200 protein-coding genes, 1 tRNA gene and 1 pseudogene (2 of these 202 only partly in view) are annotated in these 230686 nt (G+C 56.8%); 103 read left to right on the plus strand and 99 right to left on the minus strand.

The window, feature by feature from the left end:
* Together N655_RS21155 and N655_RS21160 are read left to right on the plus strand one after the other, a co-directional pair.
* Positions 1-159: the 3' portion of a transposase gene (locus tag N655_RS21155; protein WP_432757649.1), read on the plus strand. It extends 120 nt beyond the left edge of the window; only the last 159 of its 279 coding nucleotides appear in the window; the start codon falls outside the window, past its left edge; it ends in the stop codon at positions 157-159.
* Positions 160-386: 227 nt separating this feature from the next.
* Positions 387-566 (plus strand): universal stress protein, encoded by a 180-nt coding sequence (locus N655_RS21160; protein WP_432757650.1) that lies wholly within the window; start codon positions 387-389, stop codon positions 564-566.
* A gap of 74 nt (positions 567-640) precedes the next feature.
* On the opposite strand, the gene N655_RS0101855 is transcribed toward N655_RS21160, so the two are convergent.
* From N655_RS0101855 to N655_RS0101880, 6 genes are all read right to left on the minus strand, one after another.
* Positions 641-1249: a hypothetical protein gene (locus N655_RS0101855; RefSeq protein WP_155987476.1), complete on the minus strand. Its 609-nt coding sequence runs from the start codon at positions 1247-1249 to the stop codon at positions 641-643.
* A gap of 5 nt (positions 1250-1254) precedes the next feature.
* Positions 1255-2145: a universal stress protein gene (locus N655_RS0101860; RefSeq protein WP_026441626.1), complete on the minus strand. Its 891-nt coding sequence runs from the start codon at positions 2143-2145 to the stop codon at positions 1255-1257.
* Between the two features lie 381 nt (positions 2146-2526).
* Positions 2527-3480, minus strand: coding sequence for a universal stress protein (locus N655_RS0101865; protein WP_026441627.1), 954 nt, complete (start codon positions 3478-3480; stop codon positions 2527-2529).
* Between the two features lie 99 nt (positions 3481-3579).
* Entirely contained in the window at positions 3580-4629 is a 1050-nt protein-coding gene (cydB, locus tag N655_RS0101870; RefSeq protein WP_044933804.1) for a cytochrome d ubiquinol oxidase subunit II, read from the minus strand.
* Positions 4630-4647: 18 nt separating this feature from the next.
* A complete protein-coding gene (locus N655_RS0101875; RefSeq protein WP_026441629.1) occupies positions 4648-5997 on the minus strand; it encodes a cytochrome ubiquinol oxidase subunit I in 1350 nt (449 codons plus the stop codon).
* A 560-nt stretch (positions 5998-6557) separates the two neighbouring features.
* Positions 6558-7838 (minus strand): site-2 protease family protein, encoded by a 1281-nt coding sequence (locus N655_RS0101880; protein ID WP_081823519.1) that lies wholly within the window; start codon positions 7836-7838, stop codon positions 6558-6560.
* Positions 7839-9127: 1289 nt separating this feature from the next.
* Between N655_RS0101880 and N655_RS0101885 the strand changes: the two genes are divergently transcribed.
* The 3 genes from N655_RS0101885 to N655_RS0101900 all read left to right on the plus strand — a co-directional run bounded on the left by N655_RS0101885 (position 9128) and on the right by N655_RS0101900 (position 11398).
* Positions 9128-9730: a Crp/Fnr family transcriptional regulator gene (locus tag N655_RS0101885; protein WP_049961197.1), complete on the plus strand. Its 603-nt coding sequence runs from the start codon at positions 9128-9130 to the stop codon at positions 9728-9730.
* A gap of 81 nt (positions 9731-9811) precedes the next feature.
* Entirely contained in the window at positions 9812-10771 is a 960-nt protein-coding gene (locus N655_RS0101890) for a universal stress protein (RefSeq protein WP_081823520.1), read from the plus strand.
* Between the two features lie 309 nt (positions 10772-11080).
* A complete protein-coding gene (locus N655_RS0101900; RefSeq protein ID WP_026441634.1) occupies positions 11081-11398 on the plus strand; it encodes an alcohol dehydrogenase catalytic domain-containing protein in 318 nt (105 codons plus the stop codon).
* Positions 11399-11436: 38 nt separating this feature from the next.
* Here the strand turns inward: N655_RS0101900 and N655_RS20645 are convergent, their stop codons facing one another.
* The 5 genes from N655_RS20645 to N655_RS19645 all read right to left on the minus strand — a co-directional run bounded on the left by N655_RS20645 (position 11437) and on the right by N655_RS19645 (position 13502).
* Complete coding sequence (locus tag N655_RS20645; RefSeq protein ID WP_026441635.1) at positions 11437-11673, minus strand: hypothetical protein; 237 nt, start codon at positions 11671-11673, stop codon at positions 11437-11439.
* Positions 11674-12126: 453 nt separating this feature from the next.
* Positions 12127-12636, minus strand: coding sequence for an Hsp20 family protein (locus N655_RS19630; RefSeq protein ID WP_049961198.1), 510 nt, complete (start codon positions 12634-12636; stop codon positions 12127-12129).
* Between the two features lie 52 nt (positions 12637-12688).
* Complete coding sequence (locus tag N655_RS19635; RefSeq protein ID WP_238324430.1) at positions 12689-12862, minus strand: hypothetical protein; 174 nt, start codon at positions 12860-12862, stop codon at positions 12689-12691.
* Positions 12863-12876: 14 nt separating this feature from the next.
* Positions 12877-13278, minus strand: a complete 402-nt coding sequence (locus tag N655_RS19640; protein ID WP_026441638.1) for an IS110 family transposase — start codon at positions 13276-13278, stop codon at positions 12877-12879.
* 17 nt (positions 13279-13295) lie between these two features.
* Positions 13296-13502 carry a hypothetical protein gene (locus N655_RS19645; RefSeq protein WP_026441639.1) on the minus strand — a complete coding sequence of 69 codons (207 nt, stop codon included), beginning with the start codon at positions 13500-13502 and terminating at the stop codon, positions 13296-13298.
* Between the two features lie 131 nt (positions 13503-13633).
* Between N655_RS19645 and N655_RS0101935 the strand changes: the two genes are divergently transcribed.
* Together N655_RS0101935 and N655_RS0101940 are read left to right on the plus strand one after the other, a co-directional pair.
* On the plus strand, positions 13634-14713 hold the full coding sequence (locus tag N655_RS0101935) for an RHS repeat-associated core domain-containing protein (RefSeq protein WP_026441640.1): 1080 nt from the start codon (positions 13634-13636) through the stop codon (positions 14711-14713).
* 23 nt (positions 14714-14736) lie between these two features.
* On the plus strand, positions 14737-15123 hold the full coding sequence (locus tag N655_RS0101940) for a hypothetical protein (RefSeq protein ID WP_026441641.1): 387 nt from the start codon (positions 14737-14739) through the stop codon (positions 15121-15123).
* Positions 15124-15410: 287 nt separating this feature from the next.
* Here the strand turns inward: N655_RS0101940 and N655_RS0101945 are convergent, their stop codons facing one another.
* Together N655_RS0101945 and N655_RS0101950 are read right to left on the minus strand one after the other, a co-directional pair.
* Positions 15411-15791, minus strand: a complete 381-nt coding sequence (locus N655_RS0101945) for a transposase (RefSeq protein WP_081823522.1) — start codon at positions 15789-15791, stop codon at positions 15411-15413.
* A complete protein-coding gene (locus tag N655_RS0101950) occupies positions 15775-16323 on the minus strand; it encodes an IS110 family transposase (protein WP_026441643.1) in 549 nt (182 codons plus the stop codon). Before N655_RS0101950 ends, N655_RS0101945 begins: the two co-directional genes overlap by 17 nt.
* A 406-nt stretch (positions 16324-16729) precedes the next feature.
* Between N655_RS0101950 and N655_RS16815 the strand changes: the two genes are divergently transcribed.
* Positions 16730-17092, plus strand: a complete 363-nt coding sequence (locus N655_RS16815) for a DUF6429 family protein (RefSeq protein WP_044933806.1) — start codon at positions 16730-16732, stop codon at positions 17090-17092.
* 180 nt (positions 17093-17272) lie between these two features.
* Here the strand turns inward: N655_RS16815 and N655_RS16820 are convergent, their stop codons facing one another.
* Positions 17273-18124, minus strand: a complete 852-nt coding sequence (locus tag N655_RS16820) for a glycoside hydrolase family 16 protein (RefSeq protein WP_162173472.1) — start codon at positions 18122-18124, stop codon at positions 17273-17275.
* Between the two features lie 39 nt (positions 18125-18163).
* On the opposite strand from N655_RS16820, the gene N655_RS16825 reads away from it, so the two are divergent.
* The 9 genes from N655_RS16825 (at position 18164) to N655_RS0102005 (ending at position 26781) form a co-directional block, all read left to right on the plus strand.
* On the plus strand, positions 18164-18574 hold the full coding sequence (locus tag N655_RS16825) for a group III truncated hemoglobin (RefSeq protein WP_044933808.1): 411 nt from the start codon (positions 18164-18166) through the stop codon (positions 18572-18574).
* Between the two features lie 144 nt (positions 18575-18718).
* Positions 18719-19720 (plus strand): hopanoid-associated sugar epimerase, encoded by a 1002-nt coding sequence (hpnA, locus tag N655_RS0101970; protein ID WP_026441644.1) that lies wholly within the window; start codon positions 18719-18721, stop codon positions 19718-19720.
* On the plus strand, positions 19717-20385 hold the full coding sequence (locus N655_RS19650) for a phosphorylase family protein (protein WP_026441645.1): 669 nt from the start codon (positions 19717-19719) through the stop codon (positions 20383-20385). The genes hpnA and N655_RS19650 overlap by 4 nt, the downstream gene beginning before the upstream one ends.
* 12 nt (positions 20386-20397) lie before the next feature.
* Positions 20398-21522, plus strand: coding sequence for a zinc-dependent dehydrogenase (locus N655_RS0101980; protein ID WP_026441646.1), 1125 nt, complete (start codon positions 20398-20400; stop codon positions 21520-21522).
* A 14-nt stretch (positions 21523-21536) separates the two neighbouring features.
* Positions 21537-22580, plus strand: a complete 1044-nt coding sequence (locus tag N655_RS0101985) for a zinc-dependent alcohol dehydrogenase (protein WP_026441647.1) — start codon at positions 21537-21539, stop codon at positions 22578-22580.
* Entirely contained in the window at positions 22577-23521 is a 945-nt protein-coding gene (gene hpnC, locus N655_RS0101990; RefSeq protein WP_026441648.1) for a squalene synthase HpnC, read from the plus strand. The genes N655_RS0101985 and hpnC overlap by 4 nt, the downstream gene beginning before the upstream one ends.
* Complete coding sequence (locus N655_RS0101995) at positions 23518-24465, plus strand: phytoene/squalene synthase family protein (protein ID WP_026441649.1); 948 nt, start codon at positions 23518-23520, stop codon at positions 24463-24465. The genes hpnC and N655_RS0101995 overlap by 4 nt, the downstream gene beginning before the upstream one ends.
* Positions 24466-24468: 3 nt before the next feature.
* Positions 24469-25854, plus strand: a complete 1386-nt coding sequence (hpnE, locus tag N655_RS0102000; RefSeq protein WP_026441650.1) for a hydroxysqualene dehydroxylase HpnE — start codon at positions 24469-24471, stop codon at positions 25852-25854.
* Positions 25855-25881: 27 nt separating this feature from the next.
* Positions 25882-26781: a lysophospholipid acyltransferase family protein gene (locus N655_RS0102005; protein ID WP_026441651.1), complete on the plus strand. Its 900-nt coding sequence runs from the start codon at positions 25882-25884 to the stop codon at positions 26779-26781.
* A gap of 44 nt (positions 26782-26825) precedes the next feature.
* On the opposite strand, the gene N655_RS0102010 is transcribed toward N655_RS0102005, so the two are convergent.
* Positions 26826-27572, minus strand: coding sequence for a tetratricopeptide repeat protein (locus tag N655_RS0102010; protein ID WP_026441652.1), 747 nt, complete (start codon positions 27570-27572; stop codon positions 26826-26828).
* A 110-nt stretch (positions 27573-27682) separates the two neighbouring features.
* Here N655_RS0102010 and N655_RS0102015 point away from each other — a divergent pair, with 110 nt between their 5' ends.
* Positions 27683-28138: an SET domain-containing protein gene (locus N655_RS0102015; protein WP_026441653.1), complete on the plus strand. Its 456-nt coding sequence runs from the start codon at positions 27683-27685 to the stop codon at positions 28136-28138.
* 44 nt (positions 28139-28182) lie between these two features.
* Here the strand turns inward: N655_RS0102015 and N655_RS0102020 are convergent, their stop codons facing one another.
* Together N655_RS0102020 and N655_RS0102030 are read right to left on the minus strand one after the other, a co-directional pair.
* Complete coding sequence (locus tag N655_RS0102020; RefSeq protein WP_026441654.1) at positions 28183-28512, minus strand: hypothetical protein; 330 nt, start codon at positions 28510-28512, stop codon at positions 28183-28185.
* A gap of 142 nt (positions 28513-28654) precedes the next feature.
* A complete protein-coding gene (locus N655_RS0102030) occupies positions 28655-32005 on the minus strand; it encodes a TonB-dependent receptor (RefSeq protein WP_026441655.1) in 3351 nt (1116 codons plus the stop codon).
* 283 nt (positions 32006-32288) lie between these two features.
* Between N655_RS0102030 and htpX the strand changes: the two genes are divergently transcribed.
* The 5 genes from htpX to N655_RS0102055 all read left to right on the plus strand — a co-directional run bounded on the left by htpX (position 32289) and on the right by N655_RS0102055 (position 37492).
* On the plus strand, positions 32289-33161 hold the full coding sequence (htpX, locus tag N655_RS16835; RefSeq protein ID WP_044933810.1) for a zinc metalloprotease HtpX: 873 nt from the start codon (positions 32289-32291) through the stop codon (positions 33159-33161).
* A gap of 86 nt (positions 33162-33247) precedes the next feature.
* Positions 33248-33736: a DUF4149 domain-containing protein gene (locus N655_RS0102040; protein WP_026441656.1), complete on the plus strand. Its 489-nt coding sequence runs from the start codon at positions 33248-33250 to the stop codon at positions 33734-33736.
* Between the two features lie 67 nt (positions 33737-33803).
* Positions 33804-34886 (plus strand): FUSC family protein, encoded by a 1083-nt coding sequence (locus N655_RS0102045; RefSeq protein WP_026441657.1) that lies wholly within the window; start codon positions 33804-33806, stop codon positions 34884-34886.
* Between the two features lie 193 nt (positions 34887-35079).
* Positions 35080-36138 carry a 3-deoxy-7-phosphoheptulonate synthase gene (aroF, locus tag N655_RS0102050; protein WP_026441658.1) on the plus strand — a complete coding sequence of 353 codons (1059 nt, stop codon included), beginning with the start codon at positions 35080-35082 and terminating at the stop codon, positions 36136-36138.
* A gap of 109 nt (positions 36139-36247) precedes the next feature.
* On the plus strand, positions 36248-37492 hold the full coding sequence (locus N655_RS0102055; protein WP_081823775.1) for a YncE family protein: 1245 nt from the start codon (positions 36248-36250) through the stop codon (positions 37490-37492).
* 79 nt (positions 37493-37571) lie between these two features.
* Here the strand turns inward: N655_RS0102055 and N655_RS0102060 are convergent, their stop codons facing one another.
* From N655_RS0102060 to N655_RS0102120, 13 genes are all read right to left on the minus strand, one after another.
* Positions 37572-38804, minus strand: coding sequence for a flagellar hook protein FlgE (locus N655_RS0102060; RefSeq protein ID WP_026441660.1), 1233 nt, complete (start codon positions 38802-38804; stop codon positions 37572-37574).
* Between the two features lie 24 nt (positions 38805-38828).
* Positions 38829-39260 (minus strand): flagellar hook capping FlgD N-terminal domain-containing protein, encoded by a 432-nt coding sequence (locus N655_RS20045; RefSeq protein ID WP_069955799.1) that lies wholly within the window; start codon positions 39258-39260, stop codon positions 38829-38831.
* A gap of 16 nt (positions 39261-39276) precedes the next feature.
* Positions 39277-40173: a hypothetical protein gene (locus N655_RS20475; protein WP_155987480.1), complete on the minus strand. Its 897-nt coding sequence runs from the start codon at positions 40171-40173 to the stop codon at positions 39277-39279.
* A 606-nt stretch (positions 40174-40779) separates the two neighbouring features.
* Positions 40780-41184 (minus strand): hypothetical protein, encoded by a 405-nt coding sequence (locus N655_RS0102075; protein WP_026441662.1) that lies wholly within the window; start codon positions 41182-41184, stop codon positions 40780-40782.
* A gap of 1 nt (position 41185) precedes the next feature.
* Positions 41186-42499 (minus strand): FliI/YscN family ATPase, encoded by a 1314-nt coding sequence (locus tag N655_RS16845; protein ID WP_044933813.1) that lies wholly within the window; start codon positions 42497-42499, stop codon positions 41186-41188.
* Positions 42496-43122, minus strand: coding sequence for a FliH/SctL family protein (locus tag N655_RS0102085; RefSeq protein ID WP_162173473.1), 627 nt, complete (start codon positions 43120-43122; stop codon positions 42496-42498). Before N655_RS0102085 ends, N655_RS16845 begins: the two co-directional genes overlap by 4 nt.
* 151 nt (positions 43123-43273) lie before the next feature.
* Positions 43274-44353 (minus strand): flagellar motor switch protein FliG, encoded by a 1080-nt coding sequence (fliG, locus tag N655_RS0102090; RefSeq protein WP_026441664.1) that lies wholly within the window; start codon positions 44351-44353, stop codon positions 43274-43276.
* A gap of 9 nt (positions 44354-44362) precedes the next feature.
* The gene (gene fliF / locus N655_RS0102095; protein WP_026441665.1) at positions 44363-45973 is read right to left on the minus strand and encodes a flagellar basal-body MS-ring/collar protein FliF; all 1611 of its coding nucleotides are present in this window, start codon (positions 45971-45973) and stop codon (positions 44363-44365) included.
* A 21-nt stretch (positions 45974-45994) separates the two neighbouring features.
* On the minus strand, positions 45995-46294 hold the full coding sequence (fliE, locus tag N655_RS0102100; protein ID WP_026441666.1) for a flagellar hook-basal body complex protein FliE: 300 nt from the start codon (positions 46292-46294) through the stop codon (positions 45995-45997).
* A 21-nt stretch (positions 46295-46315) separates the two neighbouring features.
* Positions 46316-46759 carry a flagellar basal body rod protein FlgC gene (gene flgC / locus N655_RS0102105; protein ID WP_026441667.1) on the minus strand — a complete coding sequence of 148 codons (444 nt, stop codon included), beginning with the start codon at positions 46757-46759 and terminating at the stop codon, positions 46316-46318.
* A 25-nt stretch (positions 46760-46784) separates the two neighbouring features.
* Entirely contained in the window at positions 46785-47174 is a 390-nt protein-coding gene (flgB, locus tag N655_RS0102110) for a flagellar basal body rod protein FlgB (RefSeq protein WP_026441668.1), read from the minus strand.
* A 99-nt stretch (positions 47175-47273) separates the two neighbouring features.
* Positions 47274-48506 (minus strand): sigma-54 dependent transcriptional regulator, encoded by a 1233-nt coding sequence (locus tag N655_RS0102115; protein ID WP_238324431.1) that lies wholly within the window; start codon positions 48504-48506, stop codon positions 47274-47276.
* 14 nt (positions 48507-48520) lie between these two features.
* On the minus strand, positions 48521-49204 hold the full coding sequence (locus tag N655_RS0102120) for a response regulator transcription factor (protein WP_026441670.1): 684 nt from the start codon (positions 49202-49204) through the stop codon (positions 48521-48523).
* A gap of 329 nt (positions 49205-49533) precedes the next feature.
* Between N655_RS0102120 and lexA the strand changes: the two genes are divergently transcribed.
* Positions 49534-50139, plus strand: a complete 606-nt coding sequence (lexA, locus tag N655_RS0102130) for a transcriptional repressor LexA (protein WP_026441672.1) — start codon at positions 49534-49536, stop codon at positions 50137-50139.
* 53 nt (positions 50140-50192) lie between these two features.
* Here lexA and trxA read toward each other — a convergent pair whose 3' ends face one another.
* From trxA to thrC, 3 genes are all read right to left on the minus strand, one after another.
* Positions 50193-50525 (minus strand): thioredoxin, encoded by a 333-nt coding sequence (gene trxA, locus N655_RS0102135; RefSeq protein WP_026441673.1) that lies wholly within the window; start codon positions 50523-50525, stop codon positions 50193-50195.
* A 268-nt stretch (positions 50526-50793) separates the two neighbouring features.
* Positions 50794-51711 carry a homoserine kinase gene (gene thrB, locus N655_RS16850; protein WP_044933816.1) on the minus strand — a complete coding sequence of 306 codons (918 nt, stop codon included), beginning with the start codon at positions 51709-51711 and terminating at the stop codon, positions 50794-50796.
* On the minus strand, positions 51711-53075 hold the full coding sequence (thrC, locus tag N655_RS0102145) for a threonine synthase (RefSeq protein WP_026441674.1): 1365 nt from the start codon (positions 53073-53075) through the stop codon (positions 51711-51713). The genes thrB and thrC overlap by 1 nt, the downstream gene beginning before the upstream one ends.
* Positions 53076-53258: 183 nt before the next feature.
* On the opposite strand from thrC, the gene N655_RS0102150 reads away from it, so the two are divergent.
* From N655_RS0102150 to N655_RS20825, 6 genes and pseudogenes are all read left to right on the plus strand, one after another.
* Positions 53259-53660 (plus strand): excisionase family DNA-binding protein, encoded by a 402-nt coding sequence (locus tag N655_RS0102150; RefSeq protein ID WP_026441675.1) that lies wholly within the window; start codon positions 53259-53261, stop codon positions 53658-53660.
* Positions 53653-54396, plus strand: a complete 744-nt coding sequence (gene modA / locus N655_RS0102155) for a molybdate ABC transporter substrate-binding protein (protein WP_026441676.1) — start codon at positions 53653-53655, stop codon at positions 54394-54396. The genes N655_RS0102150 and modA overlap by 8 nt, the downstream gene beginning before the upstream one ends.
* A gap of 218 nt (positions 54397-54614) precedes the next feature.
* Positions 54615-55247, plus strand: coding sequence for an RNA polymerase sigma factor (locus N655_RS16860; protein ID WP_026441677.1), 633 nt, complete (start codon positions 54615-54617; stop codon positions 55245-55247).
* 10 nt (positions 55248-55257) lie between these two features.
* The gene (locus tag N655_RS0102165) at positions 55258-55938 is read left to right on the plus strand and encodes a zf-HC2 domain-containing protein (protein WP_026441678.1); all 681 of its coding nucleotides are present in this window, start codon (positions 55258-55260) and stop codon (positions 55936-55938) included.
* A 30-nt stretch (positions 55939-55968) separates the two neighbouring features.
* Entirely contained in the window at positions 55969-56838 is an 870-nt protein-coding gene (locus N655_RS20650) for a hypothetical protein (protein ID WP_026441679.1), read from the plus strand.
* 470 nt (positions 56839-57308) lie between these two features.
* Positions 57309-59305, plus strand: a pseudogene (locus N655_RS20825) (CHAT domain-containing protein).
* Between the two features lie 483 nt (positions 59306-59788).
* Here N655_RS20825 and N655_RS0102195 read toward each other — a convergent pair.
* A complete protein-coding gene (locus N655_RS0102195) occupies positions 59789-60748 on the minus strand; it encodes a tetratricopeptide repeat protein (protein WP_026441683.1) in 960 nt (319 codons plus the stop codon).
* 36 nt (positions 60749-60784) lie between these two features.
* Here N655_RS0102195 and N655_RS0102200 point away from each other — a divergent pair, with 36 nt between their 5' ends.
* Positions 60785-61891 (plus strand): tetratricopeptide repeat protein, encoded by a 1107-nt coding sequence (locus N655_RS0102200; RefSeq protein ID WP_026441684.1) that lies wholly within the window; start codon positions 60785-60787, stop codon positions 61889-61891.
* A 29-nt stretch (positions 61892-61920) separates the two neighbouring features.
* Here N655_RS0102200 and N655_RS16865 read toward each other — a convergent pair whose 3' ends face one another.
* The 3 genes from N655_RS16865 to N655_RS0102215 form a co-directional block, all read right to left on the minus strand.
* Positions 61921-62367: a CoA-binding protein gene (locus tag N655_RS16865; RefSeq protein ID WP_044935088.1), complete on the minus strand. Its 447-nt coding sequence runs from the start codon at positions 62365-62367 to the stop codon at positions 61921-61923.
* Between the two features lie 108 nt (positions 62368-62475).
* Entirely contained in the window at positions 62476-66237 is a 3762-nt protein-coding gene (locus tag N655_RS16870; RefSeq protein WP_081823777.1) for a TonB-dependent receptor, read from the minus strand.
* Positions 66238-66514: 277 nt separating this feature from the next.
* The gene (locus N655_RS0102215; protein WP_026441685.1) at positions 66515-67873 is read right to left on the minus strand and encodes a CCA tRNA nucleotidyltransferase; all 1359 of its coding nucleotides are present in this window, start codon (positions 67871-67873) and stop codon (positions 66515-66517) included.
* Between the two features lie 92 nt (positions 67874-67965).
* Here N655_RS0102215 and tsaD point away from each other — a divergent pair, with 92 nt between their 5' ends.
* Positions 67966-69126, plus strand: a complete 1161-nt coding sequence (tsaD, locus tag N655_RS0102220; protein ID WP_044933823.1) for a tRNA (adenosine(37)-N6)-threonylcarbamoyltransferase complex transferase subunit TsaD — start codon at positions 67966-67968, stop codon at positions 69124-69126.
* Positions 69127-69165: 39 nt separating this feature from the next.
* Complete coding sequence (gene cysS, locus N655_RS0102225) at positions 69166-70644, plus strand: cysteine--tRNA ligase (protein ID WP_026441687.1); 1479 nt, start codon at positions 69166-69168, stop codon at positions 70642-70644.
* A 113-nt stretch (positions 70645-70757) separates the two neighbouring features.
* On the opposite strand, the gene ftsH is transcribed toward cysS, so the two are convergent.
* Positions 70758-72674 carry an ATP-dependent zinc metalloprotease FtsH gene (ftsH, locus tag N655_RS0102235; protein ID WP_026441688.1) on the minus strand — a complete coding sequence of 639 codons (1917 nt, stop codon included), beginning with the start codon at positions 72672-72674 and terminating at the stop codon, positions 70758-70760.
* Between the two features lie 220 nt (positions 72675-72894).
* The gene (gene tilS / locus N655_RS16875) at positions 72895-74235 is read right to left on the minus strand and encodes a tRNA lysidine(34) synthetase TilS (RefSeq protein ID WP_238324432.1); all 1341 of its coding nucleotides are present in this window, start codon (positions 74233-74235) and stop codon (positions 72895-72897) included.
* Positions 74236-74295: 60 nt separating this feature from the next.
* Between tilS and N655_RS0102245 the strand changes: the two genes are divergently transcribed.
* Positions 74296-74766: a GNAT family N-acetyltransferase gene (locus tag N655_RS0102245; protein ID WP_026441689.1), complete on the plus strand. Its 471-nt coding sequence runs from the start codon at positions 74296-74298 to the stop codon at positions 74764-74766.
* A gap of 18 nt (positions 74767-74784) precedes the next feature.
* Here N655_RS0102245 and N655_RS0102250 read toward each other — a convergent pair whose 3' ends face one another.
* Complete coding sequence (locus N655_RS0102250; RefSeq protein WP_049961201.1) at positions 74785-75522, minus strand: response regulator transcription factor; 738 nt, start codon at positions 75520-75522, stop codon at positions 74785-74787.
* 15 nt (positions 75523-75537) lie between these two features.
* Entirely contained in the window at positions 75538-75882 is a 345-nt protein-coding gene (locus N655_RS0102255; protein WP_238324433.1) for a PilZ domain-containing protein, read from the minus strand.
* Positions 75883-76101: 219 nt separating this feature from the next.
* On the opposite strand from N655_RS0102255, the gene N655_RS0102260 reads away from it, so the two are divergent.
* Complete coding sequence (locus N655_RS0102260) at positions 76102-77226, plus strand: MFS transporter (RefSeq protein WP_026441692.1); 1125 nt, start codon at positions 76102-76104, stop codon at positions 77224-77226.
* Between the two features lie 142 nt (positions 77227-77368).
* A complete protein-coding gene (locus N655_RS0102265; RefSeq protein ID WP_238324434.1) occupies positions 77369-79228 on the plus strand; it encodes a M61 family metallopeptidase in 1860 nt (619 codons plus the stop codon).
* A gap of 82 nt (positions 79229-79310) precedes the next feature.
* Here N655_RS0102265 and N655_RS0102270 read toward each other — a convergent pair whose 3' ends face one another.
* Both N655_RS0102270 and N655_RS16880 read right to left on the minus strand, forming a co-directional pair.
* Positions 79311-80225: a dihydroorotate dehydrogenase gene (locus N655_RS0102270; protein WP_044935091.1), complete on the minus strand. Its 915-nt coding sequence runs from the start codon at positions 80223-80225 to the stop codon at positions 79311-79313.
* A gap of 8 nt (positions 80226-80233) precedes the next feature.
* Positions 80234-81973 carry an alkaline phosphatase family protein gene (locus N655_RS16880; protein ID WP_238324435.1) on the minus strand — a complete coding sequence of 580 codons (1740 nt, stop codon included), beginning with the start codon at positions 81971-81973 and terminating at the stop codon, positions 80234-80236.
* 48 nt (positions 81974-82021) lie between these two features.
* Between N655_RS16880 and N655_RS0102280 the strand changes: the two genes are divergently transcribed.
* The 4 genes from N655_RS0102280 (at position 82022) to N655_RS16885 (ending at position 86010) form a co-directional block, all read left to right on the plus strand.
* Positions 82022-83407 (plus strand): nicotinate phosphoribosyltransferase, encoded by a 1386-nt coding sequence (locus N655_RS0102280; protein ID WP_026441695.1) that lies wholly within the window; start codon positions 82022-82024, stop codon positions 83405-83407.
* A gap of 60 nt (positions 83408-83467) precedes the next feature.
* Entirely contained in the window at positions 83468-84784 is a 1317-nt protein-coding gene (gene serS / locus N655_RS0102285) for a serine--tRNA ligase (protein ID WP_026441696.1), read from the plus strand.
* Between the two features lie 130 nt (positions 84785-84914).
* Positions 84915-85268: a hypothetical protein gene (locus tag N655_RS0102290; RefSeq protein WP_026441697.1), complete on the plus strand. Its 354-nt coding sequence runs from the start codon at positions 84915-84917 to the stop codon at positions 85266-85268.
* Positions 85269-85293: 25 nt separating this feature from the next.
* Positions 85294-86010: a LolA family protein gene (locus tag N655_RS16885; protein WP_081823529.1), complete on the plus strand. Its 717-nt coding sequence runs from the start codon at positions 85294-85296 to the stop codon at positions 86008-86010.
* Positions 86011-86044: 34 nt separating this feature from the next.
* Here N655_RS16885 and N655_RS0102300 read toward each other — a convergent pair whose 3' ends face one another.
* Positions 86045-89539, minus strand: a complete 3495-nt coding sequence (locus N655_RS0102300; RefSeq protein WP_026441698.1) for a trifunctional glycoside hydrolase family 18/polysaccharide deacetylase/glycosyltransferase family 2 protein — start codon at positions 89537-89539, stop codon at positions 86045-86047.
* A gap of 102 nt (positions 89540-89641) precedes the next feature.
* Here N655_RS0102300 and N655_RS16890 point away from each other — a divergent pair, with 102 nt between their 5' ends.
* Together N655_RS16890 and N655_RS0102310 are read left to right on the plus strand one after the other, a co-directional pair.
* A complete protein-coding gene (locus N655_RS16890; RefSeq protein ID WP_238324436.1) occupies positions 89642-90967 on the plus strand; it encodes an ArnT family glycosyltransferase in 1326 nt (441 codons plus the stop codon).
* 45 nt (positions 90968-91012) lie between these two features.
* Positions 91013-91669, plus strand: coding sequence for an O-methyltransferase (locus N655_RS0102310; RefSeq protein ID WP_026441699.1), 657 nt, complete (start codon positions 91013-91015; stop codon positions 91667-91669).
* A gap of 12 nt (positions 91670-91681) precedes the next feature.
* Here N655_RS0102310 and priA read toward each other — a convergent pair whose 3' ends face one another.
* The gene (gene priA, locus N655_RS0102315; RefSeq protein WP_026441700.1) at positions 91682-94141 is read right to left on the minus strand and encodes a replication restart helicase PriA; all 2460 of its coding nucleotides are present in this window, start codon (positions 94139-94141) and stop codon (positions 91682-91684) included.
* An 83-nt stretch (positions 94142-94224) separates the two neighbouring features.
* Here priA and N655_RS0102320 point away from each other — a divergent pair, with 83 nt between their 5' ends.
* From N655_RS0102320 to N655_RS16895, 3 genes are all read left to right on the plus strand, one after another.
* On the plus strand, positions 94225-94962 hold the full coding sequence (locus tag N655_RS0102320) for an SDR family oxidoreductase (protein ID WP_026441701.1): 738 nt from the start codon (positions 94225-94227) through the stop codon (positions 94960-94962).
* A gap of 58 nt (positions 94963-95020) precedes the next feature.
* Complete coding sequence (locus N655_RS0102325) at positions 95021-95701, plus strand: HAD family hydrolase (protein WP_026441702.1); 681 nt, start codon at positions 95021-95023, stop codon at positions 95699-95701.
* Positions 95702-95793: 92 nt separating this feature from the next.
* On the plus strand, positions 95794-98439 hold the full coding sequence (locus tag N655_RS16895; RefSeq protein ID WP_081823530.1) for a TonB-dependent receptor: 2646 nt from the start codon (positions 95794-95796) through the stop codon (positions 98437-98439).
* Here N655_RS16895 and N655_RS16900 read toward each other — a convergent pair.
* Positions 98394-99308 (minus strand): LysR family transcriptional regulator, encoded by a 915-nt coding sequence (locus tag N655_RS16900; protein ID WP_044933832.1) that lies wholly within the window; start codon positions 99306-99308, stop codon positions 98394-98396. The two genes, N655_RS16895 and N655_RS16900, sit on opposite strands and share 46 nt — an antisense overlap.
* A 71-nt stretch (positions 99309-99379) precedes the next feature.
* On the opposite strand from N655_RS16900, the gene uvrB reads away from it, so the two are divergent.
* From uvrB to N655_RS0102360, 5 genes are all read left to right on the plus strand, one after another.
* Entirely contained in the window at positions 99380-101368 is a 1989-nt protein-coding gene (gene uvrB, locus N655_RS0102340; protein ID WP_026441703.1) for an excinuclease ABC subunit UvrB, read from the plus strand.
* A gap of 290 nt (positions 101369-101658) precedes the next feature.
* A complete protein-coding gene (locus tag N655_RS0102345; RefSeq protein ID WP_026441704.1) occupies positions 101659-103713 on the plus strand; it encodes a heme lyase CcmF/NrfE family subunit in 2055 nt (684 codons plus the stop codon).
* Positions 103713-104168, plus strand: a complete 456-nt coding sequence (locus N655_RS0102350; RefSeq protein ID WP_044933834.1) for a cytochrome c-type biogenesis protein — start codon at positions 103713-103715, stop codon at positions 104166-104168. The genes N655_RS0102345 and N655_RS0102350 overlap by 1 nt, the downstream gene beginning before the upstream one ends.
* Positions 104165-104491, plus strand: a complete 327-nt coding sequence (locus N655_RS16905) for a hypothetical protein (RefSeq protein WP_044933836.1) — start codon at positions 104165-104167, stop codon at positions 104489-104491. The genes N655_RS0102350 and N655_RS16905 overlap by 4 nt, the downstream gene beginning before the upstream one ends.
* Positions 104488-105756 carry a peptidase associated/transthyretin-like domain-containing protein gene (locus N655_RS0102360; protein ID WP_026441706.1) on the plus strand — a complete coding sequence of 423 codons (1269 nt, stop codon included), beginning with the start codon at positions 104488-104490 and terminating at the stop codon, positions 105754-105756. Before N655_RS16905 ends, N655_RS0102360 begins: the two co-directional genes overlap by 4 nt.
* 13 nt (positions 105757-105769) lie before the next feature.
* Here N655_RS0102360 and N655_RS0102365 read toward each other — a convergent pair whose 3' ends face one another.
* Together N655_RS0102365 and N655_RS0102370 are read right to left on the minus strand one after the other, a co-directional pair.
* Complete coding sequence (locus N655_RS0102365; RefSeq protein WP_044933837.1) at positions 105770-107938, minus strand: glycosyl hydrolase 115 family protein; 2169 nt, start codon at positions 107936-107938, stop codon at positions 105770-105772.
* A gap of 154 nt (positions 107939-108092) precedes the next feature.
* Entirely contained in the window at positions 108093-110093 is a 2001-nt protein-coding gene (locus N655_RS0102370) for a beta-N-acetylhexosaminidase (protein ID WP_026441708.1), read from the minus strand.
* A 51-nt stretch (positions 110094-110144) separates the two neighbouring features.
* Here N655_RS0102370 and N655_RS0102375 point away from each other — a divergent pair, with 51 nt between their 5' ends.
* On the plus strand, positions 110145-111230 hold the full coding sequence (locus N655_RS0102375) for an alpha/beta fold hydrolase (RefSeq protein WP_049961203.1): 1086 nt from the start codon (positions 110145-110147) through the stop codon (positions 111228-111230).
* A gap of 31 nt (positions 111231-111261) precedes the next feature.
* On the opposite strand, the gene N655_RS0102380 is transcribed toward N655_RS0102375, so the two are convergent.
* From N655_RS0102380 to N655_RS0102400, 4 genes are all read right to left on the minus strand, one after another.
* Positions 111262-111744 carry a DinB family protein gene (locus N655_RS0102380; protein WP_026441710.1) on the minus strand — a complete coding sequence of 161 codons (483 nt, stop codon included), beginning with the start codon at positions 111742-111744 and terminating at the stop codon, positions 111262-111264.
* Positions 111745-111782: 38 nt separating this feature from the next.
* Positions 111783-113123: a UDP-N-acetylglucosamine 1-carboxyvinyltransferase gene (murA, locus tag N655_RS0102385; protein ID WP_026441711.1), complete on the minus strand. Its 1341-nt coding sequence runs from the start codon at positions 113121-113123 to the stop codon at positions 111783-111785.
* A 146-nt stretch (positions 113124-113269) separates the two neighbouring features.
* Positions 113270-114205 (minus strand): N-acetylmuramic acid 6-phosphate etherase, encoded by a 936-nt coding sequence (gene murQ / locus N655_RS0102395; RefSeq protein ID WP_238324814.1) that lies wholly within the window; start codon positions 114203-114205, stop codon positions 113270-113272.
* 146 nt (positions 114206-114351) lie between these two features.
* Complete coding sequence (locus N655_RS0102400) at positions 114352-115449, minus strand: serine hydrolase domain-containing protein (RefSeq protein ID WP_044933839.1); 1098 nt, start codon at positions 115447-115449, stop codon at positions 114352-114354.
* A 51-nt stretch (positions 115450-115500) separates the two neighbouring features.
* On the opposite strand from N655_RS0102400, the gene N655_RS16910 reads away from it, so the two are divergent.
* Genes N655_RS16910 through lepB form a run of 3 tightly spaced genes read left to right on the plus strand, consistent with a single transcriptional unit; the run spans position 115501 to position 117813 of the window.
* Positions 115501-116433, plus strand: a complete 933-nt coding sequence (locus tag N655_RS16910) for a serine hydrolase (RefSeq protein WP_049961204.1) — start codon at positions 115501-115503, stop codon at positions 116431-116433.
* Positions 116434-116469: 36 nt separating this feature from the next.
* Complete coding sequence (locus N655_RS0102410; RefSeq protein WP_026441714.1) at positions 116470-117246, plus strand: TraB/TrbI/VirB10 family type IV secretion system protein; 777 nt, start codon at positions 116470-116472, stop codon at positions 117244-117246.
* A 6-nt stretch (positions 117247-117252) separates the two neighbouring features.
* The gene (gene lepB / locus N655_RS16915) at positions 117253-117813 is read left to right on the plus strand and encodes a signal peptidase I (RefSeq protein ID WP_044933841.1); all 561 of its coding nucleotides are present in this window, start codon (positions 117253-117255) and stop codon (positions 117811-117813) included.
* Positions 117814-117816: 3 nt separating this feature from the next.
* Here the strand turns inward: lepB and N655_RS0102420 are convergent, their stop codons facing one another.
* The 3 genes from N655_RS0102420 to N655_RS0102430 form a co-directional block, all read right to left on the minus strand.
* A complete protein-coding gene (locus N655_RS0102420; protein WP_026441715.1) occupies positions 117817-118314 on the minus strand; it encodes a copper resistance protein NlpE in 498 nt (165 codons plus the stop codon).
* Between the two features lie 78 nt (positions 118315-118392).
* Positions 118393-119205: a hypothetical protein gene (locus tag N655_RS20480; protein ID WP_026441716.1), complete on the minus strand. Its 813-nt coding sequence runs from the start codon at positions 119203-119205 to the stop codon at positions 118393-118395.
* 316 nt (positions 119206-119521) lie between these two features.
* Positions 119522-120610 carry a BON domain-containing protein gene (locus N655_RS0102430; RefSeq protein ID WP_026441717.1) on the minus strand — a complete coding sequence of 363 codons (1089 nt, stop codon included), beginning with the start codon at positions 120608-120610 and terminating at the stop codon, positions 119522-119524.
* Between the two features lie 248 nt (positions 120611-120858).
* Between N655_RS0102430 and N655_RS0102435 the strand changes: the two genes are divergently transcribed.
* Both N655_RS0102435 and N655_RS0102440 read left to right on the plus strand, forming a co-directional pair.
* Positions 120859-121251 (plus strand): YtxH domain-containing protein, encoded by a 393-nt coding sequence (locus N655_RS0102435; RefSeq protein ID WP_026441718.1) that lies wholly within the window; start codon positions 120859-120861, stop codon positions 121249-121251.
* 62 nt (positions 121252-121313) lie between these two features.
* Positions 121314-121820 carry a hypothetical protein gene (locus N655_RS0102440; protein ID WP_026441719.1) on the plus strand — a complete coding sequence of 169 codons (507 nt, stop codon included), beginning with the start codon at positions 121314-121316 and terminating at the stop codon, positions 121818-121820.
* A 389-nt stretch (positions 121821-122209) separates the two neighbouring features.
* Here N655_RS0102440 and N655_RS0102445 read toward each other — a convergent pair whose 3' ends face one another.
* Entirely contained in the window at positions 122210-122791 is a 582-nt protein-coding gene (locus N655_RS0102445; protein WP_349509461.1) for a LemA family protein, read from the minus strand.
* 57 nt (positions 122792-122848) lie between these two features.
* A complete protein-coding gene (locus tag N655_RS0102450) occupies positions 122849-123634 on the minus strand; it encodes a TPM domain-containing protein (protein WP_044933842.1) in 786 nt (261 codons plus the stop codon).
* Between the two features lie 70 nt (positions 123635-123704).
* On the opposite strand from N655_RS0102450, the gene N655_RS0102455 reads away from it, so the two are divergent.
* The 4 genes from N655_RS0102455 (at position 123705) to N655_RS16925 (ending at position 128242) form a co-directional block, all read left to right on the plus strand.
* Positions 123705-124241, plus strand: coding sequence for a hypothetical protein (locus tag N655_RS0102455; RefSeq protein ID WP_026441722.1), 537 nt, complete (start codon positions 123705-123707; stop codon positions 124239-124241).
* A gap of 17 nt (positions 124242-124258) precedes the next feature.
* A complete protein-coding gene (tadA, locus tag N655_RS0102460) occupies positions 124259-124708 on the plus strand; it encodes a tRNA adenosine(34) deaminase TadA (protein ID WP_026441723.1) in 450 nt (149 codons plus the stop codon).
* Between the two features lie 171 nt (positions 124709-124879).
* Positions 124880-126433: a hypothetical protein gene (locus tag N655_RS0102470; RefSeq protein ID WP_155987482.1), complete on the plus strand. Its 1554-nt coding sequence runs from the start codon at positions 124880-124882 to the stop codon at positions 126431-126433.
* Between the two features lie 414 nt (positions 126434-126847).
* Positions 126848-128242, plus strand: a complete 1395-nt coding sequence (locus tag N655_RS16925; RefSeq protein ID WP_044933846.1) for an acetyl ornithine aminotransferase family protein — start codon at positions 126848-126850, stop codon at positions 128240-128242.
* Between the two features lie 73 nt (positions 128243-128315).
* Here N655_RS16925 and N655_RS0102485 read toward each other — a convergent pair whose 3' ends face one another.
* From N655_RS0102485 to trpD, 4 genes are all read right to left on the minus strand, one after another.
* Positions 128316-128513, minus strand: coding sequence for a hypothetical protein (locus N655_RS0102485; protein ID WP_026441725.1), 198 nt, complete (start codon positions 128511-128513; stop codon positions 128316-128318).
* A complete protein-coding gene (locus N655_RS16930; protein WP_049961205.1) occupies positions 128510-129361 on the minus strand; it encodes an acyltransferase in 852 nt (283 codons plus the stop codon). Before N655_RS16930 ends, N655_RS0102485 begins: the two co-directional genes overlap by 4 nt.
* 114 nt (positions 129362-129475) lie before the next feature.
* Positions 129476-130306, minus strand: a complete 831-nt coding sequence (locus tag N655_RS0102495; protein WP_049961206.1) for an SIMPL domain-containing protein — start codon at positions 130304-130306, stop codon at positions 129476-129478.
* Positions 130307-130346: 40 nt separating this feature from the next.
* Positions 130347-131378, minus strand: coding sequence for an anthranilate phosphoribosyltransferase (gene trpD, locus N655_RS16935; RefSeq protein WP_044933848.1), 1032 nt, complete (start codon positions 131376-131378; stop codon positions 130347-130349).
* 83 nt (positions 131379-131461) lie between these two features.
* Here trpD and msrA point away from each other — a divergent pair, with 83 nt between their 5' ends.
* Positions 131462-131935: a peptide-methionine (S)-S-oxide reductase MsrA gene (gene msrA, locus N655_RS0102505; protein ID WP_026441727.1), complete on the plus strand. Its 474-nt coding sequence runs from the start codon at positions 131462-131464 to the stop codon at positions 131933-131935.
* An 11-nt stretch (positions 131936-131946) separates the two neighbouring features.
* Here the strand turns inward: msrA and N655_RS0102510 are convergent, their stop codons facing one another.
* Both N655_RS0102510 and N655_RS0102520 read right to left on the minus strand, forming a co-directional pair.
* Complete coding sequence (locus N655_RS0102510; RefSeq protein ID WP_026441728.1) at positions 131947-132999, minus strand: alpha/beta hydrolase; 1053 nt, start codon at positions 132997-132999, stop codon at positions 131947-131949.
* A gap of 259 nt (positions 133000-133258) precedes the next feature.
* Positions 133259-134908: a S41 family peptidase gene (locus N655_RS0102520; RefSeq protein ID WP_026441729.1), complete on the minus strand. Its 1650-nt coding sequence runs from the start codon at positions 134906-134908 to the stop codon at positions 133259-133261.
* A gap of 366 nt (positions 134909-135274) precedes the next feature.
* Here N655_RS0102520 and N655_RS16940 point away from each other — a divergent pair, with 366 nt between their 5' ends.
* From N655_RS16940 to N655_RS16950, 6 genes are all read left to right on the plus strand, one after another.
* Positions 135275-137071, plus strand: coding sequence for a peptidyl-prolyl cis-trans isomerase (locus tag N655_RS16940; RefSeq protein ID WP_049961207.1), 1797 nt, complete (start codon positions 135275-135277; stop codon positions 137069-137071).
* A 12-nt stretch (positions 137072-137083) separates the two neighbouring features.
* Positions 137084-138133 (plus strand): 3'-5' exoribonuclease YhaM family protein, encoded by a 1050-nt coding sequence (locus tag N655_RS16945; protein ID WP_044933850.1) that lies wholly within the window; start codon positions 137084-137086, stop codon positions 138131-138133.
* A complete protein-coding gene (locus tag N655_RS0102535; protein WP_026441730.1) occupies positions 138087-138467 on the plus strand; it encodes an EVE domain-containing protein in 381 nt (126 codons plus the stop codon). The genes N655_RS16945 and N655_RS0102535 overlap by 47 nt, the downstream gene beginning before the upstream one ends.
* 108 nt (positions 138468-138575) lie before the next feature.
* Positions 138576-139757, plus strand: a complete 1182-nt coding sequence (aroC, locus tag N655_RS0102540) for a chorismate synthase (RefSeq protein WP_026441731.1) — start codon at positions 138576-138578, stop codon at positions 139755-139757.
* A 75-nt stretch (positions 139758-139832) separates the two neighbouring features.
* Positions 139833-140342, plus strand: coding sequence for a peptide deformylase (gene def, locus N655_RS0102545; RefSeq protein WP_026441732.1), 510 nt, complete (start codon positions 139833-139835; stop codon positions 140340-140342).
* Between the two features lie 291 nt (positions 140343-140633).
* The gene (locus N655_RS16950) at positions 140634-141407 is read left to right on the plus strand and encodes a GvpL/GvpF family gas vesicle protein (protein WP_044933853.1); all 774 of its coding nucleotides are present in this window, start codon (positions 140634-140636) and stop codon (positions 141405-141407) included.
* Positions 141408-141545: 138 nt separating this feature from the next.
* On the opposite strand, the gene N655_RS0102560 is transcribed toward N655_RS16950, so the two are convergent.
* A complete protein-coding gene (locus tag N655_RS0102560) occupies positions 141546-143033 on the minus strand; it encodes an outer membrane beta-barrel protein (protein WP_049961208.1) in 1488 nt (495 codons plus the stop codon).
* Between the two features lie 216 nt (positions 143034-143249).
* Here N655_RS0102560 and alaS point away from each other — a divergent pair, with 216 nt between their 5' ends.
* Together alaS and N655_RS16955 are read left to right on the plus strand one after the other, a co-directional pair.
* The gene (gene alaS / locus N655_RS0102565; RefSeq protein ID WP_026441734.1) at positions 143250-145949 is read left to right on the plus strand and encodes an alanine--tRNA ligase; all 2700 of its coding nucleotides are present in this window, start codon (positions 143250-143252) and stop codon (positions 145947-145949) included.
* A 208-nt stretch (positions 145950-146157) separates the two neighbouring features.
* The gene (locus N655_RS16955) at positions 146158-148407 is read left to right on the plus strand and encodes an N-acetylmuramoyl-L-alanine amidase (protein ID WP_049961209.1); all 2250 of its coding nucleotides are present in this window, start codon (positions 146158-146160) and stop codon (positions 148405-148407) included.
* 9 nt (positions 148408-148416) lie between these two features.
* On the opposite strand, the gene N655_RS0102575 is transcribed toward N655_RS16955, so the two are convergent.
* Positions 148417-148493: transfer RNA gene (locus N655_RS0102575), tRNA-Met, on the minus strand.
* A gap of 97 nt (positions 148494-148590) precedes the next feature.
* Here N655_RS0102575 and kdsB point away from each other — a divergent pair.
* The 3 genes from kdsB (at position 148591) to N655_RS0102590 (ending at position 151874) form a co-directional block, all read left to right on the plus strand.
* Positions 148591-149334: a 3-deoxy-manno-octulosonate cytidylyltransferase gene (kdsB, locus tag N655_RS0102580; protein WP_026441735.1), complete on the plus strand. Its 744-nt coding sequence runs from the start codon at positions 148591-148593 to the stop codon at positions 149332-149334.
* 213 nt (positions 149335-149547) lie between these two features.
* Entirely contained in the window at positions 149548-150159 is a 612-nt protein-coding gene (locus N655_RS0102585; RefSeq protein ID WP_026441736.1) for an FMN-dependent NADH-azoreductase, read from the plus strand.
* A 56-nt stretch (positions 150160-150215) separates the two neighbouring features.
* The gene (locus tag N655_RS0102590; RefSeq protein ID WP_238324438.1) at positions 150216-151874 is read left to right on the plus strand and encodes a GH39 family glycosyl hydrolase; all 1659 of its coding nucleotides are present in this window, start codon (positions 150216-150218) and stop codon (positions 151872-151874) included.
* A 161-nt stretch (positions 151875-152035) separates the two neighbouring features.
* On the opposite strand, the gene aceE is transcribed toward N655_RS0102590, so the two are convergent.
* Positions 152036-154711 (minus strand): pyruvate dehydrogenase (acetyl-transferring), homodimeric type, encoded by a 2676-nt coding sequence (gene aceE, locus N655_RS0102595; protein WP_026441738.1) that lies wholly within the window; start codon positions 154709-154711, stop codon positions 152036-152038.
* A 246-nt stretch (positions 154712-154957) separates the two neighbouring features.
* Between aceE and N655_RS0102600 the strand changes: the two genes are divergently transcribed.
* Together N655_RS0102600 and N655_RS0102605 are read left to right on the plus strand one after the other, a co-directional pair.
* Entirely contained in the window at positions 154958-155977 is a 1020-nt protein-coding gene (locus N655_RS0102600) for a hypothetical protein (RefSeq protein WP_026441739.1), read from the plus strand.
* 19 nt (positions 155978-155996) lie between these two features.
* On the plus strand, positions 155997-156356 hold the full coding sequence (locus tag N655_RS0102605; RefSeq protein ID WP_026441740.1) for a CU044_2847 family protein: 360 nt from the start codon (positions 155997-155999) through the stop codon (positions 156354-156356).
* Here the strand turns inward: N655_RS0102605 and N655_RS0102610 are convergent.
* Positions 156353-157066 carry an HAD family hydrolase gene (locus tag N655_RS0102610; protein WP_026441741.1) on the minus strand — a complete coding sequence of 238 codons (714 nt, stop codon included), beginning with the start codon at positions 157064-157066 and terminating at the stop codon, positions 156353-156355. The two genes, N655_RS0102605 and N655_RS0102610, sit on opposite strands and share 4 nt — an antisense overlap.
* A gap of 180 nt (positions 157067-157246) precedes the next feature.
* On the opposite strand from N655_RS0102610, the gene N655_RS16960 reads away from it, so the two are divergent.
* The 3 genes from N655_RS16960 (at position 157247) to N655_RS0102625 (ending at position 160491) form a co-directional block, all read left to right on the plus strand.
* A complete protein-coding gene (locus tag N655_RS16960; RefSeq protein WP_044933855.1) occupies positions 157247-158269 on the plus strand; it encodes a hypothetical protein in 1023 nt (340 codons plus the stop codon).
* A gap of 168 nt (positions 158270-158437) precedes the next feature.
* Entirely contained in the window at positions 158438-159298 is an 861-nt protein-coding gene (locus N655_RS0102620) for a tryptophan 2,3-dioxygenase (protein WP_026441742.1), read from the plus strand.
* Positions 159295-160491, plus strand: coding sequence for an aminotransferase class V-fold PLP-dependent enzyme (locus N655_RS0102625; protein WP_026441743.1), 1197 nt, complete (start codon positions 159295-159297; stop codon positions 160489-160491). The genes N655_RS0102620 and N655_RS0102625 overlap by 4 nt, the downstream gene beginning before the upstream one ends.
* 9 nt (positions 160492-160500) lie before the next feature.
* Here N655_RS0102625 and kdpC read toward each other — a convergent pair whose 3' ends face one another.
* The 5 genes from kdpC to N655_RS0102655 form a co-directional block, all read right to left on the minus strand.
* Complete coding sequence (kdpC, locus tag N655_RS0102630; protein ID WP_026441744.1) at positions 160501-161079, minus strand: potassium-transporting ATPase subunit KdpC; 579 nt, start codon at positions 161077-161079, stop codon at positions 160501-160503.
* Between the two features lie 9 nt (positions 161080-161088).
* On the minus strand, positions 161089-163122 hold the full coding sequence (gene kdpB, locus N655_RS0102635; protein WP_026441745.1) for a potassium-transporting ATPase subunit KdpB: 2034 nt from the start codon (positions 163120-163122) through the stop codon (positions 161089-161091).
* 13 nt (positions 163123-163135) lie between these two features.
* Positions 163136-164860, minus strand: a complete 1725-nt coding sequence (gene kdpA / locus N655_RS0102640; RefSeq protein WP_026441746.1) for a potassium-transporting ATPase subunit KdpA — start codon at positions 164858-164860, stop codon at positions 163136-163138.
* Positions 164861-164862: 2 nt separating this feature from the next.
* The gene (locus N655_RS20180; RefSeq protein WP_081823534.1) at positions 164863-164952 is read right to left on the minus strand and encodes a potassium-transporting ATPase subunit F; all 90 of its coding nucleotides are present in this window, start codon (positions 164950-164952) and stop codon (positions 164863-164865) included.
* A gap of 181 nt (positions 164953-165133) precedes the next feature.
* Positions 165134-165820, minus strand: a complete 687-nt coding sequence (locus N655_RS0102655) for a response regulator transcription factor (protein WP_026441747.1) — start codon at positions 165818-165820, stop codon at positions 165134-165136.
* A 28-nt stretch (positions 165821-165848) separates the two neighbouring features.
* Here N655_RS0102655 and N655_RS0102660 point away from each other — a divergent pair, with 28 nt between their 5' ends.
* Positions 165849-167312 (plus strand): sensor histidine kinase, encoded by a 1464-nt coding sequence (locus N655_RS0102660; RefSeq protein WP_026441748.1) that lies wholly within the window; start codon positions 165849-165851, stop codon positions 167310-167312.
* A gap of 147 nt (positions 167313-167459) precedes the next feature.
* Here N655_RS0102660 and N655_RS0102665 read toward each other — a convergent pair whose 3' ends face one another.
* On the minus strand, positions 167460-167966 hold the full coding sequence (locus tag N655_RS0102665) for an SRPBCC family protein (RefSeq protein WP_026441749.1): 507 nt from the start codon (positions 167964-167966) through the stop codon (positions 167460-167462).
* Between the two features lie 356 nt (positions 167967-168322).
* Here N655_RS0102665 and N655_RS19660 point away from each other — a divergent pair, with 356 nt between their 5' ends.
* Both N655_RS19660 and N655_RS20185 read left to right on the plus strand, forming a co-directional pair.
* Positions 168323-169246 (plus strand): AbiJ-related protein, encoded by a 924-nt coding sequence (locus N655_RS19660; protein ID WP_162173475.1) that lies wholly within the window; start codon positions 168323-168325, stop codon positions 169244-169246.
* A gap of 34 nt (positions 169247-169280) precedes the next feature.
* Complete coding sequence (locus N655_RS20185; RefSeq protein WP_081823535.1) at positions 169281-169817, plus strand: relaxase domain-containing protein; 537 nt, start codon at positions 169281-169283, stop codon at positions 169815-169817.
* Between the two features lie 57 nt (positions 169818-169874).
* Here N655_RS20185 and N655_RS0102680 read toward each other — a convergent pair whose 3' ends face one another.
* Entirely contained in the window at positions 169875-170624 is a 750-nt protein-coding gene (locus N655_RS0102680; RefSeq protein WP_026441751.1) for a hypothetical protein, read from the minus strand.
* A 416-nt stretch (positions 170625-171040) separates the two neighbouring features.
* Entirely contained in the window at positions 171041-172024 is a 984-nt protein-coding gene (locus N655_RS0102690) for a glycosyltransferase family 2 protein (RefSeq protein ID WP_026441753.1), read from the minus strand.
* A gap of 191 nt (positions 172025-172215) precedes the next feature.
* Here N655_RS0102690 and N655_RS0102695 point away from each other — a divergent pair, with 191 nt between their 5' ends.
* Positions 172216-172599 carry a VOC family protein gene (locus tag N655_RS0102695; RefSeq protein ID WP_026441754.1) on the plus strand — a complete coding sequence of 128 codons (384 nt, stop codon included), beginning with the start codon at positions 172216-172218 and terminating at the stop codon, positions 172597-172599.
* Between the two features lie 12 nt (positions 172600-172611).
* Complete coding sequence (locus tag N655_RS0102700; RefSeq protein ID WP_026441755.1) at positions 172612-173301, plus strand: helix-turn-helix transcriptional regulator; 690 nt, start codon at positions 172612-172614, stop codon at positions 173299-173301.
* 159 nt (positions 173302-173460) lie between these two features.
* On the opposite strand, the gene ltaE is transcribed toward N655_RS0102700, so the two are convergent.
* The 3 genes from ltaE to N655_RS0102720 form a co-directional block, all read right to left on the minus strand.
* The gene (gene ltaE, locus N655_RS0102705; protein WP_238324442.1) at positions 173461-174543 is read right to left on the minus strand and encodes a low-specificity L-threonine aldolase; all 1083 of its coding nucleotides are present in this window, start codon (positions 174541-174543) and stop codon (positions 173461-173463) included.
* A gap of 27 nt (positions 174544-174570) precedes the next feature.
* Positions 174571-175113, minus strand: coding sequence for a DUF2393 family protein (locus N655_RS16970; RefSeq protein WP_049961211.1), 543 nt, complete (start codon positions 175111-175113; stop codon positions 174571-174573).
* A gap of 405 nt (positions 175114-175518) precedes the next feature.
* A complete protein-coding gene (locus N655_RS0102720) occupies positions 175519-176310 on the minus strand; it encodes an ATP-binding protein (RefSeq protein WP_026441757.1) in 792 nt (263 codons plus the stop codon).
* 118 nt (positions 176311-176428) lie between these two features.
* Between N655_RS0102720 and N655_RS0102725 the strand changes: the two genes are divergently transcribed.
* A complete protein-coding gene (locus N655_RS0102725; protein WP_044933857.1) occupies positions 176429-178249 on the plus strand; it encodes a glycoside hydrolase family 15 protein in 1821 nt (606 codons plus the stop codon).
* Position 178250: 1 nt separating this feature from the next.
* On the opposite strand, the gene N655_RS0102730 is transcribed toward N655_RS0102725, so the two are convergent.
* The 7 genes from N655_RS0102730 to N655_RS0102760 form a co-directional block, all read right to left on the minus strand.
* Entirely contained in the window at positions 178251-178643 is a 393-nt protein-coding gene (locus N655_RS0102730; RefSeq protein WP_026441759.1) for an EamA family transporter, read from the minus strand.
* Positions 178643-179092 (minus strand): DMT family transporter, encoded by a 450-nt coding sequence (locus tag N655_RS16975; protein ID WP_049961212.1) that lies wholly within the window; start codon positions 179090-179092, stop codon positions 178643-178645. Before N655_RS16975 ends, N655_RS0102730 begins: the two co-directional genes overlap by 1 nt.
* Before the next feature lie 191 nt (positions 179093-179283).
* A complete protein-coding gene (gene hpnJ / locus N655_RS0102740; protein WP_026441760.1) occupies positions 179284-180759 on the minus strand; it encodes a hopanoid biosynthesis associated radical SAM protein HpnJ in 1476 nt (491 codons plus the stop codon).
* 87 nt (positions 180760-180846) lie between these two features.
* A complete protein-coding gene (locus tag N655_RS0102745) occupies positions 180847-181401 on the minus strand; it encodes a TolC family protein (protein WP_238324444.1) in 555 nt (184 codons plus the stop codon).
* Positions 181402-181442: 41 nt separating this feature from the next.
* Positions 181443-182132 (minus strand): TolC family protein, encoded by a 690-nt coding sequence (locus N655_RS0102750; RefSeq protein WP_026441762.1) that lies wholly within the window; start codon positions 182130-182132, stop codon positions 181443-181445.
* 70 nt (positions 182133-182202) lie between these two features.
* Positions 182203-183162, minus strand: coding sequence for a tetratricopeptide repeat protein (locus N655_RS16980; RefSeq protein WP_049961213.1), 960 nt, complete (start codon positions 183160-183162; stop codon positions 182203-182205).
* 9 nt (positions 183163-183171) lie between these two features.
* Positions 183172-184416: an efflux RND transporter periplasmic adaptor subunit gene (locus N655_RS0102760; protein ID WP_026441763.1), complete on the minus strand. Its 1245-nt coding sequence runs from the start codon at positions 184414-184416 to the stop codon at positions 183172-183174.
* Positions 184417-184502: 86 nt separating this feature from the next.
* Between N655_RS0102760 and queF the strand changes: the two genes are divergently transcribed.
* Positions 184503-184901: a preQ(1) synthase gene (gene queF, locus N655_RS0102765; protein WP_026441764.1), complete on the plus strand. Its 399-nt coding sequence runs from the start codon at positions 184503-184505 to the stop codon at positions 184899-184901.
* 159 nt (positions 184902-185060) lie between these two features.
* Entirely contained in the window at positions 185061-186272 is a 1212-nt protein-coding gene (locus tag N655_RS0102770) for a spinster family MFS transporter (protein ID WP_238324446.1), read from the plus strand.
* Here the strand turns inward: N655_RS0102770 and N655_RS0102775 are convergent.
* Positions 186269-187105, minus strand: a complete 837-nt coding sequence (locus N655_RS0102775) for an ABC transporter permease (RefSeq protein WP_044935115.1) — start codon at positions 187103-187105, stop codon at positions 186269-186271. The two genes, N655_RS0102770 and N655_RS0102775, sit on opposite strands and share 4 nt — an antisense overlap.
* A gap of 389 nt (positions 187106-187494) precedes the next feature.
* Between N655_RS0102775 and N655_RS0102780 the strand changes: the two genes are divergently transcribed.
* Positions 187495-190692, plus strand: coding sequence for a TonB-dependent receptor (locus tag N655_RS0102780; protein ID WP_026441767.1), 3198 nt, complete (start codon positions 187495-187497; stop codon positions 190690-190692).
* Positions 190693-191158: 466 nt separating this feature from the next.
* Here the strand turns inward: N655_RS0102780 and N655_RS0102785 are convergent, their stop codons facing one another.
* A complete protein-coding gene (locus N655_RS0102785; RefSeq protein ID WP_026441768.1) occupies positions 191159-192055 on the minus strand; it encodes an ROK family protein in 897 nt (298 codons plus the stop codon).
* 15 nt (positions 192056-192070) lie between these two features.
* The gene (sthA, locus tag N655_RS0102790) at positions 192071-193465 is read right to left on the minus strand and encodes a Si-specific NAD(P)(+) transhydrogenase (protein WP_026441769.1); all 1395 of its coding nucleotides are present in this window, start codon (positions 193463-193465) and stop codon (positions 192071-192073) included.
* 128 nt (positions 193466-193593) lie between these two features.
* Between sthA and N655_RS19665 the strand changes: the two genes are divergently transcribed.
* Genes N655_RS19665 through plsX form a run of 4 tightly spaced genes read left to right on the plus strand, consistent with a single transcriptional unit; the run spans position 193594 to position 196084 of the window.
* Positions 193594-194211, plus strand: a complete 618-nt coding sequence (locus tag N655_RS19665) for a thiamine phosphate synthase (RefSeq protein WP_049961214.1) — start codon at positions 193594-193596, stop codon at positions 194209-194211.
* A 28-nt stretch (positions 194212-194239) separates the two neighbouring features.
* Positions 194240-194794 carry a YceD family protein gene (locus N655_RS0102800; RefSeq protein WP_026441770.1) on the plus strand — a complete coding sequence of 185 codons (555 nt, stop codon included), beginning with the start codon at positions 194240-194242 and terminating at the stop codon, positions 194792-194794.
* A 45-nt stretch (positions 194795-194839) separates the two neighbouring features.
* Positions 194840-195025 carry a 50S ribosomal protein L32 gene (gene rpmF, locus N655_RS0102805; protein WP_026441771.1) on the plus strand — a complete coding sequence of 62 codons (186 nt, stop codon included), beginning with the start codon at positions 194840-194842 and terminating at the stop codon, positions 195023-195025.
* Between the two features lie 12 nt (positions 195026-195037).
* The gene (plsX, locus tag N655_RS16990; RefSeq protein ID WP_044933861.1) at positions 195038-196084 is read left to right on the plus strand and encodes a phosphate acyltransferase PlsX; all 1047 of its coding nucleotides are present in this window, start codon (positions 195038-195040) and stop codon (positions 196082-196084) included.
* Positions 196085-196204: 120 nt separating this feature from the next.
* Here plsX and N655_RS16995 read toward each other — a convergent pair whose 3' ends face one another.
* Positions 196205-197656 carry a hypothetical protein gene (locus tag N655_RS16995; protein ID WP_155987483.1) on the minus strand — a complete coding sequence of 484 codons (1452 nt, stop codon included), beginning with the start codon at positions 197654-197656 and terminating at the stop codon, positions 196205-196207.
* A gap of 113 nt (positions 197657-197769) precedes the next feature.
* Between N655_RS16995 and N655_RS0102820 the strand changes: the two genes are divergently transcribed.
* Positions 197770-198753, plus strand: a complete 984-nt coding sequence (locus N655_RS0102820) for an NAD(P)H-quinone oxidoreductase (protein WP_026441772.1) — start codon at positions 197770-197772, stop codon at positions 198751-198753.
* 8 nt (positions 198754-198761) lie between these two features.
* Here the strand turns inward: N655_RS0102820 and N655_RS0102825 are convergent, their stop codons facing one another.
* A complete protein-coding gene (locus N655_RS0102825) occupies positions 198762-199487 on the minus strand; it encodes a GntR family transcriptional regulator (protein ID WP_026441773.1) in 726 nt (241 codons plus the stop codon).
* Positions 199488-199610: 123 nt separating this feature from the next.
* Between N655_RS0102825 and N655_RS0102830 the strand changes: the two genes are divergently transcribed.
* The 6 genes from N655_RS0102830 to N655_RS0102855 all read left to right on the plus strand — a co-directional run bounded on the left by N655_RS0102830 (position 199611) and on the right by N655_RS0102855 (position 205791).
* A complete protein-coding gene (locus N655_RS0102830; RefSeq protein WP_026441774.1) occupies positions 199611-200567 on the plus strand; it encodes a proline racemase family protein in 957 nt (318 codons plus the stop codon).
* Positions 200564-201688: an NAD(P)/FAD-dependent oxidoreductase gene (locus N655_RS0102835; RefSeq protein WP_026441775.1), complete on the plus strand. Its 1125-nt coding sequence runs from the start codon at positions 200564-200566 to the stop codon at positions 201686-201688. Before N655_RS0102830 ends, N655_RS0102835 begins: the two co-directional genes overlap by 4 nt.
* Positions 201681-201923 (plus strand): (2Fe-2S)-binding protein, encoded by a 243-nt coding sequence (locus N655_RS0102840; protein ID WP_026441776.1) that lies wholly within the window; start codon positions 201681-201683, stop codon positions 201921-201923. The genes N655_RS0102835 and N655_RS0102840 overlap by 8 nt, the downstream gene beginning before the upstream one ends.
* Positions 201920-203188 carry an FAD-dependent oxidoreductase gene (locus N655_RS0102845; RefSeq protein WP_238324447.1) on the plus strand — a complete coding sequence of 423 codons (1269 nt, stop codon included), beginning with the start codon at positions 201920-201922 and terminating at the stop codon, positions 203186-203188. Before N655_RS0102840 ends, N655_RS0102845 begins: the two co-directional genes overlap by 4 nt.
* Entirely contained in the window at positions 203185-204111 is a 927-nt protein-coding gene (locus N655_RS17000; protein ID WP_044933865.1) for a dihydrodipicolinate synthase family protein, read from the plus strand. The genes N655_RS0102845 and N655_RS17000 overlap by 4 nt, the downstream gene beginning before the upstream one ends.
* 93 nt (positions 204112-204204) lie before the next feature.
* Positions 204205-205791 (plus strand): aldehyde dehydrogenase (NADP(+)), encoded by a 1587-nt coding sequence (locus tag N655_RS0102855; RefSeq protein ID WP_026441778.1) that lies wholly within the window; start codon positions 204205-204207, stop codon positions 205789-205791.
* A 58-nt stretch (positions 205792-205849) separates the two neighbouring features.
* Here the strand turns inward: N655_RS0102855 and N655_RS0102860 are convergent, their stop codons facing one another.
* The 3 genes from N655_RS0102860 to N655_RS17005 form a co-directional block, all read right to left on the minus strand.
* The gene (locus N655_RS0102860; protein WP_044935118.1) at positions 205850-207499 is read right to left on the minus strand and encodes an alpha-amylase family protein; all 1650 of its coding nucleotides are present in this window, start codon (positions 207497-207499) and stop codon (positions 205850-205852) included.
* 115 nt (positions 207500-207614) lie between these two features.
* Positions 207615-209537, minus strand: a complete 1923-nt coding sequence (locus N655_RS0102865) for a glycoside hydrolase family 127 protein (RefSeq protein WP_049961216.1) — start codon at positions 209535-209537, stop codon at positions 207615-207617.
* Between the two features lie 136 nt (positions 209538-209673).
* Positions 209674-213474, minus strand: coding sequence for an outer membrane beta-barrel protein (locus tag N655_RS17005; RefSeq protein ID WP_049961217.1), 3801 nt, complete (start codon positions 213472-213474; stop codon positions 209674-209676).
* Between the two features lie 428 nt (positions 213475-213902).
* Here N655_RS17005 and N655_RS0102885 point away from each other — a divergent pair, with 428 nt between their 5' ends.
* The 4 genes from N655_RS0102885 (at position 213903) to N655_RS0102905 (ending at position 219840) form a co-directional block, all read left to right on the plus strand.
* The gene (locus tag N655_RS0102885; RefSeq protein WP_349509462.1) at positions 213903-216515 is read left to right on the plus strand and encodes a PBP1A family penicillin-binding protein; all 2613 of its coding nucleotides are present in this window, start codon (positions 213903-213905) and stop codon (positions 216513-216515) included.
* Positions 216516-216563: 48 nt separating this feature from the next.
* Positions 216564-217394, plus strand: coding sequence for a prepilin peptidase (locus N655_RS20190; RefSeq protein ID WP_155987484.1), 831 nt, complete (start codon positions 216564-216566; stop codon positions 217392-217394).
* 86 nt (positions 217395-217480) lie between these two features.
* A complete protein-coding gene (locus tag N655_RS20485) occupies positions 217481-217918 on the plus strand; it encodes a hypothetical protein (RefSeq protein WP_155987485.1) in 438 nt (145 codons plus the stop codon).
* Positions 217915-219840, plus strand: coding sequence for a right-handed parallel beta-helix repeat-containing protein (locus tag N655_RS0102905; protein WP_081823538.1), 1926 nt, complete (start codon positions 217915-217917; stop codon positions 219838-219840). The genes N655_RS20485 and N655_RS0102905 overlap by 4 nt, the downstream gene beginning before the upstream one ends.
* Before the next feature lie 63 nt (positions 219841-219903).
* Here N655_RS0102905 and N655_RS0102910 read toward each other — a convergent pair whose 3' ends face one another.
* Complete coding sequence (locus tag N655_RS0102910; protein WP_162173476.1) at positions 219904-220920, minus strand: phosphotransferase; 1017 nt, start codon at positions 220918-220920, stop codon at positions 219904-219906.
* Between the two features lie 134 nt (positions 220921-221054).
* Positions 221055-222437, minus strand: a complete 1383-nt coding sequence (locus tag N655_RS0102915; RefSeq protein ID WP_026441787.1) for a dTMP kinase — start codon at positions 222435-222437, stop codon at positions 221055-221057.
* A gap of 50 nt (positions 222438-222487) precedes the next feature.
* Here N655_RS0102915 and N655_RS17010 point away from each other — a divergent pair, with 50 nt between their 5' ends.
* Positions 222488-223753 (plus strand): glycosyltransferase family 4 protein, encoded by a 1266-nt coding sequence (locus N655_RS17010; RefSeq protein WP_049961218.1) that lies wholly within the window; start codon positions 222488-222490, stop codon positions 223751-223753.
* A 16-nt stretch (positions 223754-223769) separates the two neighbouring features.
* Here N655_RS17010 and N655_RS0102925 read toward each other — a convergent pair whose 3' ends face one another.
* From N655_RS0102925 to N655_RS0102940, 4 genes are read right to left on the minus strand one after another with little or no spacing between them, the layout of a single operon-like run.
* Complete coding sequence (locus N655_RS0102925; protein ID WP_026441788.1) at positions 223770-225050, minus strand: lipopolysaccharide biosynthesis protein; 1281 nt, start codon at positions 225048-225050, stop codon at positions 223770-223772.
* A gap of 40 nt (positions 225051-225090) precedes the next feature.
* Positions 225091-226425, minus strand: a complete 1335-nt coding sequence (locus tag N655_RS0102930; protein ID WP_081823542.1) for an O-antigen ligase family protein — start codon at positions 226423-226425, stop codon at positions 225091-225093.
* 7 nt (positions 226426-226432) lie between these two features.
* Positions 226433-227458, minus strand: coding sequence for a polysaccharide biosynthesis/export family protein (locus N655_RS19670; protein ID WP_162173477.1), 1026 nt, complete (start codon positions 227456-227458; stop codon positions 226433-226435).
* Entirely contained in the window at positions 227445-229718 is a 2274-nt protein-coding gene (locus N655_RS0102940) for a GumC family protein (RefSeq protein WP_162173478.1), read from the minus strand. The genes N655_RS19670 and N655_RS0102940 overlap by 14 nt, the downstream gene beginning before the upstream one ends.
* Before the next feature lie 562 nt (positions 229719-230280).
* On the opposite strand from N655_RS0102940, the gene N655_RS17020 reads away from it, so the two are divergent.
* Positions 230281-230686, plus strand: partial view of a WecB/TagA/CpsF family glycosyltransferase gene (locus N655_RS17020; RefSeq protein ID WP_044933869.1) — the 5' portion only. The gene runs 407 nt beyond the window's last position; 406 of the gene's 813 nt are visible here — the first part of the coding sequence; the start codon lies at positions 230281-230283; the stop codon falls past the right edge of the window.

Genomic DNA, 230686 nt, shown 5'->3' on the forward strand with positions numbered 1-230686 from the left:
ATCTGGGTTTTGCCCAAACAGATACTGGCAAACAGTTGCCCCAACGATGTGGATGAACCATTGGAAGATATCCTCGGCGCTATCGAAGCAATCCGAAACTCTTCCGACAAACCGCGCGGCTGCATCGCCCACTCCGAGCTGCCTTTTTCTTTGCCTTAAATCATTGCATTATTTATGCAGCTATCAATAAATGAAACGGCAACGTCCGACCCAATTCGCTGGCTTTTGCAGCAAGTGCGCTCTCGTCCACGGCAACCAAAATCTTCCTGAAACTCATTGTTCCTTCGCAGGACAAAGGATAAGACGGAGACTGGCAGCATTTTGAGAATGCCTTCAAGGAAGCGCTGCTGCCTCGCACCGTAGACCCTACGCATTTCCTGCGCTCGCTGGTTTCAGACGACAGGGTCGAACACGAGATTCTTGATCTCGCAAAAGAGTGCCATGCCGATCTGATTGTTCTGGGCGCGCATTCGGCCTCTGGTATTGCTGATCATCTGATGCGCGGGACGGTACCGAGGGTCTTTGCCGAGGCGGCCTGTCCTGTGCTGGTTCTTCACCAGTCATAGCAGCTACGGACTTGCGACAACCCAAGCGGGGAGCAGCGGCCAGGCTGCCTCTGCCCATTGGGTTTGGGCTGGCTCTATCGCGTTAACTGTGTGGAGGCCTCATTCACAATGTTTTTAATCAGGATGGTCTTCCGGTACAGCCTCCAGCCAAAGAAGAGCATCTTTACGCCCAGGAAACACAAATAGGCTGCCAAAATTGTAGTGGCCTCCTGGTGCGTAAGGTCTTTCACCAAACCAGCCATAGCTCCAGAAAACAGAATAGAGAGAGTGCCAATGAAATATAAGGCGCGACGCTCAAAACGATGATGTTCTGCCTTGATAGCGAAGATCAACGCGGAAAGACCCGACACAAGCGCCTGGACCAGTGCGATGATTACCAGTAACTGCAAGGTTACCCTTGGATAGTAGCCGAAGAAAACCCCGGCCCCTACGAGAATCGCCCCACCAATCATATAGGAATAGAATGCGATGCGATGGACGTGTTTGATTGCTTCAGCGGCGGCGGCAAACCAGTCCACCAACCCAGCCAGCAGGAGGGCCGCAGCGGCTAGCATGATCGCCGCCACTACAGCCAGAGCCTCCAGCAGGATCCCCTCCATGATGGTGCGCAGAAAGAAAAGAACTGCGCCCAGGACAATAGCAAGAATCCCATGGCCAAGAATGACTGCGTTCCTGATTTTCATTTCGCTCAAAATTTGCATGCGACCTCCTTGAAAACTTCCATGAAAGAAACATGGCCAGCGGCAGGTACGCACAGCACCGGGCATGGGGCATGAGAAATGACCTCAAGCACAGTACTTGTATAGAAGTGCTCCGGCGTGAGCTCGTTTGAAGGCGCGCCAAGAACTACAAGGTCAGCATGATGCTTGCGCGCGTATTCCGCGATTGTTTCGCCGGGATCTCCGGAGACAACGAAATGTTCCACGGGCACTGTGTGAGATTCATTAAAAGGCGCAAGGAAGCGGAGTTGTTCAATCAAAAGAGAGCGTTGTTCAGGAATATCTTTAAAAGGCACATGCAGAACGAGTAAATTCTCATGAGCAATGCGGTGCGCGCATCCAAGTGCTGTAAGCGAGGCGGTGGAAAAGTCTGTAGCGACAACAACGCGCCTCCAGCGCCCTGCCCAGGACATATGTTCGTCGGCAATGGGCGAAACCGCCAGGAGAGGGCATGGAGATCGGGAGAGAAGCTGGCGCGCCACTGTACCCAAAGCGACTTGGCCGGCCTCTGTCTTTGCCCGTGTACCCAAGATTAGTAGATCCGCATGATGGTCTTGGACGGATTGTACGATGCGATCACAGATCACTCCGCTCTCTACTACGGAGTGAACCTGGATGCCCTCTTCTCGGACTTCTTCTTCAAATTTTCTAAGTTCTTCGCGGGCCGCCTGCTGAGCGATCAGTGCTTCAGATGCCCCGGTAGGAAATGCGTAAGCCACTGGGTCAATTACATGCACAATGATCAGCGTCGAACCGTGCAAGCGCGCAATCGCCTGTCCGTAGCGAAGGGCGGACGAGGCGGTGGCACCCAGGTCCGTGGCGATGACAATGGTCCCGAATTTTAGCCTGTCCTCAAACATTTCTTTTTCTCCTTCGTTAAATATGCTCTAGAAAAAACGATCAGACAGTGACATAAGGCACTGCCGTGGTGTGCGCACATCACATATGAGGAGTGCTGCCTGATGCCATCTGGGCTACAGGAATTTCAAGCCGCAGTGGGAACGCTTGGTGTCCCAGCCCGGCGCGGTTGCAGTTGTTGGCCTGCAGGTCTCCAGGTTTCGACCACGAATTTCCGCGAACACTCTGCACATAGCCAGATCACTCTGCGCTGTTCTCCATCACGGTTGCGCGTATCAGAACCGAAGCAGTCAACACAATGCAGACTTCCGCCGCGGAAATACATAGATTCAGACTTGCATTGTGGATTGGCGCATTTCATATTTCACTCTCTCGTTCCACGTTTATCCGATCACTCCTGCAAAGCGGTCTGCTTCCTCGTGCGTCGCTTCTTTTCGTGGTTGTGCGTGGCGAAAGGCAAGCACAGGGCAGAGGGCCGCTGCGGTGACCTTGTAAGCTGCGTTGTCGCGGAAGTGAAAGAGAGGGACTGTCCCATCCATGCCAACAACGATCCAATCGGCCTTTTCCTCCATGGCTCCGTTCAGGATTTCTTTCACCAGATCGCCCGCCTTCACTCTGGTGTGTATCGGAGGCATGGGATCATCGGTATCAGGAAGCAGTGACCGCAGGGCTTTCTCCGCCCATGCAAACGTGCGCTCAGGATTGATGCCTTCGCGCACATCGGAATTAAGCACATGCAGCAGGATCAATTCAGATCGGTAGGTCTGCGCCAGATCAAAGGCGAGACGAACACTCTCGATGTAGTCGCCGGTAAAAGAGACGGGATGAAGAATCCGATGGGGCCTGCTTTGTCCTCCGAAACGGGCGTTTGGACCGACTGCAAAGACAGGAACTCGCACCGAGGTCAGCAGTTCATTTGCGACAGAACCCAACGCCATCTGGCCTAATCTTCCCCGGCCATGCGTACCTACGATGAGCCGGGTTGCTCCAGTTCTTTCAAGCTCTTCGCGAACAATATCGGCGGCCAGTCCATGACGGCGGACAACATCGCAGAATAGACCGTACCTCTCAATCTGACGCTTCAGACCGATCAGCATCATTCGCGCATCTCTGTCTCTCTTTGTCTCAGAAACATATGCGGTTGCTCCAGAGTTCACTGGAAGCACGTCGGGCGGAACAATAACGTGTACCAGAGTAAGATGGGCGCCGCAGTCCTTCGCCTGCGCGATTGCATGCGGCAGGAGGTAATCTGTGTCCGTAAGGTCTGTAGCAACAAGAATATGATCTGGCGAAGCAAGGGCGCGAGTGCGGAAGCAGTTTTCTGCTGGGCTAAACATACTTGCTCTCCTATGTCCCTAATATGGGACATAGGAGAAGCAGTTTCAGTGATGTAAATCACACAAGACACTGCTTTCCGGAGATGGGACGCAAAGGCTTCAGTGCCCGTAACCACCCTCTTCGTGGACAGAGATCTTTCCTCGAAACATCCAGTAAGTGACAACAAAATAAGCCAATGCAAGTAGCATGCCGAAGGACCACCATACAAGCCCAACATGGAGGGCATGTAGACCGGACAGTGCCTTGGCGACGGTGATGTCACGGTCCGGGTCACTTGATGATGGCAGGAGCACAGGGTACAGTCCTACGGCCGCGCCCACCAGCATGAAGATGAGATAGCCACAAGACGAAAGAAACGCCGCCAGCACTTTGCCTTTCTGCGTGTAGATACGCATTCCTGCCAGGGTAACAAGGACCGCTAGCGGGATGACAAAGAGCACCGGATGCGTTTGATAATTTGTGAGAGAAACGGGGCGAACCCAGATGGTGGCGGGAAGGCTTATGAGGGTAACAGCACAGAGGGCGATCCAGGCGTTTTTTGCGAGCTTCAAAGCTCGTATCTCCAACTCATCCGTCGCCTTCATCGCTAAATAGAGCGCGCCATGTGTGGCCAGGGCCACCAATGCTACGACTCCACCGATCACGGTGTACCAATCCAGAATTCCCGGCTGGGGGCCGACGCGCCAATTTGTCCACAACGGCAGAAAAAAGTAATTGTCTTCGCCTAACGGCACTCCGCGAATCACATTCGCCAGCGCAGCGCCAAAGAAGATGGCAAGCAGGGAGCTCGATACGAAGAAAAGTCCATCGAAGAAACTGCGCCATACATCGCTGTCCACATGTGCGCGCAACTCGATGCTCGCGCCGCGCATAATCAGGAGCCACAGGACGATCATCAGCGGCAGATAAAAACCGCTGAAGGCTGAGGCATAGAGAAGCGGGAACGCGAAGTAGAGCGTGCCTCCTCCAGCGAGCAGCCATACTTCGTTGCCATCCCAGACCGGACCAATGGAGCGCATCATGATGCCCCTGTCCTGCTCATCGCGCGCTAGAAACGGATACAAAATGCCGACGCCGATATCAAACCCGTCGAGTACGACATAGGCGGCGATCATCAACGCGACAATCCAGAACCAGATGGCTCCCATGATTATTCTCCTGTTCTTCTATGCGGCGATGCTGGTTGACGCGACGGGCTCAGAAACGGCTGGACCTGTACGAATGAAGCGGTATACAAGTACGACCCAGAGAATCGACAGCACACCGTACATGCCGAGGAACCCCAGCAGCGTGAAGAGTCCGTTCGCCGCCGATACATGAAGCGAATATCCCTGCGATGTGCGCAAAAGGCCATAAACCAGCCAGGGCTGGCGCCCAATCTCGGCGGTCATCCATCCAGCAGTGTTGGCAATATAAGGCAGTGGGAAGCTCAATAGAAGCGGCCACAAAATCCAGCGCGTTTGATAGAGCTTTCTGCGCCACAGCAGGAAGCTTGCAACAATCATCAGTAGCGCGAAGTATGTGCCAAGTCCGGCCATGATGTGGTAGCTGTAGAAGAGCAGTGGCAAAGTCGTAGGCCATTGATCAGGCGGAAATTCATTGAGACCTTTCACTTCAGCGGCGGTGGTTCCGTAAATGAGGAAGCTCAACACATCATTCGCAACCAATGGATTGTCTATGCGTTTCTGCTCGTAATCCGGCTGGCCAATAAGAACGATAGGCGCACCCTTTTCAGTGTGGAACAAGCCTTCCATGCCAGCCACAGCAGCGGGCTGGTGCTTCGCCATATATCGTCCATGCAGGTCGCCAGTCGGAAAGATTTGCACGATGCAGGAGAGAAGGCCTGCAACCACGCCTACGCGGAGAAATATCTGGCCGAACTCATTGTGGCGGCCCTCGAGAAGATAAAATGCGCCTACGGCGGACATGACGAAAGCCGCAGTAATGACGGCGCCGCACATATTGTGGGCGTATTGGAGCCACGCCCAGGGGTTGAGTAGCAGTCTCCAGAAGCTGGTCAATTCAAAGGTCCCATTAGGGAGAAGACGATAAGCGACGGGGTGCTGCATCCAGGCATCGGTAACGATGATGAAGAAGCCAGAAATCCACGAACCCAAAAACACCATGAAGGCAGAGGCCCAGTGCGCCGCACGTGAAAGGCGTTTTTCGCCGAAAAGGAAAAGGCCCAGAAAGGTGGATTCCAAGAAAAAGGAGAACACCCCTTCCATCGCCAGAGGCTGTCCGATGATGCCGCCTGTCCGGCGCGAGAACTCCGACCAGTTCGTACCGAACTGAAATTCCATAGGAATGCCAGTGACCACGCCCAGCAGAAAGTTTATTGCGAAAACTTTGGCCCAGAAGCGTGCAGCCTGGTTGTACCGCTCATTGTTCTTGCATAGCGCAATGGTCTTCAACACAACAATAAGCAAGGCAAGCCCCATGGTGAGCTGAGGAAAGAGATAGTGGTAGGTGACGGTGAAGGCAAAGTGGATTCTGTGCAACAGAAGCGCATTCATACCAACCTCACAGTAACGGATACAGCATTTTGAGTTCGGTGATGGCCATCACATTATATCGTAGGTCGATGGAAGGGCCGCTACAAAGCAACGCATCTCAGCCCGCTTTCGGACCAGACATTAGAGGTGCGTTCGCATGATTTCCACTAATGGTGGACTCGGGTCGGTAGATATCGGCACGAGGTCAATTCGAAGAAACTCAGCCCAGCCCTATTGGTCGCTTCAAGCTTGGTACTAGCGGTCCGAACGGCGCAATGGAACCCGACACACAGCGATGGTCTGGCCAACGTTGAATGGGAGAGAGGTGGAGCATAGCGCTCGCATGGCTAAGCGTGTGTTGGCACATCTCACTGCTTGCAGCCCCGAACTTTTTCAGATGAAAGATGTGCCTTGGTATATCGCAACTGACGACGATGTTCCCGAATGAAGCAGTCAGAACAAACATGCGCGGCCGCGACGCTGAAGCATGGGTGATGGGTCGATTTGTGGAAGATGGTCACCTGGATGTTCCCTCTCGCCCTCTGTGATACCCATCTTCCTCCAATACTTGGTTTCGACGGTCACTCTCGTATACTCTGCAACTCCATGCGGGTCCGCAGGTAGTCGAGAATCTTTTCCCGGGAGAGAACGTCTTTCACCTGGCCTCCAGAAAGAACAGGAAGCTGATTAAGGTCGTCCTGACCCATGATTTCGAGTGCGCGTAGAAGCGATGTTTCGGAAGTGATGGTGCGTGCCTTCTCTAATGGACGCATGACAGCACTCAACCTAACGACCGGCCACTGTGTTCGATCCACGTGTTTAATCTCATGCGGAGTGACAAGACCTACGACCTGACCATTTCGGACCACGAGGAAACATCGCCGACCGGTACGAAGAAGCATCTCATCCACAAACTCCTGGATAGTCAGGTCTTGTTCGGCGAAGGGAAAATCCTGAGACGTCAGATCGCCGACCTTGACGCCGCCGAGAGAACTCTTCAGTGTTGTTTCGACATAGCTTTCCCGCGCGGCCTGCAGTAAGAACCAGCCGATAAAGGCAATCCATAAACCGCTCAGTCCAGATCCTCGGAAATACTCGATGACGCCCAGCGCGATGAAGGCGCTGGCGACTGCCTGGCCAATGATGGCGGCATGTCGCGTGGCGCGATCCAGGCTCCCGCTCTTCCACCAAAGAATCGCGCGCAAGACGCGGCCTCCATCCATAGGATAGCCAGGAATCATGTTGAAGAAGGCCAGTCCGACGTTGATATAACCAAGCCACGAAAGGACAGCCGTAAGTGGACCCAGGCTTGAACCTCCGGCGACGAGATCGACTGTGTCAAGGCATAGAAAGCCAATCAGCAGGCTGCTGAGAGGACCGACGATGGCAATCCAGAATTCCGCTCCTGCGCTTGCCGCTTCGCCGCCGATCTGCGACACGCCCCCCAAAGCGAAGAGTGTGATCGCCTGCACAGGAAGTCCTACCGCTTTTGCAACAAGCGAGTGGGCGAGCTCGTGAAGAAGAAGGGATACGAAAAATAGGAATGCTGTTGCAAGCGATAACGCGGTTATAAGAGAAATGTTCCATTCAGGATGGTCTGAGCGATAGCCGCCCACCAAGGAGAAGACAATGAGCAGCGCGATGAGAAACCAGCTGTAGTGAAGCCCAACCCTGATGCCAAATATCCGGCCCAGCTTTATCTGAGAATGCATCTCACGTCCTTCCGTCGCAGCTCTCATTCCAGAATAGGCTGCGATCGTGCACTGTCTTGTGACCCAGATCACACCACGCACAACAGCGCGAACGGCAACCTGTTCTGTCGGATAGAAGACGCCCTGAAAGATGACTTCCTGTTCGCTCATAATGTCTCCTGTTCTTCCATTGACTCGTCTTCCAGACTATCTGGTCGCGTTGTCCGAAAGATGGCGAGCGGACAGATTGAACTCACAATCTCCGGATAGCTCATTATTGGGGGAACGGTATGTGCTTTGAGTTAGACGATTCGGATTTTTGCCTGCGATCAGCTGGGCATGATCGTTCGGCGAGTCAATTTATGCCAAATCGCCAATTCACTCACTGAGAAAGTGTGAGAAGCGACTCAGCCTGTTGTTGCCAGCTCAAATCATAATGGGGAAATACAGGAAGATCTCTCAGAAAGGGCCGTGACAGGACTATCCCGCCGTTGGGGTCCTAGTTGCTCCACAGTCCTGGACTCCCGAACCGTTTGATGCTACGAGAGTGTGCAAAAGAGAGGTCGGCGCGTTCAATCGTGCAGTACTGAATATCGGCACGAAGGTAATTCCGCAGGGATCAGGTCCAAGCGGCAGAGTCAATTGCGGCTAGACGTGAGAGCACGCTTTTAGACTGTTCAGAATAGGTCGCGGGACAATCCAGCAGAACAGACTTTCCTGAAGGCGCGGGGCGATCCGTTCTGCTTACCGGAGCGCGCGATCAAAACTTCTGTCGGTTGCCGCAAGGAGAAGATCAGCAGTATATGAGCGCAGCCCTCGTATCTGCCAGCCATGTCGCTCCTGGTTCACTTGGCTCACAGTGACTCCATATGCGGCTGCATTCTTTATGATCACCGTCGATGAGGTGTGCGCGATTCCATGTGACATACATCACATCATCGAGTGATAGATATCACCGAGGCTGCTCTTCCTTCGCTATAAAGTGACGATGAGGGCCTAATTATGATGGACAGTAGGATTGAGGCTGACCAGCCTTGGAGTGGGCACCGATATGGTGACCCGGTTGCGAATGATCGCGAAGGACTGGCATCCCAATCTCCCAATGATAAGTGCCCAAGTGTCCAATGGGCTGCATTTACATCGCCGGTCCCGCAGCATCGCGCAAGTCTTCTACCCTGCTCCGTATCCAGCAATGGTTCTGCGATAGAAGCATAGTCCGGTATACACTCAAATTTCCGGCTCCGGGCAGACGCTGCGTGACCCGCCCAAACTCATGTTGAGGGAATCAACGCCGGACGGTTGCGCGCGAAGAAGCGTTGTTTCCGGACTGAGTTGAGAGAGAACCCATGTTGCGAAGGTGCGGACTATCCATGCATGCTGAAAACTGCCTACTGTGCAAGGCGCGAAGACCCGGTTGGTTTTGTAACTTGTCGCCGCAAGTACTGGCGGAATATGACGCTATGAGCACACACGTCATGTTGCCGATGGGTAGCATCCTTTTCGCGGAGGGGCAAATGTCTCGCAGCGTATCCGTTATCTGCGAAGGCAAGGTTAAGCTCACCAAATCCTCACGAGATGGCAAGACGTTACTGGTGAAAATCGCCAAGCCTGGCGATGTGTTGGGGTTGAGCGCAGCAATCTCCAAAACACCCTACGAGGTCACAGCGCAGGCCATAGAGCACACCCAGATCAAGACCTTTCAGCAAAGTGACTTTCTGCACTTCATCCAACGCCATGTGGAGGGCAGCTTACACGCGGCGGAAAGCCTCAGCAACGAATATCGCTCGGTGCTGAGCGACGCCAGCCGCCTTGCGCTCTCCAGTTCTATCTCTGGAAGACTAGCTAACTTCCTCCTTGAGCTCGCATTAGAAAGCGAAACCGCTGAGAACGCTCAGCCGGAAATCCATATGTCGCTAAAGCACGAGGACCTCGCCTCAATGCTGGGTAGCTCACGTGAATCGGTCACGAGAGTGCTCAGCGACTTTCGACGGAAAGGCATCATCTCCGTCAAGGGAACGCGGATCACAATTCTACGGAAAGATGCGCTTGAGATTCTCCTCTGAAGTGTCTTTCTGCTCTGCGGACCAGCTCCAGGAGTGATAAACATCACAAACCGACGTGCAAAATCTCACATCAACCTTGGCATGCTTCCTGCGAGGATACCTTACAGGAAGGTAAACGTCGTGCCGTCGCAAACAGCAAGTATATGCATTCCTCCATCGCGGGTACTGCTAGCAACTGACCTGGCAGACTTGACACATATCCTGCCGGTTGCGATCGCGCACGCCTTGAAATGCAACGCAGAGTTGAAGCTTGTGCATGTGCTGCCGGACGTCAATACTCCAGACGTTGATCCCACCTTGTTGGTTTGTGCCAACCCCGAGGTCGTGAGGCATTATGCGGAAACGGTCCTCGAGAATGCAGCGAAAGAGGCGCGAAGCGCAGGTGTGAACTGCGGCTGGATCGCGCGTCCAGGACTCATCGTTCCCACAATTCGGGAAATAGTACAGGAATGGAACCCGGATCGTTTTCTGGTCGGCTCGCAGGGGCCTCATAAGTTTCAGCTAGGAATTCTTGGTTCCGTGGCTGAAGCGATCTTCCGGGAAATCGATGTGCCGGTTCTCGCCATCGGTCCTGAGTTTCAGCACAATCCGCATTCCGCATCCCAAAGGGCGCGCATACTCTTTGCCACCGCGCTCGATCGGGCATCCCGAACGACTATTAGATCGGTGATTGAATTCGCGAAGGCGCATAATGCCAACCTCACCTTATTGCACGTGATGCCCATGGTTACAAAGGCGCATCCCTCAACATCGCGCGCCCGGGCCTACGCAGAGCGATTTTTTCAGGAAATCCTGGGAGAAATCGGCGAAAAAGGCCTTCGCCCAACCTGCATGATCGAGTTTGGTCCGGTCGTCGAAACAATCCATCGAGTTGCAAAGTCGGGTCGGTTTGATCTCATCGTCCTCGGCGCCGTCTCTGGCGCCGCCTTTCGAAGAGAGATTATGCCGGGAACGGCCTATGGCGTTCTGTGCGGAGCACCCTGCCCCGTAATGGTTCTCAAGGACGCATCCGAGCGTCGCCTGATCCCCGTCGCATCGTAAGCTTTTCGGCGTAAGCGTCACCACCACCTGACGTTTATCACATCTTGACCTTTAGTTTGAATCTTGCGAGCCACGGCCCAATCTTCTCTCCGCCATATCGCGACGATGTCGCCACGCGCGTTATCTATACCGCAGCAGAAAACCATCGTGAGCTGAATGTGATGCCCGTCACTGCGATATTTAATCCGCAGGTCGATAGTAGTGGGCGGAGCTTGGAACTGGCGCGTAAGTCCCATCGTTCTCGCATCCGAACAGCAGTGCGCCGTCTCTACACATTTGGAGCGCTTGAGACGGAAGAGAGAAGACCAAATGAAAACGATGAAGGCAGCAGTCGTGAAAGAACTCGGTAAGCCTCTTTCCATCGAAGAGGTGAAGATACCCGAGGTTGGACCGGGGCAGGCTCTGCTCAAGGTGATCTCGACAGGCGTATGCCACACGGATCTGCACGCCGTGACGGGCGACTGGCCCATCAAGCCGAAGCCGCCGTTCATTCCCGGACATGAAGGCGTCGGTTTTGTAGCAGCGGTCGGTGCCGGAGTCAGCGTAGTGAAGGAAGGAGATCGGATTGGGGTTCCGCACAGATCGATATCGTACGGGTTACCCCATGCGAGGCACCTACACGCTTAGCTAGGAACCGATCCCGATATTAACTCCGGGAGACTCATTTATGCTGCGCCAACGAGCAGAATTGCTCCCATTGCCTGGAACGCCTCAAGATGCTTGCTCCATCCCGCGAACCACATAGGATCCCGGTCGAGCACATTGTGATGTCGGGAGAGGCCGGCGAAGTAATTGCACGGTGCGCCCGGAAACTCCACGGCGACCTGGTTGTTCTTGGGTCTCCGAAAAATGACCTGACCGCAGACATTTTCAGTCGAGCACTGTGTTGCAGGTAGTTTCAAGCGTATCCTGCCCCGTTCTCTGCGTCCCTTCCACAGAGCAAGCGGCAACCCACGATTTGATTCAGGAGGTTTCGTTCGCAAGCTGACTCCGAATAGAATCCGCACCGAAGTTTTGATGATGCCTGCAGCCTTGGATACCCGGCCACGTCACAGCCTCGCTACCCGCGTGTCCGCCGAGAGATCGAGGATTTCGTTCATCACAATAAATTCGGACGGAAAGATATCGCATGGAACGTCCGACAGCCTTAGCAGTGTTTGGCGAACGAGCCGCGGGTCGGTTGAGGATTCTGAGCGCCGTTCAAATTGAGGCCGCAGAGGGAAGTCTCGTTGGCGGCTTCTTGCGATCCGAAAACGGCGCAGCAACCCGCTCGACCGGACATGAAAAAAGCATTGAGTACCAGCCCGGCCTTCGGCTGTAGGAACAAAGAGCCGAGCTGGTGATGTCGTCGAGCCTTAGGCGGCTTTCGCCTCAAGTTTCTTTGCTGGCGCCACCTTCTGCAAGTCGAGTTTCAACACCCCGTTGTCCAGGTGAGCTGAAACCTTATTGGGATCGATCGCAAGCGGCAGATCGATGCAGCGGCAGAACTCCTGCGATGAGACTTCGGTGTATTCCGTCTCTTTATCCTTTTTCTGCTCCTTCTTCCCATGAATACAGATGGAATTCTGCCCGGCCCGGACGGTGAGATTCTTTGCATCGAATCCCGGAACTTCCGCGCGAACGGTATACGCTTCGTCCGTTTCGCTCATCTCTACAGGAACCTGCTGGAGCAGCTCGGATTCTGCCTTGAACCAATCCTCGAGATCGTTCCCGCGACTGGCCCCACGATTCTGGAAGAATCCGAAGGCGCGCTGCCTAATCCTGTCCGTAAGCGCTACCAGCTCTTCGAACAGATCATTCTTCTGGAGGATCACGGTGATGTTCTTACTCTCGGTGCTGGATCTTACTGCAAGTGCGGTGGACATGTTTATTCTCCCATGAATGGTTGTCTACTCATGCTGTAGTTGTGGCCTGTTTTCAGGAGGCCAGAACGAAGTTGGGGAAGTCCTCGAACACCCAGTCGTTCTTGAGGGTGTGGTAGATGACTCCCTGGAATTTGCGCGCCAGCGCGATATTGGCTTTACCACCGCCACGCCGGCGTTGGATACATTGGTAGAAGTTTTGTAGGAACGAGCTGTAGCGCTTGGCCACGAGCGCGCACTGCACTAAGCAGGTGCGCGCGAGTTTGTTGCCTTGCTTGGTGATACGCCGGAGTGTTCCGTCTCATTGGAGTTCTGGACGCGGGGCACCAGGCCGACGTAGGCGGCCAACTTGCCCGCATCGGCGAAGTCCCGGATGTCGCCAATCACGCTCAGCAGCACCGCGGCGCTGACTGGACCAATGCCCTTGATACTCATCAGGTTTTTGTGTCCGGCCAGCTGGGGCCCTTCCTTCTCAATCATCTTCTCCAACTCGCCGATACTCTCAGTCAGGCTGCGGATCTGTCCTACCAGTACGCGTGCCTCTGCCAACATGAGCGGCGACAACGGCAGGGCCAGTACCCGCTCCAGCGCCTTATTACTGGAGAGCGATTCCCGCTTGAGGTTGATCCCTTCAGCCGAAAGCATGTTGTTGACCTTGGCTTTCAGGGCGGAGCGCTGTTTGACCAGCAGATCGCGTGTCTGCGCCAGATGGCCATCTCCCGTTGGGCTCGTTCTTTCATCCGCACCTCCGGCAACAGTCCCTTCGCCAGGTACAACGCCAGCAATTCCGCGTCGTTCTTGTCGGTCTTCTTTACCGACTGGCTGATCACCTTAAACTGACTCGGGTTGACCACCGCTACCCGGTTCACATGCTCTCTTACGGCATCGTGTCGCAGCCGATTATGGATCGCATGGCTCTCCTATGAGGCGCAGTCGCGCTTTCATAGGTTCACCCCCCGAATGGGAGCTGTGGAGCAACCTTAGGTTCCCGTGCGGGAACGTGAATGGAATTTCGGATGGCTTTCACACTTACAGTTATGATGCGGACGGGAACCTGACCCAGGTTGATGGCGGAGCGACGGCCCGGTATCTGTACAACGCACTGAACCAACGAATACGGACCGAGGTGGGAGGCACGGTGCGGGAGTTTGTATTTCATTTAAATGGACAGCGGGTGTCGGTCTGGGATGGGACCTCAGGCCAGTTGTTGCAGGCAGAGGCCTATTGGCAAGGCTCCCCGTTTGAGTTTTCTTCCTCCGGGACGGCCCATTTCCAGCACTTTGATCAGCTGGGCACGGTACGGGTCCAGACCTCCTATAATGGGGCCGTGGAAGGAGCGTACCAGTCTCTGGCCTTTGGCGACGGCTACAGCCTCGTCTCGGGAACAGACAGCGATGCCTACCATTACGCCATGCTGGACCACGATGCGGAAACCGACACCCATCATGGCTGGTTCCGGCAGTATTCCTCGGCCCAGGGGCGCTGGATGTCCCCTGATCCTTATGACGGCAGCTACGACTTCTCCAACCCCCAGAGCCTGAACCGCTACAGCTACGTCCTGAACAATCCGCTCGCCTACGCCGATCCGTGGGGGATGAACATCTGCGTGATCATTGGCGGCGATACTTGGTCAATAACCGCGGGAGGAACCACAACCAGCGGCTCAGATCCCGGCACGTTGATATGTACCTCTGATCCCTCTGGCGGCGGCAACAGTGGTATCGGAGCAAGAAAGATTCTCCCAAATAAAGCCCCAAATAACTTGCCGATGCCATCGAAGTTCAAGCTGACGATTCCGGGTACAAACTACTGCGGTCCGGGAGGCAGCGGCACACCGACAAATCAAACGGATGCAGCTTGTGCGGCGCACGACCGCTGCTATCAGAACGCCGGGGCTACATTCAGAAACAATATTCCCTTTTGGCCCACAAGCGCCCAGCAACGTGCAGCGATGCAGGCCTGCGATGCGAATCTCTGTACGACTCTGAACAACAACTATTCGCCGACATCGGCTGAAGCAGGCCAAGCTACGCTTGTTGAAACGTACTTTGGTTGCAGCGGCGGGTACAGCTTGAGGTGACGGAGCAAGAGTGGAGGAACCATATGAAATACCTCAAGATTGCTGGGATAGTGTGGGGTCTTGCGTACTTCTTGTTCGGTGCTTGGTCGAGCTTTACGCTCAATAGCATCGACTTCTGGAGTTCGGTGACCCTGCTTTTTTGCCTTTTTTTGCTGCCGTTTCCAATCGCGATCATGGGCGTGTGGCTCCCTCGCGCCGCTGGCATAGCGCTGCTCGGATGCATCTTGGTTAACGTTGGCTCTGTGGCGTCTGTGGTGATCGCACAGCATGCCCTTTCCTTCGCTGGCATCTCCGGGTATGGCCTTTTCGTAGCGGTATGGGACATTCCACACCTCTTGTTCGGATCGGGGTACATCTTCCTGGCGCGAGTAGAAAAGAGCAACGCCGCTAAAGCGGCGGCAGGGGCATGACAGGCCATGTATGAAAGCGCTGTTTGTCAAGGTGAATTTTTGTTGTTCTTTTAGCCGCAGGTCATCGTGGCCGTGGCGGGCACGGCGAATGGGGCGAGTCGAATTCTGCGATTCCTCCTTGGATAGAGGTTCTCGTCCTTGAATCGCTCGTGCATGCTGTTTCGTCATGAGCCATGTATTCGCCGTTGTATCCGGCATGAGCATGTGCTGCCCGGCTGCCGCATTCACCCCGAGACCGATGTTCCGGTCAGACGTGTCTCGCGTTTAGCCGAACCCTGGACGAAGTTTCACACTTGTTTTGTCGCCGGCGGCTTGTAGGGTTGCTGCTTGCGGAGCACCCAGAAGGAGGCTTCGGCGAGATGCCGGGCGACGGCGACAATGGCGCGTCCGTGTCCTTTAGCCGGTTGCAGCCGCTGGTAGAGCCTGCCGATGTGCGAGTCGCGATAGGCCTTGAGCCGCACGGCGCAGGTGGCGGCTTCTACAAATCCCCATTTGAGATAGTGGTTGACGTTGCGGCAGGTTCCGCCGTGGCGGATGCGTCCACCGGAGGCGATGATGCGCGGCACGAGTCCTGCATAGCTGGCCAGGTTTTCTGCGTGCGGGAAGCGGGAAACGTCGCCGATTTCCAGCCAGACCAGCGGCGCGAGAATTTCACCCAGGCCGGGGATGTGATGGCAGTTGGTCGACTACGCGGTCTATGTAGACTCTTCCCCGGACGCCGAAGAGATCGCTTATGCCGATGGCGTGCAGGCCGTAGCGGTCAATGGCTGCGTGGATGCGGTGCTTGAGCGAGGAGCGAAGGTCGCGCAAGGCCATGCGGGTGCGCAGCAGTTCGCGCTGATCGCGCAGATCGCCGGGAGGGATCCAACTCTCGGGGAGGGTTCCGTTATGCAGCAGGATGGCGAGTCCCTTGGCGTCGAGGGCATCGGTCTTGTTGGTTTTGCCCATTCGCTTTTTGGCCTCCGTGGGGTTGGCCAGATGGGGACGGTGACCGGCGCTCTCCATCTCATCGACCATCCAGTACCAATGGCCGGTGGCTTCGACCGCAATTTCCGAACCGGGCGGCAGGGTGCGGAGGAATCGGATGTATTCCTCGCGGTCATGGCCGACACGAACGGGCGAGGATGTTTTGCCTGTATTATCGATGGCAACAAAGACTGAGAACTGCTTGTGGGCGTCGCAGCCGATTATGGATCGCATGGCTCTCCTATGAGGCGCAGTCGCGCTTTCATAGGTTCACCCCCGAATGGGAGCTGTAGAGCAACCGAAAGTTCCTCTGTGGGAACCACTCTGGAATGAGTGGCGTACAGCCGATGACCGCGAAAACACAGGCGTTTACGTGTTTACGCGGGTGAACGTGTTGGAAACAGGCGGCTAAAGGGGAAAAGGGGTGTTCAAGGTTCCCGTTGCGGTAACGCGGGGTTGCTGCGGCGTAAACCTGTTGATAGCAAAGGTTCGGTGCTGGAACCAGCCTCCGGTCGCGTTCCCGCACGAGTAGCCTCCGCTGCGGTGGCCGTCAAGGGCCTTCGCTCGCTGCGCGACGGGCTGGAGACCGCCCGCCCTTGACCGCCGCCCTCGCTGCGGCTGTTTTGCAGCTATGAAAAGAATGTCTTCTTTTCATGTTCCACATGACCGGGGCCACGGGACCGACGACGGCAGCGGCGGCGATCCGCGCGACCAGCAGCGGCGGGCCGGTGTAGCATCCGTGCAGGAGCCCGGGGGCATGGACTACGACCGCGACAAAGTGGACGAGATGACGCTGGCGCTGCTGCGGCTGACGACGTTCGATGAGGACCAATACGGCACACGGGCGTGGAAGGGGCACGACTGGGATGCTCTGGACCGGTTGCACGCCAAGGGATACATCTCCGATCCCAAGAGCAAGGCGAAGTGGTCCAGTGCGCGGAGAATGCGTAACGCGGCCTGCCGGTCGATGGCACGGAGCTGGGCCTTGGCCTGGTCGCGCTAGGCGATGTTCCTTCGGCCCATGTTCACTGTCCGGGCCTACTGTCCATGGTGGTGTGGTTCGGGGTCGAGCGGGGTCTGTGCCATGCGCTCGAAATCTTCGGGCTTGAGCCCGAACTCGGCCAGGACTTCCTCGTTGCAAACGGTCTCTCCGCGCGGGGCAGTCCGCGTTCTGTCCGTGACCTCATGGCTGCATCTTCTCTGGTCCACTGGCATAAACGCGCACGTAGTCCACCAGCATCTCCTGCGGAAACCGGCTTGTGGTGTCCGGCGGTCCGGGCCAGTCCCCTCCCACGGCCAGATTCAGTAAAAAGAAGAACCTTCCCTGATCAAAGGGCCAGACCGCTCCTTTGGGCAGGTCCTGGGGTGTGAATGTTGCATAAACATTTTCCGGACTGTCCACGTAGTACTGGATCTTGCCGGGTGACCAGATCAATCCGAAAATGTGAAAATCGTCCCCAAAAGCCCCCTTCGGCAGTGTGTATGGCAGGCCGATCTTCTCTCCGGTAAAACCTGTTCCGTGAATGGAGCCATGGATCGTACCAGGCTCCTTGCCGATGTTCTCCATGATGTCCAGTTCGCCGCAGGCTGGCCACTGTACCTGGTCCACGTTGTCCCCAAGCATCCAGAAAGCGGGCCAGAAACCCTGCCCTTTCGGAATTTTGATGCGGGCCTCGATGCGTCCATATTGGAAGCTCTTCAGACCCTGTGATTTGAGCCGGGCCGAGGTGTAATGCCCATGTCCATCTCTGCGCGCAACGATATGAAGTATTCCATCTTTCACAAAGACGTTCGGCTGCGATGGGTCGCAGGGGTGCTTGTCTGATCCGTAAGCGCAGTAGTCCTCCAGTTCATGATTTCCCCAGCCATTGGCTCCCGTCTCATAGGTCCAGTTGCGCGGGTCCGGAGCCGCGCTCTCGGTCTTTCCTTGAAATTCATCGCTCCAGACCAGTTGCTGGCCCCACCCGGAAAGTGCCATCAGAAACAGCACCAGTACCGGAACTGCTTTGCCCCATGGCCGCATTGTTCGCATCATTTCCTGAATCCTTGTCCCCGGACAAAGTATCATAAATTTATGCTGGTACATTTTTCTCCTCGGGATTCCGTCTCTGAAGAGCAGATAGCGGCCCTGGTCGACACCTTTTACACCCGGGTCCGTCAGGATGCTTTGCTCGGCCCCGTCTTTGCTCATGTGATTGGCGACGAATGGGCACCGCACCTTGAGAAAATGCGCGCCTTCTGGTCTTCCCTGGTTCTGGCCAGCGGACGTTATAAAGGCAATCCCATGATGGCCCATCTGATGATCGCTCCTCGTATTGGCGCCCAGCATTTCGAGCGATGGCTCAGCCTCTGGCGTCAGACAGCGGCCGAAATCTTTCCGCAGCAGATCGCTTCCATCTTCGTGCGTAAGGCGGAGAGCATGGCAGAACGCCTTCTTGAGACCATCGACCGTTATCACGCCTCGCTGGCCCTCAGCCAAAACTGATCCTTTCAGCCCCTGCGCAGACCTGACCGGGATTGGCCCATGCCTGAACGGCATTCTCGAAAGATCGGCGAATTCTGCACCGGGGTTTTGCCCTGGAGCCACTTGCTGTAAATAATTGAGTTCGGGACAATTGAAGTCCTCTTCATGAAAGTATTCGTCACAGGTTCCACCGGATTCGTAGGCAGCCACGTTGCCAAGGCCCTGGCCCAGGAGGGAGCGCACCTTCACCTGCTGGTCCGCAAGAACAGCAACATGGCAAACCTCTCCGGAATGCACGCTCCACCCTCTCTGGCCACCTTCACCGGCGACCTGCTCGATCCGGAGTCCCTGCGTCCTGGCATTCGCGGCTGCGATTATGTCTTCCACGTAGCTGCCGACTACCGTCTCTGGGTGCGCGATCCACGGCAGATGTACGCCGCCAATGTAGATGGCACCCGCGAGCTGCTGCGTATCTGCCGGGAAGAAGGCGTCAAGCGTGTGATCTACACATCGAGCGTGGCCACCATGGGCTTTCAAAGTGATGGCACCATCGTGGACGAAAATACGCCTGTTTCCCTCGATGACATGGTTGGCCATTACAAGCGCTCTAAGTTTCTCGCTGAGCAGGAGGCCCTCCGGGCCGCCTACGATGGGCAGCAGGTCATCATACTGAACCCAACCACACCCATCGGTCCCGGAGACATCAAGCCTACGCCGACAGGGCGCATCATCGTGGACTTTCTGAATCGTAAATTTCCTGCATACGTAGATACCGGCCTCAACCTGGTCGACGTCAGTGAAGTTGCCCAGGCACACCTTCTCGCCATCACCCGTGGCACTCCGGGCCAACGCTATATTTTGGGTGGAGAAAACCTTACTCTGAAACAGATCCTGGACAAAATGTCAGCAATCACTGGCATCCCTTCACCAACAACGAAAGTCCCACACTGGGTCGCGCTGGCATTTGCATTTTTTGATGAAACCATTACCGGACGCATCTTCGGCAAAGAGCCCCGCGCAACTGTGGAGGCCGTCCGCATGGGGCGAAAGAAGATGTTTGCCTCCTCAGCCCGCGCAGTACGCGAGCTTGGATTCAGACAGGTGCCCGTCTACTCTGCTCTCCGCGCCGCCATTGACTGGTTCCGGGCCCAGGGATACGCACCATGAAACGCATTGGCATCATTGCCGCGCTTGCCGGAGAACTGCAGCCTCTCGTCCACGGCTGGCAAAAGAGCGGCGGGCTCTGGACCACCCGCATCGGTGAGATCGAGTACATCGCCCTTGCCGGAGGCATGGGCCCAATCTGTGCTGCGCGGTCTTGCGAGCAGGTCCAGCGCGAGGGCGCTCTGGATGCGCTTGTCTCCGTAGGATGGGCCGGTGCGCTTACCTGCGGGTTAAAGCCTCCTCAGGCACACGTCATCGCTGAGGTAATCGATGCCCGCACGAACGACCGCTTCCCGACCCACTCCTCGCATGGCCAGCGTCTTCTCAGCACAGACCGCGTCGTCCGTTCCCATGAGAAGCGCAGCTTCGCAGAGCGCTTCCAGGCCCCGCTGGTAGACATGGAGGCCGCCGCCGTGGCCCGTGTTGCCCAACAAATGAAGGTCCCCTTCTACTGTTTCAAGGCCATCTCCGACGGTTATACTGACCGGCTGCCGGACTTCAATCCCTTTCTTACAGACAATGGCAAGATGCGCATGGGCGCTTTTCTTGCCTATTCCATGCTTCATCCACAATACTGGGCCCCCTTGCTGCGGTTGGGGAAAAACAGTAAGGCCGCTGCCCAAAACCTTGCGGCGTTGGTAACAGAAACTCTGCTGCCATCGCGATAATCTGATAAAAGCATGACGGTGACAGCAACCAGCAAAGGACATGCAATGGCAGCAGAGACCCTACCGGCAACCATGAGGGCTGCCGTTTATCGCGGCGTAAATGATGTCCGCGTCGAAACTATCCCCACTCCTCAAATTGGCCCTGGTGAGGTTTTAGTCCGCGTCCACTCCTGTGGCATCTGCGGGACGGACCTGAAAAAAATCCATACCGGGTCCCACTCCGCCCCGCGTATCTTTGGACACGAGACCTCCGGCACCATCGTCAGGACCGGGCCTGGGGTGGAAGGTTTTACCATCGGCGACCGCGTCATGGTCTTCCATCACATCCCCTGCCGCCAATGCTACTACTGCCGGAAGAAGACCTTTGCCCAGTGCCCGGTCTACAAAAAAGTTGGCTGTACCGCGGGCTTTGAACCCTCCGGCGGGGGCTTCGCGGAATATGTCCGCGTCATGGACTGGATTGTTCGCTCAGGCGGCCTCGTCAAAATCCCCGATGAGGTGCCCTTTGAGCAGGCGGCCTTTGTTGAGCCGGTAAACACCTGCCTGAAGGCCATTCATAACCTGGACCTCGCTCCAGATGAGACCGTCCTGGTCATCGGCCAGGGCCCCATTGGCATTCTGCTGGCTGCCCTCGCCGCCCGCACGGGGGCAAAGGTCCTGACCTCAGACCTTTATCCGGAGCGCCATGCCGTCGCCGCCACTTACGGACTCAACCATCCGTTGGATGCAGCCAGAGAAAACATCGTTGAAGCCGCCAGACGCGAATCCGAGGGCCGTGGCGCTGATGCAGTCATTCTCGCCGTCGGCGGCAATGCTCTCATCCGTACCGCCATGGACGCCGCCCGTCCCGGAGGACGCATTCTGCTCTTTGCCCAGACCCAGCATGGAGAGGCCGTCATCGATCCTGCCGCCGTCTGCATGGACGAGAAGACCCTCTTAGGCTCCTACAGTGCTTCGGTTGAAATTCAGGAGGAAGGGGCGCGTCTGGTCTTCGAGGGCTACCGAAACGGCTTCGACCTTACAAAGCTGATTTCCCATCGTTTTCCTTTGGAAAAGGCCGTCGAAGCGATTGAGGTTGCCTCCAATCCCACTGCCAAATCTATGAAGATCTTCATTCAACCTGGCCTGGAAGTCTGAGAAAATAGAAGGTGATGCCGAACACGATGACAGCCGCCGTGCTCTACGGCAAAGAAGATCTGCGCATTGAGCGGCTGCCCATTCCCTCCGCCGGCCCCGGCGAAATCGTCGTCCGCATTGCGGCCGCCCTCACCTGCGGGACTGACCTGAAGGTCTACCGCCGTGGCTACCATGCCAAAATGCTTCGGCCGCCCATTCCCTTCGGCCATGAGCTTGCCGGCACTGTGGCAGAAGTGGGCCCGGGGGTGACAAAGTTTCGAGCAGGCGATCGCGTGGTCGCGCTCAATTCGGCCCCCTGTGACCAATGCTACTATTGCAGCCGTGGCCAGCAGAACCTCTGTGATGACCTGCTGTTCAACAATGGGGCCTATGCCGAGTACCTCCGGGTTCCGGCCCGCATTGTGGCAAAAAACACTCTGCATGTTCCCGAAAACGTCCCCCTGGAACACGCCGCACTGACGGAGCCTCTGGCCTGCGTGGTCCGCGGCCTGGAGGAAACAAATCCTCGGCCTGGCGATTCGATCGCCGTGATTGGCGCCGGACCGATTGGTCTTATGTTCATGCATGCGGCCCAGCTCTCCGGGCTACGTGTCATCGCCATCGTCAAGCGCGATGAGCAGATCGCAGCCGCAAAGACCTTCGGGGCCGAAGAGATCGTGCAGATTACCGCCGTAGATGACGTGGTCGCCGCTGTCCGCGCCCTTACTCCAGACCATCGTGGCGTGGACATCGCCGTTGAGGCTGTCGCCACCCCTGCCGCGTGGCAGCAGGCTGTTGCCATCGTCCGCAAAGGTGGCACTGTAAATTTTTTTGGCGGATGCGCAGCTGGCACCACAGTGGAACTGGATACCAATCGTCTGCATTACAACGACATCACGCTCAAGGCGACCTTCCATCACACCCCGGAGACCGCGCGACGGGCCTTCGACCTGATTAGCAGCGGACGTTTCAAATGCCGAGAATACATTACCGGACGCGCACCCCTCTCCGAGATCGGAGACGTCTTTCACAGGCTGATGGACCGCTCTAGCGACATTAAAACCGCAATCATTCCATGACCGTAAACGAACAGAAAGAGCTTATTGAGAAAGGCTGGGCCGCCCTTCCTGCCGAATACCGCATCCCGGAGCGCACACCCACGCTCGAAGAGGCGCGCATGTACTGCCAGCGCCTCGCTGAGTCGCACTATGAGAATTTTCACGTCGCCTCGTGGTTCCTGCCCCGGCGCCTGCGCCCTCATTTTCACAGTATCTATGCCTACTGCCGCATCTCCGATGATCTTGGCGACGAAGTTGGAAATTCCCAACAGTCCCTGGCCTTGCTGGACCTCTGGCAGCAAGAGCTCGATGCCTGCTATCGGGGAGAAGCGCGCCATCCGGTCTTTGTGGCACTGGCGGAAACCATCCGCGCCTGCAACATTCCGAAAGACCCCTTTGCCGATCTGCTCGTTGCCTTCCGCCAGGACCAGACGATCACTCGCTTCCGGACCATGGAGGATGTGTTGGGCTACTGCCGCTATTCTGCAAACCCAGTGGGCCATCTCGTTCTTTACGTCTGCGGATATCGCGACGCAGAACGCTTCCGTCTCTCCGACTACACCTGTTCCGCGCTCCAGCTTGCCAATTTCTGGCAGGATGTGATCGTGGACTACGGAAAAGGCCGCATCTACCTGCCGCAGGCTGACATGGAACGCTTCGGTGTGGAAGAGGCTGTGATCGCCGACCGCAATTTTACTCCGCAGTTCCGCGAATTGATGCGCTATGAAGTGCAGTATGCGCGGCAGATGTTTGAAAGAGGACTTCCGCTGATTCAAATGGTGGACCACGAACTGGCCCTGGATCTGGACCTTTTCAGCCGCGGCGGTCTGGAGATTCTCCATGCGATTGAGCAGCAGAACTATAATGTGCTGCGCGCGCGTCCAGTCATCTCAAAGACCAGAAAGGCAGCACTTCTCCTGCGCGCACTCAGCAGCAAATTTCTCCGGCGGAGAGCCGCGTGACTCCAACCGTCGAACAGGCGTATGCAATCTGCCGCAGGATTGCCCGCCGCGAAGCCAAAAACTTTTACTACGCCTTTGTGGCACTGCCCAGGCAGAAACGCAACGCCATCTGCGCCGTGTATGCCTTTATGCGCCATGCCGATGACCTCTCTGATGACGAGACCCTGTCCCGGGAGCAGCGCCGCAGGAACCTGGACGCATGGCTGGCAGCATGGCACGCTGCTGCGCAAGGGGGACACACCAATGATCCTGTCTTCATCGCCTTACGCGATGCGCAGGCCCATTTTCATATCACCACAGAATTGCTGGACCAGCTCGTCCACGGCACCGCCATGGACCTGCACACCGGCCAGCACAATCCTTCAGGGCCCGGAAGTGATGCGGTCCACCCTCTTCATCTTGATACCTATGCTACCTTCGCCGACCTCTATCGTTATTGCTACTATGTGGCCTCGGTAGTGGGACTGGTTTGCATCCGAATCTTCGGCTACAGCGACCCTCAGGCCGAAAAACTGGCCGAAGAGACCGGCATCGCCTTTCAGCTCACAAATATCCTGCGCGATATCCGTGAGGACGCGGCCCGCGGCCGTATCTACCTCCCTATTGAAGACCTGGACCGCTTCGGCGTCTCTTTGCACGACATTCTCGACCTCAAAGATGGCCATCACCTTACCCTCAACCAGCGCGAACTGCTTGAGTTTGAAGCCGGCAGGGCCGAAAAATATTACCAGTCAGGCCATGCTTTGCTGCCTTTGATTTCCCCCGATGCACGGCCCGCTCTCTGGGTCCTGGTTGCGATCTATCATCGCTTGTTGCAGCGTATCGCAGCCCGGAATTACGACGTCTTTTCGCATCGTATTTCCGTGCCGACCTTTGCAAAACTTATGATTCTCGCGCGCGGTCTGCTTCGAATCCTGCTTGCGCGCCTGAGGGGCGGGAGTTAACGCATGGCTGGAAAATCCGTTACCGTCATCGGCGGGGGCGTCTCCGGCATTGCCGCCGCCTCTGCACTGGCCGCTTCCGGATACCAGGTGCATCTTCTGGAGCGTCGCCCTTATCTCGGCGGTCGCGCCTCTTCCTACGAGCATCCGGGCACGGGCGAGATCATCGACAACTGCCAGCATCTTCTCTTCGGATGCTGCACCAACCTGCTCGACCTATATGACCGTATCGGTGCGATCGAAAAACTCCGCTGGTTCGATGCAATCACCATGATGGAGCCGGGAGGTCGCCGCAGCATCCTGCGCCCCTCGTTCCTGCCGGCCCCGCTCCATGCCAGCCTTTCCTTTCTCCGCGCACCCGCCTTTTCCTTTCAGGACAAGATCGCCATTGCCCGTGGTCTCTCTGCTTTTATGGCCGGGCTGCCCGCAGACACCGAAGAGGACTTTGCCCACTGGCTTGCGCGCCACAAACAGACCCCTTCTGCCATCAAACGCTTCTGGGAGCCCGTGCTTTTTGCCGCATTAAATGAAGAGCTGGACCAGACCTCTGTCCATTACGCCGCAAAGGTCTGCCGAGAGCTCTTCCTCCGCTCCCCTCAGGCTGGCCGCATGGCCATTCCCACTGTCCCTCTCAGTGAACTTTATGGTCATGCCCTGGCTTCTCTGCAGGCGCATGGAGCACGGGTCATGCTCCGGGCCCATGCTACAGGGCTCCATTGGGACGAGGTCTTCCGTCAGTGGGTGGTGAAAACGGAGGGCGACAGCATCCACAGCGATGCAGTTGTCCTGGCGCTTTCGTTTGAAGCCATGTCCCGGCTTCTGCCCACGCTTCCTGAAGCTCCGGGAAAGGCCCGGCTCGCCGCCCAGCTCGCACAGTTCCATCATGCTCCCATTGCAGCCATCCACCTCTGGTTTGATCGCGAAATTACCAGCCTGGAACATGCTGCGCTCTTGGATACCACGGTCCAATGGCTCTTCAACAAATCAAAGCTCCAGCCGCAGCGCCACAAGCGTGAAGGACATTACATCGAACTCGTCATCAGCGTTTTGCGCTCCGTCATTCCCATGCAGCGGCAAGAGTTGATTGATCTCGCCCTTCGGGAACTGGCGCTCTTCTTTCCCATAACACGCCAGGCAAAGCTCCTCAAGGCTGCTGTGACTAAGGAAGTCCGGGCCACCTTCTCGATACGCCCGCAACTGGACCAGTTCCGTCCGTCCGCACAGAGTCCGTGGCATGGGATCTTCCTTGCCGGTGACTGGACCGCAACCGGGTGGCCTGCCACGATGGAAGGCGCCGCACGCAGCGGTTATCTGGCCGCCGAGGCCCTCACCGGACAGAAGTTTCTGCAGCCTGACCTGCCCTCTACCGGACTTATGCGTCTGTTTCCCTGAAGGCATTACACTGACATTTGCCGTGAAATGCGTGAAAATTTTGAGTTTGGTATTGTCTGGCTTATCGTGCGCACCCTTGGTGCGCTTCCCCGCTCCTTTGCCCGTGCTCTGGGAGCAGCCCTCGGTGCTGTTGCGTTTCATGCCATACCTCGGTTGAAAAAGGTCGGCCTGGTAAACCTGGCCCTGGCATTTCCCGAAAAACCCGCCGCAGAGCGACAAAAAATCCTTCGCAGGCTTTACCGCTACCTTGGCTGGCATTTGGCTGAGTTCTGCCAGATGGCGCATTACACTCCTGAATCCACTCGCAACTTTATCCGTTACGAAGGACTGGAACATTATCTGGCGGCCAAGGCCAAAGGCAAGGGGGTCCTGGTCGTCACCGGGCACCTCGGCGCCTGGGAGCTCTCTAGCTTTTACCACTCGCTGATGGGCCACAGCATGAGCATGGTCATTCGCCGCCTCGATAATCCCCGGATCGACGCCCTGGTGAACCATGTCCGCTGCCTGCACGGAAACCGCGTTCTGCACAAAGATGACTTCGCACGCGGGCTCCTCGATGCCATGCATAAAGCAGAAACCGTTGGCATTCTCATGGACACCAATATGACTCCGCCCCAGGGCCTTTTTGTTCCCTTCTTCGGCTCCCTGGCCTGCACTGCTTCCGGGCTGGCGCGCGTCGCCCGCAAGACCGGGGCCGCTGTGCTGCCTGGATTTATGCTCTGGGAAGAATCGGAAAGGAAGTATGTTTTGCACTTTGGACCGGAGATTGCCATAGCAAATACCGGCGACGACGAAGCCGACGCCATCACCAATACTGCCCGTTGCACCGCCGCTATTGAGTCCTGGGTGAGACGCTATCCAGATCAGTGGCTCTGGGTACATCGCCGTTGGAAGACCCGTCCTGAGGGTGGATCGAAAATCTACTGAACCGGAATCGCTTGAAAATTCCTAGCGCCGGCCGAAAGGACCTATCATCGCTTTGCAGACAGCTCGTGCAGCGCCTTGCGTGCCATCTTTGCCTTCGGTCCATCCGGCAGGGCGGAAAGATAAAGCTGGTAGTTCTGGATCGCCTCATTTTTATGATTCAGGCGGCGCGCAGCCTCCGCCAGATAAAAGACCGCATCCGCATTGGTGGGATCGGCCCGCGTCGCCTCTTTGAAGCGCTCATAGGCACCCTGATAGTCTTCCCGGTTGAGGTAAAACTCGCCCACATGGACGTCATGCTCGGCAAGTTGCGGGTCCTGGACGACTCCCCCTGCGCCATTGGAGAGGCTGCCCTCTCGTTCCCCTTCCAGATCAAGCCCTTTGGTCTTGTCGCTGCTGGAGCTCTCGCCGGTCGGGTCTGGAGAAATCTGCTCCTTCCCTCCGGTCTCTGTAGCTCTGGCCGCTGCTGCTGCCTTTTGTGAGACATCTTCCGGGAACGGGTTTTCATCGGCAGTAGATTTCTTCGGCTGCTGCTGGCTCCCTTTCTCCGTCGTCAGCTTTGGCCCATCGGAGCTCGGATTCTGCGCTGCTGGCGGACAAGTGCTGCTGGACTTCCATCCGCCGTTCCCACCCTTGGTGGCCCCAAAGCTGCAGTTCTTGTCCGTTTGTGAAGCAGGCGGCTGAGCAGGGTGTGGAGGTGGGGCATAGGGATCGGATGATTGCTGTTGCGCGTGGACAGCCGGGAGAAAAAGCAGGACTGCCGCCAAAACCGAATACAAAAGAAATCGCCGCATGGACCTTCTACTACAGTAGACGCAGCACACCCCCGAAAAGATGGAAAAGCCTACTCTTCAAGTACCCTCTTCTTGTCCTGGGGCTGGATCTTGCTATACTCGGCTCAAATATGGCCCTTATCATTCGTTCGTCCGCCATCCATGCGGCAGGCTGCTACACCACTGCGCCAATCAAAAAAGGCACGCGCGTGGTTGAATACACGGGACCTCGCATCACCAAAGACGAGGCCGATGAGAAATATCAGAATTCGCCAACGACTTACCTGTTTGGCATCGGCGACGGATCGTATGTGATAGACGGCCACGGCACGGCCATGTTCATCAATCATTCCTGCGACCCGAATTGCGAAACCGACGAAATCAATGGCCGTGTCTGGATCAGGGCCATCCGCGACATCGCGGCAGGCGAAGAGCTCACCTATGATTATTGTCTTTACGATGGCGAAGACGAAGAAGCGCCCTGCAATTGCGGCGCTGCCAATTGCCGTAAGACCATGTATTCGCAGGAAGAAATCAGAAAGCGCAGACGTTCAAATCTCAGAACAAACCGAGGACCTAGGAAGTAATTTCCTGTCCCCGGTTCTTTGCAAAGTATTCGTTTGGCTTCGTTTTAGCTTGATTTCTGGGCAGAAACAGAGTTCACCGTAATGGTATCGCCGTCTACCGTTCCGGTAATCGACACATTCTTGCCTGCCATGGCCTTTACCTGCGACTCATCGCCCTTCAATTTGTAGACCTTGCCGTCGCTCACCAGAACAGCGTCCGAGCCACCCTTGATGCATTTCTTCACACATTTGGTCGCGTCGGCACTCGGTGAGCTGTGAGCAGCCCCACAATGCGCATCGCTGATGTAGCCATTCATCGTCGTGGAAGACTGCGCCGAAAGCCCCATGGCCCCCAACGCCAGAAGACCTGTTACTGCGAGTGTATTCAGCTTCATGCTGTGCTACTCCTTTGGATGAAAACCACAATCAGCATACGCCATGGAAGCGAAAAAAGGCAGGGATTTTGCGGACTTTTGATCCCGCAAAAAATAAGCGGAGGACCTTTGTCCTCCGCCATGCAAAATGGATTTCCTGTCTTTAGAAGTTAAAGCTGGCCTTCAACTGGATGAGACGCGGGGAAGCATCTCCACCCAGAAACGCACCAAGAATCGAGGTAGGTGTGTTGGCCGTGGTGTAGATAATGCCATTAGAGCTTCCATAGGTCACATCCGCATATGGAATCTGGAAGTTCGGATGGTTAAACAGATTGAAGAACTGTGCTCCTACCTTCAACCTCGCTGAATCCCAGCCATGGATCCTGAAACCCTTCGTCAGGTCCAGATCGAAGTCTGTGTAGTTCGGACCATAAAGCTGGTTGCGGCGCTGCTGCCCGAAATCCGTCGAACTGGTGAAATGGGAAGCAAATTCGCACGGAGTGGTCGTATGGGATCCCCCGCCGCAGTGATGATTGAAGTTGTTATCAAGCTGTTTGGCAAGCGCTGCATTGCCGTAAATATTGTTTCCCGTGTTGTCATACACCGAGAAAGGATATCCGGAATTATGAAAAATCGTTCCGGCAATCTCCCAGTCATCGGTCACGACGTGAGGACCTCCCCAGTAGGGGACCGTAATGGCGTAGTTTGCTGAGATGTAATGCCGTGTATCATAATCGGCATTCCCATAATTCTGATGCAGGTCATAAGGATTGATCTGTCCGACTGGATTGACGCCAAAAGCATCGAACCCGCCATTGGAGATCTCGTCCAAAGCATGACCATAAGCATAGTTAAATTGCATGGTCAGCCACTTACGGCGGCTTGTAGCTGTTGCAATCAAACCATTGAAGTTTGAGCTTGCGCCACTGTAGTACTCCGTGACGGAAGCAAAGGACTTATTCGGCAGCCTGGAAGGCAGAGTGGCATTTGTCCCGGGGACAGCGTCATATGCATTCGGCATCCTGGGCACAGGCTCGTGGTAACCGTGATTTCCAATATAAGTCACGCTGACCACTGTGTTTTTCGCTACTTCCCGCTCCACTGCCAGGCTCCACTCTTCAAATGTCGGCAGATAGACCTTATGGGCCACAGATGTTACTGTAGGACGCCGGAAAACGCCTCCTGAAGCAGCATACAGACTTGCATAGCTGCCGCCCTGCGGAAACTGCTGCTGGAAAAGCTTATCGGAGGTCACGGAGATTGCATGGCCGCTGGCGGAATTCTGTGTGTCCACCGTGATCGGGTTTCCATAAATTGCACCCAAAACCGTCCAACGGTCTACATCGGGCGGATTGGAAAGAAGATTGCCCATGATCTGCGCCGGGAAGTAATTTGCAAACATTCCGAAACCACCGCGGACGGTCGTCTTGGAATCGGCCCCCTCGGGCAGCCATGCAAAACCAATGCGCGGCTCCCATGCAACATTCTGCTGATCAAAGAACGCACGCTTCCGGTTGGCTGAGATCAATGTGTTATACGGCGTTGTAGATGCCGTGCTCAGAGAAGAGAAGTCCTGGCTGAAATTCGCAATGCATTTGGTCAGACAAATTGGATTTGAATTGTGCTCCAGCCGCAGGCCATATGTCAGCGTGAAGTTAGGAAGGACCTTCCACTGGTCCTGCAGGTAGGCCCCCATCACATAGAGTGCAACCGGGTTGCTCAAGCGCAAAGGAATGCGCTCCGCCCATTCGTCAGAATAACCTGCGGCAAAGTCCCCCTGGTCTAAAATAAAGTTTTCACCACCAGCAAACGCCACGTTGTGTTCACTGGACGTGAAGTCCGTGATGTCGTCCCGGCGCATGGTGAAGCCGAGCTTGATGGTGTGCGCGGCCTTGGTCCAGCTCAGATCATCGTTAAACTGATATCCAGTTACATTGCGGCCCTGGGGGAAAGCGTAATCCGCGTTGCCGACCCATTCCGAGGAATTTGCTCCCAGGTCCCAGTCGCCACCGCTAGCATTTCCCTCTGGAATAAGAACAAATGGAACCGTTTGCGCGAGCTTGGTCGCATTGGTATTCGTAAAGATTGCGCGGTAGTAACTGGCTGCAAACAGAAACTGGTTGGTCAGATAAGAAGAGAAGGTATGGGTCTCATTGAGCTGCCCCTCATAGGAAGGCTGCGGGCTTTCCGCGTTGAAAATTGGATTGAGGAAGCTCGTGGCCGTGGGCTGTACACCCTTATCGACCTTGAAGTGAACAAACAGATGATCATCATCGGAGAGATTGAAGTCCGTTCTACCGGTGATTAACCACTCACGGCCAAAGTTTGTCGTCTGTCCATTAAAGATCCAGGAGTCGGGATCATTTGGGTCCTGGTAACCCGATTTCCAGTTCGGCGCGTTGTTGTAGTAATTAAAAATTGTCTGATAAAGGGGTGCCTCACTGGAATTTCCGTTGTCCGCAAGATTTCCATACGGAGTGAGAGGGCTGTTCTGCCCGGCGGGACCAAGAACAGCGGCCTGGTAAGCCGGGCTCGGGCCATAGGCCGTTCCGCGCACAGGAATAATGACGCGGATGCCTTCATAGTCCACGAACCAGAATGCCTTGTCCTTTTTAATTGGCCCCCCGACGGCAGCTGCCCACTGGTTCGCATTGTCAAAATTTCGCGGCGATCCAGCCTGCTTGTTGAAGTAGCTGTTGGCGTTCATAATGCGGCCATTCCACCAGTAGGTCGCATTTCCATGGAAGGCATTGCCACCCGAGCGGCTGATCTCGTTCACCTGCGCGCCACCCAAGCCACCAAAAGCTGCATCATAGGCATTCGTGATGACCGTAACGGTATCGACGTCATTATTTCCGAGCAGAAGGTTCGTTGCTCCCGAATTATTCAGGTTCAGGTAGGGGTCTCCTTCGTAACCACCATTCACGGTAAACGTGTTGGCCGTAGCAGGAAGACCGTTCGTCGCAAAATTTCCATACCCACCCTGCGTGTTCATTACGGCCCCAGGGGTGGTCTGGGCCACAAAGGTCAGGTCATTTCCCGGATTCGGAAGGGTCTGGATTTGCTGCAGGCTAAAACTGGTCGAGACCTGAGCATCATCCGTATGCAGAACGGGAATTTCCGTCCCCGTCACTTGGACCGTCGTAACGCCCTGTCCCACGCTGAGCATGACATTCACCGGCGTGATAGTCCCTGCCGATACAGTCGCATTTAAGGTAGCGGCTTGGAACCCTGTCGCAGTCACAGAAATCTTGTAGGCTCCGGGAGAGAGCAGCGGAACACGGAAATCGCCTGTTCCATTGGTTACTGTCGTTTTTATCTGACCATTGCTTTCACTGGTAACTGTAATTTGTGCATTCGATACAGCGGCACCGGACGGATCTGTAACTGTTCCGGTAATGTCGCCTGAAATATTCGATTGGGCTTTGGAGATACCCAGCGAGAACCACTGAACCAGGAAAACAAGGCTGACTGCTGCAAACAGCTTCAGACCTTTAAACCAAGTATGTTTCATTCACATCTCTCATAAATTTTGAAGTTTGGGGGTGCAGTACGCCGGCATGATAAGGCAATTCAAAGACCAATCAAAATTGAATCCAAACTTCATCGCTTATTTGCATAAAAAATAAAGGCTTATTCAATGTCTAAATATTTACTTAGCCGTAATATCTATTAACTTCTTAATAAAACATTTATTCCATTTTTCATATCTAATTTCCATACGTCATAGGGTCATACCCATTGGCTCCGTGAAACAATATCCTTAGCGGTTCATCAAATTGAAGGAGGGCCGCGTCATGAATACCTTCAAAACTGCTCTCTTAATGACTGCGCTTACGCTGTTTCTCCTCTTTCTTGGGGACCATTTTGGCGGGCGCAATGGACTGGTCCTGGCCTTTGTCTTTGCTGCCGGAATGAACTTTTTCAGCTACTTTTACTCAGACAAGCTGGCGCTGGCCATGTACCGGGCGCAGCCAGTCACACGCGAGGAACTTCCCCGTGTCTACCAGGTAGTCGAGCGGCTCACCCAGCGCGCTGGACTTCCGATGCCGAAGATCTATGTCATTCCCACGGATTCACCCAATGCCTTTGCTACAGGACGCAATCCTAAGCACGCATCTGTGGCCGTAACACAGGGCATACTGAATCTTTTAAACGACGACGAACTCGAAGGCGTTCTCGCCCACGAGCTCGGACATGTGCGAAATCGTGACATTCTCACCAGCTCGATCGCTGCCACTCTGGCCGGCGCCATCACCATGCTGGCGCGCATGGGCTATTGGGCCTCGCTTTTTGGCGGCTATGGCGACAACCGTGATCGGGAGCGCGGCGGAGGCGGTCTTGGCGCTCTCTTCATGCTGATTCTGGCCCCAATTGCCGCCACACTCATCCAGCTTGCGATTTCACGCTCGCGCGAATATGAGGCTGATGCCACAGGTGCGCATCTCACTGGAAACCCTTATGCCCTGGCCAGCGCGCTGGAAAAGCTCGATGCCTACTCCAAGCGCCTGCCCATGCAGGCTTCCCCCTCCAACGCGCATCTGTTCATTGTGCAACCCTTGGTAAGCGCCCGCGACTTTGCCAACCTTTTCTCCACCCACCCGCCCATCCCCAAACGGATTGAGCGACTCATTGGCCGTCCCGGTCTTTACGGCACATCTGACCGCTAAGCAAAGAACAAACGTTTGGCGAACGGCCCCATCGATTACCGTCCGGCAAGATGGGGCACTCCCTCCCTGGCCTTATACTGGCTGCGATGAAGACCACTCTTCGCGCTCTCATTCTGCTCCTGATTGTTCTCTGGATCGGTGGAATCATGTTCTTTCCCATCGTCGCGGCCACGGCCTTTTCTTCCCTGCCCGATACTCACGCCGCCGGCACCATCGTGGGGAAATGCCTCCGCATCCTCCACGAGGAAGGACTTTTTTCAGGAATGCTGCTTGTCGTGCTTCTCGTGATTGCATCTCGCGTGGATGCATCGGGTCGCCACGCGGCCCTGCCGGTTCTGGTAACGTCCATCATGCTGGTACTCACTGCCTTCTCCCAGTTCTGGATCATTCCCAGGATGGAAAGTTACCGTCTCGCTGCTGGAGGTGCCATTGATGCCGTGGCTGCAAATGATCCCAATCGCGTGGCGTTTAACAGGTTCCATGTCATCTCCGAACGCGTAGAGGAAGGTGTGCTTGTAGCAGGGCTTGTCCTCGTCTTTCTAATAGCAGCAGACCGGGAAGCGAAACGGGACTGAGAATTCAAATTTTCTCTGAGAAACTCTCTGGAAAGGCCCTCGGCCCTCCGGATTACGCTGGATGTGAATGAGCGCTCCCTTACAACCACAAGGTTATCTGCAGGAAGTAGCGTGGTTTGAGTGGCAGAAGTTTTGCTGGACGACGGCCACCCGTTCCTCAATTGCCATTGCAGTCTGCCTCGCAGCCGGACTCCTCAGCGGGCATCCGGGCGGTGGAATGGTTGCGGCCGCCGGGGCCTTTACCGCGGGCATGGGCTCTTTCCAGCGCATCGGACGTTCCTGCATTCTGCCCATGTTTCTGGCCAGCATCGCCACCCCCATTTCCACCGGCATTGGCATGGTGCTGGGGCATGAAAGTATCTGGTTTGTCTTCATTGCCGGACTCTGGGCTTTGGGCTATGGTCTGCTCGCAGAATCTGCTGGCGGAACAAGCTGGGTCGGACAGCAATGCGTGATCGTACTTCTGGTGGGCAGCGCATTTCATGTCAACGCCGCCGCTGTTCTTCCCCGCAGCCTGCTCATGCTCGCAGGCGGACTGCTCCAGACAGGCATCACCACAGCCGTCATTTATTTCACTCCGGACAGGCCCGGCTCATTCCGACCCAAAACCGCGCCTTTTCTTGACCCCATGCTTCGTCAGCAGATTGGCAGCTGGCACCAATGCTTTTCACTACGCTCTTCCGGGTGTATCTTCGCCTTCCGACAGGCCCTCACCATCGGAGTTGCCGCCGAGATCTATCGCCGCCTGAACATCCCCAGCGGGTACTGGGTCGCCATGACTGCTCTTTTAGTACTGAAGCGTGACTTTCGGACTACGCTGGTGCGTGGCTTCGCGCGTCTTGCCGGAACTCTGCTGGGAGCTGGTATCTCCGGCGTTCTGGCCCGGTTTCTGCATCTTTCCCCGCTCACGTTGTCCATTCTTGTGGTGATATTCGCCTGGACGGCCATCTCTGTTACCAACGTGAACTATGCCCTGTATGTCCTCAACCTGACCGCATACATTGCTTTTCTGCTGGCCCTGAACGGACTGCCTCCAGTCCAGGTCATCCACCGGCGTGCCCTGTGCACCGCGCTCGGAGGAGTACTCGCCATCTTTGCGCATCTTGATGTTTTACGGAGAACCGGACACCCACCCGGGCGCCCGGAATAAAAAAAAACAACGAGGCCACTTTGCAGCAGCCTCGTTGTCCGAGGAGGGTTTGCTGCTATGGAAAACGGGTTGCTCTGCGCAACCGTTTCTATGAAGAGAGAACCCTGGCTTGCAGGAAAAGTTTCGCCCTTCACGCAAATTCTTTTTCCGGGGCTGTTGCATTACACTGAGGGGTACAGGAAAGGCAAAAATCATGCTTGTCGTCATGAAAGCGCAGGCCACTCCGGAAGAGATCCAGGCCGTCTGCAGCCACATTCAGCAATTGGGCTTCCGGCCCCACCCACTGCCTGGAGCGCAGCGCACTGCCATTGGCATCACCGGCAACCACGGCCAAATCGATCAGGGGATCCTTGAAGAGCTTCCCGGTGTTTCTGAGGTCATTCAGGTTTCCAAGCCATACAAGCTGGTCAGCCGCGACGCCAAAGAAGAAGACACCATCATCCGTTTTCCGGGCACGGATGCTTCCATCGGCGGGCGTGATCTGGCCATGATCGCCGGCCCCTGCTCCATTGAGTCTCGTGAACAGGCCTTTGCCATCGCAGAAAAGGTGGCAACAGCGGGTGCCCGGTTCTTTCGCGGAGGCGCCTACAAACCTCGCACATCTCCTTATTCCTTTCAGGGACTCGGCGAAGAGGCCCTTCAGATTATGGCCGAGGTCCGCGAAACCTTTGGGCTTCTGATTGTTTCTGAAGCCATTGATAACGAGGCACTTGAACTGGTAGACCAGTATGCCGATGTCATCCAGATCGGTGCCCGGAATATGCAGAATTTCTCCTTACTGAAGGCCGCAGGACGCAAACGCAAACCTGTTCTGCTCAAGCGCGGCATTGCAGCCACGCTCGAAGAATTTCTTATGGCCGCCGAATACATTATGAGCGAGGGCAATTATCAGGTCATTCTTTGCGAGCGCGGTGTGCGCACCTTCGCTGACCACACGCGCAACACCCTCGACCTCAGCATTGTGCCTGCGGTCAAGCGTCTCAGTCACCTGCCTATCCTCGTGGACCCGAGCCATGGCACAGGCAAGCGCAACAAAGTCATTCCCCTCGGGCGGGCCGCTGTCGCCGTCGGCTGCGATGGCCTCATTGTAGAAGTCCATCACCAGCCAGATAAGGCCCTTTCTGATGGCGCGCAGTCCATCTTCCCGGAACAATTCGCACAGCTTATGGATGAGGCCTCGCAGATCGCCGCTGTCCTGCACCGAAATGTTCCTCACGGCCTACAGTTAACGGAAGCAGTCAGCGCAAAATAACGTGTCGCTGCAAAAGATATTCACCGGGAAGTGGACCTTCAGCTTCCCTCTTTCTCTTGCTGAACTCAGCAGCCCCGGGAAGCGAAGCCGTAGAATCTGCTTTTTTGCGATGCTCAAACCAGCAAAAAACCTGCTCGCCCTCAAGCTCGGCGAAAAACCATCGGATGCCCCGTCCCCTCAAAGAGTCCAAAGAGCATTGCTCTTTGCCTCTCTGTTCCTTTGCGGCATTCTTACCGCCTGCCGGCCCCATGATTTTCCGCAGTTTCCCGCCAACTACCGTGAGTATGCTTACGTCACCAACGGGGGTAGCAATACGGTCACCGTCCTCGACCTGGTGAACCTCCGCCTGGACCGCGTCCTTTCCGTCGGCACCAATCCCACCGGAATCGCCGCCAACCCCACCCGCAATGAAGTCTATGTTGTCAACACCAGCAGCGGAACGGTGAGCGTCATTGACACAGAAAAAAATGCTGTCGTTGCCACCATCCCAGTCCACAGCAGACCCTATTTCATTGATGTGGACGCCAGAGGCGAACGCGCTTATGTTGCAAACTCCGGATCCAATAATGTTTCCGTGCTCGACCTCAAAGCCAGGCGCGAAATCGCCGCCATTGGTGCCGGAGAAGCCCCGGGAATGGCCCGCATCTCTCCGGACGGCAACAGTCTTATCGTCACCAACCGGGTCAGCAACAGCGTCATCATCTTAGACCCCCACTCCTACAAACTCCGCGCCTCCTTTAATGGGTGCCCAGCGGCGACCGATGCCGTCGTCCTGCCGGATTCATCAAAGACTTTCATTGCCTGCTCCGGCGGACATCAGGTCATGGCCATCGGACTGGCGCGCCCGACCAGCCCCCTGGCCAGCGAACAATCCGACCGCCTCCTCGCCTTCCTCGATGTCGGCCAGACCCCGGTCCACCTTGCTTTAAAACCAGACGGCGGCGAAATCTTCGTCTCCAACTTCAACAGCGACACGATCTCAGAAATCGCCACCAGTACAAATGAAGTGGGAGGGGCCTACCTGATTGGCGCACATCCGGTCCGCTCCATCGTCAGTCCGGACAACTCCACCCTTTGGGTCAGTAACTTCAATGCTGACGCAATCGGAGTCTATTCCATCGAGGACGGAAAGCGCGTCAATACCATTCCAGTTGGCAGCGGTCCTGACGCCCTTGCCTTCTCATCGGAAGGACACCTGTTGCTGGTGGCCGACACCCGATCCGGAGACATCTCTGTCGTGCGCGTCATCAGCCGTACTCCCTCGGGAACGACGCGTACCGGCGCGCTCTTCACCATGTTGCCCGCCGGTAAGCAGCCCAATGCCATCGTGGTCAAGGCCTTTCGCATCAGATAGCCCTGTCCGTCCCGGGGCGTCCGAACAGGTGCAGGAAAGTCATTTCCTTCTGCACAGCGCCCTGCCATCTTGATGCACTTTAGTGGACCATGTTGATCGTGTCCTGAGTGACCGTATCAAATGTAGTCACAGACTTGGCATTCGCTTCAAATGCTCTCTGGGCCACAATCAGATCCGCAAATTGCGTCGAGATGTCCACATTCGAGCCCTCAATGGCATTGTCCTGGATCGTCCCTCGACCACCTGTACCGGCCGTGCCGATCGTCGCCTGTCCCGAGGCCAGGGTCGTCTGATAGTTCCCGTCCCCCAGCCGGGTCAGACCCTGCTCATTGGTCACGCTGGCAACAGCCAGCTGGCCAATCACCTGTGTTTGTGAATTACTGAAGGTGGCCGAAACGACGCCGTTCGAGTCAACAGTGAAACCGCTGTATTGGCCCGCCTCGTATCCATCCTGCGTTATCGAAGCGATTCCGGAACCGGAGGCGGAAGCCACCTGGTCAATGGTCCCCTTGCCACTGGAGTCATAAAGGTTCCAGGTAAAACTGATAGGATTGGCCCCGTCGGCCAGCCCCGTAAACTGGACCGTCGGGTTCGTGGCCGGCGAGGTCAGGTTCCCATTCGCATCAAAAGTCAGCGTGCCTGTGGTGTTCACGCTTCCAGTAGAATCGCCAGCGGGAAGGGAAATGTTATAGGTCCAGGTGCCCGGGCCGGTCTTCTGAAAATCCACCGTCGCTACATGGGAAACTCCCAGAGAGTCATACAGCGTCACCTCGCCCTGAACCGATGTCCCCGTCGCCGCCGAGGCGTCAAGATTTGCCGTCACTGAGAGGGAAGAGGTCGCCTTCGGCTGCTCCACCTGACCGACAGGAATTTGGATGGCCGTGAGAGGGGCGTTCGTGTTCACTACGCCGTTGAGTGCAGGATAACCCATCACCTGCTGTCCGCCCTGGGTCAGAAGGTGCCCGTCGGACCCCAGCGTAAAGTTCCCCGCGCGCGTGTACTCCTGCGTGCCATTGTTTTCCACCACAAAAAATCCGTCCCCATTCAGGGCCACATCTTGCGGATTTCCCGTCGAAGGCGTTGTGGTTCCAGAGGAAAAATCCGTGACAATCGCACCGACCTTGGTCCCTGCTCCAACCTGTTCTGGATCTCCCGAACCACTTTCTCCGACCTGTTGATAAAACAGATCACTGAACTGCACATTCTGGCTCTTGTAAGCCACCGTGTTCATATTGGCAAGGTTGTTGGCTATGGTATTGAGCGCCGTATTATCAGACTCAAGACCTGAGAGTGGAATAAAAAAAGATGGCATCTTCTCCTCCGTTGTGTTTTGCGGTCAGACGTTCTGCCCGTTTTGAGTGAAGGTCGATCGGGTTTCCGAAGCGGCCTGGTTGCTGCTATGAGGAGCCAGCGCATTGGCCAGAACATGTGCCGCACTTGCCAGATGTCCGGCCAACAGCTGAGGGCTGCTGCCGGATCCGGTACTGGAAGTGCTGGACGTGCCGGTGCTCGAACCAGTGCCCAAGCTACCCACCTCCTGATTGATCTGGATCAGTTGTTCAAGGCTGTTGACCTGCACAAGCTGATCAATGTATGCGTTGGGGTCCGTCGTGGCCGTCGGGTCCTGATTTTTCATCTCCGCCACCAGCAGGGTCAGGAAATCATTAGCTGTGATCTCTGTGCCGCTACCGGTTGAGGAGGCGGAGCTGCTTGAATTCGACGTAGCATCCAGCGCTGCCGCCGCCGGATGATTGAGTTGTGCCTGCATCCGTTGTTCCTTTCTGTTATGCCCGCACACTGAGGCGGGACCATCCGTTCTCCAACTGGTTTCGTTCTTCACTCCCCTCTGCTTCTGGCGGGGAAAAGCCGATTGCTCCCTGCCCCTGCGGAAAATCTTGCTGGTTTCTGTTTTCTGCACCCGCGTGCTGCTGGCCCGATCCGGCATCTCCGCCCTGCATGGCGACGCTTACTGTCTCGATCGGAACATTCCGCTCCATCAGAAATTGCGTCAACGCAGGCGCTTCCGCCACAAGGGCGGCATGAGACGATACAGAATTGGTGGCCAGCGATGCGCTCAGGTGTCCGGAAGAGCTCTGCGTCTGGACCTCAACCCATCCCAAAGCAGGGTCCCGGACACCCACAGCCAGATGATGCGGACTCGTCCGGAGCCATGTCGTCTGTGGAAGCGTCACGGAATCCATCCGTTGAAAGGGATTGATTTGCAGCGGTTGCCGGGCGCTTCTGTCTGGAGCGTCCTGGGAAACCGCGGCGTGCAGCAGCGATGCAGCCGCCGGCACGCTCTCGCTCCCTGGTACGGATTGTTGCTCCGCGACTTCATGTCTGATGACGCCAGAAGACCCTGCGGGCGCAATTCCAAGCGAAACATGCGACATCTTTTCAGCGTTTTTTGATTTCAGTCCCGGCTGCTGGGCTGCCGTCTCCCTCACGGCTAGCGCTTGAACGTTGTGGTTTGCCGTGGTACCCTCTGCTTCCGTAGTCGACACCAAAGGCGGCCTTTCCGGCGGCCTGAGGCCCTGTGCTTCCTTTGTAACCTCCACCGAAGCCTGCGGGTTTGTTGCCTGCATCGCAGCCGCGGCATCATTCGTCGCGGCCAAGGGTTCCCCTGCCGGAGGGGCCTGGCTTTGCGGCTCTGCGGTGGCCCTGAGCAAACCTGGCTGCATCTGCCGTCCAGAGACCGGCCGTGCTGACCTTCCAAGAGGAGGCAGCAAACCAGAAGTCTCTGCCCCTGACTCCTTTCTCTCAGGCACACCAGCGGAAATCGGAGATGGCGCGAGCATCGATGCTGCAGCTGTATTCAGGATGTCAGCGCTGGGCCCTGAAGCAGGTGCGGAAGCCCCCTGCTTTGCCTCCGCGGTTGGAGACGGCCCGGCTTTGTCCATGTCCATCACAACGTCTTTGGCTTTGTCTTTCTTTTTCTGCGCCTGCGTCTCTTTTTCCAAGCTAGAGCGCCGAATCTGATTACCTTCTTCTTGCTGACCCAGGGGCACCGGCTTTGACAGATCAGCCGCCCCGGCCGCATCAGCTCCGACCCTGACCTGAGACGCTTCGGCCAATTCTCTGCTCTGCGGCTGCAACCATGCAGTCAGAAAAGAGAGCATATCCAGGACACCACTGCTCACCTCTGTCTTCGCTGGGCCGCTGCCGCCCGGCTCCGCCCCGGATTGGATACGAGAAACTCCCACCTGACCGATCTGCACGTTTTCTTTCTCCACAGAGATGTCCTGCAGCTCGCGTACCGAAGCCGAGGTGCCAGGGTAAGAAAATTCTCATCCCTTCGGCCTCCGTCTTTTTTGGCCAAACCAGTCATCGATCCATCGTTGTTCACGTCGATTGCGTACCAGATCATCGAGTGAGCGCTGCATGCCCAGAACACTCTCAATCTGCTGCCGCTCTTTGCGGTGTTCGAGATAACTGGACTTGGCCTGCTCTACACTCTGCTGTGCCATGCGCAGCGCCTCCTGGATACTTAACTCGCGCCGGTGGGCAAGCTGTGCAAGAACAATCTCCTTAGTCTCAGCCAATTCTGAAAAGGCTTCCCGCTGCTCATCGCGCAAAACCTCGGAGGTCTCTTCGAGCAGCGCCGCCTCTTTCAAACAGACCTCCAGCTCAACGCGGCTCAAGTCTTCCAGCAGAGAGCGCAGCCGATACAGGCATTCCAACGAAGCCTTCATCTCATACCTGCGCCGCCAGCGCCTTCAAAGCATCGCATCCCTGCGCAAAAGAGACGTCCTCGGCCGCCCGCTGCATCAGAAAATCCCGGATCCGGCTCCGCGAACGGACGGCCCGGTCCAGATCTGCATCAGCCCCGGGCTTATAGGCTCCGATCCGAATCAGGTCTTCCGATTTGGCATACACGGAGAGCATCTTCCTTACCAGGGATGCGGCTGAGCGGTGTTCCTCTGAGGTGACGGCCGGCATTAAACGGCTCACAGAGTCGAGGACCTGAATGGGTGGATACCAGCCTTCGGCCGCCAGCTCCCGCGAAAGCATGATATGGCCATCGAGAAAAGACCGCGCCGCATCGACTACCGGGTCCTGCTGGTCGTCCCCTTCCATCAGTACCGTATAGAAGGCTGTAATACTGCCGCGCCGGAATTGGCCTGCGCGCTCCAGAAGACGCGCCATCCGGGTAAAAACTGAGGGAGTATAACCCTTCGCCGTAGGCGGCTCGCCTGCAGCAAGACCAATCTCCCGCGCTGCCATGGCAAACCGCGTCAGGGAGTCGAGCACCAGAAGAACGTCCTTCCCTTGCCCGGCAAAATACTCTGCAATGGCCGTAGCCGCCAGGGCAGCGCGCTGCCGCAGCAGTGGAGACTGGTCTGAGGTCGAAACCAGCACCACGGCCCGCTTTCTTCCTTCCGGGCCAAGGCTGTCTTCCAGAAACTCCCCCACCTCACGGCCTCGCTCTCCAACCAGACCAACCACAATCACATCCGCATCACTATTGCGTGTCATCATGCCGATCAGCGTGCTTTTGCCCACTCCAGAACCGCCAAAAATGCCAATCCGCTGCCCACGCCCCACAGTCAGCATTCCATCAATGGCGCGAATCCCCGTGCCCAGAGGCTGGCGGATGGGTACACGCTCCAGCGGATGAGGGATCTCGCGGTCTACCGGGATGATGGCCCGCACAGCTGGCACTGGCCCCTGGTCAATCGGCTGCCCCGATGCATTCAGAACACGCCCCATCCAGGCGTCGCCCACCTCCAGGGAAGGCTGCGTGCCCAGCGCAGAAACTCGATCTCCGAAACGAATGCCCTCTGTGCTTTCCAGTGGCATGGAAAGCACATGGTTGCCACGGAACCCAATCACCTCTGCCGGATGCAGACGCCCCTCGCTGTCCATGATCTCGCAGCACTCCCCCACCGAACACAACGGGCCGGAAGACTCGATCGTCTGCCCCACAGCTTCAACCACACGGCCCTGCCAGCGGAAAGGCTGCCGCTGTTGCAGACGCGCAAAGTAGGTGGACAGAAGTTCCGTCATGACGGTACAGAAGGCCTTGCTGTTTTTGCAGACCGCTCACGGTGTTCCAACAGGTCAAAGAAACCCCGTTCGATCTCTGCAAGTTGCGACTTGACTCCCAGATCCACGCTGCCCAGTGCCGTTTCAAGCAGACACTCCCCAGCATGAAGCGAATCCTCGGCCACAAGCTGCGGGCGAAGGGGCAGAGATGGCATGAGCGCAATCACTTCACTCCACAGGTCGTACTCCGTGGCAGGGACCTTCATCCTCACCTCCGTGGTCTCCGCCAGCTGTCCCAGTGCCACACGCACGGCCCCTGCAAGCAGAAGCGGATCCATCTGGACCTCGCGGCGAAGGACCCTCTCGGCAATGGCCAGGGCCAGATGCACCACTTCGCGCTCAACCTGCGCCAGATAACCGTCCCGCACATTGCAAAAATCCTCGATCGCCTTCTGTATCTGGTCGGCAATCCGCTCCAGGGCCGAAGCGCGCAGCCGTGCTTCGGCCTGCCGGCCCTGTTCAAAGGCCTCCTTTCGTGCAGCTTCCAGCTGCTGCGCAAATTCCTGCTCCCGCGTGATCGCTTTTTGCTCCAGCTCCTCGATACGGGCCTTTGAACCCCCTTCTGCTTCCTCTACGGCCTGCACTGCAGGAGCTTGTCCTTCTTCCGGCCGCAGGAACAAAGGTTTGGGGGCGGTCCAAACAGGCGTTGCGATCGGAGCAGGCTTGTACTCCATTCTGCTGATCTTCTTTCTTTCTGCCGGCTGCAACATATTTCTCTCCCGATCAATCTCTGTTCTACACAAGCAGATCGTCGCCCTGTTCGACCTTGAGCACGATCTTGCCCTCCGCCTCCAGCCTGCGTGCGATGTTGAGGATCTCGCTCTGGGCCGCAGCCACCTCCCGGGTACGCACCGGCCCCAGCACCTCCATGTCTTCCCGCAACATTTCCACGGCGCGCGAAGACATCGCGCGGAAGATATGGGCGCGCACGTCCTCACGGGTCCCTTTCAGGGCCATGGCCAGCACCTTCTTATCAATGACCGACAGCAACTCGCGCATGGTAGGCTGCGGCAATGTCACAAAGTCCTCAAAGGTAAACATCAGGTTGCGGATATTGAGGGCCACTTCCGGCTCGTCCTCTTCAATCTGCTCCAGGATCTTCTTCGCCTGTTCGGCATCCATACGATTCATCAGATCAGCCACCGCTTTAAACCCCGCGTAGGCCTTGCGGCTGGTATCGCCCACGCTTTGCAGCCGTTTGTGCAGGATCACGGCCACCTTCTGCGCCATTTCCGGTGAGAACTGCCGCATTTCTGCCAGACGACGCACGACTGCCACCTTCTTGTCTTCACTGAGACCGTGCAAGACCAGGGAAGCACGTTTGGGATCCAGATGGGCCAGCACCAGAGCCACCGTCTGCGGATGCTCTCCATCGAGAAATTTCCCCAGCTGCTGGGGATCCACTTTCTGCAACATGGCCAGGTCTCCATGGCTGGCCTCCTGCGCCCGCCGCACCAGCGCCAATAGATCCTCGGCCCGCTGCTTTCCAAACGATTCCACCAGCAGCTTGGTTGCATATTCGAGTCCTCCATGCATCATGTAACGCTGGGTCTCGATCATCTCGTAAAACTCTTCAATGACCCGCACGGAGACATCCGGAGGGATGTTGCGCAGCTCGGCAATCTCTTCAGTCAGACGCTGCACATCAGCATCCGGCAGGTTTTGCAGGACCTTTTTCCCCAATTCATCCCCGACCGCCACAACCAGAATCGCAGCCTTTTTGATCCCCGGCAGTTGCCGCGCGGCGGCCATGCGATCGGGGGTCGGAGGAGCGACGAGGCTGGTTACATCAGACACTGGAGCGGCACTGGCCATGGTCTTCTCCTATTCGCTATGGATCCAGCTCTGCAGCAGACGTGTGGCCTGCGCAGGCTCTTGTCGAAGGTGCTCGGTCACTGCATCAAATACCGCCTGCGCCTGCTTCTTCTCGAGCAGCGCGGCTTCATCCTCGGTCTCTGCCAGAACTGCCCCCTCCGCTCCAGCTGGTAAATGCTGTGTATGGGACTGGGGTTCCTGTTTCGCCGACTGCGACGTGCGCAGGGCCGGCCGCACGACGAAGAAAATGAGACTCAGCAGGGCCAGCAGCAAGACACCATACTTGGCCAGGTCCTGTAGATGCGTGGCCTGCGCCAACACTTGCTGCCAGGGACTGAGGGCCGGAGCCGCATTGTCCTCAAAAGCCACATCTTCTACGCTGACCTGGTCCCCTCGGGAGGCATCAAAGCCGATGGCCGTTTCCGCAAGTTCGGTGAGCTGTTTCATCTCCTCAGCGGTCCGCGGCTGCCAGCTTATCTGTTTTCCGTTCACGTTCATTCTGTGATTGATCAATACTGCTGCGGTCACACGCCGAATCTTTCCCGGGTTCTGGACCGTATGCCGCACTTTTTTCGAGGCCCCATAGGTACCGCTTTCTTGTCGGATGTTTTCTGTACCCGCGTCATGGACAGGAAACAGCGGCGGCTTGGTATTCGGAGCATTACTCGCCGTGCCGGGAACCCCTGAGGGTCCGGATTGAGTCCCCGTGTTCTGCTCGGATCGCTGCATGGAAAGCGTCACAACATTGTTCGGATCATAGGTCTCATCCACTTCATCGGCCGACGATGTGTCATACTCCACATTTACCGAGGCCCGCACATTTCCTGTTCCGGCCACCGGTTCGAGCGTGGCCACCAGCTTGTCCGCCAGCTCCTGCTCATGCGCTTCTGTCTCTCCGTTTCCGGAGCGCCTGCCAAGCTGCACGCGTCCGTCTGCATCCAGCAGAGTGACATTCTCCGGTTGAAGACCGTCCACAGCGCTCGCCACGAGGTTTCGAATTGCCTCTGCCTGCTCCTCTCCCAGGGAGCGCCGCCGCAGCTTCAACACGACGGAAGCCTTGGCATCCCGCTGCTGGCTCGTAAACAAAGAGTCGTGCGGCATCACCAGATGCACCCGGGAAGACTCTACGTCCGAAAGCGTGTTGATGGTATGCTCCAGCTCACCCTCCAGGGCGCGCTGGTAGTTCACCTTCTCGTCAAATTCTGAGCCGATCCAGTTCGGCTTATCAAAAAGCTCAAAACCCATCCTGCCGCTCTTGGGGCCGCCTTTGGCCGTGGTTGCCAGACGCGCCTTGTCCAGACTGGAAGCCGGGACCCGCAGGGTCGTTCCATCCGCAGACAGATCGAAAGGAATGTTGGACGCCGTCAGCTCCGAAGCAATTTCACGGGCATCCTGCGGTTCCAGCCCAGCATAGAGGACCTTCCAGTCGGTCCGCGTGGCAAACCAGAGGATGGCAAGAAAGCAGAGCAGGGCCAAAGCCGAGGCCCCGGAAAACCAGAGCTTCTGCTGTCGTTCCATGCTGCGGAAACGGGCGGCCAGGGGCGCAAACATCGCATTGGTGCGCCCAAGCAGGCCGGTGGCCGCGGCCGGTGCTGGTTGTATCTGCTGGTTTTCGTCCATGCTGCGCTGTCCCCGCCGGCTCTAAAACTGCATGTTCATCAGCTGCTCGAAAGCGGCCATACCCTTATTCCGTACGGCCAGGGCAAGCTCGAAGGCCGCATCGGCATTACTGACCGCAATCATTGCCGTGTGCACATCCGTACCGCTGCCATCCAGCAGCCCCTCGACGGCCTGGGAGGCCTGGTCCTCCAGCTGCTGCATCTTCCCCACAGCATCTTTTAGCAGCCCGGCGAACGGCACCTGCTGGGCATTGTCTGTCCCCAAAGCCTCCTCGGTCTGCCCCGCCAGGGATGCTGTCACGATTTGAGATTGAATCTGCATGTCGGTCCCTCGAAGGTTGGTTTAAGACTTCAGAATGTCCAGCGATGCGCTGATCATGCCTTTCTCGGCCTGCACAGCTGAGGCATTCAGCCCGTAGGCCCGCGTTGCTCCCATCATGTCCACCATTTCCGTTAGCGGATTAATGTCCGGATAATTCACATACCCGTCCTTGTCCGCATCCGGATGCCCTGGGTCATAGCGGCGCAGTGTACTTGCCGGGTCCTGAACGACCGCTGAAACTGCAACCCCACCCATTTTCGGCTCCGACTGGGACATCAGCTCTCCGGCAAAGGTAGATGGCTCCGCTGCTGCCGAGGTAAAGACGACATGCTGACGGCGGTAAGGCGTGCCGTCGGCCGTGCGGGTCGTCTCCGCATTGGCCATATTGGCCGCCACAACTTCGGCACGGATCCGTTCGGCTTTCAGCGCCGAACCGCTTATTTCCAGAACACCAAACAGGTTCATTGCCCCTTCTCCCAGATCTGCTGCCTTACTTGTCTGCGTGGATGGCATCCATGATGCGGGTCAACTCCCGTTTCCATAGCTCCACCCCGGTGCGAAACTGTAACTGCGCCTCAGCCAGATTCAGACCTTCGCGATCCATCGAAACATTGTTTCCATCCGGTCGGGCCAGCAGGCCATCCACGAGCCCTGCGCGCACCGTCGGCGGCGTGAAGCGCCTGCGCGCCACGCCATTGTCCGTCTGCGCAGACAGCAAACCCTGCAGCGATCGCTGCATCTCGGCGGCAAACTCAAACCCGACCGTCTTATATCCGGGCGTGTCGATGTTGGCCATATTCTGCGCCGTATATTTCAGCTCCAGTGCTGAAAGATCGAGATAGCGCTCCAGCGCGTCTTCCACAGGGGTCGTAATCTGCATCCTTCATCCTCTCCTTCCTGCCCGCCGATAAATCGAGCAGGCCCGCTCTTTGCTTTGCATGGGAAGGCCCGGTCGGCGGCCAATGAGATTAGAAAAATCTCAGCTCCTGCCCGGCTGATCGCCAAACTCGATTTCTCCAGCATCAATCTCAGGCCGGTCCTCGGCCAGGATCCAGGCGCGCTCCATCACATGCTCCAGCTCGCGGACATTGCCCGGCCAGTGATGCTCCATCAGCTTTTCCATGGCCGCGTGGGTGATCGCTTTTGCCGGACTCTGCCGCGCCAGCCTTTCTATAAAGTGTTCGACCAGCAGCGGAATGTCCTGCGAATGTGCCGCCAGTGGCGGGGTCTGGATCGGAAAGACCGAAAGCCGGAAGTACAGGTCGGCGCGAAACTCCCCCTTTTCGGCCAGCTGCGCCAGATGACGGTGGGTTGCAGCCACAATGCGGACATCCACACGGACTGGCTCATTTTCACCCACGCGTTGTACTTCACCGCACTCCACAAAGCGCAGCAGTTTGGCCTGAAGGGCAAGCGGCATCTCTCCAATTTCATCCAGAAAGAGCGTACCGCCATCGGCGGCTTCAATCCGCCCAGTCCGCCCCTGAACCGCACCGGTAAAAGCACCGCGGGTATGCCCGAAGAGTTCGGCCTCCAGCAAGGCCTCCGGGATGGCCGCGCAATTCAATGCGATGAAGGGACGCCCGGAACGCGGGCTCAGCCTGTGGATCGCGCGTGCCACAAGCTCCTTTCCAGTCCCGGTCGGCCCCTGCACCAGGACCGTCGTGTTGCGAGGGGCCACCATGCGGATGCGGCGGCCCAATTCAGCCATTTGAGGATGCTGGCCGATCAGTTCAGGCAGCTGGGCAGAAAAGGCGGCGTCCGGAGGGGCTGCTGCGACAATCCATCGCTTTTTCTGCGGCGCCTCTTGCTGCTCCGGGAGCACCGGGGCGCTGTTCCAAATGGCCCCATCCGCATCCTGGGCCCGCCGCAGGGCAAAGTGGATCTCATTGCGCCGAGGACTGCGCAGCGTGCTGGCCGCTCTTCCATCCACCAGGACCAGGTCCACGGCAGGATAGAGCCGCTCAAACTCCGCGATAAACTCCTCCACTTCCAGGTCAGGCAGCCAGGAATCCAGGATGACTGCCTCAGCTGGGCAGAGGTCCAGTAGATCCATCACCTCGGCGCCACCGCTGGCCTCGCGCACCTTCCAGTGCAGACCATCCAATGCCTCCTTCACCCGCTGCCGAAAAGAAGCATCTGCGCTGGCCAGAATGGCGGTCCGCACCTGCGCGGCCACGGGCCGTTTGATGACTGTAGCAGTAGACATCATTCCTCCTCTGTGTCTTAGCCCTGGGACGTTGGTTTGAATCCGATGGAATAACCCAGCCCGCGTATGGTCTGGATCAGCGCCGACTCTCCGGTGTCTTTTAATTTGCGGCGCAAATAATTCACATAGACATCCACTACATTCGTACCGGCCTCCGGGTTCATCCCCCATACCTGCCGCAACAGGTCCGTGCGCGGAACGCAGCGTCCCCGGTTCAGCAACAGAAATTCGAGCAAGGCAAACTCTTTATTGGTCAGCTGCACAGACTCGCCGCCCCGTACTGCAGTCCGCTCCACACGATGGACCTCCAGGTCGGCATAACGGAGCACCAGGCCCGCTCCTTGCCGCCGCCGCATCACGGAGCGGCAACGCGCACGCAGCTCACGCAGAGAGAACGGTTTCAGCATGTAGTCATCGGCACCCATCTCCAGACAGCGGACCCGGGTCTCGATTCCCTCTCTGGCCGTCAGCACCAGGACCGGCGCTTCCTCGCTTACCGATCGCAAAAACCGCAGGACTTCCATCCCGTCCCGCTGCGGCAAATCCAGGTCCAGCACGGTAAGGTCCGGCATCTCTGACACAAACATCTCCATCGCTTTCAATCCGTCCTGGGCCAGCATCACCTGGTGCCCCTCTGCCTCAAACCCCCGGCACAAAAACCGCGCCAGTGCCGGATCATCGTCTGCGACCAATAACCGCATCTGGAATTCCCTCGCTGCATTCAACTTCTCTTGTATTGCGGTGGGAACACAAGAAATGCATGAGTGAAATCTGCTGAAGAGATTTTGTATTGGGAAAGCTCCGGCTGGTGTTTCAAGATGGGAATCCGTGCCAAAAATCTCGCCCCGGAAGCCTTGACATGCTCCTTTGGTCAGAAAGCAGATCGTCCGGAAAAGGAGCGAGGCCGGGCAGAAAACACCTTCGCCTCGACTCTGCAGGAAAGCCGCCAAGACCCTGGATCGCCTTAGCGGAAAATTTCCTGGCTCAAATTTTCCTCCACGATTCGCTTTTTATTCGCTAAAATACGGGCATGGCAGTTACGCGACGGCAAAAAGAGGTGCTGGATTTCATTTCCGGCTTTGTGCAACGCAACGGCTACTCCCCCTCCTTTGAAGAGATTGCCCGGGGACTGGGCCTCAAGTCGCTGGCCACCGTCCACAAGCACATCACCAATCTGCAAAACAAAGGGCTGCTTGAGCGGGCACACAACCGCAGCCGCTCGATTGACGTCCTGCCACCCCGCAGCAAATCGACGCTACCGGACCGCCTGCCCCTCGCAGGCCGGATTGCGGCCGGTTTTCCGGTTGAAGCCCCGGAGACGGCCGAAAGCATCTCTCTGGGTGACATCATTGGCAGCCGTGATGTCTTCGTGCTTCAGGTACGCGGCGATTCGATGCGCGATGAGCACATCGTGGACGGCGATTATGTCCTGGTGGAAAGGACGCAGACCGCGCATCAGGGAGAAATTGTTGTTGCGCTCGTCAACGGTGCGGAGACAACGCTGAAACGCTACTATCTCGAAGGCCACACGGTCCGTTTGCAGCCTTCCAATGCAGAGATGGAGCCGATTTACGTCCCGGCAGAGCAGGTTGCAATCCAGGGGCGGGCGTTGGGCATTCTTCGAAGATATGCCTGAAATAAAAAGGCCTGCGCATGGCAGGCCCCTTCACACATAGGTCGGAATTCGATTTAACCGATGACGCGCGCAATACTGCGGGCAATGGTGTCCTTCGGGACATAACCGACAATCTGGTCAGCCACCTTTCCCCCCTTAAAGAGCAGCAATGCAGGGATCCCGCGGATGCCATAGCGCATGGGGGTCGCCTGATTGCGGTCCACGTCCATCTTCATCACCTTCAGCTTTCCGCTGTACTCAGAGGCAACCTCATCGACGATCGGTGCAAGGGCCTTACAGGGACCACACCATGCGGCCCAGAAATCTACCAGCACAGGCTGATCTGACTGGAGCACCTCCTGCTCAAAGTTTGTATCGTTGACTTCTGCTACTGCCAGACCTGCCATGCTCCTCCTTTTTGTGGTGCAAATTTCATCTTCTTTGATGATAAATGCAGGGGAAAGGTCGCAACAGGGGTGAAAATCCAAAATAGAATCCTGCCGTTTTCCCACTTGGCCGAAAATGAGAAAGGCGCCCGGACTCGAATCGCTTCAGAGTCTCAGGCGCCTGGAGCAGCCCTCCCCCAGAACTGCCCACGATTGGAAGCTACTATCTTAGGTCGGTGATGTAAAGCAAACTTTGGTAACCAAATCGTACTTTCCCGGTAAAGTTGACCTATTTCGCAGCATTTTGAAGAAAATGGGCCGGATCGAGCTCCATGTGGCAGGTGAGAATTTCGATCGGTTCGTCCACCACCCGCGCCCGAATTGCCTCCTGCACGCGATTCATCTGAAAATCCGATTCCACCAGCACGAGAACGGAGGGGCCGGCCCCGCTGAGGGTGACGCTCAGAACCTCTTCTTGTTCTGCTAAAGGCAACAGCTTTTTGAGCAAAGGGCAGACCTCGGCACGATAAGGCTGATGGAGCCGGTCCTGGGTCGCGGTCGGCATGACGTCACTGTGTCCTGAAGCGAATACCGCCGTCAGCAAGGCCACCCGCTGAATGTTGGCCACAGCATCCGCGCGGCTGAAGCTCTCTGGCACAGCTTTGCGTGAAAGATGGGTAGACAAAGGATTTTGGGGAACAACCACCAGCGCCCTCCAGTAAGAGCGGGGAGTCAGAGAGATCGCAACGACCTCGTCATTGTGCCAGCAGGCAACGGTGTATCCGCCTAACCAGCAGGCCGCTGTGTTGTCCGGATGTCCTTCCATCCGCGATGCTTCTGTCAGAATCTGGCTGCGGTCCCAGTCAAGGTTGCCAAAATGCGCAGCCAGTGCCACTCCGGCCAGACGGGCTGCCGCCGAAGAGCCAAGGCCCATTCCTATAGGAATGCCGTTCTGGACCTTGAGAGACAGCGGCATGTCCTGGATACCCTGCTCCTTCAGGACCCTCTGATAGGTTTCAAGCAGGAGGTTGTTACTGACCGATCCACAGATGTCAGCATTCCTCCCCCTGGCGGAAACCGAATACGCTTCGGCGGGCGTTGCTTCGACTTCCAGATACAGCGAGAGTGCCAGAGCCACTGCATCAAAGCCCGGCCCCAGATTGGCCGAAGTCGCAGGAAGTTTGATTTTGAATGATTGCTGGACCATTATCTTCTAGCTTTCTCTAACTCTCTCAGTACCGAATCCACCGACGCTTCCAGTTCGACCGCATTGCGTCGAGTTACTTCAATTTCGTCTCGTAAACTGCCAAACTCTTCCGGTTTGAGCAGGTCTCCGCGATGATAGGCAATTGTATAGTCAGAATCCTTGAGAGTGTGTCCGGTCAAAAGCAGCACGACCCTTTCTTCCGGTCTGACTTTCCCTTGAAGCACCAGTTTTTTCAGGCCGGCAAGGGTCACAGCCGAGGCCGGCTCACATCCGATGCCTTCTGCCCCAATCTCGGCTTTGGCCAGTGCGATCTCGGCTTCATCCACCTGCTCGCACCACCCGCCCGATTTCTGGATGACCCGGACGGCCTTCTTCCATGACGCCGGATTTCCAATTCGGATAGCTGAAGCGCGCGTATCTGCCTGGACCGGTTCGAGTGTTTGTCCTGCATTTTTCTGCATGGCCCGGTATAACGGGTTTGCCCCCTGCGCCTGGATGACTGAAATTCTCGGCATTTTCAGGGTCAGTCCGAGATATTTCATCTCCTCAAAGGCCTTGCCCAGCGCCGAGCTATTCGCCAGGTTCCCTCCTGGAACGATGACGTGGTCGGGGACATCCCAATCCATGGCCTCGGCAATTTCGAGTGCAGGGGTCTTCTGCCCTTCCAATCGATACGGGTTTACAGAGTTCAGCAGATAGACCGGGGCCCTCCGGACAACCTCGGTAAGCACGCGGACGCAGCCGTCAAAATCGGTCTTCAGTTGTATGGTCAGGGCCCCGTAATCCATGGCCTGCGAAAGCTTGCCCCAGGCAATCTTGCCTTCCGGAATCAGTACCAGACTGCGCATCCCGGCACGGGCCGCATATGCCGCCATCGCCGCTGAGGTGTTGCCGGTCGAAGCACAAGCCACCCATTCATATCCCAGCTCATGTGCAACCGAAAGGGCGGCTGTCATTCCTGTGTCTTTAAAAGAACCGGTGGGGTTCATGCCTTGATGCTTGGCATATAGGCCCAAAATCCCTGTGGCGCGGGCCGCACGAGGCAGGTGATACAGAGGGGTGTTTCCTTCGCGCAGAGAAACAATGTTCTTCTCATCCTGCAGGACCTGCAGCAATTCGCGGAAGCGCCAGACTCCGCTCTGGTCGGCGTCCTCTCGGGAGCTGCGGCGCTCCTTCCAGAGCCATCGCAGCGCGCTGGCATTCGGTTTTCTCGCACCAGCGGCTGCTGTGCCGTCGCTCCACGAGGGATAAACGACCTCATAAAGATCGCTGCAGTGGGGGCAACGGAAATCGGCTTGTAGTTCACGCTGGCCAGATACACCGCCGCACCCGGTGCAGCGTAGTTGATGTCCTGAATTTTCCATGGGTATTTTTCGGGTCTGTTACTACCTTAAAGGCCAGGGGCCAGGTAGGCAAAATGGAATCGATGGAAGAAGTGGAATTGGAATGGAAACCATAGAGGTGTTTCCGATCCGAAAATTGGAGTTTTCCCTGAAATGTCATCCATCGCAGGCCGGTCCCCGGCACAAATCGTATAAAATCGGCGCATGGAATCGCTGCTGACTCCGCGCGAAGCGGCGCTTCGCCTTGGCATTTCGTATCCCACCATCAAGCAGTGGCTCTACCGCGGCAAAATCCATGCGGTCCGGACCCCGGGAGGCCACTATCGCATCCCCGAAGCCGAGCTGGATGGGATGCTGCACAAGACGCAGAAGCCGGAAACACCGAAGCGCGAAATGATGCGCCGGCTCAGCGGGCGCAATCAACTGGTGGGCCGTATTGTTGAAATCAAAATAGACGGGCTGCTGGCGCAGGTCAAGCTCTCGATTGGAGGGCAGATCATCCATTCGATTATCACTGCTGAAGCGGTCCGTGAGATGCATCTCCAGGTCGGAGAAACGGCCGCCGCCCTGATTAAATCCACTGAGGTAATGGTGCTGCGTGTATAAGCTTTTACTGTTTCTGCTGCTTGCCCCTTCCGCCCTGGCCCAGAACCTTAGGGTCGCCGCTGCTGCCGACCTTCAGCCTGTGTTGCCCTTTCTTCTACAGCAGTTTGAGGCCAAAACACAGATCCATGTGGATGCCTCCTACCAATCTTCGGCTACTCTGGCGGCGCAGATTGAAAACGGCGCCCCCTTTGATTTGTTTCTGGCCGCGGACCTGTCCTTTCCCCGGCATGTCATCGCCGCCGGCCTTGCGGAAACCGCGGAGCCTGTACCGTATGCAAAGGGCACCCTCGTTTTATGGGCGCGCAACGATGCGCCGTTCCAGCATCTTTCGCTCGATACCCTCCGCAGTCCGGAGCTGAAGACATTGGCCATTGCCAATCCGCAGCATGCGCCCTACGGGCGCGCGGCCGAGGCTTCGCTGCGCCATCTTGGCCTCTATGACCAACTCAAATCCAGACTGGTGGTCGCCGAGAATATTGCACAGACAGCGCAATTTGTGGATTCCGGCAATGCGCAGGCCGGACTCATCTCTTTGACCTCTGCTGTTTCGGAGCGACTTCGCGCCCACGGACACTTCTTCGTCATGCCCCCGGATTCCTATCCTCCGATCCTGCAGGGGGCTGTCGTGCTGAAACATGCAGCACACAAGCAGGACGCTCAACGACTTCTCGATTTTCTCCTCTCTCCGGAAGCAAAACAAGAGCTGTCGAAAAGAGGACTGGAACCAGCACAATAAAGAGGGTTAGTTCGAAAACCTTCCTGTGCTGCTCAGCGACAGAGAAATCCACCCAGTTCTGGCACCGGCCTGAAGATCCTCTGCTTTGAGAGATTTCACTCATTCGCATGGAGCTTCCGGACGAAATTTGTCTCGAATATCCTCTTGCGGATGTATAGTTTTGGACATTGGCAGTCCGTTGGCTTGGAGTAGCAAGATTCTGTATCGAGGTTAGTGGGTTGCAGTTCCAGACGTTTGACGACGCGTATCTTCACAACCTTCGTAAGGGCGATCGCCGCACGGAGGACCATTTCATTCAGTATTTCAGCGAGTTGATCCATCTCAAACTACGTTCCCGCGTACGGTCTGCCGAAGCCATGGAGGACATCCGCCAGGAAACATTTGCCCGTGTATTTGCCCTGCTCCGCGGCAATGAGAACATCCGCAACCCCGCAGCACTGGGCGCTCTGGTCAATTCCATCTGCAACCATGTCTTACTGGAGCATTACCGGGCGCACGCCCGCAGCGAGGCCATGGAAGATGTTTCTGAAATCGACCTCCATTCAAACCGTGCAGACGTCGTATCGGAAATCATCTCCAAAGACACACAGAAGATCGTGCGGGAGATCCTGGACAAGCTCAGCGAGCGCGACCGCAAATTGCTGAAAGGCGTGTTTCTTGAGGAACGCGACAAAGATGAGGTCTGCGCCGAACTGGGGGTGGCACGGGAGTACCTGCGGGTGCTGCTGCATCGCGCAAGGCAATCGTTTAAGTCCTTCTATATGAAGGAAATGGCCTCAAGCGCTTCCAATCGCAATCCACGGGGGCGAATGATGCGATACGTTTGGATTTTTACCGCACTATTTTGTTGAGGCTCAAAAAATGGATCACACAGAAGCCATCAGGCAATCCGCTGTTGAAAAATACCTGCTGGATGAATTGGGCCCGGAAGATCGGGAGGCATTCGAAGGTCACTTCTTTACCTGTGAGGAATGCGCCGCAGACCTGCGAATGACTGCGCTGCTCATGGAGCAGTTCAAGCAAGAGCTCGCGCGTCCTCGCATCAGTCCCGTTGCGGCCGCAAGACCGGGCTGGAGCGCCGCTTTCCGGGCATTTTTCCGGCCCGCATTTGCGGTACCAGTCCTCGCGCTTCTGCTGGTCGTGGTAGGTTTTCAGAACCTGGTGGTTTTCCCACAACTGAAGCAGAAGACTACCTTAAACTCGCAACCCCAGGTCCTGCCCTCGGTCAGCCTGGTTGGCGGCGGCAGCCGCGCCGCAGAAATCCGTACCCTCACCATCGCTCCGCAACGGCCATTTCTGCTTTTTGTAGACATACCGACAGACACCAGCTTTACAGGCTACCAATGTCTCCTCTATGGTCCATCCGGCAAGCTGCTGTGGCAAATTCCGTTGTCTTCCGAACAGGCAGCCAATACGGTTACGATTCAGGTGCCCTCGGACAGCGCACAGGCTGGCGTCAATACGCTGGTGGTCCAGGGAAAGAGTCCCAATGGAAGCGAAGTGGTCCTGGTAAAGTACCGCTTTCTGTTACAGATGCACTAAGAATCCTCAAATTTACAGAATGGAAAGATCATGGCCGATACACCTGTAAGGACCTTCTACTATCATGCCGACGCGAATGCGATCGGAGGCTATATCACTCGTCCCTTTCAGGGATTTGTTCCGTCCCATACCTCGGTATCGCTGCCCATCGTCGGCGGTTTCATCCAGAAACAGCGGACTGGACGTAAATGGAAAAACATTGTCAGCTATACCAGTGAAAGCACTCATGTCTCCGGCAGCCGCAAGGACGAGGCCAGCGGCGGCCCCTGGACCACGCAGGTCAGCACGACCATTGAAGGTCTGAATATCCTGGATGTCATCACTGCCGACCGCATCGTGGCCCAGCTCTCCGTGGCACACCCTGCCGATGGACGCCAGCCCACACTAGCGCTCGTGGGGTCACAGTTTATCAACCTCCGCATCAGCGGCACGCCGATTGAACCGCTTATCAAGTATGATTTCTTTACCGATCATGACAGCTCCGCGGAAGAAGACCCCAAAAATCGCTATCCCAAGCGGCCATGGCTTGAGCAGGAAAAGTTCCTGGAAAAGGTCCAGGCGCAGAAGGTTGGCGTGAAAGACAGCTATGCCAGGAAATATGACGGTGCGCCGCTTCCTGACTGGATCCGGCACCATTTTCACGATTCAGATACAGGTTTGAAGGGCAGAGACTTCGTCGTATGTTCTCTGATAGACCAGTTGCCGGCCATTCCGAATTTTCCAGGAGTGATCTGTGGAAATGGGATCTACGTTCCCGGCTTCGGCAAGGTATTTTTTGCAGAGCTCGTCGTCACCAACCACCAGTTCCGGCTTTCCATGGTGCGTGCGCAGCTCGGATCACCAGTCAGCGGCGCAGTCACTGTGGCCACCGCAAGCTCAAATGGACATACTTATCCGTAAGTTTAAGCCTGCTGCTCTGGTTGTCTCCGGGTTGCGGAAGATTCAACTCCCGTGACCCTGAAGCTGAATTGAGGGCCATCGAACGCCTGGGGCTTCATGGAGACCTGGCCGAAGCCCAGAAGCGGGCGCATTTGGCTGGCCTTCGCTTCTCTCATCATTTTCCGGTCTGGGCCTGGCGCTTCCATCTGGTCGAGGCCCAGATGCTGTTTCTCCAGGGACATAATTCTGAAAGTCTTGCAGTCCTCTCTCAGGACCCTCCGCCCCCATCCAGCACGTCTGACCTGACCATACAGCAATCGATGCTCCGCGCCATGATTTTTGCGCGTATGGGCCAGATGGACCAGGCCGATGCTGCCCTCCGCACTGCGGAGCTGGCACTTGAGCAGCACCCTTCTAAGCTGATGGGCGAGTTTTACCGGGCACGCGGCGTAGTCGACGTGGAAAAAGACGATCTGGACCACGCCGACAAGATGTTCCGACAGAGTCTGATCTTCGCTCGACAGCAAAACGACCGCTTTCTTCTCGCTTCTGCGCTGTTGAATGTTGGCGTGATCGCACTCCAGCGCGAACATTACGACCAGGCGCTTGCGTGGTCGCAGCAGGCGTCAGATGCTGCCCGGGAAATCGGCGCCAGCCTGATTGAGGAAAGGGCCGAAGGCAACATCGCCTGGGCGGATTATCAGCTTGGTAATTTTGAAGAAGCACTGGACCGGTTCCAGTCAGCCAGGAAACAGGCCGAGATCCTGGGGTCTTCCTATGACCGGATTGAATGGCTGAATGACAGCGGCCTGGCCCTCTATCGGATGGGGCGCCTTTCCGAGGCAGAGGGCTGCTATCAGGAGGCCTTTAAGATTGCAGAAAAGACCAAGAACCAGCAAGAAATCATTGATGCACACATCTCTCTTTCTCTGCTCTACCTACAGATCGGCAATCTGGAAAGTGCAGCGCGTCACACGAATGCCGCCCTGGCGCTGGCCACATCCTCGGGTCGCACTTCAGACCAGGAGGAAGCGGCCTTCTCCAAGGCCCTGATTGAGATACATCAGGGAGACACGCAAACGGCTTTGCGTTTGCTGAAAAATCTTGACCATGGCGTCGCGCTTTCTCCCTCCCTGCGCTGGCAAGTGCAGCTGGCATTCGCCGATGTTCTGGACCGCATGGACCAGCCGCTGCTGGCAGACCAGTACTTTCGCAATGCCATCTTTACGTTTGAAGCGCAACGTGCCACCCTGAAGCGCGAGGAATCAAAGCTCCCCTTCTCTACAAATGCGAAAGAACTTTATGGTGAGTACATCCGTTTTCTCGTCCATCACAGACGCACGGAAGAGGCGCTTTTCTGGCTCGACCTGGGACGAGCGCGCACCCTGGAAGAAGGCCTGGGAATCGCCTCTCCGGATTTCAGGTCCGCGACCCAGCGATCATTCCAGGCGCGTGACATTGCCCGCAGACTGAATGCCACAATCCTGGTCTATCGTGTCTCTTCCCCGGAATCCTATCTTTGGGCCATCACTCCATCAGGCACCCATTTCTTCCGGCTTCCCGCAGAAAAAGAGATCAACGCCCACATCAGAAAATATCAGCAAGCCATTCTTGAATCGAGGGACACATTGGCGGACGCCTATGCTGAGGGCCTGGATTTATACAACATTTTAGTGGCCCCGGCCCAAAAGTTTATTCAGAAACAATCGCCTGTCTTCATCGTGCCCGACGGCAACCTGGCTACATTCAATTTTGAAACCCTGCTGGCGCCCGGAGGTGGACTCCATTTCTGGATTGAAGATGCGGTCATCACAGTGGCCAGTTCACTGAAGCTGCTCTCGGCTTTTCGTCCGGAACTGCATACTCATACCCCCAAAAAACTGCTTATCGTTGGCGATCCAATTTCTCCGGACGAAAAATTCCCCCCTTGCTGAATGCCGGAATTGAGGTCGGAAGTATCGCCAGTCATTTTCCCGCCAGCGCGGAAACCGTCCTCACACAAAGGCAGGCTGTCCCTTCGGCATACCTGCGCAGTGATCCCTCGCAATTTGCCTTCATTCATTTCGTGGCGCATGGCACCAGCAGCAGCGAGCAGCCATTGGATTCAGCTATCGTGCTGTCGCGTGAATCCTCTGACCCAGATTCATACAAACTTTATGCTCGCGAGATTGTCCAGCATCCGCTCCATGCGGACATGGTGACCATCTCAGCCTGCTATGGATCGGGCTCGCGTATCTATGGCGGCGAGGGTCTGGTGGGACTCTCCTGGGCCTTTCTTCGCGCTGGCGCGCATTACGTCGTTGGTTCCTTGTGGCAGGCCAGCGATGCTGCCGCTCCACAGCTGATGGACCGCTTGTATCAGGAACTCGCCAAAGGCCGCCCGCCAGACCTGGCCCTGCGAGAGGCCAAGCTGTCTCTACTTCATTCGCAGAGCATTTTCAGAAAACCTCTCTACTGGGCCACCTTTCAGCTTTATGGCGGATCCTGACGCAGCCTTTGTCCCTCTCTTTGCCCTGAAGCAGAGGCCCTCCAGAATCAGAAGAACAGGCAACTGCGTCCGTTGCATTTTCTACCGCAAGACAATTTGGCAAGCAGCCACTTTTGGCCTGAAGGCATCTTTATCAAACAAACCATACTGGCATTTTGAGCGTTTGCTGCAACGTTGAACATGATGCATACACTATTTGAACAAAATAAGATTGCGTTCCCCCTACTCTGTTTTGTTGTTGGATTCAATCACTGCCTGGCTTCTCTTTACTCGAACGGGACCACCAAAAGTTAAGGAAAAGAGATGTCAGTCCGCCGTAAAGAAAATCTCCTGAAGGATCCAGTGTTCTCAGAACCCATGTGTTTTGCAGCGCAGGATGCTAACGACTGCTCCGCCCGCTGCCCCAGCCTGGAAAGCGAGCCTCTCCTCGTGGACCAGGTGCTGCGATTTCTGGAACAGTACGGATATTCAGCTGCGTAAGAGTCATTGCGGCTGATAAGGCTGAGGGGCCAGTCTGCGGGACTGGTCCTTACGGGAATTCTGTTCGTCCGCAAGTTGGACAGCCACCGCCAGCTCCTTTTCCGACTCCTCTTTTCTCCCCAGTTTGGCCAGGGTAAGACCACGATAATAATGTGCGGTCTGGAAATCCGGAGCGTACTGCACGGCCTTTTCCAGGTCCTCTTCCGCCTCCGCATACTGCTTTGCCCGAAAAGCAAGGACCCCCAGCCCTGTCCAGGCCCCGGCGTGGGTAGGATCAAAGGCGAGGGCCTCCTGATATTCCTTCCGTGCCTCCTCGATATTTCCAGCCTCACGGGCAATTTCTCCCAGTCGGTAATAAGACTCGGCCTGCTTTGGCTGCAACTCAATGGACTTCACAAACTGTTCCTTCGCTTCGTCCGTGCGTTGCAGCATCTGCAATAGAAGACCATAGCCATAATGTGCCGTTGCATCGTCCGGACGCAGTGCCAGATATCGCTTCCACGCCTCCTCGGATGCCTGCATCTGGTTTACATCCATCTTGATACGCGCAGTAGCATACAGTGTCTTCAGATCGTCCGGTCGCAAACGGCCAGCCTCGGTCACAGCAGCATCGGCGTCGTGATACAGCTTCATGGACTCTTCCTGAATGCCCAGATCCAGAAGCAATTCCGGATCATCCGGCACCCAGTATCTGGCACGAAGCAGATAGGCCAGTGCCAGCTCATTCTGTCTGTTTCTGCGGGCCTTCAGCGCTTCGGCAATTCCTGTCTGGACCTCGCCCTTGCGGGCATCTGCATCCTGCGGGTTTGCCTTTAGCGCCGCCTCATATGCATCCATCTGCGTGCTTTGCGGGCTGGCGGCAGCGTCCGTCTGCGCCTGGAGCGCGAAAACGAGGAAGCCGCCGCCCAACAGGGCGACCATTGCATATTTTGGAAGATTCCGGGCAGATGCAAGCAGACACATAGCTGTTTCCCATATTATGTCTGCGTGGCCCTACGATTGTCTTTCGCCTTTCTCATCTGCTTCATGACCGCATCGGGAACGCTTGCAGCGCAGGACGCCCAGGTGGTGCAGTACCTCCGTTCCGGCTCTGAGGCCATGCGGCAGGGCAACGCCAAGGAGGCAGAAAAGGACTTCCGGATGGCGATTGCTGCAGCTCCACAATTCGCTCCGGCCCAGCTTGACCTTGGGCTCGCACTGCTACGCGAAGGCAATCCGGAAGAGGCCATTGCCGCATTGAACAAAGCCATTGCACTGGACCCTACATCGCAGGGCGCACATCTGTTCCTGGGCATCGCCGAATACCAGCGCGGCCATCTGGATGCTGCCCGGACGGCGCTGAAGCAGGAGGTTGCGCAATATCCTCATAGCGTCGAAGCACTCACATGGCTGGGCATCATTGAGCTTGCTGCAGGCCACGCGGATGCGGCCACAGCGCCGCTCGACGAAGCTGCAAAGCTCTCCCCCGATGATGTAAACGTACTCGACTACCGCGGCCGCGCGCACAGTCTTGTCGCGGCTGAAAGCTATGCCCATATGCGTGAACTCGATCCGGACTCCTGGCATGTGCATCGGGCCCTGGGACAGACCTATGCAGACATGGGTAATCCTCAGGCGGCCATCAAGGAGTACCAGGCGGCGCTTGCAAAACAACCCAACAACGCAGATTTATACGAGGCCCTGGGCGCGGAATATCAAAAGCTGAGCCAGTTCCAGCAGGCCGAGCAGGCCTATGAGAACGAGTTGAAGCTCAGCCCAGACAACCCGGTGGCCCTCTATAACCTAGGCCGTATCGAGGTGGAAAACGGTGACCCTTCCAAAGGAGTCGCCTTGCTTCGCAAAGCGGTCCCCATGCTTCAGCAACCCTCTCCGGGCGAATACTATCTTGGGCTTGGCCTGGAAAAGCTGGGCAAAGACGAGGAGTCCATTGAGTGGCTGGAAAAAAGCCTTGCCGGCAATCCTTCCAGCTTTATTCGGCAGGGGGCATATTTTCTGCTTGCCCGCCTCTATCAACGCCAGCACCGCCCTGAAGATGCAAGCCGTGCGCTCGCTGCTCTGAAGCAGCTCAAGGCGCAGCAACAATTGCAAAATGCTCCGGCACGATAGCGCGCTCGGCTAGTATCAACGGTATGGCTTTAAGGATGATGCTCTTGCCGCTGCGGAAGAGCGTCCCAGCCTGCTGCCATGCGCTCTTTCAAAATGCAGCGGTCCATCACGACGCGGATACCCGCATTTTCCGCCCTTTGGGCCGCTTCGTGATGGATCACACCTTCCTGGAGCCACAAGCTGGGAATTCGTAGCCGGATGGTCTCCTCGACCACTTCAGGCACAAATTCCGGCGCACGGAAAACATTCACCAGATCGATCCTGCCCACACTCGCATACGCAGCCTCAATCGTAGGATATGCTTTTTCCCCCAGAGAGCTCTTGATCTGCGGATTGACTGGGACAATCCGGTATCCACGGCTTTGCATGAAGCGCGAAACCCCATAGCTTGCTCGCCCCTCTTTATCGGAAAGTCCGACGACTGCAATCGTCCTGGCATTTTCAAGAATTTCCCGGATCACAAAAGGTTCATTCATTGCAATTTCCATTATGCCGGAAAAGCCATTTCGTCCGGCTGGGTCCTTTTTCAAACAAAAAAGCAGAGAGACCATCTGGGTCTCTCTGCTTCCTGGATCGAAGACAAATCAGAAAGTGTATTTCAGCGACAGCTCTACAATGCGGTTGTACCCAGCTCCTGAATATGCCGCCTTCTGGTTCATCACCCCCCACAGGTCGGTCGAGGCCAGCCCCAGCGTACTTGCATCCGTAGTGAAGGTATGGCCGCGGTCCGGCGTGTTGTACTTGAGGGTCAGCAGATTGTTGCCACTGAAGCCCCACAGCGGATGGTTCATGAAGTTGAAGGCCGAGGCCCGGAACTGGACCTTCTGGCGCTCTGTAATACTGAAGGTCTTGTAAACGCTCAGGTCAGAGTCGGTGTACCACGGTCCGTTCAGATAAGGGTGGAACTGCCGTACTCCCTGCTGGCCGATCTGCGGCGCGCTGAAGCAGGAAAGGTTCAGTAACTGGTGCGAGCGCAGCCCACTGCGTGGATCGCAGGTGGCAATCGGCAGAATCGCATTCGCATCGGTGCCGAACCATGTCTTCGAGGTCAGTTGCTCGGTGTTTCCGTTTGCGTCTTTTCCGTAGATGGTCAACCCCAGGTTCTGCGAAGAGTTGGACTGAAGGTTCCCACCAGATTGGAATGTGTTGATCCCCGAAATGGTCCAACCGTTGGCAATGCCCTTCATCAGCAGAAAGCCGCCATGGTACACGCTGCCCAGATCGTATGCCCAGGAGGCATTGAAGACCTGCGGGCGATCAATGGCGAGGATGCCATAGTTGCCATGCACATGAAACGCATCCAGTGTGCTGCTAATGATACCCATCGACTTGGACCACGTGTAGTTGAAGTCGAAGGACAGGCGTCCGCTCTGTTTGAGCCATGCCACCTGCAGGCCGTGGTAGTTGGAATATCCGGTGTGTTCATGCACCGTCACCGAGTTGGTGCCATAACCATAGCAGGCGCCGCTTGCCGTGCAGCCAGAATATGGCATGTAGTCGGCCAGAGAGTAAGAGCCAGTATTGTCCGGATCGGCTGGTGCGGCCGCTCCCGTCACCGGGTCGGCCTTAAACAGTCCTCCAACCGGAATCTTGTTCAGGTTCGAGAACTCAGACCCGCCGATGCCGGAACCATCCGTCTGGCCCCCCATGAGAAGATAATCGGAGCTGTTTCCCACATAGGCCATCTCCAGCATGGTCTTCCATGGAAGCTGCTGATCAACGGTCAGGTTCCAGGAATAGGTCAGCGGCATCCTGTGGTCGTTGTAGTCCATCGCCGTCACGCTTCCAGCAGGCATGGCGTTGCCCGAAGGCGTCTGCAGCGCAATCTGCGAGAGTGTAATGGCCTGTCCTCCCGGCGAGTTATAGCTTTGCATGTTTTGTGATGTGCTCAGAGCACTGGCGCTGGCAGGTTCGTCGTTCCAGCGGTATTCGCCCCAGCCTCCGCGGAAGACAGTGTTTGCATTGCCGCTGAAATCATAAGCAAAGCCGAAACGCGGCGAGACATAGGCCCAATCAACTGGCGAACCAGCATTGCGGATGCTCTTGTCGATCGCATGCCAGCGGATGCCCGGATATTCCACCACCATGCTGCCGGCTGCCTGGTTCGCGGCTACGTCCTGCTGGTAGAGCTGCGGAAGCCAAACAGCAAGTCCGGTGCCCTGTCGGTCATACCAGCGCCCGATATGGTCAAAGCGGACGCCAAGGTTCAAATTCAGCCTGGAGTTCACATGCCAGTTGTCCATAACATAGCCCGCCGTCGTGCGATACGCCATGTCCTGCACTGGAACATAATTGTTTTGGCTGAAGGCGCTGGCAATGCCCATTACCAGATTTGCAGTAGGATTGGAGGAGCCAATCTTTGTACCAGACGCCACCTGCGACCCGGCCACGTTGTTCGATTCAGGAGAGCTTCCAAAGGAGAGCGCACCATTCGGGTAGGACCACACACCCTGACGATTGCCCACCAGTTCGGTAAATGCACCCAGCTTAAACGTGTGTGACCGCCATACCTTCGTCACATTGTCCGCAAACGACGGAATGGCCTTCCGCAACGGATAGCTTCCTGTTGTCCCGAAAAATGCCGGCTGAGAGATATCAGGAAAGGTCTGCGCCCCAGCACTGTTGATGGAAGGTGCTACCTGCGAGGCGGTGTTATAGACCGTTGCATATGGATATCCCAGCGCAGACTTATAAATTGCGCTCAGCTTCGAGGGGTTGAACGGACCATCATCCCATCCCCAGCCGAATACGAATTCATTGGTAAGTGTGGGAGTCAGTACATTGACCAGATTGGCCGTCACGACACGCGATGTATTCGGACTCGTGATGTTCCCGCCTGGATAAGGAATGGAATAAGCAGGTGTCCACCACACATGCCCGGGAGTGATGAACGTCGTATTGCCTTGCTGATAGGTGGCAAAAAACTTTGTATTGTCATTCAGGTTGTAGTCCACCCGAGCGCGGAAGACATATCCATTCTGGTCATTCGTAATGGGCTCGATATAGTTATAGCCGCCCGGGGTCGTGGCCGGATTCGCATTCGGCTGCGGAAACATCTTCATCAGTGCCGACGCGCCGGGGTCCAGATATTTTGCCGGAATCACCCCGCCGGTAATTGGAGTACCATCCGGAGCTGTCGCTCCACTGAGATCATTACACCAGTTGTTTGCGCTCGAACTGAACCCATTCGGACAAAGCTGGGCATTCCCCTCACCACTGGCAGTAAAGTTGCCCGCCATCATACCCGGGCTGGGGATATACGATTCAAAGGGCTGTGACGCCGGCAGGGTCTGCTTGTAATACTCATATCCGGCCCAGAACAGCAACTTATTGTTTGTGTTGAAACTGGTCCCGGGGATCCTGACCGGACCGCCGATATTGCCGCCAGGATAGTAATACTCCCCGTCCTGCCGCTGGATGCCGCTGTTGTTGTTCAGCCAGGTGTTGGCATTCAGGGCCGCGTTGCGTGCGTAGAAATATCCTTCGCCATGAAACTGCGCCGCACCGCTCTTGCTGATGACATTCACAATCGCCGGACCATTTGGGCTGTCGGCGCCAAAAGAGTTTTGTACCTTGACCTCTTCGGTCATGTCTGGGTTCGGCACTGCAATGGAGTAGCAGTTGCAACCGGGGTCGATGATGTTGGCGCCATCCAGCATGTAGGCCGTGCCGCCGCGATACGGGGCCCCGCTCATGGACAGGCCGACGCCGATCGTGCTGCCTGTTGGCGCAGATGCAGAAAAGTCAATGGAGGAACCGCCCGAAGTTCCACCGGAAACCGTCGTCACACCCGGCAATACCTTCAGCAGCTCTGAGACATTCCGGCCCTCCAGCGCGAGACGCTCGATGTCCTTACTGCTAAGTACCGCCGCACGCTCACCCGAATCAATGGGAAGAATCTGCGCTGCAGCCGCCTGTACTTCGACCGTCGTCGTACCCCCACCTGTCGTCAGTCGTATGCCGGACACCTCCCGGATATCGCCCGGATTCATGGGCACGCCTGTCTGCTTCCAGATATTAAAGCCATTCGCCTCTACCGTGACCGTATAGCTCCCTGGCTGCACGGCCGCAAAGGTGAAGTATCCGGCACTATTGCTCGTGGTCTGGCGCGTGTCATGGCTCGCTTCATTGACCAGTGTGACGCGCGCGTTCGGAACGACCGCTCCGGTAGAATCTGCAACGGTCCCGGACAAACTTCCGGTTGTCAGTTGCGCGTGCATCGGTGCTACCAGCAGGAAAAAGCAGAAGGCCAGTACAGCAATCAGCCTTCCTGCCAGCATTCCCGACACAGGAAATAAAGACCGGCGCTGCCCTGTCATCGCAGCGCACCATGTCCTGTTCATCATTTTGCTTGCCTCCGTGTAAAAAAGCACCTCGTCTTGACCTCGTGCCGGGGGCGCTTCTGACCGGCGTTTCGGGGAAAACGATTTCAATCAGGCCCTCTCCGTGCTCAATCGCTTAACTTCAGGGACCCATTCTAAATAAATCGTTTTATTCACCCACGGAGAACAAAGGTAGTGAAAAACAAATTCAATTGTCAAGAATCAATTTGCACTAATAAAAGTATGCTTTTATTTTCAATGATTTACGAAAAGGTATTCTTGGCCCGTGAAGGCCCGCGTTTTACAGAGGAAATTGCTCACGGACCAGCTGAAGGCCCTCCTGCTTGCTTCGCACCCGACCTTCGAGCTGCGCGTCTTCTGCAAGCGACAACATTTCTCGGAACCGCGGCCCCGGTTGATATCCGGCTGCAATCAGATCTGCGCCGGTCACCAGCAGCTGCGGCTTCACCACTTCTTCTGGCATGGCCTCATACTCCCGTTTGGCGAAGTGGTAGAGGGTCAGATCGCCGTGGCTTGACAGGCAATCCATCCGGTGCAACTCCAGGTGCTCCAAAAATCGCGGTAAACGGAAAAACCGCTTCAGCGTGGAGGCCTTCATGCGCATCACATCCCCGAAACGCATGTGGTTTTCCACTAGCGAAACAATTTGCTCCGTCTCGTCTCTGGAGAAGCGCAGTCTGCGGCAGATAGCGGCCGCAATACGCGATCCAACTTCCACATGTCCGTTGAAACGGATCCTGTCTGGTGCGCGCTCATACGTTGCCGGCTTGCCAATGTCATGCAGCAATGCGCCCCAGGCCAATGTGGATGACGCCCCCGCGGGCAGCTTTTCAAGCAGCAATAAAGTATGCGTCCAAACGTCGCCTTCGGGATGATACTCTGGCGGCTGTTCCACCCCGTGCAGCCGGTCCACCTCGGGAAGGACCTCTTTGAGGAGACCGGTCCGGTCCAGCAGCTCAAAGGCAAGGCGGGCATGGCCCTCGGTCAGCATTCGCGTCAGTTCATCGCGCACCCGTTCGTTGCTCACTTGCGGGATCTGCGCGGCAAAACGCCGTATGGCGGCTTCCGTTTCCGGTTCCAGAGCAAATTGAAAGCGCGCCGCGAAACGCACCGCGCGCAGCATCCGCAGCTTGTCCTCCTGGAAGCGGCGCGCAGGATCGCCGATGGCGCGGATGACTCCCGCGGCAAGGTCAGAGCGCCCACCCACGAAATCAAGGACTGCCTTTTCCGCGCTCCCTGTCCGGTCCAGCAGCTCCGGATCCAGCAGCATTCCATTGATCGTGAAATCACGCCGGAGAACATCTTCCCTTGCGCTGGCAGAAAAACTTACCTCGTCCGGGCGTCGTCCATCCGAATAGCTTCCGTCGTTGCGGAATGTGGCGACTTCTGTGACGACCTCTTGCCCATTGACCTCATCGGCCACCAGCACGACGCCGAAGTGGGCGCCTACAGCGAACGTCCTGGGAAAGAGGGCCAGCACAATCTCCGGAAGCGCACTCGTCGCCACATCAAAATCTGCTGGCGCACGGCCCAGCAGCAGATCACGCACGCACCCGCCGGCAAAGTATGCCTCATGGCCTTTGGCCCGGAGATGCTGCACAATCCGCTCGGCCGCAACCTGTGCGTGGCTCTTCTCCATAAATCCTCTTTCTTTATGCTACTGGCAAGGCAGCCGGTCCATGGAAGCGCAGCACGAAGTCGAGCATTTATCATCGAGTTGGCGGCTGTTTGATGCAAGCAAAGATACAAAGTGGACTGATTCTCGGTATAGAAAGCTCCTGTGATGAAACTGCCGCCGCCGTTGTGCGTGAAGGCCGCCAGACCCTGTCCAATGTGGTTGCATCGCAAATTGCCACCCATGCTCCCTATGGCGGCGTTGTTCCTGAACTTGCCTCACGCGAACACCTGCGCAACATCATGCCCGTCGTCCGCACCGCCCTGGCCGAGGCAAAGGTCTCTCTGCAGGAGTTAGACGCCATTGCCGTCACAGAAGGTCCGGGGCTGGCCGGTGCTCTTCTGGTTGGCATCAGTTACGCGAAATCACTGGCATTTGCATTGGGCAAGCCTCTCATCGCCGTAAATCATCTCGAAGGCCATATCCATGCCGTTCTGCTGGAGCAGGCGGAACTGCATGGAGGACCCCTGCCGCTTCCAGCACTTGCTCTGGTTGTTTCCGGAGGCCATACGCATCTGTATCTTGCCCGCCAGCAGGGGCAAAGCTGGAGCTACAGGAATGTCGGTCATACGGTTGACGACGCTGCCGGTGAGGCCTTCGACAAGGTGGCCAAACTGCTCGGCCTTGGCTACCCTGGTGGTCCGTGGATCGACGCACTGGCCCCGCATGGCGACCCCAAAGCCGTTCCATTTTCCTTTGCGCAGATCAAACCCAAAGTCCACCGCAAAGAGACCCTGCAGGAAGCATTCAGCCAGCAGTTTTTCTTCTCCTTCAGCGGAATCAAGACTGCGGTATTGCGTTACGTGCAGACGCACCATATGGCGGCTTCGATTGAAGCCCGGCGCAGCGCGCTGGCGAGCATTCCTCAAGCAAGACCCACCGATGCGCTTGCGCTTTGCGATCAGAAGACCCTGGACCTGATTGCATCTTTCCAGCGCGCCGTTGTGGATGATCTCCGCCGCAAGACCTTTCAAGCAGCAGAAGCCTTTGATGCGGCCAGCATCCTGGTTTCCGGCGGCGTCGCCGCCAACCGCGAGCTGCGCGTGCGCTTTACCGCCGAGGCCGCTGAGCGCAGCCTGCCCATCGCTTTTCCTTCTCTTTCGCTTTCCACCGACAACGCCGCGATGATTGCCGCCGCCGCATGGCCAAAATTTCAGGCACAAGAGCTGGCGTCCCCGAATCTGACCGCTGTTGCTTCCCTCACCCTGGGACGCTGACTTCAACTGATACAATCGCAAGTGAACCAGACCGCACGAATGACCATCCGTCTTTTCAATACCCTCACCAGCCGTATCGAAGAACTCAGGCCGCTGGATGGTGATACCCTGCGCATCTACGCCTGCGGACCGACCGTTTATGACTATGGCCACATCGGCAACTTCCGCACCTTTCTTCATGTGGATGTGCTGCGCCGGGTGCTTGAATTGAACGGTACCAGGGTCCGTCATGTCATGAACATTACGGACGTGGATGACAAAATCATCCGCAATGCTACCGCGGCAGGGGTCCCGATTCACGATTACACGCAGCGCTTTGAAAAGGCCTTTTTTGAAGACCTGGACACGCTGTCCGTAGAGCATCCGGAGGTCGTTGCCCGGGCCACCCATCATATTCCCGAGATGGTCAGGCTCATTCAGCGCCTCGCCGAACAGGGTCTGGCTTATAAGGCCGAGGATGGCTCCTGGTACTTCCGCATCGCCGGCTTTCCGGATTACGGGAAACTCTCCAAAAAGGACTTCAGTGGAATTACCGATGGCGCGCGCGTCGATGTGGACGAATACGATAAAGATTCGGCCCGAGACTTCGCCTTATGGAAGGCCCCGAAACCCGGCGAATTCTTTTGGGAGACCGAACTGGGCCCCGGACGCCCCGGCTGGCACATCGAGTGCTCGGCCATGGCCATGCGCTATCTGGGCGAGTCGTTTGATCTGCACGCCGGCGGTGAAGACCTGATGTTCCCGCACCATGAAAACGAGATCGCGCAGTCTGAATCCGCTACGCATAAGACCTTTGCACACCACTGGTTTCATGTTCGGTTTCTGCTGGTCGAAGGCCGCAAGATGTCGAAATCAGAGGGCAATTTCTATACCCTGCGCGACCTTCTCCTCAAAGGACATAAAGCCTCAGCCATCCGTTTTCTGCTGATTTCTGTCCCCTATCGCCAACAGCTCAACTTCACGTTTGAGGGGCTGGCCGCAGAAACCGGAGCGGTCGAGCGCCTGCGCACCTTCCAGCAGCGCCTGCGTTCCATCCGCCCGGCTGCACAGGTCCACGAGCAGCTCGCCGCAGAAACCACCCGCGCCTCCGAGCAGTTTCGCAACGCGCTGGCCAATGACCTGAACACAGCTGAGGCCCGCGCCGCCATCTTCGAGCTGGTGCGTCAGGCCAATGCCGCCATGGACGCAGGCGCCATAGGCACAGAAAACATCTCTCGGATAGAAGAGCTTCTTGCTGATTTTGACAAGGTGTTCGCCGTACTTGAAGACCGCGATGCAGAGTGGACCAGGGCCGCGCTTGCATGGGCCGAACGCGAAGGCCGTCTCGACCAGGTGGCACCCGAGGTCAAGGCACAGTTGTCGCTGAGCGATGCGCAGATTGAGGCTTTCATTGAGGAAAGAAACCAGGCCCGCCGTACACGCAACTTCGCCCGCGCCGATGCCATCCGCAAAGAGCTGCTGGAAAAGGGCATCATTCTGGAGGATTCTAAAGAAGGCGTCCGCTGGAAACGAAAATGATGGGCCTCCTGCTGGGCGCCCGGCCTCGGACCCCGCACAGGGCCTTTCCTCTCTTGTTTGTTCCAGAAAAAAAAGGCAGCACCAAGCTGCCTTTTTTCCATCACAAGTAATCGTTATGCCGGAGACGGACTTCCTTCCGGCAGTCCGCCGCCACGGTTGGGCTCAGGTTTAAGGACTTTCTGCACATCCGCCACGGCAGCCGTTCCGTTTCCGCTGCCATGATCGAGCGGTGGTAGCTCTTTGCCTTCAATGATCATGCGGATCTCATTCGCATCCAGGGTCTCACGCTCCAGCAGGGCCTGGGCCATGCGGTGCATGATGTCCTGATGGCTGTCCAGAATCTCGTAAGCGGAACGGTAAGCACGGTCTACCAGGCCGCGGACTTCTGCGTCAATCAGCCGTGCAGTTTCTTCTGAGAAATCGCGGTGTTGCGCGATCTCCCGGCCCAGGAAGATCTGCTCCTCCTTCTTGCCAAAAGTCAGAGGACCAAGATTGCTCATGCCGTATTCGCAGACCATTTTGCGTGCCAGGTCCGTGGCCCGCTCAATATCATTGCCTGCGCCGGTCGTCATCTGCTTGAGGAAAATTTCCTCCGCAATGCGGCCCCCCATCAGGATTGCGAGCTGGGTTTCCAGATAGTCCTTGGTGACCGTGTGCTTGTCGTCTTCCGGAAGCTGCATGGTCACACCCAGGGCCATGCCACGCGGGATAATGGTGACCTTGTGCAGAGGGTCTGCATGGTCGCGCATGGCGGCCACGAGTGCGTGCCCGGCCTCATGATAAGCGGTGACCCGCTTCTCTTCGTCAGTAAGCAGCATCGACTTGCGTTCTGCACCCATCAGCACCTTGTCTTTGGCATGTTCAAAGTCCTTCATGGTGACCACCTTGCGGTTGGCCCGGGCCGCATTCAATGCCGCCTCATTCACCATATTGGCAAGGTCTGCGCCGCTGAAGCCCGGCGTACCCCGCGCCAGAACGCGCAGGTCCACGTCATCGGACAAAGGAACTTTTTTCGAGTGCACGCGCAGGACTTCTTCCCGTCCGCGCACGTCTGGGCGGCCTACCACGACGCGACGATCAAACCTGCCCGGTCTCAGCAGCGCTGGATCGAGCACATCCGGGCGGTTTGTTGCAGCAATCAGGATGACACCATCATTGGATTCAAAGCCGTCCATCTCCACCAGAAGCTGGTTCAGGGTCTGCTCGCGCTCATCATGTCCTCCGCCCAAGCCTGCACCGCGGTGCCGGCCCACGGCGTCAATCTCATCAATAAAAATGATGCAGGGAGCATTCTTTTTGCCCTGTTCAAACAGGTCGCGTACGCGGCTTGCGCCGACGCCCACAAACATCTCCACAAAATCAGAACCCGAAATCGAGAAGAAGGGAACATTGGCTTCCCCGGCAACCGCCCGCGCCAGTAAGGTCTTGCCCGTTCCCGGAGGCCCTACCAGTAATACCCCCTTGGGGATGCGCCCACCCAGCTTCTGGAACTTCTGGGCCTCGCGCAGGAACTCGATGATCTCCTTCAGCTCTTCCTTGGCCTCGTCCACGCCGGCAACATCCTTGAAGGTCACCTTTTTCTGCTGCATCGAGAGCAGACGTGCCCGGCTCTTTCCAAAAGACAGCGCCTTGTTTCCTCCCGTTTGCATCTGGCGCAGCATGAAAAACCACAGAAGGCCGATGATGATAATCGGGGCGAAATTCACCAGAATCGGTAGCCAAGAACTGCCATTCTGGTCTTTAACGGTCACAGAGACTTTATTGTCCGCAAGAATGTCATAGAGGTGCGGATAGTTGGCCGGAACGGTTACATGAAACTGGCTCTTGTCATTTTTGAAGTGCCCGCGCACCTCACTACCCATCACCGTCACATCGCCGATCTGGCCCTGTTGGGCATCCTGCAGAAACTGCGAAAAGGTAATCTCCTGTTCTTTGCCGCTGCCAGTGCCTTTTTCAAAGACCTGCCATAACAACACCAGGCACGCGAAGACAAAAACCCAGAAGAGAATGGTCTTGACCGTTGAATTCACGAAAAATCCTCGTTTCCCTTACACACCTGCACTTACGCAGGCGCGCCTTCTAATTAGACGCTTTTTCTCCGCCAAAAGTGCCGGAAAAACGCTTCCACTGCACCCCTGAAAAAGCGTTGCATGTATTTTACTCTTTTAGACCCGGCTTTACCTCACGGGATGTCGTGATTTACCTCCGAGCAGGAAAAAACTGGAAACCTGCTCGATCGGCCGCGATGGATCATCGAAGTTCCACCTCTACCTTCAGGCCAGCCTCTTCCGCAGCCCTGCTGACGACCTCCGCTCCCTTCATCCAGACAATTTCCCCCTGCCATTCCAGCACAGGCCAGTCCGTGCGCTCGCCCGGAAGGACCCGCATCCGCTCTAACACCTCTTTCATTCGCTTCGGACCGCTCGTGTGGCGCAAAAGTACCCGGTCGCCGGCCTTATGCGCTCGGAGCGTGGCCGGGCGGGCATTTTCAACCCCTTTTCCCTCGCTGATCCGCACCCTCAGCCTCAAACCAAAAGCCGGGGCCTCGACCTCACCCGGGACAGCAACCTCATATTCCGGCGGGCTGCCCTTTCGGGCCCGGGAACGTATCAGACGAAGCTCTCTGGCCGAACGCTCTGCGGTCAACTCCGCGGTCAGTGTCTCCCGCTGTCCGGCCCTGCCGTCACACATCCTCAGCAATAACTCTGTCTGGTCAAAATCAGGGTCTAGCCCCAGTCCCTGCGCCGCCGCCCGAAGCACCCTTCGCCGCACTGCCGGAGAAAGCGCGCGCAGCCGTTCCATTTCCATTCCCACGCTGCGCTCTTCCGGATGCGTTGATTGCGCCCTGCCGCCTCCGCGCACGGGTCTTCCGGGAAGTACCAGGGAGGGCAGCAGGCGGGCCATCTCTGCCTGCCAGAACAGCTCCTCCTCGCGGGCCATCTCGGCCATTTGCGCCAGATGAGGAACAATCTGCGGATTGTACTGTTCAAGGACAGGCAGAAGGTGATGTCGGACCTTGTTCCGGGCATAGGCCATGTCCTGGTTCGTCCCGTCCTCGCGCCAAACGTGCCCGGAAGCACGCAGCCACTGCCGAATCTCGGCCCGTCGCGTCTGCAGAAACGGCCGCACGATCAGCCCGCGTGGGCGCTTCAGCTGAGGAAAAATCCCGGCAAGGCCCTCCGTCCAGGCCCCACGAAGCAGCTTTAGCAGGACGGTCTCGGCCTGGTCTTCCATCGTGTGCGCCGTAGCTATGGCGTCCAGTTCCCCTTGGCCCAATAGCTCATCAAACCAGGCATAGCGCAAGCTTCGCGCCGCCTCTTCCATGGTTTCCCCGGCTTCGCGCGCATATTCAGGAGTATTCACCCTCCTGCACTGAAAGCGCAGCCCGGCCTTGTGCGCCAGGTCTTCTACAAACAATGCGTCCTCATCGGCCTCAGCTCCGCGAATGCCATGATGAACATGCAGCACCACCAGCACCAGCCCCAGATGCGGTCGCACCGCGCCAAGACTGTGCAGCAGCGCCACGGAGTCCGCTCCCCCGGAAACGGCCACCCCTAATCGGGTACCGGGGGAGAAAAATTCTGTCCTCAATGGCAGCGGTTTTGCTTTCCCGTGCGACATCCTCTGAAAGTCATCCTATACTGGCTGCGTATGTTCCACGTCCGTCCCGCTACAGTTGCTGATGCCGCTATCATTACGCATCACCGCCATCGCATGTTTGTCGATGCTGGCCGTAAAGACAACCAGGTCCTTCATGTCATGTCACAGAATTTCGAGCCCTGGGTCCGCCGCATGATGACAGAAGGGAAGTACCTTGGTTGGCTCACGGAAGCAGAAGGTAACGTCATTGCCGGGGCCGGGCTGCTTCTTCTCGACTGGCCCCCGCACCCGCTGGACCCGCATTCCACACAACGTGGTTACCTGCTGAATGTCTACGTCGAACCGGAATTTCGCCGTCGCCGGCTTGCCAGTCAGCTGATTGAGTATGCCCTGGCTGAGGCCCGCAGGCGCAAGATTCGCGTAGTCGCACTCCACTCGACGGACGAAGGTCGGCCCCTTTATGAAAGCACTGGCTTCCGTCCCACGAATGAAATGTTCTATGTGGAGCCGGTAGAACCCTGAGGCTGCCCGGTTCGGGACTTATCGCTGATTCGCCCCGGCTGTTATCTCGACAGGCGCTTTCTTCATGTGGAGTTTGTGGTTTAAAGAATAAAGCGCAAGCTCCAGACGGTCAGAAACACCTAATTTGTCATAGATCTTTCTTAAGTAGTTTTTAATCACCTGCTCGCTCGTGCCCAGTTCGCTGGCAATTTCTTTATTGCGCTTGCCCTGAGTAATGTGCTGAATGATGGTCAGCTCTTTTGGAGACAGGCGTGGCTGCCCTTTTACTCCGCTTTGTCCTACGGCCTGCGAGCGATAGGCCTCGATGACCCAGGTGACGGCCTTATTATCAATCCAGGTTTCGCCTTCGTTGACCTTGCGGACGCATTTCACCAGCAGGTCTGGAGAGATGGCGCGGGGAATAATGCCGCGCGCGCCGCTGCGATAGAGCTCCACCGTCCGGGCCTCATCCATCGCAGCAGCCTGAACTACGATCTTCAGTCCGGGGCAAAGGCCCAGCACCTCAGGGATGGTCTGGTTCACAGCCAGTGCTGATTCCAGGATCAGCACATCGGCCGGATGGTCCCGCAGCGCCAGCAATAAGTCCGAAACATTGTCGAACTGGGCCACAACCTCAATATCAGGTTCTGCGGCAAAAATCTTCCGCATCCCCACGCGATAGATGACCTGTGAATCTGCCAGAATAACCTTGACGGCCGCCTTGTTGCTTTCCATTGGACTTCCATCGGCAGGAATCTGTTTCATGGATGTTGTCATACTTTTCTCAATGACTTACTGCAAACTATATTCCTCGATCGTTGCAGCTGCAAAATAATAGTGCCCTTCTTCATAACTCCGGACTACTTTTCCCGCACAATGCGCCGCTGCCGTACCTTCATTGCCGAGTATCTTGGCGGGAATCTCCACTAAGAACTCGATCTCTGTATCCACAGGAAGGTATTGCTCCAGACGGAACAAGACTCCGTGCGCAGATATGTTCTCCGTAATTGCCTGAAATTCCTGCCGACCGGAGACAATCCGAACAGGAAGACGTAAAGAATACCGCCGGGAAAAGCGCGGTTCACTCTTCTTCCACTCTGTACGCTTGCTCTCACGAAAGTATGGTCTCAACGGCACCCCGCGATTACTAAAGTCCAGTCTAAAGCGTAACTTTGGGATGCGAAACAGGAAATTTCGGTTGTCTCCAGCTTTATTTTTACCGGACGGAAAACCAGGCCGGCTCGTGATATCACCTTTCCTATCAAAAAATTCTCTGATTGTGCTGTCGTCACTTTTCGCACTTCGGCTGGTCCATCATGACTGCTCTTCTGTGCCTTTGCTATACATGAGCAAGCCATGTCACAAAAACCGTCCACGCTGCTTTTGGTTGCTCTGTATTGTGGATTCGCCCTGACCGGTGTCGGCACTACGTTGCTCGGCTGTGCCCTGCCCTCCCTGGCGGCTGCATGGAGGTTGAATGACAGCACTTCCGGACTTCTTTTTGCGGCCCAGTTCGTCGGCTCCTCCACAGGAGCACTGCTGGTACGTTCCCCTCTGGAGAAGTGCGTGCTGCGCGGTTACTTATGGATGGTGATCTTCGGCTCTCTGATTGCACTTTCTCCGGGACATCTGGCGCCGCTGTTCTTTATTGGCTTCGGCCTCGGCCTGGGACAGGCCATGACGGCCACCAGCATGGTCTTCGGACGCATCTATAGCACGCGCCGCGGAGCTTCGCAATCCTTACTGAATGCCACCTGGGGACTGGGTGCTGTCATCTGCCCCTGGATCGCATCCTGCTGGGCACGCCTCTGGCCCTCCCACTGGCTCTTTCTTGCGCTGGCCTTGGCCGCTTTGTTCCCTCTTCTCTCTCTTGCTTCTCATCGACCGCTGCTCGCCGCCTGTGCACAGGCCTTGCAGGATGCCTCGTATCCTTCTGCTCATCTTTCCCTGCTGTTGCCGCTGGCTCTGTTTGCCTTTCTTTATGTGGGCGTTGAGTCGTCTGTCAGCGGCTGGATGATGACCTACATGCACCGCCAGCCATTGTCGGCCGAGATCCTGGCCCCCTTTGTGACCTCGTTGTTCTGGATCGCCCTGCTTTGCGGCAGGACCGCAGCGCCTGTGTTTTTGAAAAAAATCTCCGAACCTCACCTGCTGACCATCTCCCTGGTCCTGGCCATTGCCGGAACCGGGATGCTGCTGCTCAGTCGCGGTTCGATTTCCAGCCTCGCAAGCGCTACATGGATTGGTTTCTCTCTGGCACCCGTATTCCCTCTTTGCATCTCCCGTCTGCTTGGCATCACCGACAATCCCGCGCAATCACGATGGGTCTTTGCCATTTCTGGCACCGGAGGGGCCGCGCTGCCCTGGCTGACCGGGCAGCTGGCTGCGTGGCAAAACTCCCTTCGAATCGGATTGCTGGTGCCGTTGCTAGGGACTGGAGTCATGCTTTGGCTGCATCTGTATACCCGGCCCCGGCCGTAGCACCCGAGCGTATCTGCCAAAAATTCTCTCCGTTACGCCATTCTTTCCTACGGAGCTGCCCAATATCTCGTACCATGATGGGTTGACTCTGCATTGGAAAGGAACCCTGTACATGCGCCTCCACTTGGCCATAAGGTGGCCCTTGTCTTTGTTTGCTGCATTTTTCCTGGTGGCAGTTCCCGTCTTTGCCGCGGGACCGATGACCATCACGGCGGACCTCTCAGAGGCCCCGCGCAAGCTCTGGCATGCTGAAATCACCCTGCCTGTCCGGCCCGGCCCTCTCACCCTGACCGCTGCCCAGTGGATCCCGGGCACACACATGCCCGTAGGTCCCATTGAGAACATCACAGGAATCGTCTTCCGCGCGAACGGAAACGTCCTGCCCTGGCGCCGCGATGATGTAGACCTTTACGCCTTCCATCTCACCATTCCGGAAGGCGCGTCCACGCTGCAAATTCACGTAGATGCCATTGTCACCTCGCGCGTCTCAGACAAACTTGCCATGCTGGAATGGGAAAAGCTCTTAATCTATCCCGCCGGTATTCCGGTGCGCGAAATTCAGGTGCAGCCTTCGGTCCAAGTCCCCGCTGGCTGGGGTATCGGCACAGCGCTGACTCCCACATCCCGCGAGGGCAACACGACGCACTTTGCACCGGTGGGCCTCAACATGCTGGAGGATTCCCCGGTCCTCACCGGCGCGTATTTCAAGGAAATTCCACTTGCCCCCGACGTGACGCCCAAGCACTATCTCGACGTGGCCGGGGATGCGCCCGAGGACATCGACCTGCGCCCGCAGTTCCTCACCGCACTCAACAATCTTGTGCATGAAGCCGGAGCCATGTACAGTTCCCACCACTACAACAGCTACCATTTTCTGCTCACGCTCTCTGACTATGCCGGCGGCGAAGGCCTGGAGCACCATCAGTCCTCCGACAATGGCGTCGGCGAGAAAGGCTTTGCGGACGACCAGCAGGCTCTGGTGGAAGCCGACCTTCTCTGCCATGAATTTACCCACTCCTGGAATGGCAAATATCGCCGTCCTGCAGGTCTGGCCACGCCCGACTATGCCACCCCGATGAAGGGTGAACTGCTTTGGGTCTATGAAGGAATGACCGAGTACCTGGGAAATGTACTCGCGGCGCGTTCCGGCTTCCGCACTCCCGAGCAGTATCGTGAAGACCTGGCATTTACGGCGGCCATCCTCGACAATCGCCCTGGACGCATCTGGCGCAACACGGAAGACACCGCCATCGCTGCATCCATTTTGCGCGGGGGCGAGCCGGCCTGGGCCAACTGGCGCCGTGGCCAGGACTACTACCAGGAAGGGGAGCTCCTCTGGCTGGATGTGGATACGACCATCCGCCAGCTCACGCAAAACAAAAAATCCCTGCACGATTTTCTTGTGCTCTTTGTGGGAGCGGGCGGAAATACCGGGCCCATCCTTGTGCCCTATACCTTTGATGACCTGGTGAAACTCCTGAATCAGGTCGTACCAAACGATTGGGCGGCCTTTTTGCGGGAGCGTACCACCGCACTTGGTCCTCACGCCAATCTTGCGGGAATTGAACGTGGGGGCTACAAACTCATCTACACGGACACCCCCAGCAGCTACGAAAGGGCCCTGATGGCCCGGAGGGGCGGATATGATGGCTGGTTTTCAGCCGGTCTGCGTCTGTCTACCGATGGCAGTATTGTGGATGTCCGCGTCCAATCGCCTGCGGACATGGCAAAACTCTTCCCCGGCGAGAGGATCCTGGCTGTAAACGGCCGTACTTTCTCGCCAGAGATCTTCGGTGAGGCACTGCGGCAGGCCAAGGGGAGCACCACTCCGGTCCAGCTCATTGTGCAGGCCGACAGCTATGTTTACTCGGTTGCCCTGGACTATCATGATGGCGAGAAATATCCGCATCTGGAGCGCAATGCGGGCACTCCGGCCCTGCTCGACGACATTCTCAAGCCGATGACCAAAGTGGAACCTGTCGCGGCAGAGAAACACTCCTGAGCCTGGCCCGATGGTCTGAAGTGCACGTCCCCGTCCGGATTGTCCTCAGGACGGGGACTGCCGATTGCCCATGCGCTGGGCCTTATGTGCTGGCGATTTCCATGGCCCCGGTCAAGGAAGATACCTTCTCCACATGATGGCGCACGCACCAGTGCTCCAGTCCATGCGCAATGCGTTCCACGGCCCGCGGATCAGCGTAGCTGGCCGTTCCCACCTGGACTGCTGTCGCACCTGCGAGCAGAAACTCCACAGCGTCCTCCGGGCTGGTGATGCCGCCCATCCCGATCACGGGAATGTGCACGGCCTTTGCCGCCTCCCACACCATGCGTACAGCAATCGGTTTGATGGCCGGACCGGAAAGCCCTCCTGTCACGTTGGCAATGCGTGGACGACGGGTGTGGACATCAATCGAAAGCGACACGAATGTGTTCACCAGTGAGACCGCATCAGCACCCGCATCTTCGGCACAGCGGGCCATGGCTGCAATGGAAGTGACGTTGGGTGAAAGTTTCACGATCAGCGGACGCTTTGCGGCCTGCTTGGCGGCCACCACCAGCTCGCCCAAGAGCTTCCAGTCTGAACCAAACGAGATGCCGCCGTGTTTTGTGTTGGGACAGGAGGCGTTCAGCTCATATGCAGCAATACCGCGCGCTTCATTCAGGGCATCAATCACGGCCAGGTAGTCGTCTACCGTATATCCAAAGACGTTCGCGATGACCGCACAGGTCGGATACCGCGCAAGCGCTGGCAACTTGCTGGTCAGAAATGCCTGCACACCGATATTCTGCAGGCCAATGGCGTTGATCATGCCTGCTGCCGTCTCAATGATGCGCGGCGCCTGGTTCCCCGCCATCGGTTCACGGGAAAGCCCCTTGGTGACGAACCCGCCGATGCGGTCCAGTGATACGATGTCTTCAAACTCGATGCCGTAAGCGAAGGTCCCGCTGGCGGCAATGACCGGATTGCGCAGTTCGATCCCGGCAAACCGGACTTTCATGTCTGGCTTCACTGCTGATCATGCTCCTGGGGTGCTGGTTTCTCCGGCCCTGTTTTTTCGCTCGCAGAGTGCGGTCCGCGGTGCGTGCGCACGGCAGCCGGTTTCGGATACGCTACCGCTGAGGCTGGCTTGAGTGCCTGCAACAGAATATGCCCTACGGAGGCCGAGGGCTGGTTTACCCCGAGCAGGGATGCAAACGTAGCAGCCAAGTCCACCGGCTCAACGCGCCCATGGTAAATGCCTGGCGCAAACGGCGCACCATAGAAGCCCAGCGGCACATGCCGGTCATAGGAAAACGGTGTGAAGTGTGTTGTTCCCGTGCCTCTCTCCAGTCCCATCTGGAAGGCTGCCGGAACCACGCGCACATACCATCCGCCATTCGGCGTGTAGCTACGTGCCATGAGGTCGCCAAACTGTGTATGCGGCAGGTCACCGTCTGCCAGTTGCAGCCTTGTGTAACTGCGATAGAGCACCGGGCGCGGCGGCAGCTTTGACTGCGCCGGAAGCTGCGTTTCGGGGGGCCGGGACAGCGACTGGAAGGCATCTGCCAGCGCATTCTGCACGGCAGTTTCGGCCTCCTGCTCATTGATGCCTGCCCGCTCAAAGGAAGGCTGGTTTAGAGAAAGATAAGGCAGCTCCTGATGTGGCAGCACATAGACGACCTTTTCTCCCGGAGAAAACTTCTGGTTCATCGCATCGTTCAGCAGGGAGATCAGCTTGTTTGTGTCAATCTGCGCTGCGTTCAGTCCTAACTGCGCTGCAACCGCCGGGGACGGAGCAACGCCGTGGTCTGCGGTCATGGCAATCCAAACACTTCCAAGCCCTCCCTCCACGTTCTTCTCCAGCCAGGCAAAGAACTCGTCCAGGTCTGTATCGAGCGCGTCCACCATCGCACGCTGCGCATCGGCGTCCGGCCCGACCCCATGGCCCAGGATGTCGGTGCTGGAAATGCTCAGTGTCAGCATGTCTGTCACATCATGCTTGCCCAGCTGCTCACCCTGAATCAGCGCTTTGGCAAAATCCAGCTCATAGCTGATGGCCGCAGGTGTTCGACCTACTTCCGTCTCAAAGTTCTTTGGGTCCGCTACTCCTGACTCCTGGATTGCCTGCGCCAGACGTCCGCTAGCATTAAAGGCCGCGGCCCAGTCCGGCAGCTGTTGCATGTAGTAAGTGGAAGTTTCAAAGCGCCCTGTCGTCTCATCTACCCAGAAGGCCCCGTTTGCTGCGGCACCTGCCGGCAGAATGGCTGCACGGTCTTTCAGGGAAACGCCAAAGACCTTTGCCTCTCCCTTCGTGTCCAGCCGCAGTTCATCTCCTACAGTTGAGGCCAGCAGATTACGCGGCGAGCGCCCCGGCCCGCTTCCGCCACCAACAATCGCATAGCGCTCGTCTTCGACAGAGGTCACCGGACGCTCTTTGTTGCGGCCCAGGTCCCACCACTGGTTTGACCCAATGCCGTGACCGTCCGTATATGCGCCCGTCCCTACCGTTGAATGCCCCGGGGCCGTCAGCAGATTGGCATAGCCGTAATAGCAGTCCGGAAAATACGCGCCATGGTCCAAAAACAGCCGGAATCCGCGCGGCTTGAAGTCCGCCCGATAGCGCTCCAGATAATCCTCACGAAACTGGTCAATGACCAGAATGATGACCAGCTTCGGATGAGCGTCATACGCACTGGCATCAGCCAATGGAGCAGACCCGGCCGCCAGAACGGCCACCAGAACAAGTGACAGAAAACGTTTGAGCATCGGCATTTGACCCAACCATCATGGTAACTGAATTACATTAAATCCATCGTGATCATTAATCTCGCGCGGCGCGCCCACAACCATAACTGGGAGCTCGATCCCATTACCCGCTCCCTGCTGGATACGGATTTTTACAAGCTGCTCATGCTCCAGTTCATCTGGAAATGGTTTCCGAACACCCGGGCGTCCTTCTCGCTCATCAATCGTTCCTCCCAGGTGCGGCTGGCAGAAATCATCAACATGCACGAATTGCGCGAGCAACTGGAGCACACACGCAAACTGCGCTTCCACAAATCAGAACTGATCTGGCTGGCAGGCAATACCTTCTATGGGCAGCGCAGCATCTTCGAGCCTGCATTTCTTGATTGGCTGGAACACAGCTTCCGCCTCTCAGATTATGAGCTGTCTCAAAGAGACGGCCAGATTGTCCTGAACTTTGAAGGCCGATGGACAGAGACCACTCTGTGGGAGATCTACGCCCTCACACAGGTCAGCGAACTAAAAACCCGCGCCAGCCTCAAAAACCTCAGCGAATTTGAACTTGACATCCTGTATGCCCGGGCCAAGACCCGCCTCTGGGAAAAAATGGCGCGTCTGCGCGGTGTTCCTCGCCTCAGCGTCAGCGACTTCGGCACTCGCCGCCGTCACAGCTTTCTCTGGCAGGAATACGTGGTCAAGGCCATGAGCGATGTTCTCGGCGAAAGCTTCAAAGGCACATCCAATACGTATCTGGCCTACAAGCATGACCTTGAAGCCATCGGCACCAACGCACACGAGCTGCCCATGGCGCTGGCCGCATTGGCCAACTCTGAAGAAGAACTGCGCGCCTCCCAATACCGTCTGCTCGACCTATGGCAGCAGACCTACCAGGGCGAACTTCTGGTCCTGCTTCCAGACACCTACGGGACTACACAGTTCCTGGAGCATGCCCCGGACTGGGTTGCCGACTGGACTGGACAACGCGCCGACAGCAAAGATCCCTTCCTGGCCGGCGACGAATACATTGCCTGGCTGGAGAAACGCGGCCGTGACCCGCGAAAAAAGCTCTTCATCGCCTCCGATGCCCTCGACGTTGATTCTATCCTCGCCCTACACGCATATTTTTCCGGTGTGATTCTGAATGGCCACGCGCCCAACAGCTTCCGCAGCGCCAGCGATTTCCTCGACGAAACCAAGTGGAAACCCGACCGCCGCATCCGCTTCAGCGCCGGCTGGGGCACCCTGCTCACGAATGACTTCCGGGACTGCAACCCCCGACACCACGACGGCTTCGACCCCCTCAGCCTGGTCTGCAAGATGAATGATGTGGACGGACGGCCCACGGTGAAACTCTCTGACAATTTTGAAAAGTCCCTCGGGCCGCCGGAAGAGCTGGAACGCTATCGCCGCGTCTTTGGCACCGATGGCGTGGCACGTATGCCGCTCATCGCCTGAGCACTTCTGGCAGTCTGCATGATTTCTTCTCTGCCTGTCGGCTTTAGTAATCTAGAGCTTATGCTCGATCTTGCATTCGTAAGGGCCAACCTGCCGTTGGTCGAAGAAAAACTGCGCGCACGCGGACAGGACCCTGCCGCCCTGCTCGGCGACTTTCATCTTGTGGACACTTTGCGCCGCGAGCGCATTACTGAAGTGGAGCAGTTGAAGTCCCGCCGCAACAAGCTCAGCGAGCAAGTGGGAAAGCTGAAGAAGGCAGGCCAGGACGCCGCAGCGCTCATGGAAGAGACGCGCGCACTTAAGCAGAACATCGATGCTCTTGAGTCCTCTGCCGCGCAGGCAGAAGAACAGCTGCGCACCATCTTGCAGCGTATTCCCAACCTGCCGCACCAATCTGTGCCGCTAGGCAAGTCCGAGCAGGACAATGCTGAAATCAAACGCTGGGGACAGTTACCGGAATTTGACTTCCAGCCCCGGCCGCACTGGGAAATTGGAGAATCCCTCGGCATCCTCGACCTGGAGCGCGCGGCAAAAATCTCCGGTGCGCGCTTTGCTGTCTACTGGGGTGATGGAGCGAAACTTGAGCGTGCCCTCATTCAGTTCATGCTCGACCTGCACACCCGCGAACACGGATACACGGAAGTCCTTCCGCCGTTTATGGTCAACAGCAAATCGCTTTTCGGCACTGGACAATTGCCTAAGTTCGCGGAAGACCTCTTCCGCTGCGTCGATGAGCAGGGTTACCGGGAGGGAGACTACCGCGACAACGACCATTGGCTCATTCCTACCGCCGAGGTTCCAGTCACCAACCTTTATCGCGATGAAGTCATCGACGAAACCCAGCTCCCCCTCTCACTGACGGCCTACACCCCATGTTTTCGCTCGGAGGCTGGCTCATATGGCAAGGATGTGCGCGGGATCATCCGCCAACACCAGTTCCAGAAGGTGGAGCTGGTCAAGTTCACGCGGCCCCAAGAAAGCTACGACGAACTGGAGAAGCTGACGGCAAATGCCGAGGCGGTCCTTGAAGGACTTGGCCTTCCCTATCGTCGCGTCCTGCTCTGCACCGCAGACATGGGCTTCAGCTCAGCCAAGACCTACGATCTTGAAGTCTGGCTGCCCGGGCAGGGAGTGTACCGGGAAATCTCCTCCTGCTCAAATTTCGAAGACTTCCAGGCACGTAGAGCAAACATTCGCTATCGCCCGCAGGGAAAAGCCAAAACTGAGTTCGTTCACACCCTGAACGGCAGCGGACTCGCCGTGGGGCGCACGTGGCTGGCAATCCTTGAAAACTACCAGCAGCGTGACGGCTCTGTGCGCGTTCCGAATGCTCTGGTCCCTTATATGGGAGGACAGACAGTCATCGCTCCGAGATAAAAATGTCCGTGGTCAGCCTGCCCGCGAAGTGGAAGGAGAGGCATTTCGCTTTCATGGCCAGACCAAATAACGCAAGCAGTAAGGCTTTCGCGAAAATGCGCGGTAGCACAGTAAAATAAGGGTTGCAGTTATGGGCCGTATTCTGAAGAGCTATTTTTTTTGGACGTATGAGCGCGGCAGCTTCCATTATGACGTAATGGTGACGCTGATCCTCGCCTTCATCTTCATCACCCCCCATTTATGGAACTATGGTGACCATCCAGTGCCGGGAAATTTTGCTCCAACTGAGGTACTGGTCCGCGCCGATGGACGGGGTGGCTTTACCTATGTGGTCCCCGCCGACCAGGTGCAGGACGGCATGGTTCAGGCCAGGCTCGAAACCGCCATCGAACGCATCTCCGGCCCCATGATCGTGGACCATTACGATGTGTTGAAAGACGCCAGTGGCAAAATTACCGCTTACAAAGTCTGGGCGCACCGTTGATCGCCGCAACTGCATCTAAAACTTTGTGTTTCTTTCTTTGACCATGCATCGATGGAAGATTGTCCTGCTCTCCGCGATTTTGACCACCCTCAGTCTTACTCCTGCCTCTGGGCGTGCCCAGGACGACCTAAACAAAGTCCTTGGCCAGATGGACGCCGCTTCCCAAAAATTTCAGAGCGCGCAGGCTGATTTTCAATGGGACCAGTACACCGCCGTCGTCCAGAGCCATGAGACGCAGACCGGGACCATCGCCTTCAGGCGCTCCGGCAAGAATGTTGAGATGGTTGCCCACGTGAAGACTGACAACGGCCAGCCCGCGCCCAAGGATGTTCTCTACAGAAACGGGCAGCTCACCTTCTACCAACCGCAGATTAAACAGCAAACGATCTTTTCCGCAGGTGCAAACCGCCAGCAGTATGAAGGTTTTCTGACTTTGGGCTTCGGCGGTAGTGGTAAGGACCTTGCCGCAAATTGGAACATCAAATACGAAGGCACCGATACCATCCAGGGCGTACAGACCGCAAAGCTCGATCTGACGCCGAAACAACCCAGCCAGAACCAGATGTTCTCCCACATCACCATCTGGATTGATCCCTCGCGTTCCGTCTCCTTGAAGCAGCAGTTTTTCCAGGAAAGCGGCGACTCCCGCACTGCACTTTACACAAATATTCAGATGAACAATGTCCCATCCAGCGCCTTCTCGCTGAAAGTCCCCTCTGGCACCCAGACCATTCGCAAATAGAAGTGGGGCAAAAAATCAGGGCGGAGGGGGACCATCACCCTCCTGCTGCAATCTTCTCCGTGTGCTGGGACATCCTGGCCGTCCGTTCAATCTTGTCCCAGTTAAAGGGGCGCCCATCGATGGCGCGTTTTAATGTCTTGAAGAGCACAAGAGAAAAGATCTGCCGATACGAGAACCGCTGGATCCAGATATGGAACAGCAGCCAGCCATCTCCCTTATTGGCCGGATGACGGCGTTCCAGAGCAAAGGCCAGCGCTGAAGTAGCGAAATCTATGACCAGGAATGCGAGGAAGTAGACCAGCAGCTTCTCAAAACTGGCCGCGCTGGCAGCTTCCGGATGAAAGTGCTTGTTCCACCAGTACTGCAGTGCTCCTGCAGCAAACATAATGTCGATAAAGGGCGACACCAGCGGCAGCAGAATTTGGAAGACCACAATATTCGGCAAGGCAAACAGACCCATCGCCGGGTTTGTGCGGAAGGCATGCTTGTGCTTGAAAACGGCCTGCAGTATTCCAAAAGACCAGCGGAAGCGCTGCCGCATCAGTCCATTGACCGTCGTTGGCGCCTCAGTAAATGCGAGCGCGCGGTCCTCGTAAATGACCTTAAAATTCTGCTCCAGCAGGTTCATTGTCAGGTCAGCATCTTCGGCCACAGTATTAATGGGATATCCGCCCGCCTTTTGCACTGCTGCCGTGCGCCATGCTCCGATGGCCCCCGGTACGACTGTGACCACATTGAACAGGTCCAAGGCCCTGCGCTCAAAGTTCTGGCTGGTGATATATTCAAGGGCCTGCCAGCGCGTAAGCAGATTGACTTTATTGCCCACCTTGGCGTTTCCGGCAATGGCACCCACCCGCTCGTCGGCAAAATGGACGATGAGTTTTTCAATCGCATCAGATGCAATCACGGTGTCCGCGTCAATGCCGACATAGAAATCCTCTTCCATATGTTGAAGGCCAAAATTCAGGGCCTCGGCCTTACCGGCATTTGGCTTGGTAAGGACCAGGAGTTTGCCAGAGGCAATTTCCTGAGGGTAAGCATCGCGCACCACATCAAAGGTCCGGTCCGTTGAGCCATCGTCAATGACTACAACATGCAGGTTTTTGTAAGTCGAGTTCAGTACCGACCGTACTGTGCGGACAATCACCTTCTCCTCGTTGTACGCAGGAATCAATACCGCAACCCGCGGTGCAAAGTCGGCTGGTCCATGGATCTTGCGGCGGCGTAGGCGGTCTATCAGTGCAAAGACACCAATCAGCACCAGACGTGCACTCATCAGCACATCGCCTACAAAAAACACAAAGACAACAAAGTGGCTGAAGAACCCATAGATCAGGAAGGCCACAGCATCGATGCGGGCCTGCCAGCGCAGCTGGGGAGCAATCGGTGGCATCACTTCGGCCGTGGTCTTGCCCATGAGTTCTGAAACAGGAACAAACTCATACCCTTTTGCCCGCAGCGTAGTGATCAGCAGGGGCAGCGACGCCACCGTCACCGACCGGTCGCCTCCTCCGTCATGCATCAGGATGACGCTACCGCGGAACCAGGGCCTTGTCTTCATCTCATCGAGCTGCTGCAGCACCGTGTCCACGATCTCCTGCGGCGTCTTCCGTGGATGCTCGTTCCAGTCATCGGTGTCAATCTTGTTGCCCAGAATGATGTAGCCCATCTGCTGGATGCGGTCTACCGGAGCCGCCTGATCATTCGTGTCCGGCTCCTGATCAATCGAATAGGGAGGCCGAAAGTAAAGCGGCTGCACACCCAGCTCAGCGGCAAACAGGCGTTCTGTCAAATTCAGCTCCAGATCGAGCTGTCGCGGCGAAATTTCGCTGATGTCCGGATGGGTAAAGGTGTGGTTGCCGACTTCGTGTCCTTCGCGCACATATCGCTTCAACAGTCCGGTGTGATCGGCCGCCTCCTCGCCAATGACGAGAAAGGTCCCTTTCACGTGATACTGCTTCAGGACATCTAATACCTTCGGTGTCCACTTCGGATCCGGGCCATCATCGAAGGAAAGCGCTACTTTTTTCGGCTGATAGCCGTAGTAATGCAGCGTGTAGGACCGCGGCAGCTCCGTCATCTCCTCGTCGGTAATGGTGAAGTTGTCCGCGTCCATGCTGATCGTGCGCGAACCGCGCTGGGGACGCGAGACGACCCGCAGAATGTCGCCTTCTCCCTCCGTGTTCACATCATTGCCTGGAGGAACGTCCTTCAGGAGCTGGGGCGCGTCTTTTGAGCTGGGATGGTCCCAGATGGACCACAGAGAGCCGTCTTCCTTGCCCAGCGCCCAAAGCGCAAAGGTCTTCAGCCCCATGCTGCGCGCTGCACGTAGCTCATTCAGCGCCGTCACCCCGTCCAAAAACCAAACCTGGTGGCGTATATGTTCGTCCTCATCGTCATAAACAAAGTGCGGGTTCAGCTCGTCGCCCTCCAGATGTACATCCGCCTCTGACTCGGCTGCTCGCTGCCAGACCTCCTGCACGGTAAGGTCTTCCGCATCCAGGACCTTGTCGGTGGCCTTTTTCCCCTTCTCAGGCAGAGGGACCGACCAGTCGTAGCCATAGTTTCCGATTGCGCAAATGATCTTTTCTTTGGGAACAGTCTTCAGCACGCGGTTCAGATTGCCTTCAAACCAGCTCTCAGCGGCAATCGGTCCGGGTCCGCTGGTCGTCTCATGCTGGTCATAGTTCATCAGAATGATGCCGTCGCTGTTCCTGGCAAGGGACTTCAGCAAGAAGTCTGGAGCACTGACCTCCACATTGACGTAGATCCGCAGGTTCTTGGCCCGAAAGTCGTTGTCCAGTTCCCCAATCCATTCGGCGTAGAGATTACGGTCTTTCTCCGGGACCTCCTCAAAATCCAGGCAGATGCCGCGGTAATTCGGATTTGCAGCCAGGAATCGATCAAGCTGAAGGTGCAAATTCTCCCGCGCCGCAGGATCTTCCAGCATCCTGCCGATGGCTTCGCCATTCCATGTACCGGCAAGCATGTCGTAGTTGTTCAGCATCGGAAAGATTTCCGTGTCTTCCCGGGCTGCCGCAATCACGCGCGCTACCTTGTTCTCCTCATCCACGTTGTGGACGCCGGCAGCATCCACCACATCGTACAAACGCACCGGAAACAGGGACGTTGCCCCCTGGAGCCTACCGTCTGGCCGGGTCACGTGCAGCCAGTCCGGAAACAGCATGTCAATCTGGTGGATGTGGGCCTTCAGTGAGGAATAGCTGGGTTCATCATTGACGTAAAAGGCCGCGCGCAGTCCTTCATCTGTATTCAGTGGGATTTCTGAAGGACGGCGATGGGTCCGCCGCCGGGAAGGCCGCTGTGCCGTCTTCCGTAATTCCGGCGGCCGCAGCGCCCTGTAATTACGCTTCTGCGTGGGCAGCAGCAGTTCCGGCAGAGACTGGTGCTTCCAGACGCTGAAAATAAAGACGGCCAGGACCACCGTCAGGACAACCGCCGAGACGTCCAGCACACGCCTAAGCCGTTTCCAGCGCTTTCGCTGCGGGTCATAAAAGATTTGTTTCATTCAAATTCTTATTGTAGTGAGCTTTTCTTCGTTTGAAGCGATTTCTACCCTGTATGATTCACTTGCATGTTCGTTGCGCTTCCTCGCAGGTGGTGGATTTCTTTGTTCGCTCTCGGCGCCGGAGCGGCACTCCGTTTCTGGTTCATCCATGCTTATCCTGAGACGCAGGGCGATCCGCTGGTGTATGGCGATATTGCCAAAAACTGGATGCTGCATGGTATCTATGGCCTCTCCAGCGCCGCGGGCATTCATCCCACCCTGATTCGCCTGCCCGGCTATCCTCTCTTTTTAATGCTCTGTTTTCGCCTGTTTGGCATGGAGCACTATAACGCAGTCATGTACACCCAAGTGGCCTTTGACCTGGCAAGCTGCCTGCTGGTTGCCGGTTTCGCCAGGAAAATCGCCTCTCTCCGGGCTGGATGGGCCGCGCTTTGGCTGGCTGCCCTTTGTCCCTTCACGGCAAACTACACGGCCACACCGCTCACAGAAACACTTGAGCTTTTCTGTATCTCGCTGGCTTTGTATAGCTTTGCTACCCTGCTCGAAAATCCGCAATGGCGCTGGGTCTTCGTGCTGGCATTTGCCTTCAGCTATGCTGCGCTGCTTCGGCCGGATGGGGCCTTACTGGCTGTCGCCCTCTGTCCGGCAATCCTTTTTTACGGGGCCCGGCTCTGGGGAACGTCGCTCATGCTGCGGATGGCCCTCACCTGCGGACTTCTTTCCATCGTTCCATTCGTGCCGTGGACCCTCCGCAACTGGCATACCTTTCACGTTTTTCAGCCCCTGGCGCCGCGTTACGCCACCGACCCAGGGGAACCGACATTTCCTGGATTTAACCGCTGGACCCGCACCGTCTGTGTCGATCTGGCCTGTACATGGGAGATTTACTGGAACGGCAACACCGATCTACTTCATCTGGAAGATCTGCCAAAACGCGCCTTCGACTCTCCTGCACAGCATTCCGAAACCAAACAGCTTTTCGATGACTACAACCAGTCCGCAACCATCACGCCGGAAATTGATGCCCGCTTCGCCAGGCTGGCCAAAGAGCGTATCCACGACGACCCTGTACGTTATTACTTCGCATTGCCGGTGGCCAGGCTTCTGGACATGTGGCTGCGTCCGCGCACTGAGCTGCTGTGGATTGAATTGCGCTGGTGGGAATACTCCCGGCATCCTGCAGAAACAGAGTTTGCCGCCGCTTACGCTGCCCTCAACCTCGCCTATCTGGTCGCGGCCTGCATCGGCTTGTACCGCTGGCCGCGATTTTCCGGGGCCATTCTGGCCTTTGTTCTGTTGCGCTGCGCCTTGCTGGCCACCCTTGAAGCGCCTGAGCCCCGCTATACACTGGAATGTTTCCCGATGCTCTTTGCACTCGCAGGAGTGGCCTTTGAGCGCAGAAGCATGTATCTGAGGCTGCCGGTCTGAGGCAAAAAAAACGCAACCTTCCCCCTGGACGAATGAGAAAGCATCATGTCAAAGAAAAAATGGACCGCCGTAGACAACTATCTCCACTCCACCCTTGTGCCGTCCGACCCGGCGCTGGACGCAGCGCTGGAGACCATGCAACGCGCCGGACTCCCACAGATTCAGGTCACTGCAAGCCAAGGAAAGCTGCTGCATCTGCTGGCAAGACTCCAGGGTGCTAAAAAGGTCCTTGAAATCGGCACGCTGGGCGGCTACAGCACCATCTGGCTGGCCCGCGCCCTGCGCCCTGGGGGCAAACTGATTACGATTGAGGCCGACCCTAAACACGCCCGTGTGGCCACCGAAAACATTGCTCGGGCAGGGCTTTCCGCAAAGGTTGAGGTCCGCCAGGGAAAGGCGCTGGCCATTCTGCCAGAGCTTACCGGTCCCTTCGATTTGATCTTTATCGACGCGGACAAACGCAACAATCCGCGCTATTTCGAATGGGCCTTAAAGCTTTCGCGCAAGGGCAGTCTGATCTTTGTAGACAATGTCATCCGCGAAGGAGAAATTCTTGATACAAATAGCACCGACCCGGATCTTCGCGGTACGCGAAAGCTGTTTCAGAAAATGGCCACCGACCCACGCGTCATCGCTACGGCACAGCAGACAGTCGGCAGCAAAGGACATGACGGCTTCGCCATGGCGCTGGTGATTGCGTAAAGACCTTGTGTCCTACATCAGATTGACAGCATCCACGTCCACAATCAGGTTTCTGCGTGGAATTCCCTGCGTCTCTGCATAGGCCAGCATCGCCCGCAGGGCCCGTGCCAGGACCTGGCGGTTTTCTGACTTCATCATGAGATGAAAACGATAAATGCGCTTGATTCTGGGAATCGGCGCCGTCGCTGGACCAAGGACGCGCACTCCCGTCAATGGCGTCTGCTGCACCCAGCGGCCTATAGCAGCGGCCCACGCCGCTGCTTGCTCCAGGTGTGGACTTTGAATCAGCACATTGGCCAGGCCATGAAATGGCGGGTAGTGCATCCACTTCCGGTATTTCATTTCCTTTGCAACAAAAGCATGAAAGTCGTGGCTCCTGGAGCATGCAATCGCATAGTGGTCCGGGTAGTACGTCTGGACAATCACCTTGCCCGGAAGCTCCCCGCGGCCCGCGCGGCCTGAGACCTGCGTCATCAGCTGGAAGACGCGCTCGGCTGCGCGAAAATCCGGCAAACTGAGCGCATGGTCACAGCCGACCACCCCGACCAGTGTCACGCCGTGAATATCATGGCCTTTGGCGATCATCTGTGTGCCAACCAGAAGATTGATTTCTCCCGAGTGTAGGCGAAGCAGCAGTTGTTCAAGGTCATAGCGTCCGCGCACCGTGTCGCGGTCCATACGCCCGATGCGTGCCCCCGGAAAAATCTCCTGCAGGCGCTCTTCGCCCTGCTGTGAACCGGCACCCAGAAAATACAGGTGTTCGCTTTCGCACTCGGGGCACACCCGGGGCACGGTCCTTTTGTAACCGCAATAGTGACATTCCAGGCGCTGCCCCGCGTGGGCGCGAGCATCTCCTGCAATGGATTTGTGATAGGTCAGGGAGATCGCACAGTTTTCGCACTGCAGCTTGTGCCCGCAGGCCCGGCACATCACCACAAAGGAGTATCCCCGCCGGTTCAGCAGGATCATCGCCTGCTCGCCGCGCTCCAGTGTGGCCTTGGTCCCTTCAATCAGCGCGCGTGAAAACAGGTGCTCCTGGCCCGTTTCCTGAAATTCGCGCCTCATATCTACCAGCTCCACTACAGGCAGCGGCCGCTGGTTCACCCGCTCCCGCATTTCGATCTTGGCGTAGCGTCCGCGTTCGGCATTGTGCCACGACTCCAGAGACGGCGTGGCCGAACCCAGCACGATCGTCGCAGAAGACAACTTCGCCCGCATCACTGCCACATCACGCGCATGATAACGCGGCGTCTCCTCCTGCTTATAACTGGCGTCGTGTTCCTCGTCTACAATCACCAGGCCCAGGTCCGGCACCGGAGCAAAAACCGCCGATCGCGTCCCCACCACAACCCTGGCTTCGCCGCGCCGGATACGGTGCCACTGCTCAGCCCTTTCCTGCGGCGTTAATGCTGAGTGCAGCAACGCAACCTGCTGGCCAAACGCATGGTGCAATTGCGCGGCCATCGCTGGGGTCAGGCCAATTTCCGGGACCAGCAGGATGGCCGACTTGCCCGCTTCCAGCGAATAACGCAACGCCGCAAGATAGACGGCTGTTTTGCCCGACCCGGTCACCCCATGCAGCAGGTGCGGGCGGAACTCTCCGGAAGAAACTGCTGCGGTAATCGCGTTGAGGGCCTCCCTCTGCTGCGGATTCAGTTCATGAACAGACGGCCTTGCGCCCAATCCGGTCAGATGAAACTCGGCCGGACGCTCCTCAAGCCGGACCAGCCCACGCCGGACTAAAGTCGTCAGCGTGGACTGCGGCACGTCCAGTCTTCGCAGCTCAGCTACAGGAAGTTCTCCCCCTGCGCCAGCCAGCTCCGCCAGGACGGCCTGCTGGTTTTCATTCAGCCTCGGCAACCGCTCCTCGCTGGCCAGTACGGCATATCGCACCGTCCTCCGTGCATCCCGTGCGGCCGCTTCCGTCTCGCGGAGGACCCATCTTTTGCGCACCATTCCCCGCAGCAGCTCCATACTGGCCCCGGTAGCGGAGCGTAACTGGGAAAGGCGCGCGGTCTCTCCATTTTCGAGGTAATTCAAAACCGCATATTCTGCCCTCTGGTCTTCTGCCGAAAGCTTTGATCTGCGCGATGACCCTTTCTCTGCCCCTTCATGGAGCACCTGCCGTCCAAGCTCCGTAATCCGAAACAGCGTGATGTGCCTCACCTCAGCCATTAACGGCAGCATCCCGCGCAACACTTCCCCAAGCGGAGCAAGATAGTACTGCGCAATCCACCGGGCCAGGTCCAGAAGCGGGCCTGCAATCACAGGCTCCCGGTCCAGCACAGACAGCAGCGGCTTTGCCTCTACCAGAGGAGGGTCCTCATGGACCCGTACCACCACGCCTGCCATCTTTTCATTACGGAAGGGAACAAGTACACGGCAGCCGGCCTGCGGGAGATCATCCTGCACCTGGTATGTGAAGACGCGGTCCAGCGGAACAGGCAGCGCTACATCGCAAAACATCGGCATGGGTTTTATTCTTTCAAAAATGCTGCAAGGCTGAATCTCTGTTTCCGGCTCCATCATCGAATCAGTTGAAATCGGGAGGTTCCATGTCTATTCAGAAAGTTGCATTCATTACTGGCGCAAACCGTGGCATTGGTCTTGAGACGGCGCGCCAACTCGGAAAGATCCAGGGCATTCACGTAATCATCGGCTCCCGTGACCTGGCCAAAGGGCAGGCGGCGGCCGAAGCCTTGCGCGCCGAAGGGGCTGATGTTGAAGCCGTGCGCTTTGATATTACCCGCCCGGAAGACTACCGGGAGATCTTTGAATTTTTAGATAAGAAATTTGGCAAGCTGGACATTCTTATCAATAATGCTGGCATTGCAAAGGAAGACTTCTTTAAAAGCACCGTATCCACCGTGTCTCCTGCGGTCCTGCGTGAAACCTTTGAAACAAACTTCTTTGGCGCAGTTGAACTGACGCAGACGCTTCTTCCCCTGATAAAAAAAGCTCCGGAAGGACGGATTGTCAATCTTTCGAGCATCCTCGGATCGCTCACGCTGCATGCGGATCCAAAATCCCCCATTGCAGGCTCAAAGGCCTTTGCCTATAACGCCTCCAAGGCGGCGTTGAACGCCTTCACCATTCATCTGGCCCATGAGCTGCGCCGTACAAAAATCAAGGTCAATTCCGCGCACCCAGGCTGGGTAAAGACGGAGATGGGTACCGAGGCGGCCCCCATGGAGATTCCTGATGGCGCTCGGACCAGCGTTGCTCTTGCCACTCTGCCTGCTGATGGTCCTACAGGGGCCTATATCCACCTCGGGGAAACCTTGCCCTGGTGACCACGCTTCCGGGCCGCCTTTCTGGAGGCGGCCATTTCACTTCCCATACACTGGATGCATGCAATCCATTCCTGCAGATCAAGTACGCATGGTCGTCTTTGACCTGGACGGAACGCTTATCGACTCGCGTAAGGACCTGGCAAATTCCATCAATGCCATGCTGGCCGAATTTGGGCGCCAACCATTGCCGGAAGAGATCATCGCTGAATATATCGGCGACGGCGCAGGGATGCTGGTGCGGCGGGCGCTGGGCGATCCCGATGATGAAGCGCTGGTGGAAAGCGCGCTGGCTTCTTTCCTGCACCACTACCGTGTGCACAAACTGGATTTCACCTATGTGTACCACGGGGTCTTTGAAGCGCTCGAAGCGCTGAAGCATGGCAGAAAGCTGGCCGTGCTTACCAACAAGCCTGTCCGGCCGGCCCAGGAAATCTGCGCAGCGCTCGGCCTGGGTCCTTATTTTTTCCGTATCTACGGTGGAAACAGCTTCTCCACAAAAAAACCTGACCCGGAAGGGTTGAACTTTCTCATTCATGAAGCCGGCGTCCTACCCGAAGAAACCGTCATGGTGGGCGACTCAGACGTGGACATCCTCACTGCACGACGGGCAGGCACCTGGGCCATCGGTTGCCGTTACGGCCTTTCTTCGCATAAAGTGGAATCCATACCATCAGATTGTCTTGTTGATTCACCGCTAGAATGGATTTCTGTTCTGGACATGGCCAGGCAGAAAAAATAAAACGTTACAAAAAGACCTTCTTGCTGCGCTTTCAGGAAAGGCCGTGACCACATTGCAGCCCTTTGCTCTTTGCATGAAAGGAGAACCTTGCCTTGCTACGCACTGTTTTGCTGACATTGCTTCTTGCCTGCCCTTTGAGCCATGCGTCGGCTACCGAGCCTCCCGCTGCTGCTGCAAGCGTAGCGGTCGCTGCCATCACTGGCACTGTTACAGACACCACGGGGGCCATTGTTCCGGGGGCCCAGGTCCAGTTACATGACGCAACAGGAGCATCGGTGGCCTCTGCCACCACAGACAGTACCGGCCACTTCCGTCTCCAGCCTCCCCATGCTGGAGATTTCACTCTGATCATTGCCCTTCCCGGTTTCCAGACGGCAACGCAAACCGTCCATGCCGGACCAACCCCTTCCGCACCTTTGAATGTTCCTCTGGCAGTCGCCGCTACCGTCACGCAGGTTGAAGTCAACGGAAATACCAACGTGGATCTCACTGCTTCCGATGACAACGGCGACACCTCCGTCATGACGGCCGACGACCTGAAGCAAATGCCTGTCTTTGACAACGACTATGTTTCAGCGATGAGCAATTTCCTCGATTCCGGAGAGGGAATGACGGCCGGCGCGGGCCTGATGGTAGATGGTGTGGAAGCCAACCGCGCCCTCGTCTCCCCATCCGCCGTGCAGGAGGTGCACATCAATGAGGACCCCTACTCGGCCCGCTACTACTGGCCCGGACGTGGACAGATTGAGATCATCACCAAACAGTCCGCAGATGCATATCATGGCGAGCTGAACTTTCTCTTCCGCGATGCCTCCATGAATGCGCAGAACCGCTTTGCGCCCAACAAACCTCCGGAGCAACGACGCATCTACGAAGGCAGCGTCACCGGGCCACTTTGGCATGCGAAAAAATGGACCTTTCTCGGCTCCTTCAACCGTGCCGAAGAAGACCTGAACGCGATTGTGAATGCAAATGTCGCTCCCACACCGGAAAATCCCGCAGGCATCTATAACGTCACCGTGCCCGCACCCACACGGGATACTGAGTTCTCCCTGCGCATCGGTCACCAGATCAACGATCAGCATTCAGCTTCCCTGATGTATTCGTTTCAAGACGCCACCAATCGCAATCAGGGAGTTGGCAACCAGACGCTACCCGAAGCCGGATATAACACGGAAACAAGGGAAGATGACCTGGTCTTTCACGATGACTACATTGTCTCCCCGTCCATCCTGAACCAGGCCTCTGTTGTACTCGAACGCAGCTACGATCCCATTTCCAACGTTACCAACCAGCCGCGCATCAACGTAAAAGGCTATTTCACAGGGGGAAGCGCGCAGGATGCTCAGGTGCGTACCGAATACAACCTTCGCGCCAATGAGATTGTTTCCTGGGTCAAAGGACCGCACAACCTCAAGTTCGGTATTAACCTGCCGCATCTGAGCCGACGCGTTCTCGAAGATCATACCAACTCGGCTGGGACCTATACCTACGGCCCCACTTACAGCGCAGATGGCACTCTGCTTGCCACCGCCATTCAGAACTATCAGTCTGGCGTGCCCTCTGGCTTCTCAATACAGCAGGGCCGGACCCGGTTTGTGTATCACCAGCAGGAGGTAGGCGCATTCATTCAGGACCAGCTGAAGGTCACCCCCTTCTTTTCTCTGACGCCGGGCCTTCGCTATGACTGGCAGAACTTCCTCGGCGGGGACACGAACAACTTTTCACCGCGCCTGTCCTTTGCGCTCGTCCTGGACCAGAAGAGCGAAATGGTGCTGCGCGGAGGTGGGGGCATTTATTACGACCGCATTGGTTCTGGGCCACTGGCTGACCTGGCCCGTTACGAACATGCCGATCTGCGCCTGCTTCAGGTCTCTTCAAACCAGCAGCCCCTCTGCAGTCCCATTACTGACTGCGCAGACCTGTCTGCCCTTCCTCCCTCGCTGGTGGAGTTGGCGCCGGGCATCAAAACACCTTATCAGATAAACTACGGGATTTCTCTGGACCGCAAGGTTGGGGAGAAAGGGACCATTTCCATCGGCGGTCGCATGAATCGCGGCGTAGACCTCTTTCGTTCCGTAGATGTCAATGCCCCTCTGCCTCCCGATTACAGCCAGCGTCCTGATGCCAGCATTTCACAGCTTCGTCAGATCCAGTCTGCAGGAACACAGAACGGAAGCGCACTGGACATCAACTATCGCGGACGCCTGAACAAATACTTCACAGGATTCGCGTGGTACACCTGGAGCCACTATGGCAACAACACCAGCGGCATCTCGTGGTTTCCAGAAAATCAATTTGATCCCAATGCAGAGTGGGGTCCGGCCGACTGGGACGAGCGTCATCACTTCGGCTTCTATGGGATGTTCAATTCCGATCACCTGCTGAATCTGGGAGTAGGAATTTTTGCAAATACAGGCAAGCCCTGGACCATTACTACCGGGACCGACGCTTATGGAACAAACCTCTTCAATGCCCGTCCGGATGATGTTCCGCGCAACTCCGAGACCGGGCCGGACTACGCTGACCTTGATCTGCGCTGGGGCTATGACTTCAAGCTGCATCCCAGAGAGATGGACAAAAGCCCCACGCTGGGTCTGTCTGCGTCCGCCTTCAACGTTCTGAACCATCCCAACGGCTCCTATGTGGACACCGTGGAGGGCAGCGAAGACTTTGGCGACGTAACCAGTGCTTATCCGCCGCGCAGAATGCAGCTCGCCATGCGCTTTGTGTTCTGATCACTTTGCAGCAGGTGCTCCAGGGACGCTCCCTGCACACGGTTCAGGGAGCGTCCCCGCAGGACCACCGCAGCGATGGTCCGCTGGGCCTTCTGGTCCGCAATGCGGACAAAGACCCGGTCCTCGGCCGCATCTACGGCCATTGCTGGAACAATGGACACACCCACTCCGGCCGAAACCATCCCCAGCAGGCTGCTGAATTGACCGCTTTCAAACACAACATGTGGATTGATGCGTGCCCGCTGGCAGGCCGCTAGCGCTACACCGTGGAAGCAATGGCTGTCTCGCAACAGCACAAAAGGCTCTGTGCGCAGATCACGAAGGGAAACCTGAGATTGACACGCCAGAGGATGGTCCCGGGGCAGCACAGCGAAGAGCGGCTCGCGAAGCAGCGGCGTGATGACAAATTCCCGATGGCGCAAAGGCAGGGCCAGAATGGCCATGTCCAGGGAAAGGTCGCGCACCCTCTCTACCAGGACCGGCGTTGTCTCTTCGACAATCTTTAGCGTTGCCTCAGGGTACTTGTGGGTGAAAGCGGCTACCCGCGCAGGCATAAAATATGGCGCAACTGTGGGAATGACGCCGACGGTAATGCTTCCCTTCGTGTTCTTCCTTGCATCATCCACCTCAAAACGCGCTGCTTCCACTTCCTGCAGAATGGCGCGTGCACGGGCAAGAAAGGCCCGGCCCGCATCCGTAAGCCTCACCCGGCGGCCTAGCCGGTCAAAAAGCCGCGTCCCCAGCTCTTCTTCCAGCTTCGAGACCTGCTGCGATAGAGACGGCTGGGCCACATGGCAGTGTTCCGCTGCGCGGCTAAAGCTGCCCATCTCAGCGATGGCACATACATAGCGCAGTTGGTGCAATTCCATAGGTGTTTCCTATAGATTAACCTGCCTGCCTGGTCTGCCTGCGTCCTTTACCATAGAAGTCTGAGGCGTAAATGGATTTTCAGCTAGTCAGCGACTATAAGCCGCGCGGCGACCAGGGGCGCGCCATTGGTGAGCTTGTTTCCGGTATCCATGCCGGCGAAAAACACCAGGTGCTGCTTGGGGTCACAGGGTCGGGCAAGACATTTACGATGGCGAAAGTCATCGAAGAACTGAACCGCCCGGTGCTGGTGCTGGCGCACAACAAGACACTGGCCGCACAGCTCTATCACGAGTTTCGGCAGTTCTTTCCCAACAACGCCGTTGAGTACTTTGTCTCTTACTACGACTACTACCAGCCGGAAGCCTATATTCCCTCCGGTGACCTCTATATCGAAAAGGAGGCCACGATCAATGAAGAACTGGACAAGCTGCGGCTTTCGGCCACACGTTCGCTTTTTGAGCGCCGCGATGTGGTCATCGTCTCTTCTGTCTCCTGCATTTACGGCCTGGGCGATCCGGATGCGTATTACGGCATGCTTCTGTTGCTGAAAAAAGGCCAGCGCGTACGCCGGGAAGACATTACACGCAAACTGGTTGAAATTCTTTATGAACGCAATGACACTGACTTCCGCCGGGGAACTTTTCGCGTACGCGGTGATGTGATTGAAGTCTTTCCCACCTACGATGAAAATGCTTATCGCATCGAGCTGTTTGGCGATGAGGTTGATTCGCTCTCGCAGATTGATCCGCTCTTCGGCACCGTAAAGCAGAAGTATGCGAGATTGCCAATCTATCCGAAAAGCCATTACGTAGTGCAGCCGCAGAAACGGCAGGCAGCAATCGACTCGATTCTGGAAGAGCTGGCGTGGTGGGAAAAAGAACTCGAATCTCAGGGACGCCTGGTGGAGGCCCAGCGCGTGCATCAGCGTACCCGGTTCGATCTGGAGATGATCAAGTCTGTTGGCTATTGCCACGGAATCGAAAACTATTCGCGCCACTTTTCCGGCCGGCTTCCGGGCGAACCCCCGCCAACGCTGCTGGATTATTTTCCGCGCGATTTCCTGATCTTCATTGACGAATCGCACGCCACCATTCCGCAATTGCATGGCATGTGGCATGGCGACCGCTCGCGCAAACAGAACCTTGTGGACTATGGCTTCCGCCTGCCTTCTGCAATGGACAACCGTCCTTTGCGTTTTGAGGAGTTTGAAGCACGCACCAATCAGCTGGTCTATGTGTCTGCGACCCCGGGACCCTACGAGCTGACCAAGGCTTCAGGCGTGGTCATTGAACAGATCATCCGGCCCACCGGACTCATCGATCCTGAAGTAGAGGTGCGGCCGGTACGAGGGCAGATTGATGATCTGCTGGCCGAGATCCGTGAACGGACAAAGAAAAACGAACGTGTTCTGGTAACGACCCTGACCAAACGCATGGCCGAAGACCTGGCGGGATATTACACTGAGGTCGGGGTGCGCTGCCGCTATATGCACTCGGAGATTGAGACCCTTGAGCGCGTGCGGCTGCTGCGTGACCTGCGCAAGGGCGAATACGATGTGTTGATCGGCATTAATCTGCTGCGCGAAGGCTTAGACCTGCCGGAGGTTTCTCTGGTTGCAATTCTGGACGCAGACAAGGAAGGCTTTCTTCGCTCCACCGGATCGCTGATCCAGACCATCGGTCGGGCCGCACGCCATGTTCATGGCAAGGCGATTCTCTATGCAGACAGAATTACAGATTCGATGCGTCAGGCGATGGATGAGACTTCGCGACGCCGCGAAATCCAGCGCGCCTATAACGAGGAGCAGGGTATTACCCCGACTTCAGTCGTGCGCGCAGCCGATATGGCCCTGGCACAGATTCTTAAGGCCGAATACGCTGACCTTACGGAAGAAACCGATGCGATGCCAGAATTTCAGTCCCAGGCAGAACTGGATGCTTATATTCTGAAGCTTGAAAATGAGATGCGCGAGGCCGCAAAGGTCTTTGAATTTGAAAAGGCTGCAAAACTTCGGGACACCATAAAAGAGCTGCGGACCAAGGAATTCCTGTTTGTTTAATCGATGGATTCCTGGTGTCCAAGCATTGTGAAAGGGCAACGGAATCACCGATTTGCGTGGCGTTTCCCGGGAATTTGACACGGGAGATTTTTCCCTTGGCCCGGTTCTTGGCTGGATTTTGTATTTTGTTTCTATGGGAGGTCGTCGATTTACGGTCGCCGTAGCGAAGGGTCTTCTAAGAAACCGCCCATCAAGGACTTGAATTTCAATGGCAGAGAATCCGCCCTCGTTGCCGCTTCAGCAATCCAGATGCGACAATGATGTGTTCTCCTAACAGATAAGCGTTCCATATGCCCACCTTTGGTAGCTTCGCCCTTCTGCTGGCCCTGGCCCTAAGCGGATACACCCTTCTAGCAGGTGCGGTAGCCCTGCGCCAGCTTGCAACCGGAGCTCGCGGACCTATCTTGCCCGAGCGGCTGGCAGAAACTGCGCGTCGGGCCGGAATTGGCAGTTTTATCGCCGTAAGCTGTGCGGCCTTTGCCCTGGTATGGGCGGCGTTCAGCAACGATTTTTCCGTCGCTTATATCCTCCATCATTCCAATCGTGCCCTGCCCGGACCCTACAAGTTCGCCGCACTCTGGTCAGGACAGGAAGGCTCACTTCTGCTGTGGGCATGGCTACTCACCGGCTATGGATTTGTGCTGCGCATCCGGCACAAAGTAGATGTCAAACTCACGGCGTATGCTTCCACCATTCTTGCCGGGATCCAGCTCTTCTTTCTCCTGTTGCTGAATTTCGCCGCACCTCCCTTTTCCCTCGTCAGCGGACCCGTCCCCCAGGATGGCTTCGGGTTGAACCCGCTGCTGCAATATCCTGAGATGGTCATTCACCCGCCGATGCTCTATCTCGGATATGTAGGCTTCAGCGTGCCTTTTGCCTTCGCACTGGGCGCACTGATGATGCGATATCCCGGCGAAAAATGGATCCATATCACCCGCCGCTGGACCATGGTGACCTGGCTCTTTTTGACCTGCGGCATCTTTCTCGGCGCCCACTGGGCCTACTCAGTCCTCGGATGGGGCGGCTATTGGGGATGGGACCCAGTCGAGAATGCTTCCCTGATGCCTTGGCTTACAGGGACTGCTTTCCTGCACTCGGTCATGATGCAGGAAAAACGCGGCATGATGAAGCACTGGAACATCTGGCTCATCTTTTCTACCTTCGCGCTCTCCATTCTAGGGACACTCCTCACCCGTTCGGGCCTGGTCAGCTCGGTCCATGCCTTTGCCCAGTCCTCCATCGGCTCCTGGTTCTGGGCATTTCTCGTCCTTGTGCTGGCCGTCTGCCTGTTTACCTATGTTTTGCAGCGCGACCATCTCAAAAGCGAGCACAAACTGGAGTCGCTCGTTTCACGCGAATCCAGCTTTCTCTTCAATAATCTGGTGCTGCTGGCGGCCTGCTTCACAATTCTCTGGGGCACGCTCTTCCCTGTCATTTCCGAATATGTTCAGGGAAATAAAGTTACGGTCGGTCCACCGTTTTACAATCGCGTCGCCGTCCCTATCGGACTGTTCCTGCTCTTTCTTACCGGAATCGGCCCTTTGCTGGCATGGCGCAGTTCTTCCTTCAAAAGTATTCGCAGGAATTTTGTCCTCCCGGTGGCCGTAGCATTGGTAACGGCCATGGTCCTGGTTGCCTGCGGAATGCGGCCCTGGCAGGATACTGGCGCATTCTATTCTCTGGTTGCGTGGTCGCTGGCCGCAATGGTCACTACTGCTGTGGCTTCGGAGTTTCTGCGGGGCGCGCGCGTCATCCAGCGCCATACAGGGCAAAACCTCCTTGCTTCCATGGTGCAGCTGACACGCCGTAATACGCGCCGTTATGGCGGATACATTGTCCACTTCGGCGTAGTGGTCATCTTTATCGGGCTAGCCGGCTCGGCCTTTAACCAGAGCAAAGAGCAGGAGCTGAACTACAAACAAAGCATGACCATAGGCCCTTACCGGCTTGAGTGTCTCGACTTCTCTCAGGACACAAACCCGAATTACGACACCGAGTACGCCATTCTTGATGTGTATCGCGGCGGCAAAAAAGTCACACAACTTGCCCCTGAGCGCCGTTTTTATCAGGCCAGCCAGACAACCTCGACCATCGTTGCCAATCACTCAACCCTGGCCTGGGATCTGTATGTCATCTATGCCGGCAAAGATCCGGACAACGGCCAGCCTATTATTAAGGTCTTTCTCAATCCGCTGGTCGCATGGATCTGGATCGGCGTCATAATCGTTGTGCTGGGCACCTTTGTTGCGCTAACTCCCAACATGGCAGCGGCGCTTGCGGCAAGCCGCAGCCGTATGCCCGTAGCAGAAGTTGCTGTGATGGCTGCCACGAAAGGCGGCGACTGATGCGGCGCATTGCACACATCTCCTGTCTTGCTCTGTTGCTGCTTTTCACACTCGGATCAGCTGATACTGCAGTCCGCTATAACGAACTCAGCCATAAGATGATGTGTGCCTGCGGATGCGGTCAGGTGCTGGGCGAGTGCAACCATCTTGGCTGTCCGGACTCTGAGCGGATGCTTGGCGAACTTCGCACCGCCCTCGGCAAGGGCGAGAGTGACACTGCCATCCTTGCGGCCTTTCAGGCAAAATACGGTCCAACCATCCTGGCCGCTCCCATGCTCACCCGATTCAATATTGTCGCCTGGATCGTGCCTCCGGCCGTTTTGCTCCTGGGCATCTTTGCCACCTTCGCGCTGGTGCGCAAGTGGAAACTGCGGACAGTCGCCACCTCCGTTCCTCCTTCCATCCATGAGTTGGATCGCATTCGAGACCAGATCCGGAAAGAGACCGAACTATGAGTACCCTGGCCTGCGCACTGCTTTTGCTTGGTCTTTTCGCCTATGTTTTCTGGCCGGAACGTCGTGTCGCTGCCCAGACCCAGAAGACCCGGCTCGATTTCCTGCGCGAGCGGAAAGAGGTGCTTTATGACAATCTGCGCGATCTGAATTTTGAATACCGGGCCGGAAAATATCCGGAAGAGGACTATCAGGCCCAGCGGACCGCGCTGGAAAATGAGGCTGCTGGCATCTTGGCTGAGATTGAATCACTCGAACAGGGCCCGTCCACCAGCACGCTTGGTCCTGCAACAGCAACGAAATCTACGGGAAGAATTTTTTCATGACATTGAATCTCCACCTTCGGCGCAGCGCGCAGTTCCTGTTTGCCTTTCTGGCTCCTCTCGTCTCTGTAGGGGCCTTTGCGGTTACTGTAACTGGTACAGTGACAAATAAAACGACCAATAAGCCTGCTGCTGGAGATGATGTCGTCCTGATAGCCTTCGCGCAGGGAATGCAGGAAGCAGCCCGCACCAAGACCGATGCACATGGCCACTACTCCATCAATGTGCCCGACGAAGGAATGCACCTCATCCGTGTGGACCACCAGAAGGCCGCCTATTTCCAGCCGCTTCGTCCCGGCACAACAACCGCAGATGTTGAGGTGTTTGATGTGGCCCCGAAAATTGACGGCGTGAGCACAGAGGCCGATGTCATCCGCATGGAAACCGATGCGCAGGGACTGCACGTCATTGAAAATTATTTTGTGAAGAACGAGTCCAATCCGCCAAAAACACAATTTGGCCCGCGTGCGTATGAAATCTACCTGCCCCCGGACGCACGCATCGAAGGCTCTGCGGCCATGGGCCCGGGAGGAATGCCCGTCTCTTCGTCTCCCGTTCCCACCGGCGAAAAAGGCTATTATTCTTTTGTCTTTCCTGTCCGTCCGGGTGAGACACGCTTTCAGGTCAGCTATCATCTGCCCTATAACGGAAGCTTTACCTTCACACCTCGGGTCTCGCTCCCTACGCAGAACATCGCCGTCATGCTGCCGAAGAGCATGAAGTTTGCTGCCGGGGGCACTGTGCCATTTCAGCCCATCAATGAAGATGTAAACGCACAGACGTTCCTTGCCCGCAATGTCGCCCCCGCGCAGGCCATGGCCTTTACCGTCTCCGGGACCGGCTCCATGCCGCGTGAAGAACAGGGACAAAGCGGCGAGCAAGGCGGACCGACCGCAGCCGCCAATGACAACCGACCCGGTGGTGGACTCGGAAATCCGATAGACACTCCTGATCCTTTGAACAAATACAAGTGGTGGATCCTCAGTGGCCTCGCACTCGTGCTGGCCATGGCTGCGGCATTTTTACTGCGTGCAAAACCAGAGGCCGCGGCCTCAACTGCCGCAGCACCATCCAGCACACCTTCAACTTCTGCCAGTCCATCTCATGGAGATTTGCTCTCGGCCCTGAAGGAAGAGCTTTTTGTTTTGGAAACCGAGCGTCTGGAAGGCAAGCTCTCTGATTCCGAGTATGCAGAGCAAAAGGCGGCACTCGAAACCGTTTTACGCAGGGCGCTGGCCCGGCAGACGATGACCGCGCCTTCCCTTTGAAGTCCGTGACCTGCTACTTCACATCCACAGTACGGTCCTTCTCATACTGCATGATGTGGTAGTACGCCTCCCATCCGTCCCATAACACCGGAGGGGGCAGCGGTGTCAGCGGGTCATTGAGAAAATCGACAAATGTACGCACAAGCTCGCGGGTGCGCGGAATTCCTGTCAGCCAATCTCCCCGGTACCAGTCCTTCCATTTCCCATATTCGGCCTCGTTTTCTGCCTTCTCGATATCATCGAAGGCCTTCAATGCTGCCAGCGCTTCCCTGTGAGCCTGTTCCGTTTGTCCTGCACTTGCATCCTGAATGGCTTTGGAAATCAGATACAAGATCCGGTTGCTCTCACGATTGATGGCAATCATGGCCAGCACCTGCTCCTGGTAAAAAGGCAATCGTGACGATTCAACCAGCGACTCGGCTGCCACGGCCTTCTTCCATACATCGTCCCAACGCGCCTGCGCCTCCCCACATTGCTGGATTTCGCGCGCAACGGCGCTCTCCAGCCACTCCTTTCCCGCAGTGTGCGCCGCGGGAGATCCAAAGCCTTCGCCCACCATCCTGGCCGGCTCCCACTTGGGGGCCTGGCTTGGCAAGGCATAGAGCGGCGAATCAATCATGAAAGTCAGCAGCATCCGCCGCACTTCCGTGTGATAAAGCTGGTCCCCATATTCATGCACAGGGCTGCCAAAATGTGCCGGAGCGCGAAAGTATTCTTTGTAGATTTCTGCAATTTGCGGAGCAGCCTTCTCTCCAAACTCTTCCGCTGCCCATTGCCGATAGAACACATCTGCCGCATCCGGTTCCTTGGGGACCCCCTTCCAGACCGCATCCATTACGGCCCGTGCGGACATCGTCACCGGACGAAGATCACTGGTGTTCACCAGATAATACTGCGTCGCCCCGGCGCGAAGATACCGGGCTATCTCAGAAAGGCTGCGCTCTACCGGGACCATCTCGGAAAGCTGGTTGGCCCGTCCATTCATCATGGCGATGTGCTCATAAGCACCCTGTCCCGCCTTCACGTCGCCATTGTCCTGCAAGTAGCCATACCCATCATCGGCCCACACGGTCGTCACCTCTGGGGGAATCTTCAGGTCTCCCTGCTGTACCAGACGCGCCCCCTCCTGCCAGAGACTGGTGATAAACTTTGCCTCCGGATGCACGGCACGCACAATCTTCATCTGATTGGCAATCGCACGCGTAATCAGTTGACCTAAAGCCTGGTTGTTTCCGCGCACACTCGGGTCCATGGAAGCGTAGGTCACATCGGAAAGGCCGCGCAGGCCGACCGTCCACAGCACCTCCAGGTTCGATGGATACTCCTGGACTGCATTCCTCCAGGCCCGCTCCAGAATCTCCGGATGGGTCGAGTAGTTGTAAGGAACATCTGCCGGCCAGCGCGCCACATTCAGTCCCAGTGGAATGGCATGGTGCTGGGTAAGAACCAGGCCCCGTTCTGCTGCCAGCTTCACCTGCGGATCATCAGGAAAAATCCACGTCCCGGGCGCCACCATGTTCCCCTTCAAGCGCAGGATTGTTTCATAAATTTTGTCCCACACTGCAAGAGAGATCCCCGAGTGGTCTTTCCAGCCCGGTGCCCAGCCGGTCAGCAGGTCTTCGTCATTAATGAAGAACCCGCGATACCGAAACACCGGGGCTGGGAAAACTTTGTTCAGATTGGCCGGAACCGCGACCGAATCGCGCCGCGCAGGCTGCCGGTCCGTCCAGTAATACAGCGGGTCCACGCCCAGATACTCCTGCGAAAACTCATAGATGGCGTAAATCGTACCTCGCATGTCCGCTCCGGCTAGCCGCACCACGGAATGCGGCTTTCCACCCATCCTCGCCCGGACCACGGAAAGGGAAAAAGACTCAGCTGCAGTCAGCCCTGCCGGCTTGATCCCCGCTGGCAGACTCGCTGCCTCTCCAATGACGATCGCGGCCCTTGCAGCATCTTCCTCGCTATGCAGGATCGCCGGTTTGTCCCCCAGTACCTTCTCCAAGTCACTCGCCAGGTCTTCTGCCGCCCTCCGCACAGGGACCGGCGCATCGGGGCTGACCCAGATGGCGGTGTCCCGTCCCAGTTGCAGGGTCTGCGCAAAAACGCCGGCATGAATCGATATCATCGCGCAAAGGACCAGAACAATATAGTTCGGGACGCAAACAATTATCCTGTTCAAAACTTCCCTCCTTCATGAAAAACATCTGTCAGGCAGATCGTTTCCTGCGGTGCGATGATTTTAGACCGTCCTGCCCTGCTCTGGTCACCGGAAAACAAAAAATGGGCAGCAGAAAGCCCTCTGCTGCCTTCTTCACACCGCCGCGACAACCGGTCTAGTGTTCCGAAACGGCATTCACAAGCTGGCGGAGAGGGGCGAGAAACACGAACCGCACCATCCCCGATGGCTTCTGAGCAGCATCGATGGCCGCCAGGCTGCTCTGCTTCCAACCGGCTGGGGCCGCGCCACCGGTAAGATAATGCACTGCGTCGCTCCCAATCTTTGCCAACCCCGGCCACTGCTGTGCCCGCAAAGTCGCATCTTCGGCCAATAATGGAGAAGCGTTCAGCTGCTGTTCGACCTCCGGTGCAACCGCCTGCCATTGGCTGAAAATTCGCTGCAACTGTTGTCCTTCGCCCTGGTGCTGAGACGGGTCCTGCAGGAACTCACGCACCAGCAGCTCTGTGTTGTGCTTTGCCGGCGGGTCCGGACGCACAGCATCAATTAGCCGGTCCAGGGGCGTGAGCTGGGAGGTATGCTGGGCCTCGTATCTTTCGCCAAAACTTACCGGCTCCAGCACGGATGCGAAGACATGCAACGCGTTGATGTCCGTGGTTCCTGCCAGAGCGCGCAGACCTACATCTTCCTGCGTAATATGGGTGAGGCCAAAGGCCTCCAGTCGCACAGACATCACGTCCAGACGACGATACATATCATCCACGTTGCGCACATTTTCCGGCGACCACAGGCGCTCGGCAATCGCTGCCGTACGCGGCCAAATGCGCGAATCTATGGTGCGCTCATACACATGCTCTCCCCACATGCAGACCTCTCCGCCCAGAATCAGCTTCCGCTGCTCTGGCGTCAGGTCTGAGGAAGACGGCAGTGGGTCAGCCAGGTAATGCTCCCCAGCAGACTTCATCCCGTCCAGATAGTATGGCGCCGACAGGATGCCCTGATACCCCTGCCTGGCACCCTCACTCAGGGATGCCACTCCGCGCCACGATTGCACCACTACGTCCTTCGGCAGGTCGGGGTTCAAAATCTCGTCCCATCCCACCATGTGCTTGTGGTACTTCTGCAGGATCCTGAGCAGTCGCTGATTGAAGTACGCCTGCAATGCGGCCGTGTCCTTCATGTGGTGCTGCTGCATGAAAGCAACGATCTTCGGATTGTTCTTCCACTGCACACCATTGGTCTCGTCTCCACCGATGTGCAGATAGGGGTCGGGAAACAGCTGGGCCATCTCACCGATGAACTTGTCAAGAAACTTATATGTGCTCTCCCGCGTCGGGTCCATCGCGCAGTCAGAAATGCCAAACTCGCGCCGGATCTGATACGGCCCGGGGCCGCTGGAAATTTCCGGATGGCCGACAAACCAGCTTGTGCTGTGCCCGGGCATATCAAATTCCGGTACTACGCGGATGCCCCGCTCCCGCGCATACTCGATGATCTCTTTTGCCTGCTCCTGGGTGTAGAAAAGGCCGTCCGAGCCCATCTGCGTAAGCTTTGGATAAACCTTGCTTTCGATCCGGAAGCCCTGATCTTCCGTCAGGTGCCAGTGAAAGACATTCAGCTTGACGGCAGCCATTCCGTCAAGCGTGCGCTTGATGACATCCACCGGCTCAAAGTGCCGTCCACAGTCAATCAGCAAACCGCGCCACTGAAAACGCGGAGAGTCTTCGATGCTCACCGCAGGAAGTACATATTTCCCCTGCTGCGGTTGCACCAGTTGCAGCAGCGTCTCCATGCCCCGCAGCGCCCCGACCACAGTGTTGGCCTTCAATAGCGCGCTATTCGGAGTAATTTCCAGTGCGTAAGATTCGTCCTCATCGACAGACTGCACCGTCTCGCCCGGTCCCTGGACCTCCACTATCAGTGTCGCTCCCTGGCCTTGATGAATTTCCTTTGTTATCGGAACACCTGTCTCATATTCCAGGCGATGCAGCATACGACCCAGCGCAGCCTCCAGGCGCGCATCACGAAAATGGGTTGTCGTCACCGTGAATGTGGGGGTAATCGCAAGGCCCCCCGGCGCCACCATCAGCTTTGCTGGCTCAGGCATCAGCGTGTTCACAAAGGACTGTGCGCGTAAATGGCCGGAAAACAGTATCATGGCCCCAGATACAAGGACTGAACAAAGCTTATGCCGCAAATGATGACTCCTATGGCTGAAAATTCTTCCTGCCGCACCAGAATAACAATCGCAAAGCGCGCGTTTCTTTCCTCGCTCTTCTTTTTCCTGTTTTCCTTTGCTGGTCTTGCGCAATCTGTAACTTCTCCTGCCATTCCTCCCGTGCAGTACGCCGATCTCGGGGATCTGAGGCTTGAAAACGGCCAGGTGATTCACGATTGCAGAATCGGCTACCGTACCCTCGGCGCATGGAACGCGGCAAAGTCCAATGCCGTGCTCTTCCCCACCTGGTTTACTGGGCGCAGCAGTGACATCGCCATGCAGATCCTCGCCGGACACTACCTGGACAGCCGCAAATATTTCATAATTGCCGTAGATGCACTCGGCGACGGCATCTCCTGCTCTCCTTCCAACAGCGCCACACAGCATGGAACTGATTTTCCGCAATTTTCCATCCGTGACATGGTCTATGCAGAGCACCGCCTGCTCACCGAAAAGCTGCACCTTCAGCATCTACGCGCGGTTTTAGGTGTTTCGATGGGAGGAATGCAGGCCTTTCAGTGGATGGTCAGCTACCCTGAATTTATGGATGCGGTCATTCCAGTCGTCGGCACTCCCCAGCAGAGCTCCTACGATCTTCTACTCTGGAACACGGAATTGAAGGCGCTGCAATCCGACTCCGGTTATCACGGAGGCAAATATACACAGCCCCAGCCTCTGCCCCTCGTAGCGCTGATTCACAACATGAACCTCGCTACCCCATCGTTTCGCGCCAACCACACCACCCGCGAGGACTTCCCGTCCTATTTTGAACAGATCACGACCGACGGGGACCGCTTCTTTGACGCGAATGATTACCTGCGCCAGCTCCAGGCCATGATTGGCCAGGACATTGCGGATGGCGGGTCGCTCTATGACGTGGCAAACAAGGTGAAAGCAAAGGTGCTCATCATCGCCGCTGCGCAGGACCACATGGTCAACCCGCTGCCGGCCCTGGGTTTCGCAAAGCTCATCCACGCCCAGACGCTGCTGCTTGAATCCGACTGCGGGCACATGGCGCCGGGATGCGAGATCAACTCCGTTACCACTGCGATTGCCAGATTTCTTGATCAGCCCTGATGATCTAATGGCTTGCCTTAGGTAGGCAGGATCAGCTTCGCGGCGCTTCCATTTGCCTGCGCAAAAGAACGATCTGGCCCAGGTGGTAGCTCGTGTGGTCTGCGGCCAGAAGGATTTCCCTCAGCAGGGTCTGCCCTTCTCCCCATGGAATCCGTGCGGTGAGTTTCTCTGTGGGCCCCGCGGCCAGCTTTTCAAAGGTCTCCAGGTACTGCCGCACCTCCTGTACAGAGGCCTCCCATTGCTGGGCCGAAGACGGGGACTTCGACTCTGGCCAGTAGTCTTTGGGCCATTCCGGGGCCACGTATGACGGGTCCGTACAGAATTCCAGCAGGTCCCGTAAGGCAATCCTGATGTGTTCCAGCAGTTGCCAGGCGGTGTGCGGAGCACCGTTCGGCGCGGCCCCGTAAAACTCGGGAGGAAAGTCCCGCACCGCCTCATCCAGCGTCAGGTGTGCACTGCCGCCTCGCAGCAGTTCCACCAGATGGTCCCGCAGAACATCGCTCCCTGCAGACATCTTCTTTCTCCCATCCCGGACGGCCCCGGCTTTTGCGGCTACGAACCGGCTGCTGCGGTCTCAGGAAGCGCACCCACCTGCGCTGCTGCTTTCTCTCGCCTGTCAGAAAAAACATTTCCCATGCGCCGAATCTGGGCACCTACACCGCGCAGTTTTTCTTCAATGTGCTCATAACCGCGGTCAATATGATAGACCCGGTCGAGAATGGACTCTCCATCGGCCACCAGCGCTGCCAGCACCAGAGAGGCCGAAGCGCGCAGGTCAGAACACATGACCGCAGCCGCTGACAACGGAGACTTCCCCCGCACTGTCGCTGTTCGCCCATCTACTTTGATGTTCGCGCCCATGCGGACCAGCTCCTGCACATGCATAAACCGGTTCTCGAAGATGTTTTCCGTAATAATGGATGTGCCTTCGGCCTGTGTAGCCAGCGCCATGTATTGCGCCTGCATGTCGGTGGGAAATCCCGGATACTCCTCGGTTGCAATATCAGCTGCTTTCAGATTGCCTTCACTGCGGACGCGGATCTGGTCTTTCCCCAGCACCTCTACCCGTGCGCCCGCTTCCTCCAGCTTGCGCAGCACCGCCCCCAGATGCGCCGGGTTGCAATTGGAGATGCAAAGGTCGCCGCCGGTGATCGCTCCGGCCACAAGAAACGTCCCTGCCTCGATGCGGTCGGGGTGAATACGGTGGCGCGCCCCATGCAGCTTCTCAACTCCCTGCACACGAATCGTGGAGGTGCCGGCGCCTTCAATCTTTGCCCCCATGGCGGTCAGGAGCGCCGCCAGATCGGTGACCTCCGGCTCGCGGGCGCAGTTTTCCATGACCGTCTCGCCTTCAGCCAGTACCGCAGCCATCAGCAGGTCTTCTGTCCCCGTAACCGTAATCTTGTCGAAAACGATGTTAGCGCCCTTCAGCCTCTCGGCTCGGGCCTCAATGTACCCGTGCTCATAGCTGATCTTCGCGCCCATCGTCTCAAGGCCCTTGATGTGCAGGTCTATCGGGCGTCCGCCAATCGCGCAGCCTCCTGGCATGGCAACGCGGGCAATTCCCGTGCGCGCAACCAGCGGTCCAAGCACCAGCGCAGAGGCACGCATGGTCTTGACAATCTCATATTTCGCCACGGGGTCGGAAAGCACCCTGCAGCTAATGGTCGTGCGGTGCTGCGCCCGGCCATAACCCAGTTCAACCTCGGCCCCCATAGAGACCAGCAGTTTGCGCTCCGTCTCGATGTCGCGCACTTGAGGGATATTTTCCAGAATGACTTCATCTTCCGTAAGAATGGCCGCAGCCATGCAGGGAAGCGCCGAATTCTTCGCCCCACTGATGCGAATGGTGCCAATCAGAGGATTACCGCCGCGAATGACAAATTTGTCCATAATGCCTGGGACTAGTGTAAATGCAGCAGCGGTGAGGAAATACGGGCAGGGTAACTGGCTGGATGCGCAACTGCATCCCAGACAGGGACCCGGACAAACAAAAAAGCGCCCACAGCGGGCGCACTGAAAAACTGGTGCATTCTTTTCTATAGGTCCATGACCGTGTCTTCAATCGCGCGGCGTACATTTCCGTCAGAGCGGGCCAGTCTGCGTACCGCCTCCGGCTTGTCCACATTGGCCTTCAGCATCACCAGCGCCACTGGAACGCTGCGTCCGGCGGATTTGATGGTGCGCACGGCCGTCTCCCGGTCCACATTGCAGGCGCGCATCAGGATGGCGATCCCGCGCTCAACCAGCTTCGAGTTCTGCATGTGCACATTGACCATCAGGTTTTCGTACACATACCCCAGCCGCGTCATCGCTCCGGTCGTGATCATATTGGTGATCATCTTTTGCGCCGTCGCCGCCTTCATGCGGGTCGAGCCGGAGATGACCTCAGGTCCCACCTCGGCCACAATGGCGATATCGGCTGCAGCGGCAAGAGGGGTGTTCTGATTACAGGTGATACACGCCGTCCGGGCACCGCGGGCGCGTGCATAGGCAACCGCAGCCACCACGTAGGGGGTGCGGCCGCTGGCAGAAAGACCAATGACCACGTCTTTGCGCGTAGGGCGCCGGCGGGCAATATCGCGCTGCCCCAGCTCTTCTGAGTCTTCGTTCACTTCTACCGGCGAGGCCAGCGCCTTGGGCCCGCCTGCCATAATGTACTGGATCTGCTGCGGAGAGTTGGAAAAATAGGGAGGGCACTCACAGGAGTCAAGCGCGGCGATGCGCCCGCTCGAACCGGCCCCTACATAAATCAGCCGTCCGCCATCGCGCAGGCTGCGGGCCACAGAATCAATCACCAGGGCGATTTCCGGCAGGGCCTTTTTGACTGCACCGGCCACCTTTGCGTCTTCGTGATTGATGATGCGCGCAATTTCCAGCGCAGATTTCGTGTCGAAGCCCTGAGATGCTTCATTCGGGCTTTCTGTAATCAGTTCGTGGAGGTTGGTCACTGGCATAGCATGGCCGTTGGCCATGCGGGATGGTTCCGTTTGTGGAGGTGTTGTGATGGTTGCCATGGCTGTATTTGTTCCTGCATTCTTGCCATCTTCCATTGTATCTCCAACCGCAGTCGCCGTATCGCATTTTCGATGAGGGAGACAAATTCCCGTCCAGAAGAAGTTCAGGAAAGCGCTGTGACAATTGCATCGTGGAATTCCGGGCGCACCTGCTGGATGGCCTTGCTGGAGCGATCAGGCCATGTGCGGTTTGTAAGCAGCACCACGGCCAGCTCGCGCTCCCGATCGATCCACAAAGATGTTCCCACATACCCGAGGTGACCGATCGAGGACGCACTGAAATACCTTCCCGATGATGAGGGCGCTGTCGGTGTGTCCCATCCCAGGGCACGCGATTCGTTCTGCCGAGAGGCAAACAGGCGCACCGTCTCCGGACGCAAGAGCCGGCCCCCTTCGGCGCTGGTGCCTTCCTGCAGAATGCAGCAGGCAAACATCAGAACATCGGGCACATTTGAAAAGAGTCCGGCATGGCCCCCGTATCCCCCCAGTACATAAGCATGTTCGTCATGGACTTCGCCCTGAATCACCCGCTTTCGGAACTCCACATCGTGGACCGTGGGCGGAATCTGCTCACGCATCTGGGGCGGAGGACAAAATACTGTCTGGTTCAGGCCTAGTGGCGCGAAGATCTCCCGCTCGCAGTAGCGGGCTAAGTAATCTCCCGCCAATACCTCCAGCGCTTTTCCCAGCAGAATAAAGCCGATGTCAGAATATTCCACGCGCGTGCCCGGTGGGGCCTCCAGCGGCATCTGCAGGCAGGCGCGCAGCAGGCCATTGGCTGAGGAATGCTGCTCAAAGAGCCGGGCGTATGCCGGCAGTCCGGAAGAGTGGGACAGCAGCATGCGCAGGGTCACCCGTTCCTTTCCGCTACCCGGGTCGCGGCCTACCACAAACGCCGGCAGAACCTCCCCAAGGGGCATATCGAGGTCCAAAATCCCCCGATCATAGAGCAGCATCGCCATCGAGGTCGTCGCCATGACCTTCGTGACACTGGCCAGATCAAATACCGTGTCCGGCCTCACCTCTGGTGCGTCCGGCTCATAGGTAAAACCGCCGACTGCATCCAGCGCGATGACCCGGCCACGGGAGAGCACCCCATATGCCGCGCCGGGAAAGGCCCGCTCCGTTACCGCCTTCTCCAGCAGCGCACGGGCCTGGGCAAACTGCCGGCGTTGTTCTGAGTGGTCATAAGACAATGGCATGGCAATTCCGTCCAGGTGAAAGTATAGTAAGCGATTTCAGGAGGAAAACGAATGAACAAGTTCCGTCTTTGGCTCACGCTGGCGCTCGGCGTGTCCTACTGTGCCTCGCTCTCGGCCCAACAGGACACCGCCCTGGAGGCGCAGCTGAGGGGCCTGACTGCCTTACATCGCGGCAAAGTGGCCATCTTTGCCAAGGATCTGAACAGCGGCAGGACGGTCGCGATCCAGGCAGACACGCCCGTTCCCACTGCCTCTGTCATTAAGCTGACTGTTCTTTTTGAGGCGCTCAAGCAGGTCCAGGCCGGCAAAGCACACTTTGAAGACCGGCTGCGGCTCACCAAAGACAATCAGGTGGAAGGATCCGGCGTTCTTAGCTTCTTTGATACACCCCAGACGCTGACGCTCAAAGATGTTCTGACCATGATGATCATTGTCAGCGACAACACGGCCACCAACATGGCCATTGATAAACTCGGACTCAAAAAGATTGACGATCGCATCCAGTGGCTGGGCCTGAAAGATACCTGGCTTTACAGAAAGGTGTCGAAACCAGCCAGTGGTCCCATGCCTGCTGACCAGAAACAGTTCGGCCTGGGCAAAACCACAGCGCGCGAAATGGCCGCAGTCATGGAGCGCTTTGCTACCTGTAATCTGAATGCCCCTGGAGAGACCGCACCGCCGACCCCAAAAGACCAGAAGCTGTGCCAGGTCGCCATGCACATGCTGCGCAACCAGTTCTATCGCAACAGTATCCCCCGCTATCTGGAAACCATGGATACGACGGAAGGTGAGTCAAAAATCGCCAACAAAACCGGGGCCCTCGATCACGTCAGAAACGACGTGGGAGTTGTCGACGCCAAAAACGGCCCTGTCATCATCTCCGAGTTCACCTGGGACAATCAGGACACGAGCTGGACACCGGACAATTCCGCCGAGGTCCTGATGGCAAAAGCGGCAAAGATCATCGTTGACCGCTGGCAGTAGCCGGGCGTCTACAATAAAGAGAGACTGGAGGACGTCATGCGCAGGCTTTTCATCGCAGCAATACTGGGGGCCTCCCTCTGCTCCCAGGCGCAGCAAGCCACGCCGCAGGCACCTGCTTCTGGAGCGAAAAGCATCGTCATCCCCGCCGGCACAAAGGTCCTGCTTCAATTGCGCTCCGGAATCAATACAAAAACCGCACAGCCAGGTGACGGCGTTTATCTCACCTCCGGATTTCCTGTCGTCGTCGGCGACCACGTGGCCATCCCCGCTGGGGTCTACGTCCAGGGAGTGATTGACCAGGTGACACGTCCAGGCCGCATCAAAGGTCGTGCCACCGTGCGGATGCATTTTACTTCCATGATTTTTCCGAATGGCAGCGTCGTCACCATTCCCGGAGTCGTCAACAGCCTGCCCGGATCTGACGGTCCTAGGGTCCGGGACGAGGGCAACATCGAGCAGGCAGGCAACCAAGGAAGAGATGCCGGGACCATCGCCCAGGACACCATTGCCGGGGCCACTCTGGGTACCATCGGCGGTGCTGGCGCTGGCGCTCCGGGAAAAGGTGCGGCCCTTGGCGGGTTGACTGGAGCAGCGGTGGGGCTGATTTCTACCATGATTACACGCGGCGATGAGGTGGTCCTCCCGGCCGGGCAGAGTGTAGAGATGGTCCTGCAGCGCCCGCTCACCATCACCCAGGCGGACCTCACTGGGCCGGATATGGCTGGCCAGCCTTTGGTCCCTTCGGCCCAGCCGCCTCTGTCTAAACCCAAACATGTCTTTTGCCCGGCTGGAAGTCTGGGCTGCAATCTGTAAGTAAAAATGCATCATACGGAGAACGAACAACAGATCACTTCTGGCAAAGGCCACCGCAGAAGCGGCTTTCAGCTATGGCTCCGCGACTTCATTGTCTCGGTAATGGCGTCCTTTTTCATCATCACCTTTCTCTATCAACCCGTAAGGGTGGAAGGCACCAGTATGCAGCCGGAGCTGCGCGATCAGGACCGGCTGTTTGTCAATAAATTTGCCTATGATATTGAGAAGATCTCACGCGGCGATGTTGTCGTCTTTTATTACCCGAGGGACCTTTCCAAGAGCTACATCAAACGCGTCATCGGCCTTCCCGGCGACGACATCCGCATCCGCGAGGGCCGTGTTTACGTGAACGGCAAACTGCTGGACGAACCTTACGTTCCCCGAAGCTATCGCGATGTCCGCTCCATGGGGGACCTCACCGTTCCTCCGAATGAATACTTTGTGATGGGAGACCATCGCTCCATCTCTAGCGACAGCCGGGACTTCGGGCCGGTTCCGCGTAAACTGATCTATGGGAAGGCCGCCTTTGTCTACTGGCCGGCAGACAATATGGGACTGGTACACTGACCTTTATTTTTCTCCCAGCCTCGCAGCAGGTGGCGATTCCACCGCGATTCGCTCCAGTTTGAAGTTCATGCTTGACGCAATTGGCTTCATCTCACGGTCGAGTTGCTGCAGCGTATTTTCATCCACGCGCAGAAAATACTGGGTGCGTGTAGACAGGTCCGGATCCAGTTCGTAAATGACCGCATCCGGGGTCTGCGAAGTGCCCTGCAGAAGCCTCCAGTGGCCATAATCCGTATCACTGCCGCGGTCAAGATAGTGCCGGTGCATCCGGTAGATTGCACCCTGAAAATCCTTTGGGGCCTTCTCGTACAGGGTCAGCGTTGTGACAATTCCGCTGCAATCCGCACAGGGAAGCGTACCCTGCCACGTGCCCAATACCCACATGGTCCTGGCCTTCCGTGCCAGGACTCCCTGTTGTCTGGAATGCGCGGCCTGCTCCAGCGCCACAGGGGCCAGGACAAAAACCGCTACTGGCAAAACTGCTCTGGTAAGAAACTTCACAGCTCCTCCCCTGGAATACTTCAGAGGATAAAGGAAAATGCCCGCGGGCTGCGGGCATTCTTCCTTCCTAATTTTTGTTTAGCGGTGTCCGCCTCCTCCGTGGAAGCCGCCGCCGCCATGGAAGCCACCTCCGAACCCTCCGCCATGGAAACCGCCGCCCCCGAATCCTCCACTATGGAAACCACCGCCACCGAATCCGCCTCCTCCATGGAAGCCGCCGCCACTGCTGAAGGCGTGAATGCCAGAGCTGCCATGGAAGCCGCCACTGTATCCGCTATATCCATGGAAACCGGAGGTACCATCTCCATGGAAACCGCTGGGTCCGCTATAAGCATGGAGCCCAGTTGTGCCGCGGAAGCTGTTGTTCATGGACGGATGGTATCCAGCGCTGTTCAATGTGTGTGTGCCATAAGCGCCGCCATTCCGGAATCCATTGTTAAAGCCACCCGAGCGCGGTTGTGGTGTTCCCCAGGCTCCTCCATTGCGATAGCCATGATTGAATCCATTGGCATACCCATGGGCATAGCCGCTGGTGTAACCAAAGCCATAGCCGTGTCCGTAGCCCCAGTAAGGGTGCCTCCAGCCCCAGCCGCCCCAAGGATGGCCCCAACCCCAGCCCCAAGGTGCTCCATACCACCCCGTGAACCATGGGCCGGCCCCAATAAAGACTCCGCCGATAAACCAGTCCGGACCATAGTAGCCATAAGGCGCACATTCATAAGGCCAGTAAGGATAGTATCCCCACGCGCAGACGGGCGGTCCCGCCACATACACCGGGGCGGGATAATCCACCACCGGGCCAATACCAATACCCACGGCAATCTGGCTGTGAGCAAACGCTGCCGGAAGAGCAAGCGCCGCAAGTAACGCGAGTGAACGCAGGATACGCACTGAAAACCTCCCCGCCAGCAGTTTCCTGGACCGACTGGCGTGGCCTGCCTGGCTTTTTGGGGCCTGGCAGCCGCCCTACTTATTGGAACCCCGGATGGCAAAAAAGTTGCTCCAAATTCACCCCTTGCCCCGGCCGAATCTTGTCACATCGGAACAAAGAGGAGCAGCGCCATGAATTGCTGCGCCCCAGGCTGAAAAATTCTGAATCGCATTCGTCCATGGATATACAAATGCGCTTCAGAACCAGGAAATCCCACTCAGAAAACAAAGACCCAGCCAATTTCTGACTGGGCCTCTTTTGGATTTCCTTTCCTCTTTACTGTGGTCGCTCCTGCAATTGCGGTCCTGTGTTGTCGTCAAACGAACGCACCTCACCGGCCTTCTGTGAGGTGGTAACGGTAATGGGCGATTGCAGTTTGAAGTTGATCAGCGTCTCGGGCTGGATCTGCACCTGCTGCCCGCGGGTGACGGCGTTGACTCCGGCCCCAGTGGCCCCGCCTGCGGCTGCGCCGATGGCAGCTCCTCTGCCGCCTCCGGCGAGCGCTCCAATGATCGCTCCCAGGGCCGCTCCGCCGCCGGCTTTCATCGCTGTGTTCTTACCCCGTCCCTGTCCCTGCCGAACATAGGCTTCGGTCACCACCGGGACCTGCCTGCCCCGCGCATTGATCTGGGTCAGCTCAATAGAAAGCAGTGAGCTTCCGGAAAAATGCGTCGCGTCCTTTGCATCCACCACACGCCCTACCACGGATGCTCCGTGCGGGACCGCCACCATTCCATCTGCAATCAGGTCCCCGGCAAGAGAGCCATGGAAGACTTGGTTGGGCTGTGCCGTCTGGCTGCTCAGCCCTTCGGTAATCCGTACCGGGACGATGGTTCCGGCAGGAATGGTCACCGTCTTGGCCACAGGCTGCGGCGGTGGCGGCGGAGGTGCCGGCTGCGGCGGCGGCGCTTGCGTTACAGGCGCGGCAGGTGCTGGCTGCGGCGGTGGCGCCTGGGCCACTTCCTGCTCACGATGCTTCTTCTTCCGCTCGGGCTCCAGTTTCCGCTCTGGAGCCGGGGCCGCCGCCTGTTGCGGCTGTGGAGGGGGTGCGACGGTGAGATTGTTGATGACGGTCTTTACCCCGTCCACGCTGCCAGCATCATTTGCCGCTAGAGCACGCGATGCCTCATCATTCGCATTTCCTGAGAGTGTGGCGACTCCATTGGAAACGCTGACCTGAATCGGCTGTCCATTCAGCGCGCTTTCGGCAGCAATCTTGGCCTGGATGTCGCTGGCAATCTGCTGGTCCGTCCGTGCCTGCGGCTGGGGCTGCTGTTGGCGCTGGCATCCAGCTCCTGCCAGAAGTACCGCCGTCAGAATGGCCGCCTGGATCCCTCTTGTCCGGATTTTTTCTGCTTGTTTCATGCCCGAAGTCTCTCCTTATGCTCGCGTGGCATTACCTTATCTTAGTACTGAACTCGTTCCTCCGCAGAGGAAGACTCTTCTACGTCAGTGCCTGATTTCTAAAACGTCAGGACTGAAAAAGAGTTGTTATCCATTTGTTTTCCTTTGGGATGGCAGCGAAACCGTCCCTCCAGGCATCTACTAATGCATTGACGTTGGTATACCCTGAAAGGTTCTGATACCATCCGTTTTCGGACAAAGGAGAATGTATGTCAGACGAAAAATCGAATAGTTTTGGTTGGTTTTTGGCCGGATTAGGCCTGGGTGCGCTGCTGGGCGTGCTGTACGCGCCGAAGTCCGGGCGTGAAACGCGGGAAGACCTGGCCAACAGTGCCCGCGAAGGCGGAGAATACTTGCGGCAGCGCTCCCGTGAAGCGGCCGATCAGGTCAACGCCTATGTAGAACGCGGAAAGGCCCAGGTCAGCGAATACGTAGACCGCGGCAAAGACTACCTGGAAAAGGGCAAAGCGCAGTGGAATGACCTGGTCAACCAGGGACGTCAGTTCATCAACGAGAAGGGGGAACGGGTGTCGGCCGCTGTCGAAGCGGGCAAGCAGGCCTATCGTTCAACGACTGAGTCCAGTGCGGAAACGGCCCACTAGCGCAGTAAAATGACCGCCGGGACGCCAACCCTAAGACTTGAACCACTTGCCGGATACAGGAAATGCAGATACCACAGATCATCTTTGTTATTTTTGCCATTGCCGTGGCTGTTGGCGTCCTTTTACAGGCCGGGGTGCTGCTGGGAATGTTCTTTGCGGTGAAAAAGACCGCGAATCATCTGGAGGAGCTCTCCGCAAGAGTAAACCAGCATGCGGTCCCGGCACTGGCTACGGCCCGCAATCTGCTGGAAGAGATTTCGCCCAAGCTTAAGACGGCCACAACAAACCTGGTGGAGGCGTCCGCCACATTTCGCGCGCAGGCAAAACGGCTCGACCATACGGTACAGGAGATTACCGGCCTCGCACAGGCCCAGGCTGAACGGGTGGATGAAATCGCAACCAGCGTTTTGGACGGGGTGACCCATGCGACGGCCGCAGTGCAGCATGGGATTGCCGCTCCCCTTCGGCAGCTGACCGGCATCCTGAACGGCCTTCGTGCTGGCTTTGACGTGCTCAGAAAGAAAGAAAGCCCCCTGCATGTAGAAGAAGACGGCGGAAACTTCGTCTGAAATTTTTCCCTTCTCCCCTGACCCGCAGAAGAACGCAGAAGAATCTCTACATCTTTTTATAAGTGATCTTAAGTAAGTATTGTTGTCTTTCCCTCATGCACTCATTGGGCCCCCGCAAGGATGGAAGTGAGAGATGCAAACTTATTGAAAGGGTTGGGCACCCCTCGGACAAGCGACCACGATGTCAGATTCCGTCTCTGAATTTCTTCCTTCGTCCGGTGCCCCGCTTGAGTCGGCTGTACGGCAAGCTGGACAATGAGACCTTCCGCGTCGGCAACGGTACGGGCGTGTACGCGCTTGGGGCCGCCCGCCAGACCGAGTGGGGACTGAAATTCAGCTTCTGAATCGCGCCAATGGACCGGCCCCGCAAAGAAAGCGGGGCCTGTCTGTCAGAACTTCACCTGTGGGGCCTGTCGCGATGCCTCGCTGGCCTGGAAATAGTCATTATCGGGCTGGAAGCCCGCAATGCTGGCCCAAATGCTGTTGGGGAATTGGCGGATAAAAGTGTTATAGTCCTGAATCGCGCGGTTATAGCGGTTGCGCTCGACTGCAATGCGATTTTCTGTCCCTTCAAGCTGGTCCTGCAGAGCAAGGAAGTTCTGGTCGGCCTTCAGGTTTGGATAGTTCTCTGACAGGGCCAGAAGCCTGCCAATGGCCGAATCCAGCCGTCCGTTGGCTTCAATCTTTTCGTGCGGATCATGCGCGTTCAGCAGTGCGGCACGCGCGTTCGCAATATCAGAAAAAACCGTCTCCTCATGTTTGGCGTAACCTTTGACTGTCTCCACCAGGTTCGGGATCAGATCTGCGCGGCGCTGCAACACCACGTCCACCTGCGACCATTGCGCATGAATGGCCTCCTGCTTGGCGACCATCTGATTCTTCGCGCTTACATAGCTGCCAAAGACCAGAAGTCCGGCCAGCACGATCACGCCTAGAACCGCAATTGCAATCCACAACCCGCGTCTCATCATCGGCAAATTTCTCCTAGCTAAAAACCCTTGTTCATTGAGAGAGTATCACGCGGTGCTTTACCAACTGCCGCCCGCGCCGCCACCTCCAGTGCTTCCACCGCCCCAGCCGCCAAACCCGCCGCCACCATCGCCGCTGCCTCCCCCAAAGCCGCCACCTCCGCCCCAGCCTCCGCGGCCGCCGCCGCCCAGGAACATGCCCAGCAGAAAGCCCAGCAGTCCGGATCCGCCCGCACGGGCCAGAAACAGGATGACCAGAAGGATGACCACCCCGAAGACCATCAACTGCCCCAGACTAAGATGCTCAGCATGTTCCTGCCGCGCAACCGGGTCTTGGGGCACGGTCTGCAGCGTTACACCGGCATCTTTGGCGATGACCTGGGCAATCTGGTCTACGGCCAGGGAAACCGCATCGTCATAATCTCCCTGCCGCAGATACGGCACCATCTGGCGGCCGATCACTCCCGCACGCGCATCGGTCACAGCGCCTTCCATCCCGTATCCGGTGGCAATCCAGTATTTGTGGTCTTCCACCGCAAGCAGAATCAGAACTCCGCGGTCTTTTTGGCCGATCTTCCACTTGTCCCAAAGCTCAACCGCGTACTCCTGAATAGGCTGGCCTTCCAGTGATCTGATCGTGACCACCGCGATCTGCGCATGGGCCTGCTGGTCCACCTGTCCGCAAAGGCGGCTCAATTGCTGGCGGGTTTCAGGGGAAAGGACATGAGCAAAATCGCTGATGTAATCGGTCGCTGCCGGAAGATCTTTGACCGCCTGCGCCCAGATCGGCAACGAGAACAACACCAGCCAGAGTGCCAGCAGCCGTCTTGCAGTAGGAAGAAGCATCGCCCTTATTCTACCTGCGTGATGCAAAATGCATGGGAAGGGACTACACTGGGCAGCGAAGGAGTATGCCATGCTCCGCTGCCTTATTGCCTTCATGCTCGCCGTGGTCCCACTCTTGGCAAACCACGCCATCGCGCAATCCTCCAAAGACCCTTTGAATGAGGACGAAGTCGAACAGGTGCGGGAATTTGCCAATCAGCCCAACGACCGCCTCAAGCTCTATGGAAAATTTATTGATCAGCGCATCGAGGCCATCACCAAACTCGCCAGCGACAAAAAGGCGCAGGACCGTGTTGCTGAACTCCGTGCGCGCATCGAAGAATTTACTTCTCTTGTCGATGAACTCCAGGACAACCTTGACACCTATGACCACGACCACGCCGACATCCGCAAGGCCCTGAAGTCTCTGGCCGAAGCCAGCATGAAATGGGAACCTGCACTTCATCTGCCGGAAGCCAACCCTGCCTATGATTTCGACCGCAAGTCCGCGGTCGAAGCCGCCCGAAGTGCTGTAGACCAGATTCAAGAAATCCGAAACGAGCAGGAAAAATACTTCATCGAGCACAAGGACCAGGCCGGAAAGAATGGCACCGGTCCACAAGGATAGTGCCTTAGCATGGAACTATGCAGGACAAAGTTTTCATGCAGGCTGCGCTTGAAGAAGCCCGTCTGGCCGCCGCTGCCGGAGAAGTCCCTATTGGTGCGGTCGCTGTGCTTGGCGGCCAAATCATCGCCCGCGGCCAGAACCGGGTCCTGCGCGACGTAGATCCCACTGCCCATGCTGAAATTGTTGCCTTGCGTGCCGCCGCTTATGCAACAGCCAATTACCGGCTGCTCGATTGCGAGCTCTATGTGACCCTGGAGCCGTGCGCCATGTGCGCCGGGGCCATGGTCCATGCCCGATTGGCGCGATTGATTTATGGTGCCTCCGATCCCAAAGCGGGTGCTGTTGCTTCTGTGCTTCAGGTGTTGAACCATCCCAGACTAAACCACAAAATGCTGGTCACCTCAGGGGTCCTGGCAGAAGAATGTGGCAAGATTCTCCGGGACTTCTTCCGGACAAAGCGTACCTAACGACTATCACCCTGACCGGGGCCACATTTTTCCAGTGCTGGCCTTACCATCCACTGCCGAGTACGGGCAGGATGATCTTGCCGAGCATTTCCTTCATCGCTTCACGCTCATCTAAATATCTATCTGTTCTTTGCGGAGCAGCGAAATTCATTTTTCTTATGCGGAGATTTCGTGAGACCGTTGTGGATCTGCTTCATCTGGACACTTGCCGTTCTGTCTGCATGGGCGCAGGAGCGTCCTCCTGTTTCAGCAAATTCTGGCTTCCGCTGGATGTGGGGCCTGGATGGGAAAAAGACATCGGAAAAAAATGGCAAGAGGATTTCTTATCAGGAAGAAGAACCCGGTTATCACTGGAAAGGACTGCTGCTTCAGTCCTTTGAGTTCAACGCCATTGAAAACAGTTTTCGCATTTTCAGTGATGATACGCTGCGCGCACTGACGGCCAATAAACCGTTCTGGCATGACTACATTGCCTCCATCAAACAATTCAATATGCGCCGGTGGAATGATGGAGATGACTTTCTGGTGAACTATGTTGGGCACCCCATGCAGGGCGCGGTTGGCGCGTATCTGGAAATACAGAACTCACCCTGGCAATCGCGTGTCCGCTGGAACCAGCCCGGCTACTGGAATTCACGTTGGAAGGCCTTCTGGTGGACCACCCTTTACAGCACACATTCTGAGATCTCTCCACTGGGTGAGGCCGGACTGGGCAATGAAGGTGGCTATACATACGATGTGAAATGTATCCTGCACTGCGGCCCGAAAGACCCTCCCAGCGGCAAAGATACAAACAATACCGGCTGGGTGGACTTTATCGTGACTCCATCGGTAGGGATGCTCTGGGTCTTCGCCGAGGACTTTCTGGACAAAGACATCAGCGACCGCATCGCAGACCATGCAAAACCAGATGCCGTGTATCCGAAGATCATCCGCGGCGCCCTGAATCCCAGCCGCAGCTTTGCCAATCTTCTTCGCGGCCATAAACCCTGGTATCGCGACTATGATCATCCCATCACAGTTTTTGGCGCTGGCATTCATTTCACAAAACTGGAAAATGCGACGGGCGATGGCGGCAAAGAAGACCGCGCTTGGCCGCGCTTGCAGATGGCACCCTTCTTCCGTGGCTACTCGACGACCGTTACCACTTCCAACTGCCTGTACTGCCGCCGCATGGTCCACGGCGGAGGTGCACAGTTCTCTTTGCATCTCTGGCGCTGGCTTTATGCCGATGCAGAGGTGGCGCACTACCCGGGGGCCAGCCCCGCTCCGTCAGACCGCGCCGGAGGCAATCTTACTACTGGCTTCTTTGGTTTTCGCGGAGGCATCAACACCACGAATTATGCGCTGAATCTTTCGCTGCGGCCGGGCTTCCTGCAGTTTGATGACGCCTACCTGAGCTCCCCTGAGGAAGGGAAACCTGCACCTGAGCGAGGAACAATCACTCATTTTGCCTGGAACATTCTGCTGGCGGGCGACTATAAGCTCACGCGCAACCTCGCCATTCGTGCAGGAATTGAGGAAACGCTGGTGCGCTATCGGCAAGCCTGTTTCGATGCCTCCGGAATCGGCACACCCAATCCCTTGCGATGGCTGGTACAGGGGACCGGGTGCTTTGAGCGGCCAGGAACGGGTCGGCCTCCCTATCAATCGTGGCTCTCGCACGAGGACTTTACGAATCGTGGAAGCTGGGGATATCAGATTGGTCCGGTCTTCAGTTTTTGAAGCCAGATCGCTGCTCGGTATGGCCTGTCAACGGACCCTGCCGGTCATCCCGGTCCAGTTTGTCTTCACAGCGGCTCACCAGCCATGCTATGCTCAGTGCAACGCGATGCGCAGCCAAGGGCACATCCTCAAGGCCATATCCAGCCCGCATAGCTGGAGCCGGGCCTTTGCGCGCGCGATTGCACCTAGGAAGCATCTCCGCGTCCTGCCCACCCGCACGCGACCTAGCCTCTTCGGCAGCGACTAGTCACCGCTGCCCGGAACACCTGCCTGCGAAGTGGTCTGTGCATTGTCCTTTCAGCAGGTTTTCCGCCAGAAGAGAGACCTTCTTGCTATCTCCGCTCTAACAAAGAAAAGATTTGTACCCCGGCAAAGATTGCCGTGGGTTCCCCTGACCTACAAGGAGAAATTTCGATGCAGACGACTGAACTTCTGAAGGAATTTGGACCAAAAGTGAACGGTCCGCTGCCCGGGCCGAATGCAAAGCGCATTGTCGCTGAAGATGACCATCTGATCTCGCCCAGCTATACGCGCTCTTATCCCATGGTGGCCAAAAGCGGAAGGGGGGTCCGCGTCACCGATGTGGATGGCAACGAATTCCTGGACTTCGCAGCCGGAATTGCTGTCACTTCGACCGGGCATTGCCATCCGGAGGTGGTCGCCGCGATCCAGAAACAGGCCGCCGAGCTGATCCACATCTCCGGCACTGACTTTTATTACGAATCGCTGGTCACACTGGCCAAGCGGCTTTCTGCAATCGCCCCCATGCCTGGCCCGCACAAGTTCTATTACGGAAATTCCGGTGCGGAGGCAATTGAGTGTGCTTTAAAAATTGCACGCTACCACACGCAGCGCCAGCACGTGATTGCATTCTTCGGCGCATTTCACGGTCGCACCATGGGGGCGCTCTCGCTGACCGCATCAAAGCCGCAGCAACGACGCCGCTTTGCGCCCCTGGTGCCCGGAGTCACCCATGTTCCCTACCCGAACCTCTACCGCGGCTGTCGCGGAGACGCAAAGGAACAGGAGGCATATGCGCTCCAGTGCGCCCGCTACATTGAAGACCGGCTTTTCAAGACCACGCTTCCTCCCGAAGAGGTGGCGGCCATCTTCGTTGAACCCATTCAGGGCGAAGGCGGTTATGTTGTCGCCCCGGACAACTTCCTGCAAGAGTTGCGGCGCATTTGTGACAAGTATGGCATTCTCCTGGTTGCCGATGAGGTGCAGTCCGGTGCAGGACGCACTGGCAAGTGGTGGGCCATTGAGCATTCCGGCGTACAGCCCGATATTGTTTGCAGCGCCAAAGGCATAGCATCCGGAATGCCTCTCGGCATTTGCATGACACGCGCTGAAATCATGGACTGGGTACCTGGCTCACATGCTTCCACCTTCGGCGGAAACCCGGTTTCGATCGCGGCCGCCCTGGCAACGATCGACATTCTGGAGCGCGAAGGTATCGCCAACGCTGCAAAGGTCGGCGGTCAGATGCTCGATCGCCTGCGGCAGTGGCCGTCCCGGCACCCGATCGTCGGCGATGTACGTGGACGCGGGTTGATGATTGGTATCGAGATCGTCAAAGACCAGGCAACACGCGGTCCCGCAGGTGCATGGCGCGACCGCATCGTGGAACTGGCCTTCGAGCGCGGACTGCTGGTCCTGGGCTGCGGGGAAACCTCCATCCGGCTTGCACCGCCCCTCATCGTGCATGAGCAGGAAGCTGCCATCGCGTTGGACATCCTGGAAGAGTGCATCGCAGCGGTTGAGAAGGAACACACCGGGGCCGAAGTTCTGGCCACTTCCGCCGTATAAGGATCCAGAACAGATGGAGAGAGCACCGGGAACACCCGACCCGGTGCTCTTGGTCCCTTGCTCCTGAATTCCTCTATTTCTTGAACGCCTGCCTGCGAAAATACACTCCGGCCGCAAGAAACAGCAGGGTGATGATCACCGCCCAAAAAGCATGTTGCCGAGTACCGGAGTAAAGTTGCAGCACCGCATCGAAGAACCAGGCCACGGCCCCGACAAACCAAACGAGATAAGCAAAACGCCCTCGCATGGCTTCAGGATATTGCCATCTCACTCGCAGTGTTCACCGGTGTCTGGCGGGCTGACATAGGTTTCCCGGTCAGCAAAGAGCTTTGCCTCGTCTTTTGTCCGGATCTGTCTGGCGGGAACGCCCCCCACAATACTGTGCGGAGGAACATCGCGTGTGGCCACGCCCATTGCGCCCAGCATGGCATCTTCGCCAACCCGCACCCCGGCCATCACAGACGCATGATACGTAATGCGGGCATATGGCCCGACTTCAGTCCTACGGTTTTCCACCACCAGCGGATCTTTTGGATCGTGGGCGTGCGAATAGACGGCCGCGTAATCTGAGATGGACGTCCCTTTGCGCAGGACCAGCTCGCCGCGATCATCCAGCATCACGTATTTGTGAATCACGCAGTCGTCTTCTATCGTGAGGTTGTAACCATAGCTAAACTCAACACCGTGAAAAATCTTTACGTTCTTTCCGATGTGCTTAAAAATGTGCTTGCCCAGCATGGCTCGGAAACGGAAACCCAGCCAGTGGTTCAAGGCCACAGGTGAGCGGTCAAACATCTGCCAGAAGTAAATGAGCGGCTTGATGCAAGCATATTTCTTCTGGTCAATGTCGCCGTAATACTCCGGCTCTAATGTGATATTGGCCGAATCCAGAGACAGCTGCAGAACATTGAAGGGCAGCTCGCTGGTAAGAGTAAAATTCAGCCGACCGCCTTTTGGCCTTCCCAGAAATAACTGATGCAGATTGTCGTGTACAAGCTCAGCGCGCAGCTCCGGCTTACGGTGCTTGGTAAATTCTTCGTCGAGATAGTGGATCCAGCGAAGAAAGACCTCTTCGGCTTCTTTACTCGGCCGTAGATCGCGATATTCATATCGAGGCATAAGGTCCCCTTGAATCCTGATTTTTCAGGATGACGCTGCGGAATGGCTCCAGTCAGCCTTGCCTGTGCTGGTCCGTCCATTCATCAGATGCGTCGTGTGCGGCGGCGTTGCAACTCACTCGATGGCAAACACCGCATAAACTGTTGCTGATTCTTCGATCTGTTGCGGGTTGATGGCCAGCGGCGCCACCTTTTCCGCAGCCAGCCTTCCTCCTCCTACTGCCATTGCCATCATGGCCATGGGCCTTACAGGACTCTCCGGCGCCTGATTACTGGCATAGATCAATCCGGCGAGCTTTACGTGTAACCCATCTGCCATTTGTTGTGCTACGGCCTGTGCTTTTCGAAGCGCATTCGCTGCGGCCTTCGCCTGAAGGCCATTCATGTCCTGATACTGCCAGTCGATCTGGCCGCTCTGGTTTGCTCCAGCTTCGATGGCGGAATGCAGTATTTTAGCTGCGTCCTGCGGTTTCGCTTTCACTTTCCACGACTGGTTCAGCACAAACCTTCTTTGCGCGCGTTCCATCTCCGATTCTTTCGGATCACGATCATTGTTCGGTGCGATGTTCTGGCTCTCGCTCTCGATGGACTTCTCCGCCACGCCGGCCTTTTTGAGTGCATCCAGAATGGCATTGGAGACTTTAGAGCCGTTGGCGTACGTCGTCTGCTCATCTGGTCCAAAGACCTGAAACCCGACGTGCACGACAGCCAGGTCCGCGTCCACAATGGCTTTGTCGCTGGCCGTAATGGCAATGGTGCGGTTGTCCTTGTTGACTTGAATGGTCTGGGCGCTGGCAGAGACTGCTGCCGCCAGTAACAAAAGATGTAAGCAGGACCATTTCTTCATACGCGCCTTTTCCTCCTGTGCTTTACAGCCGCACTGGCAAGTATAGTCGTTCAGGCTCAAGGCCGCAGGACCGCCGCTTTTGCCGGGAAGCGATCTCATCCTTCCTGCAGTCATACTGAGGCAGGCTTGCGTTTGCGATTCACCCGATGACCCTGGCCGAAAACTCGCGTAGTTTTTTGAGCGTCTCCAGCACCGCTCCGGAATCAATGGCTTCGGCCGCCCGCTCCACGCCTTCACGGAGATCGGAGGCGACCTTTCCTGTAACCAGGGCGGCCGCCGCATTCAGCAGCACAATCTCTCGCTTCGCGCCGCGTTCACCTGTAAAGATGCGCTCCAATACGACAGCATTTTGAGCGGCATCTTGCCCAGCGGCAAGCTCTGGCAATGTGGAACGCCGGACCCCGGCCTCCTCCGGAGTCATCGCAAACCGTCGCACCGGCGCCGTGCCCTGCACCTCAGCCACATAACTTGGTCCGGTGGTCGTCAGCTCATCCAGACCGTCGCTTCCGTGGACGACAAGCGCATGTCTCACTCGCAGCCGCTGCAGGGTCTCAGCCACCACATCCACGCGGTTTGCCGAAAAGACACCCATGACCTGCGCCCGTGCGCCCGCCGGGTTCGTCAGCGGGCCGGCCAGGTTGAAGATGGTGCGAAACCCCAGCGCGCGGCGGACCGGTGCCACCCGCTTCATCGCCGGATGCAGTGCCGGAGCATATAAAAACATGAAACCGGCCGTCCGCAGGGACTCCACAGCAAGCTCAGGAGGCAGCGCAACCGCCACTCCGAGCGCTTCGAGCACATCTGCTGACCCGCACTTTGACGTCACCGCTCGATTTCCGTGCTTGGCCACCCGGGCCCCTGCGGCCGCGGCCACCAGCGCCGCACCGGTAGAGATATTAAATGTGCCGCGATCATCTCCCCCGGTTCCACAAGTGTCGATCAGCCGCGCACGTTCTTCCTCGGTCAGCGGAACTGGCACCGACAATTCCAGCATGGCTTCGGCAAAGCCAGTCAGCTCATCCGCAGTTTCTCCGCGCTGCGCCATGACGGTGAGGAGGGCCGCAATCTCGGAATCCTTCACATCGCCGGTAAGTATCTCGTGCAGAACAGATCGCGCCTCTTCGCGCGTCAGCGCGCGATGCTCCTGGATGAGTTCTTTGCTCACAGACATCTAAGCTCATCGTATCGAAGTCTTTGCCGCACGGCTATGAATCGCCTGCCGACTTACCGTAATCTGATGAGTGGAGGTGTGTGATGGAAAAGGCAACATTCGGCGCGGGATGCTTCTGGGGTGTGGAGGCGCGCTTTGCCCAGGTCCCCGGCGTGGTGGAAACAGCCGTCGGATACGAGGGTGGAACGATGGAGCATCCCACTTACAAGGATGTTTGCACTGACCAGACCGGGCATGCCGAAGTCGTGGAAATTACCTTCGATCCCTCCCGGGTCAGTTATGAACAGCTGCTGGAAGCCTTTTTCTCTCTGCATGACCCCACACAGCTCAACCGGCAGGGACCGGACTGGGGCACGCAATACCGCTCGGTCATCTTCTTTCATTCTCCCCAGCAGGAGGCCGCTGCCCGGCGCATGATTGAAAAGCTTACGGAAGAAAAACGCTTCCCAAAACCGATCGTCACCCAGGTGGTTCCAGCCCAGACCTTCTGGCGCGCCGAAGAGTACCACCAGAGGTATCTGGAAAAACGCGGACTGGCCAGCTGCCACATCGGCTGAGTCTGCGCCGGTCACCTTCCCAGATGCGCATCAAAGAAGTGGGCCATGGTCTCATCGGCGTCCCGGGACTCAGGCAGGTCTACATCGTTCCAAAAGGCGTGCGGCAGGGCCTCATACACCACAAGCTGGGCCTCGACTCCCGCCTTCAGAAAGGCCTGGTGGAGAATGACGGTACCGCTCAGCAAAAGGTCCCGTGTGCTGGTCACAAACAGTGTGGGCGGCATCCCGCGCAGGTCGGCATAAATCGGGGAAAGCACCGGATCTTTTGCATCGTTCTTTGCCACATATTCCGGAAGAATCACGCTCTGCGCCGGCGGTGCAAGATGGCCGGAAAGCCCCTGCAGTCCAAAGATTGCCTGGGAGTCGCCGGGCTTGCTGAAGTCCCCCATGCCGGAAAAAATGCCCAGCGCCCCCGGCATCGGAAGTCCAAGCTGCTTGATCTTCGCTGCCGTCTCTGCCGTCAGAATGGCGCCCGCCGAGGTCCCATAAATGGCGATGTTCTTCGGTTTGTATGTCTTCAGCAGTTCCCGGTAGACGGAGATTGCATCCTCCACCGCAGCAGGAAATGGATTTTCCGGGGCAAGCCGGTATAACACGGCTACGACTTTGGTCTGCGTGATGTTGGCAATAGGGATGGTTTCGGTCAACGAACCAGAATCCACCATGAACGCGCCTCCATGCAGATTGAGCAGAATGCGGTCGCTCTTGCCGGCGCCGATCACAGGGGGCGTAATCATGCGGACCGGCACTCCGCCCATCGTTGCGCTGCTCACTGTCGCCGGATAGACCTGCCGGTAGGCCTCTCCCGCTTTGGCCTGCCATGCGTCGGTCTGTGCGCGCTGCTGGGCAATACTCAGGGCTTCGGCCGTGTCGGGAATCTGTCGCGCCAGAAACTTCTGCGCCTCTGCACTGACGGTCTGTGGCACCGGCACCACGCGTGTAACGTGCGCAGTTCCCTGAGCATCAATGAAACTTGTGTCTGTCTGTGGAACGGATGACGACTGGCCCTGAGCAGACCCGGCCCCAAGGCAGAGAAGAATTGCAAGCGCGCTGAAAGCTTTCATGCACGTCAATACATCACAAGAAAAACAATCTGTCGAGGGGTCCTATTTCCGAATTCGGCTTGTCTGCAATTCTCTGCTTCAGACACTGCCCCGCGGGGCAAAGTACCACTTGCGCTGGGAGGCGCCGGCATTCGACCCAGCACCATCAGCAGCCGCCAGCCTCGCCCGCCGCTGATTTCTCTCCGTCAAGAATGCAGGCGCAGCTCAGGAAGCTTTTCCGGCCTTGGGGGTCTGGTGTCTGCCGAGAGGATCCTCTCGGTTATTCGGTCTTGGTGCCAGCCGGCATGTTCTTTGCCGTCACCATTTTCTGTGAATCCAGCTTTTCGGCCGCCTCTTCCAAAGAAGCCGCCTGCGGCATATAGGTTAAAGCCTGATTGATCATCGGGTCCCAGGCGGCGCGGACCTTCAGGCCCTCCATCTGGCCAAAGACCGTGGTGAAGATCTCCGCCTTGATGTTGGTCTTGATCCAGTCCAGAACACCGTTAAATTCCTGGTCCGTAAAGGTGATGTCCTGGGAGCCAAGAAATTGCTTGAATTCACCGAGAACACGATCGTCCACCTGAAAGTCCCGGGTAACCTTGTGGTTCGGGTCTGCCAGATAGTGCCGGGCAAAATTAAAGAAGGAATAGTGCAGCGGAGACATCAGCACTTCCTGGAAATGCGTGGCCTTCGGTGTGTCGATCTTGACATCCGGAGTAATGCCACCCCCTCCATAGACCGTGCGCCCGGAATCGGTCAGTTTTACCTCGCGGTCTTTATTGTCCTGCGGCTGGTCGTGATTGTAGTAGTAATCGTAAAGAGAAACGCCGTTGTAATTGCGCTGGATCAACCTTCCGCTGGGCGTGTAGTAGTGGTAGGTCGTGAGTGCCAGGCCCGTGTTGTCGGAAAGTTGGTAGACCGTCTGCACGAGTCCCTTCCCGAATGTGGTCTCGCCCACAATCAGGGCCCGGTCGTGGTCCTGCAGCGCTCCGCTGACGATTTCCGCAGCAGACGCCGTCCCGTGGTTCACAAGAACGACGATCGGATAGGTCTTGCCGCCATTGCCGTGCATGGCATGATAGGTCTGCTCAGGATAAGCACGTCCGCGCTGGGAAACAATCACCTGCCCTTTCTTCAGGAACTTGTCACAGGTGGCCACCGCCTCGGTCAACAGACCTCCGGGATTGTTCCTCAGATCAATCAGCAGCCCTTTCAGGTCGGGACCAAAGCCGTCCAGAGCATCGGCGACCTCGCGCCCCGTGGTCTCCTGAAACTGGGTGATATGGATATATCCAATTCCCGGACGGATCCACTCCTTCAGGTCAATGCTCGGATGGGGGATCTCATCTCGCACCAGGTCAAAGGTGATCGGAGCAGCCACACCCTCACGCGAAACGGTCAATTTCACATGCGTACCCTTGGGGCCCTTCAGCATGTTGGCCACTTCTTCAGAACTCATCGAGTCGGTGCTCTTGTCATCCACTGAGAGAATGATGTCGCCCGGCCGCACACCCGCCTTGTAGGAGGGGGTGCCTTCATACGGGTAGATCACCACCACCTTTTGCACACCATTGATGAGTTGTGGCTGAATGGTCATGCCCACGCCGTAGTACTTTCCGTGCTGGTCCTCTTTCATCTTGGCGTAGGCCTTGGGATCATAAAAGCTCGAATGCGGATCGAGCGTGTGCAGCATCTCCGGAATCGCACCGTCATAGATGACCTTGTCCGGCATGTCGCCCGTCAGCGGTTCGGCGTAGTTCTGCGCCACCACGTCATAAACGCTGGTAAAAGTCTTCAGGCTGTCGCGGAACTGTGATTCATCATCGCTGGATTGCGCGCCAACCTTCTGGCTGATGACCATGCCGGCCAGACCACATGCGGAAAAGAAAACAGTGAGCGCGAAAACGGTACGGCGAGTGCGGGATGGCATGTATGCTTGGACCCTCAGGGTGTCCTGTGGAAAGTATAGCAAGGCTGCGGCCCGGCGCGTTCCTGGCTCCGGACTGCATGTTTGGGGCATCGATTCGGCCGAATGGTCCTCGCTACGCATCTGCCCCCAAACACGCTCGCCAGACAAGCTCACCGGATGTTTTTCAAGTTCGTCCAAAATAGCGGACCGGATCTTTCACGACCGCTGCTTCGGCAAATGCCGACGGATTTGGCTCTGATTTGGATCGGCAGCGCCCTTCGGCGCGCTGGCCCGCTTACCTGCTTCTGTTTAGAATAGTTTGCAGGCGCAACCGGACATTGTGGAGCAGACCCCCAGACGCTGCGCGCACCTGAATCGAGACGTATCATGATGAATTTCAAAACCCTTCCGTTCCCGGCTGCATTCCTGGCAGGGATCGCATTCCTGAGTGGGCCTTCCCTCGTCCTGGCCCAATCCAAACCCGCTGCACCGGCACAGGATTCGCCCTATCAGGGCACAGTGGTCGAGCGCATCATCGCCCGGGTCAACGATCAGGTCATTACCAATTCGGACTATCAGCGCGCGCGTCAGGAACTGGAAGCACAGGCCCGCCAGCAGGGATGGTCGCAGCAGCAGCTCTTTGAACAGGAACACAATCTCCTTCGTGACCTGATTGATCAGCAATTGCTCCTATCCAAAGGCAAGGAGCTGGGCATCACCGGAGAATCAGAGACCATCAAGCGCCTGGACGATATCCGGAAACAGAACCACCTGGACAGCATGGAGGACCTGCAGAAGGCCGCCGAATCGCAGGGTGTTTCCTTTGAGGACTTCAAGCAGCACATCCGCGAAGGCATCATCTCTTCGCTCGTCATCCGTGACGAGGTCGGCCGCCATCTTTCTGTCAGCCAGTCGGAGGTCCAGCAGTACTATGACCAGCACAAAGCCGACTTCGACCAGCCGGAACAGGTCCGTCTGAGCGAAATCCTTGTTCCTACCCCCAATCCAGATGACGCCTCCCAAGTCGAAGCCGCCCAGAAGAAGGCCGATGCCATTGAAGCCAAACTGAAATCGGGCGCAGACTTTGCAGAGGTGGCAAAGACTGAATCCGGCGGCCCTACAGCGCAGCAGGGCGGCGATCTCGGTGAGTTCAAACGCGGTCAGCTGGCCAAGGTCTTGGAAGACCAGACTTTTAACCTGAAGGCAGGCGAATACACACAACCGATCCGTACCAAGCAGGGCTTTGTCATCCTGAAGGTCACCGAGCACACCCCCGGTGGGATCCAGCCGCTCAAGGAGGTCGAGCCGCAGGTAGAGGACGCTCTTTACCAGCAGAAGATGGCCCCCGCTTTGCGTCAATATCTGACCCGGCTCCGCGAAGAGGCCTATATTGAGATTGATTCCCGGGACGGCTATGAAGACTCAGCAGCCACCCCGAATGAAACCCAGCCGACGACAACCTATAGTGCCTACGTTCCGCCGACCGGCAAAAAGAAAAAGCACGTAGAGCGCACACGCTTCCGCCAGAAGGGCCCGCGGCAGAAGCCGGAAACAGAAACCGCAAGCACGCCGGCCCCAGCCAATGCTCCTTCTCTGGCCCAGGTCCCGGGCGCAGCAGCTGCGGAGACAAACAATCCGCAGACCACTGCCGCGGCACAGCCTGCTCCTGCCCAGAAAAACAGCCAGGTGGCCAGCACCGGCGTAGAGAAACCGGGAAAGAAAGAAAAGATCCGCTTCGGTCAGGCTCCCCGCGAGACCCTTCCCTACTCTCCCACCCGGACTGAAGATGCAGGCGCAACTACAGAGACCGCCAGCAGCAACGTCCCTCGGAACCTTCAGGTGGTAGGCCCCAACGGAGAGGTCGAGGACCATACGACGCAGGAAAAAAAGGAGAAGTCCCGCTTCTCGGATCGCACGAAGCTGCCGAAGCAGAAAAAATCCAAAGACAAGACGGACCCGTTTGCTCCCGCTCCGGAGACGACCGATGAGCTTGCCACCCGCCAGACCCAGAGCACGCCGCTGGGCCTGAACGGCGATACCTCAAAACCAAAGAAGGAGAAACCCACGGGAAAGACGCGCCTTTCCGACAAGGCCAAGGAAAAGCCGGCCGACCAGCAGCAACAGCAGCAGGAGCAAACGCCTTCGGCGCCGCAGCCCTCGACGCAATCTTCTCAGCAGAAGTAGGCCGGTAGCGCCATGAAAGACCTTTTTGTCCACGACCTGACCAAGCAGGAAAACCAGGTCATCACCGGTTTTTTTGCTGTCGCGCAAAAGCAGAGGCGCACCACACGCGACGGTGCGCCTTATCTCGCCCTTCTGGTTTCTGATCGCACCGGACAGATCGAATGCCGCATCTGGGAAACAGCTTCCTCCGTTGCCGATTTTGAGCAGGGAGACGTCGTCAAGCTACAGGCGCAGGTCTGCCGCTACCAGGAAAAGCTCCAGCTCAAAGTAGAAAAGGTCCGGAAGGCGAAGCCGGAAGAATATGACCTGGGCGATTTTGTCCCTACCACCTCGCGCAACGTTGAAGATCTCTGGGCTGAGCTGAACCAATACGTCTCCAGCTTCACCAATCCACATCTTCACGCATTACTGCGCGCTTTTCTGGATGACCCGCAGATCGCCGAGGCGCTGCGCTCAGCGCCGGCCGCCAAGACCATGCATCATGCCTGGATCGGTGGCCTGCTGGAGCATATTGTCTCCCTGCTGGGCGTGGCCAGTGACATGGCCCTCCGCTATCCGGAAATCAACCGCGACCTGCTTCTTACCGGGGTCGTGCTGCATGACATTGGGAAGCTGCACGAACTGCGCTGGGGCACCGAGTTTGACTACACCATCGAAGGACATCTGGTGGGTCATATCGCCATCGGCCTCCGCATGGTGGAACAGAAGATTTCGGCCCTGCCGGATTTCCCCAGTCCCTTGCGGATTCTTGTCGAGCACCTGATTCTCAGTCACCATGGGAAATACGAATTTGGCTCTCCCCGGCTGCCGATGGTGCCGGAAGCCGTCATGCTGCACTACCTGGACGATCTCGACGCCAAAATGCAGACCCTTCGCAGTGAGTTCCTGCGTGCGGAAGCCAATGGACGCGCGCCGGGACAAATGACAGAATGGGTACGCGCCATGGAACGCCCCTTGCTGAATACTGCCCAGTACCTCGCAGAGCAGCAGTCCAGGCCTGCGCCGGAGGAAGCCGATGCATTACCTGCTCAAGACGGAACCGGAAACCTATTCCTTTTATGACCTTGAACGTGAAGGCGAAACCGTGTGGGATGGCGTGACCAACCCTGTTGCGCTGAAGTTCCTCCGTAGTATGCAGCCCGGAGAGAAACTCGTCATCTACCACACCGGAGACGAACGCACCGCCGTGGGTACCGCCATTGTCGTTTCTGTGGATGCGGACAATCCCCGGTCCCCTGTCGTCCGCATCAAGGCCGGAAAGAAAATCAAAACGCCCCGCACCTTGGCCGAAATCAAGGCCCACAGGCTCTTTGCGGATTCGCCGCTTGTCCGCCAGGGCAGACTGTCAGTCGTTCCCCTCAATGATGCCCAGTATGCATGGCTGACCAGTGAATAAAAGCCGCGGGGTATCGATTCTGCTCCTGCAAAAGGCCCTTTGCTGCTCTTGCCTGGTCCGGGACCAGGTCTTTCTCTGCGCTACAATCAGAAGTGGCACAGCACGCAAATGTTACGTTTCTCTACCGCAGGTGAATCACACGGCGAGAGTCTGATTGCCTTGGTTTCCGGGCTTCCGGCCGGCATTGAAGTAGACCTCAGCTTCATCAACCGTGAATTATGGCGACGCCAGCAAGGCTACGGCCGCGGCGGACGTATGCGCATTGAGCAGGACACGGCCCACATTCTTTCCGGGGTCCGCCACGGCAAGACCATCGGCTCTCCTGTCGCCATCGAAATTGAAAACCGCGACTGGAAGAACTGGACCGAAGTGCTTCCGGTAGACAAGGGCGATCCGGCCAAGCACAAAGCCGTTGCCTCTCCGCGCCCCGGCCACGCCGATCTTGCCGGCGCACTCAAGTATGACTTTCCCGATGCCCGCTATGTGCTCGAACGCGCCTCGGCCCGTGAGTCCACGGCCCGCGTCGCCGCTGGGGCCCTGGCCAAGTTGTTGCTGCTCTCTCTGGGAATCGATGTAGCCAGCCATGTCATCCGCGTTGGTCACGCCGAATTGGAACGCGATGCTTGCTGGGAGGAGATTGCCGCGCTCCGCGGCAAGGAGGAAGTCCTGCTGGGCTGCGTAGATCCGGAAGCCGAAGCGCGTATGAAGGAAGAAGTCGATAAAGTGCTGCGCACCGGGGATACCGTCGGCGGGGTCTTTGAGGTGGTCATTCACAACGCACCAGCCGGCATCGGTACCCACGCCAATTGGGACGAGCGCCTGGATGGCATCCTTGCCCAGGCCGTCATGTCGCTCCAGGCCGTCAAGGCCGTAGAAATCGGACGCGGAGTCACCGCCGCTGAATCTTTTGGCTCTGAAGTGCATGACGCTATTGGATACGCCAGCAGCCTGCCTGCCGGGGCGCATACTCGCTTTACTCGTGAGCGCAACAATGCCGGTGGCGTCGAAGGAGGCATCTCCAACGGAGAAGACATCATCGTGCGCGGCTATCTGAAGCCCATTTCCACCCTGCGCCGCCCACTGCAGTCTGTGCGCTTCGACACCCGCGAAGTGACCAAGGCGGCCTACGAACGCAGCGACGTCTGCGTTGTCCCCGCTGCCGGTGTGGCGGCAGAGGCGATGGTGGCACTGGCCTTTGCGCGGCTGGTCCTCGAAAAGTTCGGAGGAGATTCGTTGCGCGAGCTGAAGCGTAACTATGATGGTTACATAGAGCAGATTCGCGCTTATTGACCTTGCACCCGCTCGGAACAGAGGCCGGGCGAAACCATGATCCAGCGGCTGCCGCGAAAGCAAGAATTGAAGTAGATGATTCGACCCATCGTTAAATATCCTGATCCGGTCCTTCAGCGTCGCACGGAACCCGTTACCGAGTTCAACAATGAGTTGCGCGCTCTGGTGGATGACATGTTTGAATCCATGTACGCCGCGCAGGGAATCGGCCTGGCCGCACCCCAGATTGGCGTGCCGAAACGCCTTACCGTCATCGATTTAAGCCTGGGGAAAGACCCGAAAGAGAAGATCGTCCTGGTCAACCCTGAAATCATCCATAAAGAAGGCAGGCAGGTCGAGGAGGAAGGCTGTCTGAGCCTCCCGGAGATCCGTGAGAAGGTCTCACGGGCCTATAAGGTGCGCGTCCGCGCCCAGGACCTCGATGGAAATTGGTTTGAGCTCGACGGAGAGGAGCTGCTTGCCCGCGCCTTCCAGCATGAAATTGACCACCTCGATGGCATCCTGTTCATCTTCCGGATAAGCGCATTGAAGCGCGACCTCATCCTGCGCAGGATCCGTAAACTGCAGCGCGCAGGCGAGTGGTAAAACTCGGCATCTCACCCACAAAAGAGGAGCATCTGGTGGCTGAGTACCTCTATTTTTCATATTGAGAAAATAGATTTCTATTTCATAAAAACAAAATCTGGCCTTTCGGCTAACCTTTTCATTTTTATCCCCTGAAAAAGTTGCCAGTTGTTCCTCCAGAGGACTAGGATACGTGTCAGTTCGGGGTAGTCTGGGCAGTTTCTGACACACCAGAACAATGCAGCAGTTGAATCGTTTCACAGGTGCCAATGTAATCCCACTTCAACAAGCCAGTGTACGGAGCGATTTTTTATGGCATGGTATGCCTACTGCATTACAGAGAAGCAAGCCTTTCCTGAACTCCTTCGCCATCGTAAGCCCATTCCTTTTGAGTCTGTTTCCGGAATTGCTGGAAACCAGGTTTTTCTCTATCCGGCCAGCGATCTGGCCGTCATCGTCAGTGAACATTGTCCGGAAGACACGCAGCACGAACGTGCAGCCCTGGAGCATGCTCGCGTGATTGCAGATTGTTTCAAAACATCCACCGTCCTTCCCTTCCGCTTTGGCACTGTCTTTGCCGACGACGATAGCCTTCGTCGGTCGATCCGTTCTAATCAGCGCCAGTTCCTCACCAACATTGAGCGTCTCCGTGGCAAGGCCGAAATGCACCTGAAGGTGGTGCTGGATGATTGCTGCCGCGAACAGATTCGCGCTTATGCCCACACCCAGACTGGACCTGGTCGCGAATATCTGGCGCAGCTGCGTGAAAACGCCACGCTGCAACGGGAGCGCCAGACCAAAGCACGCGCCATCTCAGTCCAGATGCACCGCATGTTTTCCCCTCTGGCCGAGGAGATTACCTGCCGCCGCATGGATTCCGGCAAGATGCTGCTCGATATCGCCCATCTGATTGAGCACAAGTCGGTAGAGCGCTATCAGAACAAATATTCCAGCGCGCTGCAACTGATGAAAGATTGCCAGATGCAGCTCTCCGGCCCCTGGCCACCCTATCACTTTGTACACCGGCTCACGACGCGCCATCACCACCAGGGACACCCGGCGGTCCCGCAGCCGGCCCATGCCTGAAAACAAAAAACCCCGGCGGACCCACGAACCGCCGGGGTTCTCTCTTCTGGAGCAGAGATCGAATCAGCCTGATCAGCGCTCGACCTCTGTTTACAAAGACGCAGACAAACCAAAAATGTTTACGAAAAATGCGTCTGCCTAAAAATGCCAGATGAGGTCTCCCGCAAACGTAAGCTGGGTTGATTTCGTCGGCGCTCCTCCCGTAGGAGCATCATAGGCGGGCTTGTCATAAGAGTGCTCCAGCCGTAGCTCCGGCCGGAAGGTCACTGTACTTCCAACCCAGTAATTGAACCCCAGCAGATGCTCGCTGTACTTTGTCGCCGTACCGGTGCGCTGGCCCCGGATGTCATCCAGAAATTCATTGCGGATGGTCATCGAAGTATGATGATGGTTCCATTCATGCTCGATGTAGTTCACCACCGCCCAGTCAGGAGCATAACAGTGAGTGGCAGCAGGATTACACTGCGCGCCATTGGCACCCGGAATTAGAGAAGGAGAGTGGATCTCTCCGGCATTGGCCCCGATGTTCGCCCCCGGTCCATCGCTGATGCAGGGGTCCAACCCGTAACACAGGTTGGGCACATCGCGCTCATACTGGTACCACCCTTCCGTGGCCGTGTGCCAGCTTGCATTGAATTTGTGATAGTAGGTGAGGTAATACGCTGAAACATTGTTGTACGAGTACTTTGCCGAGTTCAGCGAGTTTGCGCAGAAGTAGAGATTGTCGCCCCCCGTATGCCAGGTGTATGCCGCACAGGCATTTCCCGTCAGCTTGGCATACTTCGTCCAGGGAGCGGCCTCGCATCCGGCCGAAACACCTCCCTGCACTGTCCAGTGCTGGCTTAGCTTGGTGGTCACATTCACGCCGTGCTGTGTGTAACAGTCATAGGTATAAAGCAAGGAATGGCTGTAGGTGTAATTATTGGGAGCAAGCTGCGCTTCAATATCAGGCAGAGAAATATATCGTCCTACACGGACATCCGTCCCTTGCCCGAGATGCGGCAGATAAAAATCCAGGTAGTACATCACCGGGTCGTATCCATACGTATTGTTGCTCTTGAGCAGCTGCTGGCTGAAAACGCCATACGCCGTTGTATAGCGATAATCCAGCCCATAGATGCTGGCGAAGCGGAATCCCCAATCAAAGTGCTCCTTCTGCACCGTGTCCGGCAGGCGCTCAAAGTACAGGGCCGCCTGGTCCAGCTGGACCGAGTTGGGGACCACGTCGTAGGCCGCCGGAGCATTGGCAAATTTGCCCTTGTTTGATGTGCTGGCGTTGTAGCCAAAATCGAACCATCCGTAAATCTTGAAGCGCGTCTCATTCTGATTGACCGCCTGCATCAGCATATAGGTCTGGTAATCGGGCGCGCCAATCACAGGAGTGCCTCCAATCGGCCAGTCTGCCGATGGAAACGGAGGTGAATTGAGCGGAGCTGGCGTTCCTCTGCGCTGCGGCTCCGGAGCGGGTGGCAGATTGCTGGAGCTCGCCGTCCAGTCATCCAGATATGCGTGTCCCAACCGTGTCCAGAAACCCTGGCTCTGCGTGGATCGGCCCGTATCCTGCGCAAAGGCCTGCAGGGAAAACATGGCCACCAGTAAAAAGATAAGCGATGATTTTTGTCCCATAATTCTCACTGTTGTCACCGGGATTGAGACTATGGGACGGACCATAAGCATGGACTAAGCGAGGCATAAACAGTCCATAAAGGACCAAAGAATGGCAGCGCTGCCAACGCCAGAATCCGCCTGCCGTGCCGCAACGGGGCCGCAACTTTTCCGCAGTCCGCGTAGAGCTGGGCACGTACCGGAGAAGGCGGCCTCATCCGTTGATAGACTCAAAGTATGCAATCCCGTTCCGGTAACGAAATCCGAGAGATGTTTCTGCGTTTTTTTGAGACGAAGGGCCACCGCCGCGTGCATTCGTCTTCTCTGGTCCCTGCCAATGACCCCACTCTGCTCTTCACCAACGCTGGCATGAACCAGTTCAAAGATGTCTTTCTCGGGTTGGAGCAGCGTGACTACTCCCGCGCCACCACTTCACAGAAGTGCGTCCGTGCCGGTGGCAAGCACAATGACCTGGAAAACGTCGGCTTCACGCGCCGCCACCATACTTTCTTCGAGATGCTGGGCAACTTCAGCTTTGGCGACTACTTCAAGAAAGAAGCCATTGCCTATGCCTGGGAGCTGGTCACCTCGCCGGAATGGTTCGGCATCCCTAAGGACCGTCTTTACGTGACCATCTTCAAGGGTGAGAACGGTGTCCCGCGTGACGAGGAAGCCTACAATCTGTGGCTCGCACAGGGAGTACCCGCCGACCGCATCCATGAATACGGCATGAAGGACAACTTCTGGCAGATGGGCGACACCGGCCCCTGCGGTCCCTGTTCGGAGATCTTCTATGACATGGGCATCGAGGCCAGCGAGACCGGAGAAGACAGGCCCTTTGGCCAGGACGATTCGCGCTACGTCGAAATCTGGAACCTGGTCTTTATGCAGTTTGACCGTAATGCCCAGGGCGAATTGAACCTGCTGCCCAAACCTTCCATTGATACCGGCGCCGGTCTTGAACGCATGGCAGCCGTGCTCCAGGGAAAGATCTCTAATTTCGAGACCGACTTGTTCACGCCGCTGATTGAGCGGGCAGCGGAGCTGACGGGGCATTCAGCCGGTAACCCAGCGGCCCGGCAAACCAACGGTTCTGTTCTGACCGGCAATGCCTCGCTGCGCATCATCGCCGACCACGCCCGCGCGGCCACTTTTCTCATCTCTGACGGCGTTCTCCCTTCCAATGAAGGTCGCGGTTATGTGCTGCGCAAGATCCTTCGCCGTGGCATCCGTCATGGCCGTCTGCTTGGGCAGGAGAAGCCCTTCATGTGCCAGATGGTCTTCGCCGTCCGCGATGAAATGCAGAACGCTTATCCCGAGCTAAAGGAAAGCGCAGACCGCGTCTCCAAGGTCATCGAGGCCGAAGAGCGGCAGTTTGCGCGGGTGCTTGAGGTGGGATCTCGCCAGCTCCAGTCGGCCCTGCAGCAAGGTTCTCTGGATGGCAAGACCGCTTTCCATCTTTACGAGACGTACGGCCTGCCCCTTGACTTCATGATGGACGCGGCCCGCGACGCAGGGGCCCACTTCGACCTCGAAGGCTTTGAGCGCGCACGCGCCGAAGAGCAGGCCCGTGCCCGCGCTTCCTGGAAGGGCGGAACGAAGCAATCGGCCAACCCGGTCTTCCGCGAGCTGCCTAAAACCGAATTTGAAGGCTATCGCCAACTCACCTCCACCGGATGCGAAGTCCTCGCCATCATCAAAGACGGGCAGGGCGTACCGTCGGCAAGTCCTGGCGATACAGTGGAAGTCGTGCTCGACCACACCAGCTTCTATGCTGACTCTGGCGGACAGATTGGCGACCACGGCTGGCTCTATTCCGAGGATCACAACTCCGTCGTTGCCGATGTGAGCGGATGCACCAAGCCCGTCCAAGGCATCTTCGCCCACAAGACCGTGCTGCGCCAGCCGCTGAAGTTGGGCGACAAGGTAGATACAGTTGTAGATGGCAATTTCCGCGCTGCTGTGCGCCGCAACCATACAGGGACACATTTGCTCCATGCCGCGCTGCGCGAAGTGCTGGGAAAACACGTCAAACAGGCCGGCTCTCTCGTCGAACCGAACCGTCTGCGCTTTGACTTCTCGCACTTTACTTCGATTGCCGACGAAGAGCTTCAGGACATCGAAGACCTCATCAACAAAGAGGTTCTTGCCAACACCCCGGTCCAGACCCTGGAAGACGTGCCCATCGATGTAGCCATCAATGAGTACCATGCGATGGCGCTCTTTGGCGAAAAGTACGGCGAGAAGGTGCGCGTGGTGAAGATCGGCGACTTCTCCACCGAGCTCTGCGGTGGCACACATACCGGCGCGACAGGCGAAATTGGCGTGGTCAAACTGCTTGGCGAGGGCAGTGTGTCCTCCGGTGTGCGCCGCGTCGAGGCCGTCACCGGATTTGGCGCCTTGCACGAGTTCCGCCGCGACTTTGCCGTCGCGCAGCTTGCTTCGCAGCTTGCTCCCAATGTTGATCTGTCTCCTGCAGAAGCACTTCGGCAGAGGCTCTCCGCGCAGGAAGAAGAACTCAAAAAGCTCCGCCGCGAGCTGGAGCAGATGCGCATGAAATCCGCCGCTTCCGCCGTGTCCGACGCCGCCAGCCAGGCCATCGAAGTCAACGGAATCAAAGTGCTGGCCCAGCGCGTGGATTCCCTGGACCGCGGACAGATGCGCACCCTGGTAGACAATCTGCGCCAGAAACTCGGCTCTGGAGTGGTCGTGCTTGGCTCCGCGCAGGAAGAAGGCAAGGTGGCGCTGATTGTCGGCGTGACGAAAGACCTCACCGGAAAAGTACAGGCGGGCAAGCTGGTCGGCCAGATTGCAAAAATCGTCGGCGGTTCCGGAGGTGGACGGCCGGACATGGCCGAAGCCGGCGGCAAGGACGCAGCGCAGCTGGATGCCGCCCTGCAAAGTGCTTCAAAAATCGTCGCCGAGCTCGCTGGGTGAAGATGATCCTCTGGCTGGACCATCAGGCATAGGTCCGGTGGTTCAGTCGCGCAGTGTAGCCAAGACCTGTGGGAGGACCCTTGTTCTACCTTGAACTTCGGTTTCCATCCTGGTTTCCTCCCTTTCAGTTCTGTTTTTCTTCGATTGCTCCGGCCTTCCGCCCCACCTATAATCAAGATGTCTCTGGCGTGTGCCTCTGAAACTGCTTATGCCGCATCCTTACCGAACTGGAGGACGCACGCTTTTTTTGTGCCTTCTGCTGGCCTGCGCGTCTTCAGCATTTGCGGCACAGCATACGCCACTTTCTCCTTATGAAAAGGCCCAGCGAATGCGCGAAGCGCTCGAAGGCCGTCCGGAGCAGCAGCGTACCCGTCGCGATTACGAGCGGGTCCTGAATGCCTATCGCTCCATCTATCACAGTGACCCGGCCTCGCCCAAGGCAGACGCCAGCATCTCCGCAGTGGCGGAACTCCTCGCCGAACAGGGACGCATCTTTCAGGACGAAAAATCGCTGCATGACGCCATCGGACAATACGAGTTCCTGCGCAAGCAGTATCCTGCCAGCCGCTTTCGTTACAGCGCCCTGCTGACTGAAGGTGAAATTTATCTGCACGATCTCGATGACCGCGCCAGCGCAAAGGCAGTCTTCCAGCAGTTTCTCCGGCTTTACCCCAAAAACTCTCTGGCCGAGCAAGCACGCCAGGAGCTGAGCAACATCCACAAACAGGAAATTGCTGCCAAGCACAGGAAACCAACCTCGGCGCAGGCGAAACAATCGCCCGGAGCAAAGCCGCTCGAAAAACCGCCATCAACTCCTGAGGCAGAAAACGCCTCTGTACGGAGCACAGGAGACCTTTCCAGGCCCCAGCCTGCTGCTGCAACCGATTCCCGGCGCGCACAGGAACCAGCAGAGGGGCCCAGGCTCAGTGACGCCGCCATGAATGCGCCTCCGCCACCGCCGCGCAAGGGCAGGCTGCCTCTTGTTACCGGTATCCGCCACTGGTCGACCCCTGTCTACACAAGGGTCGCAATTGACCTACAGGATGAGGTGCAATACGAGGCGTCGCGTGTGCCGGACCCGGACCGCATCTTCTTTGATCTGCATGGGGCCCGGCTGGCTCCGGAGCTGGTCGGCAAGTCCGTTGAGGTCACCGATGACGGATTTCTGAAGCGCGTCCGCGCTGCGCAGTTTTCCAATGACGTCACGCGCATTGTGCTTGACGTCAGCGACGTCAGCGAATACTCGGCCTTTCTGCTGCCCAATCCCTGGCGCCTGATTATTGACGTCCACGGCAAAAAACCAGGGACCGCGCCGCTGGCCGCCTCGGCACAGCCGGCTCAGAACTCCCCCTCCGGCCAGCCCTCTCGCACAGAGGAACATCCTCCCGCTCCGCAAATCGCAGCCCAGAAGAAGCCCCTCCCCTCGCCCTCTCAGCCTGCGCCTTCAACGCCAGTACAACAGCAGGACAGCTCTTCGGCAAAAGACATTGCTGCACTGGACCGGCAGCCAAATCGCGTCAAGGCCACCAGACATCCTACGACAGCACCGGTCGTGCAGACGGTTGCAGGTACAAAGCCGGAAGAGCAGCCCAATGAATGGGAAGCCCTGCGCAACACTCCGCCTCCACAACCTGCGAAAAGGAGCGGCAAAGCCACGCGCACGGCCGATGCCAATGCCTTACCTGCGCACGAAGCCCAACCCACGGCCACCGGAGAGCGCTCCATGGTGCGTGCCCTGGGCCTGAAGATCGGTCGCATTGTCGTCGACGCCGGACACGGCGGACACGATTCCGGAACGCTCGGCCCCGGCGGCATTGAAGAGAAGGACGTCGTGCTCGATGTGGCCCTCCGCCTGGGAAAACTGCTCCGGCAGCGCCTGGGGGCTGATGTGATCTACACGCGCGACGATGACACGTTCATTCCGCTCGAAACGCGCACTGCAATTGCCAACAAGGCACAGGCCGACCTGTTTATCTCTGTCCACGCCAACTCCAGCCAGGACCCTTCAGCACGCGGCGTGGAGACCTATTATCTCAACTTCACGACCTCTGCTGACGCGCTTGAGGTAGCGGCCCGCGAAAATGCCGTCTCTGACCAATCCATTCACCAGCTCTCTGACCTGGTAAAAAAGATCGCCCTCCAGGACAAGATCAGCGAATCGCGCGAATTTGCTACGGACGTGCAAGAAAGCCTCTTTGCCGGGCTGCAGAGCGGCAATCCTGGATTGAAAGACCGCGGTGTGAAAAAGGCGCCGTTTGTGGTCCTGATTGGCGCAAACATGCCTTCGATCCTGGCGGAAATCTCCTTCCTCACCAATCCCGACGACGCCCGCGAACTGCGCGACCCGGAGTATCGCCAGCGCATCGCTGAATCGCTTTATCGAGGAGTGGCCCGCTACGTCAGCAGCCTGAGCGGTGTGCGCATCGCACAGAATGAATCGCATTCATCGGGAAACTGAGATTGCCTCTGGTGGCGGCGGGTGGGATCGAACCACCGACCTTAGGGTTATGAATCCTACGCTCTAACCAACTGAGCTACGCCGCCAATTTCCTTGGGGAAGCTGCTGAACAGCAGCCAGTTTCTATGATACGGGCGATGCCGCAGCGGGTCAAACCTTTACACTCTTCTCAAGGAGACTGTTTTGCAGAAAAAAGAACGCATCCTGGGCGTGATTCCCGCGCGGCTTGCCTCTACCCGCCTGCCGCGCAAGGTGTTGCGCGAAATTGCCGGAGAGCCGATGCTTGCCTGGGTCTATCGCGCGGCCCGTTCCTGCTCCCGTCTGGATGAACTCCTGATTGCCACCGATTCGGATGAAGTCATGGAATTTGCGCATTCACGCAGCTTCCCGGCCATCTTTACTCCCGCCGATTGCGCCAGCGGGTCTGATCGCGTCCATGCTGTCGCCCAATCCATTCCCGCAGATATCTATGTAAATATCCAGGGCGACGAACCCATGCTGCGGCCAGAACATCTGGAAGCATTATTGCAGCCCATGACGCGGCCTGAGGTCGAAGTGGCCACCATCTCCACTCCCTGTCCCCCGGAACGGATCGAGGACCCCAACACTGTGAAAGTCGTCACCGCTGCAGATGGCCGCGCGCTTTACTTTTCCCGCGCCGCCATTCCCTTTGACCGGGACCGGTCCGGGACCGTGGCTTACCAGAAACACCTTGGCCTCTATGCCTACCGGAAAAGCGCACTCCATCGCTTTCCCACCCTGCCTTCCAGAAGGTTGGAGCAGGCGGAAAAATTGGAGCAGCTGCGCTTTCTTGAAAACGGCATCTCCATCTATGTGACCTCCCAGCCCTATGACACGATTGGCGTCGATACGGAAGAAGACCTCCGGGCAGCCGAACCATTCCTTTTACAGCGGCGGCCCTCCTAGCCGCCGAAATTTGCTGCATCCCCCTACTCTGCTGCTGAATCATATTCGTTTGAACGGATAATTTATTCGTTCAAACACTTGTTTGGTGCTGGCCCCGCTGGCCTAGGAGTGTCTTCCAGCCCGGAGGACCCCTCAAGAAAACCAGCCTGCCCCTATCGAGCTCGTATCAGGCCGGGCGTTATGGCAGCAGCAAACCTTTCAGGGAGCATAAAAATGGCGAACCTTCTGTTGATTGAATCCAGTCCCCGCGCGGCTTCGGTTTCCAGCGCCGTGGCGGCCGAATATGTCGCGAAATGGCAGCAAAAACATCCGGATGGCAAGGTGGTGCGTCGCAATGTTGCAGTCAACCCTATGCCTCACATTACGGAGGCATGGATTGCAGCGGCCTACACTCCGGCCGAAGCCCGCACCCCGGAGCAGCAGCAGCTACTGGCGCTTTCTGACACATTGATTGACGAGCTAGAGGCGGCCGACACCATTGTCATTGCCGCGCCCATGCACAATTTCGGCATCTCGGCCCACCTGAAGACCTGGATTGACCAGATTGTCCGCCCAGGCCGCACCTTTGCCTTCGCAGCAGAAGGCTTCAAGGGCCTTCTGGACGAGAACAAAAGGGTCATCGTGGTGATGTCTCGTGGAGGGGCCTATACTGGCAGCTCTCCTTACAATTTTCTCGACCAGCAGGCACCCTATCTTCGCACTGTCCTTGGCTTCATCGGCTTAAAGGCGATTGAATGGGTGTATGCCGAAAACCAGAGCCGGGGACCGGAGGCCGCCGAACAGGGCTTCCAGGCGGGCGTCGCGTCCGTCCTGGCGCTGGCATAATCTGCAGGCGGTGGCTGCGGACCCAGCGGGCCACCGCGCTGTGCTACCCTTCGGACGTGGCCGCTCTGGATGGATGGAAACGCAAAATCTCTGCTCTGCTTCTCTTTTCTTTCTTTGCTTTGTTGTTAAAAGCGCAGGACCGTCCCGTCACCATTACCGTCCACGCAGACCAGAGCGAAGGCCCTTATACTCCCATCTGGAACTATTTCGGCGCGGATGAGCCCAACTACGTCTATGCTGCAAATGGCCTGAAGCTGCTCCGGGAGTTGGGCCATCTGGGCCCTGTGCCCGTCTACTTCCGGACGCACAATCTCTTTACTACAGGCAATGGGGAAGCCTCTCTAAAATGGGGCTCTACCAATGTGTATACGGAGAAGTCCGACGGCACTCCCGTCTATGACTGGACCATCACAGATAAAATCTTCGACGCATTCCAGACGGCGCACATTCGTCCACTGGTTGAGATCGGCTTCATGCCGGAAGCGCTCTCTACCCACCCTGAGCCGTACCGCCATCACTTCCCTCATGGCGATGTCTTTACAGGCTGGAGTTATCCGCCCAAAGACGAGGCCAAATGGAGTGCGCTGGTGACCACCTACGTGAAGCATCTGCGCCAGCGCTATGGAGACAGCATCCATACCTGGCTATGGGAGGTCTGGAATGAGCCGGACATTGCCTACTGGCACGGCACGCCAGAAGAATACGACAGGCTTTACGACACGACTGCTGCCGCCATCCGCCAGGTACTGCCTCAAGCCAGAATTGGCGGGCCGGAAGTAACAGGGGTCCGTCCGGGAAGGTCCGAAGCCTTCCTGCGGCAGTTTCTCGAACACTGCGCCAGCGGCAGGAACTACGCCACTGGAAAACTGGGCGCGCCCCTCGATTTCATCAGCTACCACCCCAAGGGCAGTCCGAAGTTTATCAACGGACATGTACAGATGGACATCGGCGAACAACTGCGTGCGGTGGATTACGGCATGAGAGTCATCGCCTCCTACCCGCAATGGAAGAACACTCCCATCATCCTGGGCGAATCGGACCCAGAAGGATGCGCTGCATGCAAAGGTAGCCAGAACGGCTACAGAAATGGTCCCCTTTACGGCGTCAGCGTGGCGGAGGCGATAGCCCGGACCTACGAACTCGCCCGGAAAAACAACCTGCACATCGAAGGAGCCGTCACCTGGGCATTTGAATTTGAAGACCAGCCCTATTTCGCTGGCTTCCGCGAGCTGGCGACCCACGGCATCGATAAGGCCGTGATGAACGTCTTCCGCATGTACGGCAAACTGGCGGGAAACTGGGTGCAGGTGGAAAGCACGGGCGCTTTGCCTGTCGAAGAGGTCCTTGAGCACAGCTTGCGTGGGCAGCCGGACATCAATGCCGTTGCTACACGACATGGCCATGAGCTGAACGTGCTCCTGTGGAATTACCACGACGATGATGTGGCTGCTCCCTCCACAGACATTGTGGTTTCTGTCTCCGGGCTTCCGGCCCGTGGAGTACGTGTCCAGGAATTTCGCATGGACCGGGACCACAGCAATGCTTATGCGGTCTGGCAGGCAATGGGCAGCCCGCAGCATCTGACGGCGGCGCAGCAGCGGCAACTGATACGTTCTGGCAAATTACAGATGGCAGAACAGATACGGCTTCAGAATGCAGTCCTGCGCCTGGCCCTGCCGCGCCAGGGGGTCGCCCTGCTTCATTTTTCCTGGTAGGCCGCACCTTCGAGGACAGGCCGATCGTCGCGCCGGCAGGACTTCGCAGCCAGGACGCGCCAGGACAGGACCGCACCATACAACGTCTCTGCGAAAGCTCGGCAAAAACAAACCGGGCACCCAGCGATTTCTGAGTGCCCGGTGTTGTATGTCCCTTTCGCTTACGCCTTGGCTGCGTCCACTTTTTCCGTATCGAGACCCAGTTCCTCAAACGCCTTCTGTGCCTTTTTGGCGTCGAACTTTCCATCTCGCGCAAGTTTGGAGAGCGTGGCTGCGGCAATCGACTCTGCATTGACCTCGAAATGACGGCGTAGATATTCGCGGTTGTCACTTCGTCCAAAGCCATCTGTGCCCAGTGATACCAGACGGTCTTGAAGCCAGGGAGCGAGCTGGTCTGGGACCACCTTCATGTAGTCGCTGGCCGCAATCACCGGGCCCTTCGCGCCCTTGAGGGCCTGCAGAATATACGGCGTTTTCTCCGCCTCGGCCGGATGCAGGCGGTTCCAGCGCTCCACTGCTAATGCATCGCGGCGAAGCTCATTGTAGCTGGTCACGCTCCACACATCGGTCTGCACTCCATATTTTTCCGCCAGGATCTGCTGCGCGCGCAGGGCTTCATTCAGGATCGGACCGCTGCCAAAAAGCTGCGCATCCGCTTTGCCCTTGATCGCCGGCTTGTACTTGTAAATGCCGCGCACAATGCCCTCACGAATACCCTCTCCCTGCGGCATCTCTGGCATGGCATAGTCTTCGTTATACATGGTGACGTAATAGAAGACCTGCTCGTTTTCCTGGTACATGCGGCGCAGCCCGTCCTGCAGAATGACGGCCATTTCATAAACAAAGGCCGGATCATAGCTCAGGCAGTTCGGGACCGTACTGGCCAGCACATGGCTGTGCCCGTCCTGGTGTTGCAGTCCCTCACCGAGCATGGTCGTGCGTCCGGCGGTGCCTGCCATCAGGAACCCCTTGCCACGGGAATCGGCAAAGGCCCAGATCATGTCGCCGACCCGCTGGAAACCGAACATCGAGTAGTACATGTAGAACGGAATCGTGGGGACGCGGTAGTTGGCATAGGCCGTTCCTGCCGCGGTGAAAGAGGCCATCGAACCCGCCTCCGTGATGCCCTCTTCCAGGATCTGGCCGTCCTTCTCCTCGCGGTAGTAAAGCAGCATGTCCAAGTCATGCGGCTTGTATTTCTGTCCCTCCGGCGTGTAAATGCCTACCTGGCGGATGGCCGACTCCAGGCCAAAGGTACGGCCCTCATCGGGAACAATCGGCACCATCAGCTTGCCAATTTCCGGGTCCTTCATCAGGTGACGCAAAATGCTTACAAAGCCCATCGTTGTGGAGACGGCCCGACCTTTGGAACCGCCCGTCCACTCGCTGAAGTAGTCCAGCTCCGGTGCCTTGAAGTGCAATGCCGGAACTTCCCGCTTCGGCAGATATCCGCCCAGGGCCTTGCGGCGCTCATGCATGTACTGGATCTCAGGAGCGTCCTCCGCAGGCTTATACGGAGTACCGTGCTTGGCCGCCTCTTCCGGCACCGGGATATCAAAGCGCTTCACAAACGTTGTCAACGACTCATCGGTGAGCTTTTTCTCCTGGTGTGCGGCATTGCGCGCCTCTGTCGTACCCAGACCATATCCCTTTACGGTTTTAGCAAGAATCACCGTCGGACCACCCCGGTGCTCCACAGCACGCTTGTAGGCGTTGTAGATCTTCACCGGATCATGCCCGCCGCGATGCAGGCTGGCCAGTTGCTCATCGGTCATGTCACTGACCAGTTCCAGCAGTTCAGGATATTTGCCAAAGAACTCCTTGCGCACATAGGCGCCACCCTTGGCCTTGAATGCCTGATACTCCCCGTCCACGCACTCTTCCATGCGTTTCAGCAGCAGGCCCTTGTGGTCGCGCTCAAACAGAATGTCCCAGTCTGATCCCCAGATGACCTTGATCACGTTCCATCCGGCGCCGCGGAAGACGCCTTCCAGCTCATCAATAATGCGCTTGTTGCCGCGCACAGGTCCGTCCAGCCGCTGGAGGTTGCAGTTGATGACGAAGATGAGATTGTCCAGCTTTTCACGCGATGCGACCGTGATGGCGCCCAGCGTGTCGACTTCGTCTGTTTCGCCATCGCCAACAAAGGCCCATACCTTGCGCGGCGTCTTTTCAATCAGACCGCGGTTTTCCAGATAGCGCATGAATCGCGCCTGATAAATGGCATTCAGCGGTCCAATCCCCATGGAGACCGTGGGGAAACTCCAGAAGTCCGGCATGAGCCACGGGTGCGGATACGAAGACAATCCCGGCTTTTCCCTCAGTTCGTGCCTGAAGTTCTTCAGGTGGTCGTCATTCAGACGCCCTTCCAGATAAGCGCGTGCGTACACGCCTGGCGAAGCATGTCCCTGAAAATAGACAAAGTCTCCCGGCTGGTCGCCATAGCTGGCATGGAAGAAGTGGTTGAAACCCACCTCCAGCAGCGTGGCCAGCGAGGAGTAGGTCGAGATGTGTCCGCCGATACCGGCGTCTTTTTTGTTCTGCGCATGGACCATGGCCATCGCGTTCCAGCGGATCAGGGCCTCAACGCGGCGTTCCATCTGGCGGTCGCCAGGGTATGGCACTTCATCATGTTTGGGAATGGTATTGAGGTAGGGGGTGCGGATTTCACTGGAAGAATTGATACCTGCTTCCCGCGCTCGCTGCCGGAGCGCATCCAGCAGTTCCGCCGCTTGTTCCGGGCCTTCATCAACCACTACCTGATCGAAGGCCTCAATCCACTCCGCAACTTCTTCCAAAATGTCCGCCTGCGCGGGACTTGCCAGTTTCGTAGCCATAGAATTCGTTTTCCGCACAGCAAAATTCGGCTTCTCCGGAGCAGTCAGGGAAAGCTCCCGGCGAGGACCGGCACGCTGTATCCATCTTCAATTTTCGCAGAATATGCCGGAGGGCGCTAGAATGGCCCCGCTTCTCTCTTTTAAAGAAGAATGGCGGATTGACGACAGACCCCATCCATCGTACAGTGGCTGCACCGATCTGAGGCATCTTGCCGACGCATCAGAGTGCTTCGCCGGAGGCCCGCCATGGGCTTTGAATTTGAAATGGATTCCCGCCGCCAGCAAGGCCCTGCAGAAGGCCTGGAATATGCCCGCCTGCGGGCAAAAGCTTCCTTTGCCGACAGCAGCATGAGTAAGAGCAGCGGTCCTGATCTGTTGCCCAGGAGCTGGCCTTCTCCGCATGCCCTGGGTCCCACCGGCTTTGCTTTTGAAAAGAACCCGGCACTGCTTGAAAATCTCTCAGAAATCCAGGTCCGCGCCGTCCTCTGGACCATCGCCATCCAGAATGCCTTTGAATCCGGTGGTTACACCGTAGAGGTCGCCGGCTTCCGCGCCGCCAGCTATGGGTTCTTTGACCCGGAAAGCGAAAAAGACGGCTTCGGTGTCATTGCTTATGTCAGTCCTTCTTTGCACGGACCCAACCGACATGAGTTCGCATGGGTCACAGTCGATGACCAGAGCTTTCCCATCATCCGGCGCGCGGCGGCCTGGAGACTCCATGCTCCCTCGATTCACCCTTCTATGGGCACCTCCACCTGCTGGGCCAGTTCCCGTCGGCCAGGACTCAGGAGCAAGCCTGCTATTGTCACCGCCAAGCACGTTGTCGGCAACACCACCCCCATCGGCAGCGCTGTCTCCATGACCGCTGGACACGGTACGCTGCTGGACCTGGCTCCGGAAGGCATTGACGCCGCCCTGGTACAGGTTCCCAAAACCCACTGGCCCAGCTCCACAAATACTCTCCACTGCCAGAAATTTGTCGCCCAGTGGACCGATGTGGATGTGCATACCCCTTCCGGAATCATTTCCACAAAAGTCACCGAGGTCAGCAGCGGCCGGGGCACGCTCGATCCCAGCGTCCCTCTGCGCATCTTCCTTGCCAATGCCGGCCAGAGTGGCGATTCCGGAGCACTCGTGCTGGACAGCAACGGTCAGGGCATCGGTCTCTATATGGGTGAAATCACTACCCCCGCCAATCTTCAGGAGGGCTTCTGCCAGCATCTGGGCCAGGTCGAAGAGGCGATGTCCGCCGATCTGTTTCTTTAACGCAAAGGAGTGCGAAAACATGCCGCAGAAAAAGAACGCGTCCGCAAAGTCAGCAGCCACTGCCGATCCCGGGGATCCCGGCATCGTCCTGTTTCAGGGCCCTGCTCCAGTCGCCAGGCCGGGGACCGTCCAGCTGCATTCTTTCGGAAGTGTAATGGACAAAGTCTTTGGCCGGACCGTACAGGATGTCAAGGCCGATTTCGATAAGGTGTCCGCTCAACTGGATGCCATTCTGGCGGGCGCATTTGCCAAAGTCACATCGGGCATGAAGATGGACGAGGTGGAGATCTCTCTCGGGTTCACGGGGGAAGGAAAGCTCGCCTTCATTGCGCAGGCAGGCGTAGAAGCGAGCGTAAAGGTGACCTTCAGACGTGCCTAAAAGTGCCGCCCCATCTCTGTGAAGCTCTCAAGCTCCAGCAGATGCTGGCCATTCTGTGCGGGCTCTACCGCTTCGTGTTCCAGCATCCAAGTATGCGGATGGGGAATAAACACGGCATGGAGGCCCGCAGCCAGGGCAGGATTAATGTCTGACTTGGGGCTGTTACCAACCATCCATGTTGACCGATGGTCCAGGTCATACTTTTTGCGCACAAAACGGTATGCGTCCGGGTCCTTCTCCTTCGGCACCTCGACTGCAACAAAATAGGCTGCGAGTCCGGAGCGCATCAGCTTGTCCTTCTGCTCAAACTCATTCCCTTTGGTCATCAGAATGAGCCGGTGTCTTGACGCCAAAGAAGGCAGCACATCTGCTACCCCGGGCAGAAGCTGGATCTCATACCGGCTGATCGATTGTGCAAAGCCAACGATCCGCTCATGCTTTTCCGCTGGAATCGGAGAGCTGCTCAGACGCTCAAAGCACACAATCAGGGAATGCTGAAAGCTGGCCAGGCCATAGCCCCGCTCCCTGACCGTCTCCCGCTCCACGTCATTCAGAAACGAGCGCACCTCTTCGGCAGAATAACATTCATGGTTTAAGTAGGAGATGAAGTCTGCGATGGCACGCTCAAAGTAGATATTGTTCTCCCACAGCGTGTCATCGGCATCCAGCAGCAGTGTCTGGCCGGGAGCAATCGTCGAAGAAAAAGCCACTCCTTCAGATTAGCAAAGCCTGGACGTGCCCGCTGGCTGCCCTCCAGCCAGGGTTGCCTGGATTTGTGTCTGTTTTTTTCAAAAGGTGCGCCATCTTTTTCCGTAAATTGGGGTTCCTATCATTCAGGATTACTTTGCAATTTTTTCAAAACATCTTCGGGGAGGAGATATTTTCGGCCGATGAAGCTGAGACGCACCATCCTGAATACGATATGCGCCTCTTTTCTGATTTTTATCGGGGGCCTGCGCGCCCACGCGGATGCGGCCCTGCTTCTGGAAGAGCCCTTCGGCGAATTTGGCAACATGAACCCGACTGGACATGCGGCCATCTATCTGGACCACGTCTGCGCGGCCTCCCTGACGCAGCTCCGTCTCTGCGCCCCCGGTGAACCCGGCGTGGTCATCAGTCGCTATCACAAAATCGGCGGATACGATTGGCTTGCGGTCCCTTTGATTCCATACCTGTACGCCGTGGATGATCCGGAGGAGGTGCCGGAGACCATCACGCCACAGCAGGAGGCACGCCTGCGCAATCTGTATCGTCGCCAGCACCTTCTCAGCGTTGCGCCCGACGACCCCAGGCATGAGTTTCCTGGCGGAGAGTGGATCCAGCTTATCGGCGCCTCCTATGACCGAAAAATCTTCGGCTATCAGATTGAAACCTCCCGCGCGCAAGACGAGCGATTCATCGCCGCCTTCAATGCCCGCCCCAACCGCAGCCACTTCAATCTGTTTTTTAACAATTGCGCAAATTTTGCGGAAGCCGTCTTCAATTTTTACTACCCTCATTCCATCCATAGAAATTTCATCGCGGACACTGGTCTGATGACCCCCAAACAGGCTGCACGGAGCCTGGTGGCTTACAGCAAGCGCCACCCTGACCTGAAGTTCACTGCTTTTGTCATCCCGCAGGTAAAAGGGACCACCCATCGCAGCGATTCCGTGGATGGGGTCCTTGAATCGCTGGTCAAATCCAAAAAGTACGTGGTGCCCATTGTCGCCTTTCACCCTCTCGTTGCAGGGGGGCTTCTGGCGGCTTATCTCACCGATGGCAGGTTCCATCCCGGCGCAGACGCCAGACTCTTTGACCCCGCGCAGGAGTTTGCGCAGAACAGGGCCCCCGCGCCCCCCATCGCCGGATCTGGGACCTCAGAAGCAGCAAAAGTGCAGCAGGAACGCGCGATTGGCGGCGGTACAAAGTAGCCCGGGCCAGTTCCTCCTGGAAGTTCGGCCCGTCCGGCAATTTGAAAATTTGTAACTGAAGTATTGACAAATGCTGCTTCAGACGAGCATCCTGTTGCGTTTTGTTGGTTTTCTTGTGTTTGTATGCCTCCCTGGCCTGGCAGACAATGTTCTGTCAGGCTATTTTTTATGTCCACTGCTGAACAAAACCAGAGACCCCTTGAAGCCGGTATCGTCACCGATTTCCGCGACCGCATGAACTATGCGGGCTATCTGTGCCTGGACGCCCTGCTCGCGCAGCAGCGTCCCTTGTCCAACCCGCCCCATCATGACGAAATGCTGTTTATTATCCAGCATCAGGTGTCTGAGCTGTGGATCAAACAGCTGATCCATGAGCTGACCGCAGCCATCCGCTTCGTTCAGCAGGACCAGCTCGATCCCTGCTTCAAAATCCTGTCCCGGGTCAAGCTCATCCAGATGCAGCTCTTTGACCAGTGGGCCGTGCTGGAGACCCTCACCCCCTCCGAGTACATGGAGTTTCGCAGCGTCCTCGGCCATGCCTCCGGATTTCAGTCCTTCCAGTACCGAAAACTCGAATTTCTGCTTGGAAACAAAAACAAGGATGCGGTCCGTGTGTTTTCCCATGCGCCAGAGATCTATCAGGACCTCGAAAAGACCTTGTATTCTCCCAGCCTCTACGATGAGTTTCTGTGTCATCTCAGGAGACGCGGCCTGGATGTTCCCGATGCCTGCGTGCAACGTGACTGGTCCGGACCCTATCAAAAGAACGAGCAGTTGGTCGAGGTCTTTCGGCTGATCTATGAGCGTCCCCGGGACTACTGGGACGCCTATGAAATGTGCGAAAAGCTGGTCGATGTCGAAGAATACTTCCAGCTCTGGCGCTTCCGCCACATGAAGACTGTAGAGCGCATCATCGGCTTCCGCCCAGGCACCGGCGGTTCTTCCGGTGTGGGATTCTTAAAGCAGGCCCTGGAGCTTACCTTCTTTCCGGAGCTCTTCGCCGTCCGCACATGGTTAAAACAGAAATGAACCCGACGATCCATGCGGCCGTTTCGCAGCTTGGCCCCGGACCTCTTACCGAAGAGGCCGTCCAGCGGCACCTGGCCCCTCTTTTTTCGCGCGTGCTCTCAGGCGATCGGATCTACCTTGCCAACCATTCTCTGGGCAGGCCCCTGGACACGATGGCCGATGATGTGCGCGAAGCCATCACGCTTTGGGAAACGAAACTCGGCGATGCCTGGGACGAGTGGCTGGCCGAGCGCGAGGCCTTCCGCGCCCGCATTGCTGGGCTGCTGAAAGCACCCCGCACAGATTGCATTGTGCCGAAGACCTCCGCCGGACAGGGACTGCGTGCCGTGCTCAACGCCCTGCCCGGCAGGCCCCGTGTCCTCAGCACGCGCGGGGAATTTGATTCGATTGACCTCATCCTCAAGCAATACGCCTCGCTGGGGCGCATCGCGCTGAGCTGGGCAGAGCCGGATGCAGAAGGACACTTTTCTGCGGAGAAAATTGCCAGCCATCTCCGCGGCCAGATTGATCTCGTGGTCGTCTCTCAGGTCATGTTTGAGACCAGCCAGGTGGTCGGTCCTCTCGACCAGCTGGCCGATGCCTGTCACGCCACAGGCGCCCAACTGCTCGTCGACGCTTATCATGCCATCGGCGTCTTGCCTGTGGACGTATCTGCCATGCACGTCGATTTCATGATCGGGGGCAGTTACAAATATCTGCGCGGCGGGCCGGGAGCGGCCTTCCTTTATCTTTCCCCGCGTGCCCTCGATGGGTCCCTGCGTCCGCTCGACACGGGATGGTTCGCGCGGGAGGACTTTTTTGCCTTTCAGCGCAGCGAGACTCCCCTCTTAAAACCAGGAGGAGATGCTTTTCTTGAGGCCACCCCACCGGTGCTGTCCTGGTATCAGGCACGCAGCGGCCAGCAGTTCACTCTTGCTGTGGGTGTCGAGCGGTTACGCGAATACGGTCTGCGCCAGCTCCAGCGATTTCGACAATATCTTGCCGATTTTGGCATCCACTCCACCGGCGGCGGACACAGCCATGGCGCCTTTCTCACCGTACGTCATCCACAAGCTGATCGACTCGCCGTCCAACTCAAAGAACGCAACATCATCACGGATGCCCGCGGCAGTCATCTTCGTCTCTGCCCTGATTGCCTCACACGGGACGAGGAGATGCGTGCCGCAGCAGCAGCCCTGGCAGAAATCCTCTGATCTGGTCCGTTACGGCTGCCGTTGCTTTTGCCATGCATCCAGCGCCAGATTCAGCTCTAGAACATGGACGCGCGGCTCTCCCAGGATTCCAAACTGCGGCGCTTCGATATGCTCCATGACCAGACGGCGCACCGCTCCCTCATCCATCCCACGCGCCTGCGCGACCCGATGCACCTGGTAGAGCGCGGCAGCCGGACTGATATCAGGATCGAGACCGGAACCAGAGGCCGTCACCAGGTCGACTGGCACCGGCCGGCCTCCAGATTCCTGCTGGTATTTCGCAGCATCCTGCTCAATGCGAGTAACCAGCTTCTGGCTTGATGGAGCCAGGTTAGACCCGCCGGATGCACTGGCGTCGTAGCCATTGCCCGCCGCTGATGGTCGGCCGTGGAAGTATCTCTCGCTCGTAAAGTTCTGCCCGATAAGGCGCGACCCCAGGACCTGACCGTCGTGCACAATCAACTGTCCATCGGCCTGGTACGGAAAGACCAGATGTGCAAATGCAGTCATGGCGAGCGGATAAGCGATCCCCAGGATGATAGTGGTCACCAACGTAAAGCGGACCGAGATGACAAGCGCCTGTTTCATTCCTTCTCCTCACACCAGATGAAGCCCGTTTAGCACGACATCAATCAGCTTGATCCCGAAAAAAGGCACAAGGATTCCGCCAACGCCATAGATCAGCAGATTGCGCCGCAGCAGTATTTGCGCCGGTTTTGGCTCATATTTCACCCCGCGCAGCGCCAGCGGAATCAGCGCAATGATGATTACCGCATTGAAGATGACAGCAGAAAGGATGGCCGAATGCGGGGTCTTCAGATGCATGATGTTCAGCGCATTCAGCACAGGAAATACACCTGCGAACATCGCCGGAATGATGGCGAAGTATTTCGCAACATCATTGGCGATGGAAAATGTGGTCAGGGCGCCACGCGTCATCAGCAGTTGTTTGCCAATCTCCACAATCTCAATCAGCTTGGTTGGATTCGAATCCAGGTCCACCATATTGCCGGCCTCTTTTGCTGCCTGCGTTCCTGTATTCATGGCCACGCCCACATCAGCCTGGGCCAGGGCCGGCGCGTCGTTGGTCCCATCACCCGTCATGGCGACAAGTTTTCCTTTCGCCTGCTCACGCTTGATCAGCGCCATCTTGTCTTCCGGCCTGGCCTCGGCCAGAAAATCATCGACTCCCGCCTCCCGTGCAATCACTGCCGCCGTCAGCGGATTGTCGCCCGTAATCATAATGGTGCGGATACCCATCGCGCGCAGCCGCGCCAGCCGCTCGCGCAGGCCGCCTTTCACAATGTCCTTGAGATACACCACGCCCAGCGCCACATCGTTTTCTGCAACCACAAGCGGGGTCCCGCCCAGGCGCGCAATCTCCTCCACCTTGTCGCTCACCTTGCGCGGCAGTGACGCCCCTTGCTGCTCCAGAAAACGGGCAATCGCGTCAGCCGACCCCTTCCGGATTTTTGTACCGGGAAGGTCGACGCCAGACATGCGCGTCTGCGCCGTGAACGGAACAAACTGGGCCTGCATTCCGCTCACATCGCGCCCGCGCAGATTGTATTTTTCCTTGGCCAGCACAACAATCGAGCGCCCCTCCGGCGTCTCGTCTGCCAGCGAAGCCAGCTGCGCCGCGTCGGCCAGCCGCTCGGTGCTGATTCCCGGCGCGGGACAGAACTCGGCCGCCTGACGGTTGCCCAGGGTGATCGTACCTGTCTTGTCCAAAAGCAGCGTGTTTACGTCGCCTGCTGCCTCCACTGCACGTCCTGACATGGCCAGCACGTTGTACTGCACCAGGCGGTCCATCCCTGCGATGCCGATGGCCGAGAGCAGCCCTCCAATCGTCGTCGGAATCAGACAAACCAAAAGAGAAACCAGCACAAAGACCGTCTGCGGCGCATGAGAGTAAATCGCAAATGGCTGTAGCGTCGCAACAGCCAGCAGAAAGACAATCGTCAGTCCGGAAAGCAAAATGCTCAGCGCAATCTCATTGGGGGTCTTCTGCCGCTGTGCACCCTCCACCAGCGCAATCATACGGTCCAGAAATGTCTCGCCAGGGTTGGATGTAATGCGCACTTTGATCCAGTCAGACAGGACTCGCGTCCCGCCCGTGACCGCCGAGCGGTCTCCGCCCGCCTCGCGGATCACCGGCGCCGACTCTCCGGTGATGGCCGACTCGTCCACGGAGGCCACACCTTCGATGACCTCTCCATCGCCTGCAATGAACTGTCCGGCTTCTACCCGGATCACATCTCCGGCGCGGAGCTGCGAGCTGTTGACCGCTTCCACAGTGCCGTCTTTCTTCAACCGGTAGGCGATCGTTTCCCCCTTGGCTTTGCGCAGCGTCTCGGCCTGTGCCTTGCCGCGGCCTTCCGCCATTGCTTCTGCAAAGTTTGCAAATAGCACGGTGAACCAGAGCCAGAGAGTAATTTGCAGATCAAAACCGAAGCCAGCACGGTGCTGGACAATGTCTTGTATCAGCAGCCCTGTCGTGACAATGCTGCCAATCTCCACAACGAACATCACCGGGTTCTTCACCATGACCCGCGGGTCCAGCTTGGTGAACGCACCAGCAATGGCCTCACGAAGAATTTCCGGGTTCCAGAGATTTTGCCTTTTCGCCATGTCTGTTCTCCATCTAAAAGAGCTGCCCGGCGCGCAGAAGCAGGTGTTCAAGCACCGGACCCAGGCTCAGGACCGGGAAGAACGTCAACGCACCGACAATCAGAATCACGCCCGTCAGCAGGACCGTGAACAGGCCGCTATTCACCGGAAAAGTGCCCGGCGATGGAGGCACACTCTTCTTCTGCGCCAGGTTCCCCGCCATGGCCAGCATGGGCACCATCATCAGAAATCGCCCGATCAGCATCGTGGCCCCCAGGCTGAGGTTGTACCAGTGCGTGTTGGCATTCAGCCCCGCAAATGCCGAACCATTGTTTCCTGCTGCCGAGGTAAAGGCATAAAGAATTTCACTTAAGCCATGTGGACCGCCATTGTTCAAGCTGCTCAGACCCATTTGCGGAGCAAGCACGGAAATCGCCGTCAGCACCAGGATCACCAGCGGGAAAATCAGTACGTACAGCATCGCCATCTTCACGTCATAGGCTTCGATCTTTTTGCCCAGATACTCCGGCGTCCGCCCCACCATCAGCCCGGCAATAAAGACAGCCAGCACCACATACACCAGGATCCCGTAAAGCCCCGAACCTACGCCGCCAAAAACAATTTCGCCCAGCATGATGTTTGCCAGCGGGACCAACCCGCCCAGCGGCATGAAGGAATCATGCATGGAATTGACCGCGCCACAGCTTGCGTCCGTCGTAATCGTCGCAAAGAGCGCCGACTGCGAAATGCCAAAGCGCACCTCTTTGCCCTCCATGTTCCCGCCCGGCTGAAGAGGGCCTGTTCGCTGGTCCACTCCATGCAGCAGAGGATGCGGCTGGGCCTCCGCCCACCAGGTAGCGACGAATCCGGCAACGAAGAGCACCGTCATGCAGGCAAAGACCGCTCGTCCGTGCCCCGGCGCTCCCGTCATCTTCCCCAACGTGACCGTCAGTGCAGCGGGAACCAGAAAGATCGAAAGCATCTCAAGAAAATTCGTCAATGGCGTCGGGTTCTCAAAGGGATGCGCGCTGTTTGCGTTAAAAAATCCGCCTCCATTGGTGCCAAGCATCTTGATGGCTTCCTGCGAGGCCACCGGCCCTTGTGCAATGGTCTGCTTCTGGTGCTCCAGCGTGACCGCTGTGGTGTAAGGTTTCAGGTTCTGGATGACTCCTTGCTGGACCAGAAGCCCGGCAAAGACAATACAGATGGGCAGCAAAAGATAAAGCACCGCGCGCGTCACATCCACCCAGAAGTTGCCGATGGTCTTTGATTCCCTTCGCGCAATGCCGCGCACCAGGGCAATCGCCACGGCAATGCCCACCGCTGCGCTCAAAAAGTTGTGATATGCGAGCCCCACCATCTGCGTGAAGTAGCTCATCGTAGTTTCCGGCACATAAGACTGCCAGTTGGTGTTGGTAGTAAATGAAGCGGCCGTGTTCCAGGCCAGGTCCGGGGCTACTCCGGCCAGATGCTGCGGGTTCCATGGCAGCCAGCGCTGCATCCGCTCAATCCCATAGGTCAGCAACATGGAGACGAAGCTGCACAGCAGCATGGAGACGGTATATTCACCCCATGTCATTTCCTCCTCGCCGCGCACGCCGAACAGCCGATACAGAAGGCCTTCGACTGGCTTCAGCACGGGGTCGGCAAAGGTGCGTTCTCCAGCAAAGACCCGCGCCAAATACAGCCCCAGAGGCCGCATCAAAAGCACAAGCACACCAAACAGCAGCAGAAATTGTAGCCACCCATGGACCGTCATATTCAGAATTTCTCCGGATAAAGCAGAGTGGCCACCAGATAGGCCATCACCACGACCGTTACCGCAAGCACAATCAGGGTAAGCATGCTCATGATCGTCACCTCAGGCGCTCACACGCGCGCACATAAACCAGCGCGATGACAAAGAACACAAACGTGAAAAGAAGCAGCAGAATGTCCCACATAAACGGACCTCTCAGCAAGGCCGTTATCAGTAGACCCTCAGGGCGCTAAATCGCGTGTAAGGAAGATATAAAGAAGTCGTAAAGACGGACTATTCCACGCCTTCGGGAAGAAAGCGGTAGCCCACCCACGGTTCGGTCTGGATATATTCCTTCTCCGGACCGCCGCCGAGCTTCCTGCGGAGCTGGCCGATAAAGACCCGCAGATACTCCGGTTGCTGCGCCGATTGCGCGCCCCATACGGCGGTAAGAAGAGCGCGGTGCGTAATCACCTTGCCCCGATTTCTCGCCAGATATAGCAGCAGATCAAACTCCTTCGGCGTCAGATGCACTGCCTTGCCCTGCACCGTCACCGCATGGGCGGCTGGATCAATACGGAAGTCTCCTGCTTCGATACACTGGGCCGTCTCTCGTTCCGGGGCCCGGCGCAGATGCGCGCGGACGCGCGCCAGCAGCTCCTGCGCGCTGAAAGGCTTCGTCACATAGTCGTCCGCACCAGCATCCAGGGCCTCAATCTTGGTGCGCTCCTGGTCGCGCACAGAAAGAAGAAGGATCGGCACCTGGCTCTTCACCCGGATGGCGCGGGTCAGCTCGATGCCATTCATCCCCGGCATCATCAGGTCAGTAATAATCAGGTCCGGGGGCCATTCCTGCACCAGCCGCAGCGCCTCCTCTGGATCATTTGCCGTGCGTACATCATGCCCCTGCGCAGAGAGCGAGGCGCGCAGGACCCGCGTAATCTGGACTTCATCGTCAATCACAAGAACACGTGCGGCCATACTCCCCATAAAGTATCATCACCAACGAATGCCCAAGAACTTCAGCCCGCGATTTCTCAGCATCGTGCGGTACATCCTCTCGACCGCACTTGCCTGTGCTCTCGTAGCGCTCTTCCGACTTGTGATTCACGTCAATCCTGCCACGGCTGCACTCAGTTTTCTCGTTCTGGTGCTGCTGGTTGCCTCGCGCTGGCCCCTGGCCCATTCCATCTACCTTTCCGTACTCTGCACCCTGCTCTATAACTTCTTTTTTCTTCCTCCGATCGGGACCCTGACCATCGCTGATCCGCAGAACTGGGTCGCGCTCTCCGTCTTTCTCGCAACCGGAATTCTGGTAAGTCATCTGGCGGAAAACGCCCGCAGGCAGCGCTCTCTTTCCGAACAGCGCCGTCGCGAGGTCGAACGCCTGTATGAATTCAGCCAGCAGCTCCTCCTTCATGAGGACCTGCACACCCTCGCCCGGGAAACCCCCTCCATGGCCGCGCGTGTCTTTGAGCTCCGCGCCGTGGCAATCTACCTTCGCGAACGCGATGCGGTCTATGATTCTGATCCGGAACATGCCCTGCTTCCCGCAATCGACTTAAAGCAGGCCGCGCAAAACCCGGAGGCCGGCTTCCGCAGAGAATCCGATGTCTGCGTCCTTCCCTTAATGCTAGGTCTGCGCTGCATCGGCTCGCTGGCCGTTCGTGACAGCGGCGACTCGCAACAGATGTATGAAGCCATTGGCGGACTGATCGCCATTGCCCTGGAACGCGCCGCCGCCCTGGAGCGCTCCAGCCGCATGGAGGCCGTCCGCGAAGGAGAACGCCTGCGCACGGCCTTGCTCGACTCCATTACCCACGAGCTGCGAACCCCGCTCACCGCCATCCGCGCCGCTGCCACCAGCCTTCTTTCGCAGCCCTCCCTGCCGGAAGCAGCGCGTCGCGAAATGTATTCCATTGTGGATGAAGAATGCCAGCGTCTGGACCGCCTGATTGCCGAAGCCGTTGAGATGGCGCAACTGGACTCGGCCGGCCTGCGCGTCCGTCCTCTCATGCAGAACATTCGTAATCTCGTAGACTCCGTCCTTGAGCAGGAGGAGCCGCGACTTCGCACCCGCCCTGTGCAGGTCATCGTGCCCGCAGAGCTTCCCGACATCCCAATGGATCCCGACCTGGTGCGCCGGGTACTTCGTCATCTCATCGAGAATGCCGTCAAATACTCGCCCGCAAAGTCTCCCATCCTCATTCGGGCTGGGCTTTCCACCGGCCGTCTTTTGGTACAAGTGGAAAATCAGGGCTCCGGAATTAACCCGGCCGACCTGCCCTTCATCTTCGACAAGTTTTATCGTGGTAGCAGCCAGCGCGGCCGCGTCGAAGGCAGCGGTCTGGGCCTTTCCATTGCCCGCGCCATCCTCACCGCGCATGGCGGAGGAATCGAAGTCAGCAGCAGACCAGGACAGGGTGCCGTCTTCACCTTTTGGCTGCCATTTCGGATCTCAGGACAACCATGAACCATCCGGGGAGGCGTACTTCGATACCCTCACAGGGTCCGCACATACCCTGCACTCGGCTGGCGGCATCTTCCGATGGGGCGCGTGCAGTGGCAGGAACTGGATGCTTCTCGCGTCTCACTTCCGAGACGGAAGAAGCGTAGAGTCTTACTCGGCCTGCGCTAACACTGAAACCAGCTCAGCAACTTTGTCGAGGATCTGGCTCCAGCCTTCGAGTTGGCCGGTCTTCTTCGCCTCCTCCATACTTTCGTTGCCAATAAAGGTAAGCTTCGTCTGGCCGTTTCCGAGGTCCTCAAAGAGAGTGACATCGTAGGCGCCTTCGATGGCTTCGTGTTCGATGCCGTAGTGCTCGGGCTCGACCTTGTTGCCCCCGGCGTCGGCAAAGTACATGGAGGAGACGATTTTCTCCTGCGGGATGATCTCGTGGTACTCCCCGGCGTTCCAGAACTGCTGCCCGTCAGGCGACTGCATACAGCAAAGGAACTTGCCGCCGACGCGGAAGTCAATCTTGCAGACCGGAGCAGTAAAGCCCTTAGGTCCCCACCACTGCATGACATATTTCGGGTCGGTCCATGCCTTCCAAACCAGCTCGCGTGGGGCATCAAATACTCTGACGACGACCATCCGCTCAGTCTCGTTCACTGCTCTTGTCATTTTTGGCCTCCGCCATTTTCATTTGCTTGACCACTTCATCCAGCCTGTCGAAACTTTCATGCCAGAAGCGGCAATGTCAACAGGTATTTTTTAAGGAATCCGTGTAACACGGGGCTGCTTGTTGGTTGCAAGAGAAACCGCGCGGCCCAGGCCACGCTCCCACTTTTCGATGCGCCCGCCAAGAAGCTCACCGACAAACCCAAAGAGGCGTTTTGTGGAATGAGACGAGAGGGATTGAATAGTGACGCAAAGCGCGTTGACCGTGACTAATCCCGCAGATGCTAAAGTGGTTCATTAATCTTACCGAGGTTGAGAGACGGATATACCCCGTCTTTGGCAAGTCATACACTAGTGACATGGCGCGACGAAATACACAGAAGATTAGTGAGATTACGAGGCAAGAACTCGTAGACCGCATTCTCATGGATACTCATGGAGCATTCCCCGGACGTTTCGGGCTGATTCCATTCCTAAGGCTTGTATGGCCGTTAACTCAGATGTCGTCGACCGATAGCCGGTTCAACGACGCCGAACGCGACATCTGGCAGCATATGGTCAATAACGATGATTGGACTATGCACGATCTGCTCGTCACCCGGTTAAAGGTGTTGGAAATACCCGACCAAAAATTTGGCCGTTTTCTCGAAACACTGGTGCATCCCCTCAATGTGCCAGATAAAGGACAACAAGCCGAGTACGTGAAGTGGATCAACGAAGAATTGAAGAACGATGGATTTGAATTACGCAAAGTCGATGAAGTCTCATCCCGGCCGATTTACAAACTTTCACCGATTGGCGGCGACGCACTTGGGGATGCGTATGAAGTGGTCCTTTCGTTTGCTGGAGAGGATAGGAAGTACGTCGAGCAAGTAGCCGAGATTTTGAAATCGAGAGATGTGGAACTCTTCTATGACAATTACGAAGAGGCTTCGCTGTGGGGCAAGAATCTCGTCGAGCATCTTCATAAGGTGTATAGCGGCTCAGGCCGATATTGTGTGATGTTCATTTCTGCTGCATATGCCGAAAAAGTGTGGCCCACGCATGAGCGACGGAGCGCGTTTGAAAAAGCCATTAAATCGAAGGAAGAGTACATCCTGCCTGCGCGATTCGATGATACAGATATACCGGGACTTCATCAGCACATCGGCTATGTAGACCTTCGCCAGAAGACACCGAAGGAACTGGCAAAACTCATCTTGCAAAAACTTGGTTATCCCACGGATGAATCGCAGAACGTCGATGTCGCTTCCACAATCAGTAATGACGATATCCCGTTCTAGGAAGTCCTGCAAAGTTGTCTTGTTTTACTAAGGCATAGAATTTTCTTGTGCTGACCATCTCAAACCGCTTTCAGCTTCGCAGGTACCGACGTACCATGAGCGGGAGTTTGCGTCTGATCGGCAGAACTATTGGAGCCGCGACCAGCAGGGGCATGGCGAGTGGCAAGGCAAGCTGGCCGAGCAGTGGGGGCTATCAGGTCCGGTTGGCAATGAGCACTTCGCGCGTCTGACCGAAGGCCAGCATCCGCACACGGAAGCGCAGCTCGTTCGCCATCAAGCCTCCAAAACTTACGAGGTAAAATTCGGCAGAGAGGTAACGAGCGTAGAACATCGTGCCGGTTGGGATGCTACATTCAGTGCACCCAAAAATGTTTCTCTCACCGCCCTTATCGGCGGCGATGAGCGCGTAAGAGAGGCGCATCGGGAAAGCGCCAGTCCTATCGACGGCGACGCCGCGCCGCAACTCCACACCCATGCTGTGATCTTCAACGTCACCGAGCCCGACAACGGACAAACCCGCGCCTTACAGCCGCAGGAGAGTCATCGAACACGGCATGGGCTTGGGGCATAGTCTCTAGAAGCTGTCTCAAAAAGTCTTGGGACCAGAGCTGGGCACCAGAGCCCGGCACTACAGCATGTGCCGCGCCCAGCCATCCAGCCACGCATACGTGATCGCATGCCAGGTCTCGTTGAAGTAAAGCCCCGTGGCCGTGAGCCCGGCCGCGAGGATGAGCGCCGAGGCCCACAAAAACTGCTTCATGACCCGGTCCTGCTTCCAGTCCCAGAGAAACATGAGCGCGATGATGAGCAGATTGCCGCCCTCAAAAAACAGGTAGGTACCCAGAAAACTGCTGGGCGGGGCCATGAATAGGATCATCACGCGGGTGAAGGCTGCATCGCTGATGCAGATAATCGCCAGCGTGAGCACACGCCGATGGGCAGCGGAGTTGCGGCGCAGGCGAATGCCCCACACCAGCAGCACGGCCATGCAGATGACCCCGCTGAAGGCCAGGCTAAGAAATTCGGGCGGCAGAAAGCCGGGAGTATGCAGGTTCCGTGCCTGCCAACTGAGTTCGGCCCACGGAGCAATCACCACCACCAGCGCCGCGTATCCGGCCCCGAGCCAGCCCAGGGTCCGGTGCAGGCGCACATGGCCGCTCTCGACCATCAGCACCAGCGTCGTGGCCGTGATCAGCCACAAAATGGTGGCGATGGCGTGGACATGAACGATGGCGGGGACACGAGGCTGCTCATGCAAGTAGTGAGGAAGATCGGAGCCAAAACCGACCGTGACGAAGGTCCAGAAGAGGGCCAGCCACACCAGCGCGGCCCGGCGATCATCGCGTGCCGGCCAGGAAGCAGTCGTTTGGATGCGCATCGGCAAATCCCTTGCAGACAGAAAGGATGAATGGGGGAAATAGTAACACGTTATACGCGGTTCCGCGCCCTGGGGAAGAACTTTCCGATGGGCACAAGCTCCTTAATTAACAACGACGCTCATCGGAATGATGTTCATTGCGTCCAATTGATCGTCCCTGGAGAATGGTCCCTCGCGTTCAAGAAGTGCACAGAAATCGAGAAAACGCCTGCACAGTTCCTACACAGCCAAAAACAGCCAATTTATCTCTCAATAAATCAGCAATTTCTATAAATCCACTCACACGCCCAAATGACAAAGTCGAACAGAGAACCAGGATGACCCGCCTCCTGTGGTCCCGACCGAAGCACAGATACGGTACGGAAGGACCTGCATTTCTTTCTCTTCAGCACGGAGAAAGAAGTTGATTTTGCCGACTAGTCCCGCAGCAGGCTCGGTTCTTCCGGAGAACGCAGCCGCACCAGGCGGTCGATCGTATAGGGAGCGCGGTGGTTGTTCGTATGGTAGTGCCGCACCTGCAGCTCGCCCAGCAGCCCAATGGCCAGCACCTGGATGCCGGCCAGAATCAGCACGCCGGCAATGACAAACAGTGGTCCGTGCTGGTCCATCACATGCTGGTGCGTAAAGAGCTTCAGCAGCATCAGGAAAAAGGCCAGCGCGCTGCCTGCCAGCATACTCAGCGCCCCGAAGCTGCCAAAAAAGTGCAGCGGACGCGTCATATATTTCAGCAGGAAACGGATTGTCAGCAGGTCAAAAAAGACGCGGAACGTCCGCCCAATCCCATAATGCGACTTCCCCTTTTCCCGATTGACATTCTTGATGGGAATCTCACAGATACTGGCCCCATACCATGACGCCAGTGCGGGAATAAAACGGTGCATTTCGCCGTAAAGCGGAATGTTGTGGATCACTTCGCGGCGATAGGCCTTGAAGGTCGTACCAAAGTCATGAATATCAACGCCAGAGAGCTTCGCCATCAGCCAGTTGGCGCAGCGGGAAGGGATGCGGCGCATAATGAAATTATCAATGCGCTCTTTGCGCCATCCGCTGACCACATCGTATCCTTCGGCCAGCTTTCCCAGAAACTTTGGAATCTCATAGGGATCGTGCTGTAGGTCCCCGTCCATGGCCAAAATAAACTCACCCTGGGCATGGTCAAAGCCCGCCGCCAGGGCTGAGGTCTGTCCGAAGTTGCGGCGCAGCTTCACCACCAGGACGCGGCTGTCCACCGCCGCAATCTCTTCAAGCAGCTTGTAAGTGCTGTCGCTGGAGCCATCGTCCACAAAAACCAGCTCGAAACTGTCACCCACCTGCTCCATGACGGCCTTCAGCCGGTCATAAAGCGCGGTGACGTTGTCTTCCTCGTTATGAAAAGGCACGACGATGGAATACTTGGGCATATCAATCTCCATTATAGACGGTGGCCCAGTCCAGACTCGGCATTGGCCCCACATATCACCCTGATATGACCCAGATATGCCATCCGGCCAGCTCCTGGCCTTACCCCCCGCCCTGGGACCATCTTTTTCTCTGCTGACAGGATGCTGTCAGCAGCCCCCGCATATCTTCCCCACAAGAAGGAGGAGAAGTCATGCCAACCGCCGAAGCAACCGTTACATCCACCATCCACTGGTTTGAAATTCCCGCCGCAGACTTTGCCCGTGCCATCCGCTTTTACGAGACAATCCTGGGCATTGCCCTGCGTCATGAGGCCGAATGGCCCAATCTGGCAATTTTTCCCTACCAGCGCCCTGGAATCTCTGGGGCCATCGCCTCCGGCAAGCAGTTTCGGCCCTCGCCGGATGGCATCGTCATCTACCTGAACTGCGATGGCAAATTTGACGCCGTCCTTGGCCGGGTAGAAAGCGCCGGAGGCTCGATCGTCCAACAGAAGACCTTCCTGCCCAACGTAGGCTGGATCGCCCAGATTCTTGACACTGAAGGAAACCGCATCGGACTCCATTCTGCGGCTTAAGATAGAAGCCGTATGCGCCGAGCCGACCGGCTTTTCCGAATCGTACAACTGCTCCGCTCCGGGCGGCTCCAGACCGCCCGCAGCCTTGCTGAAAAGCTGCAGGTCTCGCACCGCACCATCTACCGCGATGTGCAGGACCTTCAGCTTTCCGGTGTGCCCATTACCGGAGAAGCCGGCGTAGGCTACACCCTGCGCCGCGACTTTGACATTCCGCCATTGATGTTTGACCGGGAGGAAATCGCTGCGCTCGTATTGGGCGCGCGCATGGTACAGGCCTGGGGCGGAATGCAGCTTTCCGAGGCTGCCAACCGCGCCATCCGCAAGATTGAAGCTGTCTTGCCTGTTGCCGTGCGTGAGCGCGTCGATGAAGTCCTGCTCTATGCACCAGGTTTCTGCGCATCCAAACATTTGCGCGAGAAACTCGACGCCCTGCACAACGCCGCCCAGCAACGCCGGGTCGTGCTTATCGGCTATGTTCGTGAAGACGGCCAGCCCAGCGTGCGCCGCCTGCATCCTCTGGCTCTTTATTTCTGGGGCGGCACCTGGACGCTCGCCGCATGGTGCGAGCTTCGCAACGACTTCCGGAGCTTTCGCGTAGACCGGATGCAGCATCTGGAGGCACTGGAGGAAATCTTCACTCCCCGGGCCGGCCAGATGCTGGCCGATTACCTGCGCAAAGTGCGCTGCAAAACTCCCAGCTAGTTATCGTGCTGAACACAAACGTTTGTCTATTTCCGCAAATCAACACACCTGCGGACGATAGGAACAGCCCAGGCAGGGCAAAATCACTGTCAACTCCCTGCGTGGTCCTGTGGCTGGACTTTACGCTTTCCCGCCAAAGCAGATGGCCCCCGCAGAAGCCTAAAGTCTGGCAATCTCTTCTGTGATTATCTTTGCTGCCATCTCGCAGGCGGCGCGGTCTACGTCGTGATGGGTCACCAGACGAATCGAATTTCTGCCTGCTGTCCCGCACAAGACACCGCGTAGTTTCAGCCTCTCTTTTAACTCCTGGGCCTTGCCCGCCTGCTTCAGGGCAAAGATCACGATATTGGTCTGCACCGCTCCCAGATCCAGCTCGACCTGCGGCATCTCGGCCAGGGTCTCTGCCAGCAGGCGGGCGTTTGCATGGTCTTCATGTAGCCGCTTCGGCATCTCTTCCAGAGCAATCAGTCCCGCTGCAGCAAGAACACCTGCTTGTCGCATCCCTCCACCAAGGGCCTTGCGCACGATGCGTGCCCGCTCGATCGTCTTGCGGCTACCCACTAGCATGGATCCAACCGGTGCACAAAGCCCCTTGGACAGGCAGAACATCACAGTGTTAAATCCGCTGGTCAGCTCTGCGACCGGAGTGCGTAACGCCACTGAAGCATTGAAAATACGCGCTCCGTCCAGATGCACCGGAATGCCATACTCCCGCGCTCCATGCCATATCTCGCCCAGCACAGAAAGCGGCGTAACGGTGCCTCCCGCCAGATTGTGCGTATTTTCAAGCGAGATTAGTCCGGTTCCGGCCTGGTGTGTACTTACCTGCTTTACCGCAGATTCAATCTGTTTCCAGCTAAGAATGCCGCGCTCTGCAAAAACAGGACGAAGCTGGCATCCGGAAAAGGCCGCGGCCATGGCCATCTCCCAGTCCACGATATGTGCGCGCGTCTCACAAACAATCTCTTGTCCGGGCTGCGTATGCACTTTGATGGCAATCTGGTTGCCCATCGTACCGGTCGGCACAAACAGGGCAGCTTCCCGGCCAAAAATACGGGCCGCGCTGGCCTCCAGCAGATTGACGGTAGGGTCCTCGCCATACACATCATCACCCACCTCGGCCGCGGCCATGGCGGTACGCATGGCGGGGGTGGGCCGCGTTACGGTATCACTCCGCAGGTCAATCATCAGGACAGGAGACTTTGACGGGATTTCGCTGCCATGTTCGGTTTGCGTGGCCATGCTTCTGTTTTACACCGTGGCAGCCAGTTACCTCTCGCTCACCTGGATCACGCGCACCTCAGGATACTGCCCGTTCCAGTCAGGTGTGACGGAATCAAGGATGACCCGGAACTCCCGTTCGTCGCCCGGCTTCAGAGGATTTGCGCTGACCGGCTGCGTGTCCACATAAGGTTCGCGGGTGCGAATCAGCATCAGCGGCACGGTCTCCTTCTGAACAAGCTGGTTGCCGATATCTCGGAACGCCAGCTGCACAGTAATTCCCGTGACGGTCTTCTCGCCTCGGTTGGCGATGTGCCCGTCAACATAGGTGACCTTGCCTCCGGCGAAGTTCGTCGCTTCGCTCATCTGTAGGCCTGTGATGGGCAACTGGGCCGCATAGGGATCGGCGGGCGCCAGACCCGCGCCTCCGGGATTGGCGGGCTGGGCCTTCCTCCCGCTCAAAACGAAAAGCAGCACGACGGCTACTACAATCACCCCGCCTGCAACCACCCAGGGCAGCATGGAACGCCCCTCCCCTGCCTGGATTGGCTGCCCGCTCAGGTGCGGCACATTTTTACGGTCCTCTGCCATTAAGCAGGATTCTACATGGGCGCGATAAAATTTTCGCGCAGCCCGGGAGGGTCCAGTCCCTATGATTCGTTAAGTCGGGCCCGAATGCGTGCCAATCCGGGACTTTCTCCGGAACCGGTGCTTCTGTGGCTTCGTCCACAATAAAATCCTGCAAAAAGCGAATCGAACCAGGACAAATTGTGTCTAAATAGGCAGAAAGAACTGAAGTACTACGCTCTGTTTGTGTGAGGCCACTATGGAGCAGTTCCAGGACACCGCAGTCCGTCGGCGAAGACCTTCCGATTATGTCTATCAGATGGCCACTCTGGCCGCCGCGCTCCTGCTCCTGTTGACTGTCATCTAGAAGATGTCCGTCTCGCGGCGTGCCAGGGCCCGTTTTCAAGCCCTTCCGCCCATGACCGGGCCCTAGGAAAATCGTGCCCGCTTCACCGTCTGGCGTAGGTCTTGCCCTTCCATTCTCACTTCTACGCACATCTCCAGCAGGCGGGACCTCATCCGTTCTCCAATCCGGTCCCCCAGGGTTTCCTCCCGCAGCGCAGCTTCGGCCATTCTGCGTTCCCTCCCCATTGGGCTGGATTCCTTTCCCATCTGCGCCCCGGCAGCCGGAAGGTTTGGATAATTCGTAGTAATCAGCGTGGTCCGCCTGGCGTTGTAGCGCGCGTTCAGAATCAGGGCAACCGTGTCCCAGACCCACTCGGTCGGCCGGATATATCCCAGATCATCCAGCAGCAGGACTTCCGCGTCAAAGACCGGCTGCAATACCTGAAGCTCAGTGATGTGCGTAGAAGGGTTGTACGACTCCTGGATCTGCTTGAGCAGTTCCCGGTAATCGCAGAACAGCCCCTGCGCTCCACGCTCCGTAATCAGGGCCAGCAGCAGGCCAACGGCAAGGTGCGTCTTGCCTACTCCCATGGACCCGGTAAACAGCAGCCCTTTGCCCTCGGTCTCCAGCGGAAAGGCCGTGATAAACCTGTCTGCCATCAGGAAGGCCGCGCGCAGCGACTCATGCGAGTGCCTTCCGACCTCAAAGCTCTGCAAAGTACAGTGCCGGTAGCGGGGAGGGATCCTGGCCCGTTCAATCAGGCGGCTGATACGCCGCTCTTGCTGGCATTCACATGGTTCGGCGGCACTGCTTCCGTCCGCACGCTTGATCACGCGCATCCCCATTCCGTCACACTTGATGCAGGTCTCTGCCATGGTCCTTGCTCTCAGTATCGCAGGCGGCAATGTGCATATCCAGGCATGAGGCACAAACCCGCTTTGCCGGACACGAAAACCTTTCTGTACCATCCACATCTAAGCTGGGGTGACCGCTATGCAGCCCATTCAAAACTATGGAACCATCGGCAACATGCGCTCCATTGCCCTGATCAGCACCACAGGTGCAGTGGATTTCTTCTGTTTCCCCCGCTTCGACTCACCGACCGTCTTCGCCGCGCTTCTTGATGAGGAGAAAGGTGGGTCTTTCCGCATCGAACCACAGATTGAAAACCTTCGCACCCGGCAGCTCTACCTGCCTGATACAAATGTCCTGCTCACCCGCTTTCTCTCAGAATCCGGCGTCGTCGAGCTGACCGACTTTATGCCCATCCTCGCCGGAAAGAAAGGCGAAATTTACGCCCATCAGATCATCCGCATGGTCCGCGTCATCAAAGGTGAGGTCAGGTTTCAGGTCCGCTGCGCGCCGCGCTTCAACTACGCGCGTGATGGTCACAGGGCCGTGGGGGAAGGCACGGTTGTACGCTTCTTTCCGAATGGCCAACACTGCCCGCAGATGGCCCTGCACGCAACGGTCCCGCTGGCGATTGAGGGCGACGACGCCGTGGCCAGCTTCACGCTCAAGACCGGCGATGCTGCCACCTTCACCTTTGGCGAGGCCGACCCGGAGGTCAAAATCCTCGACCAGGACGCCATCGAAAATCACTTCCAGCAGACCGTCCACTACTGGCGTGACTGGATCAGCCGCTCCAACTATAAAGGCCGCTGGCGCGAGATCGTCAACCGCTCCGCCCTGGCTTTGAAGATGCTCTGTAGCCAGGAATACGGCTCCGTCATTGCCGCACCCACCTTTGGCCTGCCAGAGCGGATCGGTGGGGAAAGGAACTGGGACTACCGCTACACCTGGCTCCGCGACGCCTCCTTTTCTCTTTATGCTTTTCTCCGCCTGGGGTTTACCGAAGAGGCCGCACGATTTACCGAATGGCTGCGCGACCGCCTGCACGAAGATGCCGAGCGGGGCCCGCTTCAAATCATGTATCGCGAAGACGGCAGCCAGGACCTGGATGAAACGGTCCTCGAACACTTCAGCGGCTATAAAAACTCCCGCCCCGTCCGCATTGGCAACGGTGCCTTTGGGCAAATGCAGCTGGATATCTACGGGGAGCTGATGGACGCCATTTACCTCTCGAACAAATACGGTGACGCCATCTCTTATGATGACTGGCAAGGGATCTGCCGGATCCTCAAGTGGTTGGACAAAAACTGGGACCGCCCGGACGAAGGCATCTGGGAGGTCCGCGGAGGCGCCAGAAAATTCCTGCACTCCCGGCTGATGTGCTGGGTGGCCTTCGACCGCGCCATCCGCCTGGGCAGAAAACGCTCGCTCGCGGCCCCCTATGCTGACTGGCTGATCACCCGAGATAAGATCTACGAGAGCATCTTTAAGGACTTCTGGGACAATTCCCTCAAGGCCTTTGTGCAGTACCAGGGGTCCAAAAACCTCGACGCCGCCACTCTGCTGATGCCCCTCATGCGGTTTATCAGCCCAGTCGATCCTCGCTGGCTCTCTACCTTAAAAGCAATCGAGGAACGGCTGACCGAAGACACCCTCGTTTACCGCTATGACACCCAGGCCGAAGCCATTGATGGCATGACCGGGTCGGAAGGCAGCTTTGTCGCCTGCTCTTTCTGGTACATCGAATGCCTGGCACGTGCCCATCAACTGGAAAAGGCGCAGCTCCTCTTTGACAAGATGCTCGGCTATGCCAACCACCTCGGTCTTTACTCTGAGGAGCTGGGCCGCAGCGGCGAGCACCTGGGCAATTTTCCCCAGGCCTTTACCCACCTGGCACTCATCAGTGCGGCTACCTATCTTGATCGCGCCCTCTCCGGCCGGGACTCCAGCCCCTGGCATTGACTCAATGCGCCAGCAGGACCACCCCGGCACAGACACAAAGCGCGGCAATCCAACGCCGCTTGTCTACGTTTTCCTTCAGAAAAAGCTTTGCCGCCACGGTGTTCGTCACAACTGTAAGAGAGGCTGAGGCCGGGGCCACCAGGCTCAGGTCTGCATGACTGAGGGCAAACAGCAGTGAAAAGAAGCTGATGGCCATCGCCGCCACTCCACAGAAAAACCGTCCGTTCGTGGTCACCGCGCGAACCGCCCCTGCCAGTCCGGAATGCGCTTTGATCTCATCCAGATCGCCGATCTGCCGCATGGCCGAGGCAATCAATACGTCGCCTGCGGTTGCAGCCACGATAATGCAGGCGATCATCGCCGCATTTTCCAGTCCGGACACATGAGAGACCATCACAGGCAGACCTCTTCGGCCGATTTTGCCGCAGTTTTCGCCGGTTTCGCCTTCTCATGCTCCGTATAAGACGGCCCACGCATGACAAATCCTACCGCCGTGGTGATCAGAAAAATTCCCAGCCAGCGCGACAGCGAGATCTCCTCATGACGCCAGAATCTGGCCAGCAGCGCCACGATCACATTGGCAAAGGAGGTCACCGGAAGCACATATGTCAGGTCGGCCCAGGACAATGCCGTAAGCCATGAGGCGAAAAATCCAATCAGAAGCAGGATTCCGCCCAGCACCCACGGCGTCGCCACCGCATGCAGCAGGACCGTCGCATGGTCCAGCGAAACCGGACCAATCTGCTTCATCCCTCTGTCCAGAAACGAGTCTCCCAGCGGCGCCGAGACCGTCACAAAGGCCAGGACCAGATAGCGCCGGAATGTCATCGTGCGTCGCGTCATGGGAAAAGAGAAATCGGCCAGCCTCAGGCTGGCCGGATCTTTCTGTTACAGAAAATGGGCCATAGGCTTCTTTCACCGATCAGGCCGGTCGGGCCCCCGGCTTTCATCGGGCAGATTTGCACCGAAGATTCAGAAGATGCCGGCCCTTCCATTCCCGATGCCAAGCGATGAGCACAGAAAGAAGACGCCTTCTAAACTTCCGCGCTGGCTGGCTTGGACTCGTTTGCCTTCTGCAATTTGCTTTCTTTCACAATCTTGTTCCGCTGCGCGCGCAGCTTCAGGAATGACTTCGCCTCCTGATACAGTCGCGGAAGGTCACGGTTGGCAATCGCCTTGCTCACCACGCGCCATGCAGCCTTAGGACGGAAATAGTACTCGTCATAAAACCGATGGACCATTTCGAGCACATATTCCTTAGGCAGCCCGGGATACTCGATATGGGCCAGCTGGTGGCCCTGGTCGTCCACCATCTGTCCGTTATTGATGATGAAGCCATGCTCTTTGGCAAATTCGTAAAACTCAGTCCCGGGATAGGCGTGGGCGATGGAAACCTGGATGGTCTCCACATCCAGCCCCTTGGCAAAATTAATCGTGTTGCGAATGGATTCCTTGGTCTCACCCGGCAGCCCCAGAATGAAGTCCCCGTGGATGGTCAGTCCCAAATCATGACAGTCGCGCGTGAAGTCCCGGGCGCGCTCCACCGTTGCACCCTTCTTAATGTTCTTAAGGATCTGCGGATCTCCGGACTCATAGCCGACAATCAGCAGGCGGCAACCGGCATCGCGCATCGCCTTCAGCGTCTCCCGGTCAGTGGTCACACGCGATGTGCAGGACCACGTCAGCCCCAGAGGTTTCAGCTTTGAGCACAGTTCGATGGTCCGCGCCTTCTGGATATTGAAGGTATCGTCATCAAAGAAGTACTCCTTCACATGAGGAAAGAGCTCCTTGGCATGCGCCATCTCTGCGGCCACATCGTCCGTGGAACGCTTCCGCCATGCGTGCCCGGAAAGGGTCTGCGGCCACAGGCAGAAGGTGCACTGCGCCGGGCATCCGCGGGTTGAATACAGCGAGACATAAGGATGCAGCAGAAACGGCACATTGTATTTCGTCACATCCAGGTCGCGAGCATAGACATCGGTCACCCACGGCATGGCGTCCAGATTTTCCACCTGCGGACGATCGGGATTGTGCACCACCTTCCCGTCCTTGCGGTAGCTGATGCCTAGGATCTCCTCCAGCGGCTTCCCGTTGGCGTACTCCACCACGGAATAATCGAACTCGCGCCGGCACACAAAATCAATGACCTCGCACTCCTTCAGCGCCCGGTCCGGTGATGTGGTGACCGGAGGCCCGACAAAGGCGATTCGGATGTGCGGATTGGCCTGCTTAATTGCCTCTGCCAGCTTCTGGTCGCCCGTCCACCCCGGAGTGCTGGTAAACAACACCAGAAATTCGTAGCCCTTGGCTATCTCAATCGTCTCCTGCGCCGAGACGTGGTGTGGAGGCGCATCCAGCAGCCGCGAGCCTTCCAGCATCCCGGCCGGATAAGCCAGCCATACCGGATACCAATAGGATTCAATCTCTCGCGTTGCGGGCCAGCGCGAGCTGGCGCCACCATCAAAATTCTCGAAGGAAGGCGGGTTCAGAAACAGTGTTTTTAAAGGCATGTGCGTATTCTTAAGTTTATCATCCACAGTGTGCTTCCGGCGGCAGAGGTGCTTTGCCAGCCACTCCCCGCCATGTTCCGATCCTTACTATTTCTGCGGTCCGGACTTCGCCCAATCTTCGATCGTTCCGATGCTGCGCATCAGGTTCAGCTCCGCACGTACCACGGCAAAATCCGCGTCCAGCATCTCCTCATAGCGCTGTCGCTCTAGAATGCGGGCCTGCTGCTCGTCTTTGGGCGTCAGCAGCGGGGCGCCCGGGGACCCGCTCCCCTGCTCCAGTTGGGTCGTCAGCGCCTCAAGCTGCTCCTGGGCCAGCTCCGCCTGCAACTGGGCCACACGCTGCTGGGCCCGCAGTTCGGCCAGGCTCCGCTGCATCTGCAGGATCTGCTCGTTCACCTGGTTGCGTGTCTGGTCGGCTTCTGCTGCCGCATGTGCGGCCTCTGCCGCGGACCGCTGCTGCCTGGACTTGAGGGAAGCATCAAACAACGGCACCCGGATCTGAATGCCCACATTGAAGTTGTTGTATTGAAAGCTGCGGAAATACTGGTCGTAGTTATTAAACTTGGCAAACAAACTGTAATCCGCGCCAAAGGAAAGCTGGGGACGGAAGGTCTGCCTTGAATCGCCGAACGCAACGTACATTTTGGATTTTGCATTGGCTTCTGCCGCCTGGATTCCGGCATTCAGCATCCCTGCCCGCCGCCCCAGGTCCGTCGCCTGCAGAAAATCCGGGCCGCGGGAATGCTGCGGCTGTCGGTAATAAAGCTTGAAGGCGCCAGTCCGGTAAGGTGTGCCAGTTGCTGCCGCAAAGATTGTGCCTCGTTCTCCAGATGAATGCGCTTGAGGGTAATCTGCGCCGCCGTCAGTTCCGCCCTGGTCAGTTCCGTGCGACCATCCACCCCGGCGAGCACGCGATCCTGTTCGATGCTCACGAGTTTATCGGCATATTGCTTCTCCTGGTCCAGCGCGGCCATCTCGTTCTGGGTCTTGTCTAGTTGCGCATAATCAAGCGCTGTGTCCAGAATCACCTGCTGCCGGCTGTCTTTCAGGTTCAGCTCCGCTGCCCGCAATGCAGCACGCGCCGAGCGGACGTAATCCGGCTGGGAAAAGGTGAAAAGCAGCGACTGGGAGGTGACATTGAAGACCGAAGGCTCGCCCAGAGGAAAGCCGTAAGAATATCCCAGGCTGGAACCCAGCATCAGGTTCGGAATGTAAGCATCTTTGGCCTCGGTCAGTCCGGCCGCCGCCCGCATCACATCTGCCTGCGCCATGCGGACCTGCGCACTGTTCCGCAGCGCCAGGTCCACCACCGTATACAGCGAGACCTGGGCCTGCATCCGGAAGGAGACGAGCAGCCAGAAGCATAGCGCCATCCATCCGGTTTGTCGCCGCTTTAATTGCAATGACCCTCTCTCATGAAGTACAAGTTTTGATTTTATCTGCTTATCTTCCACTGTTGGTGGCCTGCGCGGCCGGCAGGTAGTCCTTGGCCAGGCCCTGCGCTTCGGCAAGCTGCTGCTGCGCCCCCTGCGGATCACCGAGCGCCATCAGCACCTTGCTCAACTGCATCCGGACCTGAAAGGCCGGGGCCCCTTCTGATTTGTTTGGCGAAGCCAGATACTGCTCCATGAGCTGCCGTGCCAGGGGCAGATCGCGTCCCGCCCGCAGCAGCACGGAAGCGCCATCCGCCAGGGCCACTCCATGCCTTGTGTCTGCCGCCGCCCCGGCCCGCACGGCCTGCTCCATTGCGTCCCACCGTTGCCGGCGCCGATAAAAAGAGGCCAGGTCCATCCATGCCTCTGCAGGATCTTTCTCTGCGGCAACGGCGGCTTTGTATTCCTGCTCGGCCCGAGTAAAGTCCTTCTGCTCTTCCGCCATCCGGGCACGCAGGGTGTGGGCGCGACCAGGAGCAAAGGCCTCAAGCTGTTGCGCCGTGCGTCCGGCCTTGTCCAATCCCCCGCCTACCATCGCGGGCGCATCCACGTAAAATTCCCCCAGATCAGAAAGCGCTTCGGCATTGCGCGGATCCAGCCTCACCGCCGTCTCAAATTCCTGGCGCACCTGACGCGCCATCCTGAATGCCGCAACAAAATTCACACGGTCGGCCTTCTCCCCCAGGGCGCGCCCCAGCCAGAGATGATAATTGCTGTTTTCCGGTGCCAGCCCGACTGCAGATTGGCAGGCGTGGATGGCCTTGTCCCACTGCTCCTCCTGCAAATAAAAGCGGCACTGCAGATTGTATGCCTCGGCATTCTGCGGCTGGCTGGAAAGCACCAGGTTCAGCGCATTCAGTCCCTCATTGGCATGTCCATGGTCCAGGTCACGACGCACCGTGTCCAGAACATCGGCCTTGGCCATAGCGCAAACACACAGCAGCAGGCTGAAAGACAGGAAACGAAACAAGCTTCTCATTTACCGCAGCACATTCACTGAGGCGCCATCACTGAGCGGCTGGCCATTGGTCGTGCCTAACGCAATGGTGTCGCCTTCGCTGAGTCCGGACAGGACCTCGATTTGTGTAAGATTGGAGGCCCCCGTCTTCACCTGCGCGCGATGAAGCGTGCCGTCTACAACCTTGTAGACATAAAACTTTCCCTGCTCCGTGTGCAGGGCGTCGCGCGGAACATTCAAGACATTGGCCGCATCAGAAATTGTTACCGATACAGTTACATTTGTGTTGGGCAGCAGGGTCCCGTCGGCATCGTCAATGGCGATCACCGCCTGGCCTACGTTGCGTGTCTCCTGATAGCGGATGATGGTCGAAGGCACCCTTTCAATATGTCCATGCCACTCCGCTCCCGGCTTTGCGTCCCACTGAATCCGGACCGGTAGTCCTGGTTTCAGCCGCCCGACCTCAGGCTCATCGAAATAGGCCAGCACCTGCATCTTGTGCAGGTCCGCCATCTCCAGCAGCGTCTTTCCCTGTTCCACAAACTCTGTTGCCTGGGAAGGAATCGAATAAACTGTCCCCGGGAAAGGCGCTTTTACATTGGCCTGGTCGACCACCTGCTGGGCCGCCGCATAGGCCGCCTGCGCATCGGTCAGAACGGCCCTGGCGTGAGCAAGGTCCGTAGGTCCGTAGCGCGCAGTCTTCTTCTGTTCCAGCACCGCCAGCGAATTGCTGGCCGCCGTCAGCCTGTTCCTGGCCGCGGCCACTTCCGCGGCCGAGGCTGCTCCCTGCATCTGCAGCTTCTCCAGCGCCGCCAGGCTGCTCTGCGCCTGCTCCTGCTCCATCTTTGCCGACTGGATCTGCCCATTCAAAGAAAGCATCTCTTCCTGTGTGCCCCCTTTGACCGTAGCATCATAAGCGGCCTGGGCACCTTTTAAGTTGGCCAGCGCAGCTGCCAGCCGGGCGTGGGCATCGGTGTCATCCATGGAAAGCAGCAGTTTGCCTTGGGCCACCTTGTCGCCTTCATGCACATACACCGCCTTGATGACTCCCGGAAACGGTGCCGTCGCTTCAAAGTTGTCGACTGGTTCTACCACACCATTTGTACTGGTCGTGCTCTTCAGGCTGCTGCGTACCACCGTCGCCGCGCGCACAGGCAGTGTCGTGCGCGTCATTCGGTGGGCCAGATAAAACACCACAAGAAGCAGCAGGATTGCGCCTGTCCAAAGCCGTCCGCTGGGCACCGTTGTCGTTCGTTGTGTAGCCATCCTTGACCAGAGGTCAGTATATAAGACTCAATCCAGCGCCAACTGGTGGCAGAAATTTCGTGCTCCCTCTGCTCTAGAATGGAAATATGGCTCTTTCCGAACGCTATACCGATGAGCACGCCAAAGCGGGCCTCGACTTTGCTTTCCCTGAAATTGAAACCTGGAAGAACCAGTTTCCCGGCTATGAAATCGTAATCGACGATCCTGAATTTACTTCGGTCTGTCCCAAAACCGGTCTTCCTGACTTCGGCGTCATTACGCTCCGCTACATGCCCCGGGACCTGTGCCTGGAGCTGAAGTCCTACAAGGAATATCTATTCTGCTATCGCAATCTGGGCATCTTTCAGGAAAACGTGGTCAATCGCGTCCTCGAAGACGTGGTCAAAGCCTGCCATCCGGTGTGGGCCATCGTCAAAGGCGAGTTCCGCCCCCGCGGCGGCATCTCCACCACCGTTGAGGCCCGCTGGCCACGCCCGAAAGAGTAATTTCTCCTTCTTCCCGACTCGCCTGCACAGCACCGCAGGAAGAAGCCAACACTCCCGCCAGGCGGGCGGGTGCTACAAGACCAGGGCTGATTGCAGCCCTGCTCCGCCTTTCTTCCCTGTTATTCTGCCATCACCTGTATGCCGTCCAGACCCACTGCCGTGCACACCGCCGCAACCGCTCTTTTCCTGTTGACCTGTCTGAACCTGTTTAATTTTATTGACCGCTATGTGTTGCCCGGGGTCCAGCCCCTTATCCAGAAAGAATTCTCCGCCACCGACGCCCAGATGGGCCTGCTCACGTCCGCCTTCTTCTTTACCTACATGGTCGCCGCCCCATTCACCGGATGGCTCGGGGACCGCTTTCCGCGCCGTCCCCTCATCGTCGCCGGAGCGCTTCTCTGGAGCGCCGCCACTCTTCTCACCGCAACCGTGCACAGCTACCAGACGCTGCTGCTGCGCCATGCCCTGGTCGGGATCGGTGAAGCGACCTTCAGCATCTTCGCCCCGGCCCTGCTCTCGGATTTCTACCCTGAGATCGACCGGAACCGGGTCCTCAGCATCTTCTACATCACCATTCCCGTTGGTGCCGCCCTGGGCTACCTTTCTGGTGGCGTGCTGGGGGAGCATTATGGATGGCGCGTTCCCTTCTTCATCGCTGCGCTCCCCGGAGGATTCATCGCCGCGGCCTTCTGGTTTTTTATCAAAGAGCCGCCCCGCGGAAGCAGCGATGAGCTCCGCCCCACCTTCGACCGCTCTTCCCTTCGCGGTCTCTTCCGCAATCCTGCCTTCTGGACCGCCACTCTGGGTATGGCCATGTGGACCTTCGCCGTCGGCGGAATCTCCACTTTCCTGCCGACCTTTTTCGTCCGCTTCGGAGGCTACTCCGTTGCCGCCGCAGGTATCGTGACCGGCGCCATTACCGCCATCGACGGGCTGATCGGCACCATTCTGGGTGGATGGATCGGCCACCGCTGGGTCCGCAAAAACCATCGCGCCCTTTATCTCATCTCGGCCTGGAGCATGGCGATTGCTATACCCGCCTGCGCCGCCACCCTTTTCGGACCGCATTCCTGGCTGGTCCCCGGGGCCTTTGCCGCTGAACTGCTGCTCTTCCTGAACAATGGCCCGCTCAATGCCTGCCTGGTCAACTCGGTGGCTGCTTCCATCCGCTCTTCAGCCATCGCCATCAACCTGTTTATGATTCACGCACTCGGAGACGCCTTCTCTCCCCGCCTGATTGGCCGCGTTTCCGATGCGACCTCTTCGCTGCGCACCGGCATGGGCATGACCCTCATCGCCCTGGGCCTTGCCTCGGCCATCTTGTTTCTGGGATCACGCTTTGCCCCCACACTACCGGAAAGCGGATCTTAAAGCCCGGCGCTCATCCGCGTCCTTGGGTCGAGATAGTCTCGCAATGCGTCTCCCAGAAAATTAAACGAGAGTACGCACAGCATCACCGCAATCGCAGGGAAGACCACCAGGTGCGGCGCATCGAACAAATGCGACCGGGCATCGTTCAGCATTGCACCCCAGCTCGCCGCTGGCGGTGGCACTCCAAGACCCAGAAAGCTCAGCGTGGCCTCCGCCAGCACTGTTCCTGCCATTCCGATGGCTGCCTGCACAATCACCGGCTGCATGATATTCGGCAGAATATGCCGCGCAAAGATGCGCAGATCGCTGGCCCCCAGCGCCCGCGCTGCTTCTACATATTCACGCTCTCGTGCCGCCAGCACCTGCGCCCGCACCAGACGCGCATATCCCACCCAGCCACCAATGGAAAGCGCAAAAATCAGGTTCATCAGACCGGGCCCCAGAAACGCAACAAAGGCGATTGCCAGCAGGATCCCCGGCATTGCCAGGAATGCGTTCATCAAAAAAGTATTCAGCACCGTATCCAGAATGCCGCCGTAGTATCCGGCCAGGCCCCCGGCAACCAGTCCCAGCAGCAGCGAACAGGCCACCACCGAGGTTGCCACCAGCAGGGACAGCCTCGCCCCGTAGAGCGTGCGGGAAAAAATGTCCCGCCCCAGTTCATCGGTACCGAACCAGTGTGCGTGGTCGGGTCCCGCCAGTCGATGGTTCAGATCAATGACTGCCGGATCATAGGGGGTGATCCAGGGAGCGGCCAGCGCGGTGACTACAAAAAACACCAGCAGTACGGCTCCAATCACGGCCAGCGGCTGGCGCCGAAACCTCTCTCCCATGGAAAAGTCAGCCAAAGAAAAAGAGTAGCAAATACCCGGCATTCGTCTTCTTTATCCCCCACATTTTTTGCGGACATTTGTCCCGGATTTTCCACAAAGAAATCCATTTGCCGCTCTCTCGATATTGACAGGCCTCCGCCCTCCCCCGGTTAAATAAAAGAAAGGCCTGTCCTCGACAGTGACTCGCGGAACCACTTCATACCTGGGTTCGGAATCTGCGTATCGGGCCTTTCGTCCGGAAGACCGGTCCGGGGCCTGGAGGCATGATCCGGCCATCTGGGTACGGCTGAAGTGGGATGGCTGCTGCACCGTCTCAGTCCCACGCGTGACAAGGTAAATTTGCATCGCTTTTAACTTCCTCAGGGATACTCAGGAACAAGGAAAAACCCATGATGAAAACAATTTTGAGGCTGGTATTATTCGCCGTATTTCTCTATCCATGTACCTCCGTTTGGGCGCAGACCGCGGGGGCCGGGACCATTAGCGGCACGGTCACCGATGACAGCAAGGCCGCCATCTCTGCCGCAACCGTCCGCATTCTTAACACAGACACCGGCGTCGAGCGCCAGGTCACCACCACGGATTCCGGTGACTTCCGCGCCGATTACCTGCAGCCCGGCCACTATGAAGTCATCGTCTCCCGAGACGGCTTCGCTACACTGGACCGCAAGAATCTCACCCTCATGGTCGGCCAGGTCCTCGGGCTCGACCTTGTCCTGCCCGTGCAGTCCGTACAGTCCACCGTCGAGGTCTCCGCCGCGCCTCCTGTCCTTGATACGGAAAAGACAGAGGCCTCGCAGGACGTCAGCGAAAAACTGGTGAGCAATCTTCCCGTCAACGGCCGCCGTTATGACAACTTTGTCCTGCTCACCCCCAATGTGGCCCCGGATGGCAACACCGGCCTGATCTCCTATCGCGGCGTCTCCGGCCTCTACAACACCAATCTGGTGGATGGCGCCAACAACAACCAGGCGTTCTTTTCCGAGGCCCGCGGACGTTCGATCGGAGCGCCTTACGTCTATAGCCAGGACTCCATCAAGGAATTTCAGACCGAAACCTCGGCCTACAGCGCAGAGTTCGGACAGGCCGCCGGCGGACAGATCAATGCCATCACCAAATCCGGCACGAACGCGCTGCATGGAGACCTCTTTTACTACCTTCGCTACCCGGCTTTAAATGCCCTGGACCCCGTCGGCAAGACCCAGGGCATCTTCACTCAGCCCGTTCACCAGCAGCAGCAGTTCGGCGGCAGCGTCGGAGGCCCTTTTATCAAGGACAAGCTCTTCTACTTCTTCACCTATGATGGCTTCCGCAAAGTCAACCCCATTCTCTACACCTCCACCCTTGCCGCCAGCACCCTGGCCAGCTATGCCACCACCAACTGCCCGGCCGGAGTGTCCGCCCAGCAATGCCAGACCGCAGTCAACTACCTTCTGGGCCTCCGCGGGTCCTACGCCCGCAATATTAAGCAGGACATTTTCTTCCCACGCCTTGACTGGCAGGTCAATCAGAACAATCACCTGAGCGCCAACTTCAACTGGATGAATTTCCACGAGCCGAACGGCTACAACACCTCGCCTACGGCCAGCAACAGCTCTGTGACGACCAATGGCACAGCCGACTTCCACACACGGATTGCCATTGTGAACTGGGACAGCGTGCTTTCCAGCCGCACCGTCAATCTGGTCCGCTTCCAGTGGTCTCGCGACCTGGAAACCAACGGAACCAATGCCCCGGGGCCCAATGTCAGCATCTCAGGGATCACCAGCTACGGTGAAACCAATGCCCTTCCCCGCCCCGCTTTCCCCGATGAGCACCGCTGGCAGGTAGGCGATACGCTCTCCACCATGTTGGGCAAGCACACCCTCAAGGCCGGCGTGGACCTCAACTTTATCCACGAGGTCCTGATTAACCTCTTTCAGGGCAACGGAAACTACACCTACTCGGCCGGATCGCCCGCCAGCAGCTTCGCCAACTGGGTGCAGGACGTCTACGGCCTCAACGGAGCCAAACATTACACCAGCTTTACCCAGGTCAATGACCCCATTACCCATCAGGGCAAAGACGACTTCTGGAACAAGGACCTGGCCGCCTTTGCGCAGGACACATGGAAGCTGACGCCCACCTTCCTGCTCAATGCCGGCATCCGTTATGACGTCCAGCTTGTTCCGCAGCCGCCGCGCCCCAACACCTCCAGCGACTTGGCCAATCATTACACCAGCACCATCAACATTGACTACCACATGATTCAGCCACGCTTCGGCTTTTCCTGGCAGTTCACCCCCACTTCGGTCCTTCGCGGAGGCTATGGGCTGATCTACGGGCTTACCTCAAATAGCACCTACTACACGATTCGCGTCGAAAATGGCGTCTTCCAGCAGCAGTACACCCTCACCCCGTCCTCGCCTTATGCCATTTCCGCTCCTAACGTCCTCTTTCTTCCTCCGGGACCTGCACTGGCTGCTCCCTTCGCCGGGGCCGCAACCCCTCAGGTCCAGAACACGAACCCGCCGCTCAGCGTGCTTCAGGCCCGCGGCCTGGACCCGCATTTCCTGAATCCTTACTCGCACTCCTTCGATCTGGCCATCGAGCAGCAGCTTCCCTTGCATTCCAGCCTTACCATCTCCTGGGTCGGCAACCGCGCCATGCGCCTGCCTGCGTTTATTGATACGAACCTGGCGCCTGCCTCTACCACCCGCACCTACGATGTGACAGATGCCAAGGGCAATACTCTGAGCTCCGTAACAGTTCCCTTTTATACCGCCCGGCTCACACCCAACACTGCCAGCATTCTCACCGGCTTCAGTGACGTCAACTCGTGGTACAACTCCATGGCCGTCAGTATTCAAAAGCCCTTCAGCCACGGTCTGGAACTGCTCATCAACTACACCTGGGCCAAGGCCATTGACGGCGCGCAGGTCTCCGGCGTAAACGGCACTTTCAACGGTACCGATGTACCCCTGGACCCCTTCAACCGCAAGGCCGAGTATGCCCGCTCTGACCTGGATATGCGCAACCGTTTCGTCGGTAGCCTCGTCTACGCGCCGACCTTCTCCCTCTCTTCCCGGCCCCTTTCTCTGCTTGCCAATGGCTGGAGTTTTTCCGGAACTGCCACCGAGCAAACCGGTTTCCCGGTCACGGCCTTTATGTCCAACTATCCCAGCGGCGGTCCGGATGGCGGCGTCACCGGGGGCGAGCTGAGCTGGTTCAACTCTCCCACGGGTGGACGCGCTCCTCAGCTTCCCCGCAATGCATTTCCCGGGCCCGGGCTGCATAATATCGACTTCCGCGTCTCCCGCAGCGTTCCCCTGCGCGAGTCCGTTCATCTGGAATTCTTCGCCGAAGCCTTCAACCTGCTCAACCAGCAGAACCGCCTCGGTGTAAACACCACCGCTTTCTCCTGGTCAGCGCCGACTGCGCCTTCGGCCAAAAACCCCAACCCGGTCTGCAATGCCGCCACGCACGCCAATGGCTGCATTTACCCCTACACGGCTACCGGCGGGACCCCGTTCGAGGCAACCACCTCGACCAGCAGCATCCTTTACGGCCCGCGCCAATTGCAGTTTTCAGCCAAGCTGTTCTTCTAAACGGTGCCTCCACCCTGCGCCCCGGACCCCGGGCAACGCAGGGTGGTCGCTTTCAAGATGCACCACCGCACCTCTGATCCTCTTTCTCCTCTGCGGCCTTCTGATCCTCTCTATCACTCGGACATGGCACAGTGCAGGGAATTTCACCCTCTTTTGTTATCCTGTAAGAAGAGGGATGAGTAGCAGGCAGTTCAGACCCCGCCCGCAGCCTTTCTCCGTAACTCTTGCCGAAAGAAGAATTTGCAACAATGTCCCCTTCGGGCGAAAAGAGTCCTCAATAGGCCCTTGCCACTGATGGGCCCGACAGGGCGGAATCTTTGGAAGCAAGTCTTTATAAATGAAGAATTTACAAAAAAATAAAGAAGAGGAGCTCCTTGCGGGAAAGGCCGACGACGGACCTGCTCGGGCCGGGACCTGGCAGAGATAACTCTTTTCCCAAGAAGAATTTACAAAAATTATTCGAGGCTCAGGGATTCAGGGCCTGTCCGGCGGCCACGGCCGCACCAATTACCGCCAGCGCCGGATCTTCCGGCAGTACCTCTAGCGTGTAGTTCTGCAGCGGACTCATTTTGACCATCTCATAGAGATATTGCTTCAGAAGCGCCAGATCCAGGCGCTGGATGTCGCGTCCGGTAAAGAAGAATTTGCCCGGCCCTTCGAGATGGATCTGCGTCGCGGTAGCAGCCGCCAGTGCCCGATGATAGCGCTCGACAAATTCCATGCACCGCTTGTCACCCTTTTTGGCAGCAGCAAAGACTTCATCTGGCTCCATGTCCAGAAACCGCAGCCGCATGGCCCTGTGGCCCATAATGCCTTCCAGGTGTCCGCGGCCGCCGCAGCCGCAGTAATTTTCCTTAGGGTCGAGCGTAACGACCGTGTGGCCACCTTCCCACGGGCCTTCCGCATAGGGATACCGCCCAAAGCCGATCCCGTTGCCGATGGTCCACACCCGGATCAGCCGGTCAAGATGGCCGCGCGTGGCCGCAAGCCCGGCAGCCACGGCATCCGCATCATTAAAAAAGCTGACGCGGTTCTGGATCCCGCGGGCCTTCAGTCCGGCCTGGACCGAGTCTGCAACTCGCGCGCCCTTCAACTGAGGAAGGTTCGGTGAATCCTCCACCACACCATTGCGGATAATTCCCGGCATGGCCACACCGATGGCCTCCACTTGCCCATCTTCCGGGACCAGGGCCTGGATTTCATCACAGATGCTTTCGCACAGCGCATCGGACGGGACTTCAATCAGACCGTTGGACTCATCCATGTTCTGGGGAAATCGGCGCAGAGGACCTGTGGTTTTGTGCTCCTCGACCAGACCTGCCCGGATGACCTCCGTCATGACGACGCCGATGCTTCCTGCCATGCTCGCTCTCTCTCCTCACTCAAAGCGCGCCAGCCGGTTGATGCCGTTAAAGGCAGCGGCCTTGTAGCACTCAGCCAGCGTGGGATAGTTAAAGACCGTATCAATGAAGTAGTCTACCTTGCCGTGCAGGGTCATGACAGCCTGGCCAATATGCACCAGCTCCGCTGCCCCTTCGCCGATAATGTGGATGCCGAGAATTTCCCGCGTCTCGCGATGAAAAATCAGCTTCAGGCGTCCGGTCGTATCTCCGCGGATCTGGCCCCGCGCAATCTCCCGGTAATACGCCACTCCCACTTCATAAGGCACGTCCTCTTCGGTCAGTTGTTCTTCGGTCTTACCGATAAAGGAGATTTCTGGGATGGTGTAGATTCCATACGGATAGAAGCTCGGGTTGGACTGCTCATTCTCGTCCCCATACACACGCGCCACCGCAATGCGTCCCTGTTCCATCGAAACGGATGCCAGACTAGGGAAGCCGATGACGTCTCCTACTGCAAAAATATTTGGCACCCGGGTGCGGAAGTCTTTGTCAACAGGGATGCGGCCGCGCCGATCGGCCTCGATTCCCGCTGCAGCCAGGTTTAGCTCATCCACATTGCCCTGCCGTCCCACGGCATAAAGCAGTGCATCTCCTGAGACCCGCTTCTTGCTTTCCAGGTTGGCGACTACAGTGCCATCGGGCAGCTCTTCCACGCTTTCTACCTCTTCGGCCAGACGCATGGTCACACGGCTGTCCCGCAGGTGATAACTCAGGGCCTCCACGATCTCCTGGTCAGCAAATTCCAGCAGCCGGGGACGTTTCTCGATCAGCGTGACCCGTACTCCCAGCGCGGCAAACATGCAGGTGTACTCCACACCAATGACGCCGCCGCCGACCACAATCAACGTCTTGGGCAGCTCCGGAAGCTCCAGCACCTGGTCGCTATTGACAATGGTCTTTCCATTAATCGGGACTTTCGGCGAACTGGCAGGCTTGGTGCCGACAGCAATAATGATGTTCTCCGCCTTATAGGTGCCCGAACCGCGCATTCCATCAATGCGGATGGTGTGCGGATCCACAAAGCTGGCAATGCCATTCAGGACCTCCACCCCATTGCGCGAAAGCTGCGCCTCAGTCACATCAATCTCCGTCTTGATGACGTGCTGTACGCGGAAGGCCAGGTCCGACATCGTGATCTTCTCCTTCACGCGATAATTCATGCCGTAAATGGAGCGGTAGTTGTATCCGGAGAGATGCAGGACGGCTTCGCGCATGGTCTTGCTGGGGATGGTGCCCGTATTCACGCAAACGCCGCCGACCACACTGCGCATCTCTACCAACGCAACACGCTTGCCGCGTTTCACCGCGGAGACGGCAGCACGCTGTCCCGATGGCCCGGAGCCGATAACAAGAAGGTCGTATGTATCCATGAAGCGTTCAGAAGGTCTAACTCTTTACTGTAACTCCCCTGGCAGCAACTTTGTGCATCTGTATTTTTTGAGATTTGGTAAATCTTCCCGCCTCGTCTCATTCCGGGAAGGCCCTACACTCAAATGAGATGCAACTTTACGCCATCACCAGCCGTTCGCTTTTTCCGGACAGTCACGCCCTGCTCGCATGCGTTGCCGCGTGGGCCAAGGAGGGCGTGGATTTCGTGCAGGTCCGCGAAAAAGACCTGCCAGTACAGGATCTGATGGACCTGACCCGTGAAATCGTCCGCCAGGTGAGGAAGTCCGGGAGCAAAACATCCGTCCTGCTGAATGGTCCCGCAGAAGTGGCCCGGACGTGCGGATGCGATGGCGTGCATCTGCCTTCAGGATTGCCTGCCGATGCGATTGCACTCGCTCGCAGGCCTTGGCAGCGGAGCGGAACGGCGCCACGGATCAGCGTGTCCTGTCACACGAGCGTGGAAATTGAGCAGGCCCGCGTTTCCGGTGCTACGCTGGCGCTTTTTGCCCCTGTCTTTGAAAAATCTGCGCAAGAAGAAACGCTTCCCGGCCAGGGACTGCGGGCGCTTGCAGAAGCCTGCCAGGTGGCAGCGCCCATGCCAGTTTTCGCACTGGGTGGCGTGACCGCCCGCAACGCCGCTGCGTGTATCCGCGCCGGGGCGGCAGGAATTGCCGGGATCCGCCTCTTCGCATCCGGTCCCTGGCGCAATCTCCTGCAGCTATACTGAAAGAAGACCATCCCACCCGAGGCCAACCATGCTGATTACCCTGCTTGAACTTGAACGGGAACCTGTAGAGTTTGACCTGGACATCCTTCCCAGAAGCATTGATTTTGGCCCGGAAGTCGAGCAGATGGGGGCGCTCCATGTCTCTGGCAGGGCCGACCTGCTCGAAGAGCACCGCGGACCTCGGGAAACCGTGGAGGACATCCGCGTACTCGGACAATATGCCGGAAGGGTGCAGATCTCCTGTGCCCGCTGTCTTGATCCCGTGGAACATGCCGTAGGTGGGAAGTTCGACCTCCTCTTTCGTCCCGTCGGAACAGAAGATCTTTCCGACGACCACTCGATCAGCACATCGGAAACAGAAATCGGTTATTATCAAAAGAGCGGTCTTGTGCTGGAAGAAATTGTGCGGGAACAGGTGCTTCTCTCCATTCCCGCCAGGACGCTATGCCGCCAGGACTGCAAAGGACTTTGCCCGCGCTGCGGCCAGAACCTGAATTCCGGGACCTGCGCCTGTGAGACGGTGCCTGCCGATCCAAGATGGACGGCCCTTTCGGATCTGCGCAGCCGGATGAAACCAGAATAGTGGGCGCTTTTTTCGCTGCTGCCCGATTGTGAAAGGAAATTTGCCATGCCGAATCCAAAGCGGCGCCACTCCAAGGCCCGTACTGCAAAACGCCGCGCACATGATGCGCTGACAGCCGCCGGACTCTCCGAGTGTCCGAACTGCCACGAGCGCAAGCTGCCGCATCGCGCCTGTCCGAAATGCGGTCACTACAAGGGCCGTGAAGTTCTCGAAGTCAAGGAAGCCAGCTAGAACCCAGCCACGATGCTGACCCATATCGCTCTCGATGCCATGGGCGCGGACAAAGCGCCTGAGCCGGAGATTCGGGGTGCTATTCTCGCCTGCCGTACTCTTCCAGTGCGCGTGCATCTGGTGGGGCCGCAGGAGAAGCTGCGTCCATTGCTCAACGAGTATCTGGACGGCGAGCGCCTGCCCATTGATATCATCCATGCCAGTGAACACATTGGCATGGATGAAAAGGCCGCCCATGCTGTCCGTACCAAGCGCGACAGCTCCATGCGGGTTGGACTCAGGCTCGTCCGCGAAAAAAAGGTCGCCGGTTTTTTCACTGCCGGAAATACCGGGGCCGCTATGGCCACAGCAAAGATGGTCTTGGGCGCGCTGCCCGGCGTCGACCGTCCTGCACTGGCAATGGTGATGCCTACCACGGCCGGATCACCCTGCGTGTTGCTGGACGTAGGCGCAAATGTGGACTGCAAGCCCCATAATCTGGAACAGTTTGCCGTTATGGGCGAGCTCTACGCCCGCAGCGTACTGAAGATTGCACGCCCCCGGGTCGGCCTGCTTTCCATTGGAGAGGAAGAAGGAAAAGGCAACGACCTGACAACGGAGACATTTCCTCTGCTGAAGCAGCTCCCGATCAACTTCATTGGCAATGTTGAAGGCCGCGACATCTATAACGGCCATGTAGACGTGATCGTTTGCGATGGCTTTGTGGGTAACGTTGCACTCAAGACCTCTGAGGGGCTGACCAGACTGGTCCGCGACATGCTGAAGCAGTCCTTGAATACAACCGTGACCGCTCAGGTGGGAGCCTTGCTCTCACGGAAGGCCTTCAACGCCTTCAAAAAACGGCTGGACCCATCGGAATACGGTGGGGCTCCGTTGCTTGGGGTCCGCGGTGTCTGCATCATCGGACACGGCTCCTCAAACGAACGGGCCATCTACAATGGCATTCGGGTGACCGCCGAATTTGCGCAGGCCGGAATCAATGAGCGCATCGAAAAGGAATTTGCACAGCGACCGCCTGCCCCGCCGCAACTTGGCGACGTTGGCCTGCCCTTGCAGTAGCCTTCCAGCACTTCAGATTTTTTCAGAAGATCAGAGCGATTTCCCTATCCAAATCCTGCTTCTGCCGCATTCCGGAACAGCAAACTGGAATGCGGCAGAGCAGTACGGTATGGGAAAAACTCAGTAGGTGGTGTTGTTTCCGTCGCTGCCAGCGTCCATGTACGCGACATCGTAGGCGGTGCCAGTCACGGTGACGTTTGAATTATCGCGAGCCGAGCCATCGCTGGTGTTGTAGATGTACACCTGGCCCCCCTCGGCGGTGTAGACCTTATGGAGTCCGGTCACAGCAGCAATTCCGGTCCCGTCGCCTTTGTAAGACTCAACCAATGCTGTGTTGTTCGCTGTATTGAACATGGTAATGCAGCCAAAAGGCGTACCCGGAGCGGTCGTCTGGCTCAGATTGTAACGTTCCCCCGACTCGCACTGGGTAGACCCGATCCACAGCGTGTTGTCGTCGGCGAGAATCATCTTGTTGTGCGTCCCATCGCTGATGGAATACTGGCCGGTAACCTGTCCTGTAAGGGTGTTAATGACAGAAAGATATCCGGCAAGAAGGTTGTTTCCCTGCACCTGCTGGCCTGCCACGGTATATGTATTTCCAGGAGTCAGGACCGCCTGCCCTGCGACATAAAAGGTATTTCCATCAAAGACGCCGTTTGTGGCGCCTCCGGGAACGGCAATCGTCTGCGTAGCAACGAGGGCAATACCGCTGGCTCCTACACCAGAGGGATTCAGAGAAGCGCTGGTAATCGGAATTTTGGTCACGCCTGCGCTGGTGCCCCCACATTCAGGGCCGCAGTTCAACACCCACGCGGTAGAACCATCGGCAGAGAAAACCGCCTTAATGGGACGATCAAACGTAGCGCCGTTGCTGGTGCTGACCGGAAATACGCAGTATGTAGGTAGGTTCTGCGGTTCACAATCCACCGCTCCGTTCCAGTTGGGATTGTTGATGGCCGCCTGCCTCTGGTCATTGTTCAGGTGGACCAGGCTATACACATTGTTGGTGTTCTGTACGAAGGCAAGGACCACGGTGTTGCCGGAATTCATGGAGACCCGATACACGCCCGGTAAATTCAGAGATACAGTGCTACCGTGGTCGTAAACCGTAAGCGAGTGCGCAGACTGGGCCGCGGCGTAGGCATAATTCAGGTCCTTCGAGATAAATACACTCTGGGCCAGTCCACCAAGGTTCGACGAGGAAAGTGAGCTTTTTACCTTTTCCTGGGAATAATCGATGATGGTCAGATTGCCATCGCCCACGGAATAAACCGCCCCCTGCTGCTCTTCCGGCATGTTCTGAATCGAAACCGGCAGCTTGCCCGAGTAGCCACTTATGGAAAAATTGACGGTGACATTGTTGTAGGCGTGCCGAATGTCATAAAAGGCATCATCAAAAAGCAGTTCGCCCTGCGACAATGCACTTGGATTCTGGACGGCCACGAGGACACGGTTCAGAACACCACTGGGCGGAAGGTTGCGGCCTGCAAAGTAATAGTTCTTGCCGCATGCGGTCAGGACCGACAGGGCGCACAAAATGGCAGCTGCGAGTAACAGACTTCTCTTCTTCAAAACCTTGAGACCTCAATCCGCTTCAAAAATACGGAATTTGCGGGAAAAACCAAGTATAACAAAGCAAACAGACCTCTTCCGACACCAAGACCGTTTTCTAATATTCTGAATTCATGCGTGTCGTTGCGGTCCAGCAATCTGGCGGCCCGGAGGTCCTGACGGTTGAAGAAATGCCGATACCCAGCCCCGGTCCCAAGGAAGTCCTGATTCAGACTGAGGCAGCCGGTATCAACCGTGCGGATATTCTCCAGCGCCAGGGACACTATCCCCCTCCACCGGGAGCGTCGCCAATTCTTGGACTGGAGGTCTCAGGAAAAGTCATCGAAACAGGCAAAGCGGTCACACGCTGGAAGGCAGGCGACTTGGTCTGCGCCTTGCTTCCAGGTGGGGGCTATGCCGAATACTCGATTGCCCATGAAGACTGCTGTTTGCCAGTTCCCGAGTCCGTTCCTCTGATGGAGGCCGCTGCCCTGCCTGAGGCCATCTTCACTGTCTGGGCCAATCTGTTTGCACAACCTCATCTGAAGGCAGGAGAATCCTTCCTGGTCCATGGAGGAAGCAGCGGCATCGGAACGATGGCCATCCAGATGGCAAGGGCCTTTGGAGCACAGGTTCTCACGACCGCTGGTTCTCAGGAAAAGTGCCGGTTCTGCCTTTCTCTCGGTGCAGAGAAGGCCTTCCATTACCGCGAAGAAGATTGGGAGGCCGCAGCGCTGCAGTGGAGTGCGGGACGCGGCATAGATGTGATTCTGGACATGGTCGGGGGAGATTACTTTCCCAGACACCTCCGGTTGCTCGCCCCCGGCGGACGCCTGATTCATATTGCAACGCAACGCGGAACGACTGTATCTGCTGACCTGCGCCTGATTATGTCAAAGCGGCTGATCATCACTGGATCCACCCTGCGCTCGCGTTCGGTGGAAGAAAAGGCGGCACTGCGCGAACAGATTGAGAAACAGGTCTGGCCGTTACTTCAAAATGGGACCATCCGTCCGGTCATCGACCGGATCTTCCCCCTAAATGAGGCAGCAGCAGCACACAAGAGGATGCAGGAGGGACAGCACCTGGGAAAGTTATTGCTCCGGATGAAACATTAAACCAGCCATTACCAGCTTCCCCGCTCCCCAAAGACATCAATCACGTGCCCCAAACGATCAGCGCCGTTCTCCCAGTTGACCTGGAGGGCCTTCTCCACCCGGTCAGGATTACCGGCGGTAATGGCCTGAATGATCTCTTCGTGTTCTGCGATCGAGCGGTGCAGATCATGGATAATGGAACTGGCATAGAGCCGCCAGTAACGCTCGGTCTGCGGCTCGATGGCCTTGTGCAGCGCGAGAAGACGCGGCCCGGCGCCTGCTTCCACAATGGCGCGGTGAAAATTATGATCGAGATCGAAAATCCCGCTCGCTTTTGCCGGACGCGCCTTCACGATTTCATCCAGTTGCCGATTGTAGTTTTTTAATTGCTGGGCAATCTCCATGCGCCTGGCTTCCGGCAAAGACGCAGTGCGACGTCCGGCGAGACCTTCAATGCGTCCAATGATCGAGTACAGCTCATTTGCGTCTTCTTTCGTCAGGGGAGCCACCACCATGCGCGACTTGCTGACGTTTTTGTGCTCCAGAACGTACCCTTCGCGCTGCAACCAATGCAGCGCACCACGGACCGGTGTGCGGCTCATGCCAAGCCGCGCCGCAAGATCTCCTTCGACAATCCAGGTACCTGGAGAAAGCCTCCCATGCACGATCAGCTCTCGGATTTCATGAAAGGCAGTGCGGAGACTGGAACCATGTTCTGCTTTGACTTTGGAAACTGTTTTCTTTGCAGGAGTCATATCGCAAGCCCCAGACTACTGGATATGCCGGATTTAATGAATACTTTCCTTGAAAGAATGTGCTGCGACAGAGGAAAGATTCGGATATACTCTTGATGTATCCAATTTTGTAGACATTATTAAATGCCAAGTCACACTGCACTGCACCGTATTCAGGTCATTGACTCCCATACTGCCGGTGAGCCTACCCGTCTGGTACTGTCCGGAGGACCTGATCTCGGTCCTGGACCTCTTTCTGAACGGCTCGAACGTTTCCGAAAACATCATGACATGTTCCGCTCGGCCATCGTCAATGAACCGCGTGGCTCTGATGTGCTTGTCGGCGCACTCTTGTGCGAGCCGTATGATCCGACCTGCGACATTGGCGTGATTTTCTTTAACAATGTTGGCTACCTGGGCATGTGCGGCCATGGCTCGATCGGCGTAATGGTGAGCCTGGCATGGATGGGCAGAATCGGGCCGGGGACCCATCGCATTGAGACACCGGTAGGAATTGTGAATGCCACTCTGCATCCAACCGGGAAAGTGACGATTGCGAATGTACCGAGTTTTCGCAGCCGCTCCGGAGTTTCCATCGATGTTCCCGGCTTTGGAAGGGTCCACGGAGACATTGCATGGGGTGGCAATTGGTTCTATCTCTTGGAAAACCCGACCATGCCTCTTACCCTGCAGCATGTGGGCGAGCTGACTGACTTCACCTGGGCCATCCGTCAATCACTGAAGGCGAACCGGATTACCGGTGAGGACGGCGCAGAGATTGACCATATCGAACTCTTCGGACCCCCGTCGAATGGCCATGCGCACAGCCGCAATTTTGTTCTCTGCCCGGGCAAGGCTTATGACCGGTCTCCCTGTGGTACTGGAACCAGCGCCAAGATGGCTTGCCTTTACGCCGATGGCAAACTTGCTCCGGGAGAGATCTGGCGGCAGGAAGGCATTCTGAATACGGTCTTTGAAGGTTCGATTCAAGTACGCGATGGAGTGGTGCTGCCCAGCATTACCGGAGAAGCTTATGTCACGGCGGAGTCCTCGCTTATTCTCGATGCAAAAGATCCTTTCCGCATGGGCATTGTTCCATGATTGCAACCTATGACGCCGTAGTCGTGGGCGCTGGTATCGTCGGTGCAGCCTGTGCCTGCGAACTTGCCCGCGCCGGAATGCGCACGGCGATCGTCGAAGCAGAGATCATTGGCGGCGGGGCCACCGCTGCGGGAATGGGACATATCGTCGTTATGGACGATTCACCTGCACAGCTCGCTCTCACGCGGTATGCGCAGGCGCTCTGGAATGAACTTGCTTCGCAACTCCCAGCAAGCGTGGAATACGACCGTTGTGGCACGCTCTGGGTTGCGTCGGATGAAGAGGAAATGCGGGAAGTGCACCGCAAGCAGGCTCTGTATACGTCAGTGGACATTTCAACGGAGGTCCTCGACTCCCAGGCCTTGGCTGAGGCCGAGCCGAATCTGCGTCGTCCCCTGCCAGGCGCACTGCTTGTGCCCTTTGATGCCGTGCTGTATCCGCCCTGTGCTGCTGTGTATCTGGTCGAATGCGCAAAGCTTGCAGGGGCCGTGCTTTATCTGGGGAAGACCGTAACTGGAGCGGAAAGGGGCCGTGTGGTCCTGAGTGATGGCACAGAACTTTCTTCTGCGCACATCATTCACGCCACCGGAGCTGGCGCAACGCGGCTGATGCCGCACCTGCCGGTAAGAAAACGTAAAGGACATCTGGTCATTACAGACCGCTACCCTGACTTTGTCCGCCACCAGCTTGTAGAGCTTGGCTATCTCAAAAGCGCACATTCCATAGCGAGCGACTCGGTCGCCTTCAACGTGCAGCCCCGCCGCACAGGACAACTACTGATTGGTTCTTCGCGTCAGTATAACGACACAGGACCGTGGGTGGACCAGAAAACTGTCTCGGCCATGCTGGCGCGGGCCTTTGATTTCCTGCCGCCGCTAAAGCATTTGTCCTCGATTCGTGTCTGGACAGGCTTTCGCGCTGCTACTCCGGACAAGCTTCCGCTAATAGGACCAACAGAAGATCCGTCTGTCTTTCTTGCTACAGGCCATGAAGGTCTGGGGATCACCACGTCGCTTGCAACGGCGCACCTGCTGGCGGATCACCTGCTCGGGCGAAAGTCTGCGATTCCGCTACAACCATATCTTCCGGAGCGATTTGCGCGGGAGGTGGCGTATGCCTGAGCGGGTTGCGCTCACAATCAATGGCAAGCGGTATGAGGCCCTTGAAGGCACAACGGTTGCTGCCGCCATCATGAACGCCGGAGCGACATGCCGTACATCCGTTGCTCGACAAGCCCGAGGGCCGCTCTGCGGAATGGGCATTTGCTTTGAGTGCCGCGCGACCGTGAACGGCAAACCCCACCAGCGTACCTGCCAGATGATCTGCGAAAACGGAATGGAAGTAGAAACGCAATGATGCAGCGCTTTGACATTGTCGTTGCTGGTGGAGGCCCCGCAGGGATGGCCGCGGCCGTCAGCGCCGCCGAGTGCGGCAAGCAGGTCGCCATTGTGGATGACAACTTAGCTCCAGGCGGACAAATCTGGCGCGGCAAAGACATTCCTGCAACCGCAAAGGAATGGCAAGCACGCGTAAATACCGCGAATGTCACATATCTTCAGGGAGCACGCATCTTTGCTCAACCTGCTCCCGCCGTTGTTCGCGCCGAACAAAATGGCGACCATCTTGATATCGCTTACCAGAAACTTATTCTCGCCACTGGAGCGCGTGAGCGGTTTCTTCCCTTTCCTGGTTGGACATTGCCGAATGTTCTCGGCACAGGTGGATTGCAGGCTTTGGTGAAAAGCGGCCTTTCCGTACAAGGAAAAAGCGTGGTGGTCGCAGGAAGCGGACCGCTTCTGCTGGCGGTGGCCGCTTATTTGCGAGCGCACGGAGCAAAGGTCCTTGCCATCTGCGAACAGGCGCCTTTCTTACGGCTTCTCACATTTGCAACTTCGCTGGTTACTGATAGAGAAAAACTCCGGCAGGCGATTGCCTATAAACTCCAGATGCTCGCTGTTCCTTTCCACACAAGCTGCTGGCCTGTTTCGGCGCAGGGACGGGGAAAACTCGAATCAGTCACGCTGCGCAAGGGCAATCGCACCTGGACCATTGTCTGTGATTATCTTGCCTGCGGTTTTCATCTTGTTCCCAATACAGAATTGGCAGAACTTCTTGGTTGTCGCATCGCAGATGGGAAAGTTGCGGTGGATGAGTGGCAACAGACCTCTGTCCTGAATGTCTACTGCGCCGGTGAACCAACTGGAATCGGCGGCGTGGAACTTGCACTGATTGAAGGACAGATTGCTGGATACGCATCTGCCGGAGAGCAGGACAAAGCACGTGCCTTCTTCCATGAGCGGGCAAACCGCCGAGACTTTGCGCGAAAGCTGGAAGAAACCTTTGCACTCGATCCTGCACTCAAAGAATTGGCTTCAGACGACACCTTCGTCTGTCGCTGCGAAGACGTTCCATATCGCGCCTTGAAACACGAGGACTCATGGCGCGCAGCCAAGCTGCACACACGCTGCGGCATGGGGCCCTGCCAGGGGCGCATTTGCGGACCAGCCACAGAATTTCTTTTTGGATGGAGCACCGGTTCTGTGCGACCGCCAATCTTTCCCACAACCCTTTCTTGCCTCGGAGCAACGCCCGAGCTTACAGAATTACAGGAGACACGATGAACTGGTTTGGCGTAATGCCCGCGATGACGACCGCTTTCGATGAGCATCTTCAGGTAGACCATGCCTTCATGCAACGCCATGCGCAATGGCTCCTCGATCATGGCTGCACGGGTTTGGTGATGCTCGGCTCCCTTGGTGAGGCGGCTACACTTGCCTTCGAGGAAAAGGTTGCGGTCCTGAAGAACATGGTTGCCTCAGCCAATGGCAAAGCGCCTATCGTGGCGGCCATCTCGGCGCTTTCGACAACAGAAGCTGTCTCGCTGGCAAAAGCAGCAGAGGATGCTGGCTGTTCCGGCCTGATGGTACTGCCGCCTTATGTGTATCGGGGAGACTGGCGCGAGATGAAGGCGCATCTCGCTGCCGTGTTTCGGGCCACCCCGCTCTCGTGCATGTTGTACAACAACCCTGTTGCGTATGGAACAGACTTCCTTCCGGAGCACATCGCAGAGCTGGCTGAAGCACACAAGAACTTCCATTCTGTGAAGGAATCCAGTACTGACGTGCGCCGCGTCACTGCCATCCGGGCATTGGTGGGCGACCGCCTGAAAATTTTTGTTGGCGTCGATGATGCCATTGTCGAAGGCATCGCTGCCGGTGCGTGCGGATGGATCGCCGGTCTCGTCAATGCTCTGCCTGCTGAGTCGGTAGCACTCTTCCATCTGGCCTATGAAGGGAAAACCAAAGAGGCCTTCGAGCTTTACCGCTGGTTTCTGCCGCTGCTGCGGATGGACACCCTTCCGAAGTTCATCCAGTTGATTAAGCTCGTGCAGCAGGAACTGGGAGTAGGCAATGCCCGCGTGCGTCCGCCCCGCCTGGAAATTACAGGAGAAGAATTGGTCGAGACAAAAAAGGTCATCGCAGAAGCAATGAAACATCGTCCTAAGATAAAGGAAGCGGCATTCGCGTCTGTAGCGATGCGTTGAACTGTGTGCTCCACACAAGCTGACAGACAGATGGTGTGGAATACGTCCAGCGTGATTTTCTAAAGAACTTTGTAGTGAAATTCAGGAACTTCCATGCTTCGCGGAACATCAATCATCGGACCAAAACGCGGCTGCTCCACTGGAGCCGCATTCTACGGCATCAATCCAGCAACCGGCGAGCAGCTACAACCTGCATTCTTCTCCGCTTCTGCAGAAGATGTGGACCGTGCCGCAACGCTAGCAGACAGTGCCTTCGCCAGCTACAGCAGACTTTCCAGGGACAAGCGTGCGGCTTTTTTGCGCAGCATTGCCGACGCGCTCCAGAAGAGCTCAGCTGAAATTATCGAACGCGCGCATCAGGAAACAGCATTGCCAGCGGCCCGCCTGGAAGGAGAACTGTCGCGCACAGCAAACCAGCTTCGCCTTTTTGCTGAAGTTGTTGAGGAAGGTTCGTGGGTCAATGCACGTATCGACACCGCAGATCCAAACCGTAAACCACTGCCTAAACCGGACATTCGTTCTGCACTTCAGCCACTGGGTCCGGTTGCTGTTTTTGGGGCAAGCAACTTTCCGCTGGCCTTCTCTGTGGCTGGCGGAGACACAGCCTCAGCGCTGGCCGCCGGATGCCCTGTGATTGTGAAGGCCCACCCCGCCCATCCGGGAACAAGCGAGCTGGCTGCCAATGTGATTCGCGACTGTGTGGCCGCAGCCGGCCTGCACGAGGGCGTCTTCTCCTTGCTTTTTGACTCAGGCATCGAAGTAGGCGCGCGACTCGTGCAGCATCCGCTCATCAAAGCCGTGGGATTTACCGGCTCTCTCCAAGCGGGACGCGCCCTCATGGACCTCTGCGCCAGCCGCCCGGATCCGATTCCCTGCTACGCAGAGATGAGCAGCACCAATCCGGTGTTCATCCTGCCTGGTGCACTGCATCAATATGAGAAGATTGCCGCTGATCTTACGGCTTCTTATACCCTTGGCGCAGGACAGTTCTGTACCAAGCCCGGACTTGTTTTCCTGCCTTCGCTGGAGGCATCTGCGGCATTCATAGAAGAGTTGAAAAAGCGTGCCGCCTCTTTGCCCGCGTTCAACATGTTGACTTCTGGTATCGCAGCGCAATATAAGCGCGGCGTCAAGCAGCGCATGGAATCTGGTATTGCGCGCATTCTGGTGGCCTGGGACCCAAGCACACCGCCCGCCGCCCAGGCCACGGCCGCGCTGCTGGAAACCAGCATTGAAGACATTCTGAACCGTCCGGAGTTATCCGAGGAAGTTTTTGGGCCCTCAACACTGCTGGTCCGCTATGAAAGCCGCGAGCAGGTGATTCGGGCTGCCGAGGCCCTGCAGGGACACCTTACGGCCACTCTTCTTGGCACGGAGGAAGATCTTGCCACGCATCAGGACCTGCTTGCAATCCTGGAAAGAAAAGTGGGACGCATTCTCTTCAATGGATATCCAACAGGCGTAGAAGTCTGCCATGCAATGGTACACGGTGGTCCGTATCCTGCCACTTCTGACAGCCGATCTACCTCAGTAGGCACCTTGGCTATTTACCGCTTTGCGCGTCCTGTCTGCTACCAGAACATGCCACAGACCGCATTGCCGCAGGCATTACAAAACGACAATCCGCTCGGACTGCTGCGCATGGTGAATGGACAGATGACACGCAAGTCAGTCCCATAATTGCAGCTTGAAAGGCTGCACTTCCGCCACTCCTGCAGTGGAGGCAAAAGAGAGGTTCTCAGCCCAGTCCCGCCCTGACTTTTGCGCCTTGAATAACTTGCGCCATCACGTCACGATATTTGTCAAATGTATCGTCTACAACTGTAATGGTCGGGATGACAAACTGCTTCGGGTCTACATGCGGATAGAAGTGTCCAAATCCTGCCTCGTGCACTCCTGTGCTTCCGCGTCCGGGAGCTGGGCGGCTCAGATGTTCATACGTGCGCACATATTTTCGGAAGCCGGGATGATACAGGTCTGCTGAGTTCACCTGATACATCGGGATACAGGCCATCAGTGCGTCGTAGTGCATTTCCCCTACTGGAACAATGTCAGGGTGCTTGCGTCGGAGTCCGGCCACCAGATCGCGCGTGCCCTCAAACATATCCGCTTTGGTGTTGTTCTGCCATCCGCCCACGATATCGAGAAAATATGCATCCACGTTGTACTTCTCAATGACCTCTGAGATACGTTCTGAAAGCCAGTTTCGCCATGATGCCACACCGAGATTCATGAATGGGCTCCAGCCTTCCATTCCGCGGTCATTGTCCCAGTCCACCCAGTCCAGATCGTAGGCATTGCCGTCAATCCGCTCCGTTGTTGCATCGCTGAAGTGCCGAAAATCCGCCAGCGTTTTGTTTGCGGAATTTGTTCCGAACATGGGCATAAAGCGGAAGCCCATCCTGTGGCCTTCATCGACCAGACGCCGCAGACCGTCTTCTCCACCTAAACGCGGCTCTGCCTTGTAGATGGGATAGTTCCAGTAATAACGACCGTCCCACGCCGGCAGAAATACAAGCACATTTTTACCGGGGATCTGCGTGTTGGTCCATCTGAGGATCTCCAGCATCCTCGTAAAATCGTTAAAGATATACCCTGTCCAGTGCATGCCATGCAGCGCAAGCACCAGATTCGTTTCGCGCATCCATCCGGGGACATCTCTGCGCGTCTCCCAATCGGGGATGCTAAATGCCTTCTCCAGATGCGCGTAATGCGGACGGGCCGCAGCCTCCAGGCTTGAGGCATATCCAACACGCCAGCGGCAGCTGGTAATTCTATTGCTGCGCTCCCATCCGGCGGCTTCGTAAATCAACTCAGTGCGATAGCCCGCATCGCCCGGCTGAAGATAGTAGCGCACACCACGCACCTTCTCTTGCTCCGCTGAGAGCACAAAATACTGTTGCGGAGACTTTTCGATGAGGACAAGCGGCGTCGTCAGTCCTCCGCCCAGATAGGGGTATTGCAACAGAACTTCATTGTCTTTCGGATCAAAGAACTGGTTCGCAGAAGGTGAAATTCGTCCGCGAGGAACGCCGCGCAGCACCGTTGCTATGGATCTGATGGGGCGGTCCATCTCAGCGCTGACTTGCCATAGGATGTTGCTGCCATCACGCCGGACCAACGCTGTCAGATGCCCTGGAGCGGTCATCTGACCTCCGGCCCAGACAAACTGCGAGCATTCAATCTCTATGCCATCGCTCACAGTCCGCACCTGGACATGCGCCGCGTCCAGCCCATAGGTGTTTTCAAACGTAAAGACGCGAAATCCGAATTGCAGGCCGGCAAAGGCGACAGATGGTTCAGGAAAGTCATAGCTGAACTTGAAGAAACTCTCGCCCCGCGGAGGAAGATAGACGCCACTGCTCGACGTAAGCGGAATAACCTGCATGTTTCCTGCTTCTTGAGCGAAAGTGCTTGCTGGAAAAGTGGCCATGCCAAACTGAGTGGCCGCAAGGGCCACTCCACCTTTAAGAAGATCGCGCCGGGAAAATGGGTCCGTCATGTTATGCCGATTTTGTATTCACCTTCCAGTACACGCTGTACCGCTCATCAAGTACCTGATAGAGCGGAATGAGCGATACCTGTTTGCTCTGACCTTTCGTCTGGAACTTAAGTCCATCAGTTTTTTCCAGCCAAGCCGTGAGATCTTTCGCCGAGGTTGTTGCCTCAGGCATTGGATAGCCTTGGAACTTCCGATCGTCCGGACCATAGTCCCCGTGAATCAGGGCCTGGGTCAGTCCATCCCTTCCCATCTCTGCAGCCAGTACCAGCGGACCATACATCGGGGCCTGAATGGTATTGTCGTCGGGCAGCGGAGCAACGTGCAGCTTCATCGGCAGAGAAACCTCGACCTTGTCACCGTCATGCCATGTACGATGAATCTCAGCGTATGTGCCCGGTTCTGCTTTGGTCTTTTCTGTTTTGCCATTGATCCTGATGGAAGCACCTTCTGCCCAGTATGGGACCCGAACCTTAAGGCCCAGGGCTGTAGGCTTCTCGGTTCTCAAGGTCAGCGTGGTGGCTTCTTCTTCAGGGAAGTTGGTGTCCTGCACCAAACGAATTCCCTTCTCCTTCCAGTCCACTTCTGAACCGATAAACAGGTTCACATACAGGTCCTTGTCGTCGTGAAAGTAGATGGAGTCATTTGTCTTGGAATACTCTTCAACGCCTGTGCCGGTGCAGCACCAGAAAGAATGGAACGGCGTACCGAAGGTCTTCCAAAAGCCCGGCTTCAGCGGAACATAATACATCAGCATTCCGTTGGGGTCCTGCGTGCCCAGCCGGACATTAAAGAGCAATCTTTCGTAGTAGTCCATGATGCGCGGGTCCACACTCCATCCGTAGACGTGGCGCGAGAGCTTCATCATGTTATAGCTGCAGCAGCACTCCTGCGCGGCAGGACCAAGCTGATCGGCGAGTTTTCCCGCCGCTTGCCAGAACTCTCCATTGCTGGTGCCACCCGTGGCGTAGGTGTGCTCAGCGACACATTCGCGCCAAAAGTAATCAGCAATCTTGTGGTATTGCTCTTCTCCGGTCAGCTCATAGCCGCGCGCAGCACCAATCACCTGTGGAATGTGTGTGTTCGCGTGTATGCCAGCCAGATCGTCCTGGCCTTGGGCCAAAGGACCAAAGAATTTCTTCTTTGTAAAACGCTGGGCAAGCTGCAGATACTCCTGCTTACCAGTCAGTGCGTAAAGATTGAAGAGGACCTCCTGCATTCCCCCGAACTCGACGTTGAGGATCCGCTGAAAATCTTCGTCGCTGATGGGAGCAACATAAGCATTCGCCCAGGCCGCCATCTTCTCGGCCGTCTGCAGAGCCTGCTTGTTGCCGCAATGGACATACATGTCCACATGACCAGCCATAATTTTGTGATAGGTGTAGAAAGGCGCCCACACCTTCTGGTGGTTGCGCAGCCGGTCATAAAAATCCTCCGGATAAGCACCCAGATAGCCATTCGCTTTCTGGCACTTTGCCAGTTCGGCCACCAGAGCATCGCCTTTGGTCTTGACCGCTTGATCGCCGGTGCTAGCATACATCAGCGCATAGGCGGAAAGAATATGCCCGCCTGCAAAGTGTCCACGAAGTTCACATTTTGGGTCCTCCCATCCGCCCAGGGGCTCTGCGTTGGAAGGCAGCCCCGCAGTCACGCGAAACATATGCACAAGACGCTCATTGGGCAGAGAGAGGATGTAGCGTAGGTTGATCTCCTGCGCACGCTGCATCGGCCCGCTGCGCAAGCGGACTGCCGTCATCGGAAAGGGCCGCACCTTCCAGAAAACCTTTTCGTAACCGCCCGGGCGGTTGCTTGCAGGAACGTCTGTGACTGCATCCTGCGCCAATGAGCTGTGCGAAAGCAAAGTTGCGGCGGCCGCCGCGGAAGAGGCCGAGGCAAGGAAATGTCTGCGCGAAATGGAATGCATCATGGAAACACCTGTCTTGGTTATACAACCGGAAATACTGTTCTTCATGGTACTTGAGCTGCCATGGAAAAATTACTTGAACTGGTCCAACACAAAAATACAGCCGCGGCAGGAGGCCACCGCGGCCGTTAGCGAGTCGCTAAAAGTCCACATTTACCCGAAGCTCAATCTGCCGGGGCCCACTGGTCTCATAGCCTGTCCCAAAGCTGGGATTCTGTACATTGGCCGCCGCCAAACCGTAGCCGCCGCCATTTCCAAAGTAGGGATGATTCCACGCGTTCAGGAACTCGCCCTGAAATTTGAAATTGATATTTTCCCGGATGGGGAACCGCTTCGTCAGAGAGATGTCCTGACCAAACGTGTGCGGCCCGTGCAGATACACAATCTGTCCGAAGGTACCCGCAAGGGTGTTCGGATTCAGATAGGTTGTATTTGCTCCTCCACTGGCGCTGGCCAGATACTTCTTGTCGATTAAATCTACAAAAGTTGCACCGCTTCCTCCATTTTCAGAGGCAGAGATGCGGTGGACCCCGACTGCGTTTTGCAATTGAGATGAAGTGACACCACTGAGCTGTACGCCTCCGTCTCCGTAGTCATTAAAAGTGGAGTTTCCACCGTTCAGACGGAATGGGAGGCCGCCTTGAAATGTCAGGATCGTTCCTACGGTCCAGTTACCCACGAAACGGTCGAGCAAACTACCAGAGTTCAGCCATGGTTTTCCTGTTCCGAAAGGCAGGTCATAGGTACCGCTCAAATGCAGGACGTTGTGAATGTCAAAGAGCGCCGGCCCATACGACTTGGCAAGGTTTCTCACCGTGTAAATGGGAGATCCGGCCGTCCATTCATTGTCCGTGGCAGTTCCCAGAGTATGGCTCCAGGTGTAATTCGCATCAAATTGCAGCCCACTCCAGGCATTCTGACGGAAGTCTACCTGCAAAGCGTTGTAATTCGAGTAGCCGGCAGCCACCATATAACTGCTTTGTTGCCCGGCAGCAAATGGATTCGCCTGGAAAAAGTTGATTGGATACCCTGCTCCGGCCCCTGAATAACCGGCGTTGGTAACGCAGGGAGCGAAACTGGAACCGACTAGATTGCAGAAGTAGGGAGCCGTCCCACTTACTCCGGCCAGAACATTGGCCATTGCGCCTGCCTGGCCCGTTTGCAGGTAGGTAATAAACTGGCTGTTCGTATAATCAGCCCCGGTGGGAGACTCGCCCGCGAAGGCCGCATCGAAAATCGGCAATTGTTTCTGTCCTGGAATGCCATTGTAGGCAAACGAAGTGCCTCCATTTAAGGCCAGGTTGATCTGCGCATTTTTGAATTCGTTCAAAAATCCGTTCTCAAAGATGTTCACTTCGTTCGGATTGATGGCAATCCACTGATGCACCGTGCGGTTGCCGTTGTACCGGACCTCGATGGCGCGTGAACTTCCAATCTGCCGCTGAATGCCGAAGTTCCACGCTTCGCTGTAAGGCTGCTGGATGTGCGGATCAATTCCAGCAAAACTGAGCGAATTGGTAAAGGTAAAGTCTGACAGGGCTTCCGACTTCAGATAAGTCGCAGGAGACAGGCCGTAAGGCGGCAAGCTGCTGCCCAGCGCCAGGCTACCCGGAGAGTAGGTCCCAGCCTGTCCCGTATTGTTCGCATTCAGATAAAAGTATTGATAGAAAAATGCTCCGTAAGCAGAGGCATTGTCCCAGAAATATTGATAGGGCTCTGTAAAGCGCCGCAGATTGAAGCCTCCACGGATGACAGTGTTCCCATCCCCAAAGAGTTTTCCTAAGATTCCTTCCTTACCTTTAGGGTTCCATGCGAACCCGAATGCAGGCTGCGGACTGACGTTCCAGGGAGCATAGGCGTGTGGCTGGGCACTGATGACTGGATCCATGCTCCCTTTCAGCGACCCAGGGTTGAACAAATTGCCCACACCGGAAGGACCATACAGACCCGCAGGAGAAATGGAGTGATATGCGCCGGTCAGATCGTAATTGTCTCCGGTGAAGTCCCAACGCAGGCCATAGTTTAGGGTCAGCGTAGGCGTTACCCGCCAGGAATCTTCAAAGAACAGGCCCCACGCCTTGGACAGTTCGTCAAGGTTGTAAGCACCAATTCCCTTAAAGTAGCTGCCGGATTTCGGATCGTAAGCAAAGCTTCCGTTGACGCTGGAAATTCTTCCGGTCAGGACCGCATACAGTTGTCCGGCTTCCCCCAATGACTCACTGCTGGCGGCAGGCATCGTGGAACTGCTAAATGCCTGCAGGGCCGGGTCACCTGTAGCCAGACCCAGATAATAGTTGGGAAACCCTGCGGGCGGGTTCCAGTAATGGTCCTGCTCACGATACCAGGAAAAGCCGACGCTGAGTGTGTGCGCGCCATGCTGCCAGGTTGCGGCGTCAGAAATATTGAAAACCGGATAATACGATGTCGTGGGCAATTGATAGCATTGTCCTGACATGCTGTTCCCGTAACAGTCGTAGCCGCCAGCCCCGTAGTTGGACATGTTCCAGTACACCGTGGGCTGGGTCGCATACAGCGGCGCAGAGTTATAAGCCCATTCGCTCGCGTTATAAAGGAAGCCAACCTTGAACTGGTTAATCAGTGTGGGAGAAAGCTCCCAGTCCAGACCATAGGAAGCAACATAGCTGCGGAACCTGTTCCCCGCCGTCTGGCCTTGAAAGTCTGATCCGGGATAGTTTGGAGGGCCTGCAGCAGGATACTCGCTTTGCGTCATGTTCCATGCCAGATAAGTACGCAGCTTCTGCGTCAGCGTGTAGTCCAGCCTCGCCGTCGGATAATAATAGGTCGTTGGATTGGGAACATTCCAGCGCAGGCGATTCAGGTTTGGGTCGGAGGTACCGGCCGACTTTCCATACTGCAGGGATTGGTTGATCTTCTGCAATTGGGCTGCGATCACCGAGTTCTGTGTCGTAGGAAGATTCGGATTGGTCTGCTGCGCCAGTTGGAAAACATTGACCGTATGGCTCTGACCATCAGTGCCGGTATATGTAAAGTTGCCGTTCTGTGCCGCCTGGGTAATGTAGTCGTTATAGGCAGTGATGGTCCCCGGCTGTTTCGTCACAGCAAAGCTGCCAAAGAAAAACAGCTTGTCATGCAACACAGGACCGCCGACACTACCGCCAAAACTGTTTTTAATGAACTTGTTCTTACGCACACCTGCGGCATTGTTGGTCCAACTGTTAGCATTCAGGCCGGCATTCTGGAAATCGCCGAAAACGCTGCCATGATACTGGTTGGTCCCACGTTTGGTAACAAAGTTGATCTGCGTGCTCGACTGACCATACCCGGAGTTCAATCCGAGCTGGTCCGTCACAATGGACATTTCTTCAATGTCTTCCAGGCGCGGCGTGACTGCGGGGGCATCGTTACCTCCGAACTTCATGCGCGAAGGACTCCCCTGAATCCCATCAATATTGCTGCCCTGGTCAATCGAGGGCAGACCATTGTAGGTCCCGTTATACCCTGCAGTCAGATGCGACAAAGAGGACAGGTCCCGGTCTGCAACGGGCAGGTCCTGGATCTGCTTGAGGTCCACTACCGTCCCAATCTGGTTGGAAGTCGTTTCCATGACAGGAGTGGCGCTTTCTTGAACGGTCACCGTCTGCGTCGCCTGCCCCAGCGACAGCGTCACAGCTACAGGTGTCACCTGACCGGCATGGACCACAACCGTATCAAAAACGCGGGTGGCAAAGCCATCTTTTGAGACCGTCAATTTATAGCTGCCGATGTTCAAATTGACAAAGGTATACGTACCCCGGTCCTGACTCTCGGCCAGACGCATATCATTGGTGCCAAGGTCCACCAGCTCCAGCCGTGCTCCGGGAACTACGCTCCCACTCGGATCTAGCACCGTGATGGCGATGCTGCCCTGAGATCCACTCTGGGCGCGTGTGAAACCAACCGCACAGCAGAACAGAAACATCCAGCAAAACAGAACTCTGAAAAAGGGGCGCCCACTACGACTCCGCATACAATCCTCCAAAGCAATGCCATATTCCGCGGCGCAGCTCCAAAAAACCGGTCCATTCCAGGAAACGGTTTCCAGGCTGCCGGGGACCTCCTTCTCGCCTTTTGAACGGGATTTCGCTGCAACATCCGGGCAAGTTTGGAAGGTACTGAATTATGTATACAATTTTGAGTTTTTTGCAAGATTTATTTTTGTATATGTTGCGGCGTAAAAATTCTGCTGATACTCAGAAGGGATGTCTTTGGCCAGAAATATAAGAAAATGTTCTCTTTCTGGATTCTCCTTCTTCATTTTCAGCCCACCTCCGGTCCGCTTGGCGCGTCATACAGGCCAGACATCTGGTTTCCAGCCGATACAATGAAAGATGGAAGTTTCTCTTGGCCGTGAAAGTTAAATTCGCTTCCCGCTCTGTGTCCGGCAATCTTTGGAACAAGTCCATACTCATGGGCGTTGGTGCTGTCGCCGGGATTGTTTTTCTGCTTTTTGCCGCAATCACCACCTTTTATTACTTCAAATACAAACACATCGTGGACGAGCGGCTGGAAAAACCCTTGTTCACGAACACAGCCAGGATTTATGCAGCCCCGCGCGAGGTCCGTCCCGGACAAAAACTCACGGCATCCTTTCTGGCACAGGAGTTGCGCACGGCCGGATATAGCGAGTCTGGCGTGGGCCCTGCCTCCCCAATGGGCACTTATGAGCTTTCTGGCAGCAGCATCACCGTGCACCCGGGGCCGCAGTCCTATCACGCTCCAGACAGTGCCACGATCAGCTTCAGCGGCGGCAAAGTCAGCCAGATTACCGACGCCAGCGGTCAACCCCTTGCCGCTTATGAGCTGGAGCCGCTGCTGATTACCGGACTTTCTGACCAAAACCGCATCAAACGGCGGTTGGTGACCTATAGTGAACTACCCCGCTATCTGGTTCCCGCTGTAACAGCGATTGAAGACCGTCGTTTCTTTGAGCACGACGGCGTGGACTACTATTCCATGATTGGCTGGGCATGGCACGATCTGCGCGGAGATCGGCGTTATGTGGGTGGGGGGTCCACCTTGACCATGCAACTGGCAAAGAATGTGTTTCTCTCTCCGGAGAGGACGCTTCGCCGCAAACTGAAGCAGATTCTCATTACTTTTCAACTGGAACACCGCTTCAGCAAGCAAAAGATCTTCGAAATTTACGCAAATGACATCCCTTTAGGACAGCGCGGCAGCTTTGCCATCAACGGTTTTGGTGAAGCTGCACAGGCCTATTTTGGCAAAGACGTCAGCCAGCTCAACCTGCCAGAGTGCGCGTTGCTTGCGGGCATGATCCAGAGCCCGAGCCGCTTGAATCCATACCGGCATCCGGCCCGTGCTCTCGAACGGCGCAATGTCGTTCTGGATGCCATGGTGGAAACCGGGGCCATTACCAAAGAGCAGGCAGAACAGGCCAAGGCTACTCCGCTTAAGCTGGCCTCACAAAGTGTGGACGCGAATGAAGCTCCTTATTTTGTGGACCTTGTCCGCGACCAGATCGTACAGAAGCTAGGCGATGATCAATATAACCAGCAAGGGCTGCGCATCTACACTTCTCTAGATCCACAGCTGCAGGCCGCAGCGACAGAGGCCGTCACCGAGGGGATGAAGCGGGTAGACGAACTCATTTTGAAGCGGCACACGCATCGCGCTTCCAAGAATGGTCCGGCCACGGTGGACAGCAATATTACCTACCCGCAGGTCGCTCTGGTTGCACTGAACCCCCATACTGGACAAGTGTTGGCCCTGGTTGGCGGCCGCAATTATGGCATGAGCCAGTTTAATCATGCCGTGCAGCATCGCCCTACTGGGTCCATTTTTAAGCCTTTTGTCTATGCAGCTGCTTTCAATACCAGCCTGACCGGAGCACAGCTCACAAATAGTGATGGCGTCAGCGGCATCTTTACCCCGGTCACCATGCTGAACGACCAGCCAACTACCTACATGGTGGGCAATCAGGAATATACCCCACACAATTTTCACAACGAGCAATATGGCATGATCACTGCCGCATTTGCTCTTCAGCAATCACAAAACGTGGCCACGATTGCACTGGCACAAATGGTCGGATTCAACAATGTGGCCGCTCTGGCGCGCGATGCCGGCATCCGATCTGCCCGCGGAACGCCCTCTGTTGCGATTGGAGCTTATGATGCCACCCCTCTGGAGATGGCTGGCGCCTATACTGTGTTTGCAAATGGCGGCATCAAAATTGACCCCTGGATGCTGGCCTCTGTCCGAAGCTCTACCGGCGACGTCATCAGCGATTATTCCCCCACCAGTAAACCTGTGCTGGATCCTAGGGTGGCCTATCTAACGACGAACCTGTTGGAGAATGTCATCAACCACGGCACGGGCGCCGTGGTGCGGTCTCTGGGCTTCACCGCCCCGGCAGCCGGAAAGACCGGCACCTCGAATGATGCCTGGTTTGCCGGATATACAACGAACCTGCTCTGCATCGTCTGGGTTGGAAACGACGATTACACTGACATCAAGCTCCAGGGAATGCAGGCGGCCGCCCCGATCTGGGCAGAATTTATGAAGCGCGCCATTGCTCTGCCCCAATACTCGGATGTGACGGAATTCCCTGTTCCTGCGGGTGTCTCTCTGGTGACCCTGGACAAAAATACAAATCTGCTGGCCGACGCGGCCTGTCCTGATAACACCTACACTGTGGCGTTTCTGGACGGCACGCAGCCTACAGACACCTGCGATCATGCCAACGGAGACCAGCGCAATCTCTTTCAGAAGATTTTCGGCTTAGGAGAAAAACAGGCTTCGGTGCCATCTGTGCAGGGTCCGCCTCCTCCGGTGGTCAGGCCGGTGGCACCATCCCCGAATCCGGCCCCCGGCGCGGTCACCGCAGAAAACCAGCAACAGCAGCCACAGGAACCGAAAAAGAAGCGTGGCTTTTTCAGCAAGCTCTTTGGTTTGGGCAAAAAAGACAAAACAGACCAGCAGCAGGAGAATCCTCAGTAATCCGCATCTATACTTCCTCCTGTGGTCTTACTCTCAGCCATCTTCTTCATGCTTTTTGGGCTGGCGATGGGCAGCTTCCTGAATGTCTGCATTGCACGTCTGCCGAGGCACCAATCCATCATTTCCCCTGCCTCCCATTGCCCAGCATGTGGCGCAGCCATACGGCCCAGCGATAATGTCCCCTTACTGAGCTGGCTGTTGTTGCGGGGACGCTGCCGGTCCTGTGCGTGGAGGATCCCGCCACGTTACCCACTGGTTGAGCTGAGCTCAATGTTTTTATTCCTTCTTTGCGGTCTGCTATGGGGAGTAAGCGTCAAGTCTGCGGGTATGTGTCTGCTTTGCTTCCTGCTACTCGGCCTGGCCGTAATGGATGCCGAGACCCTGCTTTTACCTGATGCCTTCACGCTGCCCGGTATCGTTCTGGGTGTTCTTTATTCCGGAATTGTCGCGGGCTGGCACGCCGCGGTATGGTCTTTTGTTGATGCAATCATCGCAGGTCTGGCTCTGCTGCTGCTTCGATGGTTGTACTGGATGCTACGCCGCAGCGAAGGCCTGGGACTGGGCGATGTAAAGCTGCTGGCCATGATTGCTGCATGGCTTGGCCCTCCGCAGACTTTGCTTGTTCTGTTCCTGGGAACAGTCTGCACAGCAGTCTTTGGCTTGGCCCTTCTTCCCTTTGCCGGAAAGCACCTTGCACAGACCAAGCGGCCCCGTCGTGAATCAGTCCATTCGAAAGGTGGACCTGATTCTTCCCGTGCTGCCAGTCTCTGGAGGGCCACGGCCCTACCCTATGGATCATTCCTTTGCGCCAGTGCCATCTACGCCATTTTTATGGGACCCCAAACCATACGCTGGTATCTCCACTTCTTCTTCAAGTAACAGCGTGGCATCAGCACTCCAGCCTGATCTTCTATCTTCGCTTTAAGTGAAAAACTTACATAGGTTAGGGAATTTTTTTCTTGCTTTTGTCATGCGAAAGAGCAATTAAAACACTTGCATCTTTTTCCATACTCTCCCCGAAAAATATTTCTTTTTCCCTTTGCGATTTTTACAAATTTGTTTTACAACTTCTTCAAACACACTTTTACAAAAGGCTTCTGCTCTTCTTGCTCCGAGAAGCGATACTCCTTTGCTTTGCAAATGGCGCAACAGGTTTGTGCCACTCAGAAGCAGTAAAGCGCTGCTTCTTCTTCCTCTCCTTGGATTTGCGAATAGCAATAGGTCTGTCTGGCAGCGGTGGCCGGATCATTGGTGGTCTGCCAGGCTCCGAACTGTTGCTGGGTGATAACGATATTTGCGCATTCCGGGAAAGAGTAAGTGCTGCTGTGAATAAGAAAAGTAGTGCGAAATCTTTTCAAATGACAACTCCCCCAACCTTAGTGATTCAGAAGGCTGTCTTATGAAGTCGAGATTCTTTTTCGTCGCACTCGTATGTAGTTTGCTTGCGGTATCGTCTCTGCGCGTTGAGGCCCAGGCGAATGTAGTTGAAAACCAGACCATCTATCTTCACGTAAACGGAACTACAGGCTCTGATTCCAATCCTGGTTCGCCCACACAACCATTCAAAACCATCAGTGCTGCCGTACAAAAAGCGCTCGCCAATAATCGGGCCGGGATCGGGACGAAAGTCTTGATTGACGCAGGCGTATATCGCGAGTTCGTAAAGATCAGCCCATACAATCAAACCAGCGCCCCGATTACCATACAGGCCACGACCCAGGGCACCGCAATTATTGACGGGGCCGATTTGCTAACGAATTGGTACAAGAAAAATACAAATGTTTATGCGTATTCCTGGAAGGACTCCGTGGGTGGGTGCCCTCTGCCTTCAGGATGGTATTCAGGAATGCCCGGCATCGTTCTCAACAATGAGATGGTGTTTGTCAATGGCCAGCCGATGACACAGGTCGCCTCGATCTCTCAGATGCGACCCGGTACATTCTTTGTCAACAGCACTTATCAGGAACTAGACCTCTGGCCGCCTTCCGGCACCGATATGAATACGGCTACAGTCGAGGTCTCCAACCGCAGAGAGACCCTCGAAGTAGACAACGGAAAGAACCTTGTCTTTCGCGGCCTGGTCCTTCAACATGCTGCTTCTTGCATGAACCAGAATGGGGCCAACGTCTTCGGCAGTTCCAACATATTGTTCGATGACGTACAGGTGAACTGGAACAACTGGGGCGGCCTGGGCCTCAGCAACAGCAATCACTACACCATCCAGAACTCCACCGCAAGCTATAACGGCGGGGTCGGTCTGGCCGCCTACAATGTGCAAAATGCTCTCTATCAAAATAACGAAACCGACTATAATAACTGGCGCGGTGAGATGGTAGGTCTCTATGATTTTGGCCAAGGGGGCACCAAGATCATGCATGCTCGCAGCGTCACGGTAAATGCACAACGCTCCTACAACAACGCAGCCCAGGGTCTGTGGTTTGATACTGATAATGCAACCATCACTGTAGCCAATAGCCAGCTGGTGGGAAACACCGTAGCCAATCTGCAACTGGAAGCCAATCAGGGACCCATTACAGTTCAGAACACGAGTCTTTGCTCGGGAGGAATGGGCCTACACCTGATTAATACTGCTGATCTCACCATGACAGGAAACGTTTTTTACAACAACGGCGGGAACAGCTTCCAGAACGGAAACTTCTTTCTTGCCGGAAAAGCTGGAGGCCGCGTCTTTACAAACTTCCAAACCGGCCAGACAGAAACTACCTTTACGACAAATACGATACTGGAAAACAACGTAATCACGGCAGCAAATTCTAACCAATACGTTTTTAATACCTACTTGAGCGGTAGCGATTGGTCAAAGTTTGCAGACAGCCTGCAATCCAACAATAACTATTGGTATAACGGACAGCTTTCGACAACTTATATTGTTCCCCTGGGTAAGCACGTCAATTTTAGCGGCTGGAAGTCCACGACGGGGCAGGACTACAACTCTGACTGGGCTTTGTCCTCGATTTATGCCCGCGGATGCGGTCTCCCCACCCCTGGCTACACTGACTTCCACATCCAGGCGCATAATGCTGCCTCTTATGTTTCTTCTTACACGATGTCGAATGGATCTGTCTCGATTCCACTGCAGATTCGGTCTTACAACTATGGATCGGTACAGCTTTCTATCTACGGGCTGCCTTCGGGAGTAAGCGCCTCTTTCAGCCCCTCAACCTTAACCAGCGGAAATTCTGTTCTTACGCTGAAAGCATCCTCTTCTGCCACGGCGCAAACAGTACCCGTTACGATCTTTGCCGTCAGCGGCAGCCGTGTTCATTCGATTACATTGATGGTAAACGTCAGACCCGCTTCCTAGCTTGATCACAATCCGAAACCATAACTTTTTTGCGCCGCAGCCAGCAATGACTGCGGCCAATTTTTATTTCTGCTGCAACAAAGATTGCACCTGCCTGAAGATATATTGCGCTCGCTCTTTCTCTCCGCTGTTCACGTCCTCATGCAGGCTGCGCAGCAAATAATATGCGGTGAGACCCCGAATTGCCCGGGCAGACAAGCCGCATCCGGACGCATATTTGCGAAGCAGAGGATGGGACTTCAGCAGCTCCCAAACATTCTTTGATTCTTGAAACAGATAGTCCTGAATGTAGAAGTACCGACAAACATCCAGCCAGGGCAGGCCCTGTTCGATGGCCCATTCCCAGTCGATGAGCGTAATGCTGCCGTCTGAAAGGCGCCGTATGTTCCAAGGAGCAAAATCGCGGTGCTCAGTAAAAGCAGGCAGGTCCTCTTCATTGTCCAGTAACGAAACGGCCGCTTCAATCTGCTGCCATTCCAGCTTTTGCCATGGAAGCTTTTGCAGCAAAGCGATCATGCCATCACGATACATAGATAATCGAGCGCTGTGGCCTTCGCAGGAGAGCCGCAAGAGAAAATCCAAGTGCTCCTCGCCAAAGCGGCGTGCTGCTGGCTGGCCCGCCATCCAGGATTGCGCCGCGATACCGCGCTCTGGATCTTCGAAAACCACTTCAGGGACAATGTGTTTCTTCCGCATTCTCCGCAGAACGGCAGCCTCATTCAAAATTGCTGTTGCTGCTGCTTCCGTCAAAGGAATTTTCGCCACGGCCGGAATGGAATGCCGGTCAAGAAAGAACAGGATGGCCTTTTGCGTCGGGGAGGGATTTCCGATGTGTCCCAGAATGTCCCAACCGGAATGGACGTTTTGTATGTGCTCAGCCCAATACGCAAGGTTACACTGCGCCCTGGTCTTTTTGATACCAGGCAGCAATACCAGCGCATTCCATCTACATGCGGCAACCACTCCTGCCCATTGGACCCTCGTTTTTGTACCATACGGTCTCCAGCTTTGAAACACAGGAAGGGCCGCACGGCTGCGGTTGGGAACAATCCAGCGCGGATCTTTTCCCTGGAAAATCACCAGAAACTCTTTTTCAGGATGTATGGGTCCTGGCTCTTGGTCGGGAAACAGAAAGATCCTTTGCACTGTGGCCTGCCAAACCTGCTTGTGGGCCGGCAAATCTGCAATAAGCGTCTCCTGATGCAAAGGCCCTCTCACCTGTTTTCCTCTTTGCCTAGGTTCAGTCGTGCATAAGTCCGGCGAGAAAAATGTGTGAGCAATGCCTGTGCTGTTTGCTGCACTACAGTGCGAAGCGGTTGGGCCGCATCAACAACAACAACTCGGTTGCAGGTTTTGGAAAACGCACGATAAGACTCTTGCTGCCGGACCACCTCTTCAAAAGGGACTTCCTGCTTACGCGACCAGAGCACTTCCGGAGGAGCATCCAATAGGACCACCAGTTCTGGCTCGGGCAGGACCTTAAGCAGTAAGGACAAGAACCACTTCGGGCCGCCATACCTTACTCGCTTGGGATCAACCAAAATGTCATAAAAGTACCGGTCAAATACAACCAGCCGTGTTCGCATCATGGCTGGTCGCACCCTCAGGATCCATCCCAGCCAGTAATCACTTGCCAGATACGCCATCTTGGCAACGGACATCAACAAACTTCGCGCCGGCTTGCCATGGGGATCTGTCACGGCAGACCCCGGTTTCGTATGTCCGGGAAATAATCCCGGCCGCAAATGGAACCGTTCGATCTTCTGAAACGCAGGAGCAAATTCGCGGACGATCGCTTCAATCACAGAAGACTTTCCGCATCCATCTGGTCCAATGAAGGCAATCCATCCTCCCGTCGGAAATAAGATACGCTCCATATCATGCTGCACGTTTTTCCATCGTGTGATCGCCTTTTCTCCTACGCTTCCGGATGAATGACGTAGCATCTCCTGCCGATACATCAGCAGATTTGTCATCAGTGGCTGCCAGTCACCGGATTGGGCCATCTTCGCAATGCCTTCTACTGTTGGCATCGTCCAGAATCGGCGCAGCAAAGCAGTGCAATTCTCAGGGTCTTCTGCATAGAGCCGGGACAGGCGCGCGCCGTGCTCTTGCCTGAAGTCTTGTTTGTTCAGCCGCTTGATGAGATAGTAGACAAACTCATGGCGGGCGCTGGGAATCCAGAAGCCCCTGTCATGCATTCTGCGATCGCGCAGGACCTCTTCAGCCCTGAACCAAAGCCTTCCAAAGTGACGATAGTCAAAACAGGAATCTGGCTGGATGAGGGTCAGTTCTGATTCATGCAGCATCGCCAAGCGAAAAGCACGCGCGGATACTTCGTGCGGAATGACCTGGAACAGCGTAGTATTCGATTCCTGTGCAATGGAGGCGATCCATTCTGGTACGCGCCGGAAATCCTCTTCACCAACCATGAAGTCAATATCGGAATCAAAATCATCCGGCAGGCCCTCATATCCGGTCAGTATGCAATAGCCCTGACTTTGCTCTGCAAGTTTATTCAGCAGCAGGCGAGCTACGAATGAACGGACAACATGACCGTTGCTTGTGCTGGCCGATTTTTCCGGGATCTCCAACAAACTCCTACCTCCACCTTTCACGCTGCAACTGTCTGCCTGAAGCAGCAGAAATGATACATTTTTTTAAGACCATCGCTGCGATTGGGGGCCTTTCGCTTCACATGAAAATTTTGCTTTCCGCCTATGCCTGTGAACCGAACAAAGGTTCAGAACCTGCCGTAGGTTGGAACTGGATGCTTTCTCTCTGCCGCGAAGGTCATGCTGTCTTTTTGCTTACCCGCAGAAATAATGCAACCGCAATTGAAGCAGAACGAGAAAGACAGAACATCCCTGTCACTCCTCTGTATTATGATCTTCCCTCCTGGTGCAGACGCTGGAAACGCTTGCCAGTCGGCCTATTTGTTTACTATTTGTTATGGCAGTTAGGTGCATATTTTTATGCGCGCAAGATGCATCGAATTTATAAGTTTGACTTAGTTCACCACATAACATTTGTAACTTTCCGTCAGCCATCTTTTATGGGATGGCTCGGTATTCCCTTCATTCTTGGTCCAGTGGGTGGAGGGGAAACCTCCCCGCTACCGCTCCGAACAGGTCTCAGCCGAAAAGGCCGCATTCTCGAACGGCTGCGAGATCTCGCCATTTTCTGGGCCCGCATCGATCCTTTGATGCATCTGACCTTTTCGCGCGCTGTGCTGATTGCCTGCACTACCCAGGAAACTCGTCAGCATGTTCCCAGACGCTATCACCACAAATGCATTATTTTGCCCGCCATCGGGATCACCGTGCAAGAATCGACTCTGCCATCGCAACCTTCCAGAAAAAGCTTCCTGTTCATCGGCCGCCTGCTTTACTGGAAAGGAATTCACCTGGCCCTTCGCGCGTTTCCTGACGTTTTACGCCAGGTCCCTGATGCACGCCTGCGCATCATCGGTGAAGGTGAGGATTCAGCATGGCTGAAAAACATCGCCAGTCAATACGGAATTTCTTCGTTGATTGACTGGCTGCCATGGCAGCCCCATGAAAACATTGCGCGCGAATATGCCGACAACATTGCTTTCGTCTTTCCCAGCCTTCATGATTCAGGCGGCCTTGTTGTGCTTGAATCTCTGGCTGCATCACTCCCGGTCATCTGCCTTGATCTGGGTGGCCCGGGAACATTTGTGGATGACACCTGCGGCATTGTGATTCAAACAGCAGGGCAGGATGATTCTCTTGTTCAGAAAGCGCTTGCCTCGGCAATGGTCCGACTGGCCACAGACTCTGGCTTGCGGAACTCTCTCGTTGCCCATTGCCGGGAACGTGCAGGCCGGTTTACATGGGATGAAAATGTTCGCACCCTCTATTCCTTTTATCGCACGATCCAGAAGACATGACCGCTCCTCCGTTCCTTTAAACAATCTCCATTTCTACCATGGAAAGTTTTCTGGCCTTGGTCCGATGCCACTCATAAACAAACCACAGTAAATTCGCGAATTGACCACAAACAGCAGCAATCATGATTCCCATAGCATGAAAGAAGTGAATACACGGCCACACCAGAACAAGGCTGGAAGCAGCAGCTGCGAGCGACGATCTGAAAATTGCTGACGTCTCTCCTGTCGCCCGAAATAAATAACTATATTGGCGCAAAGGCCAGTACAAGAGAAAATAAAGGAGCTGTAAGTCCAGAATTCCGCTGTAAACAGCCACTTTCCTCCCATAAAAGAAGCGCAGAAAATCCTTGGAGAAAAGCCCAATCGCAAGAAAAGCAAACGTAAGCACGACAAAGCCTTTGATTCCAAATTGCAGTAAAAAGCGGGCCGCGCCTGCCACTCCGCCCTTACGCATCTCTTCACTGGCTTTTAAGGGAACGATATTTTCCATCGCCTGATAGGCAACATTGACCGGACCCACGACATTCTGGGTCGCCCGGATGCTTCCTGCTGCTTCTGATCCGAGGACACTGGCGCCAATTAACATGGCCCCCTGATAGACAAACCATTGCAACTGGTTGGCAATGGCAAGATCGCGAGACATGCCCCGGGAACGCTGCCACGCGCTTCTGCGCTCCTTCGCTGAACAGCCCAGCCTTTCCATGGCCGCTCCCACTGCAAAGGCCAGAGCAGAGGTCGTCGCAATTGTCCAGAAGGCCGATCTCACAGTCAATTCATGGGTATGCATCAACCACAGGAGGATGACCGTTTGGCCCAGATAACTGATGGCATCATTCCATACAGAGTGAAGCGATTGATTTTTCGCAAAGTAGTACCGGCGCAGCCAGTCCTGCATAAGATAGGCCACGACACAGAACAGAAAGGCGGGCAATTCTTCAAATGTCCCGAAACCCCGGTGCGCGGCAAGAAAAATGATGGCAACCAGAGCAATCGCGATCGACGCAAAAACACAGAACCAGAGTTGTACGCCATACATTCCACGTAAATAGCTGGTCCGCTCGTCTTCTTCTGGAAACAGCCCCGCCCAGGTAATCATGGGAGAAGCGATAAAACTCAACTGAATACTGTTGGCCAGAAGCAACAAGGCATAAGCAACCGTGAATACACCAAATTGTTCCAGCCCCAGACCGCGCACCAGAATAATTCCGGTCGCAAAATTGGAACCGCTCACAATGAACTGGTCTGCAACCGTCTGGTAGCGTCTGCGCTGGAACAATTTGAAAATGCCATATGCCATTGATTTTTTGCCAGCTACCTGGGCGCTTTCTGAGGAAGCTCTATTTCGCAAAGCCAGCCTGCTCTGATAACTGAGTGACGCTGAACACTGGATAATATGTACGGACCGACTGGCGCCGGACGAGATCAACATTCGTAAGAATGCACAGGAAAAAAGCCATCTCGTAACCCATCCAGCCCAACACGCCAGTAGACATCACCGTCGTCATCCATACATGGATAATGAGCACATAGATACCGGCATATTCGGGATGGTCCCGCCATGCCTGCCACGTAAGTAAGGTAGCAAGGATCAGCAGATAAATTCCCAGCCCGAAGCCGATCGCACCAAGACCAGTCAGCAGCTCCATAAAACCATTGTGCAAAGAGCTTGCCGTTTGAAGGTAAATGTCGCCTATATGCTTGAGTGTCTCTTTTCCTCCAACTCCTCCGCCTGCACCCAGGACCGGATGCTGCTGCCACTGCCGGATGGCAGCAGTCCACATCACAGTCCTTCCGCTCAACGTCGTAAAATCGCTGGTTGCCTCTTTCCCCTGCAATGCAACCATGATCTGGTCCTGAAATGCCAACCCAAGTGCAAACAGAATTGCAGTGAGAACTGCTCCAAGCGTTCCTGATTTACGAGCAACTACAAAGATGACGCTGAGGATAAGAATCGCAAAGGAGGTACGGCTGGCAGCAAAGGCAAAAAGGAACATCGCATATGCCATCTGGCAGAACGCCGTGCCGCGGGCAAGCCGGTTGGCCTGCCATTCCGCAAACACAACCAGGAAAAGGGCGCTCGATACATATCCCAGCCCATTTCCAGAGAGGAACGGCGCCTGGGCCGTAGTGCGCGTAAAGATCCCCGGACGGTTTTGGATAAATGCATGGATGTGGACCAGATATCCGCACACTGTAACAACAGCGACAAGAGAAATGACTAAAAGGATGATCTGGCGAAGAGCATTGACACGCTGCAAAGCATTCTCTTCCCGGCTGGTCTCCCAGAACACAACTCCGGCCAGGCATATCTCCAGACCTTTGCCTAATGTCCCTTTATGCTCCGTGGACCACAAAGTGGAAACCAGATAAAAAGCGGCGAACAAAAGGAAGACAACACGCGCATCCCGTAAGTGAAGACGCGGGGCACGAGGCTGAAAAAGAAGGAGCAGAAAGGCGGCCACGCACAAAGGCCCACGCACCAGGACCAGCATCGTGGTGCTTGTGTGTGCGGGTCCGGCGCTGGAAGGGTCCGCATACTGGATCATGGTCCCCAAAAGCAGGCAAAGCAAAGCGAGCCCTGGGATTCCAGTTGTCCGGAAAGCGTAGCGCCAGGCATCCAGTTTCCAGGGGTAAATAGACACCGACGCTTCTGTACTTAAATAGGATTCCATTCGGCCTCTACTTCACCGCATAGATGGTGGCCGCACCTGTTTGTCCGATAATGCCGGAGCCCGCCGTGAACACAGACTTTAGCTTACTTACCGGCACATAGACGATGTCTTCCGCCTCTAATTGAATTGGCTTTTGCTTTCCACTCACAATGTCTTTGTAATCTATGGGTATTTCAGAAAGATTTCCGCTTGGATCGTGACGTACAACTCGGATGCCGCCAATCCTGGCTTGCATGGTGGTCCCCATGGCAAGGGAAATCGCCTGGGCCACATTCAGTGAACCGTCCTCCTGCATAACGTACCCTCCCGGACGATTGACCGCGCCAAGGACATAGACAATACCAGCCCGCTGGACCCTGATTACGTCTCCGGGAGAGACCATCACATTCCGCGCTTCATTCTCGTTCTGTCCTCGTGAATAATGATAGGTGCGCACGGTCGTTCCATTTTCTGAATGGCTCTCCACCTGGATCGTGTCCCCTGCCAGATTGGTCTCACCTCCTGCCATTCCGATGACGTCCAGCAGGTTGTGTGGTGCCAATAACTGGATCCGCCCCGGAGATTGCACCTCGCCCAGCACTGTAACACTAGAAGATACATATTGCTCTACGTTGAGGGTCACTTGCGGATCTTTTAAAATCTGCGAGCTCCGAAACTTTTCCTGGATCTCCGACTGTGCCTCCGGAATGGTCTTTCCGCCAACATGAATGCTCCCTAAAAGCGGAAGACTGATGTCGCCCTTTTCATCGACCCGTGTGTGCGTATCAAATTCTGGTTCGTCATAAACAGAAACGTGCAGAAAGAACCCCGGCGCCAGGCGCAGAGTGGAAAAATCATCTGGCACTGCAGTCAAAACACTATTGGAGTTTTCAGTGGGATGCGCCTGCTGACTGCCGGTAAGAGGCAACGAGGAAGAAGCATTGACCGCTCCAACCGGGGCAGCCTGCTGGGCCAGCATAGCACCACACGAGGCCGTGTAAAGACAAATCCTCAACCAAAGCCGCGCCATCTTGTGGATCTTAATTTTCCTCATAGTACTTCCCTCCGCCATTATGGCCATAGGCTGTGTAGTACTCCACTGAATCAGTATTGACTCCATTCAGAACAAAACCCATCGCACGGCTGCTTGCGCGTTCCAGAACGGAAGCAGCCCGCTCTACGGCCACCTTGTTCGTGACGCCCGCCCTGACCACTCCAAGGGTGGCATCTACTTTGGCCGCCAGAGCCACAGCATCGGCGGTCAGCAGTACCGGTGCACTGTCGATGATGATGAGGCCATAGGACTGCTTCAGTACACTCAACAGATCATCCAACTTTGCTGAACCAAGCAGCTCACTCGTTGCCGCAGAGGCTTCTCCCGCTGGAAGAAGAAACAAATTGCGCACTGTAGGATGGGGCTGGATCAACGCCGCACTTGGCTTATCATCAGCCAGCACCTCACTCAACCCAGGAGACTGACTGCAGTTGAAATATTCGTGAAGCTGTGGGTGACGCAGGTCAGCATCTACCAAAAGCACCTTTTTGCCGGCACACGCAAACGCAATGGCAACATTATAGGAAACCGATGTTTTCCCTTCTCCCGCCAGAGGGCTGGTCACCAGCAGCGTATGCAAAGGCCGCCCTGCGGCTGCAAGTGCAATGGAAGTACGCAAAGTCCGGTAAGATTCTGCCAACGCAGACTTTGGCTTCGCCAGGAGCGGGCTGGTCTTTCCGATCCTCTTAGGCAGAAACCCGCGTTCACTTTTCTGCTCAGGCAAACTGTCGTGGACCCGGGGAACGCTGGCGAGAACGGGCAATCTCGTCAATGGTTGCAATTGCAGGTGAGTCCTGACGGTTTCATCCATGTGCTCACGCAAGAATGCAGTGGACACACCAAATAACATTCCCGCAGCAAGACCAATCGCAACATATAACGGAGGATTAGGACGCGCCGGGGTCGCCGAAGGCCGCGCAGAATCTGCAATTTTAATGTTGGTTGCGCGCAGTCCCGCCTGCACGTTGGCTTCCTGTAGTTGTCCATAGAGCGCCTCATATAACTGACGGCTGGACGAAGCCTGCTGCGCAAGCATTTGCAGCTTTACCGTGCTCTCATTCAGCTTGCTGGCCGCAGCTTGTTGGGCAGCAAAGGCTGCACGCAGACCCTCTTCGTTCTTTAATGCGAGAGCATAGTCATTCCTTGCACGCAGATTGATCTGCTCAAGCTCATCTGCAATCTGCTTATTTACATTTGCAAGCTGGCTCTGTAATTCCAGAATTCGAGGATTCCGCGCCCCATATTTCGTGCTGGCATCGGAATACGCTAGTTCCAATTGGGCCTTCTGCTGACGGAGGTTCTGCAATAGCTCCAGGCCATTCCCTTGTGTGATTGCTGAAGACGTAGCAATCTGCGGCAGGGAGCTCGACGCCAGGTCTGCCACAATGTTTGAATCTTTCGTTTGCGTCAGATGATAAATCGCTTCCTTTGCTACCCGGTTGGCTTCTGCCTGAGTCAGCTCCTGGTTCAGAGCATCCAGCTTATCCAGCACCGGAATATGTGTGACTGCTCCCGCACCACCTGAGGCTCCGATTGAGTTGAGCAGAAGGCTGTTCAAACCAGTCTCGCGCTCATAATCGGAAAGCGCCTGCTGAGAATCATCCATTTTCTGCTTTAATTCCTGCAATTGCGTTTCCAGCCATTGCGTGGCCTCCCGAGAAGAGCGGGATTCAGATTCAAACTTTACATATTCATCCACCAAAGCATTGGCAATTCTGGCCGCAAGCTGCGGATTCGGATTCAGAAAGGTCACCGTTATAAGTCGCGTATCTGGAGGGTTCTTGACTGTAAGCTTCTTAGCAAAGATTGCCAGCAATCGCTCTCGCCTCGCTGGCGACTCACTTAAGGGCAAATGCTGATTCAATTCATTTTCAATGCGGCGATTGCTACCAGTAATCCAGCCCAGCAGCGTCGGCTTAAAGGCAAAAGGCTTATAACTTTCAAGGTGCAACTTATCAATCACAGCCAGGGCCGTGCTGTCGCTCTGTAACACCGCCATATGAGTAGCAATATCTGTTTTCACATCGCTCTCACTCAGAGAAGGCCCGGCATTGGAACTAAGTTGGACCTCGACCGTCTCGTCTTTTCCCACCTGGACGGTGGCCGTACTGCTGTACTGATTGGTCAACACGATACAGGCCAGAACGGCAAGCGCGATACCACCGAGGCAAAACGAAAAAATCCACCATTTGCGCTTCCGCAAAACCAGCCAGATGTCCTTGAGAGAACCCTCCTTATCAGACGAGATCCTGTTATCCATAACTCGATCTGAAGGAACAAATGCGATTTGCACCCCATTGGAATGATCGTGTCCCGGGGTAAGTGGAATCAGCATGAATGGTAGCTCCCTTAGGATTGATTTTTAGGCCGCATGCCTGGCATGAACGGACTCAGTGTGGCCAGAATGAAAACTGAATACTTTTTCGATGCGCCTTGTCCGTATTGATTTGCCTATCTCAGTAAGATGAATATGATTTACGCAACTTACATTTGTTATGCGTTAAGTCTAAGCAATATGTTGTATATGTCAATAAGAAAGCTATACCTGTCACCATTAGTAACTTTATCTCATATTAAGACCTGTCCAGCTTTAGTACATTCCGTCCATTGAACCAATATTAATAGGATGTTAATGTCATTCCACGCTGTATTTGCTGCTTTTGGGCCGCATACAAGTGTGAGTTCAAGGATGAGTGGTTTCTTAGAATTTGACGCGCCTTCCCCAGGCGACCACAATTGCATACAACTTCTGCCAGGCAGACAAAGATCTAAGTCGGCTAGGATTTTTCCCTAAATCACAAATAACGAGAAGGTACAAAGTGATGAGTGCAACGCTAAATGACAGAGTAAATATCCTCGGCGTCGGAGTCAGCGTATTAGACGTCTCCACTGCGGTGGAAACAGTAAATTCATTTTTGCACTCAGGGAAAAAAGGCTATATCTGCGTTACAGGCATGCACGGGATCATGGAAGCGCAAACAGACCCCGAATTCCGGCAAATCCAGAACAACTCACTGATAACCACACCGGACGGGATCCCGACTGTCTGGATAGGACACCTGATGGGCCACAAAAACATGAAACAGGTGGCCGGCCCTAATTTCATGATGGAAGTATGCGCAGCGGCCGCAAAGAATGGCTCGAAGCACTTTCTATATGGAGGCAAACCAGGTGTCGCTGAGCTTTTAAAGAAGACCCTCACCGAACGGTTTCCGGGATTGCAAATTG

Source organism: Pseudacidobacterium ailaaui (assembly GCF_000688455.1).
In the GTDB taxonomy this organism is placed as follows: domain Bacteria; phylum Acidobacteriota; class Terriglobia; order Terriglobales; family Acidobacteriaceae; genus Pseudacidobacterium; species Pseudacidobacterium ailaaui.

Excerpts from the sequence above, each read along its gene's own strand:
- N655_RS0101855 (WP_155987476.1), bottom strand. The coding sequence starts at position 1,249 with ATGAAAATCAGGAACGCAGTCATTCTTGGCCATGGGATTCTTGCTATT.
- N655_RS0101860 (WP_026441626.1), bottom strand. The coding sequence starts at position 2,145 with ATGTTTGAGGACAGGCTAAAATTCGGGACCATTGTCATCGCCACGGAC.
- N655_RS0101865 (WP_026441627.1), bottom strand. The coding sequence starts at position 3,480 with ATGTTTAGCCCAGCAGAAAACTGCTTCCGCACTCGCGCCCTTGCTTCG.
- cydB (WP_044933804.1), bottom strand. The coding sequence starts at position 4,629 with ATGGGAGCCATCTGGTTCTGGATTGTCGCGTTGATGATCGCCGCCTAT.
- N655_RS0101875 (WP_026441629.1), bottom strand. The coding sequence starts at position 5,997 with ATGAATGCGCTTCTGTTGCACAGAATCCACTTTGCCTTCACCGTCACC.
- N655_RS0101880 (WP_081823519.1), bottom strand. The coding sequence starts at position 7,838 with ATGAGCGAACAGGAAGTCATCTTTCAGGGCGTCTTCTATCCGACAGAA.
- N655_RS0101885 (WP_049961197.1), top strand. The coding sequence starts at position 9,128 with ATGAGCACACACGTCATGTTGCCGATGGGTAGCATCCTTTTCGCGGAG.
- N655_RS0101890 (WP_081823520.1), top strand. The coding sequence starts at position 9,812 with ATGCTTCCTGCGAGGATACCTTACAGGAAGGTAAACGTCGTGCCGTCG.
- N655_RS0101900 (WP_026441634.1), top strand. The coding sequence starts at position 11,081 with ATGAAAACGATGAAGGCAGCAGTCGTGAAAGAACTCGGTAAGCCTCTT.
- N655_RS19630 (WP_049961198.1), bottom strand. The coding sequence starts at position 12,636 with ATGTCCACCGCACTTGCAGTAAGATCCAGCACCGAGAGTAAGAACATC.
- N655_RS19640 (WP_026441638.1), bottom strand. The coding sequence starts at position 13,278 with ATGCTTTCGGCTGAAGGGATCAACCTCAAGCGGGAATCGCTCTCCAGT.
- N655_RS0101940 (WP_026441641.1), top strand. The coding sequence starts at position 14,737 with ATGAAATACCTCAAGATTGCTGGGATAGTGTGGGGTCTTGCGTACTTC.
- N655_RS0101950 (WP_026441643.1), bottom strand. The coding sequence starts at position 16,323 with ATGCGATCCATAATCGGCTGCGACGCCCACAAGCAGTTCTCAGTCTTT.
- N655_RS16815 (WP_044933806.1), top strand. The coding sequence starts at position 16,730 with ATGTCTTCTTTTCATGTTCCACATGACCGGGGCCACGGGACCGACGAC.
- N655_RS16820 (WP_162173472.1), bottom strand. The coding sequence starts at position 18,124 with ATGATGCGAACAATGCGGCCATGGGGCAAAGCAGTTCCGGTACTGGTG.
- N655_RS16825 (WP_044933808.1), top strand. The coding sequence starts at position 18,164 with ATGCTGGTACATTTTTCTCCTCGGGATTCCGTCTCTGAAGAGCAGATA.
- hpnA (WP_026441644.1), top strand. The coding sequence starts at position 18,719 with ATGAAAGTATTCGTCACAGGTTCCACCGGATTCGTAGGCAGCCACGTT.
- N655_RS19650 (WP_026441645.1), top strand. The coding sequence starts at position 19,717 with ATGAAACGCATTGGCATCATTGCCGCGCTTGCCGGAGAACTGCAGCCT.
- N655_RS0101980 (WP_026441646.1), top strand. The coding sequence starts at position 20,398 with ATGACGGTGACAGCAACCAGCAAAGGACATGCAATGGCAGCAGAGACC.
- N655_RS0101985 (WP_026441647.1), top strand. The coding sequence starts at position 21,537 with ATGCCGAACACGATGACAGCCGCCGTGCTCTACGGCAAAGAAGATCTG.
- hpnC (WP_026441648.1), top strand. The coding sequence starts at position 22,577 with ATGACCGTAAACGAACAGAAAGAGCTTATTGAGAAAGGCTGGGCCGCC.
- hpnE (WP_026441650.1), top strand. The coding sequence starts at position 24,469 with ATGGCTGGAAAATCCGTTACCGTCATCGGCGGGGGCGTCTCCGGCATT.
- N655_RS0102005 (WP_026441651.1), top strand. The coding sequence starts at position 25,882 with ATGCGTGAAAATTTTGAGTTTGGTATTGTCTGGCTTATCGTGCGCACC.
- N655_RS0102010 (WP_026441652.1), bottom strand. The coding sequence starts at position 27,572 with ATGCGGCGATTTCTTTTGTATTCGGTTTTGGCGGCAGTCCTGCTTTTT.
- N655_RS0102015 (WP_026441653.1), top strand. The coding sequence starts at position 27,683 with ATGGCCCTTATCATTCGTTCGTCCGCCATCCATGCGGCAGGCTGCTAC.
- N655_RS0102020 (WP_026441654.1), bottom strand. The coding sequence starts at position 28,512 with ATGAAGCTGAATACACTCGCAGTAACAGGTCTTCTGGCGTTGGGGGCC.
- N655_RS0102030 (WP_026441655.1), bottom strand. The coding sequence starts at position 32,005 with ATGAAACATACTTGGTTTAAAGGTCTGAAGCTGTTTGCAGCAGTCAGC.
- htpX (WP_044933810.1), top strand. The coding sequence starts at position 32,289 with ATGAATACCTTCAAAACTGCTCTCTTAATGACTGCGCTTACGCTGTTT.
- N655_RS0102040 (WP_026441656.1), top strand. The coding sequence starts at position 33,248 with ATGAAGACCACTCTTCGCGCTCTCATTCTGCTCCTGATTGTTCTCTGG.
- N655_RS0102045 (WP_026441657.1), top strand. The coding sequence starts at position 33,804 with ATGAGCGCTCCCTTACAACCACAAGGTTATCTGCAGGAAGTAGCGTGG.
- aroF (WP_026441658.1), top strand. The coding sequence starts at position 35,080 with ATGCTTGTCGTCATGAAAGCGCAGGCCACTCCGGAAGAGATCCAGGCC.
- N655_RS0102055 (WP_081823775.1), top strand. The coding sequence starts at position 36,248 with ATGCTCAAACCAGCAAAAAACCTGCTCGCCCTCAAGCTCGGCGAAAAA.
- N655_RS0102060 (WP_026441660.1), bottom strand. The coding sequence starts at position 38,804 with ATGCCATCTTTTTTTATTCCACTCTCAGGTCTTGAGTCTGATAATACG.
- N655_RS20045 (WP_069955799.1), bottom strand. The coding sequence starts at position 39,260 with ATGCAGGCACAACTCAATCATCCGGCGGCGGCAGCGCTGGATGCTACG.
- N655_RS20475 (WP_155987480.1), bottom strand. The coding sequence starts at position 40,173 with ATGCAGCCAGGTTTGCTCAGGGCCACCGCAGAGCCGCAAAGCCAGGCC.
- N655_RS0102075 (WP_026441662.1), bottom strand. The coding sequence starts at position 41,184 with ATGAAGGCTTCGTTGGAATGCCTGTATCGGCTGCGCTCTCTGCTGGAA.
- N655_RS16845 (WP_044933813.1), bottom strand. The coding sequence starts at position 42,499 with ATGACGGAACTTCTGTCCACCTACTTTGCGCGTCTGCAACAGCGGCAG.
- fliG (WP_026441664.1), bottom strand. The coding sequence starts at position 44,353 with ATGGCCAGTGCCGCTCCAGTGTCTGATGTAACCAGCCTCGTCGCTCCT.
- fliF (WP_026441665.1), bottom strand. The coding sequence starts at position 45,973 with ATGGACGAAAACCAGCAGATACAACCAGCACCGGCCGCGGCCACCGGC.
- fliE (WP_026441666.1), bottom strand. The coding sequence starts at position 46,294 with ATGCAGATTCAATCTCAAATCGTGACAGCATCCCTGGCGGGGCAGACC.
- flgC (WP_026441667.1), bottom strand. The coding sequence starts at position 46,759 with ATGAACCTGTTTGGTGTTCTGGAAATAAGCGGTTCGGCGCTGAAAGCC.
- flgB (WP_026441668.1), bottom strand. The coding sequence starts at position 47,174 with ATGCAGATTACGACCCCTGTGGAAGACGCGCTGGAGCGCTATCTCGAT.
- N655_RS0102115 (WP_238324431.1), bottom strand. The coding sequence starts at position 48,506 with ATGATGTCTACTGCTACAGTCATCAAACGGCCCGTGGCCGCGCAGGTG.
- N655_RS0102120 (WP_026441670.1), bottom strand. The coding sequence starts at position 49,204 with ATGCGGTTATTGGTCGCAGACGATGATCCGGCACTGGCGCGGTTTTTG.
- lexA (WP_026441672.1), top strand. The coding sequence starts at position 49,534 with ATGGCAGTTACGCGACGGCAAAAAGAGGTGCTGGATTTCATTTCCGGC.
- trxA (WP_026441673.1), bottom strand. The coding sequence starts at position 50,525 with ATGGCAGGTCTGGCAGTAGCAGAAGTCAACGATACAAACTTTGAGCAG.
- thrB (WP_044933816.1), bottom strand. The coding sequence starts at position 51,711 with ATGGTCCAGCAATCATTCAAAATCAAACTTCCTGCGACTTCGGCCAAT.
- thrC (WP_026441674.1), bottom strand. The coding sequence starts at position 53,075 with ATGGAAAATTCAGGACATCAACTACGCTGCACCGGGTGCGGCGGTGTA.
- N655_RS0102150 (WP_026441675.1), top strand. The coding sequence starts at position 53,259 with ATGGAATCGCTGCTGACTCCGCGCGAAGCGGCGCTTCGCCTTGGCATT.
- N655_RS0102165 (WP_026441678.1), top strand. The coding sequence starts at position 55,258 with ATGGATCACACAGAAGCCATCAGGCAATCCGCTGTTGAAAAATACCTG.
- N655_RS20650 (WP_026441679.1), top strand. The coding sequence starts at position 55,969 with ATGGCCGATACACCTGTAAGGACCTTCTACTATCATGCCGACGCGAAT.
- N655_RS0102195 (WP_026441683.1), bottom strand. The coding sequence starts at position 60,748 with ATGTGTCTGCTTGCATCTGCCCGGAATCTTCCAAAATATGCAATGGTC.
- N655_RS16865 (WP_044935088.1), bottom strand. The coding sequence starts at position 62,367 with ATGAATGAACCTTTTGTGATCCGGGAAATTCTTGAAAATGCCAGGACG.
- N655_RS16870 (WP_081823777.1), bottom strand. The coding sequence starts at position 66,237 with ATGATGAACAGGACATGGTGCGCTGCGATGACAGGGCAGCGCCGGTCT.
- N655_RS0102215 (WP_026441685.1), bottom strand. The coding sequence starts at position 67,873 with ATGGAGAAGAGCCACGCACAGGTTGCGGCCGAGCGGATTGTGCAGCAT.
- tsaD (WP_044933823.1), top strand. The coding sequence starts at position 67,966 with ATGCAAGCAAAGATACAAAGTGGACTGATTCTCGGTATAGAAAGCTCC.
- cysS (WP_026441687.1), top strand. The coding sequence starts at position 69,166 with ATGACCATCCGTCTTTTCAATACCCTCACCAGCCGTATCGAAGAACTC.
- N655_RS0102245 (WP_026441689.1), top strand. The coding sequence starts at position 74,296 with ATGTTCCACGTCCGTCCCGCTACAGTTGCTGATGCCGCTATCATTACG.
- N655_RS0102250 (WP_049961201.1), bottom strand. The coding sequence starts at position 75,522 with ATGACAACATCCATGAAACAGATTCCTGCCGATGGAAGTCCAATGGAA.
- N655_RS0102260 (WP_026441692.1), top strand. The coding sequence starts at position 76,102 with ATGTCACAAAAACCGTCCACGCTGCTTTTGGTTGCTCTGTATTGTGGA.
- N655_RS0102270 (WP_044935091.1), bottom strand. The coding sequence starts at position 80,225 with ATGAAAGTCCGGTTTGCCGGGATCGAACTGCGCAATCCGGTCATTGCC.
- N655_RS16880 (WP_238324435.1), bottom strand. The coding sequence starts at position 81,973 with ATGCTCAAACGTTTTCTGTCACTTGTTCTGGTGGCCGTTCTGGCGGCC.
- serS (WP_026441696.1), top strand. The coding sequence starts at position 83,468 with ATGCTCGATCTTGCATTCGTAAGGGCCAACCTGCCGTTGGTCGAAGAA.
- N655_RS0102290 (WP_026441697.1), top strand. The coding sequence starts at position 84,915 with ATGGGCCGTATTCTGAAGAGCTATTTTTTTTGGACGTATGAGCGCGGC.
- N655_RS0102300 (WP_026441698.1), bottom strand. The coding sequence starts at position 89,539 with ATGAAACAAATCTTTTATGACCCGCAGCGAAAGCGCTGGAAACGGCTT.
- N655_RS0102310 (WP_026441699.1), top strand. The coding sequence starts at position 91,013 with ATGTCAAAGAAAAAATGGACCGCCGTAGACAACTATCTCCACTCCACC.
- priA (WP_026441700.1), bottom strand. The coding sequence starts at position 94,141 with ATGCCGATGTTTTGCGATGTAGCGCTGCCTGTTCCGCTGGACCGCGTC.
- N655_RS0102320 (WP_026441701.1), top strand. The coding sequence starts at position 94,225 with ATGTCTATTCAGAAAGTTGCATTCATTACTGGCGCAAACCGTGGCATT.
- N655_RS0102325 (WP_026441702.1), top strand. The coding sequence starts at position 95,021 with ATGCAATCCATTCCTGCAGATCAAGTACGCATGGTCGTCTTTGACCTG.
- N655_RS16900 (WP_044933832.1), bottom strand. The coding sequence starts at position 99,308 with ATGGAATTGCACCAACTGCGCTATGTATGTGCCATCGCTGAGATGGGC.
- uvrB (WP_026441703.1), top strand. The coding sequence starts at position 99,380 with ATGGATTTTCAGCTAGTCAGCGACTATAAGCCGCGCGGCGACCAGGGG.
- N655_RS0102345 (WP_026441704.1), top strand. The coding sequence starts at position 101,659 with ATGCCCACCTTTGGTAGCTTCGCCCTTCTGCTGGCCCTGGCCCTAAGC.
- N655_RS0102350 (WP_044933834.1), top strand. The coding sequence starts at position 103,713 with ATGCGGCGCATTGCACACATCTCCTGTCTTGCTCTGTTGCTGCTTTTC.
- N655_RS16905 (WP_044933836.1), top strand. The coding sequence starts at position 104,165 with ATGAGTACCCTGGCCTGCGCACTGCTTTTGCTTGGTCTTTTCGCCTAT.
- N655_RS0102360 (WP_026441706.1), top strand. The coding sequence starts at position 104,488 with ATGACATTGAATCTCCACCTTCGGCGCAGCGCGCAGTTCCTGTTTGCC.
- N655_RS0102370 (WP_026441708.1), bottom strand. The coding sequence starts at position 110,093 with ATGATACTGTTTTCCGGCCATTTACGCGCACAGTCCTTTGTGAACACG.
- N655_RS0102375 (WP_049961203.1), top strand. The coding sequence starts at position 110,145 with ATGGCTGAAAATTCTTCCTGCCGCACCAGAATAACAATCGCAAAGCGC.
- N655_RS0102380 (WP_026441710.1), bottom strand. The coding sequence starts at position 111,744 with ATGTCTGCAGGGAGCGATGTTCTGCGGGACCATCTGGTGGAACTGCTG.
- murA (WP_026441711.1), bottom strand. The coding sequence starts at position 113,123 with ATGGACAAATTTGTCATTCGCGGCGGTAATCCTCTGATTGGCACCATT.
- murQ (WP_238324814.1), bottom strand. The coding sequence starts at position 114,205 with ATGGCCAACGGCCATGCTATGCCAGTGACCAACCTCCACGAACTGATT.
- N655_RS0102400 (WP_044933839.1), bottom strand. The coding sequence starts at position 115,449 with ATGCCATTGTCTTATGACCACTCAGAACAACGCCGGCAGTTTGCCCAG.
- N655_RS16910 (WP_049961204.1), top strand. The coding sequence starts at position 115,501 with ATGAACAAGTTCCGTCTTTGGCTCACGCTGGCGCTCGGCGTGTCCTAC.
- N655_RS0102410 (WP_026441714.1), top strand. The coding sequence starts at position 116,470 with ATGCGCAGGCTTTTCATCGCAGCAATACTGGGGGCCTCCCTCTGCTCC.
- lepB (WP_044933841.1), top strand. The coding sequence starts at position 117,253 with ATGCATCATACGGAGAACGAACAACAGATCACTTCTGGCAAAGGCCAC.
- N655_RS0102430 (WP_026441717.1), bottom strand. The coding sequence starts at position 120,610 with ATGAAACAAGCAGAAAAAATCCGGACAAGAGGGATCCAGGCGGCCATT.
- N655_RS0102435 (WP_026441718.1), top strand. The coding sequence starts at position 120,859 with ATGTCAGACGAAAAATCGAATAGTTTTGGTTGGTTTTTGGCCGGATTA.
- N655_RS0102440 (WP_026441719.1), top strand. The coding sequence starts at position 121,314 with ATGCAGATACCACAGATCATCTTTGTTATTTTTGCCATTGCCGTGGCT.
- N655_RS0102445 (WP_349509461.1), bottom strand. The coding sequence starts at position 122,791 with ATGATGAGACGCGGGTTGTGGATTGCAATTGCGGTTCTAGGCGTGATC.
- N655_RS0102450 (WP_044933842.1), bottom strand. The coding sequence starts at position 123,634 with ATGCTTCTTCCTACTGCAAGACGGCTGCTGGCACTCTGGCTGGTGTTG.
- N655_RS0102455 (WP_026441722.1), top strand. The coding sequence starts at position 123,705 with ATGCTCCGCTGCCTTATTGCCTTCATGCTCGCCGTGGTCCCACTCTTG.
- tadA (WP_026441723.1), top strand. The coding sequence starts at position 124,259 with ATGCAGGACAAAGTTTTCATGCAGGCTGCGCTTGAAGAAGCCCGTCTG.
- N655_RS16925 (WP_044933846.1), top strand. The coding sequence starts at position 126,848 with ATGCAGACGACTGAACTTCTGAAGGAATTTGGACCAAAAGTGAACGGT.
- N655_RS16930 (WP_049961205.1), bottom strand. The coding sequence starts at position 129,361 with ATGCCTCGATATGAATATCGCGATCTACGGCCGAGTAAAGAAGCCGAA.
- N655_RS0102495 (WP_049961206.1), bottom strand. The coding sequence starts at position 130,306 with ATGAGATCGCTTCCCGGCAAAAGCGGCGGTCCTGCGGCCTTGAGCCTG.
- trpD (WP_044933848.1), bottom strand. The coding sequence starts at position 131,378 with ATGTCTGTGAGCAAAGAACTCATCCAGGAGCATCGCGCGCTGACGCGC.
- msrA (WP_026441727.1), top strand. The coding sequence starts at position 131,462 with ATGGAAAAGGCAACATTCGGCGCGGGATGCTTCTGGGGTGTGGAGGCG.
- N655_RS0102510 (WP_026441728.1), bottom strand. The coding sequence starts at position 132,999 with ATGAAAGCTTTCAGCGCGCTTGCAATTCTTCTCTGCCTTGGGGCCGGG.
- N655_RS0102520 (WP_026441729.1), bottom strand. The coding sequence starts at position 134,908 with ATGCCATCCCGCACTCGCCGTACCGTTTTCGCGCTCACTGTTTTCTTT.
- N655_RS16940 (WP_049961207.1), top strand. The coding sequence starts at position 135,275 with ATGATGAATTTCAAAACCCTTCCGTTCCCGGCTGCATTCCTGGCAGGG.
- N655_RS16945 (WP_044933850.1), top strand. The coding sequence starts at position 137,084 with ATGAAAGACCTTTTTGTCCACGACCTGACCAAGCAGGAAAACCAGGTC.
- N655_RS0102535 (WP_026441730.1), top strand. The coding sequence starts at position 138,087 with ATGCATTACCTGCTCAAGACGGAACCGGAAACCTATTCCTTTTATGAC.
- aroC (WP_026441731.1), top strand. The coding sequence starts at position 138,576 with ATGTTACGTTTCTCTACCGCAGGTGAATCACACGGCGAGAGTCTGATT.
- def (WP_026441732.1), top strand. The coding sequence starts at position 139,833 with ATGATTCGACCCATCGTTAAATATCCTGATCCGGTCCTTCAGCGTCGC.
- N655_RS16950 (WP_044933853.1), top strand. The coding sequence starts at position 140,634 with ATGGCATGGTATGCCTACTGCATTACAGAGAAGCAAGCCTTTCCTGAA.
- N655_RS0102560 (WP_049961208.1), bottom strand. The coding sequence starts at position 143,033 with ATGGGACAAAAATCATCGCTTATCTTTTTACTGGTGGCCATGTTTTCC.
- alaS (WP_026441734.1), top strand. The coding sequence starts at position 143,250 with ATGCAATCCCGTTCCGGTAACGAAATCCGAGAGATGTTTCTGCGTTTT.
- N655_RS16955 (WP_049961209.1), top strand. The coding sequence starts at position 146,158 with ATGCCGCATCCTTACCGAACTGGAGGACGCACGCTTTTTTTGTGCCTT.
- N655_RS0102585 (WP_026441736.1), top strand. The coding sequence starts at position 149,548 with ATGGCGAACCTTCTGTTGATTGAATCCAGTCCCCGCGCGGCTTCGGTT.
- aceE (WP_026441738.1), bottom strand. The coding sequence starts at position 154,711 with ATGGCTACGAAACTGGCAAGTCCCGCGCAGGCGGACATTTTGGAAGAA.
- N655_RS0102600 (WP_026441739.1), top strand. The coding sequence starts at position 154,958 with ATGGGCTTTGAATTTGAAATGGATTCCCGCCGCCAGCAAGGCCCTGCA.
- N655_RS0102605 (WP_026441740.1), top strand. The coding sequence starts at position 155,997 with ATGCCGCAGAAAAAGAACGCGTCCGCAAAGTCAGCAGCCACTGCCGAT.
- N655_RS16960 (WP_044933855.1), top strand. The coding sequence starts at position 157,247 with ATGAAGCTGAGACGCACCATCCTGAATACGATATGCGCCTCTTTTCTG.
- N655_RS0102620 (WP_026441742.1), top strand. The coding sequence starts at position 158,438 with ATGTCCACTGCTGAACAAAACCAGAGACCCCTTGAAGCCGGTATCGTC.
- N655_RS0102625 (WP_026441743.1), top strand. The coding sequence starts at position 159,295 with ATGAACCCGACGATCCATGCGGCCGTTTCGCAGCTTGGCCCCGGACCT.
- kdpC (WP_026441744.1), bottom strand. The coding sequence starts at position 161,079 with ATGAAACAGGCGCTTGTCATCTCGGTCCGCTTTACGTTGGTGACCACT.
- kdpB (WP_026441745.1), bottom strand. The coding sequence starts at position 163,122 with ATGGCGAAAAGGCAAAATCTCTGGAACCCGGAAATTCTTCGTGAGGCC.
- kdpA (WP_026441746.1), bottom strand. The coding sequence starts at position 164,860 with ATGACGGTCCATGGGTGGCTACAATTTCTGCTGCTGTTTGGTGTGCTT.
- N655_RS20180 (WP_081823534.1), bottom strand. The coding sequence starts at position 164,952 with ATGAGCATGCTTACCCTGATTGTGCTTGCGGTAACGGTCGTGGTGATG.
- N655_RS0102655 (WP_026441747.1), bottom strand. The coding sequence starts at position 165,820 with ATGGCCGCACGTGTTCTTGTGATTGACGATGAAGTCCAGATTACGCGG.
- N655_RS0102660 (WP_026441748.1), top strand. The coding sequence starts at position 165,849 with ATGCCCAAGAACTTCAGCCCGCGATTTCTCAGCATCGTGCGGTACATC.
- N655_RS0102665 (WP_026441749.1), bottom strand. The coding sequence starts at position 167,966 with ATGACAAGAGCAGTGAACGAGACTGAGCGGATGGTCGTCGTCAGAGTA.
- N655_RS19660 (WP_162173475.1), top strand. The coding sequence starts at position 168,323 with ATGGCGCGACGAAATACACAGAAGATTAGTGAGATTACGAGGCAAGAA.
- N655_RS0102680 (WP_026441751.1), bottom strand. The coding sequence starts at position 170,624 with ATGCGCATCCAAACGACTGCTTCCTGGCCGGCACGCGATGATCGCCGG.
- N655_RS0102690 (WP_026441753.1), bottom strand. The coding sequence starts at position 172,024 with ATGCCCAAGTATTCCATCGTCGTGCCTTTTCATAACGAGGAAGACAAC.
- N655_RS0102695 (WP_026441754.1), top strand. The coding sequence starts at position 172,216 with ATGCCAACCGCCGAAGCAACCGTTACATCCACCATCCACTGGTTTGAA.
- N655_RS0102700 (WP_026441755.1), top strand. The coding sequence starts at position 172,612 with ATGCGCCGAGCCGACCGGCTTTTCCGAATCGTACAACTGCTCCGCTCC.
- ltaE (WP_238324442.1), bottom strand. The coding sequence starts at position 174,543 with ATGGCCACGCAAACCGAACATGGCAGCGAAATCCCGTCAAAGTCTCCT.
- N655_RS16970 (WP_049961211.1), bottom strand. The coding sequence starts at position 175,113 with ATGGCAGAGGACCGTAAAAATGTGCCGCACCTGAGCGGGCAGCCAATC.
- N655_RS0102720 (WP_026441757.1), bottom strand. The coding sequence starts at position 176,310 with ATGGCAGAGACCTGCATCAAGTGTGACGGAATGGGGATGCGCGTGATC.
- N655_RS0102725 (WP_044933857.1), top strand. The coding sequence starts at position 176,429 with ATGCAGCCCATTCAAAACTATGGAACCATCGGCAACATGCGCTCCATT.
- N655_RS0102730 (WP_026441759.1), bottom strand. The coding sequence starts at position 178,643 with ATGGTCTCTCATGTGTCCGGACTGGAAAATGCGGCGATGATCGCCTGC.
- N655_RS16975 (WP_049961212.1), bottom strand. The coding sequence starts at position 179,092 with ATGACGCGACGCACGATGACATTCCGGCGCTATCTGGTCCTGGCCTTT.
- hpnJ (WP_026441760.1), bottom strand. The coding sequence starts at position 180,759 with ATGCCTTTAAAAACACTGTTTCTGAACCCGCCTTCCTTCGAGAATTTT.
- N655_RS0102745 (WP_238324444.1), bottom strand. The coding sequence starts at position 181,401 with ATGTACGTTGCGTTCGGCGATTCAAGGCAGACCTTCCGTCCCCAGCTT.
- N655_RS0102750 (WP_026441762.1), bottom strand. The coding sequence starts at position 182,132 with ATGGCGCTATGCTTCTGGCTGCTCGTCTCCTTCCGGATGCAGGCCCAG.
- N655_RS0102760 (WP_026441763.1), bottom strand. The coding sequence starts at position 184,416 with ATGGCTACACAACGAACGACAACGGTGCCCAGCGGACGGCTTTGGACA.
- queF (WP_026441764.1), top strand. The coding sequence starts at position 184,503 with ATGGCTCTTTCCGAACGCTATACCGATGAGCACGCCAAAGCGGGCCTC.
- N655_RS0102775 (WP_044935115.1), bottom strand. The coding sequence starts at position 187,105 with ATGGGAGAGAGGTTTCGGCGCCAGCCGCTGGCCGTGATTGGAGCCGTA.
- N655_RS0102780 (WP_026441767.1), top strand. The coding sequence starts at position 187,495 with ATGATGAAAACAATTTTGAGGCTGGTATTATTCGCCGTATTTCTCTAT.
- N655_RS0102785 (WP_026441768.1), bottom strand. The coding sequence starts at position 192,055 with ATGGCAGGAAGCATCGGCGTCGTCATGACGGAGGTCATCCGGGCAGGT.
- sthA (WP_026441769.1), bottom strand. The coding sequence starts at position 193,465 with ATGGATACATACGACCTTCTTGTTATCGGCTCCGGGCCATCGGGACAG.
- N655_RS19665 (WP_049961214.1), top strand. The coding sequence starts at position 193,594 with ATGCAACTTTACGCCATCACCAGCCGTTCGCTTTTTCCGGACAGTCAC.
- N655_RS0102800 (WP_026441770.1), top strand. The coding sequence starts at position 194,240 with ATGCTGATTACCCTGCTTGAACTTGAACGGGAACCTGTAGAGTTTGAC.
- rpmF (WP_026441771.1), top strand. The coding sequence starts at position 194,840 with ATGCCGAATCCAAAGCGGCGCCACTCCAAGGCCCGTACTGCAAAACGC.
- plsX (WP_044933861.1), top strand. The coding sequence starts at position 195,038 with ATGCTGACCCATATCGCTCTCGATGCCATGGGCGCGGACAAAGCGCCT.
- N655_RS0102820 (WP_026441772.1), top strand. The coding sequence starts at position 197,770 with ATGCGTGTCGTTGCGGTCCAGCAATCTGGCGGCCCGGAGGTCCTGACG.
- N655_RS0102825 (WP_026441773.1), bottom strand. The coding sequence starts at position 199,487 with ATGACTCCTGCAAAGAAAACAGTTTCCAAAGTCAAAGCAGAACATGGT.
- N655_RS0102830 (WP_026441774.1), top strand. The coding sequence starts at position 199,611 with ATGCCAAGTCACACTGCACTGCACCGTATTCAGGTCATTGACTCCCAT.
- N655_RS0102835 (WP_026441775.1), top strand. The coding sequence starts at position 200,564 with ATGATTGCAACCTATGACGCCGTAGTCGTGGGCGCTGGTATCGTCGGT.
- N655_RS0102840 (WP_026441776.1), top strand. The coding sequence starts at position 201,681 with ATGCCTGAGCGGGTTGCGCTCACAATCAATGGCAAGCGGTATGAGGCC.
- N655_RS0102845 (WP_238324447.1), top strand. The coding sequence starts at position 201,920 with ATGATGCAGCGCTTTGACATTGTCGTTGCTGGTGGAGGCCCCGCAGGG.
- N655_RS17000 (WP_044933865.1), top strand. The coding sequence starts at position 203,185 with ATGAACTGGTTTGGCGTAATGCCCGCGATGACGACCGCTTTCGATGAG.
- N655_RS0102855 (WP_026441778.1), top strand. The coding sequence starts at position 204,205 with ATGCTTCGCGGAACATCAATCATCGGACCAAAACGCGGCTGCTCCACT.
- N655_RS0102860 (WP_044935118.1), bottom strand. The coding sequence starts at position 207,499 with ATGCAGGTTATTCCGCTTACGTCGAGCAGTGGCGTCTATCTTCCTCCG.
- N655_RS0102865 (WP_049961216.1), bottom strand. The coding sequence starts at position 209,537 with ATGATGCATTCCATTTCGCGCAGACATTTCCTTGCCTCGGCCTCTTCC.
- N655_RS17005 (WP_049961217.1), bottom strand. The coding sequence starts at position 213,474 with ATGTTTCTGTTCTGCTGTGCGGTTGGTTTCACACGCGCCCAGAGTGGA.
- N655_RS20190 (WP_155987484.1), top strand. The coding sequence starts at position 216,564 with ATGCTTTTTGGGCTGGCGATGGGCAGCTTCCTGAATGTCTGCATTGCA.
- N655_RS0102905 (WP_081823538.1), top strand. The coding sequence starts at position 217,915 with ATGAAGTCGAGATTCTTTTTCGTCGCACTCGTATGTAGTTTGCTTGCG.
- N655_RS17010 (WP_049961218.1), top strand. The coding sequence starts at position 222,488 with ATGATACATTTTTTTAAGACCATCGCTGCGATTGGGGGCCTTTCGCTT.
- N655_RS0102925 (WP_026441788.1), bottom strand. The coding sequence starts at position 225,050 with ATGGCATATGGCATTTTCAAATTGTTCCAGCGCAGACGCTACCAGACG.
- N655_RS0102930 (WP_081823542.1), bottom strand. The coding sequence starts at position 226,425 with ATGGAATCCTATTTAAGTACAGAAGCGTCGGTGTCTATTTACCCCTGG.
- N655_RS19670 (WP_162173477.1), bottom strand. The coding sequence starts at position 227,458 with ATGAGGAAAATTAAGATCCACAAGATGGCGCGGCTTTGGTTGAGGATT.
- N655_RS0102940 (WP_162173478.1), bottom strand. The coding sequence starts at position 229,718 with ATGGATAACAGGATCTCGTCTGATAAGGAGGGTTCTCTCAAGGACATC.